The sequence below is a fragment of the Paraburkholderia sejongensis genome, from assembly GCF_020880815.1.
Taxonomy (GTDB): domain Bacteria; phylum Pseudomonadota; class Gammaproteobacteria; order Burkholderiales; family Burkholderiaceae; genus Paraburkholderia; species Paraburkholderia sejongensis.
Map to the genome: position 1 here is coordinate 283,735 of NZ_JAJITD010000004.1, position 195,468 is coordinate 479,202.

Genomic DNA, 195,468 nt, shown 5'->3' on the forward strand with positions numbered 1-195,468 from the left:
GGACCGAGGGTTTATCGACAACGCTCGCAAGCACTATTTGTCGGCCCGCAAAGGTCTGGACGACCTCGCCACGCCGTCCGGTCATGGCCGCCCGATCCATCCGCAGTATCTGGCCAAGATGATCGACGAAGCCGCGAGCGACGATGCGATCTTTACCGCCGATGTCGGCACGCCAACCGTCTGGGCTGCACGTTATCTGACCATGAACGGCAAGCGCCAGCTGCACGGCTCGTTCAATCACGGCTCAATGGCCAACGCGATGCCGCAGGCACTCGGCGCACAAGGCGCGCATCCGGGGCGGCAGGTCGTGTCGATGTCGGGCGACGGCGGCCTGTCGATGCTGCTCGGCGATCTGCTCACCGCGCGGCAACTCGATTTGCCGATCAAGGTCGTGGTCTTCAACAACAGCCTGCTTGGCTTCGTCTCGATGGAGTTGAAAGCGGCCGGTTACCTCGATACCAACGTCGACCTCGCCAAAACCGACTTCGCGGCAATCGCGAAGGGGGCGGGCATTTTCGGCATTCGGGTCGAAGAGTCGGAGGATGTGGCGGCCGCGCTGAAACAGGCGTTCGACCATCCTGGCCCGGCGTTGGTGGACGTTGTCACGTCGAAGCACGAGCTTGCCATGCCGCCAACAATCGAGCTCGCCCAAGCGAAGGGCTTCAGCCTCTACATGATGCGAGCGATCCTCAACGGACGCGGCGACGAGATCGTCGAACTGGCGCGCACGAATTTGCGCTAGGCGCGCGAGGAGGGCTGTCACATGTCACGGCGTCCCGGGATCCCGGGCGCCTCTTCAACGGGCGCTTGTTCGCTTCTCACGCATCTCCCACCTTTTCCGCATTTCGCAACGCGCGGTATGGTCGCGTTCATGGCTCGACAATTTCGCCCCATGGATGCATGTCATCGTGCGAATTTGAAAACGCGGAGCGCGTAATGGATTCAAAGTAGCGCTGAGCGCGACATAGGCAAGCAGCGTCAGATGCCGTAAGCATGTTGCGATTAATTGTTTTTAACCAACGCATCTCCTGGAGAAATCATCATGAAGGCAAAGTGGGCACTCGTATTTCTGGCCGCATCGACGTTCGGCGCGGTATGCCAGCAGGCCAATGCACAGGTAGCGGGTGCGCAGCCCCTCGGCATCAGCGTGGAGCAGTTGCAATTCGTCGTGGAAGGCTGGAGTGTCAAGAAGAGCCTGCTGGGTAAGACCATTTACAACGACAGCGGCGAGAAGGTCGGCGTGCTGCACGACATCATCATTGCGCCGGACAACGCCGTTTCGTTCGCGATCGTGGCGGCTCACCAGTTCCTTGGCGTGTCCCAGCACGACGTTGCGATTCCGATGTCACAACTCGACTATGTGAACGGCAAGCTTGTCTGGGCTGGTGCTACGCGCGACGTGGTCAAGGCGATTCCGGCGTTCCAGTATGCGAAGGTTCGCACGGTTCCTGTCGCCCGCAAGGACTACGGTCACCACTGATCCACAGGCCTGCGCGACGGTCCGGGAGCGGCTGTCGCGCAGGTGGCCCGCTAGAGAAGTGCGATCCCGCCCAGAAACAAAAAACTTCTCTCACCGCGTGAAGGAAGAAAGCTCAGTCACCAGCGTGCACCCCGCTCACTACCTTTCCGCGAAAAATATAGTATTGGTACAGGTTATACCCAATCATCACCGGGAAAATCAGCCCGATCCCGATCAACATGAACACCAGCGTCGAGGTATCAGACGCGGCCTCAACAATACCAAGCTTGCCCGGCACAAAATCCGGAAAGAGGCTAATCGCAAGTCCAGCAAACGACATTACGAACAACGCCACCGATGCGCGAAACGGCCCTCTCGAACTGCCTGGATACAGTGATGCGATGATGTACGCAGAAGCCAGGGCAGACGCCAACCCGAGCGCGATCAGCACATGAAACACGCCCGCTTGGGTCCACCGATCACGTCCCACCTCGCTGATGAACCACGTTGCGGCAGTCAGCACGACCGCCGCAGCCACAGTGATTAATGCGCTCAGCAACGAGAGGCGCCGGGACCATTGCTCGAGCGAGCCCTCGGTCTTCTTCACGAGATAGGTCGAGCCGAGCAGCGAATAGCCGGCTACCACGCCGATCGCGGACACAGCGATGAACACGGCACTCAGACCGCCCGGAACCAACCCCGTTATCACCCTGCCGAGTATCACGCCTTGGGCGATCGCGGCAACAAGACTGCCGATGCCGAACACCTTGTCCCACGTTGGACCATGCGACACGCTGTGACGGAATTCGATCGCAGCGCCGCGCATGATCAATCCGGCAATCAAAAGCATCACCGGCAAATAGAGATCCTGAAGCAGCAAGGCATACGCTGCGGGAAAAGCGCCGAACAGGGCGCCGCCGAGCACGACGAGCCAGGTTTCGTTCGCGTCCCAGACGTGGCCGATCGACTGCACCATCGCGTCGTGATCCTCGCGACGTTTGCGCAGCAGGCTAAGTATGCCGATACCGAGATCGAAGCCATCGGTGACGACGTAGAACACAAGCATCAGTCCGATCAGGCCGAACCAGGTGATCGCGAGCATCGTGTGAGTGGAGCTGTCCATGAGATTTCCTTGCAACGGGAATGATTTAGTACTCTGTGACAGTAGCCGCCGCCGAGGCTTTGACGGCTGCCGGCGGATTCAGCGTGAGGTCGGGGCCGGCGCGCAACCAGTTACGCGCGAGCACGAAGAAGGTCGCGAGCAGCACGGCATAGGAAGCAAAGAACATAGCCATGCGCAAAGTGACCGATGAAGCCGCCGCGGTCGACACGGCGTCCTTCGTGCGCAGCAAGCCGTAGACAACCCACGGCTGGCGTCCTACTTCGCGTACGATCCAGCCCGCTTCCACTGCCACATAAGGCAGCGGAATGCACAGCACCCAGACGAGCAACAGTTTGCGGTGCGCGAGAAATCGTTCGAGGCTGCCGCGAGTTTTGCGCAACACGTAGGCGGTCCAGAACGCCAGCACCATGAACGCAAAGCCGATCCCGGCCATCACGCGGAACGCGTAGTAGAGCAGCGGAAGCATCGGCGGCTGGTCGGCCGGCGCGAAGTCGTGGAGGCCTTTGACCTCGCCGTTCAGCGTATGGGTGGCGAGAATGCTCAACATGCCGGGCACTTCGAGCGACCAGTCGTTGCGCTGTTCCTTCTGATTCGGCCACGCCAGCCGCGACCATGAAGCGGCGGTGCCCGGCTTGTTGGTGGTCCAGTGTCCTTCGATTGCGGCGCCCTTGGCCGGCTGTGTCGCGAACACGCTGCCGCCGCTCGAGTCGCCGAGCCAGATCTGGATCGGCGCCACGAACACGAGCACCAGCAAAGCGATCTTGATTGAAAGTACAAAGAACTCCGGGTTGCGCCGCTTGAACAGATTCCACGCGGAAATACCGGCGATCACGAACATGCCTGTTTCGATCGCTGCCACCCACATGTGCGTCACGCCCCAGACCATATCCGGATTGAAGATCGCGGCCACGTAGTCGGTCACGATGATCTTGCCGTTCTCGACCGTCACGCGCGCCGGTGTCTGCATCCACGAATTGGCGACCATGATCCAGAACGCGGAGATACTGGAGCCGAGCGCGACCATGGAGGTGGCGAACAGATGCACGCCGCGCGGCACACGTCCCCATCCGAGCAGCATTACGCCGATGAAACCTGCCTCCAGCATGAAGGCCATCGCGCCTTCAAAGCCGAGAATGTTCCCGAAGAACTGTCCGCTGTAACGGGAGAAGCCTTCCCAGTTGGTGCCGAACTGAAATTCCATCGGGATACCGCTGACCACGCCCACCGCGAAATTCAGCGCCAGCAGCTTGCTCCAGAAGCGCGCATGCCGGTAATAGCCAACGTTGCCGGTGCGCAGCCACAAGACTTCGACCAGCACTAGAAATGCCGAGAGGCTGATGGTCAAAATCGGCCACAGAATGTGAAAAATAGCCGTCATCGCGAACTGCGCGCGTGACAGATCGAGTACGTCACCGAGATGCATGATGAGCTCCCGTGGCCCCGATGGCGGCCTGATGAGTGGAGTCGGGGCCGACTGCGGCGGCGCGCGCAATCTTCACCGGTACGGATTTGTAGGAAGGGGTGCGGCTTTTCGGATCGAACGCGTAGAGCGGTACGAGCGGATTCGCTTCCGGGTAATAGGCGCCGCAGCACCCGTCGGGCAGCGAGTATTCGACCACCTTGAAACTGCGGATTACACGCTCGATTCCGTCGGTCGACACTGTGAACACATCGACCCGCTCGCCCGGATGCAAACCGCGTTGGTGCAACTCGCGCGGATTCAGGAAGATGACGTCGCGCTGACCAAACACGCCACGATAGCGGTCCGAATGCGAGTAAAGGGTCGTGTTGTACTGGTCGTGGCTGCGCATGGTGGTGAGCCACAGCGCTTCGTGATCGCTTTGAAGCGGGTCTTCGTCGAGTCCCTTGAAAACGAGGAAATTTCCGCGGCCGGTCGGCGTTGCCCAGACGCGTTCGCGCGCGCTCGAGGCGAGATGGAAGCCACCCGGCACACTAATGCGCTCGTTATACGCCTGAAAGATGGGATAAACGATTTCGATCTTGTCGCGGATGCGATCATTGCTCGCAACGAGATGTTCCCAGTCGACGTGAGAGTGTGGTCCCAGCGTCGCGCGGGCAATGCCGGCGATGATCGCCGGTTCGCTCTTCAGATGCGACGAGGCAGGTTCGTTGCGGCCGCGGGACGCGTGCACCATCGACATCGAATCTTCGACCGTAATCGATTGCGGACCGTCGGCCTGAATGTCGATCTCGGTGCGGCCGAGGCACGGCAGAATCAACGCGTCCTTGCCGTGCACCAGGTGGCTGCGATTGAGCTTGGTGGCAATGTGGACGGTCAAGTCGAGTTTGCGGATCGCTGCCTGCACGCGAAACCAGTCCGGCACGGCGGCCGCGAAGTTACCGCCGAGAGCCATGAAGACTTTAGCTTCGCCACGCATCATTGATTCGATCGTGGCGATCACGTCATTACCGTGCGCCGTGGGCGGCCGGAAGCCGAAAGCTCGTTCGATCCCGTCGATCAAGGCCGGCGAGGGTTTCTCCGTGATCCCGACGGTGCGGTTGCCCTGCACGTTCGAATGTCCGCGCACCGGGCACACCCCGGCGCCCGGACGGCCGATATTGCCGCGCAGCAGCGCCAGATTGGCAACTTGCTGAACATTCTCGGTGCCGCGATGATGCTGTGTGAGTCCCATGCCGTACACGAGGATTACGTTCCTGGCCTTCATGTAGATGTCCGCGGCGGTCTGGATATCGGCACGCGACAGGCCGCTTTGCTGCAGGATTGCGTCCCAGCTGGTTGCGCGCAGGTCTGCGAGCAGATCGTCGATGCCGTGCGTGTGGCCCTCGATGAACTCGATATCGAGCGCACGCGGTGTGTCGGCGACGAGTGCCGCATCGTCGGCTTCGATGACAGCTTTCATCATGCCCTTGAGCACGGCGACGTCGCCGCCCACCCGCACCTGATACAGAAACGAGCTGATTTGCGTGAAGCCGAGCGTGGCCATTTCCACCGGATTCTGTGGCGAGGCAAAGCGTTCCAGCGCCCGTTCGCGAAACGGGTTGAACGACACGATCTTCGCGCCGCGCCGCGAGGCGCTGTGCAGATCGCTCATCATTCGCGGGCTGTTGGTGCCGGGATTCTGACCGAAGATGAAAATCGCGTCGGCCTTCTCGAAGTCATCGAGCAGGACGGTGCCTTTGCCGACGCCGATCGACTCCGGCAGGCCGACGCTGGTCGCCTCGTGACACATGTTCGAGCAGTCGGGAAAGTTGTTCGTGCCGAACTCGCGTACGAATATCTGGTAGAGAAACGCGGCTTCGTTCGACGCCCGTCCCGAGGTATAGAAGTCCGCCTGATCGGGACTGTCGAGACCGTTCAGGTGCTTCGCGATCAGCGCGAAGGCGTCTTCCCATTCGATCGTCCGATAGCGGTCGGAGGCTTGGTCGTAGACCATCGGATGGGTCAAGCGGCCGGCCATTTCGAGGTCGTAGTCGTCCCAGGCCGTCAACTCTGAGACGCTGTGAGCGTCGAAAAACTCCGGGGTGCAACGATAGGCGGTGGCTTCCCACGCCACGGCCTTCGCGCCGTTTTCACAGAACTCGAACGACGACGTGTGCTTTGCATCCGGCCACGCACAACCGGGGCAGTCGAAACCTTCCGGCTGGTTCATGCGTAGCAGCGTCTTGGCGCCGTAGACGGCTACGCCCTGCAGCGCGAGCGCCTCGCCGGTTGCCTTCAGCGCGCCCCAGCCGCCGGCGGGCTCGCTGTAGACGCGAATGGTCTTTCGTTTGGACATAGCCGCTTCCCTGATGCTTCGTTGAGGAACATGAGGAGCAAGCATGGGGCGGCGTCCGGCAACGCTCTTGTTCAAATGCCGGTCCGTTTCAGATTCGCACGCCGGATGTGACGCGCTCGATGACATGGCGACGGCACATCGAGTTGCTGTTTGAAACGTGGGTCAGGCTGTCCACGCGCGATGCGGTGGCTTGCGTTACCGCCAAACTGTTTTGGGTCGCCGTGGTGGGCTTCGTGCTCGCGGGCAGCCGCGTGGCGCGCATCGCTTACGCGTTTATGTGCACGGTCGGTGTGATGGCGGTGGCGTTCGGATTGCCTGCATGCGCTCGCGCGCGACCAAGCTGCGCGCGACCGTGGGCGAAGTCGCGACGATGGTGATCGACGCGCACGAGGCGATGGAAAAGCTCGGCCTCGGCAAAGCTTCGTGAGTTCCGCGCGGGGTTGACGAAGCACGCGCTTGAAAAGCCGGCGCAAGTCGAAGAACTTCCGGATCCAGCGGCACTGTCCGATGTGCGTGAAACAGGCGACAGGCAATGCTGCGGTAAGCATACGACTGCTTCTCTCGCTGTGTTCTGCAGTTGATATAAGACTGGTGGATCTGTGCCGACGTAAGCGAGCAAAACTTGGGAATGAAAATGCGATCGTTTTCTCGCGGTACCTCGAATCTCAGAAGCTGCCGCGGGATGAGAAAGATTTGCGACGAGCAATTCGCCGCATAATGGAACGAGAGCCCGATATCCGGCTAGGCAACTTGCTGAACGTGTCGGGATGCAAACGAGCGTCTTTTATTGGAAACTTCCTGATGTAGTTGAGCAAATACGAGCGGGTCGGCTGGAGCGGATGGCGCGTGATCGCTGGAGAGCACATCTAAGTTTCGGGCGGAAGTTGCGTGCTGCCAAACGCCAGCTAGACGAAGCGGGGTGCCAATTTACCACTGTAAGCGTCTTTCGGTTTGTGAGCGTTGTGGAAATTTAAAGCATTTTTTTGAAAAAATTGCGTTAAAGCGGAAGCTGGAATTTGTTTCCAGCTTCCGCTTAATTCGTCAGGCCCGCACACAGCGAAATCCCGCATAAACGAATTGATAATGTGGCTGGAACCAGTTGCGAAATTCCGGCCGCAACATGCATTGCGCGGTGCGCGCCGAGCCGCCCTTCAGCACGTAATGCTGGCCGTCGAAAAAGTTGGCCGAATAACCCGGATAGAACGGAAATGCCTCGAAGCCTGGCAGTGCTTCGAATAGCGTCGAGGTCCATTCCCAGCCATTGCCGAACTGGCCTTGCACGCCGAACGCGCTGATGTTGTCCGGGTGCGCGTCCACGGGCTGCGGGTCCCAGTGGCGGAAATCGAAATTACCCGCGCTCGCGTGCGGCGCGCCCTGCGCCGCGCGCTGCCATTGCGCTTCGGTCGGCAACGCCTTGCCGGCCCAGCGCGCGTACGCGCTTGCCTCGGCGTGGCTCACGTAGACCGGCCAGTCGAGCGGCAGCGGCACTTCGGCGAACATCGTGCGCAGGGTCCACTGACTGGAGCCGTCCGGAGCCAGGCGTTGCGACCAGCCGGCCGGATGCGCGATGCGCTCCGCTTCCTTCCACGCCCAATCTTTCGGCGACCACCACTTCTGCTCGCGATAACCGCCCGCGTCGATAAAGTCGACGAACGCGCCGTTCGTCACCATATAGCGATCGATGTCGAACGCGGGTACCTCCACGCGCATTTCGCCGAACTCGTTGTCCCAACCGAAGCGGCCGGCTTCGCGGGGCATGCCGAGTACGCACGAGCCGGCGGGCACGCTGACCATCGACGCCAACGCGTCGCGCCGCCCCCCCTGCGTGTTCACGGGTTCACGCAACGCGGTGTCCTTCAGTTCGAGCGGCAACTGATGAAGCATGTACGCAAGCGTTTCCGCATGCATCAAGCGATGTTCGATCGCGACGTTCAGCAATTGCGCGGCCGCCTCGTTTCGCGTCGGATCGCCGAGTCCGGCGAGCGCGGCATCGATCTGCCGGCGTGCGCGCGTCGCATATTCGCGCACCGCTTCGAGCGACGGCCAGTCGGCGGGTTGATCGGTCGGAAAACCGCCGTCGACCGGATCGATGCCGAATGCGAAGAGCTGGTCGAGTTGCGCCGAGAAGGCCGGCAGATCGAATAGGCGCTGGTCGAAAAGATTGCGATCGAACGCTTCAAGATGGCCGATATAGAACACGATCCGGTGACGCTCGCGGATCGGCCTTTCATACAGATAGTCGGGTTTGACGATCGCAAACAGGGCGTCGGTGACTTGACGCGCATCGATCAGGCGCTGCACGAGCGGGTGATGTGGGGCGGGGTCGCGATTCATTTCGCCGGGTCTCCTTGTGGGGGACGGTCTGAAGACTGTACCCGCTCGCAGGGGCCATGCCAAGGCGAAATGAGCGCCGCGCGTGAGCCCGGTGGAACCGGCGGACCAGCCGATCCAATGAGATGGAGGACTGCATGGGCCGCGCGAGGCGGCGCGTCCCGCTCAACCAGGGCAGTTCAGATCTGCTGCAGCCGCGCCAGATCGACAATATGGACGAGCTTGCCCTGGGTGTCGATCAGCCCGCTCTTTTGAAATTTTGACAGCGCGCGGCTGACCGTTTCGAGCGTCATGCCGAGGTAGCTGCCCATCTCCTCGCGGGTCATGCGCAGGTTGAATTCCGACACCGAGTAGCCGCGCTGCGCATTACGCTGCGACACGTCGAGCAGGAACGCGGCGACGCGCTCTTCGGCGGACAACGAGCCGAGCACCATCATCTGCGCGGCCTCGCTGACGATATGGGCGGCGAGCAGCTTGTGCATGCGGTCCTGCATCGGCCCGCTTTCGCGACACAGCGACCTCAACGCCCGATACGGGACGATGCAGACGGTGCTGTCCTCGAGCGCGACCGCGCTGCATGCATACGTGCCGGTACTGATGCCGTCGAGACCGAGCGCTTCGCCCGCGAGGCGCAGTCCGGTCACCTGCTCGCGGCCGGCGCGGTGCAGCATCACCGTTTTCAGCGAGCCGGAGCGCACTGCGTAGATGTTGTCGAAGCGGTCGCCGGTGCGATACAGCGTTTGGCCGCGCTCGAGGCAGCGCGCGCTGCAGATCAGTGTTTCGAGTTGCGATAGTTCGGACGCCGACAGGCCCTGCGGCATGCACAACTGACGCATCGAGCAACTCGAGCAACGGGCTTCGGTACGGGTGGGCGGGCGCGGTGTTGGGACGGCGGGCTCGGCGCGAGCGCTACGCGCCGGCTTGACGGTGGGGCGCTTGGTGCTCCGGGTGGAGCGGGTTGAACGGGGCCGGCGGGTCGGGGTTGGGGTCAACATGGTCTGCGCGCGAATCGTAGTAGGGGTGGATTTTCCCACCCGCTATGACGCGCCTTTGGTGGCAAAGTGACGCGTCTGTCTGCTCGGTGGTCCTGAGCGGCGAAGCGTGCTCTGGCGGGAGGGGCGGGAGCCACTGGATGGTGCGGCGGCGCGCCTCGATCGGTGGAGCGGCTCGATCGAGGCGGGGCGATGCGTGGCGCGCCGCCCCGTGTATAGAAAAATCAGGCGCGGTCTTTGTCTGCGCCCGCAGCGGAAGGGATCAGCAGCACCGGCAGGGTGGCCTGGCGCACACACCGTTCGGCGACGCTGCCGAGGATCAGCCGCTGGAAGCCGCGCCGGCCGTGGGTGCCCATGACGAGCAGGTCGGCGTTGAATTCGGCCGCGGCCTTCAGCACGACTTCGGATACATCCCCGAGCGACGACGCTTCGGCCACCGCCGGGTCGCCTTGCACGCCGCGCTCGGCCATCGCTTTCGAGAATTCGGCGCGCAGTTCCTGGCCTTCCTCGACCAGCCGGGTGCGCAGAATGGACGGGTCGTAACCGGGGGCCTCAAAGTACATCGGAGTATTTTCCACGACGTAGAAGGGCCTCAGTACCGCGCCGTTGGTTTCGGCGAGGTCGAGCGCTGCTTCGAACGCCCGGCGTGAGGTGTTGCTGCCGTCGACCGCTACAAGAATGCGTTTGTACATATCGGCTCCGCGTGTGAAAAATGCGACTGCCGCGCTGTTCGCACGGCAGGGTTAATTGGTCTTTTATACCAGCGAACTTTAGAGAGTTGCCGAAAAAGATGCACTCGACCTAGACATAGATCAAGCTTTTGCTAAATATATCCGCGTTTAAACATACGGAAAATCGGCGGTGCGCGGGCGCTCGCGCCCGATACAGCGCGCATAAGTTTGCTGAAGCGGCCCGATGCTTGACCGTACAATCAGGCCATTCCCGACCCGCTGCCCAGTCCGCAGATGAACGATCGCAAAACCAAGGGCTTGCCCGACCAGATCTACAGCGACATTCTCAGCCGCATTCTCGAAGGCGAATACAAGGAAGGCGAGCGCCTGCCGACCGAGCATGCGCTGGCCGAGCGTTTCGCGACCTCGCGGCCGACCGTGCGCGAAGCGCTGGCGCGGCTGCGCGCCGACGGCATCATCACCACGCGGCACGGTTCGGGGACCACTGTCGCGCGGCGGCCCGATCCGGACGTGCGCCGCTTCGCGCCGCTGGAAACCCTGTCCGATATTCGCCGCTGCTATGAATTCCGCATCGTGACGGAGGCGGGCGCGGCCGCGCAGGCGGCACTGAAGGCCGATGCCGACGATATCGCCGCGATCCAGCACGCGTGGGAGGAGCTCGAGCGCATCATCGAGACGCAGGGGATCGGCGCGAAAGACGACTTTATGTTCCATCTGGCGGTCGCGCGCGCGTCGAAGAATCCGTTTTTCATTACGGTGATGTCGTTTATCGAAGAGCAGATCATGTTCAGCATGAATCTGTCGCGCAATCTGTCGCTGGTGAAGACGGTCGAACGGCAGCGGCTGGTGCAGGCCGAGCACATGGCGGTGCTCGACGCGATCCGCCGCAAGGATGCGGCGGGGGCGGGGGAGGCGATGCGCGCGCATCTCGAAAATGCGCTGGAGCGGATGTTCGGCTCCTGAGTCTGCGCGCGCCCGGCCGGGTTATCGCTACCGCGAGCCCGGGCGCGATCTATCCGGGCTACCGCGGATAGCGGCGGGCAGAGCGGCTTTGCGGTTGCGGCAACAGGCCGTATCCAAACCCGTTCGGACCGCGGTTACGCGGCTGCGGCGACTGGGCCGAACAGTGCGGTCAGGGTTTTTTCACTCACCGCGACGTCGAGCGCCACCGCGCGTTCGACGCCGATGCTCATCGGTTCGCCCAGCCGGCTGATGTCGAGGCCGGCGCGGCGCAGCATCCGCTCGATCGGCGTGGTGGTGACCGTCACGTAGTGAGTGATGCCCATGCGCTGCGCGAAGCGCATGACCTCCTGAATCGCGCGGATTGTCATATCCGTGAAACCAAACGACTGTTCCTCTCCACCGGTTTCGATTGCCCATCGGCTCAATTCCCAGATATGACGTCCGCACGGCGCCGCGGCGCCATGCAGCAGCTGCGGGAAGGTATCTTTCAGCATGTTGGGGCCTTCCGTCGGCATCAGTCGCCAACAGCCCCGTAAGCGCTGCTGTTCGTCCTGAATCAGCATGTAGTGCGGGCCGAGTGCGTCGTAGCCGTCGATCTCCATCCCCGCGATGGTCGGGATCTCCCACCCAAGCCGCCCGTGAAACACCCGCGCCCGTAGGCGGTACATCTCGTTGATCAGCTCGTTGTCGAATTCCTGCCGCATTCCAATACGGATCGTTGTTTGCATGACGTTCTCCTGAACGTGTTGGGGTTGCCAGTACGCAGGAAAACGTATGCACTTTGAATCTTTGTGCCACCTACCTACCTGGATAGGTGTGGATGCTTATCGCGTAAAGGAGAATTCGGACACGTATCGCCAATAACCTACAGGGCTCGAAAATGGAACTTCTTGACAATCACTGGCAACCGCAGACCCATCTCCCGACCGCGTCCCGCGGAGGTTTCCTCGGCAGTGGACCGCGTTCTGATCATTGCCTACCGCAAGAAGAAAAAGGAGAGCCAGCGCCGTTTCTGGGCCCGTTTCGGCGTCACCCAGTCGCGCGGCAGCCGTTTCGAGTCGGGCGCGGAGATTCCGGCACCGGTGTCGATCCTGCTGGGTCTGTATTTCATGAAGACGGTGTCGGACGCGGATCTGGGCCGCGCCGAACGGGTGATGTACAGCCGCGACGCCGCCGCGCTGCTTAACCCGGGTCAATAAGACCCAACTGGGCCGCGATCACTGCGGCCGCACGCCGCGAATTCACGCCGAATTTCGTCCTGATGTTTTTCATATGGAAGTTCACCACGGCTTCCGAACAGTTCAGGATGTGGGAGATCTCCCAGGTGGATTTGCCGCGTGCGGTCCACATCAGACATTCGCGCTCGCGCGGCGTGAGCTTCGGCAGCAGGCTCTGAGCGTGCGTATTCAGATGGCGCTGGCTGGTATCGATCACCAGGTCGCGCAATAGCACCAGGTTCGGCAACGCGGCGTTCACATCGCGCCGGAATTTGTCTGACGGCGTGCTGTCGTTGACAAAGCACATCATGCCGGCTTCCTGATTCGGTCCGTGAATCGGCAGCGAGATCCCCGAGCGCAGGCCGTACCCGCGCGCTTCCTCGTACAGCGACTGTTGCGCGGGGGTGGAGAAAATCTCCGGCGTCCAGATCAGCGGTGCGGAACGCGACAGACAATGCGCGACCGTCGGGTCGAAATGGACCATCCCCTGCTCGTCATAGGTCTGGCGCCATGCCGGCGAATAAGTGCTGCGCAGGTAGGCGTCTTCCAGCCGCATGGTGGGACGCGGCAGCATCGCGACCAGAATCCTGTCGAAGCCCCACGTCTCGGCGAGGCCCGCGATCGCGCCGAACCATTCCGCTTCGTCGGCGGCGTCCAGTAGCGGTGCCATCTGCTCGATAAAATGTAGCGACAATTTTTTGACTCTCTCAGACTCGCAAACAGCCCATTTGCGTTATCGACGGGCAGCTGTGCTGTCCGCCTGTTTTATCCGCGTAATTTATCACTAAAAATTAAAAATCAGCGCGCTGGCTTCCCTCGCGGGGGACGGCTGGACTTGCCGGATCGCGAACGTTACGCCTGGCGACGTCAAATTTAAGCTAATACGGGATGCGTCAGCGCTTAAAAACCGCTCATTTAATCGCGACAGGCGATTTTAATCTGTCTGGTTGACAACAGTATTGCTAGCTGCATTTTCAGTTAATCGTATTCATCCGATTATCTGGTAACGCGGTTAATGTCTACCGACGGTTGCAGATCCCCGGAAATGCCGAGGCGGCCGCGGCGCGGGTAGACGGCCGACAGCCCATATTGTCTTATAGAAGAATAATTTACGACTGGAACGGCTGCTGGCCGATGCGACGAGCCCCGTCACGCGAGTGATTCCGGCGATCGGCCCCCACTACGGCAAGATGCTCGACCAGGCGCGCATCCTCGCGCAGACCCGCTACCGGACCGCGATGGTGCTGCCGCTCGGCGGCTTCACGACGGTCGTGCTGCACGACGCCGTCGCGGTCGCGGGTCTCGCCGACACCGGACCGCTGTTGCCGCTGCTCAGTTCGACGCCGGCCGAGCATCATGCGAAGATCGCGCAGGCCGCGCAAACGCTGCTCGCCCTCGAGCGCGAGTTCGCACAAGCTCATCCCAACCACTCCGACACTCAGCCATCCGCATGATCGACAACAGCCGACGCTATCCCGATCCCTCCATCCGCGTGTTCGATCCGCGCTTCAAGTCGCTGATTCTGGCGTCGGCCTCCGTCGAATGTCTGTATCAGGGCGCGCGCTGGTCGGAGGGGCCGGTGTGGTTCGGCGACGGCCGTTACCTGCTGTGGAGCGATATCCCGAACGACCGCATCCTGCGCTGGGACGAAACGACCGGCGCGGTCAGCACGTTCCGGCAATCGTCGAACAATGCGAATGGCCATACGCGCGATCGCGAAGGGCGCCTCGTCAGTTGCGAACACCTGACACGCCGCGTGACCCGCACCGAATACGACGGCTCGATCACCGTGCTCGCCGATCGCTACCAGGGCAAGCGCTTCAACTCGCCGAACGACGTGATCGTCAAATCGGACGGCTCGATCTGGTTCACCGATCCGAGCTTCGGCATCGACGGCTTTTACGAAGGCGAGCAGCAGCAGTCGGAACTGAGCGCATGCGTGTATCGGATCGACGGGCAGTCGGGCGAGGTGTCGATGGTCGCCGACGACGTGCTCGGCCCGAACGGTCTGGCGTTTTCGCCGGACGAAGCGTTGCTGTACGTGGTCGAATCGCGCGGCGAGCCGACCCGCAAGATTCGCGTGTTCGACGTGAATGGCGACGGCAAGGGCCAACGCGCGACGCTGTCGAACAGTCGCGTGCTGATCGACGCGGGCCCGGGCACGCCGGACGGTTTTCGCGTCGACGTGCACGGCAATCTGTGGTGCGGCTGGGGCATGGGCACCGACGAACTCGACGGCGTGCGCGTATTCAATGCGCAGGGCGAGGCGCTCGGGCATATCGCGTTGCCGGAGCGTTGCGCGAACGTGTGCTTCGGCGGCCGGCATCGCAACCGGCTGTTCATGGCCGCGAGTCATGGGCTGTACTCGCTCTATGTGAACACCCAGGGCGTGCGCGGCGGCTAAGAGGGATAACTAGTCGTCCGCTTGCCTGACAACGTTTGTTGTCAGCGTTTCCGATGCTCGGGTTTGTCCTGGACGCCGCGGACAAACCATTGAGCCGCAAGGATTTCTAGCCGAATCAGTCATGTTCGCGCACCCCCGCCGACCACGACTATTTGCTTGACATCGGCTGTTGCGCTTCGCTATGTTGCGTTGGTAGAAAGACACGCCCGCAGTGCTCTGACCGGCGGGCCTCCATACCAAGAAGCGAGGAGACGCAATGACTGTTTCGCACAGGTTGTCGCTCAAGCTGGTATCCGTCGTATGTCTCGCGGCGAGCGCCGCCTTCACCCCCGCCGCGCACGCGGCCGACCCGGTCACGATCAACATCGTCGACGTGGCCGGCGATCTGCAACTCACGCAAAAAGGCTTCGAGGCGTTCAAAGCCAAATATCCGAACCTGGTCGGCAACATCACCTACACGAACGCGCCGGCACCGCAGTTGCCGGGCAAGATCAAGGCGATGCAGGCGGCCGGCCGCTCCGATATCGATCTCGTGCTGACCGGCACCGACGCGCTCGCCGCGGGCATCGAACAGAGTCTGTGGCTGAAGCTCTTGCCCGACAACGCGGCGCAGTTTCCCGGCGTGCTCGATAAATATGCGCCGGGTCCGCGCAAGATGCAGGAGCTTGCCCAGGGCTACGGGCTCGAGGTCGCGTATATGCCGGCCGGTCCGCTGCTCGAGTACAACCCGGCCAAGGTCAGCGATCCGCCGAAGACACCCGAGCAACTGCTGCAGTGGTGCAAGGCGCATCCCGACAAGCTGATCTATGCGCGCCCGGCCAATTCCGGCCCGGGCCGCACGTTCCTGATGGGCCTGCCGTACATCCTCGGCGACAAGGACCCGCAGGATCCCGTGCACGGCTGGGACAAGACGTGGGCGTTTCTCAAGCAGCTGAACGATTGCATTCCTTACTATCCGGGCGGGACCTCGGCGGTGATGAAGGAACTCGGCGAAGGCACCCGCGATATGACGGTGACGGTGACCGGCTGGGACATCAACCCGCGCGCGCTCGGCATCGTGCCGGCGGAATTTCGCGTGCAGCCATTCGACAACATGACGTGGGTCAACGACGCGCACTACATGGTGATTCCGAAGGGCGTGCCGAAGGAAAAGCTCGACGTGCTCTACAAGATGATGAATTTCATGCTGGAGCCCGCGCAACAGGCGCTGACCTACGACGACGGCTACTTCTATCCGGGCCCGGCGATCAAGGGTGTGACCGTCGAGCAGGCGCCCGCGCATAGCCAGGAAGTACTAACGAAGTTCGGCCGGCCGGAGTACGCGAAGATGCTGACCGACCGTCCGCACGCTTTGCCGCTGAATGCGGCGGCGATGGTCGCGGCCTTCAGGAAGTGGGATAGCGACGTGGGCGCGCAGAAGACGAAGTAGGGCGGCCCGGCGAGAACCGTACCCGTACCCCGCGCGAGGCCCCCGTCACTCGCGCAGCACCGGCCTTAGCGCTCGCGCCAAGCGGATCAGGAAACCGCCATGAAGCATCACTTCGAGCAGTTGCGACTCGACTCGGTGAGCCGCAGTTTCACCAACGCCCAAGGCCACGCGATCGCGGCGCTGCAAGGGCTCGACCTGACGATCCGGCGCGGCGAGTTCATCGCGCTGCTCGGGCCGTCGGGCTGCGGCAAGTCGACCGCGCTGAACTGTATCGCCGGCTTGCAGCCTTTGAGCGGCGGCGGCATCTGGCTCGACGAACGGCGCATCGACGTATTGCCGCCGGAAAAGCGCGGCTTCGGCATGGTGTTTCAGAACTACGCGCTGTTCCCGCATATGAGCGTGCTCGAGAACGTCGGCTTCGGACTGAAGATGCGCGGCGTCGGCAGCAGCGAGATCGCGCGCCGCGCGCGCGAAGCGCTGCAGCTCGTGCAACTGGTCGGCCACGAGCACAAGCTGCCGGGACAACTGTCCGGCGGCCAGCAGCAGCGGGTGGCGATCGCGCGCGCGATCGTGATCGAGCCGCCGCTGATCCTGATGGACGAACCGCTGTCGAATCTCGACACCAAGCTGCGCATCGAAATGCGCGCGGAAATTCGCCGCATTCATACCCGGCTCGAACGCGCGACGCTGTACGTGACGCACGATCAGGACGAAGCGCTGTCGATGGCCGATCGCATCGTCGTGATGAAAGAGGGCGTCGTGCAGCAGGTCGCGACGCCGAAAGAGGTCTATACGCGGCCGCGCAATCTGCACGTGGCGCGCTTCATGGGTTATCGCAACGTCGCCGAGTTCACGCTGGAAGGGATGCAAGGGGACCACGTGGTGGCCGGCGCGAACGGCGTGCGACTCGCCGGCACGCCGATGGCCGCGTTCAACGGCAATCGCGTAAGCGTCGCGCTGCGTCCCGAGGACATGGAGCTTGCCGCGCCCGGCGCGGACAACGCGTTCGACGCGCTGATCGACGCGGTCGAATACGGCGGCCACGATTCCCTGCTGCGCGCGAAGACCGCGTTCGGCGACGTATGGGCGCGCGTGAGCGGCGAATTCGCGCAAGGCGAACGCATCGCGTTGCGGGTGCGGCCGGCGCGCGTGCTGGTCTACGACGCCGAGGCCGCATGAACGCGCCAACCACCCCCGCCACGCCAACCCCGCCGACGCTGTCGCCGCCGTTGCTGGCGCGTACGCCGCGTGACGCGAAAGCGTGGCTCGTCACCCCCGCGCTGCTGTTCATCGTCGCGCTGTTCATCTATCCGTTCGCGTATGGACTCGCGCTGTCGTTCCGCCCGATGAACGGCGGCAGCATCTGGGCCAACTATCTGACGTTCTTCACGGACACGTCGATGTGGCCGACCATCATCGTCACGCTGAAGCTGGCGGTGCCCGCTACGCTGATCAACGTCGGCGTGTCGGTGCCGGTCGCGTTCGCGCTGCGCCGCTACTCGCGCTATCAGAAGATCGTGACGACGCTGCTGGTAATTCCGGTCACGCTCGGCACCGTGCTGATCGCCGACGGCATGCTGACCTACTTCGGCCCGCACGGCTGGTTGCCGCAGGCATTGCAGGCGCTGCATCTGTACACACGCGAAGTGCGGCTCACGCATAACTTCACCGGCGTGCTGCTGTCGCTGATCGTGTCGGGTTTTCCGTTCGCGTTTCTGCTGACGCTGTCGTACGTGACCGGCATCGACCCGACGCTCGCGAGCGCCGCGGCGACACTCGGCGCGAGTCCGTGGCAGCAGTTCCGGCGCATCTATTTCCCGCTGCTGGTGCCGGGACTGACGATGGCCGCGTGCCTGTCGTTCGTGCAGGCGTTCTCGGTGTTTCCGTCGGCGGTGCTGCTCGGCGCGCCGGCCGGCCCGACCAGGGTGATGTCGATTGCCGCCGCCGAAGCCGCGTTCGAGAGCTACGACTACTCGCTCGCCTCCGCGATCGCGATGGTGATGGGCTTCGTGCAACTGCTGGTGGTCGCCGCGCTGCTCGGCGCGCGCCGCTGGTTCTATCGCGGACCCACGAGCGGAGGCAAAGGCTGATGACGACCGATCGCCGCGCGCCGGCGCCCGCCGAACTGAACGCGTCCGCGTTGGCGTCCCGGCAACGACCGGGCGACGGCGCCGGCGAACCCGCGCAACAGGCCCGTCAGCGCGCGAGCGTCGCCGGCCGCCTGTGGCAGACGCTGGTATGGGCGCTGATGGTGTTCTTTCTGCTCAACGTGGTGCTGCTGATCGCCACCGTCGCAGTCAATTCGATCGCGACGCGCTGGTTCGGCACCGCGTTGCCGCAGGGCTTCACGCTGCACTGGTATGCGCAGGCATGGCGTGATTTTCAGCTCGCGAGCGTGCTGTGGGTGACCGTGCAGGTGGTCGGCGCGGTCGTGCTGCTGTCGGTGCTGCTCGGCGTGCCGGCCGCGTATGCGCTCGCGCGCGTGCAGTTTCCCGGCAAGCGTCTGGCGATGCTGATCTTCCTGTTGCCGTTGATGGTGCCGCCCGTCACCTACGGCATTCCGATGGCGACCGTGATGTACAAGATCGGCCTCGCCGGCACGCTGTGGGGCGTGATCCTCGCGAACCTCGTGCCGGCCTTGCCGTTCGTGATCCTCGTGATGACGCCGTTCATCGAGCAGATCGATCCGAACCTCGAAGCGGCCGCGCGCATCTTCGGCGCGAACACGTTCCGCTATTTCCGCTACGTGCTGTTGCCGCTGCTGGTACCGGGTATGCTGGCCGCCGGGCTGCTGGTGCTGGTACGAACGATCGGCATGTTCGAGCTTACGTTTTTCACCGCCGGACCGGCGACGCAGACGCTGGTGGTCGCGCTGTACTACGCTGTATTCTCGACCGGCGTGCGCGCGCCGCAGTCGATCGACGCGATGGCGATGATCTATATGGCGATCACGCTGATCTGGGTGCTGATCGCGCTGCAATTCGTGAGCCCGACGCAGATCGTGTCGCGCGTCAAGGAACAGAGGCGCTGACCGATGCGCGGCGCCAATCGTGGAGTAGACGTTGACGAACAGAAAGACCCCCGAGCAGTTGCGCAGTCATCGCTGGTACGGCGCGAACGATCTGCGCTCGTTCGGCCATCGCTCGCGCACCGCGCAGATGGGCTACGACCGCGAAGAATATGCGGGCAAGCCGGTCATCGCGATCCTCAATACATGGAGCGAAATCAATCCGTGCCACACGCATTTCCGTCAGCGCGTCGAAGAGGTCAAGCGCGGCATCTGGCAGGCCGGCGGCTTTCCCGACGAGCTGCCGGTGCAGACGCTGTCCGAGCCGTTCCAGAAGCCCACCACGATGCTGTATCGCAACTTCCTCGCGATGGAAGCGGAGGAGACGCTGCGCTCGTATCCGGCCGACGGCGTGGTGCTGATGGGCGGTTGCGACAAGACCACGCCCGCATTGCTGATGGGCGCGATCTCGATGGATCTGCCGGCGATCTTTCTGCCCGCCGGCCCGATGCTGCGCGGCAACTGGAACGGCGTGACGCTCGGCTCCGGCTCCGACTCGTGGCGCTACTGGGCCGAGCTGCGCGCCGGCACGTTGAGCGCGGATGACTGGCAGGGCGTCGAGGGCGGCATCGCGCGCTCGCCGGGCCACTGCATGACGATGGGCACCGCGTCGACGATGACCAGCGCGGCCGAAGCGCTCGGCTTCACGCTGCCCGGCTTCGCGTCGATTCCGGCGGTCGATTCGCGGCATGCGCAGATGGCCGCGAAAACCGGCCGGCGCATCGTCGAGATGGTGTGGGAGGATCTGAAGCCGTCGGATCTGATCACCGCCGCATCGGTCGATAACGCGGTGACGACCTGCGTCGCGTTGTCCGGCTCGACCAATTCGGTCGTGCATATGATCGCGCTCGCGCGCCGCGCGGGCATCGATCTGACGCTCGATCGCTTCGACGAGATCGCGCGCCGCACGCCGGTGCTCGCGAATATCCGCCCGACCGGCACCTATCTGATGGAAGATTTTTTCTATGCGGGCGGATTGCGTGCGCTGCTCGCGGAGCTGGGCGAATCGATCGACGGTTCGCAGAAGACGGTGAACGGCCGCACGCTCGGCGAGAATCTGGCCGGCGCGCAAATCTTCAACGACGACGTGATCCGCCGCCGCGACAAGCCGCTGCTCGCCGACAGCAGCCTCGCGGTGCTGCGCGGCAATCTCGCGCCCGGCGGCGCGGTCATCAAACCGGGCGCGGCCGAGCCGCATCTGCTCGTGCATACCGGCCGCGCGGTCGTCTTCAGCGATTACAACGACATGGCCGCGCGGATCGACGACGACTCGCTGGATATCGACGAAACCTGCGTGCTGGTGCTGCAAAATGCGGGGCCGGTCGGCGCGGGGATGCCCGAGTGGGGCCAGTTGCCGATTCCGCGCAGGCTGCTGCAAAAAGGCGTGCGCGACATGGTGCGCATCTCCGATGCGCGGATGAGCGGCACCAGTTATGGCGCGTGCGTGCTGCACGTGGCGCCCGAGTCGTTCGTCGGCGGGCCGCTCGCGCTGGTGCAAAGCGGCGATCTGATCGAACTCGACGTGCCGCGGCGCAGGCTGAACCTGCTGATATCGGACGACGAACTCGCGCGCCGCAAGGCCGCGTGGAACAGACCGGCGGCGCGCTTCGAGCGCGGCTACGGCGCGCTGCATCAGGCGCATGTGATGCAGGCCGATCAGGGTTGCGACTTCGATTTCCTGCAACGCGGCGGGGTCGCCGCTGCCACCGCCGCCCCCGCTGCTGCGGCGGCCGTGGCGAACCCGCGTTCCACCGGCGAGCCGGAGATTCACTAACACCGGCTCAGACCGCGTCGAATTCGCAAATATCGAACCCGCAAAGCACGCACCGGAATCAGGCGGCGCGTGCTCCATTATTTACTGGTCAAACGGAATACCAGCGGTAATTGAAACGCGCGGCGAGCGGCGCGTTATCCGCTCACGTTTATTTCAGCCGCTGTATTTCGATCACGCGTGCGGGGCGCAAATGATTGAGCGCGTAATGAATGCGGCCGCGGTCCTGGCGCTGGCCGACCGGACGCGGGTCGTAGTACTGATGATCGGCCGAATAAGCGCCCAGCGGTTCGACCATGCCCTTGTCGATTACCGCATAGCCCGGTTCGAGCGCGAGCAGTAGATGATTGCCGCCGATCCGGCTGTCGAAGCCGGCCATGCCATCGAGTGCTTCGGGCACGCTGTTGTCGAGCGTCGCATTGCTGGTGGTGATCTCGTCCGGCGAAATCGGGCTGTGGCCCGCGATACGCGCGGCTTCGTGGTTCTTGCCGTCGGTGTCGACCGTGCTGTCGTGCGTGCGGTCGTTGTGCATGTCCGTGCTGTTCGGATCCTTCGCGTCCGGTTTGGTGCCGGCGTTTTCCGGCTTCGTGATCGCGCTGTTCATCGTGCATTCTCCAGAAGAAGACATCGTTGAAAGACCCAGCAAAAGCCGTTCCGAGTTTTCATCGCGGCGCGCTGCGCCGCATGTGCGCGACGCCTGCCGCGCGCTTCATCGCGCCACGCATTTGTCGGTTGATGAAGGGGCGATGACGTTCGCGATTCTTTTCGATTTTTTTAATGAACGCGTATTTTCTACAGAGTATGATCTTACTCCGGCGAGCGCTGCGCGGTTAATTCGACGACATGCGGTTGAGGTTATGTCGGAACCGGAAATAATGAACAAATCACAGGGCCGCGCGACCGAAAACATGTTACGGGGCTTCAGGGGCGGGTGACTCATGCACTTCGATGCTGCATTTACACATCGCGGCTATCTGTTGAATTGCGAACCGGCGCGCGCGGGCGACGGTTCCTGGCAACCGTATGTGGTGATCTCGCGTTCGAGCGACGGCGAACTGGTGGCCAACCGGTTCTTTCCCACCGATTTGCGTTTCTCCGACGAAGCGGCGGCGATCGCCCATGCGCGCGACTGGGCGGTGCGCTGGATCGATATGAGCAGCCTGACTATCTGACTTCCGCCAGACCGGCCGCGCGAAGCGCTCGCCGGTGGCACGCTGAAGCACGTGTCGCGGCACACTGCGCGCAGCCGGTCAGGCGCGCCGCTGTCCCTGTCTCGCGCCGATGCCATCGTCTCGTCGAACTGTGCCATCGCGCACCCCGTCCGTTAAAACGCGGTAATCTCTGCGCAATAACCACTTTGAACCGTGCTTGCCGCGCGGCGCCTTCCCCATGCCCAATGTGCCCTCCCAGAACTGGGGTCTTGAACAGATCGTCGCCGACCTGCGCGCGTCGCGTGAAGAGTTGCATCGCACGCGCCACCCGCTCGGTATTCGCGAGTTGCCGTCGCGCGAGGCGGTGATCAATATCGTCGCCGGTCTGCGCGCCGCGATGTTTCCGACCCACTACGGCGCGCCCGACCTGACCGACGAAACCGTCGATTACTACGTCGGCCATACGCTCGAAAGCACGTTACGTCTGCTGGCCGAACAGATTCGCCGCGCGCTGCGCTTTCTGCCCGAGTTCGGCACCACGCCGGAGACCGAGCTGCGCGAGCGCGCGTTCGCGGTCGCGCGCGAATTCGCGACGCAACTGCCGGGCATTCGCGCGCTGCTCGTCAGCGACATTCAGGCGGCGTTCACCGGCGACCCGGCCGCGCAGCACATCACCGAAATCCTGCTGTGCTATCCGGGCGTGGGCGCGATGACCCATCACCGGATCGCGCATGCGCTGCATCGTCTCGGCGTGCCGCTGCTCGCGCGCTTTATCAACGAGATCGCGCACTCGGCCACCGGGATCGACATCCATCCGGGCGCGACGATCGGGCCGAGCTTTTTTATCGACCACGGCACCGGCGTCGTGATCGGCGAGACCGCGATCATCGGCGAGCGGGTGCGGGTGTATCAGGCGGTGACGCTGGGCGCGAAGAGTTTCGCGGCCGACGAGGACGGTACGCTGATCAAGGGCAATGCGCGCCATCCGATCGTCGAGGACGACGTGGTGATCTACGCGGGCGCGACGATTCTCGGCCGCGTGACGATCGGGCGCGGCTCGGTGATCGGCGGCAATGTGTGGCTCACGCATAGCGTGCCGCCGGGCAGCAGCGTGTCGCAAGGCAAGGTCCGCGAAGGCGAGCGCGATCACGCGGGCCGGCATTGACAGCTGGCTCAAGCCGGCAGCGAAGATTCAATTACAAGGGGCTGCCCGGACTCGCATTCCGGGCACGCGTCAGCCAGCGCACAAATGCCGTAACCACGGCAAGCCATAGGCGTCGTGCAGCCACACGTGCTGGCCGATAAACCACGCGGCCGCCCACGACGCCGCGACGACGATCAGATCGCAGTTCCCGCTATTCCACAGGTTCAACGAGTGGCGCCCGGCGATCCACGGCACGCCGAGCGGATTCGGCCAGTCCGCGAACAGATGCATGAGTCCGCCACATGCGAAGCCGAACGCCGGCGCTGCATAGATCGAATGGCCGAGCAGGTGGTACGACAGCGCGAGCAACGCGAGCCAGCCGATACCCCAATGCGTCAAAGTGCGATGCGTGATCCACAGGCGCCGCGCGCGCGACCACCATGCGACCTCGAGCCAGTCCGGCGCGGTGGCGCCGGCCATGCCGGCGATAAAACTGAGCAGCACGCCCGCCTGAAACGGACCGCCGCCGTGGCGCGCGACGATTGCGGCAGCGATGACGCCGGCCGCGAAGCCGGTCGCTTGATGGGCTTTGCTTGATGCCATTGAAGCTTGCGGCACGAGCGCCGCCCGAAAATCAGAGGGCGGCTATGTTCGCAGATGCGCGCATAAAAAAATAGCCGACGCGAGATAAAAATCGCGCGCCGGCTCGGTGCTGACGAAACTGCTTACGACGCGCAGCGCGCGATGTCGAAGCGCATTTCCTCTTCGGGCGGATCGTCGGGTGCATTGGCCGGGCGCATAACCTTGATCACGGTGCTGCCGTTGAGCGGCGTCAGCGTGATGAAGTACGAGTTGCGTCCATCGGCGCCGACCGCGAGTTCGGTCGCGGCGCCCGCGTGCGAGGTGCGCACACGCGCGAGACGGTCTTCGAGGCACGCGGCAATCGCCGCGGGCGGACGCGACGACGACACGTACACCAACGGCACCGACGCATCGCGCGCGGGGCCGCTGGCGGAACCGCAGGCGGCGAGAGTGGCAGTGAGGGCGACAGCAGGGGCAAGCAGGAAAAGTCTTTTCATGGATCCGATCGTCGGCGTTCCCGGTCGTGCATGGGAAGGTGAGGCGCGGGCGAAGCGTGCCGCGCTGACGGGCAGCGCGATGCTTCGCGACGAAGCCGCGACGCGCGCGTCGTTCGTATTGCACGGCGGCGCATCTCGGCCGGGGGAGTATACCGAGCGCGCCGCGGCATCGTCACTACCCGCCGCCGTTCGTATGCGAGTGCGACTGCGAATCGTAAGGTCCACGAAAAAACCCGCGCCGTGATCGCAGCACGCGCGGGTGCGGGGGCTGCGCGAATCGCCGCACTCGCGCAGCCGCTGCTCGTAGAAGACCTGTCGCTATCAGAAGCGGTGACGCAGACCGATCGCGGCGGCCACCTGATTGTCGGTCGACGCCGGCGCGAGCGTGTTGATCGACGCGACGTTGCGGCCGAAGCTGCCGAACTTGCCCGACGCATGCTGATACACGCCTTCGATATACACGTCGGTGCGCGTGCTCAGCAGGTAATCGCCTTGCAGCGACACCGTATGCCAGCGCGGATCGCCCGAGCCGTTCGCGCCGCTCATCTTGCCGTTGGTGAACGTGTACGAACCGGCGAAGCTCAGCGCCGGCGTCAGTGCATAACGCCCGTTCACTTCATAGTTGTCCAGATGCAGATTGGTGCCGCCGATGCCCGGCAGCGTCGCGCCGCCGACATTCATGCCGGTGATCCCGTCAAGCTGCGAGTGGGTGTATACGAACGCGGCCACCGCGGGGCCGAACGCATAGCTGATACCCGCGCCGAACGAACGCTGCAGATTGGCGCCGATCGCCGAGGTGCCGTCGCCTTGCGACACCGCGCCGTTCAGGTTCGAGCTGCCCGAGTTGTTCAGTTGCAGATAGGCGGCGGCGAAACGCAGCGGGCCGTTGTCGTACGATGCGCCCGCGCTCCACGCGCGATTGTTCGAGAACTCGCCGGCCGCATTGCTGAAGCCGTACAGGCCGCCGAACTTCAGGCCGCCATAGTTCACGCTGGTGTACTTGACCGCGTTCCTGATCGAGAACGAGCTGGCCAGATTGTCGTTGTTGAACGGGTGGGCCGCGAGGTTGTTGCCGAAACCCTCGCCCGCTTCCGACAGCGGCGCCAGATAGTCGCTCACCGAGTCGTACTGACGGCCGAAGGTCAGCGTGCCGAAGTTGCTGCTCTGCAGGCCGACGAACACCTGGCGGTTGAACATTGTGCTGTTTTCGGTGTTGCGGCCGTTGCTCAGATCGAAGCCGTTTTCCAACGTGAACAGCGCGTGCATGCCGCCGCCGAGGTCTTCGCTGCCGCGCAGGCCGAAGTAGGTATTGGACAGCGCGCCGCTGCCTTGCTGCCAGTTGCTATGGCCGCCCTGATTGTTCGAATAGACGATGCCGGCGTCGAGCGAGCCGTACAACGTGACGCTGCTTTGCGCCTGCGCGGTGACGGCGAACGCGCCCAGCAGAGCGGCTGCGATAAGGGTTTTGTTCATCTTCTGATTACTCCGGAAAAGTGCATGGAGAACCCGTGTTCCAGCGATGAGGCGCTCATTGCGCTCGATGACTGGCGATTCGCGGCGCAGTGTATTCCGGTTGCACGGGTACTTGATTGCGCGCATTACAATAATTAATTCCGGTCTTTGGAAATGTAAAACGTAAACCGGTAAGTGCCGGCGTATAAAAGAACTGTCTTTTTGACAATTAAATGCGAGCGGCATTGTCAAGCGAAACGCCGTTGCCGGAGCGCGACGCCGACGGCGCGTATGCGCCTGTCGGCAAGCTTTCACGGCTACTGATTTCTACTATTTTGCGCAACGCAGTCTTGCGATCTGCCTATTAAACCAGGCCGGCCCGCCATTTATAATTCCGCTCGGCCCCTCTGACCAAGTGGGTCTTTTTCATTTTTACGCGCGGCCTGCGGGCCGCGTTTTTTTATCCCAATTTAAAAATGGAATTTATACGCTTTTAATGCGGGATAAAACAGTTTATTAGCGCGCCCGGACGGTTCGCGGTGGCCGCCGCGACTTGTCCGTTCGGCAGGGTGGCGGGGCGGCGCGGTCGCGGGCAGGTAAAATCGCGGGCTCGAATCTGTTTGATGCCTTGCGAAGTGAGTGAACCTGCGATGACCGACACGCCCTTGCCCTCGTCCGACATGGACGCCGAATTGCCGACCGAAGAATCGTCCGGAGCGGACGAAAGCGTGCACGAGGATCGTCTGTGGCGCGACAACGGCTGGACCGCGCGCGTGATCAAGAACGAAGACGACGACGGCTGGGCCGTCGAAATGATCAAGGACGGCGAGGCGGAGCCCGCGCTGGTCGGACCGTGGACGATGGGCCGCAACAAGAAGGACCCGAAGCCGCTCGACGTCTCCGCGTTCAACACGCTGGTGAAGACCGCGGCCGAGGTGCTGCGCCGTCACGAGCAGCAACTGCGCGCGCAACTGCACAAGACGCTGCGGGTGCCGAGCGCGGACGGCAACGACGAACTCGAAATCACGCTCGACATCATCCCCGACGATATCGAACCGTACGCGCTGCTGAGCGCGCTCGATATGTTCGGCGAACAGATCGCGCAGGTGCAGGTCGCGCCGACGTTCAAGCTCAGCAAGGCGAGCGCCGCGGCGTGGGTGGAAAACGAATTTCGCCGGCCGGGGTGAGCGGCAACTGGACAGCGCGGTGGTGAGCGAGCGGGCCGGAAGCGGCGCGGCCTAGCTGCGCTTGCAGAAAATCGCGGTGATCAGCGGCGCGACGTGATGCACGATGGCGGTGCTGCCGGCGTCCTGCAACGCACGTTTCACCTTGTCCTCGCTGCCGAACACGACCGCGCCGTACGCCGATTGCGCGAGCGGCTCGCCGTCGCCGACGCGGAACAGCGGATCGTCTTTTTCGAAGCCGACCACCGCGAACACCCGAAAGCCGAACGCGGTCAGATTGGCGTTGGAGACCGGCGAAAACGCGTTGATCGAATTGCGTTCGACATGGCTCGGCTTCGGGTCGATTAATTGTTGCTGTACAAGATCGGCGATGAACTGGTGGCCGCTCTCGTTGCAGGTCAGCGGCGTATCGAGTTCCACCGCGAACGACGGCAGCGGCAGCGCAAACGCCGCGAGCAACAGGACAGGGACAAGAAAACGGTTCATGAGCGGTTCATGAGCGGTTCATGAGTTTAGGCGACAGGTCCGCTTCGATGTCGTGGATTCACAACGGCCTTTGGCGCAGCGTCGCGGGCGGCGAAACGCCATGCATCGAAGGGATTTCGCTCGGCAGGCGCAACTGGATTCGCACTTTATCGCGATTCCCGCGATTGCGCTTTGTCGCCGGCATCGAAACGTGATTGTTCAAGCGCAAAGAAACGTACAGGATGAAAGCAATCTTTCACGATCCCGTATATATTTCCGGGTTATGACTTCGCAAGCCCAATCTCCATTAAACGTCCCATTGCCACGCACGTGGGACGCCCGGCTCGCCCGCCGGCTCGTGACACCGCTAGTCGATACCTGGGTCACGCCCAATCACCTGACCACGCTGCGCCTGTTGATCGGCGTAGCGGGCGCGTTGTGCCTTGCTCATGGCGGTTTTGCATGGGCCAATGCGGGCGCGCTGCTGATCGTGCTGTCGAACTTCGTCGATCATACGGACGGCGAACTCGCGCGTATCGGCGGCAAATCGAGCCGCATCGGTCATTTTTACGACCTCGCATGTGACGCGCTCGTCACCGTGATGCTGTTCGTCGGCATGGGCATCGGCGTCGGCGGCACTTCGCTCGGCAGCCTCAAGGTCTCGCCGGGCGTGCTCGGCGCAGTCGCCGGCGTGGCCGTCGCGCTGATTTTCTTTTTGCGCATGCGCATCGAGGACATGGCCGGCAAGGCCGGAACCAGGCAGGCGTCGCTCGGCGGCTTCGAGACCGAGGACGTGCTGTATCTACTGCCGATCGTCACGCTGACCAGCGTGACCGAGCCGTTCGTGGTGGTCGCGTCGATCGGCGCGCCGCTCTTCGCCGCGTGGGTCGTGGTCGATTACTGCCGCGTCGCGCGCCGCAGCGCGCGCCCGGCGGCTCCCGGCGCCGAAGCTTCCAAAACTCAACTTTGGGCCAGCGAATGAGTTTCCACGCCGAAGACGACGTGATCGCGCCCGTGTCGTCCGTTGCTCCCGCAGCCGCCCTCACGCCCGCGCCCGATCCGGACCGGGCGGTCGCGAGCCGCACGCGCACGTTCGACAACCCGCGCCTGCGCAAGGATTTCGCCGCTCAGGATGCGTTTCTGTATCTGGAAGACTTTCTCGCGCCCGAAGTCACCGCGCAGCTGATTCATAGCGCCCGCGCGCTGCTCGACGAAGTGAACCGCAACTATCTGCCGGGGCACAAGCAGGGCGGCAGCGTGAGCCGCCATACGATCGACCGGCTCGCGCCGTTCATCGCCGAGCTGTATCGCTCGAAGGAGCTGATCGGCTGGCTCGAGCAACTGAGCGGCGACAAGCTGCAGGTGTCGCCGGCCGACGATCCGCACGCGTATGCGCTGTATTACTACACGCGTCCCGGCGACCATATCGGCTGGCATTACGATACTTCGTACTACGACGGACGCCGCTATACGCTGCTGCTCGGCGTGATAGACGAATCGACTTGCCGGCTCGAGTACGAGCTGCATACGCGCAATCCGGACGTGCCGGACCAACCGGGCTCGGTGCAGATTCCGCCGGGCGGCCTGGTGTTTTTCGACGGCGACAAGCTGCGTCACCGGATTACGCCGGCCGGCGCGAACGAGATGCGCGTGTCGCTGACGTTCGAGTATGTGACCGACCCGAATATGCGGCCGTGGCGCCGCTTTATTTCCAATATGAAGGACGCGATCGCGTACTTCGGTTTCCGCCAGGTGTTCCGTCAGATGACCTCGCGCGCGAAGGACTCGGCATGAGTCGCGCGGCCGTACTTCTGCTGTCGATCGGCACGGCGCTGTTCGTCGGCCTGCTCGCGTGGCAGGGGTTCGGCTCGGTAGCCTCGACGCTGCTCGCGGCCGGCTGGGGGCTCGCGGTGGTCGCGTTGTTTCACCTCGTGCCGCTGGTGCTCGATGCCGGCGCGATTTCAGTCCTGCTCAAGCGTAACGAACCCGCGCGCGACGGCGCGCAGCCGCACCAGCCGTCGCTGCGCGATGCGCTGTTCGCGCGCTGGATCGGCGAATCGGTGAATAGCCTGTTGCCGGCCGGCCAGATCGGCGGTCCGGTCGTAATGGTGCGGCAGCTGTCGCAGCGCGGCATGCTGCTGCGCGACGCGGCCGCGGCGATTACCGTCAGCACGACCTGGCAGGCGCTCGCGCAAATCCTGTTCGCGCTCGGCGGCCTTGCGATGTTCGGCGCGTACGCCGCGCAGGGCACGCTGCACGACGTGCGCACCGCCACCCTCGTCGCGACCTGCGTGCTCGGCGCGCTGATCGCGCTGTTCTACTTCGCGCAGCGGCGCGGCCTGTTCGGCGGTTTGCTCGGGCTCGTGTCGAAGCTGTTCGGCAAGCGCGACTGGTCGTCGCTGATGACCCGCGCGGAATCGGTCGATGCCGCCGTGCAGGCGCTGTATGGCGAGCGCGGCCGGGTCGTCGCGAGCTTTCTGCTGAGCCTGGTCGGCTGGATCGTCGGCACGTTCGAGGTGTGGCTCGCGCTGCGTTTTCTCGGCCATCCGGTCGGCTGGCTCGACGCGCTGCTGCTCGAAAGCATCGGTCAGGCGATTCGCGGCGCGGCGTTTATGATTCCGGGTTCGCTCGGCGTGCAGGAGGGCGGCTATCTGCTGCTCGCGCCGCTGGTCGGTCTGCCGCCCGACGCGGCGCTGGCGTTGTCGCTCGCCAAGCGTGCGCGGGAACTCCTGCTAGGCCTGCCGGGCCTGCTGGTGCTGCATTTCAGCGAACGACGCTGGCAACGGCGGCGCGCCCCACGGCGCGCCCCGGTTGCCCATTGATCTCCGTATTTTTTCAAAGGACCGCGCATGCGCGCCATCATTCTCGCAGCGGGCCTCGGCCTGCGTCTTCAGCAGCCGCCGCAAGCCCAGTTCCCGAAGTGCCTGTTGCAGTTCGACGGCATGAGCCTGCTCGAACGGCATCTGCAGATGCTCGAAACCGCGGGCGTGACCGACGTCGTGCTGGCGCTCGGTTTCCAGCCGGAAGCGGTGCAGGCGGAACTCGCGCGGATCAACTGGCCGCATGCGGTCGAGACCGTGATCAACTCGCGCTTCGATCTGGGCAGCGTGCTGACCGTGCATACGGTGGCCGATGCGCTGACGCGCGGCGGCGATGTGCTGCTGATGGATGCGGACGTGCTGTACGACGAGCGCATCCTAAGCGCGCTGGTAGCCGGTAAAACAGTGAACCGTCTGCTGATCGACCGCGATTTCGAAGCGGGCGACGAGCCGGTCAAGCTGTGTCTGCAAGACGGTGTGCCGGTCGAGTTGCGCAAGCAACTGGCGGTCAATCTGGAGTACGACACGATCGGCGAGTCGGTCGGCTTCTTCCGCTTCCAGCAGGACACCGCGCGACGCTTTACGGAGATCGTCGCCGGTTATGTCGACAGCGGCCGGGCGAATATGCCGCACGAAGAAGCGGTGCGCGACCTGCTGCTCGAACGCAGCTCGGTGTTCGATACCGCGGACGTGACCGGCGCGCCGTGGATCGAGATCGACTTTCCGAACGACGTCGCGCGCGCGACCAACGAAATCCTGCCGCAGTTGCAGCCGCTGGTCAGCGCGTCGCGCTAACCATCTCGACGGCGCGCTCCACGAGCCGGTGTTTGCGCCGGCTCGTGGTTCGCGCAGCGCGTGCCGTCCGCGCTGCTAGCCTGCCCCCGCCTTGCCCATCTTGCTCACGTTGCCCGCGCCACTCCTTTGGCTAGCCGCGGCAAAATCCCCTCGCGCAACAACATTTGTTGCCGCCCCAATGCCATAATCGTCGCTTTCCTCCAAAGGCCTGGCCGCCCGTCGTTACGACAATGCTGCTCGCTTTAGGCACTTTCATCGTTCCGCTGATCGTCGCATGCGCGATGTTCATGGAAAACGTGGACGGCACGGTTATCGTGACGTCGCTGCCGGTTCTGGCGCGCGATCTCGGCCACGATCCGATTACCCTGAAGCTCGCGGTCACCGCGTATGTGATCGGCCTCGGCGTCTTTATCCCGATCTGCGGATGGGTCGCCGACCGCTTCGGCTCGCGCACCGTGTTCCGGACCGCGATCGGCATCTTTATGGCGGGCTCACTGATGTGCGCGGCCGCCACATCGCTGGATACCTTCGTGGTCGCGCGCTTCGTGCAGGGGATCGGCGGCGCGCTGATGGTGCCGGTCGGGCGCATCATTATTTTCCGTTCGCTGCCGAAATCGGAATTCATCCGCGCGATGAACTATCTGTCGATTCCGGCGCTGCTCGGCCCGGTGATCGGTCCGCCCCTCGGCGGCTTTATCACCACCTATCTGCACTGGCGGTTGATCTTCGTGATCAATCTGCCGATCGGTCTGCTCGGCATCTGGCTCACCAATAAATACATCGCCAATACGCGCGAGCCTCATCCGGGTCGGCTCGACTGGATCGGCTTCGTGCTGTCGGCGAGCGGCGCGTCGCTGTTTATGCTGGGCTTGTCGCTGGTCGGCGGCGAGCTGGTGTCGACCCGCAATTCGGTCGGTATGTGCGTGACCGGTGTCGTGCTATTGCTGATCTATGTCGCGTACGCGAATCGCGTCGCGTTGCCGGTACTCGATCTGCGTCTGCTGCGCATTCCGAGTTTTCATGCGAGCGTGGCCGGCGGTTCGTTGTTTCGTATCGGTCTCGGCGCGGTGCCGTTTCTATTGCCGCTCGCGTTGCAGGAAGGGCTCGGCATGACCGCGTTTCGCGCGGGCGCGATTACTTGCGCATCGGCTTTCGGCTCGATCTTTATGAAGACGATCGCGTCGCGCATTCTGGGCCATTTCGGCTTTCGCACCGTGCTGATGGCCAATGCCGCTTGCGCGGGTCTCGCAATCATGGTCTATGGGCTGTTTTTCCCCGGCACGCCGCATTCGGTGATCTGGTGCGTGGTGCTGGTCGGCGGCTTTTTCCCGTCGCTGCAATTTACCTCGCTCAATTCGCTCGCCTATGCGGATATTCCGGGTAGCGACGTGGGCCGCGCGACGAGTGTCGCGAGCGTGATCCAGCAGATGTCGCTCGGTCTCGGCGTAACGATTTCGGGCATCGTGCTGCAGATTTCGCATCGTCTGCAGGGCCATCCGAAGATCGTGTTCTCCGATTTCTGGCCGGCGTTTCTGGTGGTCGGCCTGTTCTCGTTTCTATCGATTCCGGTCACCGCGCGGATGCCGCGCGACGCCGGCGACGAGATCGCGCGAGGCAGCCGCGGGCGGGCGTAAGCGCCGCTCGCAGCCTTTCCCGCGTGTTCCTGGCGGCTTCGCAAATCCGGACGGCGCGTGTTATAAGCGCAGGACAGCTGAAATCTTCATACGGATTGCGTTGTCATTGTTCAGGAGGGCTTGAAGTTGTTCGGTCACATCAAATCAGCCAGCGGCCTCGCGCTGGTCGCACTCGTCACCGTTTCCAGCGGTTTTCTCCAGCCGACGCCGGCTAGTGCAAAGACGGCCGCCGCCCAGCCGGCCATTCTGACCGCCGCGGCGGTCGCGGTTCCCGATCGCTATAGCGCCGATACCGCCGAGCGGATTTTCAACGAAGGCGGCAATGCGGTCGATGCGGCCGTCGCGATCGCCTTTACGCTCGCGGTGACTTATCCGGAGGCGGGCAATATCGGCGGCGGCGGTTTTATGACGCTGTATGTCGACGGCAAACCGTACTTTCTCGACTATCGCGAACGCGCGCCGCTCGCGGCCACCAAAAACATGTATCTCGACGATAAAGGCGAAGTCGTGCCGGGCATGAGCCTCGTCGGTTATCGGGCGGTCGGCGTACCGGGGACCGTCGATGGGATGTGGCAGGCCCAGCGTCGGTTCGGCAAGCTCAAATGGAAGCAGGTGCTGGCGCCGGCCATCCACTATGCGCAAGACGGTTTCGAGGTCAGCGAGAAATTGCAGGCGCGCCGCGACGCGGCGGCGAAGAGCTTCGCGGGCAAGACCAATTTCGATACCTATTTCGGCAATCTGAAGCAGGGCGTGAATTTCACGCAGCCCGATCTGGCCGCGGTGCTGGAGCGGATCGCGCAGCAGGGCGCCAAAGATTTCTATACCGGCAAGACCGCCGATCTGATTGCCGCGTCGATGCGCGGCCACGGTCTGATTACCAAGGCCGATCTCGCGCAATACAAGGCCGCGTGGCGCGAGCCGGTGCAGGCCGAGTGGCGTGGCTATCGCGTGATTACCGCGCCGCCGCCGAGTTCGGGTGGCATCGGCCTCGTGCAGTTGCTGAAGATGAAGGCGGATCTTGCGCCGGACTTCAAGGGCGTGTCGCTCAATTCCCCGCAATATGTGCATCTGCTCGCGGAGATCGAGAAGCGCGTATTCGCGGATCGCGCGCAATATCTCGGCGATCCGGACTTCTATAACGTGCCGGTCGCGCAACTGATCGATGACGCGTACGTCGCCAGGCGTGCGGGCGAGGTCAATCCGAATGCGCCTTCCGATACGACGAGCGTGCAGGCGGGGCTCGGCACGTCGATGCCGGAGAAAGCGGAGACCACGCATTTTTCGGTGGTCGATAAATGGGGTAACGCGGTATCGAACACCTATACGCTCAATGGCCCATTCGGCGCGGGCGTGGTGGTCGACCGCGCGGGCATCGTGTTGAACGACGAGATGGACGACTTCTCGGCCAAGCCTGGCGCCGCGAATATGTTCGGCGTGGTGGGCAGCGACGCGAATGCGATCGAGCCGAAAAAGCGCCCGCTGTCGTCGATGACGCCGACCATTCTGACCCGCGACGGCAAGGTTGCGCTGGTGATCGGTACGCCGGGCGGCTCGCGTATTTTTACGTCGATCTTCCAGGTGATCAACAACCTCTACGACTACGAGATGCCGCTGCCCGATGCGCTTGCCGCGATGCGTTTCCATCATCAGCTATTGCCGGCGAATACGATTTTCTGGGAGCCGTATAAGCCGATCGACGGCGAGCTTGCGAAGCAGATCGAAGCGAAGGGCTATACGTTGTCGGGGCAGGGGTTCAACGGCGATATCCAGGTGATCAGGATCGACGGCGATAAGCCGGAGCCGGCGGCAGATCCGCGCGGGCGTGGGGTGGCGCGGGTGGTGAAGTAGGGTTGAGTGTAGGGTTCCGCGACGGCTGGGAAGGCCCATAATGAACTGATTTTTATGGGCTTTTTCGTCGCCGTGCCGGCTGGAATGTAGGGTTCGATGTAGGGTTGACTGTAGAGTCGTAAACCGGCCCCACGCCCCGCTGGCCGCAACGCGGCCAGCCTTGCCGATCACCCCGCCTGCTCCACCGGCGTCACCGTCAGTTCGACCCGCTGCGCGCCGCGCAGCACCGTCACATTCACCGGCCTGTCGATCCGCGAAGCGTCCAACGTGCGTTGCAGGCTATCCACATCGTGCACCGGCTGCGCGTCGATCGCGACGATCGTGTCGTCGGTGCGCAGGCCGCCAAGCGCGGCCGGGCTGCCCTTGACCAGCTCCATCACATGCACGCCGCTCGTCGCGCTCAGACCGAAATAGCGCTGCACGCGCCGCGATAGCGGCGTGGTGGTGCCGGCCACGCCGATATACGCGCGCCGCACCCGGCCATGCGCAAAGATCTGCATGATCACCCACTTCGCGGTATCGATCGCGGTCGCGAAGCAGATCGCCTGCGCGCCGGGGATGATCGCGGTATTCACGCCGATCACCTGACCCGCCGAATTGATCAGCGGCCCGCCGGAATTGCCCGGATTGAGCGCCGCGTCGGTCTGGATCACGTCGTAGATCATTCGACCCGAGTTCGAGCGCAGCGAACGGCCGAGCGCCGAAATCACACCGGTCGTCACCGTCTGTTGCAGACCGAGCGGATTGCCGACCGCAATCGCGATCTGCCCGACCCGCAGCTTCGACGAATCGCCCAGCTCGACATGCGGCAGTGGTTCCGGCGAACCGATCCGCAGTACCGCCAGATCGCTGCCGGGGTCGTCGCCGACCAGATCGGCGTCGAACTTCGTGCCGTCGGCGAGCGTCACCTGGATATGCGTCGCGCCATGCACGACATGACTATTGGTCAGCAGATAGCCGTCGGGCGTGAATAGAAAACCCGAACCGCTGCCGCCGCGCGCGCCGCGGCCTTGCGCGGAAGGCTCGCCGGGCAGCCGGCGTTCGACCGCGATAAACGCGACCGCCTGCTGCACGCGTTCCAGCGCGCCGATTACGGTGCGCGAGTACGCATCGAGCAGCGCGTCGTCGTCGGGGTTGAGTAGGGCGGTGGATTGGGGCCTTGGGGCGTCGGAGGCGGCGCTCGTCAGGTCATCGATGAAGCGTGGGCGGCTTCCCATTGCGATGCTCCGGATAAACGGGTTGCGAAATGCGGGGCGCCGCGCGGCTTTTCAAGGGTACCCTTACGCTCATGCCAACCACCCGCCGCCTGTCACGCGCCACGGAGACCCCGCTATGTCCGCAGCCGCCTTTTCAGCGTCACCCTCCACGCCAACCGAACCGCGTATCGAATCGCTCAGCGCGATCACCCTCGCGACCGCCGATATGCAGCGCGCGGTGCCGTTCTATCTGGCGCTCGGCTTTCCGCTCAAGTTCGGCGGTCCGCGGGAAGCATTCACGTCGTTCGAATTCGGCGGCTCGTATCTGAACCTGATCGCCGATCCCCGCGCGCCGGTCAACTGGTGGGGCCGCGTGATTATCTATGTTTCGGATGTCGATGCGATCTATCGCACGGCGCTCGCGGCCGGATTGCAGCCGTCGTTTGCGCCGGCGGACGCCCCGTGGGGCGAGCGCTATTTCCATATCACCGATCCCGATGGCCACGAACTGAGCTTTGCGCGACCGCTGCGTTAGCGTTGAAAGACGCGGTAACCGACGCGAAGCTTCGGGCAGACGCGGGCTGAACCAGCCGCCGGCGGCGGCTTCGCGCGCAAAACTCGCTATCATGAAGATCGCCCCAGGCGCGCCGGTTGCGGTAATACGCGTGACACCTCGCGCTTCGACAATCGAACGCGCCCGCGTCGCGCTTGCCGCCGCGCGCCATTCCATTCCTGTTGCGAGGAGAGCCGCAATGAAAGAGCCGGACCCGAGATCGGAAGCCGAACTGATGGCGGAGCGGCAGCGCCGTTTCGAGGAAGACCTGATCGATGCCTACGACGAAGAACTCGAAATGGAAGTCGACGATCGGATCCTCGACGGTCCTGACGGCTTTACCGCCGAGTATCGCGAGTCGCGCAAGCACTATTTCCGCGAACTGTTCCGGCTGCAGGGCGAACTGGTCAAGCTGCAGGACTGGATCGTCCACACCGGTCATCGGCTGGTGGTGATTTTCGAGGGCCGCGATGCGGCCGGTAAAGGCGGCGCGATCAAGCGCATCACGCAGCGGCTCAATCCGCGCGTATGCCGCGTCGCCGCGCTGCCCGCGCCGAACAATCGCGAGCGCACGCAATGGTATTTCCAGCGTTACGTTTCGCATTTGCCGGCCGGCGGCGAAATGGTGCTGTTCGATCGCAGCTGGTATAACCGCGCGGGTGTCGAGCGCGTAATGAACTTCTGCACCGACGACGAGTACGAAGAGTTCTTCCGCTCGGTGCCCGAGTTCGAAAAGATGCTGGTGCGCAGCGGCGTGCAGATTCTCAAGTACTGGTTTTCGATTACCGACGAAGAGCAGGAAATCCGCTTCCAGAACCGGATTCACGATCCGCTCAAGCAGTGGAAACTGAGCCCGATGGATCTGGAAAGCCGGCGTCGCTGGGAAGCCTATACGCAGGCAAAAGAGGTGATGCTGCAGCGCTCGCATATTCCGGAGGCGCCCTGGTGGGTCGTGCAGGCGGTCGACAAGAAACGCGCGCGTCTGAACTGCATTCATCATCTGCTTAGCCAGGTGCCGTATCACGAGATCGAGCATCCGCAGATCGAATTGCCGTCGCGTGTTTATCACGAGGACTATAGCCGTCAGCCGGTGCCGCAGGCGATGATCGTGCCCGAAACATATTGATAGCGAGCCGCGCGTCGCGCGGCGGCCCAATAAAAAAGCGCGGTACTTTATGTACCGCGCTTTTTTTGTCCTTGAAGCTACGCTTGTCCGCGCTTAGAACACCGTGCGAAATAACCAGTACAGGCCGGCCGCGAGCCCGATCGACGCGGGCAACGTCAGCACCCAGGCCAGCAGCAGACTGCGCACCGTGCCCCATTGCAGACCCGAACCGTTGGCGGCCATCGTGCCGGCCACGCCGGACGACAGCACATGGGTCGTCGATACCGGCAGGCCATACACATCGGCGGCGCCGATCGTAACCATCGCGACGACTTCGGCGGCGGCGCCTTGCCCATAGGTCAGATGCTGCTTGCCGATCTTCTCGCCGACCGTTACGACGATGCGCTTCCAGCCGACCATCGTGCCGAGCCCCAGCGCGATCGCCACCGCGACTTTGACCCACGTCGGAATAAATTTGGTGGCGCCGTCGATCTGCTTTCTGAAGTTGCCGATGACCTTGGCGTCCTCGGCTGAGAACTGCGGCTGATTGGCCTTTTGCATCAAACGAATCGCCTCGGATGTCACATACATGTTGTTGCGCACGTTATCGACGACGCTCTGCGGCACCGCGGCCATCGAACCATACGAGCCGACCTGCTGGCCGATCTGCGCGGTCAATTGCTGCAAGGCCGGCAGCGTGGCGGGCGTCAGCTGCCGGGTGCGCACGAATTGCTCGACATCGGCACGCGGGTTCGCCGAAGGCGCCGCGCCCTGGGTGTGGCGGGCGAGCATCGCCGACGTCTGCTGCGCGACGGCGATGAAGTTCTGCGTCTGCTCGGTTGTGACCGCCTTGTTCAGCGCATACGCGGTGGGCACCGTGCCGATCAGGATCAGCATGATCAGGCCCATGCCTTTCTGGCCGTCGTTCGAACCGTGCGCGAACGACACGCCGGTGCAGGTCAGAATCAGCAAACAGCGAATCCAGAACGGCGGCGGCTCTTTGCCTTGCGGCTCGGCATAGAGCGCCGGCACCCGCACCAGCGCTTTGAGAATCAGCAGCAACAGACCGGCGAGCAGAAAGCCGATCAGCGGCGAGAACAGCAGCGACTTGCCGACGCCGAGTGCCTGATTCCAGTCGACCCCGCTCGTGCCGTTTGCGCCATGCAGCATCTGGTTCATCAGACCGACGCCGATGATCGAGCCGATCAGCGTATGCGAACTCGACGACGGCAGGCCGAAATACCAGGTGCCGAGATTCCAGATAATCGCGGCGATCAGCAGTGCGAACACCATCGCGAAGCCGGCGCTGCTGCCGACCTGCAGAATCAGTTCGACCGGCAGCAGTTGCAGGATGCCGAATGCAACCGCGCCGCTCGAAGTGAGCACGCCGAGAAAATTCCACGCACCCGACCACACGACCGCGAGATTGGGCGTTAGCGAATGGGTATAGATCACGGTGGCCACCGCGTTGGCCGTATCGTGAAAGCCATTGACGAACTCGAAGCCGAGTGCGATTAGCAGCGCAACGCCCAACAGCAGATACGGCAATACCGAGCTTTCGCGCACGGACTGTAAATCGTCGAGGAGATGGACCGCGCAATATACGATGCCGCCCGCCAGCAGGGCCAGAAAAATAAACAGTCCGAAGTTACGCCCTTTGCCGCTAGCGGCGCCGGGTTGCGGATACGAAAGTTCCGGCATGGCATAAGCCTCAAAAGGTTGTCGCGGACTCCCGATGCTGCTGGCGTGATGTGTCGCAATGATGACAATTGCATGACGGCGCCGCAGCGCCGCCAGAACGGGTGCGGCACGGGGCTTGCGCCGCTTGTCGCAGGGATGAATCGAACCTCCGCTGGGCGGGTCGGAAAAATTCAGAAATCCGAACTACAACAGTGAAAAAACTACACCGGGAAAGGCTATGAAACAAACGGCGAATACGTTGTGCCCCCTACGAGTATTCGCTTGAATCTGCTTGAATTGGGTTGCTGCGCTGCGTGCGCTGGGAACGCGCCGATGCGCATGCGAATCCCCCGCGTGCACCGTTTTTGCTACGCTGAACTTATCGTCATCTGTCGAGGAGCGTCGATGAAGTCTGACAGCGAAAGTACTCTGCAGCCCACTCCCGAAGCCTCCGCGCAACAGGCTTTCGGCGCCTATGCGGGGCCGCTGATCGGCGAGACGATCGCGCTGGCCGATGCGGTCCATGACGATCCGTCGCCCGAAGCGCTGCACAAACTGCGCGTCTCGTTGCGGCGCGTGCGTTCCTTGTGGTGGGCATTCGCGCCGCTGCTGGACAAGGGCGAAAACGCCCGGCAACGCGCGGTCTACCAGTTTCTGGCGACGGCGGCCGGCAAGACCCGCGACTGGGACATCCTGATCGAACTGCTGAAAGATCAACCGGGCGGCGCCAAGGATCTGTTGCCGAAGCTGCAGCAGGCGCGCGGCGAAACGCTCGCGGTCAGCCGCGACACGCTGCTCAATGCCGACGTCAAGCATCTGCTGCGCGACGCGTTCACGACCACGACCGCGCAGCTGAATACCGCGCATATGCCGCGCATTGCACTGCACAAGTTCGCCGCCAAACGCGTGAACGCATCGGAGCGCACGCTAAAAAAACGCATCAAGCGCGCGCGGCGCGCGAAGCGTTCCGACTATGCGGCTTTTCACGAAGTCAGAAAGGCAGGCAAAAAATTGCGCTATCTGTTCGAGTTTTTCGGGCCGCAATTGCAGGGCGGCCATAAGCGCATGCTGAAGCGTCTGAAACGACTGCAAAAGCGCTTCGGGATGCTGAACGACACCGTCGCCAGCGCGACGCTATTGCGCGACAACGCCGCGTTAGTAAGCGCCAGCGGGAGCGGCAGCGGCGAGATAGACGCCGCGCTGGACTGGCTGAACAGGGAGCGCAAACGCCGTCTGCGCGCGGCGGCAAAATTGCTCGACTGAGTCTGCTCGTCGGGGTCTACGCGACTTCCTCACGCGCGTCGCCCGCTGCGGGGCGCGAAGCCGCGTAACGTCACCGCGCCCTGGGTCGCGTCGCGCAGCCAGGGCGCCGCCTGGTTGGCCGTCGCGTCGTTTGCCGCGGCCGGCAGGCCGACCGGAAAGCCGCGCCGTTGCCATGCATCGAGTCCGCCGCGCAGCGCCCGAATCCGCGTATAGCCGTTGCCGCGCATCCGTTGCGACACTTCGGCCGCGGTCGTGTGGTCCGGACAAATGCAGTAGATCACCACGTCATGCGCGCGCAGTGCGCCGTCGAGTTGCTCGGGACTATGGGGATCGAGCGCGAGCGCGCCGGGGAAATAGCGCTGCAGTTCGACGAGCGGTGCGCCGGGGCGCGTATCGAGCACACGCGACGGCGCGATGCGGCCGATCGGGCCGAAGCGTCCCCAGCGACCCGCGACGGGGACGGCGGCCGGCCGCGTGGCTGGCGGCGCGGATTCGTCCGGCGTGGCCGGCCACGACCCGCGCTGCGGCGCGGGCGCCGGCGCGCCCAACATCGGCGCGCTGCGCCGCGCGGCGGCCATCGCCAGCAGACGCCGCTGGCGATGGCGTAGATACAGCCGGTAACCCAGATAGAGGAGCGCCACGCCGACCAGCATGTCGGCCAGCGTGCCGCCGCGCGCGACCACAAATTCGCGCAGCATACGCAGTTCGCGTTCGATCGCGGCGCCGCCGAGCAACCAGACGCTCGCCCACGCGAGCACGCTGGCGAACTCCCACAGCGCGTAGAGACGGACATCGACGGCAGTCGTGCCCATCAGCGGCGGCGTGATCAGCCCGAGCCCGGGCACGAACTTCGAGACCGACACGAGCGGCACGCCATAGCGTTCGAATAGCGAGCGCGCGAGGTCGAGCTTCGCATCGACGGCCGGCGACAGGCGGCCGAGCCATGCCAGCAGCGTGCGTCCATACAGACGCCCGGCGGCGAACCACGTGCCGTCGCCGATCAGCGCGCCGAGCATCGCCGCGCCGAGGATCGGCCAGAACGACAGCGTGCCGGCGGCGATCGCCGAGCCGGCGAACAGCAGCACCGGCACGGCCGGAATCGGCAAGCCGAGGCGCGTCAGCAGAACGTTCGCAAAGACGATCGCGCTGCCCCAGCTGGCAACCGCCGACGTCGGAAACTCGAGCAATTGAGGCGCTCCTGTTGCTGCGGTTGAAGCGGCGGTTGAAGTGGCGGTTGAAGTGGCGGTTGAAGTGGCGGTTGAAGCGGCGTCGAGCCGGCGGTCCGACGCCGTTCAGGTATTGGGCACCGCCATCACGCCGGGACTGCCGACGATCGACAGAAACTCGCGCCGCGTCGACGGATCGGTGCGGAAGGTGCCGATCATGCGCGAGGTGACCATCGTCACGCCGGCCTTGTGCACGCCGCGCGTGGACATGCACTGGTGCGCGGCTTCGAGAATCACGCCGACGCCCGCCGGTTGCAGCACGTCGTTCAGTGTATCGGCGATCTGCACTGTCATCTTTTCCTGGATCTGCAGCCGCTTCGCGAACGCATCGACCAGCCGCGCGAGTTTCGAGATGCCGACCACCCGGTGATTCGGCAGATACGCGACGTGCGCTCGGCCGATGATCGGCACCATATGGTGTTCGCAATAGCTTTCGAAGCGGATGTCCTTCAGCACGATCATTTCGTCGTAGCCGTCCACTTCGGAGAAGGTGCGCGTGAGGATCTCGCGTGGGTCGGTCTGGTAGCCCGCGAAGAACTCCTCGTACGCGCGCACGACACGCGCCGGCGTATCGAGCAGGCCTTCGCGCTTCGGGTCGTCGCCGGCCCAGCGCAACAGCACGCGCACGGCCGCCTCGGCTTCATCGCGGCTCGGACGTTCGACGGCCGCTGCGGGTTTGGTTTTCTTTGCCTTGCTGCTGGTCATGCGTCGCTCCTTCTGGATCGCGCGCCGACGCGGCGGGTTGCGCGCGGGGTCAGTAACTGATTCGGCCATTGTTCCATGTTTTTGCGTCGCGGGGTGCCGCTGCGCCTGCCGGCGTCGCGTACTTCGGCCACTCGTCGAGCGCATCGTTGAACAGTTCGGCGACCACGCCGCGCAGCCAGCCGCCGCGCGGATCGTTATGAAACTTGCGATGCCAGTGCTGGCGCAGATCGAAGTGCGGCAACGGCAGCGGCGGCTCGACCAGCGTGATCGAAGCGTGCTCGGACACATACGCGAAGCCGATCGCGTGCGGGACCGTGGCGAGCAGATCGGTGCGCGCGAGGATAAACGGCAGGCTCATGAAGTGCGGCGTCTCGAGCACCGCGCGACGCTTGATGCGCTTCTTCTCCAGATATTGTTCGAGCACTTCCTGGCTGCGGCCCTCGGCGCGCACCACCGCATGGCCGGACGCGACGTATTGGTCGAGCGTAAGCGGCCCTTCGGCGAGCGGATGGCCGCTGCGCATCAGGCAGATGAAACGATGGGTGAAGAGCCGCTGCTGAAAAAAGTTGGTGCCCGCCAGATCGGGGAAATAGCCGACCGCCAGATCGACGTCGCCCGATTCGAGCCCGCGTTCGACCTGCGCGGGCGACAACGAGACCGAGCGCAGATTCGCGTGCGGCGCGCGCTGCGCAAAAAGCTGCAACAGCCGCGGCAGAAACACGATCTCGCCGACGTCGGAGAGCGCGATCGAGAACGTATGGGTGCTGGTCGCCGGATCGAAATCCTGCACGTCGAGCATGCCTTTTTCGATTCGCAGCAGCGCGTCGCGCGCGGCCGGCAGGATCGCCAGCGCGCGCGGCGTCGGTTCCATGCCTTTCGAGGTGCGCACGAACAGCGGGTCGTCGAAGTATTCGCGCAGCCGGCCGAGCGCGGTGCTCACGCGCGGTTGGCTCACGCCCAATTGTTCGGCCGCGCGGCTCACGTTGCGCGTGTCTTCCATCGCGACCAGGTAGGGGATCAGATTAAGATCCAGGGATGTCTCGGACATGCTTGTTATGTTTGGGCTAGGACAAGCGGGCAGGCAAATGCGGGCACGGGCGGCACGCAGCGCCGTTATCGCTGAACGTTATAAAGCCTAGGTGAAAAATCGCCCGTCAGCATAGTCGGATTTGCCGTAGCCGGCGTTTTCGCGCGCAACCTGGCGCACCTCACGGAGCACGCCCCGGCGCATAGCGGCTCGCTGCCGCCGTCTTTTGACGCCTATCATGAAGGGGGTTTTCCTGCCTTGACAAGCCGGCCGCTGCGCAACCATAATCGCCGCAGCGTTCGCTAAACGAATCACTGTTCATATACCGAACTTTCTGGCTATATCGAGCAACCCGGTGGTGAACCAACCGAAGGCGCCAGCCCGCTTCGCAGCGCGCGAGCCGTCGCCAGCATTGCCCGGAGCCTGTTTCCGCGCGAGCCTTGCCGCGAGCCTGACCGGTGAGGGCTGTCAGCCCTACGGCACGTAGCGCCCCCAAAGGAAATTCGACATGATCAACAAGATTTTCGAGACACTTCAATCGGCGGTCGCCGATGTCCACGACGGCGCGACCGTCATGATCGGCGGCTTCGGCACGGCCGGCATGCCGTCCGAGCTGATCGACGCGCTGATCGAGCAGGGCGCGCGCGACCTGACCATCGTCAACAACAACGCAGGTAACGGCGACATCGGCCTCGCGGCGCTGCTCAAAGCCAAGCGCGTGCGCAAGATCATCTGCTCGTTCCCGCGCCAGACCGATTCGTATGTGTTCGACGCGCTCTATCGCGCCGGCGAAATCGAACTCGAACTCGTGCCGCAAGGCAACCTCGCCGAGCGCATCCGCGCGGCGGGCGCCGGCATCGGCGGCTTCTTCACGCCGACCGCGTACGGCACCAAGCTCGCCGAAGGCAAGGAAACGCGCCTGATCGACGGCAAGCACTATGTGCTCGAAGCGCCGCTGCACGCCGACTTCGCGCTGATCAAGGCGTACAAGGGCGACCGCTGGGGCAACCTGACCTATCGCAAGACCGCGCGTAACTTCGGCCCGATCATGGCGAGCGCCGCGAAGACCGCGATCGTCCAGGTGTCGCAAGTGGTGCCGCTCGGCGCGCTCGATCCGGAAGTGATCGTCACGCCCGGCATCTTCGTGCAACGCGTGATCGAAGTGCCGCAAGCGGCACATGCCCCGGCGCCGAATCCTCACGACGCCGCTGCCTGAACCGGAGACCGACATGAAAAAACTGACCCGCGATGAAATGGCCAAGCGCGTTGCCCAGGACATCCCTGAAGGCGCGTACGTGAACCTCGGCATCGGCGTGCCGACGCTGGTGGCGAACCACCTCGGCGCCGACAAGGAAATCTTCCTGCACAGCGAAAACGGTCTGCTCGGCATGGGCCCGGCACCGGCGAAGGGCGAGGAAGACGACGAACTGATCAACGCCGGCAAGCAGCACGTCACGCTGCTGACGGGCGGCGCATTCTTCCATCACGCGGATTCGTTCGCGATGATGCGCGGCGGCCATCTCGACTTCTGCGTGCTCGGCGCGTTCCAGGTGTCGGCCAAGGGCGACCTCGCGAACTGGCACACCGGCGCACCGGATGCGATTCCGGCGGTCGGCGGCGCGATGGACCTCGCGATCGGCGCGAAGCAGGTGTACGTGATGATGGAACACCTGACCAAGCAGGGCGAAAGCAAGATCACCGCCGAATGCTCGTACCCGGTCACCGGGATCGGCTGCGTGACCCGTATCTATACGGACCTCGCGATGATCGACGTGACGAAGGAAGGGCTCGTCGTGCGCGAGATCTTCACGGATATCGGCTTCGACGAACTGCAGAAGCTGACCGGCGTGCCGATGACCGACGGCACCCAGGCGGCACGCGCGGCCTGATAGCCGCCGTTCTTCCGCTGTACCCACGCGACGCGCAGCGCGTCGCGTTCAGGCCAGCGCCGATGAGATCACGGTCCCGTCAGCGCTGGCCTGGTAACTTCGGCGACGTGCCGGACCTGTTTTGGCGCACAATATGCAGCCATGAACGCGGCACCGGCGCCGCCGTGCTGTAACGGGCGAGCGCCCGCGCGATGCAGCTTCACGCCGCGCCGGCGCGACGCCGTGCAGCGTGATCCGCCGCGCCGCTCCTTCACTTCCGCTTTCCCCGATTCCTCGAAGATCGTCACCATGCTCGACTCCAGCGCCCGTCTGACCGGCCTTCTCTGCGGCACACAGCCGATGAACGATATCTGGTCGCCGCATGCCACGCTGCAGCGGATGCTCGACGTCGAAGCCGCGCTCGCGCGCGCTTCGGCCGCCCACCAGGTGATTCCCGCCGCCGCGGTGCCGGCGATCGAAGCGGCCTGCCAGGCCGATCAACTCGATGCCGAGGCACTCGCGCGCGACGCCGCGCTCGGCGGCAACCTCGCGATTCCGCTCGTCAAGCAACTGACCGCGCGCGTGAAGGCGGCCGATGCCGAAGCCGGCAAATACGTGCACTGGGGCGCGACCAGCCAGGACATCATCGATACCGCGACGGTGCTGCAACTGCGCGACACCTTCGATCTGCTCGACAGCGGCCTGCAAACGACCTGCGATGCAATCGCGAAACTCGCGGCCGCCCATCGCGCGACGCCGATGATCGGCCGCACGTGGCTGCAACAGGCACTGCCTATCACGCTCGGCCTGAAATTCGCGCAATGGCTCGACGCGCTGCTGCGTCATCGCGAGCGTCTCGAAGAACTGCGCGCGCGCGTGCTGGTGCTGCAATTCGGCGGCGCGGCCGGCACGCTCGCGAGTCTGCGCGACGCGGCCCCGCAGGTCAGCCGCTCGCTCGCCGGGGAACTCGGCCTCGCGCTGCCGACGCTGCCATGGCATACGCAACGCGACCGCATCGCCGAAACCGCCTCTTTGTTCGGCATGCTGATCGGTACGCTCGGCAAGATCGCGCGCGACGTGTCGCTGCAAATGCAAACCGAAATCGACGAACTCGCCGAGCCCGCCGCGGCCGGCAAGGGCGGTTCGTCGACGATGCCGCACAAGCGCAACCCGGTCGGCTGCGCGGCCGTGCTGACCGCGGCGACGCGCGCGCCCGGGCTGGTCGCCACCGTGTTTGCCGGCATGGTGCAGGAACACGAGCGCGCGCTCGGTGGCTGGCAAGCCGAATGGGACGCGCTGCCGGACCTCGCGCGTCTGGCCGGCGGCGCGCTCGCGAATATCGAACAGATCGCCGCGGGCCTGAACGTCAATGTTGCGCGCCTCGCCAAGAATCTCGACGTCACGCGCGGACTGATCCTCGGCGAAGCGGTGATGCTCGCGCTCGGCGACAGCATCGGCCGGCTCGACGCGCATCATCTGGTCGAGCGCGCATCGAAGGCGGCGATCGCCGAAGGCAAGACGCTCCATGACGTGCTTGCCGCCGATCCCGCGGTGACCCAGCATCTTTCGTCCGAGCGTCTGCAGCAGTTGCTCGATCCCGCTCAATACGTCGGCCAGGCGCACGCATATGTCGACGCCGCGCTGGCGCTTCACACCTCGCGCGCGCAGCGCGCCCATTCCAAGGAGTAACCGGCATGCCCTACGCCGCAGTCAACGGCACCGAGCTTCACTATCGTATCGACGGCGATCGTCACGGCCACGCGCCGTGGCTCGTGCTGTCGAATTCGCTCGGCAGCGATATGTCCATGTGGACGCCGCAGGTCGCGGCGCTTTCGAAGCACTTCCGCGTGCTGCGCTACGACACGCGTGGCCACGGCCATTCGGAAGCGCCGAAGGGTCCGTACACGATCGAACAGCTGACCGGCGACGTGCTCGGCCTGATGGACACGCTGAAGATCTCGCGCGCGCATTTCTGCGGACTGTCGATGGGCGGCCTGACCGGCATCGCGCTGGCCGCGCGTCATAGCGACCGCTTCGAGCGCGTCGTGCTGTGCAATACGGCAGCGCGCATCGGGTCGCCGGAAGTGTGGGTGCCGCGCGCCGCGAAGGCCCGCAACGAAGGGATGCTGTCGCTCGCCGACGCGGTGCTGCCGCGCTGGTTCACCGCCGAGTTCATCGAACGCGAGCCGGTCGTGCTGGCGATGATTCGCGACGTGTTCGTGCACACCGGTAAGGAAGGCTATGCATCGAATTGCGACGCGATCGACGCGGCCGACCTGCGCCCCGAAGCACCGGGCATCAAGCTGCCGGCGCTGGTGATCAGCGGTACTCACGATCTGGCCGCGACGCCGGCGCAAGGCCGTGAACTCGCACAGGCGATTCCGGGCGCGCGCTACGTCGAACTCGACGCATCGCATATCTCGAACATCGAAAAGGTCGACGAATTTACGAAGACCGTGATCGACTTCCTGACGGAGACGAAATAATGAACGACGAAGACCGTTACGAAGCCGGTATTGCGGTGCGTCGCGCGGTGCTGGGCAGCGCGCACGTCGACCGTTCGCTCGCGAACCGCACCGAGCTGACCGAGGAATTCCAGAACCTGATCAGCCGCTATGCATGGGGCGAAATCTGGACCCGCGAAGGTCTGCCGCGTCATACGCGCAGCCTGCTGACCATCGCGATGATGGTCGCGCTCAATCGCAGCGAGGAACTCGCGCTGCACCTGCGCGCCGCGAAGAACAACGGCGTGACGCGCGATCAGATCAAGGAAGTGCTGATGCAGACCGCGATCTACTGCGGCGTGCCGGCGGCGAACTCGGCGTTTCACCTGGCCGACAAGCTGTTCCGTGAGGACGATGCGGCGGCTGCCGCTGCTGCTACTGCTACTGCTAAGCCGTAAGGGCTGCTTGCGGCAGTTCGATCGTTTCACGCGGCTGCATTCGAACAACGCGCGACGGACATTTCCGTCGCGCGTTTTTTTATGCAGTCGCCTCGCTGACCGGCACCTGCACACACACCGCGCGCCGCACCGTCTCCTTGATTACCTCCCGCCAATGCGCGAGCGCCGCCTTGTCCATTAGCGGCTCGCCGAGAAACGCGCCGAGCGTGTACTGATTGGCGTTGTAGAAATAGCCGAGCGACGCGATCATCAGATAGACGTCGCGTGCTTCTATATCGTCGCGAAACACCTGCTGCGCGCGGCCCGCTTCGAGCAGCTTCTGCACCACCGAAATCGCGTAGCCGGAAATCTCCTTCAGCTTCACCGACTTCTTCGCATGCTTGCCCTGATGCAGGTTTTCGCTCGACAGCAGCGTGACGAACTCAGGGTGATCGAGGTAGTACTGCCAGACGAATTCGACCATCTGTTCGAGCCCATGTATTGGGTCGGCGAGATCGAGATCGAGTTTGCTTTCCGCTTCGTTGAATTGCGTATAGATCGTTTCCAGTACCTCGATAAACAACTGCTCCTTGCTGCCGAAGTAGTAGTAGATCATTCGGTCGTGCGAGCGCGCGGCCTTCGAAATACTTTCGATACGGCCGCTCGCATAACCCTGCTTCGCGAATACCTTGATAGCCGCTTTCAGCAGCTTCGCGCGGGTGTCTTGCGCCTGTTTCGCGCGGATGCCGGGGGCGCCCGGTTTGCGGGCGGCGGTGGGACGCATGGCGGTGTCGGATCTCCGGTCACGAAGTTTTTTCTGCGTCGTTCGGGCTGGCTTCAATGCTTGCCCACGGCGGCTTGCGAACGGAGCGCGCATGCCGATGCGGCATTGCACCATCGCGCCGGCCGATGGAAAAGCCGTTGCACAGTCGATTTTGATCGAGTAGATTTCACTCACGTTTGGTGTAGAAGATACTACATGAACGGTTAGTGGCCGCAACATGAAAATGTGCGGCCCACGGGAAAAGGCCTGCAAACAGCGGCGCTTCGCGGACCGCGCAGCACCCGCCATTGCTTGTGATGTCGTACGGAACCCCACGATGACAGAACATACGAAGGTCGATTTCGGTGCCGACAGCGTCGATCGCGATACCGCGTCGACGCCGGGGCCGACCGTGCTCGAAAAGTCGGCGCCGCGCAGCGAGCGGATGGCGTCGAACAAGATCGAATGCAATGCGTGTCCGGTGCTGTGCCAGATTTCCGACGGGCGCACCGGCGCGTGCGACCGCTATGCGAATGCGGACGGCCGGTTGATCCGGGTCGATCCTGTCGTGTTTCTGTCGCGTGCGGCGGCGTTGCCGGATGCGCGCGGTGACGATGCGGCCATCGCGTTCGGCGCTCCCGGCGCTTGCGAGGACAACGCCGAAGAACCCGCGCTATTCGTCACTGGCGTCGGCGCGTCGTCCACCTATCCCGACTACAAACCCTCGCCATTTATCGTCGCGTCGAAGCTCGACGACGTCGATATGGTCACGGTCGTCACCGAAGGCATCTTCAGCTACTGCAGTTTCAAGGTGAAGATCGACACCGACCGCTTTCTCGGCCCCGAACAGGCGAACGTGCGCTGCAACGGCGAGATCGTCGGCCATGTGACCACTGCCGAATACGGCTCGCAGATGCTGAGTCTTGGCGGTGTCCATCATCTGACCGGCGGCAGCAAGAAAGAAGGCCGCGTGACTTGCGACATGATGCTCGCGCTCGGCAACAAGGAAGCGGTCGAGTTGAGCATCGACGGCGGCGCGGGACTGGTGATTCGCGCGGGCGCGGCGCCGGTCGTCGATGGCGTCGAGGAGCAGCGGATGCGAGTCGGCTGCGGCTCGGCGACGATCGGCATCTTCGCGAAGCAATGGTTCGGGCATGTGGACGAAGTGGTGGTGGTCGACGATCACATCACCGGCGTGCTGACCGAGCATCAGGCGGGCCGCTGTCTGGGCATGACGCGCTCGGGCCTGAAAATTCGCGGCCGCAAATCGACGCCGGGCCGCTATTTTCAGGTGGCGAACCCCGGCACCGGCTGGGGCGGCACGGATATTCAGGACCCGCTAGCCATTGTCGAAGGCTTCGATCCGGCCGTTGCGAAGCCGGGGATGCGCGTGCTGATGGTGTCGACGACCGGCGAGCACGCGCAATGGTACGAACTCGACGAGCAACTGGTGCCGCGCATCGCGCCGATGCCGGACGCGGTGCGCCGCACGGTCGAGCGAATCGGCGAGAACTGCGAACCGTCGCTCGCCACCGTGCTGTTTCTCGGCGGCGCGGGCGGCAGTCTGCGCGCGGGCGCGACCGAAAATCCGGTGCTGCTCACGCGCGCGATCAAGCGCAAACTCGTCAACGTGACCTGCGGCGGCGCGCCGGCCTATGTGTGGCCGGGCGGCGGGATCACCGTGATGGTCGACGTGACGCGGATGCCCGATCGTTCGTTCGGCACGGTGCCGACGCCCGCGATCGTCGCGCCGATCGAATTCACGATGACGTATGACACCTATCGCGATCTCGGCGGCCACGTCGATGCGGTGCGCTCGTTGCAAAGCGTGCTCGCGAACGGGCCGACCCATGCGGACGGCGCGCCGCTCGCGCGCCGCACGCTGGCGCGCGATCCGGACAATCCGTGGCCGGCCGTGCTGCCTGCGTAAGGATTAAGGATCCTGACTAAACGTTGTGAACCTACGAACCCGATGACCCCCACCCGCAACCGGCTCGACGAACATCGCTGGCACTGGCAGCACGGGCCGATCGATCTGATCGTCGGCGCGAATGGCGAGCCGCGCGCGTTGCGAGCTGCGTATGAGGCAGCGTGGGAGCGCTTCGGTAGCGTGTTGCAGGAGCTGGTCGGCGAATTGAAGTTGCTTCGGCAGCCAGTGCAGGCCGCTGCCGCGTTGCACGACTGTCCGCTGCAAGGGCCGGTCGCGCGGCGGATGTGGCACGCGTGTTATCCGCATCGCGCGCGCTTTATCACGCCGATGGCGGCGGTCGCGGGCAGCGTCGCCGATGAACTGATCGGCGCATTCGCGCGCACCGGCATCGAGCGTGCGTTCATCAACAACGGCGGCGATATCGCGCTGTATCTGAGCGAAGGGCAGCGCTACAAGGTCGGCGTATTCGCTGACCTCGCCCAATACTCGCCGGGTTCGCGTTTCGCGCAAGACGCGGCGCTCGACGCGCAACTGACGCTCGCCGCAAGCCAACCAGTTCGCGGCATCGCGACGAGCGGCTGGCGCGGCCGCAGTTTCAGCCTCGGCATCGCCGACAGCGTGACCGTGCTCGCGCGCGATGCCGCGAGCGCCGACGCCGCCGCGACGATGATCGCGAACGCGGTCGATCTCGAACATGCGGGGATCGTGCGGCGGCCGGCTTCGTCGCTGAAAGACGATAGCGATCTTGGCGATCGACTGGTGACCGTCGACGTGCCCGCGCTGCCACTGCCGCTGATCGATTTCGCGCTGGCACGCGGCGTCGAGCAAGCGCGACGGCTGCGCGAGCAAGGTTTGATCGAAGGCGCGGCGCTGTTTCTGCAAGGACAGGTGCGCGTGACCGGCATCGACAAAAACGAGGCGCGGCCCGACACGACGCGCGCTTCACTGACAACGGAGGCTCCGTGTTCGAAATACGCCGCGTGCTGACGCACGTCGAAGACATCTTCCACGAGTTCGGGCCCGCGCCCGCGCAGCCGCTGCGGCGCGGCGCGATCGCCGCGGTGATGACCAATCCGTTCGCCGGCCGCTACGAAGCGGAGATAGCGCCCGCGATGGAGGCGCTGAAGCCGATCGGCTTCGACATGGCGCAGCGGCTGCTGAGCGCCATGGCGGTCCCGCATGCGTCGATCGAAAGTTATGGCAAGGGCGCGATCGTCGGCGCGCGCGGCGAGCTCGAACATGGCGCGCTGTGGCATGTGCCCGGCGGCTATGCGATGCGCGAGCTGCTGGAAAAGCATGGCGTGCCGACCAACGCGATCGTGCCGTCGACGAAAAAAGTGGGCGCTCCGTCCACCGCGCTCGACGTGCCGCTCACGCATGTGAACGCGAGCTACGTGCGCAGCCATTTCGATGCGCTCGAAGTGCGCGTGCCGGGCGCGCCGGCGGCCGACGAAATCGTCTATATCCTCGTGATGAGCACCGGACAGCGCGTGCATGCGCGGGTCGGCGGCCTCGCGAAAGAGGCGATCGCCGGCAAGGACGGGTTGCGCTGAAAGCCACCCGGCGCAACAGCAAAGCACAGCAGCACAACATCGAACTCGGAGAGCGCAAATGGCAATCAGGCTTCGCAAGCTGGTCGTACAGGTCGACGAAACGCGTATCGAAATGGGCCAGCCGATCGAGCCGCCCGCGCGCCGCGCGGTGGCGATCGCGGTGATCGAGAATCCGTATGCGGGCCGCTACGAAGCGAAGCTCGACGCGCTGATCGAAGCGGGCGAGGAGTTGGGCGCGCTGCTCGGCAAACGCTGCGTCGAAGCGCTCGGCATCGCGCCGGGCAACGCGCAAAGCTACGGCAAGGCCGCGATCGTCGGCGAGGCCGGCGAACTCGAACACGCGGCCGCGATCCTGCATCCGAAGCTCGGCGCGCCGCTGCGCGCGGCGGTCGAAAAGGGCGCGGCGCTGGTGCCGTCGGCGAAGAAGATGGGCACGCTCGGCACCGCGATCGACGTGCCGCTCGGCCACAAGGACGCCGCGTTCGTGCGCAGCCATTTCGACGCGATCGAAGCGCGCGTCGCCGATGCGCCGCGCGCCAACGAAATCGTCGTCGCGGTCGCGGTGACCGCGTCGGGCCGGCCGCTGCCGCGCATCGGCGGCCTGCAGGTCGGCGAGATCAAGGGCGAGGACGGTTTGCGGTAAAGCGGGCCGGCGTTTTTTGCAGTGCTTTTTGCAGCGCTTGTTGCCCGGGATGTTTCGCTGGTAGTGTCCTGCCCTTGACGCGGGCGCGCACGGCGCCGCCCGCGCCGCAACGCCTGCCGGACGGGCCGAAATGCGTGTTACGCGGGGTACACGCGCCGCCCTGGCAAGCCGCCGAGGATCACGATGCTTTCGAATCTGCTGGTACAACTGGTCAATGGACTCGCCGACGCGTCGACGCTATTTCTGGTCGCCGCCGGTCTGTCGTTGATCTTCGGCGTCACGCGCATCGTCAACTTCGCGCACGGCTCGTTCTATATGTTCGGGATCTACATCGCGTACAGCATCGCGAGCCGCTATGGCCAGACCACGGCCGGCTTCTGGCTGTCGGTGCTGGCCGCCGCGCTGGCGGTCGCGGTGCTCGGCGCGCTGGTCGAGATCGTCGTGCTGCGCCGAATCTATCAGGCACCCGAACTATTTCATCTGCTCGCCACCTTCGCGCTGGTGCTGATCTTTCGCGATGCCGCGCTATGGCTATGGGGCCCCGACGATCTGTTCGGCCCGCGCGCGCCGCATCTGGCCGGCGCGGTTCAATTCCTTGGCCATCCGTTGCCTACTTACGATATCGCGCTGATCGTGATCGGCCCGCTGGTGCTACTGCTGTTGTGGTACGCGCTGACGCGCACCCGCTGGGGCACGCTGGTGCGCGCGGCGACCCAGGATCGCGAGATGCTCGGCGCGCTAGGCATCAATCAGGCGTGGCTGTTTACCGGGGTGTTTTTCGTCGGCGCGTTTCTCGCCGGGCTCGGCGGCGCGTTGCAGGGGCCGCGGATGTCCGCGAATCTGTCGCTCGATCTGGAGACGATCGGCAATGCGTTCGTCGTCGTCGTGGTCGGCGGGATGGGCTCGATTCCGGGCGCGTTCGTCGCGGCGCTGCTGATCGCCGAGATCAAGGCGCTGTGTATCGGCATCGGGCACGTGACGATCTTCGGCATCGGCCTGTCGCTGAGCCGCTTTACGCTGGTCGCCGAATTCGTCGTGATGGCGATCGTGCTGGTGGTGCGGCCGTGGGGGCTGCTCGGCCGCGCGAGCGCCGCGGTGCGCGCGATGGGCGCGCCGGAAGCGCCGTTGCGGCCCGCGGGCAAGCGGCTCAAATGGCTCGCGGCGTTCGTGCTGCTGGTGCTGTTGCTCGCGCCGCTCGCGGCCAACGCGTTCCCGTATATGCCGGTGCTGCTGGTCGAAATCCTGATCGCGGTGCTGTTCGCGGCGAGCCTGCATTTCATCATGGGTCCGGGCGGGATGCATTCGTTCGGTCATGCCGCTTACTTCGGGCTCGGCGCATACGGCGCGGCGCTGTTCCTCAAGGTGCTGAATCTGCCGATGGAAGCGGCGCTCGTGCTCGGTCCGTTGCTCGCGGTGCTCGGCGCGCTGGTGTTCGGCTGGTTCTGCGTGCGGCTGTCGGGTGTCTATCTGGCGATGCTGACGCTCGCGTTCGCGCAGATCGTCTGGTCGGTCGTATTCCAGTGGGACGACGTGACCGGCGGCAGCAATGGCGTGCTTGGCTTATGGCCGGCGAACTGGCTGTCGTCGCCGGTCGCGTTCTATTACCTGACGCTCGTGTGCGCGGTGCTCGGCGTGTGGCTGCTGCGCCGCATGCTGTTTTCGCCGCTCGGCTACGCAATGCGGGCGGCGCGCGATTCGACATTGCGCGCCGAAGCGATCGGCATCGACGTGAAACGCGTGCAGTGGGCGTCGTTCGTGATCGCGGCAGTGTTCTGCGGACTCGCCGGTTCGTTGTACGCGTTCTCGAAAGGCAATATCTCGCCGGAAGTGATCAGCGTCAGCCGCTCGGTCGACGGTCTCGTGATGGTGCTGCTCGGCGGCATCCAGACGCTGAGCGGACCGATCGTCGGCGCGGCGGTGTTCACGTGGTTGCAGGATACGGTCGCGCGGCAGACCGACTACTGGCAGGCGCTGCTCGGCTTCGCGATCCTGCTGCTGGTGATTGCGTTTCCGCAGGGCATCGTCGGCTTTATTCGCGAGCGCTTCGGCGACGCGAACGCCGATCAGGCCGATAAAACCAACGGGGGCGCCGCGTCGCCGTCGCAACCGGCCGGCGCGGTCAAGGAGGGGCTATGAGCCTGCTGCGCGTGAGCGGTCTGTCGCGATCGTTCGGAGGACTGAAGGCGGTCGACGACGTTTCGTTCGATCTCGAAGCCGGTCAATTGCTGGCCTTGCTGGGCCCGAACGGCGCCGGCAAGTCCACCTGTTTCAACATGGTCAATGGGCAGTTGCAGCCGTCGTCGGGTTCGATCCGGCTCGACGGTCATGAGCTGGTCGGAATGCGGCCGCGCGAGATCTGGCGGCGTGGCGTCGGCCGCACGTTCCAGATCGCCGCGACCTTCAACTCGATGACGGTGCTCGAAAACGTGCAGATGGCGCTGGTGTCGCGCGAGAAAAAGACCTTCGGGCTTTGGAAACCGGCCGGCTCGCGTTACACGGACGAAGCCTACGCGCTGCTCGAACAGGTCGGGATGGGCGCGCACGCGAACCGCGCGTGCGGGGTGCTCGCCTATGGCGACGTGAAGCGCGTCGAACTGGCAATTGCGCTCGCGAACCGGCCGAAATTACTGCTGATGGATGAACCGACCGCCGGCATGGCGCCGAAGGAGCGCAACGAATTGATGGGGTTGACCAAACGTCTGGTGACCGAGCACAAGATCGGCGTGCTGTTTACCGAACACAGCATGGACGTGGTGTTCGCCTACGCGGACCGGATGATCGTGCTCGCGCGCGGCAAGCTGATCGCCGAGGGCGACGCGGACACGATCCGCAACGACGCGCGCGTGCAGGAAGTCTATTTCGGCACCGGCAAGACGTTCAAGCCGCATGCGCCGCTGCACGATACGGCGGACCGCGCGCAAGTCCCGTCGCAAGATGCGTCGCAAGATGCGGCCCGACGGAGCGTGCAATGAGCGAGCCGATGCTGAAAGTCTCCGGCCTCAACGCGTTCTACGGCCGCGCGCATATCCTGTTCGACGTCGGCCTCGAAGTCGGCCGCGGCGAGGTGGTCGCGCTGATGGGCCGCAACGGCGCCGGCAAATCGACCACGATGAAAGCGCTGATGGGCCTGCTGCCGCGCCGCCACGGCGAGGTTACGTTTCGCGGCCAGAGCATCGGCGCGCTGGCGCCGTACAAGATCGCGCGGATGGGGATCGGCTTCGTGCCCGAAGACCGCCGCGTATTCGCCGATCTGACGGTGATGGAGAACCTCGACACCGGCCGTCAGCCGCCGCGCGAAGGCGCGCCGCAATGGACCCCGGAAAAACTGTTTCGCCTGTTTCCAAATCTCGGCGAAATGCCCAGGCGCCCCGGCGGCCAGATGAGCGGCGGCGAGCAGCAGATGCTGACCGTGTCGCGCACGCTGATGGGCAATCCGTATCTGGTGCTGCTCGATGAACCGTCCGAAGGCGTCGCGCCGGTGATCGTCGAGCAGATGGCGAACATGATTCTCGAACTGAAGCGCGAAGGGCTGTCCATTCTGTTGTCCGAACAGAATCTGCACTTCGCCGAGCTGGTCAGCGACCGCGCGTATGTGCTCGAAAAAGGGCAGATCCGTTTCAGCGGCACGATCGGCGAACTGGCGCGGAACGAAACAGTGAGGCGCGCTTATCTGAGCGTGTAAATCCATCCGGTAGTTGTCGTGGCGAAAGGAGAGGCAGATGGCGGCAGAGACGTTGACAGGCTTGTCGGGCAAGGTCGCGGTAACCAACATCGGGCTGCTGTTGTCGGGCGATATCGACCGGCCGATTCTGGACGCGGACACGCTGGTGATCGACGACGGCGTGATCGTCGCGGTCGGCAAGGAGAAGGACTGCGATCTCGAAGGCGCGCGCACCACCGTCGATTGCAAACGCACGACGGTCGCGCCGGGGCTGATCGATTCGCACGTGCATCCGGTGTTCGGCGACTGGACCCCGCGCCAGAATCAGCTCGGCTGGATCGAATCGAATCTGAACGGCGGCGTGACGACGATGATCTCGGCCGGCGAAGTGCATTTGCCTGGTCGTCCGAAAGACGTGCTCGGCGTGAAGGCACTCGCGATTACCGCGCAGCGTTCGTTCGACGGGATGCGCGCGGCCGGGGTCGGCGGCGGCGTGAAGGTGCTGGCCGGCGCGCCGGTAATCGAAAAAGGGATGGTCGAGCAGGACTTCAAGGAGCTGTCGGAAGCGGGCGTGAAGCTGCTCGGCGAAGTCGGTCTCGGCAGCGTGAAGGGCGGCGAGGAAGCGCAGCAGATGGTCGCGTGGGCGCGCAAGTATGGGATTCAAAGCACCATTCATACGGGCGGCCCGTCGATTCCGGGCTCCGGTCTGATCGATCGCGACGTCGTGCTCGCAGCGGATGCCGACGTGATCGGCCACGTCAACGGCGGTCATACGTCGCTGTCGTACCGGCATGTTTGCGACCTATGCGAGCAGTCCACTCGCGCGCTCGAAATCGTCCACAACGGCAACGAGCGGATCGCGCTGCTGACCGCGCGTCATGCGATCGAACTGAAGTGTCCGCACCGGATCATTCTCGGCACCGATAGTCCGGCCGGCTCCGGCGTGCAGCCGCTCGGCATTTTGCGGATGATCGCGCTGATCGCGAGCCTCGCCGACGTGCCCGCCGAAATCGCCTTCTGCTTCGCGACCGGCAATACCGCGCGCCAGCGCAATCTGCGCCAGGGGCTCATTGAAGTGGGCCGGCCGGCCGACCTCGTATTTATGGACCGCGCGCAGCACACGGCCGCCGATACGCTGCTCGAAAGCGTGCAGCTCGGCGATATTCCGGGCGTCGGGATGGTAATGATCGATGGCCACATCCGCTGCCGGCGCAGCCGCAATACGCCGCCGGCGACCGAAGTGCCGGTGGTGCTGTGAACGCGGCACGTCACGCGACGCGCTCATGATGAACCGCCCCGCGCAACTGGTGCTGAACGTGAACGGCGCGACGCACGTGGTCGAAGCGTCGGCGCGCACGCCGCTGCTGTACCTGCTGCGCAACGACCTCGCGCTGAACGGCCCGAAGTTCGGTTGCGGCCTGGGCGAATGCGGCGCCTGTACGGTGCTGCTCGACGGCGTGCCGACGCGCGCCTGCGTGACCACCGCCGAAGTCGCGCTCGGCCACGAGATCACCACGCTCGAAGGGCTCGGAACGCGTAGCGCGCTGCATCCCGTGCAGCAGGCGTTTATCGACGAACAGGCCGCGCAATGCGGTTACTGCCTGAACGGCATGATCATGACGGCGACCGCTTTGCTACGACGCGATCCGCATCCGGAGCTGGCGACGATCCAGCGCGAACTGTCGCGCAATCTTTGCCGCTGCGGTACCCATGTCGAGATCGTGCGCGCGGTGCGGCGCGCGGCCGAATTACTGGCCTTGCAAGCCGGCGCCGACGCGCACGACGGAGCGCGCGGATGACGGGCCCGGACGTCAGCGTCGATCGACGCGGCGCGCCGCCGTCGCGCAAGCAGCTATACGACGCGCACAGCGTGCTGATCGTCGCGCGGCCGCCACAGGCGCCGGCCAAGGCCGCTCCCGGCCAGCCGGGTTCGCGCTCGTCGTTCGTGCCGACCGACGCCGATCTGTTTCTGGTCGTGCGCGACGACGGCAGCGTGGTCGCGTTCAACGGACACGTCGATCTCGGCACCGGGATCGGCACCGCGCTCGCGCAGATCGTCGCGGAAGAACTCGATGTGCCGCTGACCCGCGTGTCGATCGTGCTCGGGCATACCGGCGAGGCGCCGAATCAGGGGCCGACGATCGCCAGCGCGACGATCCAGATCAGCGCGGTGCCGCTGCGCCAGGCGGCCGCGCAGGCGCGCCAGTATCTGTTGAACGAAGCGGCCGCGCGGCTTGGCGTGAACGTGGCAGACCTCGATGTACGCGACGGCCGCGTGTTCGCGCGCAATCGCGGAGGCGACGCGGCGCAAGCGATTCACTATGCAGACCTGATCAAAGGTCGGCGCGTCGAACTGCTGCTCGCGAACGATGCGCCGTTGAAGCCGCCGCGGGATTACCGGATCGTCGGCAAGAGCGCGCCGCGCATCGATATTCCGGCGAAGGCGACCGGCGAGCTGAGTTTCGTGCATGACGTGCGGGTGCCGGGCATGCTGCATGGGCGCGTCGTGCGGCCGCCGTATGCGGGCGTCGCGCAGGGCGAGTTCATCGGCAACAGCCTGCTCGAAGTGAACGACGCGTCGATTCGCGATCTGCCCGGCGTCGTCAAGGTGGTGGTGATTCGCGATTTCGTCGGCGTCGTCGCCGAGCGCGAGGAGATCGCGCAGCAGGCGGCGCAGCGGCTCGACGTGCGCTGGAAAACGGTGGACGGCTTGCCGCCGCTCGATACCAGCGAGCAGGTCGAAGCGGCATTGCGCGCGAATCCGGCGAAGCGGCGCGATCTGGTGATCGAAGGCGATGTCGATAAGGTGCTCGCACAAGAGGCCGCGCAGACGCTCGAACGCACCTACGTATGGCCGTTCCAGTTGCATGCGTCGATCGGGCCGTCGTGCGCGGTGGCCGATTTTCGAAGCAGCGGTGACAACGCCAAGGGCGCCGGCGCGACGCTAAAAATCTGGTCCGGCACGCAAAACCCGCATTCGTTGCGCGCCGATCTCGCGCTGCTGATGGCGCTCGACGAGGCGCACATCGACATCGTGCGAATGGACGCGGCCGGATGCTACGGGCGTAACTGCGCGGACGATGTCGCCGCCGACGCGGCGCTGCTGTCGCGCGCGGTCGGCAGCCCGGTGCGCGTGCAGCTATCGCGCGAGGACGAGCACGCGTGGGAGCCGAAAGGCGCCGCGCAGCTGATGGACGTGCGCGGCGCGCTGAGCGCCGAAGGCGAACTGGCCGCGTACGACTTCGCGACCCGCTACCCGTCGAACGATGCGCCGACGCTCGCGCTGCTGCTGACCGGCACGCTGCCCGCGCAGCCGCAGGTGTTCGAAATGGGCGACCGCACCGCGGTGCCGCCCTACGACTACCGCAGCATGCGGGTGGTCTGTGACGACACTGCGCCGATCGTGCGGGCGGCGTGGCTGCGCGGCGTGTCCGCGTTGCCGAACACGTTTGCGCACGAATCGTTTATCGATGAACTCGCGCAGCAGGCGGGCGTCGATCCGGTCGAATTCCGCCTGAAGCATCTGACCGATCCGCGCGCGGTCGAGCTTGTGAAGGCGGTCGCGGAGAAAGCGGGTTGGCAAGCGCGCGAACCGGCGTTCAAAACGCACGGCAACGAAGGCGGCAACGCAGCGAACGACGAAAACCCCGACATCGCTCGCGGCCGGGGCATCGCGTACGCCCGCTACGTGCACAGCAAATTCCCGGGCTTCGGCGCCGCGTGGTCCGCATGGGTCGCCGACATCGAAGTGAACCGCAGGAGCGGCGAACTCGCGGTCACGCGCGTGGTGGTCGGCCAGGACAACGGCACCACGGTCAATCCCGACGGCGTGCGCCACCAGATTCACGGCAACGTGATCCAGGCCACCAGCCGCGCGCTGAAGGAACAGGTCAGCTTCGGCGGCAACGCGGTAACGAGCCAGGAGTGGGGCGCTTATCCGATCCTGACGTTCCGCGAAGTGCCGGTGATCGATGTGGTGATCATGCCGCGTCACGGCGAGCCGCCGATGGGCGCCGGCGAATCCGCGTCGCTGCCCGGGGCGGCCGCGATTGCTAACGCGCTGTACGACGCGACCGGCGTGCGCTTTCGTCGTCCGCCGTTCACGCCGGAAAAGATTCGCGCGGCGCTCGCCGATGCGCAGGCCGAGGACGCGGCCGCCGCGCGCCGCAAACAGCGCCGCCGCCGCGGGTTTTTTGGCCTGCTGGCGGCCGGCGCCGCGGGCGCGGCCGGGTGGTTAGGCGCACTGACTTTCGCGTCGGTGCCGGCTACGCCGCTCGCGCCGATCGCGCCGCCGCTCGCGAGCGCGTTCGCCCAGGAGCTAGTGGCGCGCGGCAAGCTGCTCGCGTCGCTCGGCAATTGCGCGGTGTGCCATACCGCGCGGAACGGCGTGCCGAACGCCGGCGGCAACGCGCTCGCGACGCCGTTCGGCACCGTCTACAGCACTAATCTGACGCCCGACGGCCTGACCGGGATCGGCAACTGGTCGCTCGACGCATTCGTGCGCGCGATGCGGCACGGGATTAGCCGCGACGGCCATCGGCTGTATCCGGCGTTTCCGTACACGTCGTTCCAGAATATTTCGGACGACGATCTTCACGCGCTGTACGCGTATCTGATGTCGCAAACGCCGGTGCGCAACCGGCCGCCGGAAACGCAGCTGGCGTTTCCGTTCAGCGTGCGGCCATTGATGGCCGTCTGGAACTCGATGTTTCTGCGGCGCACCGCGTTCAGCGAGAATCCCGCGCAAAGCGCGCAATGGAATCGCGGCGCGTACCTGGTGAACGGCCTCGGTCATTGCAGCGCGTGCCACTCGCCGCGCAACGCGTTCGGCGCCGAGAAAAGCGGCGCCGCGTTCATGGGCGGCGGCCTCGCGGAGGGCTGGGAAGCGCCGGCGCTGTCGTCGCTGTCGAACGCGCCGGTGCCGTGGAGCGAGGACCAACTGTTCAGCTATCTGCGCACCGGCCACGCGCCGCTGCATGGCGTCGCGGCCGGGCCGATGGCGCCGGTGATCGGCGATCTCGCGACGCTGCCCGACAGCGATATCCGCGCGATGGCCGTCTATCTCGCATCGCTCAATCCGCTGGAGCCGAATGCCAATCCGGCCGCGACCGCGCGCGAATACGAACGCGCCAGCACGCCGGCCGGCGCGCCGGTCACCGCCGGCGCGCGCCTGTTCGACGGCGCGTGCTCGGCCTGCCATCACACCGGCAGCGGACCGCAACTGTTCGGCGCGCATCCGTCGCTCGCGCTCAACACGAACCTGCACGGCGCCACGCCAGACAACCTGATCCGGGTGATTCTGGACGGGATCGACTCGCCTGCGCGGCCCGAACTCGGTACGATGCCGGCTTATCGCGACAGTTTCAACGACGCCCAGCTGACCGAGCTGGTGTCGTATCTGCGCAAGCAATTCGCGGGCGGCAAGCCGGCCTGGCAGGACGTCGCCGCCAGCGTCGCGCGGATCCGCGCCGAGCCGCGCGAACCCTGAAGCGCTGAGACGCCGGCCGCTCGCTCGCCCGCCCGATAAAAAACCAGCAATCCTTCTGATAACGGAGAAACGCATGACCACGCGCGCAGGATGGATCTCTCGCCTCATGGTGTCGACCGTGTGCTCGTTCGCCGCGCTCGGCGCGAGCGCCCAGCAGACCATCAAGATCGGCGAGATCAACAGCTACAAGGCGCAGCCCGCCTTTCTCGGGCCTTACAAAAACGGCTGGAATCTGGCGCTCGAGCAGATCAACTCGGCGGGCGGCGTGCTCGGCAAACAACTCGAAGTCGTTTCGCGCGACGACAACGGCAACCCGGGCGACACCGTTCGCGTCGCGCAGGAGCTGATCGCGCGCGAGCAGGTGCAGTTGCTGTTCGGCGGTTTCCTGTCCAATACCGGCCTCGCGCTCGCCGATTTCTCGAAGCAGAAGAAGATTTTTTTCCTCGCCGCCGAGCCGCTGACCGACAAGATCGTCTGGGCCGACGGCAACAAATACACGTACCGTCTGCGGCCTTCCACCTATATGCAGGTCGCGATGCTGGTGCCGGAGGCGGCCAAGCTGAAGAAAAAGCGCTGGGCGCTGGTCTATCCGAACTATGAATACGGGCAATCGGCGGTTGCGACGTTCAAGAAGCTGCTGACCGCCGCGCAGCCCGACGTGCAGTTCGTCGTCGAGCAGGCGACGCCGCTCGGCAGCGTCGATGCCGGCGCGGTCACCCAGGCGATCGCCGATGCGAAGCCCGATGCGATCTTCAACGTGCTGTTCGGCGCGGACCTCGGCAAGTTCGTGCGCGAGGGCAATACGCGGGGGCTGTTCAAGGATCGCGCGGTGGTCTCGCTGCTGACCGGCGAGCCCGACTATCTCGATCCGCTCGGCGCCGAAGCGCCGACCGGCTGGATCGTGACCGGCTACCCGTGGTATTCGATCGATACGCCGGCCAACAAGAAATTCGTCCAGGCGTATCAGGCCAAATATCACGACTATCCGCGCCTCGGTTCGGTGGTCGGCTATTCGGCGTTGATGTCGATCGCCGACGGGATCAAGAAGGCCGGCTCGACCGATCCGGACAAACTGGCCGCCGCGTTCAAGGGGCTCAACGTCGAGACGCCGTTCGGGCCGATCGCCTTCCGCGCGCAGGACAATCAGTCGACGATGGGCGCGTATGTCGGCGTCACCGGCGTGAAGGACGGCAAGGGCGTGATGACGACGTACCGGTATATCGACGGCGCGAGCGTGCAGCCGTCCGATGCCGAGGTGAAGAAGCTGCGGCCGGCGGATTGAGCCTGCCGGCTCGCGGGTTCGCTCAGGATGGCGCGCGCGAGTCGCGCGCTGTTACTGCCTTGCAAACCTGCTATTCCTCCGCGTCGTGCTCGGTAACGAAGCGCCGTAGATAAGCGAGCACCGCGGCTTCCATCGCGCGGTGATCCGCGGTGCTTTTCGAGCCCGCGTTTTCCTCGTCGCCGAACAGCGTGGACGGCGCGTTGTGCACATCCACTTCCTGCCCCTCGCGAAACACGCGAATCTCGTGCACGCCCTCGACGTATTCGGCGACCCAGTGCACGCCCTCGATATGCGCTCCCGCGCGAACGTTAGCAATCTTCATGAGTTCTCTCCGATGCAGGGCTGTCGGGGCGGACCCTGCGCCGCCCGTTGTTCTCCACCATACGCCGTAGCGCGACTGTGCGCGAGTCCCGCTGTGAGTCCCGCTGTGAGTCCTGCTGTGAGTCCCGCTGTGAGTCCTGCTGCGCGTGCCGCGCCGCCCGCATGAAGTCGCTTGCGGCTCCGCGCGGCGACCCCGGCACGGCCGTTGCTGAAGGGAAAGTCCACAGCCACAACCGGAGAACTGTCATGCCAGAGCAGAAAACCCTGAAGCGTGCCGCGGCCGATAAGCGTGCCGGCAAGGCGGCGAGTACTCAAGCGGGAGAGTTCGTGAAGGAGCAGGTCGACAAGGTGCGCGCCGGCAAACACGGCGTGCGCTCGCCGAAGCAGGCGATCGCGATCGGCTTGTCCGAGGCGCGGCGCGCGGGCGTCGACGTGAAGCCGCCGAAGAAGGGCGCGACGAGCGAGGCGACCCGCAAGAAAGCGCAGAAGGACAGCGCGGCGGGCAAGCACGACGGCGCCGCGAACAAGACCGCGAGCAAGACCGCGAGCAAGGAGTCGAGCGCGAAGCGCTCGCGTGTCGCGACCAGCGTGTTGAAGCGCGAGAGCAAGGAGGGGGCGTCGCCGCAAGCGATGTCGAAGCAGGCGAAGTCGGCGGCGGCCAAGCGGCCGGCGGCGAGCCGTTCGGCGGCGGCTAAGAAGGCGGCGGCGACCAAGGGCGCGGCCGGGCGCTCGGCGGCCGCGAAGAAGGCCGCGCAGACGCGGTCGTCACGCGCGCATCACTGACCGCGGGCGGTGCCGCAAGCGGGTGCGGCATCCAACGGCGCGCGGCATCGACCTGCCGCGCGCCGGCGCCGCTTATTGCACGGTCGCCAGTACTTCGCTGACCGTATTAAAAAGCCGCGCGATCTGCTCTTCATCGATGATCAGCGGCGGCGAGAACGCGAGGATATCGCCGGTAAAGCGGAGCAGCACGCCCGCCTCGAAGCATTTGACGAAGGCCTCGTAGGCGCGCGCGCCCGGCGCGCCGTCGCGCGATTCGAGTTCGATCCCGGCGACCATCCCCAGGTTGCGCACGTCTTTCACGTGCTTCGCGCCGCGCAGCGCATGCGCGGCCGCCTCGAACTTCGGCGCGAGATTCGCCGCGCGTTCGAACAGCTTGTCGCGGCGATACAGATCGAGCGTCGCGATCGCGGCCGCGGCCGCCGCCGGATGCGCAGAATAGGTATAGCCGTGGAACAGCTCGATCGCGCCCTGCGCGCCGGCGTTCACCACCGTGTCGTGGATCGTGCGGCTCGCGGCGACCGCGCCCATCGGGATCGACGCGTTATTGATCGCCTTCGCGAGCGTGATCAGGTCCGGCGTGACGCCGAAATACTCGCTGGCGGTTGCCGCGCCAACGCGGCCGAAGCCGGTAATGACCTCGTCGAAAATCAGCAGGATGCCGTGCTTCGTGCAGATTTGACGCAGCTTTTGCAGATAGCCTTGCGGCGGAATCAGCACGCCGGTCGAGCCGGCCACCGGTTCGACGATGACCGCGGCGATCGTCGACGCATCGTGCAGCGCGACGATCCGCTCGAGCTCGTCGGCCAGATGTTCGCCCCACGCGGGCTGCCCCTTCGAAAAAGCATTCTGTTCGAGGTTGTGCGTGTGCGGCAGATGATCGATCGCCGGCAGCAGCGCGCCGGAAAAAGTCTTGCGATTCGTCGCGATGCCGCCGACCGAAATGCCGCCGAAGCCGACCCCGTGATAACCGCGCTCGCGGCCGATCAGGCGCGTGCGCTGTCCTTCGCCGCGCGCGCGGTGATAGGCGAGCGCGATTTTCAGCGCGGTATCGACCGATTCGGAGCCCGAATTGGTGAAGAAAATCCGGTCGAGGCCGGCCGGCATCAGTTCGGCGACCTTGCTCGCGGCTTCGAATGCGAGCGGGTGGCCCATCTGGAAGGTCGGTGCGAAATCGAGTTTAGAGAGCTGCTGGGTGATCGCCGCGATGATTTCGTCGCGGCCGTGGCCGGCGTTCACGCACCACAGGCCCGCGCAGCCGTCGAGGATCTCGCGCCCGTCGGTGCTGCGGTAGTACATGCCTTTGGCCGATTCCAGCAGGCGCGGCGCGGCCTTGAACTGACGGTTGGCGGTGAACGGCATCCAGAACGACGACAGATCGTCGATGACGGCGCGCGAATTCATGGCATCTCCTCGAAGTGGGTAACGGGCGGACGTGCTCACGGCTGTTCCCGGGGGACGTCCTGGATAGCCAAAACTCTAGCGCTCGCGGTTTAATGGCGGCATGCACAGTTGTTCAGGTGTGGTGCTAACTGTGCTGGCGGATTCGCGCGAACTGTCGTGGTCTGCGCGCCGGGCCGCTCCGCCCGCTGTCCGCACCGGCGCCCGCGCGCACCCGCTCCACCGAGCCGCCGCCGCGGCCCATTTAATCCGCTTATTTAGCTAGCCTCATGATCGAACTGGACCTTCAACGCGACCGCCGCGCGGCTTCGACGCTCGTCGAACAGGTCGTGCAGGGCTTCGCGCGCGCGATCGATGCGCAGTCGCTGCGCGCCGGCGCGCTGCTGCCGTCGGTGAGGCAGCTCGCGCGCAGTCACGCGCTGAGCACCTTTACGGTGACCGAGGCCTATAACCGGCTGGTCTCGATGGGGCTGGTGGTCGCGCGGCGCGGCTCCGGTTACCGCGTCGCCGCGCGCCCGGTAGCCGGCGCCGCGCCGCGCGCGAGCGCCGCCGGCTGGCAGCCGCCGAGCCTGACCGCGAACTGGCTGCTGTCGGATGTGTTCGCCGATCATTCGGTGCCGATCAAGGCCGGCTGCGGCTGGCTGCCGAGCGAATGGGTCAACGAGAGCGGCCTGCAACATGCGTTGCGCGCGCTGAGCCGGGTGCCGGCCGCGCGGCTCGGCGACTACGGTCATCCGTATGGCTTCGCGCCGCTGCGCGAACGCGTCGCGGAACAGCTCGACCGGCTCGGCCTGCCGGTCGATGTCGGCAATGTGCTGCTGACCCAGGGCGCGACCCAGGGGCTCGATCTGATCGTGCGCACCTTACTGCGCGCGGGCGACGCGGTGATCGTCGAAGACCCGGGCTACGGCAATCTGCTGCAAATCCTGAAGCTTGCCGGCCTTGTCGTGCACGGGGTGCCGCGCACGCTCACCGGCGTCGATACCGACGTGCTCGAAACGCTAATCGCGCGGCACCAGCCGAAGGCGATCTTCGTGAACACGACGCTACAGAATCCGACCGGCGCGACCTACGCAATGGCGGCGGCGTTCCGGCTGCTGCAGATCGCCGAGCGCGCGCGGATGTGGGTGATCGAAGACGATGTCAGCCGCGAACTCGCGCCGCCCGGCGCACCACTGTTCGCGGCGCTGGAGGGCTTGCAGCGGGTCGTGTATGTCGGTGGCTTTTCGAAAACGGTGACGCCGGCGTTGCGCTGCGGTTACGTGGTCGCCGAGCAGGCGGTGCTGCGCGAGCTCGCGCGTACCAAGATGGCGGTCGGGCTGACGTCGTCGGAGGCGATCGAGCGGATCGTCGACAAGGTGCTGGTCGAGGGGCGCTACGCGCGCCACGTCGAAACGGTCAACGAGCGTCTGAAGCTCGCGCATGCGGTGCTCGAAGAACGGCTGGACGCGCTCGGGATCGAGCTGTTTCACCGGCCGCGCGCGGGGCTGTTCGCGTGGGCGCGGCTGCCGATCGACGCCGAGCGCGCCGGCGAGGTCGCGACCGCCGCGCTCGCGCATGGCATCTGGCTCGCGCCGGGCTCCTACTTCCGGCCCGACGATGCACCGAGCGCGTGGTTTCGCTTCAACGCGCCGTATGCGGGCGACGACGCGTTGTGGCGCTTTATCGAGCGGGTCGGCCGCGGCACGCTCTAAATCCACCCCCCCAGCACTGCGCGAATACCCGCAGGCGTAGATGACGTTCAACGTGCGCTGCCCCACAGTGCCGGCGAGTTCGTGTGCCTACATTTGAGACAAAACCGGCTGGGCAGTGAAATCGACAAACGCCGGTCATAAACGCAGAAGCGAGCGTCGCCGCTCAAGACAATGCGTGAATCAGGGGGAAGTATGGACTACAAAAAATACCGGTCCGTGCGCGCGCTTCGGCGCGGCAACGGCAAGCGCCCGTCAGGGCAACGGGGTGTGGCCGCGGTCGAGTTCGCGATCGTGCTGCCGATTCTTCTGCTGGTTCTGTTCGCGACCGTCGAGCTCGGCATCGCGCTCTACGACAAGGCGGTCATCACCAACGCGAGCCGCGAAGGCGCGCGTGCCGGCGTGGTGCTGAAAAGCCCCAAACCGACCTCCACCGACGTACAGACGGTCGTGACGAACTACACGTCGAGCTATCTGCTCACGTTCGGCACGAAGAGTCCGCCGTCGGTCACCACCACCGGTGCGCAGGGCACGTTCGGTCAGCCGCTGTCGGTGACGGTCACCTATCGCTACACGGGGCTTGGCCTGGGCCGGGCGCTGTCGGCCTTCACGGGACCGGTCACGCTGTCCGCGACCACCGTGATGAACAACGAGTAGGAGGCCGTCATGCGCACGCGGAGCAAAAAGCGGCAGCAGGGCGCGGTCGCGGTGATGGTCGCGCTGATGCTGATCGTGCTGTTGGGGATCGGCGCGCTGGCGGTCGATATCGGCAATCTGATGGTCGCGCGCAACGAGTTGCAGAACGCCGCCGATGCCGCCGCGATGGCCGGCGCCGGCTGTCTGAAACCGCGCAGCGAGTGCAGCAACGCCAGCGCGACGCAGCCGGACTGGACCACTGCGTCGACGACCGCGTCGACGTTTTCGACCTCCAGTACGACTAATAAAGTACAGGGCGCGTATCTGAAAGCGAGTACCGTCGCGACCGGTTACTGGAATGCGACCGGCTCGCCGTATGGACTCGAAGCGTTGCCGTTCACGCCGGGCAGCAACGATATGCCGGCGGTGCAGGTGACGATCCGCAAGGACGGCTCGAACGCGAATGGCTCGGTGTCGACGTTTCTGGGCAAGGTGTTCGGCGTGCAAGTGCTGAAGGCGAGCGCGGTGGCGACCGCGGTGCTGGCGTCGCCGGGCAGCGTCGGGCCGGGCGGGCTGTTTCCGATGGCGATGTCCAAATGTCTGTTCGATACGTACTGGAGTTCGACGACTAATTCGCCGAAGCTTTCACCGACGAGTGGGCTCGTCTCCGGCGGCGGCAGCACTGTCCCGCAGGTCGCCGGGCAACCGTACTATTTTCAGATCGGCTCGGCCTATCAGTATGGGGCATGCCAATCCGGGCAATGGACAACGTTCGATTCGAGCGACAACAGTGCGAGCTACGCTCGAGGCCTGATCACCAACGGCAACAGCACGACGTTTTCGATCGGCTCTTCACCAGGTACCTGGATTCAAACAGGCGAAAAGAACTCACTGTTCAACGACGTCTACGATTGCAGCGCGGCAGGCAATGGACAATGCGCGTGGGAAACGGTCGCGGTGGTCGCGGATCCTTCGACAAGCGGGTTTCAACCGGTCCTCGCGTTCGCTTGTGTTCACATCCTGAATGCGTCGAACGGCTCCAACCCGTACGTGCTCGTGCAGATGTCCAACGACATGAGCCACTGCGAAACGCCGAACTCGGGCGGCGCCGGCCCGAGCTACGGCGCTTATACGCCGCCGCGACTGGTGCAATAGGCTCTGCTTCAACTACCCATCCCAACCAGCTTCAACACGATCGGATACAGCGACCCGACCAGCAGCAACGCCATCGCCACGTTGAAAACACGCAGCCGCTTCGGATTGGACAGCACCTCGCGCATCGCGGTACCAAAGCCGGCCCACAGGCAGATGCACGGAAAGCCGATCACGTAGAACACCACCGCCATCGCGAGCACGTTGATGCCGAAGCTCTCGCTCAGATGGATCGTGGTTGCGGCCGTCAGCACCATCATCCACGCCTTTGGATTGACCCACTGGAACGCGATCGCCTCATGAAAGCGCATCGGCCGGCGCTCGCCGTTGCGCAGCTTCATCTCGCCCGACGTGCCGATTTTCCACGCCAGATACAGCAGATACGCGACGCTCAGCACTTCGAGCACCGTGTACAGCACCGGGAAATGCACGAACGCCTCGCCGAGTCCGATCCCGACCGACAGCATCAACAACACCATGCCGGCGCTGATCCCGGACAGATGCGGCAGCGTGCGGCGAAAGCCGAAGTTCACGCCCGAGGCAAGCAGCATCGTGTTGTTCGGACCGGGCGTGATCGACGTGACGAGCGCGAACAGGATGCCGGCGGGCAGTGCGCTGAGAGTGATGGAAGACATGGGTGGCTCCGGAATCGGCTGCAATTTGTGAGCAGCTCATTCTATCGATATGGCCCGGTACAGTACCTGTACGGTTTTTGGGATGGTGTCCGGTACGGAATGGCAGAAAGTGTCTGTGGGCGAGGTGGGCGGCGTGCGCGTTGCCGTAGTCTCGGTAGTTAACATATGTTGCAATTATTTTTTTAATGGCAACATATGTAGTCGGCTCGACGAGAAGCCCGCAACCCATCAGCAATCTGCCGCACGTATGGAGAAACCTATGAAAGTGATGAACTGGTCCGCTACTGCCAAGCTCGCCATGCTCGCCGCGTTGACCGCCGCGGCCCCGGCCGCGTTCGCGCAGGACGCGACGCCGACGCTCGCGAAGATTCAGCAAAGCGGCGTGATCGCGATCGGCCATCGCGAGACCTCGGTGCCCTTTTCGTACGTCGATGCGAACAACCAGGTGATCGGCTTCTCGCAGGATCTGTGCAACAAGGTGATCGACGCGGTCAAGGCCAAGACCAAACGCGCCGATCTGAAGGTGCGCTTTATCCCGGTCACCTCGCAAAACCGGATTCCGCTGGTGCAGAACGGCACGGTCGATCTCGAATGCGGTGTGACCACCAATCTCGCGTCGCGGCAGAACCAGGTCGCGTTCGCCGATACGTTCTTTGTCGCGACGACCCGTTTGTTGACCCGCAAGGACTCGGGCATCAAGGATTTTCCCGACCTCGCCGGCAAGACCGTCGTAACGAATCAGGGCACTACGTCCGAGCGCATCCTGCGCAAGATGAACGAGGACAAGAAGATGAACATGCAGATCATCAGCGCGAAGGACTACGGCGAAGGGCGGCTTACGCTCGAAAGCGGCCGCGCGGTCGCGTACATGATGGACGACGTGTTGCTGGCCGGCACCCGCACGCTGACCGCGAAGCCGGCGGACTGGATCATCACCGGTACGCCGCAATCGTCGGAAGCGTACGGCTTCATGCTGCGTCGCAGCGACCCGGAGTTCAAGAAGCTGGTCGACGACACGCTCGCGCAGGTGATGAAGGGCCCCGAGTTGCAACCGATGTACGACAAGTGGTTCATGAAGCCGGTCCCGCCGAAGAACATCAGCTTCGATTTCCCGATGACCGATGCGTTGAAGCAGGTTTATGCAGCGCCGAACGACAAGGCGTTTGAATAACGGCGGTTTTTAGCTGCGGCCCATAGTGGCCGACACCGCGCGGCGGTTTTCACGGAATGGATTTTCTCGCCTGCGCGTTCCGATGCGAAAAAGCCGACACCCTCGCGGGCGCCGGCTTTTTCTAATTTGCGCCGGGAAAGTTCAGCCCGTCTTGCGCACCGGCGCAAAGCGCCGCTTGCCGAGCGCCGGCCGGATCCGCCGGAACCGCTCGCGCTTGTGCTCCTCTTCGAAGTGCGCGAGCGACGGCTTCACCAGATCGCTTCGCGACACGATCCCGACCAGCCGCATGCTATTGCGATCCGCGACCACCGGCAGACGTTCGAGGCCGAGCACCGCGAGACGCGTCGCGACCAGCCGGCAAGGTTCGGACGGCAAAGCGAATGCCGGATTTTGCTGCTGCGCGAATACGTCGGCGAGCGTCATCGACCGCTTGCGTTTGCTGTCGTCCGCGCAAAAGCGTTCGAGCAGACCGCGCTCGGCCACGCCGATTACCGCGCCGTCGCGCACCACCGGATACGCGCGGCGCAGCTGATTCGCGCCGAACAGCGTGTGCAGCGTTTCGCCGACGGTCGTGCCGGCATCGACCGCTTCGACCGACGCGGTCATGACTTCATCGACGAAGTGACGCTCGAGCGGATCGACGCCGTACTCGCGATAGATGTGATAACCGCGCCGCGCGATCTTCTCGGTCATGATCGAGCGGCGCATCGCCACCGCCGAGAAGCCGTGCGCGACCAGCGTCGCGGTCAGCAGCGGCAGCAGCGCATTGGCGTCGTGAGTGAGGCCGAACGCGAACACGATCGCGGTCAGCGGCGCGCCGAGCGTGGCGCCGAGCGTCGCGGCCATGCACACCAGCGGCCACAGCGCCGGCTCGCCGCCCGGCAGCCAGTGCGCGAGCACCGTGCCGAGGCCGGCGCCGAGCATCAGCAGCGGCGCGAGCACGCCGCCCGAGGTGCCCGAGCCGAGCGCGACGACCCACATCACCGCTTTTACGCCGAGCAGCAGCAACGCGACCTGCACTGCGATGTTCTGGTGCAGCAGATCGCCGATCACGTCATAACCGACACCGAGCGCGCGCGGTTCGAGCCAGCCGCCGATACCGACGACGATGCCGCCGAGCGCGGGCCACCACATCCAGTGAACCGGCAGCTTGCCGAACAGATCCTCGACCTTGTACAGCGCGGCCGACAAGCCCGACGCCAACGCGCCCGACAACACCCCCGCGATCATGCACGACAGCAGCGACCAGCCGTCCGGCGCGGCGGTTTGCAACGGGAACAGCGGACCGGTGCCGAAAAAGATTGCCCGCGCGAAGCCGGCGACCGCGCAGGCCACCGCGACCGGCAGGAAACTGCGCGGACGCCATTCGAACAGCAGCAGTTCGACCGCGAGCAGCACGGCCGCGACCGGCGTGCCGAACACCGCGGTCATGCCGGCCGCGGCGCCGGCCACCAGCAGCGTCTTGCGTTCCGCCGAGGTGACTTTCACGCACTGCGCGATCAGCGAGCCGAGCGCGCCGCCGGTCATGATGATCGGGCCTTCCGCGCCGAACGGGCCGCCGCTGCCGATCACGATGCCCGACGACAACGGCTTGAGCACCGCCACTTTCGGCGACATCCTGCTCTTGCCGAACAGGATCGCCTCGATCGCTTCGGGAATGCCGTGGCCGCGAATCTTTTCCGAGCCGAAGCGCGCGATCATTCCGACGATCAGGCCGCCGATCACCGGCACGCCGATGACCCACGGGCCGAGCGTATTGGCGGCGGGCGAGCGTTCGACGAACGACAGCGTGCCGAAGAAAGACAGATTGGTGAACAGATGAATCAGGTTCAGCAGTACGAATGCGGCCAGCGTGCTGACGAGGCCGATGCCGGCGGCCAGCGCGAAAATGCCGGGTAGTCGCGCGTTCGCCGAGAAGTCGCGCTTGTGCGAATCCATGCTCATGTTTACTCGAGATCGATCTGTGGAATCCGGAAAGAGCCTTGCAGCGATCTCAACTCGGCGCGGTGCAATTGCGCCAGCCGTTCGAGCACCCGCTCGCCCGCTTTTTCAAGGTGTACTTCAACCTGGCGCCGGTCGGTTTCGCTGATCTGGCGGCGCACCAGATTGAGCGCCTCGCAGCGCGAGACCAGCGCGACCACGCCGTGATGCTGCGCCTGCAGTCGCTCCGCGAGTTCGCCGACGGTCGCCCAGTCGCGCTCCGGATAGCCCTTGATATGCAGCAGCAACAGATATTGCAGCGGCGTGATGCCCTCGTTCTGCGCGGCCTGCTCGGAGAACCGCTCGAAGCGCCGCATCTGGTAACGAAACTCCGACAACTGCTCGAAGTCGTTTTTATGCAGCTTGCGAGTCCGTACTTTCATGGGTATGCGCCGATCTGAAGAAATCGCGAAAATATATCACAGAATGATGTATTCGAGCGGATTGCCGCCTGGTTGTCGGAGCCGCGTGGTTGGCTCGTGATTTGCTTCGTCTGTACAGGTATTTCCCGCTCACGCGGCGTTACGGGCCTGCGCGACGGTTTGCCGGTGCAGGCCCGAAATCAGATCGACCTGGGTGATCATGCCGACCACGCGCCCGGCCTGATCGAGCACCGGCACGTGGTGGTGGCCGAAGTTCGCGAACATCGGCACCAGCTCGGTGATCGGCGCATTCGCGTTGACGGTGCAGACATCGGTGGTCATTAGCTGGCCGACGTTGCGGGTGCGCAGCGCATCGCCGCGCAGCCAGCCGTCGACGTAATCGAGAATCGGCGTCAGCGCGCCGAAACTTTTGCGCTCGACGAAGTCCGCGCGCGTGATGATGCCGAGCAGCTTCTGTCCGCCGTCGACCACCGGCAGCGCCTTCACGTTGTGTCGCTTGAACAGAACCCACGCGGCGCCGGCGCGCGTGCCCGGCGACACCGATACGACATGACGCGACATCACGTCTTCGCAGCGCAGTTCGTCGAAGCTGCGCGAGAACGCCTGCAATTGGGTTTCGCGCAGCAGCGAATACAGATCGTCGGGATCGATGGTGAGCATTTCGTCGCGACGCTGCAGGACCGCGGTCACGTCGTCGCGCGTGAAACCGACTCGCGCCGCTTCGTCGGCGGCTTCGCCCGGCGTCGCGCGATCCTGGCGGCCCGCATGCGGATAGCGGTGGCCGGTCGCGGCGTGATAGACGAGCGCGCCGAACAGCAGCGCGGCCGACTGGATCAGGATCGGTTCCAGCACGAAGCGATAGCCGAGCGCATGAATGACCGGGCCGCCGAGCACCGCAGTCAGCGCGACCGCGCCCGACGGCGGGTGCACACAGCGCAACGCGAACATCCCGCCGATCGCCAGCGCGACCGCGACTGCGGCCGCGAGCGTCGGATCGCCGATCAGCTTCGCGCAGGTCACGCCGACCGTCGCCGACACCAGATTGCCGCCGATGATCGACCACGGCTGCGCGAGCGGGCTGGCCGGCACCGCGAACAGCAGCACCGCGGAGGCGCCCATCGGTGCGACCAGCAATGGAATGCTGGTGGACGGGCCGAGCAGCAGATACATCAGGCCGCCGGTGAACGCGATGCCGAGCAGCGCGCCGACGCAGGAACGCGCACGTTCGTGCCATTTGACGGTGACTGGTACGGGAACGAAGCTGGCGAGCCAGCCGGAAAGGAGGGAACGGGACAAGATAGGAGAGGGAAGTAGTCGATTATGCCGGGCCCGACATTACCGGGGAAACCCTGGCAACGCGAATACAGTGTGGTCATGATTATATTTCAATGTGATATAAAACGCCGCCGCGCGGCTTCGCGGACCGCGCGACTGTCGTCTCCGCGTGATAGTGCACGGCAGTAGCTGTCGTAGGGTTGGCAGTGCGAAGTCGGTGATGGCGGCGCGGTAAGTAGTACCGGTCAACGTCCGCTCGTGTATATCATTTCGTGACATAAAATAGATCGACTACATATACTCGATGAGTGAACCGAGCCCGCGAAACGGTGCAGGGAGACCCGCCATGTTGAGCTTCAAACGCATTCTTCTCTGTTACGACGGAACCCGCGAAGGACAGCACGCGTTGAAGGACGGTGCGGCGCTCGCGCAGAGTCTGGGCGCCGACGTGCATCTGCTGTCGGTGATCAACAATACGGCGTGGATGCAGGGCGCGGACATCACGGCGGCGGTGCCGGTCGAGTTCATCAACGAATCGGCCAGGGCGTTGCTCGACGAGGGCTTGGAGAAGCTGGCCGCGCGCGGCATTCGGGCGACCGGGCATATCGCGATCGGCGAGCCGCTGGAACAGATTCCGTTGTTTGCCAGTGATCTGAACGTCGATCTGGTGGTGGTCGGCCATCGCCGCAGTCACGGACTCGCGCGCTGGTGGGGCGGCCGGCACGACGGTCTGTTGCTCGATCGCGTGACCTGTAGCGTGCTGGTGACGATGGGCGCGGCAGCGGACGTGCCGAAGACCACGGCAGGCGCGGGCAGCGCGAATGATTTCGCGCAAGCGGCCGAGCATCATTCGTAGCATGTAGAGAGAACGCAGCGGGGAACGCAGCGGCGTTCCGTTGCCTGGCAAACAGGCCGCAAGCACTGCTTCAGTCACGCGTCGTGCCGGAGCCGTTCCGGCAGGATGCGCGTCGTTCAGCTCGCGCCGCCGTCCATGATGCTGACGCCGCCGTCGACGAAGATCGTATTGCCGGTCATGCGCCGCGCGTACGGGGTCGCGAGAAATGCGCAGGTGTAACCGACGTCCATGATGTCGACCAGTTCGCCGATCGGCGCGCGCGCGGCCGCTTCGTTGAGCAGCAGATCGAAGTCCTTCAACCCCGACGCCGCGCGCGTCTTCAGCGGCCCCGGCGAAATCGGATGCACGCGGATGCGCCGCGGCCCCAACTCGTGCGCGAGATAGCGGCACGATGCTTCGAGCGCGGCCTTGACCGGACCCATCAGATCGTAGTTCGGCACGACCCGGTTCGCGCCGAGGTAGCTCATCGCGAACAGCGAACCGCCGTCGGTCATCAGCGGCGCGGCGAGCCGCGCCATGCGGATGAACGAGTGGCACGAAATGTCCATCGCCTGTGCGAAGCCGGCCGCCGAGCTGTTCAGCAGGCCGCCTTGCAGATCCTCTTTCGGTGCGTACGCGATCGAATGGACCGCGACGTCGAGCCGGCCCCAGCGGTCGCGAATCGCGTCGAATACCGCTTCGAGTTCGCCTGGTTTGGAGACGTCGAGCGGCATGACCAGCGATGCGCCGAGTTCTTCGGCAAGCGGCTCGACGTAGGTTTTTGCCTTGTCGTTCAAATAGGTGATCGCGAGTTCGGCGCCCAGTTCGCGGAATGCGCGCGCGCAACCGTAGGCGATCGAATGTTCATTAGCGATGCCGATGATCAGCACCTTGCGTTGTGCAAACGGCTGTGCGGACAGCGGGTCCATGCGGGTCTCTCCAGGCGGGTCGTCGGTCGGGTCGAACAACGTTAGAGCGGCGCGCGTCGGGTGGCGCATGACGCGCGGAAACGGCATCTGCTGCACTGCATCAACCTCGGCAGTGTAGACGCTCGGCAGGCGGCTGACAAACGGGCAGAAGGGGGCGCGAGCGCGAAACACACCGCGCATAAAGGGCAAAATGGGATGGGGTCGGATACGGAGATATCTTGCAGCTTGCGTCTGACGAGACGCGGAACGATGCTTGCTAGCAGGCCTGTTAATTTTTATCGCAGGTTCACACGCATGCCTCGAATCCAGTCTACCTGTCAGCGATGGAGCGCCCGCGCGGTGCAGTTATTGCACGAATTACCACGCGTCCTGGTCGTCGACGACAACGAAAACGCGGCCGAAGCGCTCGCGACCTATTTTTCTTACGAGGGTGTCGACGCGCGCAGCGCGAACGGTTGTGCGGCCGCGTTGCGCTGCGTGCGCAACTGGGTGCCCGACGTGGTGGTGCTCGACATCATGATGCCGGGGCGCGACGGCTACGAAACCGCGAGCGCGCTGCGCCGCTATCTGCCTACCCATAGTCTGGGCATCGTTGCGTTCACGTCGCTCGACGAAGATCACGTGAAGGAAACCGGCCGCGAACGCCACAATTTCGACGGCTACTGCCAGAAAGGCACCGCGCCGAGCGCGTTGCTCGCGATGATCCGGGAATTCTGGCGCAGGTGAGGCGAGGTTGAAAAAACGGCGGCGTGGAGCTTAACTCCACGCCGCCGTCGCCGTGCGTCGGCGCTCTGGCCGCTCGCGGTCAGCTTTTCTGCGCGGCCGCGACGAAGCCGGCTTGAGCACCGAACTGCGCGATCTGTTTGGCGACCGCATCGCCGAGGCGCTTCGCATCGGCCGATACGCCCGCGCGCTTCGATTCCGTCACGCCATGCAAGCCGGCTCCGGCGGCCGCTGCTGTCGCGATGCCACCAGCCGCCGCGCCGACCCCGGCGGTTTCCACCATGCCGGGCATCTTGCCGCTGTCGGCGTGGGCGATGAAGCTCTCCACCACGCGCGGCGCGCCGCCCGCCGGCTGATAGACGATCTGCACCGAACTGCTGACCTCGCTCTTGCCGGCGCCCAGGCCGATCAGCGTGCGGCGGCGGCGATTGCCGGCGTCGATCGATGCAAAACTGCCTTGCACGACGAGCGCGTTCTGATCGGCGGGCAGCGGTGCGTCGAGGCGCACTGCGTTCAGACCGAGCGTCTGCAACCGATGGACGATTTCGTCGGCGACCTGCTCACGAACCTGGGCCGCGTCGTCGGCTCGCTGCTGCGCGGCCGACGATCCCGACAACTGCGTTTTCAGCTTGTGCAGCAGGCCGCTGTTGTCGAGCTGCACCTGTTGCGGATCGGCATCGAATGCGGCCACGTAGATCACCTGCGGATGCAGCGTCGCCTGCGTGCCGGCTGCGGCTGCCGCTGTGGTGGCGGTTGGCGCGGCGACCGGGCTGACATTGCTGACGGCTGCGCTCGCGCAACCGCTGAGCAGCGCGCTGCCGCAGACGAGTGCGATGCACGTGAAACGGATGGCGGTTTTTTTGATGCTGTTCACTGAGGTCGACATGATGATCCTGGGTTCCGGTTCGAAGTAATCGGCCGATGATCGGGCAACCGAGGGATCGTCGATCATCGGCGAAGGGATTCGCACGTGGAGCGGTTTCGATCTCATGCGTCGCTTGTTTCGTAACGCACCGGCAGCGAACGAAGTATCGACGAGTCGGCCGGCGAACTCCATTCAACAATTATTTCGCCCGATGTCATGGTGCCAGGGCGCAGCGCGGGCTGGGCGGCAGCGCATAGGAACCGCAGGAAACGCGGCGTAAAAAAAAGCGCAAGAAGAGCGGAAGAACAGAAGAAGCGCGGCGGCGACCCGCGCGAATAGATCGAACGATCAGTTCAATGCGAGTTTGACGATGCAGACGAGAACGAACACGAGCAGCGCGGCCGCGATGGCGATGTCCAGCGGATAGCGCATACCGTTACCCTGTCCTGACGTTATGGTGCTCCTATCCTAATCGGCTGACGGAAGATGAAAAGCGGCAGTGAAGCGGCAATGTGGGACAGCCAACGAAGTCCGCCAAAGCCATACGGGGCGGGGCTGCGGGAGCGCTTCCAGCAGCCCCGCGCGACTTATTGCGCCTTGCATTCGACACCAGTTCTGCCAGGGTGAGCCCGGTGGCGCAACGCGGCCGGATAGCGCATGATGGCCTATACCAACCCCAAGGAGGATCTCGCATGGACCGACCCGAAGCCGCCAATCCGTTTGGCGATCTCACCAAAATGCTGGAGCAGTTCAAGCTCCCCGGCTTCGACGTGCCCGCCATCATGGAAGCGCGCCGTAAGGACATGGAAGCGCTGGTGCAAGCGAATCAGACCGCCTTTCAGGGGATGCAGGCGCTCGCGCAGAAACAGGCCGACATGCTGCGCTCGACGCTCGGCGAGTTGCAGACGCTGACCACCCAGCTGGCGGCCTCGGGCATCAAGCCGTCGACCAATACCGCCGAGCTGGTTCAGCAAAGCCTGCACAAATCGCTTGCCGATATGCAGCAACTCGCGCAAGCCGCGTATCAGACTCAGGCCGAGTCGTATGCGGTGATCGCGAAGCGGGTCGAAGAAAACGTGCAGGAACTGAAGTCGCTGCTGCAACAGCAGAAGAAATAAGCCGGGAAGTAAATCGCGCGACGCGTTCCGCTCGCCCCGATCCGATGCCGCGGATGGCCACTGTGCGATCCGCGGCATTTTTTTGTTGAGTGGTGGCGGCATTGATGCGCTTCGCTTCGGTCTCCCCGCGAGCCGCGAGCTGTAAGCCCCGCGTAGTCTGACGAATACGCATTTTCAAGGCAATTATTCTGCATCCGCTTACATCGTCCAAACAACGTATTTCGCCGCTCGGCCATGCACGCGCCGCGCCCGAGTGTCGTTCCGGCTGTTCGCTTTAAACATCGAAGAACCGCGAAACACGCGGCAAACCACCGTCCATAAAAGAACTCCGTCGCGATAATCAAACGTGCTCAAACGGCATCGCAAAATGCGTAGGTTTAAATCGACTCGCAAACGATTGCCGCGCGCGATTTCGTCATTAAAGTTTCGGCTCGCCGTTCCGTAGACGCATTCACGCAGCCCAACCGGCGTGAAGGCAACCCGGCTCAGCCGGTCAGGTGTGCGCCCCTTAAGTTTTGCGTTTGTGATCGGCTCGCGGCCGGCACGGGCGTTTCACCTCGAAGGAAATCTCTTGAAACCGATGCTTATCACCCGCATTGCGTGCGCAATGCTCGGGGCGAGCTGCGCGTTGCCGTTCGCCGCGCACGCGACGCTCGGCCAGAACGCCAGCACCGTCGACGCCGATCAGTCGCGTCAGCACGCGCTCGCCCGCGTCGAGACTACGCAGCGCGCGTATTCGGTGCAGCAATTGACGCTGCCGTCGGGCACCGTGGTGCGCGAATACGTCGGCGCGAATGGCGTCGTGTTCGGCGTCGCGTGGGACGGCCCGACATTGCCCGATCTGAAGTCGATGCTCGGCGCGTCCTTCGACGCATACGTCGCCGCCAATGCGAGCCGGCGGGGCGCGCCGCTCGCGATATCGAGCGACGAGCTGGTGGTGTTCTCGGGCGGCCATCTGCGCGCCTTCACCGGTTATGCGTATCTGCCGCGGGCGGTGCCCGCCGGCGTCGACGTCAGCGTCATTCAATAACGGGGCCCGTCATGAGATCCACACTGCGATCCAGATCTTCGTGGCTGAGCGTGCTCGGCGCGGCGCCGCTGGTGGCGTTGACCTTGTTGCTGAGCGCGTGCGGCGGCGGCGGGGGTGGCAACTCCGGTGGCTCCGGCGGCGCGGGCACAACCGCCGGTTCGACCAGTTCGTCGGGCTCGACCGTGACCAACACGTCGCCGACGCCCGAGGCGCTGGCCGCGAACGCGGTGCGCGTGACGGTCGACGCGGGCCTGAGCAACGTGCCGAACATGCCGTTCGTCAGCATCACGATCTGCGCGCCGGGCACCAGCAATTGCCAGACGATCGATCACGTGCTGGTCGATACCGGCTCGTGGGGCGTGCGCATTTTCGCGTCGCAATTGCCCGCGTCGGTGAGCCTGCCGCAGCAGAAGGACGGCGCCGGCAACCTGGTCGCCGAATGCATGCAGTTTTTCGACGGCTATACGTGGGGCGCGGTGAAGCTTGCGGACCTGCAGATCGCCGGCGAAAAAGCCGCGTCGCTGCCGGTTCAGGTGATCGATCCGGGCTACGCGTCGGTACCGGCCGATTGCGCGGCGGTCGGCGCGCCACGCAATACGCCGGCGACGTTGCAGGCGAACGGCATTCTCGGCATCGGTGTGTTCAAGCACGATTGCGGCGCGGCCTGCGCGCAGCAGGCGCTGCCCGCGACCTACTACGGTTGCGCGGGTTCGACCTGCACAGTGATCGCACTCGCCGAAACCTACCAGGTCGCCAATCCGGTGCCGTACTTCACGACCGACAACAATGGCTCGATGCTGAGTCTGCCGACCGTGTCGGGGGGCGCGCCGTCGGTGACCGGGCAACTGGTGTTCGGCATCGGCACGCAGAGCAACAATGCGCTCGGCAATGCGCAGGTGATCGGCGTGAGCGCGTCGAACGGGACGTTCACGACAGTGCAGAACGGCACGACGTACAACCACAGCATTCTCGATAGCGGCTCGACCGGGCTGTTTTTCCAGACCTCGTCGCTGGCCGCCTGTCCGAGTCCGAATAGTGCGTACTACTGCCCATCGTCGACGCAGCAGTTGAGCGCGACGATCGAAGGTCTGAACGGCACGACCAGCGCGGTGAACTTCAGCGTCGGCAACGCGACGTCGATCGCGCAGAGCTATCGCGGCGATGCGGCATTGCCGCTGCTCGCGGGGCCGGCGTTCGTGGCCTCGACGGTGTTCGATTGGGGGCTGCCGTTCTTTTATGGGCGCAATGTTTATGCGGCGATCGAACAGCAGCCGACGCCGGGTGGGACCGGGCCTTATGTCGCGTATTGAGGGGGTGGGGGTGTGTGAAGGGAGCCGGTGCTTGGGTTAAATACCCATTGAGCGCGCTGGAAATTTTGCGAGAAGGAGTGAGGAGCTCCGGGCTATGCCCGCTGCCGATTGGGTCGGTGGCGGGCTTTTTTGTGGTTCTTCGAGATTACTGCGGCTCGCCGATTCAACAATTGTTGACACATAAACCGGCTAAATTTTTTCCCGTTTGAGATTCGTGTCGCGTAGGTCTTCGACCATTCAACCCTTGAGTTATCGGGGCTTCCCGAGCAAGTGATCGGACGAGTCCGACGGTATCTCCCGGTGCGCGACCCGATTATCGAGATTGCTTAATATCCCGAAGATTTTTTGAGATCTAGTCCTTTGGTTTAATCGTTGATTCGTACAACTTGGGAGGACAAAAAATGCCTTGGGTTTTCGGCCACACCAGCAAGAAACTTTATTTTAATGGGACCTTCGTAGACGCAAGAGGATATTCCGGTAACGGCGAGGGAAAAGATCAGCACCACCTGCAACACGTACGCGACAAAGGACCAATCCCCGTCGGCGAGTACGAAATCGGAGCGCCATTCAGGCATGCTCATACTGGACCGTACACCATGCGGCTCACCCCCATTAATGGGACAAATACTTTCGGTCGTAGTGGATTTATGATCCACGGCGATAGCCGCAGCGATCCGGGCAACGCATCAAAAGGATGCATCGTTTTGGCTCCTCTGGTGCGAGAAAAAACTGGAACAGTGGAGACAGACTGTTAAAGGTAGTGCATCCATGAAGCGAGCTTTTGCCTTCACGCTTCTATGCTTTTCCGCGCTATCTATCGCGAAGCCCCCGCCGTGCGAAAGCTGGCCAACCAACATAGCCGACGGTTGGCTCATAGACGCGGGTCTGCTTGATAAGGACAAGCTCGATCATGCGAAAACCAGGGCGGTGCGACTTTCATCGGAAAAGATTGGCAAGGACCGGTTTTATGGCAAGGATCTGTATCGTCAGGTCCATCACATTACCTACTACGAAAAAGGCGGCAAGCAGATAAGCGTGATTACTGTCAACGATGCCGGCTGGGAGGAATGTTCGATGAGTGAGGTTGAGGTGTTCGTCGTTTCTCAACATATGGGGCCGGTCGAATCCCTGATCAAAGGGCTCGATGAGCGCAACAAGAAGCATTGAATTCACGGCCTCGCTTACCCACTCGGCACGCAAGCCCAGCGTGCTCAGCAAATCTTAAGCTTGCATTGCCATACTTCGATCTCTCCGATTCCTGACGTAATTGGCCCTCGGAAAGCCGGGAATCGTTTCAACCGACGCCTCGCGTCGGTTTTTTTTATGCGACTACCGCTGGACGCCGTCGCGCGCAGCACACTTGCTCATAACTGCGCGCTAGCCGCTTCACTCAGGTCTGAGCCGCTTGCCGTTCGCCCGTCGTCGACACTTCCCCCGGACGGCGCAGCATCTTGTCGACTTCGCCCGCGTGCAGTTCTTCGACATGGATCATCTGGCGCGCGAATTCTTCCAACGCGACCGAGCGGTCCGCGACCAGCGCGAGCAGATCGCGATACAGCTGCAAAGCGACGTTTTCCGCCTGCAACGACTCGCGCAGGATCGACCCGATATCGAAGGTGTGCGAGTCGAGCAGCGGGCCGATCGTCAGCGACGGATAGGCGCCCAGCGTCGTGATCCATTCGCCGGCCTGCTGCGCGTGCACCAGCGATTCATCGGCCTGCGCGCGCAGCCACGACTGGATCGGAATCCGGCCGAAGCCGAACACCAGAAAGGAATAGTGGGTGTAGCGGACCACGCCGGCCAGTTCGGATTCGAGAATCCGGTTCAGTACCGCAACCACTTCCTGCTTGTCGATCTCTGCCATTTGACGTCTCCTGTAAGGTCGGCGCGCGCGGCGCTGCGTCGCCGGTATCGCGCGCGGGACGGACCTTGATTAAATGTAGTCCGATCGGCAGATCGCGCAAGGCATCAGATTGGGCATGAATTCGTCGCGCCGGCGCGCGCGTCACTGCGGCTTGATTTCCAGCTCGTTACTCACCGATTGGACGCCGGCCACGCCGTGGGCGACGGCGAGCGCTTCGAGAATCTGTGCCTGCGAATCGACGTATCCGGACAACTGCACGACGCCTCGATAGGTGGCCACGCTGATCGTCGCCGAACGCAGCGCCGGGTCCGCTGCCAGCGCCTGCTTGACCCGGCCGGCGAGCGTCGCGTCATCGGTGGTGGCGACTCTCGGCGGGGCGGATCGCGGTGCGGTCGGGGAGGCGGGCGCGTCGCGTGTGGTCGTCGATTTGCAGCCGGCGCTCGACATCAGCGCAGCCAACGCGAATACCGCGACGATCAGTAAGCGGCTGTTCAGGTACTGCGTGTTTCGCATGTGGGTTATTCCCGACGGGACGATAAGCCCTTAGTGTAAGTGCGAGCGAAGCTCCCGGCGGGTCGCGAACACCGTTTTATGCATTCGAACGCGACGCGGGGCCGGCTCAGGACGCGTCGTCGTTGAACTCGCGTTGCGGTGCGCTGCGCTCTTTGGGGACGGCCTTCTTGTCCTCGTCGGGCTCGGTGGCGAGCGGCGCGGGCGACGCGGCCGCGGCGTCAGGCGCGCTTTTATTGCCCGCCGCCGCGATCACCCGATGCACGAACCGCAGCTTGTCGACCACCGGCGCGGCGAGCGTAAACGGATAACCGTCGGGCATCCCGAGACTGCGATTCAGGCTGTTCAACGCATACGTCAGCGGAAACCAGCGCTTCATCAGATTGCCGAAGCTCGCGTCCTCGACCGGTGTGCGGTCGGTCAGCGTCGGCTCGCTCGGATCGTCGGGCAGCAGCGCGAGTCCGTACGACGTCGACGTATCGAGCACGTCGACGATCAGCAGATAGTGCGCCCACGTTTCCGCCCAATCCTCCCACGGATGCATCGTCGCGTACGCGCTGATGGTCGACGCCTGCCAGTCGGGCGGCGCGCCGTCGCGGTAATACGCATTCAGCGCTTCGCCGTAGTCGGCGCGCTCGTCGCCGAACAGCGCGCGAAACGGCTCGAGCCAGCGCGGGTCATTTTCGATCAACTGGCTGAAGAAGTAGTGGCCGGTCTCGTGGCGAAAGTGCCCAAGCAGCGTGCGATACGGTTCGCCCATCGCTGTGCGCACTTTCTCGCGATGCGCATCGTCGGCTTCGGCGATGTTCAGCGTGATCAGCCCGTTGTCGTGGCCGGTCATCACGCGCGCGCCGTCGCCGCTGTCGGCGAGAAATTCGAACGCGAGACCGTGCTCGGGGTCCGCATCGCGGGAACGAACTTCGAGGCCCAGTTCGGTCAAGGTGTACAGCAGGCGCCGCTTCGCGACTTCGAGCCGGTACCAGTACAGACGGTTCTCCGGCTCGGCCAGGTTTGGAATCGTGCGGGTCAGCTGGCACGCGTGGCACAGCGTGTCGGGCGAGTCGGCGGGGATCATCCAGTTGCAGACGTTTTCGACCGCGTAGTTGTGGCACTGGCGAAACAGCGCGCCGTTCGCGCGCGGATGCAGGCTGCGCCAGCGGCCGTCGCCGGCGTCGTCGAACGCGCTGAGTTCGCGCAGATCGGGCAGGAAGCCGAGCAACGATTCGCAGCGTTCGCAGCGCACGTTTTCATAGAACACCAACTGCGCACAGCGGTTGCAGTGGAAGGTTTTCATCGGGCGGGCCTCGTTAGAACGGTAGTGGCGGAGCGGGCTTGGTCGCAACGCGGGTGCAATCTTCATGCCGCGGTTGCCAGCAGTCACCGCTTTAACGCACAGTACGTGCATGATCGTGCAGCGGCGGTGCGCCGGATTGGTGCATCGCGCGATATCCGCCGCTTCATACAACGCAACCGAAGCACGGCATAGAGCTTGCTTTTTTGGCGGGCTGACCATTTCGTCGAGGAGTCCGGAGTGTCCATACGCGTCGCGCTGCACCACGTCACTCATTACCGCTACGACAGGCTGGTCTCGCTGTCGCCCCAGGTCGTGCGGCTGCGGCCGGCGCCGCATTGCCGGACGCCGATCCTGTCGTACTCGCTGCGGGTCGAGCCGGTGAAGCACTTCATCAACTGGCAGCAGGACGCGTTCGCGAACTATCAGGCCCGGCTGGTGTTCCCCGAGCAGACCCGCGAGTTCAAGGTGACCGTCGATCTGATCGCCGAAATGGCGGTCTACAACCCGTTCGATTTCTTTCTCGAGCCGTCGGCCGAGCAGTTCCCGTTCGACTACGCGCCGGCCCTCGCGCTCGAACTCGCACCGTACCGCGTGAAGCGGCCGATGACGCCGCGCTTCGCCGAATTCGTCGCGAGCATCGACCGCACGCCGGCCGCCACCGCGAATTTTCTGGTCGCGCTGAACCAGCGGCTGCAACAGGAAATCCGTTATCTGATCCGGCTGGAGCCGGGCGTGCAGACGCCGGAGGAAACGCTGGTCAACGCGTCGGGTTCGTGCCGCGATTCGGGCTGGCTGCTGGTCGAGACGTTGCGGCAGCTCGGCTTCGCCGCGCGCTTCGTGTCCGGCTATCTGCTGCAACTCGCGCCGGACCTCAAATCGATCGACGGCCCGAGCGGCACCGAAGTCGACTTCACCGATCTGCACGCGTGGTGCGAGGTGTATCTGCCGGGCGCGGGCTGGATCGGCCTCGATCCGACCTCGGGGCTGCTGGCCGGCGAAGGGCATATTCCGGTCGCCTGCACGCCGGAGCCCGGCAGCGCGGCGCCGATCTCGGGCGCGGTCGACGAATCCGAAGTCGAGTTCGAGCACACGATGTCGATCGAACGGGTGCTGGAAACGCCGCGCGTGACCAAACCGTATAACGACGCGGCGTGGAGCGACGTGCTGACCATGGGCGCGCAGGTGGACCGCGAACTCGGCCAGATGGACGTGCGGCTGACCATGGGCGGCGAGCCGACCTTCGTGTCGGTGCGCGACCGCGACGCCGCCGAGTGGAACACGGACGCGCTCGGCCCCACCAAACGCGGCTATGCGGTCGCGCTGATGGAGCGGCTGCGCGAGCGTTACGGCGCGAACGGCTTTCTGCACATCGGCCAGGGCAAGTGGTATCCGGGCGAGCAACTGCCGCGCTGGGCGATGTCGTTGTATTGGCGCGCCGACGGCGAGCCGTGCTGGCACAACCCGGCCCTGTTCGCCGACGAACGCGAGCCGGGCCGCTACACGGCCGGCGACGCGCAGCGCTTCGTCGCGCATCTGGCCGCGAAGTTGTCGCTCGATCCCGGCTGCATCCAGCCCGGCTATGAAGATACCTGGTACTACTTGTGGCGCGAGCGCCGCCTGCCGGTCAACGTCGATCCGTTCGACGCGCGGCTCGACGACGAACTCGAACGGGTGCGGCTGCGTCGCGTGTTCGACGCGGGGCTCGGCAGTCCGACGGGCTACGTGCTGCCGATCGGCCGCGAGCGCGGCGCGGCGGGCAGCGCGCCGCAATGGATCACCGGCCGCTGGTTCTTCCGCGACGAACGGATGTATCTGATCCCGGGCGATTCGCCGATGGGCTATCGGCTGCCGCTCGATTCGCTGCCGTGGGTATCGAAGACCGACTATCCGTATCAGCACGCGCACGATCCGTTCGCGCCGCAAGAACCGCTGCGCACGGCCGCGCAGTTGCGGGTGCAGTACGACGCAAGGCGCGGCGGCGCGCCGGGGCAGGACCTGGACGCGGACGTGGATGCAGCGAGCGCGGGCGCCGCGAATGGCGCGCTGAAAGCCGACCCACGCCGCGCGGCCGCACTATCGCGCTCGGCCGCGGATTTGCTGAGCGGCATGCCGCACGACAACGTGCTCGCATATTCGCGTCAGCCGCACGGCGATGCGCCGCCGGCGCGCGGCCAGTCGTCGAAAGACACGTTACGCACCGCGGTGTGCGTCGAGGCGCGCGACCCCAAACGCGCGGCCGGCCCGCAAGCGGAAAACGCTTCGTTCGGCAGCGGCCGCACGCTGCTGCACGTATTCATGCCGCCGCTGACCGACCTCGACGATTATCTCGACCTGCTCGCCGCGGTCGAGGCGACGGCCGACGACCTGAAGATGCAGGTCGTGCTCGAAGGCTATCCGCCGCCGCGCGACGCGCGCCTGAAGGTGTTGCAGGTGACGCCCGACCCCGGCGTGATCGAAGTCAATATCCATCCGGCCTCGAACTGGGACGAACTGGTCGATCACACCGAGTATCTGTATGAGTCGGCCTCGCACAGCTATCTGAGCAGCGAAAAGTTCATGCTCGACGGCCGCCACACCGGCACCGGCGGCGGCAATCACTTCGTGCTCGGCGGCGCGACGCCGGCCGATAGTCCGTTCCTGCGCCGTCCCGATCTGCTCGCGAGCCTGATTGCGTACTGGCACAACCATCCGTCGCTGTCCTATCTATTCTCGGGGCTGTTCATCGGTCCGACCAGCCAGGCGCCGCGCATCGACGAAGCGCGCAACGATCAGGTCTACGAACTGGAGATTGCGTTTAGCGAACTGCAACGCCAGCTCGATCTGCTTGGCGGCCGCGATAGCGCAACGCTGCCGCCGTGGCTGATCGACCGCGCGCTGCGCAATATCCTGATCGACGTGACCGGCAACACGCACCGCGCCGAGTTCTGCATCGACAAACTGTATTCGCCCGATGGCCCGACCGGCCGCCTCGGCCTGCTCGAATTGCGCGGCTTCGAAATGCCGCCGCACGCGCGCATGAGCCTCGTGCAGCAACTGCTGCTGCGCGCGCTGGTCGCGCGTTTCTGGCGCACGCCGTACACGCAGCGGCTCACGCGCTGGGGCACCGAGCTGCACGACCGCTTCCTGCTCGGCACCTTCGTCAAGATGGATTTCGACGATGTGCTCAGCGACCTGCACGAAGCCGGTTTCGCGTTCGACGCCGCGTGGTTCGCGCCGCACTTCGAATTCCGCTTCCCGCTGGTCGGCGAGCTGACGCTGAGCGGTGTCGAACTGACGATTCGCAACGCGCTCGAACCGTGGCACGTGATGGGCGAGGAGGGCGCGAGCGGCGGCACGGTGCGCTATGTCGATTCGTCGGTCGAGCGGCTGGAGGTGCGCGCGCTCGGGCTGAACGCCAACCGTCACGTGCTCGCGGTAAACGGCCTGCCGCTGCCGTTGCAGCCGACCGGGCGCGTCAGCGAGTACGTGGCCGGCGTGCGCTTTCGCGCGTGGTCGCAGGCCGCCGCGCTGCATCCGACGATTCGCGTGCACGCGCCGCTCACGTTCGATCTGCTCGACAGCTGGAGCGGCCGTTCGCTCGGCGGATGCCAGTATCATGTCGCTCATCCGGGCGGGCGCAATTACCAGACTTTTCCGGTCAACGCCTACGAGGCGGAAAGCCGGCGGCGCGCGCGCTATTTCGCGTCGGGCCATACGCCGGGGCCGCTCGCGGTCGGCACGCCGCAGCGCAGTCTCGAGTTTCCATTCACGCTCGATCTGCGCCGCAGTTGAAAACAATGAAGCACTGACACCACACGACCTTGGCTTTTCAATCGACTTTGCCGTTCGAAGCGTCCGCGCAGCAGACGGACGCTTCGTCCCTGCTGCGTTTGCTGCCGGCGCATGACGGCCATTGGGACGAATTGCGCGACGCGGCCGGCGCGCTGCGCGAACCATGGCGGCAGTTCTTCGCGCTGCTCGGCGAGGACGGCATTGCGCGGCTGGCCGAGCATCGCGCGTCGATCGCGCAGCAGGTGCGCGACAACGACATCAGCTACAACGTCTACGCGGACAACGGCAAGTCGCGGCCGTGGGCGCTCGATCTGCTGCCGTTTCTGCTCGGCGAGGCCGAGTGGGCGCAACTGGAGCGCGGGATCACGCAGCGCGCGCGACTGCTGAACGCGATCGTCGCCGATATCTACGGGCCGCAGACGCTGCTGGAACAAGGCCAACTGCCGCCCGCGCTGGTGTTCGGCCATCCCGGCTATCAGCGCTCGGTGAAGGGCTTCACGCCGCCGGGCGGACAGTACCTGCAGGTCGTCACGCTCGATCTCGCGCGCACGTCGGACGGCGACTGGAGCGTGCTCGCGCAGCGCACCGAAGCGCCGTCGGGCCTCGGCTATGCGCTCGAAAACCGGCTGATCGTGTCGTCGCTATTCGCCGAGCCGTTCCGCTCGCTGCGCGTGCGCCGTCTCGCGCCGATTTACTCGCAACTGATCGCGACGCTGGTGCAGTCCGCCCAGGCGACGCTGCGCGACGACGAGCGCGCGCCAGGTTCGGCCGAAGCGTCGCCGCATATCGCGCTGCTCACGCCGGGGCCGTTCAACGAAACCTATTTCGAGCACACCTTTCTCGCGCGTTATCTCGGCGTCACGCTGGTCGAGGGCAAGGACCTGACCGTGCGCGGCGACCGCCTCTATCTGAAGACGCTGGCCGGCCTCGAACGCGTGCACGTGGTGCTGCGCCGTCTGGACGACGCGTTCTGCGACCCGGTCGAATTGCGCGCCGATTCGACGATCGGCGTGCCCGGCCTGCTGCAGGTGATGCGCGCGGGCAACGTGATCGTGTCGAACGTGCCGGGGTCGGGCTTTATCGAATCGCCGGCGTTGCATGGGTTCATGCCGGGGATCGCCGATGCGCTGCTCGGCGAAACACTGCTGCTGCCCGGTGTGCCGACATGGTGGTGCGGTGAACAGGCGGCGCGCGAGCAGGCGTTCGCGCAACTCGACTCCGCGTTCATCGTGCCGACGTGGCCGCAAACCGGAGCCGATGCGCCGCCCGGCATCGAGCAGGGCAGCCAGCCGCTCACCGCGTGGCGCGAGCGGATCGAAGCATCGCCCGATGCGTTCACGATCCAGCAGGAGCAGCGCTTTTCGTGCACGCCGCGCTACGAGGGCGGCACGATCGGCGGCCGGCCGGCGGTGCTGCGCGTGTATGCGATCGCCGATGTCAACGGCGGCTGGCACGTGATGCCGGGCGGCTTCACGCGCGTGGCCGCCGAACGGCAAGCCACGGTGTCGATGCAGCACGGCGGCAGCAGCGTCGATACATGGGTGCTGTCGAGCCAGCCGAGTTCGACCTTCACGCTGCTGCCGTCGCCGCTGCAACCGGCCGACCTGACGCGCAAACATCGCACGGTGTCGAGCCGCGCGGCGGAGAACCTGTTCTGGGCCGGACGTTACGGCGAGCGCGCGGAGAACAACGTGCGCCTGCTGCGGCTGATTCTCGGCTCGCTCGAAGGCAACGACGCCGATGCGATGTTCCCGGCGCTGGTCGAACTGGCGACGTGGTGCGGACTGGTGCAGCCGGGCGATCTGGCGGCGGCGCCGGCGTCCGACGCCGCGCCCTCGTCGCGCAGCTTCGAGCGTGCGCTGGTCGCGAACCTCGCCGAAGGGCCGGGTAGCGTCAGCATCGGCCAGAATCTGCGCTGCCAGGCGCGCACGAACGGCGAGGTGCGCGGGCGTCTGTCGAACGATCACTGGCGCGTGATTCTCGCGGCGCGCAACGACTTCCAGGATGCGTTGCAGGCGTTGCTGCCGGCCGCGGGTCCGGGTTCGGTTAAAGGCACTGCGGGTACTGCGAGTATCGCGGCTACCGCCGGCGCGGCGGGCAGCAGCAGCGTGTTCGAGCGCTACGACCGCGTGACGCTGTCGAACGCGTTGGAGCATCTGTCGGTGCAGCTGTCGGCGATCAGCGGCGCGCAGGGCGACCGGATGACCCGCGACGAAGCGTGGCGCCTGTTGTTCGTCGGCCGCCATATCGAGCGCGTCGCGACGATGGCCGCGTTCATGCGCGGGGTCGCCGCGAACGGTCAGCTGGCGACGCCGGCCGGCTTCGATCTGCTGCTGCAACTGTTCGACAGCACGCTCACGTATCGCTCGCTGTATCCGGGGCGTTTCGAAGTGCCGGCGCTGCTCGATCTGCTGGTGATCGAGCCGCACAACCCGCGCGGGATTTACGGCGTGTACGAGCGCCTGCGCAGCAAGCTCGACGAGATTGCCGCGGTGGCGAGCGGCGCGCGGCATCGGCCGTTCGCGGAATTACTGCCGCCGGTCGAACTGTTGCCGTCGCTCGAAACGCTGTGCACGCTCGACGCCGATGGTCGCTACGGCAAACTGATCGCGCTGTGCGACCAGATCGGCGGCTTCGCGAACGCGGCCGCGCAGGAAATCAGCGCGCGCTATTTCAGTCACGCGACCACGGTCGCCTCGCAGGTGTGGGTATGAAGCACGCGCCGACGGTGCTGTCCGTTTCGCATCGGACCACTTACCATTATTCGACCTATGTCGAGACCGCCCAGCATCTGGCGACGATCCGGCCGCTCGCGTGTCCGTGGCAGCGGGTGGTCTCGCGCAGCGAGCGGATCGAGCCGGAGCCGTCGTATCTGCACAGCCGCATCGATGCGTTCGGCAACGACGTGCTGTACTTCGCGCTCGATACGCCGCACGAACGCCTGCAACTCGTGAGCGAAACGACGGTGGAGTTGACGCCGCGCTGGAACGAACTGGACCCCGACGCGACGCCTGGCTGGGAAACAGTCGCCGACGCGCTGCGGTTTCGGGTGGGCGGCGAGTTTCAGGCCGAAACGCAGTTCTGCTTCGCGTCGCCGAATATCGCGCTGCGCCCGGCACTGCGCGACTACGCGTTGCCGAGCTTCACGCCGGGCCGGCCGCTGGTCGCCGGCGCGATCGATCTGATGCATAGGATTCACGAAGACTTCGCGTACAAGCCGTCGGCGACGCTGTTCGATACGCCGGCCGAGCGCGCGTTCGAACTGAAAAGCGGCGTGTGCCAGGATTTCGCGCAGGTGATGATCGGCTGCCTGCGCTCGCTCGGTTTGCCCGCGCGCTATGTGAGCGGTTATCTGCGCAACGATCCGCCGCCGGGGCAGCCACGGCTGATCGGCGCGGATGCGTCGCATGCGTGGGTGTCGGTGCATTGTCCGGGCAGCGGCTGGATCGACCTCGATCCGACCAACGACGTGCTCGCCGACCTCGATCATGTGACGCTCGCGATCGGGCGCGACTACAGCGATGTGTCGTTGCTGCGCGGGACGATACTCGGCGGCGGCGCGCACCGGATGGAAGTGGGGGTGACGGTGCTGGCGTTGTGAGGGCTTGGCGTGACGACGCGGCGGCCGTGCTGTAAGCGACGTGCGTATCGAAGCCGCGCGTTCTTCGGCCATAATGGCTGCCAGTCACGTTGCCGGAGTTCACACCCTCATGAAGTCCCTTTGCTTCGCAGCAGCACTCGTCGTCCTCGTTACCGGCTGTACCTCGACCTCGTCGCCGGCGAGCGATCAGCTCGCTCGCCCGCCTTCGGTCGATACGGATACCTACATGCTGCATGCGCCGGACGGCGCGAAGCCCGCCTCCGCCGAGAGAGCGCAACGGCTGACCGTCGGTACCAGCTATTCGGACACGCAACTGATCCTGCCTTGGTTTCTCAACGACATCATCAACTTCGTCAACTATCGCTAGCGTTATTCCAGAACATCTCGGGCCGTTCAATACGCGACAACAACTGCGTTACGTTCGTAGCGATGGCCCCACCGCACGCTTGTCCATGATTCGCGGAACTGCACCGCGGGCTGCTTCGCCCAGATGCCATTGGCCGGATCGCGTTTGCATGGACGAGTGATTGGCTCGAGCGCTGTTGCCCCCAGATCGCCGCTTGCCTTCGCTAGGCTCCGGGGTGCAAGACCACCTTGGTCCAGCCTTGCTCGCGCACGTCGAAGTGTTGATAGGCGTCAGGCGCGTCGGCGAGTTTCAACTCATGCGAAACGATGAACGATGGTTTCGCGCGGCCGGCGTCGATGAGATCGCGCAGCTGCCGGTTGTACGCCTTGACGTTGCATTGCCCGGTGGCGATGCGCTGGCCTTTGAACCAGCACTTGCCCCAATCGAAGGCAATCTTTCCCTTCTTCGCCAGTTCATCCTGCGCGCCCGGGTCCTCCGGAACGAACACCCCGACGACTCCGATCCCGCCGGTGAACTTCACCGACGACACCAGATTGTTCATCGTCAAATTGGGGTTCTCATGGCGATGCGGAGCCGGATCGTGGCACTGGTAGCCGACGCATTCGCAACCCACGTCCGCGCCGAGCCCGTGCGTGAGGTCCATCACCCGTTGTACCGGATCCTCCTTCGAGTAGTCGATCGCGATGGCGCCGATCGACTCGGCAAGCTTGAGCCGGTCGGGATGGCAGTCCACCACCATCACGCTGCGGGCTCCCTTGATCATGGCCGAGTGCGCGGCCATCAGACCCACCGGTCCCGAGCCATAAATCACCACGGCATCGCCGGGCCGCATGCCGGCCAGTTCGGTTGCGTGCCAACCGGTGGGGAAGATGTCCGCGCACATCACGTAGTCGGTCTGCTTCTCCTGCGCGTCCGGCGGCAGCTTCAAAGCCATGAAGTCCGCCCAGGGTACCCGCAGATATTCGGCCTGTCCGCCCGCCCACGGGCCCATGTCGGCAAACCCGAAAGCGCCGCCCGCGATGCCCGGCTGGTTCGCGCTCAGGCAAAACGCGGTGAGGCCGCGCTCGCAGTTGACGCAGTGGCCACAACTTATGTTGAACGGCAGGCACACCCAGTCTCCGGGTTTGAGCCGCTCCACCGCCGGTCCTACTTCCTGAACCACGCCCAGATTCTCGTGACCGAAGATGCGGCCTTGCTCGAAGTCCGTTCGTCCCTCGTACATGTGCAGATCGGACCCGCAGATGTTGGTACTGGTGATCCTGACGATGGCGTCGGTTGGGCGCTCGATCCTCGGATCGGGTACGTCTTCTACGGCGACCTGGCGTGGGCCACGATATACAACCGCTTTCATATCTTTCTCCTGTGAAGGCGACTGAAGCCTGAGCCGCACGAACAGTCCGGCGGCTCATGACGTCGACAAACCCACAGGCAAACCTGTGGGACGGTTGGTCTCTGGTTGGCGATGCGTATCCCGATCGTGTAGCATGCTCCTTCCGTACTCCGGCCGGTCAGCTTGCAACCGCGTCGGCTATGAGCGGTTAGAAGCTGGGAGTCCATAGCTATCCTGATTATTGGTTTCGTGTTCCGGACTCGACTATGGCCATGAGTGCCCACGTTCACAGCTATCCGCGTGCCCGCGCCGGCAACGTATATGTAATGGAGCACCAGGGCGGCGCAGGCACTGGCCGCGGACCATGTGGCGCAGAGGCGGGCAGCGGTTGATGTCGTTTTATCTGCGGTTCTCGAGAAGTCCGCTGAAGGAGTTGGCAAAGCATCGGGCTGGCCCGATGGATTTCTTTGCCGGTGCGCTGCAGATATTGCACAGGGCCTTGACGGGAAATGGTTTCCTCAAGGCCGCGTGCTTGCGCCAGTCGTCACGTCCGTTTCTGTATTTCTTCGTAGACTCGAACCGCGCTCGATTCAGTGCGACGAGACATAAGCCGTATCGGCAAATACTGCCGGGATCGCAAAGCTCTCCCGCATACGCTTAGCCTCCGCGGCCGGCGTCAAGCCGAACAGACGCCTGAACTCCCTGCTGAATTGCGACGGGCTCGCGTAACCCACCGCATGTCCGGCCGCCTCCGCGGTCAGTTCCTTGCGTACCATTAACAGACGAGCCTGATGAAGGCGCGTCGACTTCACGTATTGCATTGGCGACACCTGCGTAATTGCCTTGAAGTGACTGTGGAAGCTCGGAATACTCATGCCCGCTTCGTCGGCCAGTCGCCTGACGTCGAGGGGCTCGGCATAGCTCGTATGGATCAGGCGCAGTGAGCGGCCTATCTGGCCGAACTGTCCGCGCATCGCCAACGCTTCGCGCAGCGAGCCTCCCTGCGCGCCGGTGAGCACCCGGAAATACAGTTCACGCAGCAGCCCGGCGCCCAACACAGCAGCTTCGAGCGGCCGATGCATCGCTTCGAGAAAGCGCAGCACGGACGTTTGCATCGCGTCGTCCATCGGCGTCGACATCATGCTGCGAGGCGTCGCTGTGCGCTTTCCCGGACCCGCGAGATCGATCCGCTCCGCAAGCTCGGCGGCCAATGCGAAATCGAGATGCAGATATAGCGCGAGCAGTGGGCGCTCTTCGGTGGCGTCGGTCTCCATGCTGAACGGCACCGGCACGGACACAGCGAGGTAGTGAAACTCGTCATACAGGTAGAGTTGGTCGCCGAAATAACCACGCTTGCGGCCCTGGCAGACGATCACGATACCGGGGTCGTACAGCACGGGCGTGCGCGATAGCGCTCTGTTCGACCGCAGGATGCGGACGCTGGGCAGTGCCGTCAGGTTGTAGCCCTCGTCGGGTGCTAACGCGCGTAGCAGCGCAACCATGCGTTTCTGGCTTTGCGAGGACAGAGCCGGAGGCTGGCTCGACACGCGTGTATCGCTCATAGTTTTGTGCAAGAAAAATAGCGAAATCCGCGTTAATTTACCGCGTTCGTCAGATTAGCATGCACTCTTCAATCGACATTCGGGAGAAGCTTCAATGGCATCCAGCAAAACTTTGCTCATCACCGGCGTCAGCAGCGGCTTCGGCCGCGCGCTCGCACAGGAAGCGCTGGCGGTGGGTCACAAGGTGGTCGGTACAGTGAGAAGTGGCGAGGCGAAGCGTGAATTCGAGTCCCTGTCAGCGAATGCCGCTCGCGCAGTCGTGCTCGACGTAACCGACTTCGACGCGATCGACGCCGTCGTGGCGAAAATCGAGGCCGACGCCGGACCACTCGATGTGCTGGTCAACAACGCGGGCTACGGCCACGAGGGCATCATGGAGGAATCGCCGCTCGCGGCGATGCGCCGGCAGTTCGATGTGAATGTATTCGGCGCGGTCGCGATGATGAAGGCCGTTCTGCCATTCATGCGCGAGCGCCGGCGCGGCCACATTCTGAATATCACATCGATGGGCGGTTACATCACGATGCCTGGAATCGCTTACTACTGCGGGAGCAAGTTTGCGTTGGAGGGCATCTCCGAGGCGCTCGGCAAAGAGGTCAAACCCTTCGGTATTGCGGTGACGGCTGTCGCGCCCGGCTCGTTTCGCACTGACTGGGCAGGTCGGTCGATGACGCGGACCCCTCGCTCGATTGCGGATTACGACACTATTTTCAATCCCATCCGCCAGGCCCGCGAAGAAAAAAGCGGCAAGCAATTGGGCGATCCCACGAAAGCGGCACGCGCAATGCTCGCCGCGATTGCGGCGGATCACCCGCCCTCGCACCTGTTGCTAGGCAGCGACGCACTCGGGCTCGTTCGAGACAAGTTAGCGGCATTGAACGAGGAAATCAGTGCGTGGGAGGCGATCACCGTTTCGACGGACGGCTGAAAACCATCGGCAGGTCGATCGCGCTGTGCGCGAACCGCTGCGCACAGCGTCGCCCGGCTCGGACCCGGGCTACTCCAACGTCAGACCTGCGCCATCCCGCCGTCGACGAACAACTCGATGCCGTTGATAAAGCTCGCCGCATCCGATGCGAGGAACGCAACCACGTTGCCGATTTCCCGCGGTTCGCCGAGGCGGCCGAGCGGCACTTGCGAGGCCAGCGCATCGAACAGACCCTGACGCGCTTCGTCCGGCACGATCCCGGCGAGGCCCGGCGTGCGGATCGGTCCCGGGCTGACGACGTTGACGCGAATGCCGCGGTCCTTCAGATCGAGTGCCCACGAGCGAGCGAAATTGCGCACCGCCGCTTTGCTCGCGCTGTAGACGCTGAAACTGGCGGTGCCCTGCACGGACGTGGTCGACGACGTGAGGATGATCGACGCGCCATCGGTCAACAGCGGCAACGCCTTCTGCACGGTGAACAGCACGCCGCGCACGTTGGTGCCGAAGATGCGGTCGAAGTGCTCTTCGGTGATCGCGCCGAGCGGCAGCATGTCGCCGCCACCCGCGTTGGCGAACAGGATGTCGAGCTTGCCCGCGCTGCTGGCGATCTGCGCATACACCGCATCGAGATCGGACAGCACCGACGCGTCGGCGCGAATCGCGGTGGCGGCCGGGCCGATCGCTTCGACGGCCGCATCGAGTTCGGCCTGGCGGCGGCCGGTGATGAACACCCGCGCGCCTTGAGCCGCCAGTTCCTGCGCAGCCGCGAGGCCGATGCCGGTGCTGCCGCCGGTGACGAGTGCAATCTTGCCGTTCAGTTGCCTGTTCATGATCTGCTCCAATTGTTGACGTGAATCGGTTGGGTTCTCTTCAGTTCAGCGAATCGATGCCTGCCGCGACGGTGCCGCGTCTTTCATTCGTTGCTGCCTGTCGTGCAGTGCATGGGTGTCACTTTAGGGATTTATCGTTTGTTGATAAATAGTGAACGATGAAATGACTATCCACCACTGTGTATAATCGGCGCGTTCTTTTCCGAACCCGAGGCTCGACATGGATCAGTTGCTGGCGATGCGCGCGTTCGCCCGCGTGGTGGAGGCGGGCAGTTTTACCCGCGCGGCCGATTCGCTCGATATGCCGAACGCGACGATGAGCAAACTGGTGCAGGAACTCGAAGCCCATCTGGGCGTGAAGCTGTTGCAGCGGACCACACGGCGGGTCACCGTGACACCGGAGGGGCAGGATTACTACGCAAAGGCGACCCGCATCCTGAACGACCTCGAAGACATCGATTCGTCGTTCAACGTCGCGCAGGGCAAGCCGCGCGGCAATCTGCGGATCGACGTCGGCGGCCTGACCGCCAAAGACGTGCTGATTCCGTTGCTGCCGGACTTCATTGCGCGCTATCCGGAGATTCGCATCGAACTGGGCGTCGCCGATCGCGCGGTCGATCTGGTCGGCGACAACGTCGATTGCGTGATTCGCGGCGGGCCGCTCGATAACTCGTCGTTGATTGCCCGGCATATCGGCGATGCGGTGATGATGACCTGCGCGGCGCCCGCTTATCTGAAGCAGTTCGGCATACCCGCGTATCCGGAAGAGCTGAAAAACGGCCACCGGCTGGTCAGCTATGTGTCGTCGCAGAACGGCAGGGCGATGCCGTTTCGCTTCGAGAACAACGGCGAGCGAATCGAGATCAAGGTCGAGCACCGGATCGGCATCAACGAAAGCAATGCGCATTTCGCGGCGGCGCTCGCCGGCATCGGCATCGTGCAAACTTTCGCGCATACCGCGAAAGCGGCGCTTCGCGAAGGAACGCTCACTGAAATTCTGGCGAAGTGGCGGCCGCCGGCCTATCCGTTTCACGTCGTCTATCCGCACAACCGTTATGTCACGCATCGCTTGCGGGTTTTTATCGACTGGCTGCTCGAATGCTTTCCCGACAAGGTACGGGGTACTGATAAACGCTAGTCGGCTTGCGTGTGATTTTTCACATGGTCGATGAATGCGCGCAGCTTCGGCATGATCTGCCGCCGGTCCGGATAGAACAGAAACACGCCGGGCATCATCGGCGCATACGCTTCGAGTACCTGCACGAGTTTCTGCGTCTGCAACGCCGCGGTGGCCATCGGCGCGGGTAGCTGCGCAAGGCCGACGCCTTCGACGGCCGCGCCGAGCATCGTCGAAAAATCGCTGGCGATCAGCGGGCCTGACACCGCGATCTCGAGCGCGCGGCCGTGGTCGTTGAACGACCACAGTGCGAGTGCGCCGTCGGTGCGCCGCCAGCGCAAACACGCATGTTCGCGCAAATCGTCCGGCGTGGCGGGCCGGCCGCGCGCGGCCAGATAGTCGGGACTACCGACCACGACCGAACGGAACGGCGGCGTCAACGGCACCGCGACCATATCGGCGGCGACGAACTGACCGAGCCGGATACCGGCATCGAAACCTTCCGACGCGATATCGACCAGCTCACGGCTGGCCGACAGCTCCACTTCGACGTCGGGATTGGCCTTGCAGAACGACGCGATCAGCGGTTCAAGCAGCAGCGGGATAACCGCGCGCGGCACCGACAGACGCAGCAGCCCGGCCGGCCGTTGGCCCAGGCCACGGGCGACCTCGCTGGCGGCCAGCAGTTCTTCGAACGCGGGTTTCGCGCGGGCCAGAAAGCGTTCGCCGGCTTCGGTCAGCCCGACGCTGCGCGTGGTGCGCACGAACAGCGCGGCGCCCAGGCGCGCTTCGAGCGCGCGCACCGCCTGACTGACCGCCGACGGCGTGACTCCGAGCTGCGCCGCCGCGCCGCGAAAACTGCGGTGCCGGGCGACGCTCAGAAACACTTCGACGCCGTCGAGCGCGCCCTGCCTGACTGTGAAGTTCTGCTTCATAGCCTGTCAACCTGGTGAGGAATAGTCGCTCGCGCGTGACGATGGTACACCTGTCACCAGCGCGTCCACAGCGGGCAAGCGCGCCGGCCAGTACTTCGGGCCGCGTGCAATCTGTGCGCTCGCGCATTGTTTTTCGTGACGACCGCAGTTCACCCGACAGGAGGCGACACATGTCACCGCGACTTCTTTTTCAATTGCATCTGGTGCTGGGATATGTGGCCTGGCTGCTGTGTTTCGGCACTTACATATGGCCGAAACTCAAGGCGATGAATCCGTTCGATGCGCAACGCGCGATCGCCACCTTGCATAGCTTCCGCTTCTTCGGGCTGGTGTTTGTGCTGCCTGGCGTGGTCGGTAACGGGCTGCCCGCCGGTTTCGCGACGTTCGCCGCGTACGGCGATTTCATCACCGGGCTGCTGGCGATGCTCGCGCTGCTCACCGCGCGGGTGCGGCCGCTGTTCTGGTCGTTCGTCGTCGCGTTCAATCTGGCCGGCGCGATCGATCTGATTGTCGACTACGCGCATGCGGTGCAGGCCGATCTTCCCGCGCACGCGGCCGAACTCGGCGCGACCTACGCGATTCCGATCATTTACGTGCCGTTGCTGATGATCACGCACGGGGCCGCGTTTTATCTGCTGCTGCGGCCGCGCTTTCGAGTTCAGGCGGCGCCAGGCTATTGAGCCCGCGCGCTTCGCGTCATCCACCTGCGTTATGCTGTCGGTCGTCAAGTCGCGGCTGGCGGCCTGAACGGGCAGGTGCGAACAACCCGGCGCAATGCCGCCGGGTGTTTTATTTCACCGGCTCCTCGAGTCTTCCTGCCAGCGATTTGCGCGGCGCGTCGTCGAACTCGCTCTCGACGCGGCCAGACGCCAGGATCATCCACTGAACTCACAGAGGTGCCGACGTGAAATACCGCATGCTATTGCTGCCGCTCGTGCTTGCCGCCTGCGCGCAAACGCCGGAAGCGACCGGACCGGCTTCCACAACGACTGCCACGACTACGACGACTGCGGCGGGCGCCACTACCGCCGCGACCGCAACCGGTGCACCGACAGCCAACAGCGCAGCGCCCGCACCTGCGGCCACCGCCGCGAGCGCGCCCGCGGCGAGCGGGGCCGACCTGCTGAGCCGCTATCACTGGCAACTCAGCAACGCGATCGACAGCAAGGGTTCCCGCATCGATGCGCTGTTCGTGCGTCCCGGTCAGCCTTTGCAACTGGACTTCAACGCGGACCGCATGAACGTCGTCAATAGCTGCAACAACCTGGGCGCCGGCTACAGCATCAGGAAAGGACGTTTGCAGGTCGGGCCGATGGTGAGCACGATGATGGCCTGTCACGATGCCGGCCTCGCCGCGCTCGACGATGCGATCTCCCAGCGTCTGCGTGGCAGCCTCGCCGTCAAACTGCTGGACCGCGACAACGTGCCGAGCCTGCAACTGGTGACCGATAGCGGCGATACGCTGAGCTTTATCGGCATGCCGACCGCGGAAACGCGCTACGGCGGTCCCGGCGAAATTGCGTTCCTGGAGATCGCGCCGCAGACGGTGCCGTGCAACCATCCGTTGATGGCCAACCAGCAATGTCTGCAGGTGCGCGAACGTCATTTCGACGAACAGGGCCTCGCGAGCGGCACGCCCGGGCCGTGGCAACCGCTGAATCAGACGATCGACGGTTATACGCACACGCCGGGCATGCGTAACGTGTTGCGAGTCAAACGTTTCACCGTCAAGAATGCGCCGGTCGACGCGCCGACGGTCGCATATGTGCTCGATCTGGTGGTGGAGTCGGAGAAGGTCGGGCCGTAGAGAGGTGCTGCGCGGCGCGCGAGCCGGCAACCGGTGTACCGGCGCGCTGCAGACCGGCCTATCAGCGTATGGGCTTCGTTATGCAGACGGCGGTCGCCGGACATAGATGCATGAACTGCGCGGTGGCCCGCAGCGCGTCGGGCGCCTTGTCACTTTCACGCGCGACTCATTCGGTTTCGCTGTCGTCGCTATCGTCGCTATCGGCGTTCGACGTGCCTTCGTGCCGCATGGCCGCCCCGGCGAGCGTGCTTGCCACCACGGGGGCTGATTTCGTGCGCTCGCTGTAGCGATTCGTCAGGTAGTCCGAACGATCCCGCACCAACAGCGTGAACTTGAACAACTCCTCCATCACGTCAACCACGCGTTCGTAATAGGCCGACGGTTTCATCCGGCCGGCTTCGTCGAACTCCTGATACGCCTTTGCCACCGACGACTGATTCGGAATCGTCACCATCCGCATCCAGCGGCCGAGCACCCGCAGCGCATTGACCGCGTTGAACGATTGCGAGCCGCCGCAGACCTGCATGACCGCCAGCGTGCGGCCCTGAGTCGGCCGGATGCCAGCGCTCTCCAACGGCAGCCAGTCGATCTGATTCTTGAACACGGCGGTCAGATTGCCGTGCCGCTCGGGGCTGCACCACACCTGGCCCTCCGACCACGCGGACAGTTCGCGCAATTCGACGACTTTCGGATGATCGGCCGGGACGCTGTCAGCGATCGGCAGACCGTCGGGATCGAACACGCGGGTGTCGGCGCCCAGGCGGCGCAGGATGCGCTCGGCTTCGAAGGTCAGCAGCCGGCTGTATGAAGTCGCGCGCAACGAGCCATACAGCAGCAGGATGCGCGGCGGATGCATCGAGTTTTGCGCGGGCGTCAGCTTGCGCAGATCCGGTATATCGAAGCGTGCCGGGTCGAGGTTGGGCAGATCGTCGAGCATGGTCAGTGGTTCCGGGTGGTGGAGGCGATGCCACGGGGCGGGGCTTCGTACATGTGGCCCGGCCACGCAGTGGGCGACGCCGAGCCGGCAATTGAGCAGATACGCGAGCCCCGAGTAGCGCTCAAAAAAAACCGATCGCCGGGCGCGCTTGCGCGCGAAGTTCAAGGCTGCTCATCGTTGTCCCCGGGCGGCCGCGCGCCGATCGCGCGCATCTCGCGCTGGATCGCCGCGCGGTCGAGCTGCTCCAGCGGCAGATTCAGAAACTGGCGCACACGGCTCCCGATCTGTCGATATACCTGCCGAAAAACCTTGCGCTTGTCGTCGTCGCTACCCTGTGCAGCGGCTGGGTCTTCGAAACCCCAATGCGCGGTGATCGGCTGACCAGGCCACAACGGACAGGTTTCGCCGGCCGCCTGGTCGCACACGGTAATCACGAAGTCCATGCGCGGCGCGCCGGGCCCGGCGAATTCATCCCAGCTTTTGCTGCGCATCCGCGCGGTGTCGTAGCCGAGCGTTTTGCATTGCTCGATCGCGAACGGATTGACGGTGCCGGACGGGTGGCTGCCCGCGCTATAAGCGCGCAATCTGCCATTGCCGTGCACGTTCAATAGCGCTTCGGCCATGATGCTGCGCGCGCTGTTGCCGGTGCAGAGAATCAGTATGGAGTACGGTTGATCGTTCACTTGCGCTTCCGGGAATGCTTGACGGTTTCGGCCGGGGGGCGGCACGCCGCCGGATCGCTGGCCGTGCACGGCGCGCCGGCACAACAGTTGTCGGTGAGAAAACCCAGCAGCGACGTCATCGCGTCGAAGTTGGCGGTGTAAATGACGAAGCGTCCTTCCTGCCGCGGACTCACGAGTTCGGCGTGAGTGAGGTCCTTCAGATGAAACGACAGGCCGGACGGCGAGATGCCCAATGCCTGCGCGATGTCGCCGGCGGCCATGCCCTGAGGGCCGGCCACGACGAGTTGGCGAAAGATCGCGAGGCGGGATTCGTGAGCGAGCGCGCCGAGGGCGCGGACGGCGTTGATGGTGTCCATGCGCGCACTCTACACGGTGCGCCTTTATATTTCAATAAATGTTGAAATGAGACGGTTACGCACACCGTTGCCGGCGCTTCTGCGTATCGCTGGGCAATTCATTGAAACGCGCGAAGTAATACGCGGAGAAGCGACCGAGATGGCCGAAGCCGAACGCTAGCGCGGTATCGGTGATGCTGCATGCGGACTCGGTCAGCAGACGAGTGCGCGCCGCTTCGAGGCGGATGTTGCGCAGCAGTTCCATCGGCGTCACGCCATGATGGCGCCGGCACATCACATTCAGCGTGCGAAAACTGACCCCGGCCACCCGCGCGAGATCTTCGAGCGAGATCGGCGCGCACAGCCGCGAGTCGATGTATTCGAGCAATACTTCCATCTGTTTCGCGCCGCCGTTGTGCGGTCGCGTGTCGGCGCCGTAATGGGCCGGCTCGGCTGATTCAAGCGCTGACGCGGGCGCCGGCGCTGCTTGCGGCGGCTGATGCATCAGTAGAAACAGCGCGAGATTGCGTTCGAAATGATCGCTCCACTCGCGCCGCAGATCGCCGCTGCCCGATTGCGCGGCAATGTTCAGCAACGACTGCGTGATCAGGTCCCACTGCGAACCGAGCGACTGCGGCAGCAACCGGCCCGGCACCAGATCGAGTTCATCGTCGGGCGCGCGGCCCGCCACCTCCAGCATCAACGCATCCGGCACTCTGACGATGAACTGCTGGGTCCCCGGCGACCAGCGCAGCCGTACGCTTCGTTGCGGCGACAACACGGCGGTGCGACCCTCGGCGACGCTCATCACAGTACCGTCGCATTCGATTTGCGCGCCCCCTCGCAACGACGTATGCACGAGCGAAAAGCCGTCGAACGGTTGTGGCGTGACCTCGACCTCCGCACCGTATTGCAGCGCGTAGATGCGCAGATGATTCAACTGCACCTTGAATAGCGCGGTATCCGGCACACCACGTTTCCAATGTAGTACGTGATCGCTTAATTCGCGCGCGACGTGCTCATGGCTATCGGCGGCGTTGTCGGAACGGAACAGGCAATTGCGATACAGCGCCGACAGCGCTTCAGATTTCGTTGACAAAGTCATGCCGTCTCCAATGTTGCCTGGTGCGCTTCCCGTCGCATTCCGAACTATCGGAATGCCGCTGTTTCAGGCCTCTTTCGCAGGCGTGAATGTCCCGTGCGGAGGTGGCGATGGGCCGGGCATAGCGCTGCTCTCCGATGCGCCGAATCGGGAAAGCGACTGCTATCGCCGCATGGGTCGGAGCCAGTGTATGTCAGCGAGGAAAAAAGCGGACTGACCTGGATAGCTGATGTGCAATTTCTGGATAGTGGAAACCTTTCTGGATTCATACACTGCGCCCGTTCATACGTAGAAAACCCGCGCCGCCGGCCATCCGGCAAGCGTTCGACTTCAGAGCTGTCGTGCTCCGAAGCGACGCGGCGGCGCCCGATCTGGCCTTGCGTCGTCGCGGTAAGGCTTTGAAAAGGAGCAGACATCCATGCGGGAAATCAATTTGCACGCGCTCGCCGAGAACGCGAAGCTCAGCGCTCTGCACTACATCGTGCTGATCTGGTGCGCGCTCATCATCATCTTCGACGGCTATGACCTCGCGGTCGCCGGCATTGCGCTGCCGTCGATCATGAAGGAGATGGGCGTCAATCCGGCGAAGGCCGGCTTCATGGTCAGCTCCGCGCTGTTCGGAATGATGTTCGGCAATATCGTGTTCGGCACGGTCGCGGATCGCATCGGCCGTCGCTGGGCGATCGCGATCTGTCTCGCGCTGTTCAGTGTTTTCACCGCGCTGGCCGGTCTTGCCGCGACGCCGGTCGAATTCGGCGTTGCCCGTTTTCTCGCGGGGATCGGGATCGGCGGCGTGATGCCGAACGTGATCGCGCAGATGACCGAATATGCGCCGCGCCGTTTGCGCAGCACGATGGTCACGCTGATGTTCAGCGGCTACTCGGTCGGCGGGATGCTGGCTGCGGTGCTCGGCAAGGGGATGATCGAACGCTTCGGCTGGCCGTCGGTGTTCGTCGCCGCGGGCGCGCCGGTTCTGCTGGTGCCGCTGCTGCTCAAATGGATGCCGGAATCGATGGCGTTTCTGATCGGCAAGGGCGACACCGACAAGCTCGCGCGGATTGCCGGCCGGCTCGATCCGAGCTACCAGCAGCGCAGCGGCGACCGCTTCGTGCTGAACCGCGCGGAGCAGAGCAAGGCGTCGATGGGCCAGCTGTTCGCCGACGGCCGCGGCTTCAGCACGCTGATGTTCTGGGTCGGCACGTTCATGTGCCTGTTCATGGTCTATGCGCTCAGCTCGTGGTTGACCAAGCTGATGGCGTCCGCCGGCTATAGCCTGGGTTCGGCGTTGACCTTCGTGCTGGTGCTGAACTTCGGCGCGATGATCGGCGCGATCGGCGGCGGCTGGCTGGCGGACAAGCTGCATATCAAGTACGTGCTGGTCGGCATGTATCTGCTCGCCGCGGTGTCGATCTCGCTGCTCGGTTACCCGATGCCGACCGCTGTGCTGTTCGTGCTGGTGGGTCTCGCGGGTGCGTCGACGATCGGCACGCAGATCGTCAATTGCGCGTACGCCGGGCAGTTCTATCCGCTGGCCGTGCGCTCGACCGGCATCGGCTGGGCGCTGGGCGTCGGCCGCGGCGGCGCGATCGTCGCGCCGATCCTGATCGGCGTGCTGGTCGGCATGGGCCTGCCGCTGCAGCAGAACTTCATGGCCATCGGTCTGCCCGCACTAATCGCGGCCGCCGCGGTCGCGCTGATCGATCATCGCCGCTCGGCCTCGCATCAGGTCGAGGTCAGCGCGCCGGTCGCCGCGCAGCAGGTCGCGCGCAGCTAGATGCAACCGGTTTTAGATCTTCAGTAGTCCGGTGGGAGTCGGCAAAGTTCTTCTGCTTTTCCCGCGCTTTTTTTGCGCGACTCCCTCTAGCAACTCCTCAACTGACGTTGAAATGTACGCGAATGTCTTGCGTGCTTTCGACCGCATGACCGTCGCGTAGTGCCGGGAAGAAGCGCCAGCGCCGTAACGATTCGAGCAGCAAGCCGTTCAGGCGCGGATTCGGGGTGGCCTTCAGTAGTTCGACGTCGACCGAGCCGTCGACGTGAATCGTGAAGCGCGCGGTCGCGACCGTGCGGTACGCCTGTTCGCGCAGGTCGTCGGGCAGTGTCGGGAGAGGCTGCGCGATGGTGCGGGCGGTGGTGGTGGCACCGGTCGCGGTGGCTGATGCGGTTGACGTAGTCGATGCGCTCGACGCAGACGAGGCGGCAGCGGAGGGTGGGGCGTCTGTGGAGGCCGATCGCGCTGTGCTAATCGGCGGACCAGCGGCGGGCGGCGCCTCGGCGGCTTCTTGGCGCGCGTGCGGTGGCGGCTCTGCGGTGACGGCCGGCTTTATTCGCTGCTCTCGCGCTTCACGTTGCGTGGCATGTTGCGTTTCCCGTTGCGCATCGTGACGCGCAACATCGTCACGCGTGCTGACCGGCTTTGATCTGCTCGTGGCGGGCGGCATCGGCGTTTGTACTACAGGCTTCACCGGTGCCGGCGTTTTTTCCGCGGCTGGCGCGGCACCCGTTGCCGCCGGCGCATTCATCAAGACTACGCGCATATCCAACGCAGCCGCCGGCCGACGCGCATCGCTGACGTGCACCATCGACCGCGACGACAGAATCGCGAGCACGCCCACCCACAGCCCCAACGCCAGCACGAACGCAAGTGCACTGCGCGTCGCGTGCAGCCACCGCTCGGAACACCCCTGGAAACAGGCTCTATTCACGATGCACGGCAATCAGAAAATGCTCGGCGCCCGCGCGCCGGGCGGCCAGCATCGCCTGCACGACCGCGCCGTGCCCGGCATGGTCGTCGGCGGCGATCACGACATTGCCGTCCGCGCGCAGCAGACGCTTCACTTCCGCCTCGATCTGCTCCGCGCGCACCGGCTGCCGGTTGATCGACACGGCGTCGTTGCCGTCGACGGCGATCGTCAGCGGTTCGTGCTCGCTGAGCGTTTGCGCGCGGCCGGCGGGCAGGTCGATGCGGACCGCGTCGAGACGCTGCATCGCGAGCGACGCAAGCATGAAGGTCGCGAGCAGAAAGAACATCACGTCGATCATCGGAATGATTTCGATGCGGCCTCGTTTCGAGGTCCGCGAGCGACGCAGTTTCATCGTCAGGCTCCGCTCGTTTCGTCGCGCGCGCGCAGCGCATTCAGGCGCGCGTTCGCGAACAGTTCGAGTTCGTCCATCAGCCGCTCGAGGCGTCGCGAGAAATAGTTGAACGCGAACAGCGCGAATACCGCGACGATCAGCCCGACCGCGGTCGCCACCAGCGCCTGCGCGACGCCGCCGGTCACGCCGGCCGGATCGACGAGCCCGTCGCCGCCGAACAGCTTGAACGACTGCATCATCCCGACGATCGTGCCAAGCAGCCCGAGCAGCGGCGCCGCCGTTACGATCGTCTCCAGCAGCCACAGCCCACGGCTCATGTCGCGTTCGATGCGCGCGGCGATCGCTTGCGCCGACGCTTCGCGCAGCCACAACGGCGTGGTCGCGTCGGGCCGCCACGCAGCGGCCATGCGGCGAAACGCATGCTGCGTCGCCAGCCGCTCGACGCCGTCAGCGGTCTGCGCCGGCATATCAGGCGTATCCGATGTATCCGGCTCGAGCAGCGCCGCCGGCGCCCTCGCGAAGCGCGCGAATACATACGCGCGCTCGAAGATGATCGTCAAAGCGAGCACGCCGAGCAGGCTGAGCGGATACATGATCCATCCGCCGGTGCGCAGCGCCGCGACCAATCCAGTCCATTCATCCATGCTGATTCTCCGTGCGCGTGCTTAGAAGTACTTGGTGATGCCGCCGTAGACCGCGAAGCGCGGGCCGTATTGCGGCGCGCCGACGCCGATGCCGGAACCGTCGCGCAACTGGTACACGCGATTGAACGCATTGATCACGACCAGCCGCGCGTCGACCTTGCCGATCAGCGGCTCGTTGAAATGCTGGATCACGCCGAGGTTCACCTGCGCGTAGACCGGCAGTCGCTCGGTATTGACGAAGCCGCTGCGCAAGCCCGAGCCGACGATGCCGTCGAACGTGAAGGTGGTGTTGCGGAAGTCGTAAGCCGCGCCGAACGACGCGGTCACACGCTGGTCGTGATCGAGATACACCCAGTTGTCCGCGATGTACGCGAGTTCGTCGGCGTCGAAGTTGAACTGCGCGGAGTTGATCTGCTTGCCCCGGGTGCGGCTATACGCGAGATTCAGATACGCGGACAGGTTGCTGCTTTTGTAGTTCGCGGTGAATTCCACCCCATAGGTTTTGCCGTAGCGGTAGTTGAACGGCGCGTAGATCAGCGCGGAACCGAACTGTCCTTCGTCGAGCAGATCGCGCGCCTGCTTGTAGTACGCATCGAGTCCGAGCGTGACGGCCGAATTCAGTTTGTGCGTGACGCCCACGTCGAAATAATGGCTGCGCTCGGGCCGCACCGGATCGTTCTGGCTCGACGGACTTTGATTAGTCGTACCGTCGAACTTCGAGATCGTCGCACCGGACACCAGTTCGAACGGCGGCGGCGTGAAGTAGCGCGCGTAGCCGGCATGCACGGTTGTCGACGGCGTGAGCGTATAGAGCAGGCCGACGCGCGGACTCAACTGGCCGGCGCTGATGTACTGGTTCATCCGGTCGTAGCGCAGCCCGTAATTGAGCGTCAGACGGTCGGTGACTTTCCATTCGTCCTGCGCGTACAGGCCGTACAGATAGCCGGTTTTGCGGCTGCTGTCGTGAATGGTGAACGGCACGTTGGAGAGCTGATCGCCGTCCTCGTCGGCCGCGAAAACGCTGACGTTGTCGTCGAATACCGCGCGTTCCTGCTGGAAAAACAATCCCGCGCGAACGGTATGGCGGTCGTTAAGACGCCACGTCGTATCCGCCTGCACGCCATTGGCCCGATTGCTGTGAAAGTTCTCGGACGCGACACCGTTGAACATCAGGTCGCCGATCGGATCGGGATTGAACTTGGTGCGCGTGTAGCGGGTGAAAAACGCCAGCTGATAATCGAACGCGCCGCCGTTGGTCCCTTGCAGCGCGATCGCCGCGAAGTTGCTCAGCTCGGACTGGTTTTCGTTCAGTTGCGACGAGTCGAACGTGTCGTGACCGGCGAGTTCGAAGTTGGTCGGCAAGCCCGGCGTATTCGGAATCTGGAATTGATTGCCGGTCGCGCCGAACAGCACGCTCACGCGCGTGAGCGGATTGAGCAGATACGACAGATAGCCGAACGCATTGCCCTGGCGCGTGTGATTGTGAATCGCGGTCGCGCTCGAAGTCGGGTTCTCGATGCCGAGATTGTTCATCCCGAGCGAGCCGCTCAGGTAGTAGCTGAACGGTCCCTCGCTGCCGTACACGTCGGCGCTGGTGCGGATGGTCTGATGGCTGCCGCCGTAGACGTCGATCGAGCCGCCGTTGCCGGTGTCGCCGGTTTTGGTGCGGATATCGACAATGCCGGCCGTGCGATAGCCGTACTGCGCGGGCAGCGCGCCGGTCAGCAGATTCATCTGGTCGATGATGCGGGTATCGAGCGACTGGCCGAAGCCGCTGATCGGCTCGGGAATGATGATGCCGTTGATCCGGTATTGCAGATTCGAGTGCTCGCCGCGCACGTGCACCTGACCGTATGAGTCGTTGGTGACGCCGGGCGCCTGCAGCAGCACCTGGTTGAGCGGCGTGTTCGCGCCCGCCGGCAGCGTCGCGATATCGGCCTGGCTGAAGCGGTAGACGCTGCTGCCGGTCTCGGGCAGCAGGCCGTTGCGGGCCGCGTTCAGACGTTGCGCGTTGACCTGTACGTCGAGCGTGTCGCTCTTTTGCAGTTGCACGTCGATGGCGGCCGACGTGCCGGACCCGGCGGTCGCGATGCGGCTGCCGCTGGCAAAACCGGGCGCGCTGACGACGACCGCATAGGTGCCGGGCGCGACGCCGTCGATCGCAAAACGGCCCGCCGTGTCAGTGCTGGCGCTGCCGATCGCCGCGCCGCTCGCGTCCTGCACTTCGACTCTGGCGTGTGAAACCGGTTGGCCGGCGGGATCGGAGACCGAGCCCGTCAGGACTGCTTGAGTGGACGCTCCCCATGCGTTCGAAGCGACGGCGCAGAACAGCAGCGCCGCCTGGGCGGTCAGTGTGCGGTTTTTCATTGTTGTGGCTCGTTGATGACGATGCGTTGGTGGTTCTTTGGCGACCGGCGAAGTCCCGCCTGCCTCGTCCCCGGAGCGGGGCAAGCATGCGATCGGAAAAGTGGTGGCGTGCGCGTGCGCTGCTTTGTGCTGCCGGGTGCTGATTGGCGCGAAGCAGTCGGGTACGGTCGAACAACGCGAGAGATGTTATAACATAACATTCACGACTGACAAGCCTTTAGCGCGGGCTTGCAACGACCGGCAAATCACGAGCGTCGACGCGCCAGTGCGAGGCCACTGCAAAAAAACTTGACTGCGTGCATATGCACACCTATGCTTCGTCGCATGAACCGTCCTCTCTCCTACGACGAATGCAACTGCTTCGCGCTGCGCCAGGCGGCGCGGCACGTCACGCAGATCTACGAGCGCCATCTGAGCGGCGTCGGCCTGACGGCCGCGCAGTTCACGATCCTCGCGAAGCTCGCGCGCACGCCGAATCAACCGGTCGCCGACCTCGCCGACTCGATGGTGATGGAGCGCACCACGTTGGTCCGCGCGATGAAGCCGTTGCAGCGCGATGGCCTGGTGGCGGCCGAGCCGGCGGAGCACGATGGCCGCACGCTGCTGTTCAGCCTGACGGAGCAGGGCGAGACGCGCTTCGATCAGGCTGCGGTTGCGTGGCGCGGCGCGCAGCAAGAGTTCGAAACGAAGTTCGGCCGCGCCCGCGCGAAGACGCTGCGCGCCGAGTTGTTCAGCATCACCGATTAAAACGGTGTGCGCAGACCCGCCGCGGCGGATTTTATTGCGCCGCTAAATGTGCATATGCACTGACCAACCGGGACGTACCGCGACATGGAAGCGCTGTTAGACGACGACTGCTTTGCGATCCGCCAGGCCGCGCGCCACGTATCGCAGCTTTATGACCGGCATCTGTCGAAGGTCGGGCTGACGATCACGCAATTTTCGCTGCTGGTCCGGCTTAAACGCGTCGGCCCGATGACGATGAAGCAGATCGCCGAACAGATGCGCATGCAGCGCACCACGCTGGTTCGCACGATCCAGCCGCTACGGCGCGATGGGCTGGTGACGAGCGACGCGCTCGGCGCCGATGCGCGCACGCTGCTGATCTCGCTGACGGCCGCGGGCGAACAGCGCGTGAGCGCGGGCCGCGCGCACTGGTATGCGGCGCAGGCCGAATTCGAAGACCGCTTCGGCGAACAGCGCGCGGCCGCGTTGCGCAGCGAGTTGTTTGCGATCACCAAAGATTCGCTTTGAACGGGCGGTAGCACCCCAGCAGCACAGCAGCATACGAGCAGAACACCAGCAGTGGAGGCCGGCGCCGCGCGCCGTTTTTTTCAACCTGAAGAGTGCATACGCACATATCGACATCATGTCCACCACCCCTTCGACCGCCGCGCCGCCGAGCGCGCTGCAACCCGCCCGCCAGGCGCGCCGCATCCCGTGGATGCTGCTCGCGGTCCTGACGGTTCTCGTCGCGCTGGCGCTCGCGCTGTCGTACTGGTTTTTCGTCGGCCGCTTTGTCGAGACGACCGACGACGCCTATGTGGGCGGCGACGTCACCGTGATGGCGCCGAAAGTAAACGGCTTCGTCACCGACGTGCTGGTGCGCGACAACGAGTTCGTGCACGCGAATCAGGTGCTGATCCGGCTCGATGCCCGCGACTACGACGCGCGCCTCGCGCAGGCCACTGCCGAGGTCGAGAGCGCGCGGGCCGCGGTCACCGAACTCGAAGCGAGGAAAGCGCTGCAACTGGCGTCGATCAGTGAGCGGGCCGCCGAGGTCCGCGCGTCGGGCGCTGAGTTGACGCGCAGCGCCGCCGATCAGACCCGCTACCGCGAACTGGTCAAGGACGACGCGGTATCGAACCAGGTGGTCGAGCGCGCGGATGCCGATCTGAGCAAGGCGCGCGCGGCGGTCGATCGCAGCGGCGCGGCACTGCTCGCCGCGCAACGCCAGATCGCGGTGCTCGATGCGCAGATCGGCGACGCGAAAGCGCGCATCGCGACCGCCGAAGCCGCGCAGCGGGTCGCCGCGCTGAACGTCGAGTACACGACGATTCGCGCGCCGATCGACGGATATGTCGGCAATCGCAGCGCGCGGGTCGGGCTGCTCGCGAATACCGGCGTGTCGCTGCTGACGGTGGTGCCGGCGAGCGGCCTGTGGATCGATGCGAATTTCAAGGAAGATCAGTTGAAGAAGATGCGCGCGGGCGACAGCGTCGATGTCGAACTCGATGCATCGAGCCGGGCGCTGCATGGCGTGGTCGAAAGCCTCGCGCCGGCGACCGGCGCGACCTTCAGCGTGCTGCCGGCGGAGAATGCGACCGGCAACTTCACGAAGATCGTCCAGCGCGTGCCGGTGCGGGTGCGGCTCGACGTGCCGAGCGACATGCAGGGCGTGCTGCGCCCGGGGCTGTCCGCGACGGTGAAGGTGCACGTCGATTCGGGGCACCCTGCCGGCAACGGCGCCGCCAATCCCACCACGCGCGGGTAAGCCGATCATGACGACCGCTACCGGCAGTCTCGCGGGCACCCGGCCCGCCAACGCGTCCGCCACCACAGCCGCCCACTTCACCGACAACCCCGCCGACCAGCCGACCCGCACCAAGGTATTCGCGTTCGCGCTGATGTGCGTCGGCTTTTTCATGGCGACGCTCGATATCCAGATCGTCGCGTCGTCGCTGCGCGATATCGGCGGCGGCCTGTCCGCGAGCCAGGACGAGTTGTCGTGGGTGCAGACCTCGTATCTGATCGCGGAGATCATCGTGATTCCGATGTCCGGCTGGCTCACGCGGGTCTTTTCGACGCGCTGGCTGTTCACGTTTTCCGCGTTCGGCTTCACGGTCACCAGCATGCTGTGCGGCCTCGCGTGGGACATCAACTCGATGATCCTGTTTCGCGGTCTGCAAGGCGCGCTCGGCGCCGCGATGATTCCGACCGTGTTCACCACCGCGTTCGTGCTGTTTCCCGGCAAGCAGCGGCTGATCGCATCGACGACGATCGGCGCGCTGGCCTCGCTCGCGCCGACCATCGGCCCGGTGATCGGCGGCTGGATCACGTCGCAATGGTCGTGGCACTGGCTGTTCTATCTGAACCTGGTGCCGGGCGTCGCGGTCACGCTGCTGGTGCCGAAATACGTGCATATCGACAGAGTCGATCTGTCGTTGCTGAAGAAGGGCGATTACCTGGGGATCCTGCTGATGTCGGGTTTTCTCGGCTGCCTCGAATACGTGCTCGAAGAAGGGCCGCGCAGGAACTGGTTCGGCGACGGCGTAATCGTGTTGTGCGCGTGGGTCGCGGCGATCTGCGGGTTTCTGTTTCTCGTCCATGCATTCACCGCGAAGGAACCGATCGTCGATCTGCGCGCGCTCGCGGTGCGCAACTTCGGAATCGGCAGTCTGCTGTCGTTCATTACCGGCATCGGGATCTTCTGCACGGTGTTTCTGACGCCGGTGTTTCTGGCCCGCGTGCGCGGTTTCGATTCGTTGCAGATCGGCCTCGCGTTGCTGTCGGTCGGCTGTTTTCAGTTGCTCGCGCTGGGCGCGTATTCGACGCTCGCGCGCTTCGTCGATATGCGCAAACTGATGGTGTTCGGGCTCGTGCTGTTCGGCATCGGCTGCTATCTGTATGTACCGCTGACGAGTCAGTGGGGCTGGCAGCAATTGCTGATTCCGCAGGCGTTGCGCGGGATCGGTCAGCAGTTCTGCATTCCGCCGATCGTCACGATGGCGCTCGGCGCATTGCCGCCGTCGCGGCTGCGCTCCGCGAGCGGCCTGTTCAATCTGATGCGCAATCTGGGCGGCGCGATCGGCATCGCGGTCAGCAGCACGATGCTGAACGACCGCCTGAATCTGCACTACGAGCGGCTCGACGAGCATCTGAGCGCCGGTCGCCCGGCAGTCGAAGCGCTGCTGCACAAACAGGCCGGCTATCTGGCGGCGCTCGGCGGCAACGCGCTCGATGCGGCCCACGCGGGACTGGCCGAACTGCATGCGCTGCTGATGCGCGAAGCGCTGGTGCAGGCGTTTTCCGATGCGTTTCTCGCGGTGTCGCTGTGCTTCGTGGTCGGCCTGCTGAGCGTGCTGTTTTCGCGGCCGTTCGGCAATACCGCGCCGCCGCCGGATGCCCATTAAACCGAGCCGGGAGCTCAACATGAAACGGATAGTGATGAAGTTGGCGGCGAGCGCCGCATTGTTGGCGCTCGCGGCCTGCGCGGTGCAGCCGGCCACCCACGCGGATTTGCCGCACGCGGTGCAGACGCTCGCGCCGGCCGCGTGGAGCGTCGACGCGCCGCAACAGAACGTGAGCGCCGACGCGTGGTGGAACCAGTTCGGCGACCCGCAGATGCACGAGCTGGTCGAGTCGGTGCTGCGCGGCAATCTCGACGTGCGGATGGCCGCCGAGCGCGTCAAGCAGGCGCAGGACCTGGTCACGCAGAATCGCGCGGCGCTGCTGCCTGAATTGAATGCGAACGCAGGTGCATCGACCGAGCGGCAGAACACGCCGCCGCCGCTCGGCTACGTGCGCCAGGCCGGTTTCGGTCTGTCCGCCAGTTGGACGCCCGACGTATTTGGCGGCGAACGTCTCGCGGTACTCGCCGCGCAGGCCCAGGTGTCGGGCAGCGAAGGGGCGCTGCAGCAGGTGCGGCTCGCGCTCGCCGCGAATACGGCGGCGGCTTACATCGATTTGCGCTGGGCTCAGGCGCAGTTGCGGATCCTCGACGACAACGAACAGATTCGCAGTCGCGCGCTCAAGCTCACGCAGGAGCGTCTGCATTACGGGCTATCGACGCAGCTCGATGTCGCCCGCGCGCAGAATCAGTTGCAGGATTTGCAGGCGCAGATTCCGCGCATGCAGTCGGCCGTCCAGCATCAAATGAGCCTGATCGCCGTCTATTCGGGACGCACTCCGGAAAGCGTCGATCAACTGCTGCTCGCCGACGCGCGCGCGATTCCGGTGCCCGCGCAAAGCGCGCCGCAGGTGCTGCCGTCCGATGCATTGCTGCATCGCCCCGACGTGCGCAGCGCGTATGCGCAGGTCGAGCAGCGCGCGGCGGAGGTGGGCGTATCGAAGGCGCAGCGTTATCCGCAGTTCAAGATCAATCTGGCCGACGGCTTGCTCGCATCGTCGTATCTGGGCCTGCCGACGCTGACCGACAACCTGTTCAGCGCGGCGTTGAGCGCGACCAGCCCGATCTTCAACGCCGGGCGGATCACCGCGAATATCGATGCGAGCGAGAGCCGTATGCGCGAATCGCAACTCGGCCTGCAACAGACGATGCTGCAAGCGCTCAAGGAGATCGAGGACAACCGCAGCGATCTGGTCAGCGGCGCCGCGCAGGTGGAGCGTCTCGGCGGCGCGCTCGATGCGTCGAATCACGCGCTGCGGCTGTCGACCGAGCTGTACAAGGGCGGCGCGACCGATTTTCTCGACGTGCTGGCCGCGCAGGAAGCGTTTCTGCGCGATTCGGAGTCGCTCAATCAGGCGCGGCGCGAACATGCGCTCGCGGCGATCGCGTTGTACCGGTCGCTCGGCGGCGGCTGGGACGACAGCGAGAAGGTGGCCACCGGCATGCAACCGGCGGCTACGCAATCCGCCGCGCGCTAACGCTGCGTCGCAGCACGGTTCACGCGTGAAACGCGCAACCTTCGCGACACGTACGATCGCGCCGGCAGCCGCTCAACCAGACCAGAAGCGATTTTCAATCTTTGCTACATTCCTGAACAGGCACCGCAACGCTCGCATCGACCGCATCGACAACGGCGACGCGCGCGAGCGGTGAGCGGGCAGGCAAGATCGAAATCTTTGAAGAGGCTCAAGATGCGAATTCTGGTAGTGGGGGCTGGCGCGGTAGGCGGTTATTTCGGCGGACGTCTCGCGGCGGCCGGGCAGGACGTGACTTTCCTCGTGCGCGCGGGCCGCGCGGAAAAGCTGCAACGCGACGGCCTCGTCATTAAAAGCGTGCGCGGCGATCTCGTGCTGCACGACGTGAAGACGATTCTCGCCGGCGTGAGCGCCGAACCGTTCGACGTGATCCTGCTCAGCTGCAAGGCCTTCAGTCTCGACGACGCGATCGATTCGTTCGCGCCGCTGGTCGGCGAAGCGACGGTGATCCTGCCGATGCTCAACGGCATGCGCCACATCGACGTGCTGTGCGCGCACTTCGGCAAGGAGCGCGTGCTCGGTGGCCAGTGCGTGATCGCCGCGACGCTCGATGCCGCGCAGCACATCGTGCATCTGAACGAGATGCAGGCGATCACGTTCGGCGAACTCGCGGGCGGCGCGTCCGAGCGCACCCAGCAGATCGCCGACGCGATGGCCGGCGCGAATTTCGACGTGGCGGTCAGCGACAACATCCTGCTGCGGATGTGGGAAAAGTGGGTGTTCCTCGCCACCTTGGCGGGAACGACCTGCTTGATGCGCGGTTCGGTCGGCGATATTCTGGCGGCGCCGGACGGCAAGCGCATCGTCGAAAAACTGCTCGGCGAATGCCGCGCGGTCGCCGAACACAACGGCTATACGATGGACGCGGCGTTCGACACGCGCGCCGCGCAGATGCTGCTCAAACCGTCGGCGCTGACCGCCTCGATGCTGCGCGACGTCGAAAATCACTCGCATACCGAGGCGGATCACATTCTCGGCGATCTGATCGCGCGCGGCGGCGACGAGCACAAAAGCGAGCAGACGTTGTCGTTGCTGCGCATCGCCTATAGTCATCTAAAGACGTACGAAGCGCGTCAGGCCCGCACGTCCTGAGTGTTCGCCGCGCCGGCGGCGGGCACGCGCGCGGCGCAGTCGAACCGCAGTCCACCCGCAGTCGAACCGCAGTCGAACGATCGGAGGTCAAGCATGCCGGCTCCCATTGGCTCGGTGCCCGCGCTCAGCGCCGCTGCGGCAACGGTGTTCTCGATCGGTATCGCGTTTCTCGGCTACTGGGGCATGTACGAGCCGACCGCGTGGCGCGCGGCCGACGTCGTCGTGTTCGTGCTCGCGCTGAGCGGCTTCGCGTGCCTCGGCCTCGTGCCGTGGATGGCCACGAGTCCGGTCGAGCCCGAAGGCAGCGACTCGCGCATCCGCATCGCGCGACATCTGTTTCTCGCCGGCGTCACCGGGCTGTGGCTCGCGGTCGGGATCTCGGTGATCTTCTGAGTCCGGCCGCGCCGCGGCGGTCATCGAGCGGCCTTCAGCGCCGCTTTTCCCCGTTATTCAAGGTAGCCACCCCGCATGGACATTCACATCGCGGTCGAAGGTCATCACGATCTGTCCGGACAGATTTATCGACAGTTGCGCGCCGGCATTCTCGAAGGGCGTCTGGCCGGCGGCACGCGTCTGCCGTCCACCCGCGATCTTGCGACCCAGCTCGGCGTATCGCGCAAGACCACGCTCGACGTATTCGAACGGCTGCTGTCGGAAGGCTACTTGAGCGCGCGCGCCGGCTCGGGCACCTTCGTCGCCGATGGACTCGAACGCCTGCCGGCCGAGCGCTCCGCGCACGCGCGCGCGGCCGACAGCGCGCGCGTACGGGTCGCCGCCGCGAGCCCGCCGGCGGCAGCGCGCGCCCAACCGCTGTGGCAGCAGATGCCCGACAGCCTGCCGTTGCCGCGGCCGTCGGTGGACTCGCCGCAAGACTTCGTCGGCGGCGCGACCGACAAGTCGCTGTTCCCGTTCGACGCATGGCGGCGCTGCGTGAATCAGGCGCTGCGCGCGCAAACGCGCACGCCCGGCACCTATCGCGAACCGGCCGGCGACCAGCAATTGCGGCTCGCGATCTCGCGCTACCTCGCGTTCAGCCGCGCGGTGTCGAGTAATTGGGAAGACGTGATCGTCACTCAGGGCGCGCAGCACGCGCTCGATCTGCTCGCACGCATCACGCTGCGGCCCGGCGACGTCGCAGCGGTCGAGGATCCCGGCTATCCGCCCGCGCATGCGTGTCTGATGGCGAGCGGCGCGCGCGTGGTGCCGGTGCCGGTCGATCGCGAAGGGTTGATCGTCAGCCAGTTGCCCGACACTGCGCGGCTGGTTTACGTGACCCCGTCGCATCAGTTTCCGCTTGGCATGCCGATGAGCCTCGAACGTCGCGTCGAACTGCTCGAATGGGCGCAGCAACGCGGCGCGGTGATCATCGAGGACGACTACGACTGCGAATACCGTTTCGAAGGCCGGCCGATGGAGCCGCTAAAAAGCCTCGATCGCGCTGGTCTGGTCGCCTACGTCGGGACTTTTTCGAAGACCATCTTCCCGGAGTTGCGGATCGGCTATCTGGTGCCGCCCGCTTCGCTGCATGGCCCGCTGCTCAAAGCACGGCAGATCGGCGATTGCCACGGCTGCACGCTCACGCAAACCGCGCTCGCGTCGTTCATGCTGAACGGCGACTTCGCGCGTCACTTGCGGCGCATGCACAAGGCTTACGCGACGCGGCGCGCGCTGCTGCTCGAACATCTGCAAGGGCCGCTCGCGCCGTGGTTCGAACCGATCGTGCCGACCGCCGGCATCCATCTGGCCGCGCGCCTGAAGGAACCGCTCGCGTCGCGCGGCGAAGCGGCGCTGGTCGCCGCCGCGCGCGAAGCGTCGATCGGCCTCTACGGACTCGCGCCGTTTCATCGCAAGGTCGCGCCGCAAGCGGGACTGATCTTCGGCTACGGCAGCATCGCGCGCGAGCATATCGATACCGCGTTGAACACACTCGGCGACATCCTGCCGCGCCTTGCACGCTGAAAAACGTAGTGTGCGGCCAGCATCGCAAAGACAGTAGCGGCGCGTCGCTACACCTGGCGGCAGCCGCTTCACGTTCGCGAAAATGACAAAAGTGTCCTGATTCAAGGGCTGAAAAGGTCGCGAGGCCAACGACGAACGGCGCAAAAGCTTTCCCGAAACGAACTGTAACGTGCGTTACGTAGTCCGGGTGAAAACCCTGCGGCGTGCGTTTTAGCCGCTAAAACAGGGGCTAAAACGTATCGAGCAGTCGGCGCCGCGCAACATTTTTTGCATCAGGCGCGCGAAAGAGTGACGCAAATCGCTTGAGCGCTTGTAGAATCCGGCGTTGAAGCGTGCACATACGGTATGCGCTTCGTGCAATTCACTGACCACAACAGGTAGGAGAAACATGCCGACTTCCGCAAAAAAGGTGGCCAAGAAGGCTGCTGCCCCGGTACCGACCAAGAAGGTTGCTGCAAAGAAAGTTCCTGCGAAGAAAGCCGTCGCAGCCAAGAAGGTCGCCGTGAAGGCGTCTGGCGCACCGTCGCCGATCAAGGACACCTTCACGAAGGCCTCGTTGGCAGCTCACGTTGCTGAACGCGCCGCAGTCGAACCGAAAACCGCCAAGGCCGTGCTGGCCGCGCTCGAAGACACGATCCTCGGCTCGGTGCACAAGAAGGGCGCCGGCGAGTTCACGCTGTCGGGTCTGCTGAAGATCGTCGTGCAAGCTGTGCCGGCGAAGAAAAAGCGCTTCGGCAAGGACCCGTTCACGGGTGAAGAGCGCTGGTTCCCGGCCAAGCCGGCAAGCGTGCGCATCAAGGCACGCGCGCTGAAGAAGCTGAAGGACGCAGCGGCAGCTTAAGCATGTCGCATGCGCCACCCGGGCGCCGGCATAGCGTTGGCCTTGCGAGGTTTGACGTTGCCTGACGTTTGAGTGCTTGTTTTAGCGCCTGCTTGCAGGTACACGAAGATCCCCGTGGATGCGAATCCACGGGGATTTTTTTATGCGCGCGCTGCGTAGACGCGTAGTGGCGTGGACGCGCGTAACGCTAACGGCGAGTTCGTCAGCGAAGCGCGCGGTCATCGGCGCAGCGACGCTCGTGCTCTGATAGTGTGCGCCCCGATGGCGCACGCGCACCGCACTGGCGCATGATGGTCCACGGCAGATCGATCGTTGCGATACGAAGCGGCCCGGATGCGCCGTTGCCGTGCATCGCCGCGTGCCGCAGCAGTATTGCTTCAATGGCATAACGCTTGCTTGATCGTTTGCGAGTACCGAATGCGCATGGCATTCGCCTTCAATTGACAGAACAAGAGTGGGGCTGAGATGCGATGCTATGACGAGATGCGTCATCACGAGGATGGCGTACGGCCGCATTACGCGCGCTTCGAGCGTTGGCTCGAACAGCAGGGCGCCGACGCGATCGCGCGCAAGCGTGCGGAAGCGGACCTGCTGTTCCGGCGCGTCGGCATCACCTTCGCGGTGAACGGCGACCTGTCCGGCACCGAGCGGCTGATTCCGTTCGATCTGATTCCGCGCATCATTCCGCGCAGCGAGTGGCAGACGCTCGAAGCCGGTTTGCGACAGCGCGTGCAGGCACTCAATCTGTTCATCCACGACGTCTATCACGAGCGCAACATCGTGCGCGCGGGCATCGTGCCGGCCGAGCAGGTCTATACCAATGCGCAGTACCGGCCCGAGATGCAGGGCGTCGATGTGCCGCTCGGCGTGTACGCGCACATCGCGGGCGTCGACGTGGTGCGGGCCGGCGACGCCGGCGAGTTCTACGTGCTCGAAGACAATCTGCGGGTGCCGTCGGGCGTGTCGTACATGCTCGAAAACCGCAAGATGATGATGCGGCTGTTTCCCGAGCTGTTCGTGCAGAACCGCATCGCGCCGGTCGCGCATTATCCCGATCTGCTGCTCGATACGCTGCGCTCGGTCGCGCCGGAAGGGGTCGACGATCCGGTCGTGGTGGTGCTGACGCCGGGCATGTACAACTCCGCGTATTTCGAGCACACGTTCCTCGCGCAGCAGATGGGCGTGGAGCTGGTCGAGGGCAAGGATCTGTTCGTCGACGACAACTACGTGTTCATGCGCACCACCCAGGGTCCGCGCCGGGTCGACGTGATCTACCGGCGCGTCGACGACGACTTTCTCGACCCGCTCGCGTTTCGTCCGGATTCGGCACTCGGCGTGCCGGGTCTGCTCAGTTCGTATCGCGCCGGCCGCGTCGCGCTGGCCAATGCGATGGGCACCGGCATCGCCGACGACAAATCGATCTACCCGTACGTGCCGGACATGATCCAGTTCTATCTCGGCGAGCAGCCGATTCTGAACAACGTGCCGACTTACCAGTGCCGCAAGCCCGACGATCTCGCTTACACGCTCGCGCATCTGCCCGAGCTGGTGGTCAAGGAAGTGCATGGCGCGGGCGGCTACGGGATGCTGGTCGGGCCCGCGTCGACCAAGGCCGAGGTCGAGGCGTTCCGCGAACGGCTAATCGCGCGGCCGGCCGGCTATATCGCGCAACCCACGCTTGCGCTGTCCGCGTGTCCGACCTTCGTCGAGTCGGGCATCGCGCCGCGCCATATCGATCTGCGCCCGTTCGTGCTGTCCGGCAAGACCACCACGATGGTGGCCGGCGGGCTCACGCGGGTCGCGTTGCAGGAAGGCTCGCTGGTCGTCAATTCATCGCAGGGAGGCGGGACCAAGGATACGTGGATGGTCGACTGACGCGGCCGCCGCGCCCGGATAACCCGCCCGGTCCTGCGCGAACGACGCGAGGACCGCGCGCCCAGCTCACCGATATGGAACGCCGTCATGCTTAGCCGAACCGCCGATCACCTCTTCTGGATGGCCCGCTATATGGAGCGCGCGGAGAACACCGCGCGCATGCTCGACATCAATCTGAAGGCGCAACTGCTGCCGCAGACGCCCGAACAGGAGGCTCGCGCGCAGCGCTCGGTGCTGCGCATCTCCGAACTCGAAAACGCGTTCGCGCAGCGCTACGACGAAGCGACCCGCGACCACGTGCTCGACTTCATGGTCGCCGACGCGAGCAATCCGTCGAGCATTCATTCGTGCCTGCAGGCCGCGCGCGAAAACGCCCGCGCGGTGCGCGGCACGCTGACCACCGAGTGGTGGGAAACCATCAACGACACGTGGCTCGAATTCAACGAGCGGCTCGCGTCCGGGCAGGACGCCGGCAACCCCGGCGCGCTGTTCGAGTGGGTCAAGTTCCGCTCGCATCTGTCGCGCGGCGTGACGATCGGCACCGCGTTGCAGGACGACGCGTTCTTCTTCACGCAGCTCGGCACCTATCTGGAGCGCGCCGACAACACCGCGCGGATTCTCGACGTGCGTTTCGCGGACGTCGAACCCAATTCGCGCGACGCCGCGCGCCAGCTGGAGGACTTCTATTACTGGACCTCGATCCTAGGTTCGGTGTCGGCGCTCGAAATCTATCGCAAGGTGTATCGCGACGTCGTCACGCCCGCGCGGGTGGTCGAGTTGATGATCCTGAATCAGCAGATGCCGCGCTCGCTGCTCGCGTCGCTCGACGGCGTCTGCACGAATCTGGCGATGCTGCGCACGCCGGGCTCGAACGCGTGCGAACGCTTCGCCGGCAAGCTGCGCGCCGAGCTGTTGTATGCGGATATCCGGCAGATCTTCGAAAGCGGTTTGCACGGCTATCTGACCCAGTTCCTCGCCCGCGTATTCGAACTCGGCAATCTGGTCGCGCGGACCTATCTGATGCTGCCGGTCGCCTGACGGAGTTTTACGATGAATCTGACGATCCGCCACGACACCTCGTATCGCTATGAAGCGACGGTTCATTATTCGATTCAGCAGTTGCGCCTGACGCCGGCGAGCGGCGCCGCGCAGACGGTGCGGCGCTGGAGCATCGACGCGCCGGGCAAACTCGACGCGACGCTCGACGCATACGGCAACGTGCTGCATACGCTGGTCATCAACAAGCCGCACAGCGAGATTCATCTGCACGTGAGCGGCGAGGTGGTCACGCTGCCGCTCGTCGACGGCTGGCTGCGCGAGCCGCCCGGACCGATCCCGCTCGAACATTTCACCTGCGCGACGCGGCTGACCGATGCCGATCCGGCGATCCGCGAACTCGCCGCGACGGTGCCCGACCTCGCGAGCCAGGCGAGCCTGCTCGCGCTGGCCGAACGGATCGTCGAGCGGGTGCAGTACCGTCCCGGGGTCACCGAAGTGACGAGTACCGCCGCCGAAGCGCTCGCGCTCGGCAACGGCGTATGCCAGGACCACGCGCATCTGATGCTCGCGTGCTGCCGCGCGCGCGGCGTGCCGGCGCGCTACGTGAGCGGCTATATCGAACCGGGCGACGTCCCGCACGGCGCGAGCCATGCATGGGTCGACGTGTGGCTCGCCGGCAAGGGCTGGATTTCGATCGACGTCACGCATGCGTCGTTCGCCAGCGAGATCTACTGCCGGCTCGCGGTCGCGCGCGATTACGAAGCCGCGGCGCCGGTGCGCGGGCGACGCATCGGCGGCCTCGAAGAGGAGCTGGACGTGGCGGTGACGGTGAGCGCGGAGCAGGCGCAGTAACGCATGCGAACGCGTCCCCGGGGGGGCGACGCGTGGCGCGAATTTTTCGTAGGGGTGCAGACGAAAACCGGCGAGGTGCGCGGCGCGGCCATCGCGGCCCGCCGCGCGCGCTTCGACCTCCTCAGCGATTTGACATTCCTGACCATCGTGCCCGGGCGACCGGCCGAAAACGCGCAAAGAAGTCCGTAAACACGGATAAAAGGCGCTCCGGCGCCGCATTACAATAGCCCCGTCTCTTTGCTTCCTGCGGATTGCCCATGACTTACTGCGTAGCGATGGCCGTTGAAGACGGCCTCGTGTTCCTGTCCGACACGCGCACCAATGCGGGCGTCGATCACATCAGCACCGCGCGCAAGATGTCGGTGTTCGAGCAGCCGGGCGAGCGCCTGCTGGTGCTGCTCGGCGCCGGCAATCTGTCGCTGACCCAGGCGGTGCTGCACGAGTTGTCCGAGCCCGCCGAGCCGGGGCAGCCGACGCTATGGAGCGTGCCGACGATGGCCGATGCCGCGCGCGTGGTCGGCAACGCGGTGCGTCGCGTGCACCAGCGCGAGGCGGACCCGTTGCAGCAGTTCGGCGTCGACTTCAATTGCAGCTTCATTCTCGGCGGCCAGATCGCGGGCAACCGGATGCGCCTGTTCATGATCTACGCGGCCGGCAATTTCATCGAGGCGTCGGCGGTGAATCCGTATTTCCAGATCGGCGAGGCGAAGTACGGCAAGCCGATCATCGACCGCGTGCTGACGCCGTCCACGCCGCTCGGCGAGGCCGCCAAGTCCGCGCTGATCTCGATGGACTCGACGCTGCGCTCGAACCTGTCGGTGGGGCTGCCGCTCGATCTGCTGGTGTACGAGAAGGATGCGCTGCGCGTCACGCGCTTCGTGTCGATCGATCGCGACAACGCGTACTTCGACATGATTCACCGCACGTGGGGCGAGCGGCTGCGCCAGGTGTTCGCCGAGATTCCGGACCCTGACTGGCAGCAGTCGCTGGGCGACGCGCCGCAGCACCCGGAGCGCGCGCTGGTGCTATATCACGCGCCGGTCGGCGCGGACGGGCGCGAGCACGAACGCGATCTGGCGCCCGCGCAGACGCTCGCGCAGGCCGACAAAGGCAAGGCGCAGCGGCGCTAGGCCCGAAGCCCCACAACCTCGAGACGAAAAAAAACCAGCCATCGGCAATGCCTTTGGCTGGTTTTCGGCTGCGCGGCTCGTCAGCCGCGCAGCGGGTTCCGCTGAAAGTCCGCTTAGAACTTGTGACGGATACCGACGCTGACCATGACCTGGTTGCTCGTGCTCGACTGGTTGCCGTACGAACCGATCGAAGCGGTCGCGCCTTCGAGGCCGCCGGTCGTCGGGTTACGCTGTTCGCCGCTCGCGTGCTGCCATGCGCCGACTGCGTACAGGTCGGTACGCTTGGACAGCGAGTAGTCCGCGCCCAGCGAAACCTGGTTGTACGTTGCCGTTGCGTCGCCCGTGCCGCGCGTGTATGCGTAGCCGAGGCCCAGCAGTGCTGCCGGCGTGACCTGGTAGCCGAGGTAGACACGGCCGACGTTGAACTTCTGCGTCGTCGCGAAGCCCGAGCTTGCGTCCGGCTTGTACTGTGCGTTGCTGTACGACAGGTTACCCGTGAACGGGCCCGTCACGTACTGGATCGCTGCCGAAGCGATGCCGATCGACTTCGATGCGGCGTAAGCCGAGTTGATGCCGGCTGCGGCCGGGAAGTTCGAATCGAACGTACCGCCTGCCGTGCCTGCCCAGCCGCCAGCAGCAGCACGGGTAGCCGGCGAGTGCGCGTTGTCGGCGTGCAGGTAGCCGCCGGCGACGCTGATCGGACCGGTCGCGAAGGTTGCCGCGCCCGACCACGTCTGACCCGAACCGGTCGAGCCCGCGACGCCACCCAGTGCATACAGGCCTTCGACCTGGAAGCCGCCGAACACCGGCGAAACGTACTTCAGCGCGTTGTTGACGCGGAAGCTGTTGTCGTTGTTGTCGACGTCACCCGGCGTAGCGAACGTGCTGCCGAAGTAGTTGTCGCCGGTCAGCGGCTGGACCATGTCGACCAGCGGGTCGTACTGACGGCCGGCCGTGAACGTACCGAATGCGTCGCTAGCCAGACCGACGTATGCCTGACGGCCGAACATCAGACCGCCTTGACCCAGCTTGCCGGTGTTGATGTCAAAGCCGTTTTCCAACTGGAAGATTGCCTTCAGGCCGCCACCCAGGTCTTCCGTGCCTTTCAGGCCGAAACGATTACCCTGGAGGTTGCCGCCGAACAGTTGCACGAGGCTACCGCCCTTCGGGGTAGCGTTGTTCACGTACTGGACCGATTCATCGATCAAACCATAAAGCGTCACGCTGCTTTGCGCGTGTGCCATGCCGGTGACGCCGAGCAGCGCCAGCGAGAGGGTAGACAGTGCGATTCGTTTCATCATTTCTCCACGCGATTAGTGTTCGTTGTTGCGGAAAGCAGAATAGCTCACTGCCTGAAACGGACAGTAGAGGAAAAAAAAGACTGTCTCTAAAAACCGACATTTCGCGCAAGGCCTTGTATTTAAAGCCCATCAAGAATTGTTTCTGTTTTCGCAACATTTGTTGATGCAAGCCGCATTATTGTTGTTTCGTCGATAGTGACTCGACGAATGACCGCGTTTGCGCAACTGAATTGAAGGGCGGATGTAAGTTTGTCGTCTAGTTACGCGCGCGGCGGGGTAACAGCCATGTAAACGGATCTGCCGGGGAGATGACTAGCCAGGCTGGACAGACTCGGCCTGTTATGCGTGCGCGCAATCGGTGCCGGCGGTCGGTGCAACCGCCGCGGGGAATCGAGGATGGCTTGGCGTGAGGTGGGCGACCGGGCTAGCCGTGTCGCCATCTTCGGCCTGAAGCAACGCGCTGTCGGCTCAGCGCCTGCTCGCGGCGCGGCGCGCGACCGCCGCGGCTGCGGTCAGGCCGGCGGCCGCCGCGAGCGCGACCGAAGTCCACGGGTTGCGCCGCACGTAGTGGTCGGCGGCTCGCGCCTGACGGCGCGCTTCGATGAGCGCGGTAGCGGCGAGCCGGGTCGCCTGCGCTTCGGCATCGATCATCTTGCGGGCGAGTTCCACCGCTGTGGCATGGGTGGAAGCGCGGCTGCGCGCGCGAGCCCGCGAGGCCGCCGCCGCTAGCTCCGCGGCTGAGACGCCGGCAGCGCTGGCTGCCGCGCCCGCTGCCGCTTCAGCCGAAAGCCCCGCCGCGCGCCGCTCGCCCGCGCGGCCGGCCAGCGCTTCGGCGCGCGCGCCGGCATCCGAAGCGACCGTCGACGCCGCCAGCACCGACGCGAGTTTCGCGCGGCTGCCCGGCGGCGAACTGGTCTGCATCCCCCAGCCGCCGCGCGGATCGTGCAGCCGCCCGCGCGCCGCCGCGAACTCCGCGCCGAGCAGCAGCACCAGCGCCGAGAAGTACAGCCACATCAGCAGCACCGCGAGCGAGCCGGCCGCGCCGAACGAGCTGGCCATCCCCGCATGCGCGAGATACAGCGCGAACAGCTTCTTGCCGGCGGTGAACAGCACCGCCGCGACGATCCCGCCCACCAGCGCGTCGCGCCATTGCACGCGTGCATCGGGCAGGAACTTCAGCAGGCCGGCGAACGCGAACATCAGCACCAGCAGTCCGACGCCGAGTTGCAGCAGATTGCCGATGATCACGTACGGCGAGTCGCCCCATAGCCAGTTGCCGATCGCGACGATGATCGTATCGAGCACCAGCGACACGATCAGCAGAAACGCGACGCCGAGCACCAGTCCGAACGAGATCAGCCGCACCCGCACTAGCGCGAGCACGCTGGAGGTGCGTGGTCCTTCGTACGGCCACACGATATTGAGCGCGCTGTTCAGCGACGAGAACGTCGCCGATGCGCCGATCGCCAGCAACGCGAACGAGATCACCGCCGCGATGCCGCCTTTGGCGCCCGCGTGATGCGCGTTTTCGACGATGGTCTGCACCCCGGCCGCGGCCTGGTCGCCGATCAGGCCGTTGATATGGCCGTACAGTTCGCCGCGCGCGGCGGCCGGGCCGAAGAACCAGCCGGCCACCGCGATCACCATCACGAGCGTCGGCGCAAGCGAGAACGCCGCGTAGAACGCGATGCTCGCGGCCAGCGCCGGACAGCGGTTGTCGGAAAACTGCCGGAGTGCGCCAATCGCCCAGTTGGCCTGCTGGCGAGCCACGTGCTGCAGGTTCTCGCGGGAAAGGGAGTCGATGTCCATGAGCGTATCTCTACGATGTCGGTGCCTCGTGGGCGGTCGCGTTGGCGGTCGAATTGGCGTTCGAATTGGCGGTCGCGTTGGCGTCGTTATTGCCGAGGCTTTCGCAAAGCTTGTGCCCGTCACTATACAAGTTAACCGGCGCGCGCCGCCCGCTCCCGCACAGGCCCGCGGCGGCGCGGGGCGGCGCTGCCGACGGGGCGCGCGGCCGCTAGAATGCAGCGGTTCCTCTCTCATTAATATCGCCATGCATTCGCACGAACTGATCCAGCAACTGGACGTCATTGCGCCCGAGCAGTGGGGCGCGCATTTGCCCGCACACGTCGTCGAACAATTGCCCGCGCAGGGCGTCACGGTGTTCGGTGTCAGCGCCGACGCGTCCGATACCGCCGCCTTCAGCGAGCGCTACGGCTTCGGTCTCGAAGACTGCGCGAACACCATCGTGGTCCGCTACAAGAAGGACGGCGGCGAGCACTATGCGGCGCTGGTGTCGCTCGGCTCGCGGCGGCTCGACATCAACGGCGCGGTGAAGGCCGCGCTCGGCGCGCAGCGGCTGTCGTTCGCGAAGCGCGAGGCGGCGGTTGAGCATAGCGGAATGGAGTTCGGCGGCATCACCGCGTTCGGCTTGCCGGCCGACTGGCGCATTCTGGTCGACGCCGCGGTGATGGAGCGTCAACAGGTTGTGATGGGCGCCGGCGTGCGTGCGGCCAAACTGTTGCTGGCGCCCGGGCTGCTGCGGCAATGGCCGCGCTGCGAGGTCGCCGCGCTGACGCTGCCGCCGCAGTGACGCGCCGGCCCTGAAGTTTTCCGTCTTCCCGCCGTTAATCCCTGCAACGACACAAAACGTTTGCGGCTCCCGCTCGCGCGGCGGCCGTCGAACCATTCTGAGAGGGATACGGAAGATGGAACGGTTTCGCCTGAAGGTGCGGCTCTGGCTCGCGCTCGCGGTGATGTGCATGGGCATTCTGGCGATCGGCCTGTGGGGCGCATACAAGTCGCGCGAAACGATGATTGCCGACCGCGAAGCGCAGTTGCGCAGCGTGATCAGCGTCGCGACCAGCGTGATCGAGCGCTATCAGACCCAGGCCGCGGCCGGCAAGATGCCGCTCGCGGACGCGCAGCGCGCCGCGATGGAAGACCTGCGGGTGATGCGCTACAACGGCGCCGGCGGCTACGTGGTGATCGAGGACAGCCACTCGAAGGTGCTGATGCACGGCGTGCGCACGGAGCTCGAAGGCCAGGACATGACCGGCGTGGTCGATCCGAGCGGCCGTCACGTGTTCGCCGAGGGCTCGGACCTCGCGCAACGCGACGGCGAGTCGATCGTGCATCTGCAGTTCCCGAAGCCGGGCTCGACCGCGCTCGCGCCGAAGATCAATTACATGCGCTTTTTCAAGCCGTGGGGCTGGCTGCTCGTGACCGGCGTCTATGTCGACGACATCGACACGCTGTTCTACCGGACCCTCATCGAGTACCTCGTCGCGATGGCGGTGTTGTGCGCGCTGGTGTCGCTGGTGATCGGCGTGATCCTGCGCAGCATCCTGCGCCAGCTCGGCGGCGAGCCGGCCTACGCGGCGCAGATCGCGACGCGGATCGCCGACGGCGACCTCGACGTGGTGGTCGACACCAAGGCCGGCGACAACACCAGCCTGCTCGCCGCGATGCGGCGCATGCAGCAGCGTCTCGCGCACGCGATCGAGCAGATTCGCGGCGGCGCGACGCTGATCGCGTCGGTATCGAACGAGATCGCCGCCGGCAACTCGGACCTGTCGCGCCGCACCGAGCAGCAGGCGGCCGCGCTCGGCGAGACCGCGTCGAGCATGGAGCAGATCACCGCGACCGTGCGCCAGAACGCCGATAACGCGCGCCAGGCGAGCCAGCTCGCGCACAACGCGTCGGAGACCGCGGCGCGCGGCGGCGAGGTGGTCGGCCAGGTGATCGACACGATGCGCGGCATCTCGCAGTCGTCGCACCGGATCGGCGACATCATCGGCGTGATCGAGGGGATCGCATTTCAGACCAATATTCTGGCGTTGAACGCGGCGGTCGAAGCGGCCCGCGCCGGCGAGGAAGGCCGCGGCTTCGCGGTGGTCGCGGGCGAGGTGCGCACGCTCGCGCAGCGCAGCGCGGCGGCGGCCAAGGAGATCAAGGCGCTGATCGAGGAATCGGCCGCGCAGATTTCGGGCGGCTCCGCGTATGTGGGCCGCGCCGGCGAAACGATGCAGGAAGTCGTGCAGGCGGTGCGTCGCGTAAACGACATCATGGGCGAGATCAGCGCGGCGTCGGCCGAGCAGACGTCCGGTATCGAGCAGGTCAATATCGCGGTCGCGAGCATGGATCAGACGACCCAGCAGAATGCGGCGCTGGTCGAACAGGCAAGCGCGGCGGCCGACGTGTTGAAGGCGCAGACCGGGCAGCTGACGGCGGCCATTGCCGTATTCACGCTGCCGGAGCAGCGTGCGTAGTCGTAGTTATCGTTAGTGCGGGCGGCGCCGACTCGCGCCGCCTTTTTCATTTCCGCCCGCGCATCACGCGAGCGCGATCCCCGCGCGGCTCAGCAATTGCCGGCTGCGCTCCGACAGATTCTTCATCCGCAACTGCTTGCCGGCCTTGCGATAACGTTCGGCCAGTCCCTGCAACGCAGCGAGCGCCGAATGATCGGCGAGCAGCAGATGACTGCAATCGACCGTCACGCTGGCCGGATCCGCCAGCGGATCGAACAGCTCGTGAAAGCGCGTGGTCGACGCGAAAAACAGCGTGCCGCGCGGCACATAAGTCTTGTGATCGTCGCGATGCTCGGCGTGCGCGTGAATCTCGCGCGCATGCTGCCAAGCGAAGTTCAGCGCCGCGATCACGATCCCGCACATCACCGCGATCGCCAGATCGGCGCACACCGTGATGATCGTCACCGCGACGATCACCAGCGCGTCGTTGCGCGGCACCTTGCCGAGCACCCGCAGCGAGCCCCACGCGAAGGTCTGCTGCGCGACCACGAACATCACGCCGACCAGCGCCGCGAGCGGAATCCGCTCGATCAGCGGCGACAGGAACAGGATGTACAGCAGGATCATCGCGCCGCTGACGATCCCCGACAGCCGCGTGCGGCCGCCCGAATTCAGATTGATCATGGTCTGGCCGATCATCGCGCAACCGCCCATCCCGCCGAACAGTCCCGAGGCGATATTGGCCGCGCCGAGCGCGATGCATTCGCGATTGGGCCGACCGCGCGTTTCGGTGATCTCGTCGGTCAGATTGAAGGTCAGCAGCGTTTCGAGCAGACCGACGATCGCGATCAGCACCGCGTACGGCAGGATGATGTGCAGCGTGTCGAGCGTCAGCGGCACCGCGGGCAGGCTCGGCGTCGGCAGATTGCCGGCGATGTGCGCCATGTCGCCGAGCGTGCGGGTCGGCAGATGCAGCAACTGCGTGAACAGCCCCACACCGACGATCGCGACCAGCGCCGGCGGCGCCGCGCGCGTGATACGCGGCAGCAGATAGACGATCGCCATCGTCAGCGCGACGAGCGCGGCCATCGTCGCGAGCGCGGCGCCGTGCAGCCATTGCTCGCCGTGCGGCGTGAGTTCCTTGAAGTGCGCGAACTGCGCGCTCGCGATCACGATCGCCAGACCGTTGACGAAACCGAGCATCACCGGATGCGGAACCATGCGGATCAGCTTGCCGAGCCGCAACACGCCGAACAGCACCATCAACAGACCGCTGAGGATCACGGTCGCGAGCAGATACTGCGCGCCGTGTTCGACCACCAGCGCGACGATCACGACCGCCATCGAGCCGGCCGCGCCGGAAATCATCCCGGGCCGGCCGCCGAACAGCGCGGTGATGGTGCAGATGAAGAACGCGCCATACAGGCCCATCAGCGGATTCAGATGAGCAACCAGCGCGAATGCGATGCACTCGGGCACCAGCGCGAACGACGAGGTCAGGCCGGCGAGCACATTGCTGCGGATGCCGGCGAGCCGCGAGGGCGATCCGGAGAGGGGACTAGCGGTGTTCATGTTGTCGTGGGGCGAGCGAGCGGGCGATGCCGGCGACTGGCGTGAGCGTGGCCGGCGCGGGCTGCGATTGGTTGGAATTGCGTAGCATCCCCTGGCATTTCCTCGCCTCGCAGCGATCTTGCCGGGCGGCGCACAGGCTGCGCAAAGGGGAGCCCGCGGGGCGCGGGCGGTTTGCGAAAGGCGTGGATTTTACAGCAGTACGATGAGTCGAGTGGGCGTGGCCCCCGTTGTCCGCGGCGCGGGCGCGGGACCACGCGTTCGGCCCGGCGGCCGTTCAGATAATCAGCCGCGACACCTTGGTGCCTTCGAGCGACACCCCGGCCATCAGCCCGCCGTTGGTCAGGACGAAGGCCTGCACCGGACCGGTCGCGGTCGACGAGTCGACCGCGCCGTTCGCGCCGACCTTCAGCACCGCAACCGTCGCATTGGCGCCGACGGCCCAGCCCTGGCTGCGCAGGAATTCGTCGAGCGCCTCCTGGGTCATGAAAAGGAACACCAGCGCCTTCGACTGCGCGCCGATCTGCAATCCGAACGAACCGGCGACGGTGCTGTAGTAGCCGACCGTGCGGCCGCCGACGCGCAGGCCGCCTTCCCCATACTGGCCGCCGACCCAGAAGCCGGCCGCGATCACCGACGGGAACACCAGCACGCCGCGCGCTTTCGCGACCAGTTCGCGCGAGCCGTCGACGTTTTCATAGAGACGCGCGAGCGTCGAGTCGATGCCCGCGTTGATCGTGTCGCGCTTGCCGGCGTTGGCGGCGGGCGAGGCGCTCGAGGACGGCGAAGTCGTCGTGCAACCGGTGAGGCTGAGGCCCGCGACGGCCAATGCAGCGCTGCCGGTCATGATGAACTGTCGTCTGCGCATGAGTGTTTTCCTTTTTGCGTTTCCAACGCGTTTTGTACTTTCTTTTTTGTACGTTACAGGAGAGTGCGGCGGTGTCGCCCGCTTGCGTTTGTGCGCATTTGCGTGCGGGAGGTTCCGCACGCCGGCCGCTTGTCGCAGCGGCAATAGCGCGCGGCGGCGCCCGTCACGCACGGGCGCCGGGGTCGACGCAGCAGCTTGCATGCCTGTCGGCGCGCCGGCCGGGGCGGGCGGCGCGCGAATGCGGGCATGAGTTGGCGAGCGGTTGGGGAATAGCCCGGGCGCGGCGCGGGCCTTCGCGCGCCGGCCGGTTTTCGTGCGGCATGCGGCGCTTGGGCGCGACGCACGCCATTAGCCCGTTATGCGCCGGCTGTGTCCGCGTTACCGCTATACCGTCGGGCGAATGTTCTGGTTGTGGTGAAACAGGTTGTGCGGGTCGTAGCGGTTCTTCACCTCGACCAGCCGGTCATAGTTCGGGCCATACGCTTCCGCGATGCGTCCGCTTTCCTCTTCGGTCATGAAGTTCACGTACACGCTGCCGAGCGCGAACGGTCGTGTCGCGTCGCAGAACTCGCGCGCCCATGCGATGCAGCGCTCGTCGTCGCGCGCGTCGTCCCAGCGGCCGTGCACGTTCATCCCGTAGAGCGTGTTGCGATTCGGATAAGCGGTCGCGTCGGGGGCCGGGCGCTGCGTCGCGCCGCCGATCAGGCCGAAAAAGATCTCGCATTGCGGCGACGGCAGCGTCTCGATCGCCTGGATCAGCGCGTCGATCAGGCCGTCGTCGATCGCGCCGAGATTGTGCGACTTCCAGTAGTTGCGCGCGCCCGGAGTGAGCAGAGGATCGAACGCCTGTTGCCACATTTCGTACGGCATCGGGCCCAGATGCTCGCCGACCGGCGTGCCGAAAGCGCGCACCGCTTCGACGGCCGCCGGGCCGTTTTCGACCGGGCCGTTGAAGCACATCGCGAACACCAGCACCGGCTTGCCGTGCACCTCGGGCGGCAGGAACGGCAGCGGCGGCGCGAGCCGCGCGACCGCCCACACGGCCAGTTCTTCCGGCATCGCGGGCGCCGCCGCGCGGTATTTCAGCAGCGCCTGTTTCGCTTCGGCGAACGGCAGCACCACGAGGCCGCCGTAGACGAGCGGCCCGACCGGATGCAGCGCGAACTCGAATTGCGTGACCACGCCGAAATTGCCGCCGCCGCCGCGGATCGCCCAGAACAGGTCGTCGTTTTGCGTGGCGCTCGCGCGCCGCAATTCGCCGTCGGCGGTGACGACATCGGCGCCGACCAGGTTGTCGACCGTCATCCCATAGCGCCGGCTCAGCCAGCCGAAGCCGCCGCCGAGCGTGAGACCCGCGACGCCGGTCGTCGAGTTGATGCCGAGCGGGGTAGCGAGTCCGAAGGCCTGCGCTTCGTGATCGAAATCGTGCAGCGTCGCGCCCGGTTCGACGTACGCGCGTTGCGCTTGCGGATCGATGCGCACCGATTTCATCGCCGACATGTCCAGCACCAGTCCGTCGTCGCACAACGCGCTGCCGCCGATGTTGTGGCCGCCGCCGCGAATCGCCAGCGGCAGGCCGTTGATGCGCGCGAACTCGATGCCGCGGCGTACGTCGGCGACGCCGGCGCAACGCAGGATCATCGCCGGCGAGCGATCGATCATCGCATTCCAGATGTGACGTGCCGCGTCGAAGTCCGTGCTGTCGGGTAGCAGAAGCTGGCCGCGCAGGCCCGCTTTGAATTCGTCGATCGCGCTGCTGGAAACCGTAACCATGGTGTACCTCATCGAAGGGAAGAAGACGCTCGCGGGAAAGTAATCAGCAGGCCAGACTAAATGGCGGGAGATGCGTGAAAGCGATTCGAGAGCTTGGACTGCGTCCAGTAAACGGGGCGGCGCGCGGAAGTCAAACACTGGTATACCCGCGGCCGCGGGCGATCAGGCGCGAGCGCGCATCCGGCCGGCTTGCGGGGCATGCTCCGGTGCCGTGCCGATGCGTACGGCCGCCGATGGTGGAAGCACTCCGGAAATAGCAGTGTTGGTTGTGCGCGGTGCTGGTGGTCGGGCCGCAACACTTTGCGCTGCATTGCGCTGCGTTGCGTTCCCGGCTGCTGCCGTCGCTGTTTTTCGCGCGACGCGGCCGGCGCGCGCGTTCGATGCGTCCCGCGAGTGTGGGCCAACGCACGCCGCATGACGGTTTTTTTACGCGCATCGCCATTAATTTCCTGAGTGCGGCGATATGCGCGCGCGTTTCGATGTTTTTGTTTGCGCTGTCTGTGGGATTGCGATCATTGGCTTTTCCTGTTTTATTTTTTATGTGCGGAAAAGCACATGAATTAATGCGTGGTTCGATAAATCGCCGATTTGCCACGGGGAAACGCCTGGTTGAATAGAGGCGATTGATTCGACTGCCTCGGTGCGAATAGTTTTAATCGCACGTATGAAGATAGCTTTAAGCGGCCCTTTCAGCCGATGTTGCTATTAACGATGCCGGATTGCCCGCTCGCGGCGCTCACGTGAGCGCCGCGGCGCTATTGCATTGCGTGGGTTAGCGCACGGTGGCGCAATTGCGCTCCGCATAACTTCAACGTCCATCAAGCCTTGCTGTGTCGCGCTATCGATCGAGCGCGCGCACAGCCAACCGATTCTCTCGAATTACGCCAAATCGGACCGGGGATTTTCCGCGAGAGAAGAGCGGAGTGCGACGGGATTAATTCGCGCGAAGCGAAGTCGGTGGCTTTCGAGTTTTCGTTTTCCCTTTCAGGGGGAGATCTGACTCGTTATTGGACCGGTCGTTCCGGATGAAATAATCAGGAGAAGGAAATGAAAAAGCAACGCGGGGATGCGTGGATATTGGGGACGCGCAGAGCGGCTTTGGCCGTGGCAGTTAGTCTTTATGCGGCGATGGCGGGCGCGCAAACCACGACAGCGGGGTCCGACGGCGACGCCGCCAATTCGAATGTGATGGTCGTTGCTCAGGCGCGCGGCGGTTGCCCGTCCGGCGGCGGTCCCGGCTGCACGTCGCAGGGAGGCGCCGCGCCAGGGAACAGCGCCACCGCCGTTGCGGCGGCGCTCGGCGGGACGCCGTCGGCGGGCGCCGGTGCCGGCGCGGGCAATGGAAATAGTTCGGCGAACTCAGGATCGGGCGGAGTGGGTTCGGGAGGGAAGGGCGGGAGTGGTGGTGGCGGCGCTGGTGGCGATGGCGGTGGCGGCGCTGGCGGCGGCGGTGACAGCGGCGGGGATAACGGGTCGGGAAAGGGCGGTAGCGGTGGTGATGGTGGCGGTAATAACGGTGGTGATAGCGGTGGTGGTGGAGGCGATAACGGCGGTAGTGGTGGTGATGGCGGTGGCGATAGCGGTGGCGGTGATGGTGGGCATGGTGGACACCATGGCCACGGTGGACACCATGGCCACGGTCATGGCGGTGATGGCGATGGCGATGGCGGTCATGGTCATGGCGGTGATGGTGACGGCGGTCATGGTCATGGTGGCGATGGCGACGGTGGTCATGGTCATGGCGGCGATGGCGACGGTGGTCATGGTCATGGAGGTGATGGCGACGGCGGTCACGGTCATGGCGGTGATGGCGATGGCGGTCACGGTCATGGTGGCGATGGCGATGGCGGTCATGGTCATGGCGGTGATGGCGATGGCGGCCACGGTCATGGCGGCGATGGCGACGGCGGTCACGGTCATGGCGGCGATGGCGACGGTGGTCATGGTCATGGCGGCGATGGCGACGGTGGTCATGGTCATGGCGGCGATGGCGACGGCGGTCACGGTCATGGCGGCGATGGCGACGGCGGTCATGGTCATGGCGGTGATGGCGACGGCGGCCACGGTCATGGCGGCGATGGCGACGGCGGTCATGGTCATGGCGGCGATGGCGACGGCGGTCATGGTCATGGCGGCGATGGCGACGGTGGTCATGGTCATGGCGGCGATGGCGACGGCGGTCACGGTCATGGCGGCGATGGCGACGGCGGTCATGGTCACAGCGGCGATGGTGACGGCGGTCATGGTCACAGCGGCGATGGTGACGGCGGTCATGGTCACAGCGGCGATGGCGACGGTGGCCACGGAGATGGCGGTCATGGTCACAGCGGTGACGGTGACGGCGGCCACGGAGATGGCGGTCACGGCCACAGCGGCGATGGCGACGGCGGCCACGGAGATGGCGGTCACGGCCACAGCGGCGATGGTGACGGTGGCCACGGAGATGGCGGTCATGGTCACAGCGGCGGCGATGGCGGCCATGGTGATGGCGGTCACGGCCACAGCGGTGGCGATGGCGGTCACGGCCCCAGCGGCAATGGTGACGGCGGCCACGGTACGGGCGGCCAAGGTGACGGTGGCCATGGCCACAGCGGTGGTCCGGGCAGCGGCGGCCACGGCGGCAACGGTGGAGACGGTGGTGGCCAAGGCAACAGTGGCCACGGTGGAAATGGTGGCGAGGGCAACGGCGGGCACGGCGGCGGCCAGGGCAATGGCGGTTCCGGAACCGGAGGCCACGGCGGCAGCGGTGGTGGCGAAGGTAACGGCGGCCACGGTGGTGGCCAGGGCAACGGTGGTGCCGGCGGTGGAGGTCAGGGAGGCCACGGCGGCGGCCAGGGCAACAGTGGTGCCGGCGGTGGAGGTCAGGGAGGCCACGGCGGCGGCCAGGGCAACAGTGGTGCTGGAGGCGGAGGCCAAGGCGGTAACGGAGGCGGCCAGGGCAACGGCGGTGCTGGCGGCGGAGGCCAAGGCGGCCATGGCGGAGGCCAGGGCAACGGCGGTGCTGGCGGCGGAGGCCAAGGCGGTAACGGCGGAGGCCAGGGCAACGGCGGTGCTGGCGGCGGAGGCCAAGGCGGTAACGGCGGAGGCCAGGGCAACGGCGGTGCCGGAGGTGGAGGCCAAGGCGGTAACGGCGGAGGCCAGGGCAACGGCGGTCCCGGCGGCGGAGGCCAAGGTGGCAACGGAGGCGGCCAGGGCAATGGTGGTCCCGGCGGCGGCCAAGGCGGCCAAGGCGGCCAAGGCGGCCAAGGCGGCAATGGCGGTCACGGTGGCCATGGCGGTCACGGTGGTCCAGGCAACGGCGGAGGCCAAGGCGCTGGCGGAGGCCAAGGCAACGGCGGACCGGGCAACGGTGGCAATGGCGGCCACGGTGGAGGCTTCGGCGGCGGCTTCGGGAACGGCGGCTTCGGCAACGGCGGTCGCGGCGGTGGTTTCGGCGGCTTCGGCAACGGTGGCCACGGCGGTGGTGGCTACGGCGGCGGCCACGGCGGCAGCAACCACTAACCGGTGTGCCGGAAGCCCCCTGCGACCGGGGGCTTCCGGCGAACGTGGAGGCCGGCGCAAGCCGGCCTCCATGCCACTCCACCCGAAGCAGCGCGGCAATCGGACTGCGGCAATGGCTGCACCAAAAGAAGCACCAAAAGAAGCACCAAAAGAAGCCCCAAACGAGCTACCACGCGAAGAACTAAAAGCACTACCAAAAGAAGTACTAAAAGAACCGCGAAAAGAATCACCAAAAGAAGTCCTGAAAGAACCACTCAACACAGCACTCAAAGCAGTCCGAACCAGTCACCCAGGCGGACGGCCGCGCCCGTCCACTCACCCCGGCAGTTCGATCACCTTCTCCTGCACCACTAGAAAAACGCGCTCGCCGGCAACCCGTCCGGTTTCCCGCGCGCCTCCGGTAAAACTCCCGAACGCGGGCAGTACCCCGCAGCCACTGCTAAAACGGAAGCACGGCACTCGCACCGAATCGGTCCGTGTCGCCAGCCGATACACCGGATGCACATGCCCGGCGAGTACATACGCGTGCTCGACCGCGCGCGGGTGATGACACAACGCCCACGGCCCGATAAGCCACGGTTCGCGCACATGCTCGACGTCCAGCGTGAGCGGTAAGCGACCCGCATGCCGGTCGTGATTGCCTTCGACCAGTACCACCCGCAATAACGGATGCCGCGCGCGCCACGCGTGCAACGCATCGAGCGTGAGCGTCGACAGCGATTCGCGCGCGTGCAGCAGGTCGCCGAGAAACACCAGCAGCGCCGGTTCGTATTCGGCAATCAGTCGATCGATTCGCAGCAGATTGTCCGCGGTCGAACCCGTCGGCACCGGAATGCCGCGTGCGCGAAATACCGCGTCCTTGCCGAAATGCGCATCGGCGATAAAGAGCGCACGCAGCCGCGGATCGAAACTCGCGCGCAAGCTCGACAGCACGAGCGGATGGGAAGCGATTTCAATCGCGAGCGACGCCGGCGTCATCGTTGCGCCGCCTTTTCGAGTTCGGCGAGCATCCGTTCGACCCGGTCCGCGAGCTTCTCGGTGCTCACTTTCTCCCGCAGGCGGCCGACGATCAACGGAAACGCAAACGGCGTCGGCTTTTTCGGCCGGGTCAGCACGACGCGACTCGCATTCATCCGTTCGAGTGCCATCCGGATGCGCCGCACGTCGAGTTCCTGTAGCAGTACTTCGGTATCGGCCTGGCCGAGCAGTAGATTGCCGCGATCGTGTTGCCGGAAGATCTCATAGAAAAGTCCGCTCGACGCCTGCAATTGCCGCGCGCTTTTCTGCTGTCCGGGGTGGGCCTGAAACACAAGTCCGGAGACCCGCGCTATTTCCCGAAAGCGCCGCAACGACAGTTCGGACGAATTCAGGCTGGCGAGAATGTCATGCTCGAGTCCCTCTGGAGAAAGCAGACCGCTATGCAACTGCGCGTCCCAATCGAATGCCTGCGAGCAAAGCAATTCGAAACCGTAGTCGTTCATCGAAATAGAAAACGTGCCCGGACTGTCGCGCGCGACCCGCCACGCGAGCAGCGCGCCGAGACCGATATGCGCGGTCCGTCCCGCGAACGGATAACAGAAGAAGTGCTGCCCCTCGCGCGACTTCAGCAATTCGATCACGAGTACGCCCGGTTCGGGCAACGCCGACCATTTCCGCTGCAATTCGAGCAGCGGTTGAACCGCGCGCATTTCAGGTTCGTCGTAAATGCCGTGCGCGGCGCGCGCGAGCATCGTCAGCGTCGCATCCGCGAGTTCCGACGACAGCGGCATGCGGCTGCCCGCCCACTGCGGCATCGCGCCGCGCGCCGAACTAGCGCGCCGCACCCAGGCGGTCATGTCCTGCACGCGAATCAGTTCGAGCGCGCGGCCGCCGAATGTGAAGACGTCGCCGGGTTTGAGCCGCGCGATGAACGACTCTTCGATCGCGCCGATCCGGCCGCCGGACAGATACGCGACATTCAGCGTGCCGTTCGCGACGATCGTGCCGATGTTGTTGCGATGCCGTCGCGCGAGATCGTTGCGCGGCACACGATAGAAGCCGTCGTGGTCGCGCGCGACCCGATGATAGTCAGGGTACGCGCGCAACGTCGCGCCGCCGCCCTCGACGAAGCCGAGCGCCCAATCGAATTCCGCCTGCGTCAGATGCCGATATGCATAGGTATGCACAATTTCGTCGAATAGCTCGCGTGCATCGAAGCCGCCGCCGATCGCCACGGTCACCAGATGTTGGACCAGCACGTCGAATGGCTTTTCCGGCGTATCGCGGCTTTCGATCTGCCGCTGTTCGACCGCTTCGCGCGCGGCGGCCGCCTCGACCAGTTCGAGCGCATGCGTCGGCACGATCGTCACGCGCGACGGCAAGCCGGGCGCATGGCCGGAGCGGCCCGCGCGCTGCATCAAACGCGCGACGCCTTTCGGCGAACCGATCTGGAAGATCCGCTCGACCGGCAGAAAGTCGACGCCGAGATCGAGACTCGAAGTACACACAACGACTTTTAAAGCGCCGTTTTTCAGGCCGAGTTCAACCCATTCGCGGACCGACTGATCGAGCGAGCCGTGATGCAGCGCGATCAATCCGGCCCATTCGGGACGCGCGTCGAGCAGCGCCTGATACCAGAGTTCGCATTGCGAGCGCGTATTGGTGAAGACGAGCGAGGTCCGCGCGCCGTCGAGCGCGCGCGCAACCGCATCGACCTGGCGCGTTCCCAGATGACCGCCCCACGGAAAGCGCTCGATCGTGTCGGGAATGATCGTGTCGACGATCAGGGTCTTCGGCAGCGCGCCGTGCACGCTGACGCGCGGCGTCGTCACCGGAGCGAGCAGAACTTGCGCCGCAAATTCCAGATTGCCGAGCGTCGCCGATAACCCCCACACCTGCAAAGCGGGCCGCCAATGCGTGAGTCGCGCGAGTGCGAGCTGGGTTTGCGTGCCGCGCTTGTTGCCGAGCAGTTCGTGCCATTCGTCGACGATCACGAGCCGCACCTGCGCAAGCACGTCACGCGCGTCGGCTCGCGTGAGGATCAGCGTGAGGCTCTCGGGTGTCGTGACGAGCGCCGACGGCATGCGCCGGTTCTGTCGTTCGCGTTCGGACGACGAAGTATCGCCGGTGCGCAGGCCGACGCTCCACGGCACCGCGAGTTCGGCCGCCGAGCTTTGCAATGCGCGCGCGGTGTCGGCGGCGAGCGCGCGCATCGGCGTGATCCATAGCACGGTCAGCGGCTGCGGATGCTTGCGCGCGGCCGGCACGTCGCGCGTGAACGCGGCGAGGGCGCCGAACCAGACCGCCCACGTCTTGCCGGCGCCGGTGCTTGCATGCAGCAGGCCGCTCGAGCCGTCCCCGAGCGCGCGCCACACTTCGCGTTGAAACTCGAAAGGCTGCCAGCCGCGTGCGGCGAACCATGCGTCGAGTTTGTCCGCGAACGGACGCTGCGCGGCGGCGTCGTCAGGTGGATAAGCGGGAAACGGCAGCGGCTCGAAAGCGGCTTTGCGTGCATCGAGCCGCGCCTGTTGTGCGCGGCTGCGCGGAATGCGCCGGGGACGCGGCGCGCGGCGCGGTCGATCGGCGTCGGCGTCTGCACCGGCACTGCCGGGCGGCGAGAGAGGGGCGTCGGGATCGGCCGGCTCGGTCATCGAAAGCGCTCCTGATTTACAGATGTATTGGATTGATAGGCCGGCGGGTCGCTCGCAGCCAATCCGCTACAATGACCCGACTCACCCAACTGGAGACTTGCTTTGAAATCACTCGTTGCTTTGCTGGCCGCAACCGTTCTCTCCTCGACCGCGATGGCCGCTGCGCCGACCACGGAAAAGCTCCCGTCCGGCGTCGTCGTCGAGCACCTGACGCAAGGCACGGGCCCGCAGCCGGCCGCAACCGACGTCGTCAAGGTCAATTATCGCGGCACGCTGCCCAACGGTACCGAATTCGACAGCTCCGCGAAGCACGGCGGCCCGGCAACGTTTCCGCTCAATCGCGTGATTCCGTGCTGGACGCAAGGCGTACAGAAGATGAAAGTCGGCGGCAAGGCGCGTCTGACCTGCCCGGCGGCAACCGCTTACGGTGAGCGCGGCGTCGGCCCGATTCCGCCGAATACCGATCTGACTTTCGAGGTCGAACTGGTCGACATCGTCAAGTAAGCGCATACCAATGTATTGAAATACAGGCCTCGCTCCGGCAATCGTAGCGAGGCCTGCTGTTTTTTGGGCGCGGCTCGGCCCAATTGCCGGTCAGGGGACACACGATGAAACACGACAAGAATACGCTGCCGGTTGCGAGTATCGGCTTCACCGGCAAGACCGCCCACAAGTTCTTCGACCTGTTAAAAGAGGCCCGCGTGCGCACGGTGCTCGACGTTCGCCTCAATAACACGTCGCAACTCGCGGGCTTCGCGAAGAAGCAGGATTTGCCGTACTTTCTCGAACACCTGTGCGATGCGAAGTATGTGGAAGTGCCGGAACTGGCTCCCGAACCGGACATGCTCAAACGCTATCAGCGCAAGGAAATGAGCTGGGAGAACATGCGCGACGCGTATTTCGACCTGATCGCGAAACGCCGGGTCGAAAGCAATCTGGATATCGCGCTATTCGAATCAGGCTGCCTGCTTTGCAGTGAACATTTACCGCACCATTGTCACCGGACACTCGCGCTCGAGTATCTGAACCAGCACTGGAATAACCGTCTTTCCGTCACGCATCTGACCTGAATCCGGCCTGAGCGCAATTGCGTCCACCGGTTCGCGGCACCCCGCCGCCGGGTGCTTTATCGGTATTTCCCCGCAGTACTGGCGGGCGCCGGCGGTGTGGGTCCGGACGATGGTTTCCGGCTTCCGTTCTCGCCTTCGCTCCTCCTTCCGTTCAGTAGCCCAAAAGTTTGCATCGTGTGAACAGTCTGGAAATCCGCGGCAAGCGTTGATGCTTTCAAGATACGGCCGGCTCGCTCGTTTAATGTCTATTCGCGCGTGGCCTCCGGAAATACCGCGTCTTTGCGCCGGCGACCGGCCCGGCTATCGTCCCGCGCGAGCGAGGAGCGGCTGCCATGAATATCGACTTTCACTACGGGGTGATCTACATCGCCGCGCGCATCGGCGGGATGACCGCCGCCGATGCGCGGACCGTCGCGCATGCATGCCAGTACGTGGACGACGCGACGACGAGCGGAATACTGCGTTTCAAAGGCGGTGAGACTTTCGAGCGCTTTGCCAGCGCGCACAAGTTATTCGATTACGCGAATACCGAGAATGACCAGAATCGGCTGGTCTGGACGCCGTTTCATTTCCTGCCGGCCGGAGAAGGGATAACCCTTGAAGAAAAGGCGATTTGCCGGCCGGACAGCGAAGTCGCGCGCGAAGTGGTGCGCCGCGCGATCCGTCAGCGCGATGCGCAGACCGGTTTGCACCGGCTCGGCGTGACGCTGCATACGTATGTCGATACGTGGGCGCATCAGGGATTCTCGGGGATCGAAAGTTCCTGGAATCGCGTGCATTTTCTGGAAGCCCAGGACTGCACGCACAAAAGCTGGCTTGCCCGCCTCGAAAGCGTGGCTGGACATCTGTTCGAACATGTCGAAGCGGACCTTCTGACGATCGCGCTACCGGTCGGCCACGGCGCCGCATTGCATTATCCTGACCAGCCGTGGGCGCGCTGGCATTACATCGACGGTCGCAATAACCTCGTTTCGCGACACAATTTGCCGGATTTCGTTCAGGCGGCTGAAATGGCATGCCGCGCGGTACGCGGCTATCTGGCAGGACGCGAAGATTTCGAAACTCAGCCGGGTATGCCGGACGACGTCAGAAACGCGGTGTCCCGGCTGCTCGATACGAGCCGCAATCCGGACGATAACCAACGCCTGCTAACGGTACGCGAATGGGTGAAGGCCGGCCGTATTCCCGGTTTGAAAGAAGCGCTGCCCGGCTATATCGGCAAAGGGCGGAATTCGTGGAAATACCAGGCGACCGGTCTGCTGTGCGATGACGACACCGGGGACAGACCGGAGTGGAGCCACGCATTCGAAAAGAGCGATTACCGTCTCTTTCACGACGCGGTCAAACAGCACCGCTTCGTCACGACTCAGGAAATTCTGCCCGCTCGCGGATTACGGATCGCGTAAATGAGCGGGTAGTGGCGCGGGCGTCTGCCCGCGTGACACTTTATTGCATTCTCATCTGCTCACGCCGGGCGGCCTTCGTGTCGAGTGATCGGCATTGCGTGCGCCGGCACTTTTCCGTCGAAGCTATTGTCCGACCGTTTGTCCCAAAAAGGACCGCCGGCGAATAAAAATGAACTACTTTTCTTTGAATATTCGAATGCTTGCCTATAGTAGAAGCGGCAATTGCCGGTGACACGGCAGGGGCCATCCCGGCGACGGGGCATAAAGTGCCGTTGTCTTTACCCGATCTGGGAATGTGGAAACGAAACAAAAAAACCACCGCCATCAACGGAAGGGCAAAAGGACAGAAAGAGTAGGGCGAGTACCTGAAAGTTTTGTATTAACACGTTGTACCCACGCATCGGATCGTCGCTTTCTCAAATTGTTGATGGTCCGGATAGCTTAATAGACTGCCTTTCTTCCGTTATTCATGGCATAGTTCGACGATTACAACCAAGGAGTAACCAGATGCCTACGTTAGAGCAAATCCAGGCAAAGCTTAAGAAGCTCCAGTCCCAGGCTGACGCACTCATTGCCAAAAAAGCTCAGGCCGCTGTCGATCAGATTCGCGAGTTGATGATCAAACACGGTCTCACTACTGCGGATATCGAAGCACAAGCAAAGGCACGGCGTAACGCTCGCGCGCTCAATGGCGTCGCCAAACGCGGCCCGGGCCGTCCCGCTGGCTCGACTAAAGCCACCAAATCCGCGAGCGCGGCCAAATACCGCGACCCGAAAACCGGCGCGACGTGGACCGGTCACGGCCGCGCGCCCGGCTGGATCGCCGCTGTGAAAGACCGCACCGCGTACCTGATCGCAGGCGCGAGCGAAGCGAAAGCGGCGGTGGCACCGGCCAGCCGCGGCAAAGGTCAGCCGAAAGGCGCGCAGCCGCCGAAGTATCTGAATCCGAAAACCGGCGCGACCTGGAGCGGCCGCGGTCCGGCGCCCGCGTGGCTCGCCACGGTGAAAGACCGCAGCAAATTCCTGATCGATGGCGCGGCGGCTTCGGCTTCGGCCAAACCGGCGGCTAAAGCCGGTAAAGCGAAAGCAACAGCTGGCGCGGTAGGCCGCAAAAGCGCGGCAAAAAAAGCCGGCGCGACTCGCAAGACGGCGGCGAAAAAAGCGACGCCCGCCAGCCGCAAAGCCGCGGTGAAGAAGACCGTCGGCCGTAAGGGCGCGGTGAAGACCGCGCGCAAGACGCCGGGCCGCAAGGCTGCCGCGAAGAGCGTCCCGAGCGCCGCCCCGGCGGCGTCGCAAGCGCCGGCAGCGCAGGGCAGCGCGGCCTGAGGGCGCGCAGTCGCGAAATAGATGGTTAGTACTTGCAACGCATCCCAGCAGGAAGACCAGGTCGTCCTGCTGGGCGATGCTCCCCATCCGGCAGCTGATGCCGCCGAACCGTTTATCGTCGCCAGCGATCGCCGCGTGATTCTTACCTATCCGATCGCGGAGGCGGACTTCGAACGGTTCGGACCATTCGATCCCGACGACGATCCCTATTGCGCGGTGTTGTTTGCCGACGCCGCGTTTCATCGGCTTGGCCCGCCCGGCGAAGCGGATCTCGCGGTTCACCCGCTGGCCGCGCAAGGCCTTTGCCGCGACTGCGTGCATGAGGTCGTCAATTCGTCGTTATGCGCGGAACTTGCCGGTTTGCCCGCTAGCGACGCGTCGATGACCGCAATGTCATCGTCGCGGCGTCATTTCATCATTACGTTTCAAGCGTCGACGTTCGAATGCGTGGCCTCGGATTACACGCTCATTGGCGTATTTGGCGCGGGCGAAATCGCGAGCCGCGAGGCCTTCGCATTGGTCAGATAAAGGCGCGTTAATCGAATAGCGGCCATACCGCAGCGCCCGCCCGGGAGTCATCCCGCGCGGGCCGCGAAGTACTAATAAAACGCTGAGTAGCAAGCCGCGGTCCCGCCACGGGCACGCGCCGTGCGTCTGCTGGCAACCACGAAAGCCAGGCGATTACGCACCGTCCCGTCCGTCTGACCGGACTCGCGTGAATTTCGCCGCTTCGCATCGAGGCCACGCATGCTGACTATTCCGCTTACCGCGTTCGTCACGCTCGTGATTGTTCTGATCATCGCGAATCTGTCGAGTGGCGAGAAGAAAATCGAGCACAAGATCGAACGGCTCTATCCGAGCGACGATCCGCAATTTCTGCGTTCGATGGGTTTGCTATTGGGACCACCGGTGGTGCCCGGCAATCGCTTCGAAATGCTACTGAACGGCGACCGCATCTTTCCGTCGATGCTGGCAGGCATTCGCGCGGCCCGCAAAACCATCACCTTTGAAACGTTCATTTACTGGTCAGGCGAGATCGGCGAACAATTCGCGCGAGCGCTCGCCGACAAGGCCCGCGAAGGCGTCGCCGTGCATGTTCTGCTCGATTGGGTCGGCTCGTCGAAAATGGATAAGCGCTATCTGGATATGCTGCGCGACGCCGGCGCGATGGTCGTCAAATTTCACAAACCGCATTGGACCGGGCTCGGCCGAATGAATGACCGGACCCACCGCAAACTGCTTGTGATCGACGGGCTGATCGGTTTTACCGGCGGTGTCGGTATTGCGCCCGAATGGACCGGCGATGCGCAGGACGAAAAGCATTGGCGCGATACCCATTTTCGCGTCACCGGTCCGGTGGTCGGTCATATGCAAGCGGTATTCATGGACAACTGGATCAAGGCGACCGGCAACGTGCCGCACGGTCCCGAGTACTTTCCGCGGATCGAGCCGGAAGTCAAAGGCGCGGGCGAGGGGTTCGCGCATATGTTCAGCAGCTCGCCGTCGGGCGGCAGCGACGATATGCGATTGATGTATCTGATGGCGATCACCGCGGCGACCCACACGCTCGATCTGGCGAGCGCGTACTTCGTGCCCGACAAACTGACCATCAATGCGATCGTCGAAGCCGCCAAACGCGGCGTGAAAGTGCGGATCATCACACCGGGCAAACGGATCGACACACACACGGTGCGTGAAGCATCGCGCGGCTGCTGGGGCGATCTGCTGAAAGCGGGCGTCGAAATCTACGAGTACCAGCCGACTATGTTCCATTGCAAATTGCTGGTGGTCGACCAATACCTGGTATCGGTCGGCTCGACGAACTTCGATAGCCGCTCGTTCAAGCTGAACGACGAAGCGAACCTGAACATCTACGACCGCGACTTTGCCGCCCAGCAGACCGCCGCGTTGGAAGATGACCTCGCCCGCTCGAAGTGCGTAACGCTCGATGCGTGGATGCATCGTTCGCTGACCGAGAAGCTCATCGAAAAGTTCGTGCGGCTACTAGACCCGCAGCTTTGAAACCGTAACGGGCGCTTTTTACACGCAGAGCACCCGCGTGCACGACGACGTGTCGCGCGAGGCGGATGCGTTGATCGGCAGGATCGTGCGGGAAAACATCGAGCGGGTGGGTGGCAGCGCGGATCAATGAGTGGAGGTAGCGCCGCTCAGGTACGTTTCGATGGCTTCGATGCCGGTGCGTGCCGGCATGGGATGGCTTCGGAGTCCGTCTTCTGAAGAAGCCGCCGCTTGTTCCAAACGCTCTTTCGCATGCCGATAGGCATTCGCAAAGCCGCGCAACTGCTGCGTAACCGGCCGGTCGTCGAGCCGGCGCCGCGTCAACGCCTGCGCGATGCTGCGCTCGATCAACCCAAGCTGGCTGTCGATATAGTCGATGCACAATTGCCGGCTGCGCTCCGACGCCGCGGCGACCGTCAGCAGCGCGGGCACCAGCGAAATCGTCAGAAAGCCGCCTGCGGGAATGCGTGCGAGCGCGGCGGGCGAGTCGAACAGGTCGGCGCGCAGCGCGTCGAACACGGCTTGGGTCCACACTTCGCGCTCTTGTTCGAGCGCTCGGCGACGACGTGCGAGCGCGTCACGCGCGTCGCGGTCGGCCACGCGCCCCTCGTTAACCAGCAACGGCGCATCGTCACGCTCGCCTTCCTGAATGCACGCGCTGCCGAGATACACCGCGCTTTGCGCGCGTTCGGCCAGGACCAGGTGTTGCAGGCTATCGGGCACCAGCGGATCGAGCGGTACGACTTCGCAGGTCAGCGGCTTGCCTTGCAGATGAATCGAGCAGCGGCCGTCGTCCGTGAGGGCGGGGCAGCGCGCGAGCGACGGGTAGTCGAAACCCTGCGCGACGATGCTGAACGTGTCGCCGGCCCGATACAGCAACGCTTCACCGAGCGCGTCGAATTGGGCGCAATCGCTGTCGTCGAGCACGGTTTCATATCCGCCGACCCGCAGCCGTTCGCCGGGCCGCCGCCGCGCCACACGGCCAATCGCGATGCAGCCGATAAAGCGGTCGGGATGACGAAACAGTTCCGCCAGCGTCATCGAAGGCGGGCTGTTGCAGCATTGGCCGCACGCGGAGCAAGAAAAAGAAAACGTCTTCACCACGGCCGGCGCACCGAGTCCTGATAGCGCGTCAGAATGAAATGCGCGACATCGGTCGAGTGATACGCGGCGACGAGTTGCGCGACCCATGGGTTGCCGCGATCGGCGTCGCGCACGGTCAGCACGTTCGCGTACGGCGAACGCGCGTCTTCGAGACTGAGGGCATCGCGCGCCGGCTGAAGGCCCGCGCGCGCGGCCGTGTCGCTGTCGATCACCGCAAAGGCGACGCTATCGAGCGAATCGTACAGACGCGCGCGCGGCAGCCGGCGAATCTTCAGGTTCAGACGATTGCCGGTGATGTCGGCGAGCGTCGCGTGCATTCCCGCGTCGTCCCTGAAAGTCAGCAGCGTTTCGTTCTGCAGCAGGATCAGTGCGCGGGCGATGCCGTCGCGATCGTCAGGAATCGCAATCGTCGCGCCGCGTTGCAATTGGCCGAGATGGGTCAGTTTGCGCGAGTACAGCGCGACCGGAAACGTCACGGTGGTGGCGACGCTGGTTAGCGCATAACCGTGTTGTTTGCGTTGCGCATCGAGCGCCGCTGCGTCTTCGAAGCTCGCCACGTCGATCTGCTTCGCTGCGAGCGCCGCGTCGATGCGCGCCGGCTGATCGAACACGACCACGTCGAGCGCGAGCCCCTGGGTCGCCGCGACGCGCCGCACTTCGTTCATGATCTCGGCCTGCGCGCCGGGCGTCACGCCGACCCTGATCGTCTGCGCGGCGGCCAGCGCGACTTGAAACGGCGCGGCCAGCAACAACAGCGCCGCGAGCAAACCAATCGACCGCCGCGTCATGACGCATCCCTCAACACCGTACGAAAGCCGATATGCGAGGCCGGCAAATCCGCTTCCTGCTGCTCGCGCGACGCCGCGCGATACCTGACGCAATAGTCGCGCGAGCACAGGAACGAGCCGCCCTTGATCACCATCGGCGTGTCGTGCCGGCGGCTCAGCGGCGCGACCAGCGCGGTGTCGCCGTTGGTGTGCGACTGGTGCGCGCCGGTGTAGACGTCGCGGGTCCATTCCCACGCATTGCCGATCATGTCGTAGAGCTTGAAATCGTTCGCCGCGTAGCAGCCGACCGGCGAAAGTCCCGCATGACCGTCCTCGGCGGTGTTGAGCACCGGGAATACCCCTTGCCAGTAGTTCGCGCTCGGCTTGCCGTGCGCGTCGCGCGGCGCGGTGTCGAGATCGGCGCCGTCGTGACCGGCCTTGCCCGCGTATTCCCATTCCGCTTCGGTCGGCAGATCGCGACCGAGCCAGTGCGCGTACGCGAACGCATCGGCCTGCGTGACCATCGTGACCGGCTGGTTCATCAGGCCGTCGAGATTGCTGCCGGGGCCGCGCGGATGATTCCACGCGGCGCCCTTGACCCAGCTCCACCACGCGAGATCGCGCGCGTTCATCTCGTCGCGTGTCGGCGTATGGAAGACGACCGCGCCGCCCTGGCGCTCCGCATCGCTGATATAGCCGGTCGCTTTCACGAACGCCGCGAATTGCGCGTTGGTGACGTCGGTCTGATCGATCCAGAAACCGGCGACATGAGTTTTACCGTCGCCAGCCGGCCGTTCGTCTTCATAGCCGAGCTTGCTGCCGAACACGAACTCGCCGCCATGCAGATGCACCATGCCGGCTTGCGGATCGTCTCGCCAGCGCGCCGGCAAGCCGGAGTAACGCGCGCATTGCTGCTCGGAGCCGAGCGCGGCGAGCGGCCGCGAACGGTTCAACGAATCGAACCCGCCCGGCGCGGCGCCGCCGAATGTGGACAATGCGGACGATGCGGCCGACGCTGCCGTAAACGCCACCGCAAACGCGGCGGCTGCGATCACGGCATAGGTGCCGTACAGCACCTTGCCGCTAGTGAGCTTGAATCTCGACTTCATTGGACGCTCAGTAATAACCGCGCGGACGCAACGGCTCGACGCCGCCGACGCTGCTCATATAGCTGTTCCACTGCTGCACCAGACCATCGATGATCGACGGATTCTGCGTGGCCACGTCCTGGGTTTCGCCGCGATCGGCGGTCATGTCGTACAGCTGCCAGTGACCGTCGACCGGGCCGAGCGGCGGTTCGGTCCACAACGCTTTCCAGCGGCCGTCGGCGCTGCGCAGATAGCCGCGCCCATAGGCTTCGTCGCCGAAGTACGCGCTGTGCACCGGCGCCGTGCTCTGATCGTTCAGCACCGGCAGCAGCGATTGCCCGGTGATCGGATACACATAGCGGTTGTTGTAGACCACCTTGCCCTTGTTCTGATCGACGCCGGTCAGCGTATTGATCAGCGCGGGCGCGGGCGTCGTCGGCGGCGTGATCTGCGCGACCGCGAGGAAGGTCGCGGTGTTGTCGGTCACGTGGGTGAACTCGCGCAACGTCGTCTTCTGCGTGGTCTGGCCCGGCAGATGGACGATCAACGGTGTCGACACGCCGCCTTCGCCGGAGTAGCCCTTGGTCAGCCGGAACGGCGTCGCGCTGACTTCGGCCCAGCGCAAACCGTATTGCAGCCGCTGTGCGTTCTGTTTGCCGTTGTCGGTACCCAGTTGCGAATAGGTCGGTTCGGCCGCGTTCGCGGTGTCGGTCGCGGTCGGGTCCGCGCCCGAATCGATCGGCCAGCCTTCGGCGCCGTTATCCGACTGGAACATGATGAAGGTGTTGTCGTATTCGCCGATGTCCTTCAGATGCTGGATCAGCAGGCCGATATTGTGGTCGAGGTTCTCGACCATGCCCGCGTAGATTTCCATATAGCGGGCCTGCGCTTTCTTCTCGGCCGGCGTCAGGCTGTCCCACTTCTTGTTCACGAAACCGGGACCGTAGTCGGTATAACCCTGCGCGGCGCTATGCACGGCGCTCACGTATTTCGCATTGACGGTGCCGTTGTTCGAGGTCGCGGCGCTCGAGGTCAGCGTTTCCGACGCGCCGCCATACGGTACGAAGTCCTGAGGAATGATTCCGAGTGCTTTCTGCCGCGCAATCCGCGCGTCGCGAATCGCGTCGTAGCCCGCGTCGTATTTGCCGGCGTAGTTGTGCAGATAGGGTTCCGGTACCTGCAACGGCCAGTGCGGCGACGTATAGGCCGCGTATGCGAAGAACGGCTTGCCGTCGGCCTTGTTCGAATCGATGTACGAGATTAGTTTCTGCGTATAGAAGTCGGTCGAATAGAACACCGCCGGGCTGCCGCCGGTGCCGCCCGGCTGGCCCGGTTGCCCTGGCTGCACATAGGCGCCGTCTTCGGTGTAGTTCTTCGAGCCGGCCAGCTCGTGCGCGAAGTGATTGGTCGCGGCGCCGCCGAGCAGCGCATAGCTGTGCTCGAAGCCCCATTGGTCCGGCGTCTGTCCACTGCCGCTCGCGCTGCCGACGATCCCCGAGCCGATGTGCCACTTGCCGGCCATATACGTGTGATAGCCGCCGTCCTTCAGCAACTGCGCGACCGACAGCGCGCGGTCGTTCAGATAGCCCTCGTAGCCGGGCAGTCCCTTGCGCTCGTCGGTCGGCGCGCCCATTGTGCCTTCGCCGACCAGGTGGTGGTCGGTGCCGGAGATCAGCATCGAACGCGTGATCGCGCAGACCGTGCCGGTGTGGTGATTGGTCAGGATGCGGCCCGACTGCACCAGCGCGTCGAGATTGGGTGTATTGATCTCGCCGCCGAACGCGTGGATGTCGGAATAGCCGAGGTCGTCGGCCATGATGTACAGGATGTTCGGGCGTTTCTGCGCGACGACCGGGGCCGACGCGGGCGTCGCGCCGGCGGCCTGCGCGTTCGGCACGGTGCTGTCGCCGCATGACGCGAGCGTAACGAGGCTCGCGACGGCGGCGCCGATCAGCGCAAGACGGAAGGCGGGAAACCCGGAGCGGCGGGATCGATGTGTTGTCATTGTTGTGCGGACCGTTAGATTGGGTCGCCGATGTTAGCAATGGCATTACAAAGACCAAAAGAAGGATTTCTGCGTTGCTATCGACGTTTGTCGATATAGGCCGGCGCCGGTCGCGCGGCGTTAATTGCCGGGTTCGAGTACCGGTTTGCCGGGCGCCGCCTGCGTGCGGTACGGCAGTCGCGCGGCGTGCGGATCGGTTACCGTGTTGTCGATTACGCGTTCCACATCGGCGGTTTTCGCGAGTTCGGCGAGGAAGGTCTTCTTGTCGAAACCGGGCGCGACGCAGCCTTCGACATAAATGAAGCGGCGTTGCAGCGTCAGCCAGAGCGACGACTGTTCGCGCCAGTGCATTGCGGCGTTCAGATTCGCGAGCCGCCGCTGCACGCTGTCGGCGATTTCGTTGTCGTACAGATACGCATTGGGCAAACGGCAGCGGCCCTCGATCCAGCAGCTATTGCCGCGCTCGATCCGGTAATGGCTGTCGTCGAGCCATTCCTGTTCGGTTTCGAACGGCCCGAGCGGTGCAGGGCAAGCGGCGATCGCGCTGGAGATCTGAATGAACGGATCGTGGCCGCGATTCGCGCGGGCGGCGTCCGTTTGCGCGTACGCGGTGGCCGCCCATAGCGGCATACAAATAAGCCCGAGTCCGAGCAAACGATTCATACGGATGCCGCTCCATTCGTTGAACCACGCTCCCCGAAATGTCAGCGCCGCGTGCGCCGATGCTCGACCGCGAACTTGATCAACTCCGCCTGACCTTCGATATCGAGCTTGCGCTTCAGATTCAACCGATGCGTCTCGACGGTCCGCACCGACAGACCGGTGCGCTGCGCAATCTGCTTGCTCGACAGACCGTCGGCGAGGGCATCGAGAATATCGCGTTCGCGCGGCGTCAAACGTTCGACCGGCGATTGCGTCGCCGACGCGTGAATCAGCCTTGCGCTCAATTGCGCGCTGAAGTACGTATTGCCCGCGAGCACCGCGCCGATCGCCTGAATGATTTCGAGCGCCGGCGAGTCCTTCAGCACATAACCGCTCGCGCCCGCGCGCACCGCCTGGGTCACGTACTCTAGATTGTCGTGCATCGACAGCATCAGCACGCGAATCGCCGGAAAGCGCTCGTGAAACAGATTCGCGAGCGCGATGCCGTTCATCCCGTTCATGCCGACATCCATCAGCGCGAGATGCGGCGCCTCGGTTTCGGCGAGCGCGAGCGCCTGCTGCGCGTTGCCCGCTTCGCCGATCACTTCGAACTGGCCGACCGCTTCGAGGCGCGCGCGCAGACCGTCGCGCACCAGCGGATGATCGTCGACCAGCAGCAGGCGCGCGATGGAAGGCGTGATGTGATTCATAGGGTGGTTTCCTGCAGGGGCGCGACTGCTGCGCGCGTGCCGGCTTGCAGCGGCACGCGCGCGGTAACGACGGTATGCCCGGGCTGCGAATTCAACGACAGCGTGCCGCCGAGCGCTTCGAGCCGTTCGCGCATGTTGCGCAGACCGACGCCGGCGCGGCGGCCGACGAACGCGTCGGCGACGTCGAAACCGCGGCCGTTGTCGGAGATCGTCAGCGTGACTGCGTCGTGCGACAGTTCCAGCGCGAGCGCCGCGCTCGACGCCTGGGCGTGCCGCACGATATTGGTCAGCGCTTCCTGGGCGATCCGGAACAGCACGGTGTTGACCGCATCGGGCAGCGTCGCCGCATGCGTGTGCGCGATTTGCGTGAAGCCGATCGCGATACCGGACTCGTCGCCGAGTTCGCGCGTCAGTTGTTCGAGCGCGGCCGCGACGCCGAGATCGTCGAGCATCGACGGACGCAGCGCGTGCGAGATGCGCCGCACTTCGCGCAGCGTATCGCCGAGCCGCGTCAGGCCGGTGGACAGCGCGGCTTCCGCGGCGGGCTCGCGCGCGCTGCCGCGTTCGAGCCGCGCGAGCGCCGATTCGAGCAGCAGCTTCACCGACACCATCATCTGGCTGATGCCGTCGTGCAATTCGCGCGACAGCCGCGCGCGCTCCTGTTCCTGCGATTCGACGACCTGCCGCGCGAGGCGCTTCAGTTTCGCGTCGGCGCTGCGGTATTCGGTGACGTTCAGCACCAGCGCGCACAGCGCGATCACCGCGAGTCCGGCCAGCGCGATCGCGTCGATCCACTTCATCGTGCGGCCGATATTGGCGGCGGCTTCGGCGTCGATATGCGCGAGCGCGGTGTCGACATCGTCCAGATAGATGCCGGTGCCGAGCATCCAGCCCCAGCGTTCGAGCGGTACCACGTAGCCGAGTTTCGACGCGACCTTGCCGGTCGACGGCCGGTGCCACAGGTAGCGCACATAGCCGCCGCCGCGCGCGGCGGTCGCGAGCAATTGCTGGATCGTCGGGACACCGTGGCTGTCGCGCAGCGACCAGAGATCGTGGCCGACCAGTTGCGGTTCGCGCGGATGCATCAGCGCGCGGCCGTGCAGGTCGTAGACGAAGAAGTAGCCGTCCTTGCCGAAATCCATTCTTTCCAGCACGTCGAGCGCGCGCAGCCGCAGCAGCGCATCGTCGCGCGCGTTGTCGCGGCCGGCTTCGTAGAGCGGCGCGATCGCGGTGGTTGCAAGCTCGACGTAATGTTTGAGCTCGACCTGTTTGCTCGCCATATAGGCGGCCTGGGTGGTCGCGTGCTGCCGCTCGGCGAGCGCGGTGGCCTCGCGGCGCACGCCGATTTCAATGCTGGCGATGGCGACCAGAAAGGGAACGATCGCCAGCAGCACAATCTTTGCTTTGAGTTTCATCGTCGAAAAACGGCCGGCGGGCTACGTACTATTACGTAGACGGCTTACGTAGTTGCGCGCTTGTGGGCGCGCTCGTGAAGGCGAATACTACATGCCCGCGGCATACCGCGCTTAGCGGGGCCCGGCGCGCGCGACGCCCGCCGCTTCCCGCGCCTTCCGCCTGAGCCCAGGCAACCGGACATCCGCACGCCGGCCACGAGCCGCCGCGCGCGATGTCGATAATAGATAAGGAGATGTTCGTGGAGACCCCCACCTCCGCCGGCCGTTCATGGAGCTGGCTGATTCTGCTGATCCCGTATATCGCGCTGCTGTGGCTGCCGTTCTATAACCACAGCTATCCGTCGCTGATGGGCTTTCCGTTCTTCTACTGGTATCAGTTTCTGTGGGTGCCGTTGACCTCGCTGCTGATTTACATCGTGTATCGAGGTATCAAATGAGCGAGCTCAATCCTGTGAACCCGGTCGCGATGACGGTCTTCATCGCATTCTTCGTGCTCGTCACGGTGATCGGCTTTTTCGCCGCGCGCTGGAAACGGGGCGATCTCACGCAATTGCACGAATGGGGCCTCGGCGGGCGGCAGTTCGGCACGCTCATTTCGTGGTTCCTGGTGGGCGGTGACTTTTACACCGCTTACACCGTGATCGCGGTGCCAGCGCTGGTCTATTCGGTCGGCGCGTATGGTTTCTTCGCGCTGCCTTACACGATCATCGTCTATCCGTTCGTGTTCGCGGTGATGCCGAAACTGTGGAAAATCGCGCACGCGAAGAACCACATCACCGCGGCCGACTACGTGCACGGCGAATACGGCGGCAAGTGGTTCCCGGCGGCGATCGCGCTGACCGGCATCGTCGCGACGATGCCGTATATCGCGCTGCAACTGGTCGGCATGCAGGTGGTGATCAAGGGGCTCGGCGTCACCGGCGAATTGCCGTTGATCGTCGCGTTCGTGATTCTCGCGCTGTATACGTATGCGAGCGGTCTGCGCGCGCCGGCGATGATCGCGTTCGTCAAGGACATCATGATCTATATCGTCGTGATCGCGGCGGTGTGGCTCATTCCGGTCAAGCTCGGCGGTTATGGCCACGTGTTCGAGGTGGCCGACGCGCACTTCCAGGCGAAGGGCGGCGCGACCGGCATTCTGCTGAAGCCGACGCAGTACACCGCGTTCGCCTCGCTCGCGCTCGGCTCGGCGCTCGCCGCGTTCATGTACCCGCATACGATGACCGCGGTGCTGTCGTCGGCGTCGGCGAAGACGGTGCGCAAGAATGCGATCTTCCTGCCCGCGTACACGGTGCTGCTCGGCCTGATCGCGCTGCTCGGCTATATGGCGATCGCCGCCGGCGTGAACGTGAAGTCCGCCAGCGACGTGGTGCCGGCGCTGTTCGCCACGCTGTTCCCGGCGTGGTTCGTCGGTTTCGCGGCGGCCGCGATCGCGATCAGCGCGCTGGTGCCGGCCGCGATCATGTCGATCGGCGCGGCCAATCTGTTCACGCGCAATCTCTGGCGCCCGCTGGTGTCGCCGAATATCTCGCCTGCGGCGGAAGCGGCCAACGCGAAGATCGTGTCGCTGGTCGTCAAGTTCGGCGCGCTGCTGTTCATCGTGTTCCTGCCGACGCAGTATGCGATCGATCTGCAACTGCTCGGCGGCGTGTGGATTCTGCAGATCTTCCCGGCCATCGTGTTTACGCTGTACACGCGTCGTCTGAACACGCCGGGTCTGTTCCTCGGCTGGCTGGTCGGCATCGTGCTCGGCACGGGTCTGGCGATCTCGCAAGGGCTCAAGCCGGTGTATGGGCTGCACTTCGGCCACGAGAACTATCCGCTCTATATCGGGCTGATCGCGCTGGCGGCGAATATCGTCGTGAGCTTCGCGGTGTCGGCGGTGTCGCCGCGCCGCGCGGCGGTGACGGCTTGATTTGAGCCGGACTGAAGGCGGCCTGGCTGCCTGAATGAAAAACGCCGCGAAGTGTTTGGCTTCGCGGCGTTTTTATTGGTTCGGATGGCCGACGGCTTGCGCGCCGCTCACTCACGCGTGCGCCCAGCGACGTAGCAGATTGTGATAGATCCCGGTCAGACTCACGACGGTCGGATCGTTCGAGCCGCGCTCGGCGGCAAGCGTCTGCACATCGTTATCGAGCCGGAACAGCGTCGCCCGCTGGCCGTCGTCGCGCACCATGCTCTGAATCCAGAAGAACGATGCGATCCGCTCGCCACGCGTGACCGGCGTCACGTGGTGCAGGCTCGAAGCAGGGTAGAGCACCATATCGCCGGCCGGCAGTTTCGCGCGATGCACGCCGTAGGTGTCTTCGATACACAGTTCGCCGCCGTCGTAGGTATCGGGCTCGGCGAGAAACAACGTGGCTGACAGATCGCTGCGAATCCGGAAATCGGTGCCGCGCAGCTGCCGGATCGCATTGTCGACATGAGTGCCGAAACCGTCGCCGCCCGTATAGCGGTTGAATAGCGGCGGAAACACCTTCAGCGGCAGCGCGGCGGAAAAGAACCGCGGGTTGCGCCCGAGCGCGTCCTGAATCGCATCGCCGATCGCGCGCGCGGCCGGCGAGCCTTCAGGCAACTGCCGGTTGCGCTTCGCGTGCGCGGACTGCTGACCGGAGGTCGCATTGCCGTCGATCCACTCGGCGGCGTCGAGTACTTCGCGGCATTGCGCGACCTGCTGTTTGCTGAGTACGTTTTGCAGATGCAGCATCATGAGCGGGATTCCTGCGTGAAGTTCGTCGCCGCGCGCGGCGGGGCGGCGAGCTGCTGCGGCGTGGCGCCGAGACTGCGCTCCAACGCGCGGAACGCGCTCACCGGCGAGGCCGCCAGCCACTCGCGCATCTTCGCGACGAACGCGCCGGTCGCGGTGCGCGGCACCTGCCGCAACCACGGCAGCGCCGCGTCGATTTCGCCGCGCGCGGCGAGCAGCCGCGCGTAGTTGAACTGGCCGCGAAAATCGCCGCCTTCGGCCGCGCGCCGGTAAAAGTCGAGCGCGATGTCCGCATCGGCGTCGACGGTCCAGCCGTCCTCGTAAAAGCTGCCGATGAAATTGAGCGACTTCGCGTGACCGAGTTCGCCCGCGCGCCGGAACCACGCCAACGCCTCTACCCGATCGCAGTCGATCCCATTGCCGAGCGTCAGCGCCGACGCATAGTTGTACATTCCCCAGTCGAGCCCGGCCCGGGCCGCGAGCCGATACCAGTACACGGCGACCGGCGCGCACGGGGCGGTGCCCCAGCCGTGCTCGTAGCAGCGCCCGAGCATGTTCATCGCCATCGGATGATCGCGGCGCGCCGCGTGTCTGAACCAGACGAACGCGGCGCCGACGTCTCGCGCGACGCCGTGGCCGTCGAGCAGATACTGGCCATACACCGCCTGGGCTTCGACGATGCCGTTGCGCGCGGCCGCTGCGACCCACTCGGCCGCCCGTTCGGGCGGCCCGGCGAGGATCGCGGCGAACTCGTCGCGCGACACGTTGGCGAGCGCTTGCACCGAGACGCCGGTCGTCGCGCGTTGCATCAGTAGTGCGCGTTGAGCGTCAGGAACGCCGAGCGTCCCGGCGCGATCGACGCGTAATGCGATGCAAACGCCTGGTCGTAATACGTGCGGTTGAAGATGTTCTGCACGTTCAGTTGCAGATCGAGATGCTTGTTCACGCGATACGTGGCCATTCCGTCGAAGCGCCAGTACGACGGCACCGCCCGCAGATTCGCGGTGTCGCCATAGACCTGCGACATATAGAACGCGCCGCCGCCGACCGTGAACTTGGGAAGTACTTCGTAATTGGTCCACAGGCTGATGCTGTTCTTCGGCGTGTTCGGGAACTGGTTGCCGTTGTCCGCGGTGTTCCTGCCGTTGTCGCGCAGCTCGCTCTTCAGATACGTGTAGCCGCCGAACACCTGCCACTTCGGCGTGATCTGACCGGCCACGCCGAATTCGAAACCTTGCACGCGCTTGCTGCCGACCATCGCGTAGCTGGTGTCCGGCAAGGTCACGCGCGCATTGGTGGTGTCGATCTGGAAGATCGCGCCGGTCAGCGACAGCTTGTTGTTCAGCACGTCCCATTTGGTGCCGAGTTCGATGCTGCGGTTCTTTTCCGGCGACAGGTCGGCCGCGTTCAGGCCGACGCCGTTGCGGCCCGGAGTCAGCGACTGGGTTTCGTTGCCCTGGCCGAGCAGCGAGCCGGCCGGCGTCGACGAGGTCGCGATCGACGTGTACACGCTGCCGTTCGAAGCCGGTTTGAACACGAGGCCCACCTGGTAGTTGAACAGCGTGTCATCGCGCGACACGCGGGTCGAACCGTTGGCCGCGGTGTTGCGGAAGTCGGTCGAGTAGTCGTCGACGCGCAGCCCGACGTTGGCCTGCCAGCGTTTGGTCAGCTCGATCGTGTCGAACGCGTAGATCGACTTGGTGACGGTGCGTTGCTCGCTCGGGTCGTTGTTCTTCCTGATCGAGCCGGCCCACGGATCGTTCGGATTCGGGTTCCACAGGCTCGTGCAGTTGTAGCCCGATGCCGCGCCGATGCCGTTGGTCCGGCAGATCGCGCCGGTCCCGGTCGCGACCGTGTACGCATCGTTGACGCTGGTTTCGCGCGACAGCTCGATACCGGTCGTGAAGCTGTGTTTCAGGAAGCCGGTCTTGAACTCGCCGAACAGCTCGGTCTGGTTCGCGAGGCTGTAGACGTCGGCGGCCCGCGTATTCGCGCGGCGCCACACCATGCCGTTGGCGACGTTGCCCTGGCTGTCGTCCGGCTGGGTCCAGATGTAGTCCTGGGTCGACTTCGTGTAGCGGGTGGTGTTGCGGATCGTCAGATCGCGGTTGATGTCGTGCTCGATGCGCACGGTTCCGACATCCGACGTGGTCTTGCGGAAATCGCGGTCGATCAGGCCGTAGAAGTTGTGCCGGTCCACCGGCGCCGGGTAGATCGTGTCGACGTTGGCCGGCTTGTTGGTGGTGGTGTAGAAGTACGGAATACCGCTGTCGGGCAGGTCATCCGTCTGCAGGTGGTAGTAGCTCGCGGTGATGCGGGTCGGCGTGCCGAGACCGTAGGTGAACGACGGCGCGATGCCCCAGCGTTCGTTGTTGACCGCGTCGCGGCCGGCCACGTCGTTGTTGTGGCTCATCACGTTCAGGCGGAACGCCGCGTGATCGGCCATCTGCCAGTTGCCGTCCGCGGTGAAGCGGCGATAGCGGTCGGTGCCCAGACCGACGCTGCCGTCGGCGCTGGTGCCCAGATGCGGGGTCTTGGTGATCAGGTTGATGCTGCCGCCGGCGCCGCCGCGGCCGCCGAACGCGCCGTCCGAGCCCTTGGTCACCTCGATGTTCTCGATGTTGAACACTTCGCGGGTGGTCGCGCCGACGTCGCGCATCCCGTCGACGAAGGTGCTGCCCTGCGCGTCGTAGCCGCGGATGAACGGCCGGTCGCCGAGCGGGTTGCCGCCTTCGCCGGCGCCGAACGTGATGCCCGGCACGGTGCGCAGCGCTTCGGTCAGCGTCGATGCGCCGGTGCTGCGGATCAGTTCCTGCGGAATCACGGTGACCGACTTCGGCGTGTCGACGAGCGGCGCGGTGAATTTGATCGAGGACGACTGATCGACCTTGAAGCCGTCGTCCGACTGGCCCTGCACGGTGATCGGCGCGAGCTGGCCTTCGCGGTCGGGCGGCGCGGCGGCGGTGGTGCTTTGCGCGAGCGCAGGGCCGGCAGCCAGAACGCCGCACAGTGTCGTGCTGATTTTGCTCAGCTTAGGATCGTCGGACCGCAACTTCATGTTCATCCCCGTCAAGTTCAGGACGCCGGGCCGGCTGACATCTCCTTACCCCTGCATTCCATGTTTATTACAAAAATCTTGCGGGACGGATTTTATGCAAACTCTGCGTAATTGAGAAGCGTTCTCAATAAATGGCTTAACAGATCGGGCTTGGAGAGGCTGCGGAAGGGGGCGGGTCAGCGGGGGCGAAGAGGATGGTATGGCGCCAGAAGGCTAAAATTAGCGGATATTTGCGGGCTGAAGCCGCAATGGCAGGAAGTCTGGCGAAGCGTAAAAAGTCGCTGCTCGGAACCTGTGCGGAGCGCAACATCTGTTGCAAAAACAGCACAGCGAGGACGGCGCAGCGACACGTAACCGGGCCGTCCACCTGTCTCGAAGCTTTCGGGAAATTACAGCGCCGGGGGTTAAAACCGCTCGACCCGGAACGGCAGCGGATCCACCAGCGTCGGCTCGCCGGTCATCATTTCGGCGAGCAGCCGGCCCGTCACCGGACCGAGCGTGAGGCCGTGATGCGCGTGACCGAAGGCGAACCACAAGCCCCGATGTTTGGGCGCCGCGCCGATCATCGGCATCATGTCCGGCGTGCACGGGCGGCGTCCCATCCACGGCTCGGCGTCGAGGCGTTCGCCGAGCGGGAACAGCGTGCGCGCGATCGGCTCGACCGCGTCGAGCTGCACCGGCGTCTTCGCGGCCTCGGCGCGCGCGATTTCGGCGCCGGTGGTCAGGCGAATGCCGCGCGCCATCGGCGCGAGCACATAGCCGTGTTCGACGTCGAGCACCGGATGATTGAGTTGCGCGGTTTGGCGCGGCGCGTAATGCATGTGATAGCCGCGCTTGACCGCGAGCGGCAGCCGGTAGCCGAGCCGCTCGCAGACGCGGCCCGACCACGGGCCGAGCGCGACGACCGCCGAGCTGGCGCTCAGCGTGCCCTCCAGCGTATCGACCTGCCAGCCTTCGCGCAGCGTGTCGGCATCGCCGTTATAGAAGCGGCCGCCGAGCGCTTCGAAATAGCGCGCGTAGGCGTTGACCAGCGCGTTCGGATCGTTGACCGAATCGGCTTGCGGATAGCGCAGGCCGCCTTGTAGACGCTTGTCGAGATCGGGTTCGAGCTGTTGCAGGCGCGGCGCGTCGAGCGTTTCGAATTCGACGCCGTATTCGCGCTGCCATTGCTCGGCTAGGCGGGTTTCGGCGTCGCGCGCGGCCGCGCTGCGAAACACCTTGATCCAGCCGATCGGCCGCAGCAGATCGCTCGCATGCGCGGCGGCGGCCAGCGCGCGATGTTCGCTGACGCAATGCTCGATCAGCGTCGCGTACGACTTCGCGATTTCGGCGTGTTTCGCCGGATGCGAATTGCGCCAGTAGCGCCACAGGAACGGTGCGACTTCGAGCAGCGCATCGGCGTGGTAGCGCACGTCGGGCGACTGGTTGCGCGCGTAGCGCAGCAGCGTGCCGAGCCCGCGCGGAAACGCGTATGGATAGACGCCTTCGCGCTGGATCAGCCCGGCATTGCCGAATGAGGTTTCGTTGCCGGGCTGCTTGCGGTCGATCAGCGCAACCTGACGCCCGCGCCGTTGTAGATGCACGGCGACGCAGACACCGACAATGCCGGCGCCGAGCACCACGGTATCGAATTTCATGCTCCCTGTCCGTCTTATGTGTTCACTGCGTGTGAAGCGCTGCCGGAACTCTGCTCGCGGCGAGTCGCGAGCTTTCATCTTATACAGGGATCGGGCTGCTTAGCTATCGGCAAAAAAACGTGCTGCGGAAAACGTGGGCCGGCGCCGGTAACTTCTACACGAACGACGGGTTTAAACGGGCATTGCAACGGGGCACTTCGGTGTCGTACCCGCCAGCGTGTAAACTGCTGACTTTTTTGCTTCCGGTGGTATGTCGCAAGCCCCCCAGCGTAGCGCCCTGAGCGGGCCCGCGCTCGTTCGTTTACTGGCCCGTCTGGGCGAGGCCGACGTCGCCGAATCGACGCAGTCGCTGGCCGACCGGCTGAGCCAGTGGCTCGGCTGGACTGATGCGATCGCGTTGTCGTCCGCGTTGAGCGGCGGCCCACCCGCGGTGGCCGGCGGCGCGCGTCCGTTCGGCCGTGCCGAGGAGGACGAATGCACGCGCGTGCGGCGCGCGCTGGTAAGTTCGATCGCCGGCGACGCGCTATTCGCCAGCTCGCGGCGGCGCGGGACGGTGCCGACGCCGCGGAATGCGGCGATGAATGCGCCGACGAATGCGCCGATGAACGCACCCCGCGCGCCGGCCCGAGCGTCCGCGCTGCTCGACGTATCCCCGCAGGCCGACTACGCGGTGTTTCGCCAGCGCTATCTCGCTTTTCAGCAGTCGATGGAAACCGCAATCGGCACGTTACGCGGTCGGCTGCGCGCGCTGCTCGCCACCCAGGCGCCGGCGCTCGCGCGGCTCGCGGTGGTCGACGCGGTGATGGAGCGGGCGCTCGCCGAGCGCGAGCGCAGTTTGCTCGGCGCGGTGCCGGGGCTGCTGGGCGGACATTTCGAGCGGCTGCGCAACGCGGAGCGGCGGCGGGTGGCGGAGCTTGAAGCGGTTGAAGCAGCAGAAGCAGCAGAAGCAGCAGAAGCAGCAGAAGCCCAGGACGCCGCGCGGTCCGCGGTCATACAAGCGGCCCGCGCAACCGCATCCCCGGGCCACGCCGCGGCGCCCGCGCCCGATGCGTGGCTCGACGTATTCCGCAAGGACATGCAGAGCGTTTTGCTTGCCGAACTGGATGTTCGTTTTCAACCGGTCGAAGGGCTGCTCGCGGCTCTTCGCGCCTGCTAACTGGGACCCCATGTCCAGATATCGTATCGATCTCGTTGTGTTTCTCGCGGGCCTCGCCGCGGCGTGCTGGATCGCCGTCGGTTATGCCGTCGCCAACCCGCTCGCGTTCGCGGTCACGCTGCTGATCGGCGTGTTCTACGTGCTCGGCGCGCTCGAATTGCGTCGCTACAGTCAGGCGACCGCGACGCTGAGCGGCGCGCTCACCAAGTTGTCCGCGCCGCCGCCGAGCCTCGCCGCGTTTCTCGAAGCCGTGCATCCGAGCCTGCGCAATCCGGTGCGGCTGCGCGTCGAAGGCGAGCGCGCCGCGCTGCCCGGACCGGCGCTGACGCCGTATCTGGTCGGCCTGCTGGTGCTGCTCGGGATGCTCGGCACGCTGCTCGGGATGGTGATGACGCTGCGCGGCACCGCCCTCGCACTCGAAAGCGCGAGCGACCTGCAGGCGATCCGCGCGTCGCTGGCCGCGCCGGTCAAGGGGCTCGGCTTCGCGTTCGGCACCTCGATCGCGGGCGTCTCGACGTCGGCGATGCTCGGACTACTGTCGGCGCTGTGCCGCCGCGAACGGCTCGAAGCCGCGCAGCAGCTCGACCTGAAGATCGCCACGGCGCTGCGCATCTATTCGCAAAGCCATCAGCGCGACGAGAGTTTCAAGCTGCTGCAACGCCAGGCCGACGCGACGCCGCTTCTCGTCGAGCGTCTGCAGACGATGATGAGCGCGCTCGAACAGCAGAGCGCGGCGTCGAACGAACAGCAGTTGGCCAGCCTCGATGCGTTCTACGGCCGTACCGAGGCCGCGTATCTGCGGCTGGCCGGCGTGATCGAGCAGTCATTGAAGGACAGCGTGACCGGCAGCGCGCGCGCCGCCGGCGAGGCGTTGCAGCCGGTCGTGCAGGCGACGCTGGCCGGCCTCGCGCGCGAGAGCGCCACGCTGCACGAGTCGGTGACGCAGGCGGTGCAGCGGCAGTTGGCCGGGATGACGAGCGGCTTCGCGGCGACCAGCGCGAACGTCGCGACGATCTGCGCCGACGCGCTCGCCGGCCACCGCCAGGCCAGCGACGCGCTGGCCGCGCAGCAGAGCGCGTCGCTGGAGCGAGTCGCGCAAGCGTTCGAGCAGCGCTCGGCCGCGTTGCTCGACGGCGTGTCCGCGCGCGTCGAAGCGACCGCCAGCCAGATGTCGCAGGCGTGGGGCGACGCGTTGGCGCAGCAGCAGCGGGCCGCCGACAAGCTCGCCGCGAACAACGAACAGGCGCTCGCCGGCGCGGCCGCGACGTTCGAACGGCATTCGGCCGCGCTGCTGGAAGCGCTCGGCCGCTCGCAGTCGAACCTGCAAAGCGAACTGGCCGCGCGCGACGAGCAGCGCCTTGCCGCGTGGGTCGACACGCTCGGCGCGGTGAGCACGAAGCTCGACGAACAATGGCGGCAAAGCGGCGCGCACCACGCGGCACGTCAGCAGGAAATCTGCGACGCGCTCGCGCAAACCGCGCGCGATATCTCCGCGCAGACGCAAACCCACGCGAGCGCGACGCTCGTCGAGATCGAACGTCTCGTGCAGGTAGCCGCCGACGCGCCGAAGGCCGCGGCCAATCTGCAGGCCGAACTGATCGCGCGCGACGAGCAGCGCTTTGCGACGTGGACCGACACGCTCGGCGCGCTGGCCGCGAAACTGAACGAACAATGGCAGCACAGCAGCGTGCAGACCGCGAGTCGCCAGCAGGAGATCTTCGACGCGCTGACGCAAACCGCGCGCGATATCTCCGCGCAGACGCAGACTCACGCGAGCGCCACGCTGGCGGAAATCGACCGCCTCGTGCAGGCGGCAGCCGACGCGCCGAAGGCGGCCGTGAACCTGCAAGCGGAACTGGCGGCGCGCGACGAACAGCGCTTTACCGCGTGGACCGAAGCGCTCGGCGTGCTGACGGCCAAGCTGACCGAACAATGGCAGCAGAGCGGTTCGCAGACCGCGAGCCGTCAACAGGAAATCTGCGACGCGCTCGCGCAGACCGCGCGCGATATCTCCACGCAGACGCAAACCCACGCGAGCGCGACGCTGGCCGAAATCGACCGCCTCGTGCAAGTTGCCGCCGACGCGCCGAAGGCCGCGGCGAACCTGCAAGCGGAACTGGCCGCGCGCGACGAACAGCGCTTCACCACGTGGACCGACACGCTCGGCGCACTGACTGCGAAGCTGACTGAACAATGGCAGCAGACCGGTTCGCAGACCGCGGCGCGCCAGCAGCAAATCTGCGACGCGCTCGCGCAAACCGCGCGGGATATCTCTACGCAGACGCAAACGCACGCAAACGCGACGATTGCCGAAATCGAGCGGCTGGTGCAGGCGGCGTCGGAAGCGCCGAAGGCCGCGGCCGACGTGATCGCGGAACTGCGTCAGAAACTGTCCGACAGCATGGTCCGCGATACCGCGATGCTCGACGAGCGCAGCCGCTTGCTGGCGACGCTCGAAACGCTGCTCGACGCGGTCAATCACGCGTCGACCGAACAGCGCGCGGCGGTCGACGGTCTCGTCACGACTTCCGCCGAGCTGCTCGAACGGGTCGGCAAGCGCTTCACCGATCATCTGGAGCACGAGACCGGCAAGCTCGGTGAGGTGGCCGCCCAGGTCACCGGCAGCGCGGTCGAAGTGGCCAGCCTCGGCGATGCGTTCGGCGCGGCCGTGCGCGTGTTCGGCGAAGCGAACGCCAAGCTGGTCGCGCACCTCGAACGGATCGAAACGGCGCTCGACAAATCGCTCGCCCGCAGCGACGAACAGCTCGCTTACTACGTCGCGCAGGCACGTGACGTGGTCGATCTCAGCGTGATGTCGCAGAAGCAGATCGTCGAAGATCTGCAACTGCTGGCCGCGAAGCGCGCGCGCGCCGGAGCCGACGCGGTATGAGCGAGGACCTCGACGGCGGCGTCGAAACCGCCGCGCCGATCTGGGCCGCGTTCGGCGATCTGATGTCGGTGCTGCTCGGCGCGTTTGTGCTGATTCTGGTCGGCGTGATCGGCGTGCAGCTCGAACTGTCGAGCAAGCTCGAACAGGAAGTGAAGCAGCGCCAGGCCGAAACGCAGCGTCGCAAGACGCTTGAGCAGGCGCTCGCCGGGCCGCTCGCGGCCGGGCGCGTGACGCTCGTCAATGGCCGCATCGGCATCAGCGGCAACGTGCTGTTCGCGCTGAATTCCGATCAACTGCAGCCCGAGGGCCGCGCGCTGCTGAAGAGTCTGGCGGAGCCGCTGTCGACCTATCTGCGCGCGAGCGACCAGATCCTGATGGTCAGCGGCTTTACCGACGACCAGCGCTTGCGCGAAGGCAATCGCCGCTTCGCCGATAACTGGGAGCTGTCTGCGCAGCGCGCATTGACGGTCACACGCACGCTGATCGACAGCGGCGTGCCGGCGGCGTCGGTGTTCGCGGCGGCGTTCGGCTCGCAGCAACCGGTCGGCTCGAACGCGGACGAGGCGGGGCGCGCGAAGAATCGCCGCGTCGAAATCGCGCCGGTGCCGCGGCCGTCGAGCGGGGCGGCGGCGACGGAGAAGGCCGGTGGTTGATGACGCGCGCGAGAAGTCCGGCGATGACGCTAGCGCTGCGTTCGACGTGATCGATGCGAGCAGCGCCGGCGACGCGGTTGACACGAGCAACGCCAACGACGCAATCAACGCCGGCGACATCACGCACGCCGCCGCGCCGCATCCGGCTCGCGCGACGCTCGACGCATGGCGCGCGAGCGGCGCGGACCGGCTCGACCCGCTGCGCTTTCATCTGCTCGACGCGCTCGCGCGGCGCGCGCTGCAGCACAGCGGCGCCGCGCGGCGTGTGCTCGACGAGCGATTGTCAGGATTGCTGGACGAATATGCGGCCGAAGTGGAACGCGCCGCTGCAAGCGAAGCGCACGACGCGCCCGGCGCCATTCCAGACGAAGCGGACCGCGCGACGCTAGCGGCTCTGGTCGAACGCCTGGGCGAGCATCATTGCGGCGCGGATGCGCCCCACGCGGGCGCCTATCCCGAACTGCCCGCGCTCGACTACTTCCGCGATGTCTGGGCGAAAGTGCGCACCGAGAAGCAGCTGCGCCAGTCGCTCGCGCCGGTGGCGGGCAACGCCGGGCCGCTCAATTCGAGCAGCCTCGTGCATCGGGCGTTGTCGTTGATGAGTGAGTTGTCGCCGGGGTATCTGAAGCAGTTTCTGTCGTACGTCGACACGCTGTCGTGGCTCGAGCAGATGAACGGCGGCGCGCCGGCGGAAAAGGAGGCGCCGCGCGCGGCGGCGGCCGGCAAGGGCACGCGCCGCAAGGCGCGCTAGCGCAAAGGCCCGCCGGGCTCGCCGGAACCCGGAGTCGAGATGTCAGCGCGCCATCATTCCCGCACACTGCCCAGCCGCTTGGCCTTCGTGCGCCGCGCCCACATGTTCATCCCCTCGACGAACGCCGAGAACGCCATCGCCGCGTAGATATATGCCTTCGGCACGTGCGTGCCGAACCCTTCGGCGATCAGCGTCATACCGATCACCAGCAGGAAGCTCAACGCGAGCATCACGATGGTCGGATTGCGATCGATAAAACGCGCGAGCGGTTGCGCGGCGAACATCATCACGAGAATCGATACGATCACCGCGCCGAACATGATCGGCATATGTTCGGTCATGCCGACCGCGGTGATGATGCTGTCGACCGAAAACACGATGTCCAGCATGATGATCTGGCCGATCGCGGCCGCCACCGACAACTGCACGGTCGATCCCGCCTTCGCGGCGACGTCGTCTTCGTGCGTGACGTGATGGCGGATTTCTCCGGTCGCCTTCCACACGAGGAACAGGCCGCCGGCGAGCAGGATCAGATCGCGCCACGAGAAGCCGTGATCGAACACGGTGAAAGCGACTTCGGTCAGTTGCACGATCCACGCGACGGTGCCGAGCAGCATCAGCCGCATCACCAGCGCGAGCGTCAGGCCGATGCGCTGGGTGCGCGCGCGCTGCGCTTCGGGCAGCCGGTTGCTGAGAATCGAGATGAAGATCAGGTTGTCGATGCCGAGCACGATTTCCATCACGATCAGCGTGACGAGCGCGGCCCAGGCGGCGGGATCGGCGAACAGTGTGAGCAGAGAGTCCATAGGGGATCGAAAAGTGACTGTGCGCCGGTGCGGCGGAACCGCCATCATCGACTGCTTCGCGGTTCGGATAAACCAGTGATAACCTGAATGAATAATCGATTTTTTCGAAGTGTCAAGCTCACATGCTCAACTATCGCCATTTGTACTATTTCTGGATCGTCGTCAAGGAGGGCGGTTTTGCGCGCGCGGCCGCGCGGCTCGAGATGGCCGTGCAGACCATCAGCGCGCAGGTCCGCGAACTCGAAAAGTCGCTTGGACGTCAGTTGCTGAAGCCGGCCGGGCGGGGCGTTGCGATGACCGAGGCCGGCGAACAGGCGTTCGCTCGCGCCGAGCAGATTTTTCAACTCGGCGAGGCCTTGCTCGACGAGATGCGCGAGGCCGGCGGCACCGGCGCGGTGCGCTTTGCGGTGGGACTATCGGACGGGATTTCGAAGCTCGCCGCGCATGCGCTGCTGGCGCCGGTGCTCGCCACGCCGTCGCTGCGGCTGCTGTGCCACGAAGGCGAGCCCGCGCAACTGCTGTCGGAATTGGCGCTGCACCGGCTCGATCTGGTGCTCGCGTGTCAGCCGGCGCCGCATGGCGCGGATTTGAGAGTGGTCAGTCAGCGCGTCGCCGGTTCGCCGGTCGACTGGTACGGGCCCGCGCAGATCGTGCGCAAAGCGGCGCGCGCCGGTTTTCCGCAAGCGCTGGTGGACCTGCCGGTGCTGCTGCCGACCCGCCACGGCGCGTTGCGCGCGCGGCTCGATCGCTGGTTCGACGCTCAGGGGATCAGTCCGCGCATCGTCGGCGAGTTCGAGGACAGCGCGTTGATGGCGGTGTTCGCGGCGCGCGGGCTCGGGGTGTTTCCACTCGCCGAGCTCGGCGCGGAAGAATTGACGTTGCTGCGGGGGTTGCGCTGGCTCGGCCGCGCGGACGGCGTGATCGAGGAGATTCACGCGATCCGCTCGCGGCGCGGCCAGCATCACGCGCTGGCATCGCAGGTGATCGCGGCCGCGCAGCCGTGACGGCGCGCGCACTGCCGCGCGCACGCCCCCGGACTCAGAACGTCATCAGAACGCGTGACGCATGCCGGCCGTCACCGCGACCTGCTTGTTGGTCGACGACGGCGACAGCGTGTTGATCATCGCGTGCGACAGCACCGAATCGGCCGGCGCGCCGTGCGCGTTCTGGTACACGCCTTCCAGATAGAAGTCGGTGCGCTTGCTGAGCGCGTAGCCGGTTTGCAGCATCGCGGTGTTCCATGCCGGCGACGAACCGTTGTATGCGCCATGCGTGTACGTATACGCGCCCGACACGCTCCATGCCGGCGTCAGCGCGTACTTCGCGTTGACTTCGTAGTTGTCGAGGCGCAGCGAGCCGCCGAGCGTGCCGGTGCCGTCGCTGCCCGCGCCGAGGTAGCCGCCGGTGCCGAACGAGAACACGCCCGCGACGTTATCGATCTGCGTGTGGCTCCACAGCAGGCCGACGGTGGCCGGACCGAACGTGTAGTTGCCGCCGAGCGACCAGATGCGCTGACGTTCGGCGATGAAGTTCGCGCTGGTGTCGCTAGTCGTCACCGCGCCAGCGCCGTTGCCCGCGTTGTTGAACTGCAGGTAGCCGGCCGCGAGGTTCAACGGACCTTGGGCGTACGACAGACCGAAGCTGTACGAGCGGTTGTTCGCGAACGCGCCGGCCTTGTTGCTGAACGAGTACATCGATTCGAACGTGACGCCGTGGTACAGCGGGCTCGCGTACTTGACCGAGTTGTTGATCACGACCGAGTTCGCGGCGAGGTTGTCGTTCTCGAACGGATGGGCGGCGAGGCTGCCGCCCCACGTGTTCCAGCTGGCCGAGAGCGGGCCGACGAGATCGTTCAGCACGTCGAACTGGCGGCCGAACGTGAGCGTGCCGTATGGATCGCTTTGCAGACCGACCCATGCCTGCGAGCCGAACGCGCTGCCGGCGAACGCCTGCGCGCCGTTGTTCAGCAGGAAGCCCTGCTCGAGCTTGAAGACCGCGTGCAGGCCGGCGCCGAGGTCTTCCGAACCCTTCAGGCCGAACACCGTGTTCTGCGTGGTGCCGCTCGCGACTTGCCAGTTGCTGTGGCCGAACTGGTTGTTGGTATAGACGATGCCGGTATCGATCAAGCCGTACAGCGTGACGCTGCTTTGGGCGTGCGCGGAGATCGTGAAGGCGCCGCACAGCGCGGCGGCGAGCAGGGTCTTGTTCATGGCGGGAGGTTCCTGGATAACGACTTGTTTTGGACGATTCGGGCTCGTGGCGGGCGCGGGGCTTGCGGACTGCGCGGGCTGGCGGATCGGCGACCAGGCGACCAGGCGACCAGGCGACCCAATAGCCGCCAGCACGCGGTGTGCTCAGCCCTTCGGTGACGGGCAACGGCGCGCGCCGGCCGCCTGGCGGCGAAAACCCCGCGGGGAGTTTTCGAGCAGCGGCGTAACGGCTGAAACCACGAGGGCTCGAAGCTTACCTTGTTCAGAAATGTTGCGGGAGAGGGCGCGGCGAATGCGCGGCAAAGCGTGGGGAAGCCGCCACACCGGGGCGTTGGCCGCGAATCGCACGAGCCGCCCGAATCCTCGCGAACCCGCCCGAACCCACGCGAACGGCGGCGGCGCGGTCCCGAGCACTTCATCAATGCATGGCATATTGACCGAACCCGTGATCACCGGAGACAGCGATGCGTATCCAGACATCTTTTTTGTTCGATCTCGACGGCACGCTCGTCGATAGCGTCTATCAGCACGTGCTGGCGTGGAAGGAAGCGCTCGACAGCGAGGGCATTGCGCTGTCGGTGTGGCGGATTCACCGCAAGATCGGCATGAGCGGCGGCTTGTTCACGCATCAGCTGCTGCGCGAGACGCATGGCGAGATCAGCGTCGAACGCGGCGAGCGGCTGCGCCACGCGCATGCGGCCGCGTATCAGCGGATGCGCGCGCAGGTTTGTCCGCTGCCCGGCGCCCGCGAACTGCTGGAGGCGCTGACCCAGGCCGGCACGCCGTGGGCGGTCGCGACCAGCGGCCGGATGGAAACCGCCGCGCTCAATCTGGAGGCGCTCGGCGTCGATCCGGCCAAGGCGGTCGTCGTGACGCGCGACGACGTCAAATACGCGAAGCCCGACCCCGACCTCTTTGTCGCCGCGGCCGAGCGGCTCGGCGTGCCGATCGAGCATACGGTGGTGGTCGGCGACAGCATCTGGGACATGCTGGCCGCGCGCCGCTGCCGTTCGCTTGGCGTCGGTTTGCTGTCGGGCGGTTATGGGACCGAGGAGCTGGAGCGCGCGGGCGCGCTGCGCGTCTACGACGACCCCGCCGATCTGCTCGCGCATCTGGACGAAGTCGCGTCGCGGCCCTGAGGGGCGGCGCTGCCGCGCGGCGCGGGTTGGCCACGCCGCGCGGTGTCGCAAGTGGGCAGGTGGGACGAAGGGTGTTGTCGCGAGCGCGATCGACGGCGTTACTGCGGCTTGAGGATGGGCGGCTGCGCCGGCTGTGGCGCCGGCGTCACCCGGGACGATTCGCGCACCAGCTGATCGGTCATCGCCGAGCCGACCGACGGCGGGGTCGTGCGTTCGGACGACAGTGGCACCGTTACGCCGGTGGGCATCGGCAGCGACGGATCGGGTTTCGCCGATTCCTTGACCAACTGGTCGGTCAACATCGCGGCGACCGGGTTCGAGCCGTTCGGGTGCGTAGCGTCGCGCCGGCGGGTCTGCGCCTGGTCGATCCGCGGGCCGGGCAACTGCCGGTCTTGCGCTCTCTGTTGCGCGACCGGCTGCGCCGGCTGTCTCGCCCGGGATGACGCGGCCGCGGCCTGGCCGGCATCGGGCACGGCAAGGCCCGGCACCGCGGCTGTCGTCGCGGCGGACGGCTGCGCGAGCGCACCGGTTTGCGGCAACGTGGCGGCGGCCTGCGGCTGAGCGGATTGCGGCGTCACGGCCAGTTGATTCGTGGTGGAGGGAGCGGGCGGAGCAGGCACGGTAACCGTAGCCGTCGCGGGCGGCGCGCTCGGCACCGGCGTCACCGCCATCACGTTGCCGCCGGCGACACGCGCCGCGCCGCGCTGCGCGTCGGAATCCGTCGCGCCGGTGATCCTGCCGATCACCTCGCTGGTCGCGCTCGGCGTGCGTTCGTCGTCTTTGGGGAGGAGCAGGTAGCCGGCGATGCCCGCATCGATCACGAGCAGGCCGACTATCAGCAATTTGCCGGTATTCGTCATATCTAAGCAACAGTATTCATGAAATGCGAGGGGTCATGATATACGACGACACTGGGTGCGCCGTCCGTAGTCATCAGACGACGCCTGAAGTCGCCGCCTTTGCGTTTCGCCTGGCCCGTCGCACCGAACGGGGGCACGACTGTCGCGAACGTAATACACGCGCGTCACCAACGCCCATTTAGTGCTTGCTTCGATATTCGTTTTTGACCAGATTAACCGTCGCGCATGGAGCCCGGTATACGCCGCCGGCCATGCAAACCGGCTTGTACTATTCGCACGCGGAGCCTGTACTATACGAACCGTTGGAGACGGGCGGCAGCCGTGCTGCGCTTACCTGCGTGCAAGATTGATTCCTGCCGCATCCGCGGCCCGCGCACCGGCACGATGCAGGGCGGCAGGCGCTCAGCAGCGGCGCCCGCCGGTGGTAACTGGCAGTACGGCAAACCCATTGACCATGCGAGACCGCGGGCGAGATTCGTCCGGCATTCGTTGGGCTGTCGCGGCGTCAGATGCAATCCGGATCGACCGGTTCCGGATCTGTAGTGGCGGCGTGAGAACCACTTGAAAAGATGAACAACTTTATTCGACCTCCCGTTTTCTACCCGTCCACGGTTGTCTTCGTCGACGATAACGACAGCTACCTCGATGCGCTGCGCCGCTTTTTCCCCGGCACGTCCACGAACCTGTTTTTCACGCGGCCGCAGGCGGCGCTCAGCTATATCCGGCAGCACGCGCGCGAAAATTCGCTGGAATTCGCGGCCGGCTCCGCGTGCCTGAGCGAGCCGGGCGTCGAGCGCTTCGTCGAGACCTCGGCGGAGCGCGATATCGTCGCGCGGCCGTCGCGCTTTGAGGAAGTGGCGGCGGTGATCGTCGACTACGACATGCCGGGCATCGGCGGCGTGGATTTCCTGTCGTCGATCTCGCATCTGCGCTGCGCGAAGGTGCTGCTGACCGGCGTCGCGGATGAAACGGTCGCGGTCAAGGCGTTCAATGCCGGCATCGTCGATCTGTATCTGCGCAAGACCGACCCGGACTCCGCCAATCGCCTCGTGCATTTCCTGAAGGACGCGAAGAGCCGCCATTGCGCGGAATCGGGCTGGCTCGCGCTCGGCGAGAACGGCATGACCTATTGCGATCCGCGCACCCGCAAGGTGATCGAAGACGTCGTGGCCGAGCAGGGCATCGTCGAGTATTACTGGCGGCCCGAGCAGAACGTGATCCTGATGTTCGACGCCGCCGGCAACCCGAGCGTGTTCGTCGCGTGGGCCGAGAACGACTGGATTTCCCAGGGCGAGATCGTCGCCGATGAAGGCGGCCCGTCCGACTTGCTGCACAAGCTCGCGGTGCGCGAGATGATGCCGCTGTTCTGGCCGGATCTCGCGTATCGCGCGGGCATGACGTTCCGCGAGCTGACGCCGCGCAGCATCCCCGGCTGGGACGACGCGTTCTACGGCTGGACCCGCATCGATCCGGCCGAAGTCGGGATCGATCTGGTGACTTTCGCGCAGTGGCGCGCGGAGCGTAACCGCTGACGTTACCTGCGCCGCCGTTTGGGGCTCGGTGACGCTTGGTGATACTCACTGAGGCTCAGGCGGCGCGCGGCAAACCGATCGTGCGTGCCGCGTAGCGAGCCGGCGGCAACTCGCGATGCGCGTGCGCCAGTTCGGTCACGCGCGCGGCGACATCCGGGTCGAACGCGACGCCGCGCGGTCCGCTGGTATCGACGTGCAGCAGCATCTGCTCGCCGGCCGCGACCGGCTCGGCCCGCTTGCCGTCCTCCGCAAACATTTCGAAATACAGATGAATCCGCTTCGCGTCGTGCGCGAGTACGCGCATGTCGACGCGCACCGGCGTGCTCTGTTTGATTTCGTGCAGATAGCTGACGTGTGCTTCGAGGGTGTAGATCGAGCGGCGCCGCGCCTGACGAACCGCATCGGGCAGGCCGATCTGATCGATCAGCACGTCGGTGGCGAGGCTGAATATCAGTAGATAAAACGCGTCTCGCATATGGCCGTTGTAATCGACCCATTCGGCGCGCACGGTGTCGCGATAGGCGGGGAGAACCACGGGCTGTGGCATGGGTGCGGGGCTCCTGGAGCGAAGGAGGTGGGGCGCGTGCGGTTGCTTCGTTCTGGCGTGGGTAGTGTAGGTGACGGGGCTGCCGCGCGCCAGAATGGGGGGCCGCCTTTCCGCTTTCCGCTTCCCGCTTTCCCCGCGAGCGCGAGCGCAGCGCGTTGCTCAGTCGTCCTCCGGCAGCAACGGCGAGCCGCCCGGCCATCGGTCGACCCGGCCATACTCGACCGCCTCGCGAAGCACTTCGTTCTCCCTGGTTTTCTGCCGCAGCAATCGCTGGAGCTTTCTCACCTGTCCCAGCGCGCTGGCCAGCTCCGGCGCCGGGACCGCTTTCACCACGGTTCTTATCGCCGGCGCGCCTGGCTGCTGATGCAGCTTGCGCCACTGGAACAGCTGGCGCGAATTCACGCCGTGCTCACGCGCGACGATCGCGACCGACTTGCCCGGCGCGAAACTCTCGCGCACGATGGCCAGCTTCTGTTCCGCGCTCCAGCGCCGCCGGTGCTTCGGGGATGTCGATACGCCCATCACGTTCCACCTGGTGTGTGCCACTGATGCAGTGTTGATCCAACGGTCGCCCGCGCCGGGGAAATCGCTGGCCGAGGATTCAGCGGGCGGGCAAGCACGGCCGGCCCGGCATCATCCCCGTAGGCCGAGCATCTCGCGCGCTTCACTGGCCGACGCGAGTTCACCCCCGAGCGAGGTCACGATCGCGCGCGCCCGCGTGACCAGCGCCGCGTTGCTTTCCGCCAGCACGCCCTTCGACAGATACAGGTTGTCTTCGAGACCGACACGGATATGCCCGCCCGCGAGCCACGCTTGCGCGACCATCGGAAACTCGTGCCGGCCGATCCCGAACGCCGCCCACGTCGCGCCCGCCGGCAACAGATTGCGCGCATACAGCAGCGTTTCCGGCGTCGCCGCGAAGCCGTACTTCACGCCGTGCACGAAGGTCCACAGCCCGGGACCGTCGAGCACGCCCGCGTCGATCAGGTCGCGGGCGAGATGGATGTCGCCCGAATCGAAGATTTCCAGCTCGGGCTTCACGCCGGCCGCGCGGATGATCGCCGCCATCCGCGTGACGTTTTTCGGCGTATTGATCACCACGTCGTTGCCGGAATTCATCGTGTTCAGATCGAGGCTGCAAATGTCGGGGCGCAGTTGCAGGATGTGCTCGACCCGCTGTTCGGGCGCCATCAGCGTCGTGCCGGCCGCGGCGACCTTGGGGTCGTCGTCGCTCGGGATAAAGCGGCCGCCGGGGCCGGTGGTGAGATTGACGATCAGCTCGGCATCGACCGCCCTGATCCGTTCGATCACCTCGCGATACAGCGCGAGGTCCATCGAAGGACGGCCGGTGCGCGGATCGCGCACGTGAATGTGGACGACCGCCGCGCCGGCCTGCGCGGCATCGAGACAGGCGGTGGCGATCTGCTGCGGTGTGATCGGCAGACCCGGATGCTGTTCCGGCTTCGTGAGGTTGCCCGTGACCGCGCAGGTCAGAATGGTTTTTCGCGCTTGCATATCGGTTCGCACAAGAGTGGCTGCCCGGCGCGGCTTCAACGCGTGGGCGCGTGGGCGCGTGGACGCGCGGCGGCGCCCGCGGTGTCGCGTGGCCGCGCCGAGTATTGCCGAAGGGGGTGAACTGCCGGCGGAGCGTGCCCCGCCGGCGGACCGCATTAACGCGCCGGTTGCACGTTCTGGTTGCGGTTGAAGAAGTTCTCCGGGTCGTAAGAGGCCTTGATGCCCTGCAGACGCCGGTACTTCGCTTCGCCGAACGCCGCGCGGATATCGGCTTCAGTGGTGTCGGAGGCCATGTAATTGGTGTACGCGCCGCCGGCGTTGAACGGCGCGAGCGCCGCCGCGAAGCGTTTGACCCAGTCGTGGTTGGCTTCGTCGTCGGCCACGTCCTTCCATTCGCCGACGATCATCGCGTTATACGGCGCATGGCGGAAATTGATCGCGGCGCTGGCGGGATCGATGCGGCTGATCTCGCCGGCCAGCCGTTCGATCACGATCTTGCCAAGCGGCGACGGGCTGGTTTCGATGAAATGCACGACTGCTTCGACTACTTCGTCATGCATACCATTGAGCGTCTGGGTCTTCCAGTAGTGGCGATCGTCCCACGGCGCCTTCGGATCGAGCAGCTGCTGCGCCTGGCAGTACGGCAGCTCGACGGCCATGTCGGCGATCGGCGTGCCGCACGCGCGAATCCGCTTGAGCGTCGGCTCGGCGGCCGCCATATCGCCCATGAAGCGCACCATGATGCCCAGTTGCGTGCGGCCGTCCTTATTGCGGCCGAAATTGAATTCGGTCGCGCACGCGTCGGGCAATTCCGGCGCGATCCGGCGGAAGTTGGCGATCACCTTGACCGCTTCGTCGAACGAGAAGTAGATCGGTCCGGTGACGGTACGGGTGCCGACCGCATGCACGTTGAACTCGAACGACGTGACGATGCCAAAGTTGCTCGCGCCGCCGTGCAGCCCCCAGAACAGATCGGGTTCGCGATTCGCATCGGCCGTGACGATGCTGCCGTCGGCCAGCACCACTTGCGCGGAACGCAGGTTGTCGCACGCGAGGCCGTACAGCCCGCGCAGCGCGCCGATCCCGCCGCCGAGCGTGAGACCGGCCACGCCCGTCGACGACACCACGCCGCCCGGGCTGGCGAGGCCGTGCAGCTGGGTGGCCGCGTCGTACACGCCCCACGTCGTGCCGGGGCCGCAGCGGGTCAGCTTGCGCGCCGGATCGACCTGCACGTCGCGCATCAGGCGCATGTCGAGCACGATGCCGTCCTGGCACAGCGCGAAGCCGAACGCATTGTGGCCGCCGCCGCGCACCGACAACGGCACGCCGACCGCGCGCGCGGCCCTGATCGCGGCCACCACGACCTGTTCGCTCTCGCACTGGATCACGCCGAGCGGCACCGGATGCGCGGGGGCGGCGGAAAAGCCGTACAGCCGCGTTGCCTCGCGAAACGCCTGGCTGCCCGCCAGATGCAGTGGGCGGTGAGTGATCTGTTCGATTTCCTTGACGACACTGCTGTTCATTTTTATCCCTCGAAGCAACGCGTCCGTAGACGCAATTCAGAAATTGATTGGCGATGCCAGGCATCGCCGCCAGGGGCCGGCGTCAGTCGCGGGGCGGCCCGAAGTCGGGCTCGCCCAGTGCCGGGGTGCTCAGCAAATAGATGCCCGTGTTGCCGAAGGCCCAGATCAGCTTGCGGTCCCATTCGATAAACACGTTTTCCATCGGGGTTGCGTAAGAGTGCGGATCGGCCAGATCGCCGGCCATGCGCGGCACGAAATACGCGGCGATGCTCGCGCGGGCCGGGTCGCGGATGTCGAACACCTGGATGCCGGCGTTCATGAACGGGTAAATGGCGATGCCCGGATGCGCGCGGCCCGGCTGGAAGTAGTAGCCCGGGCGCTTGGGGCCGAACTTGCCGCGGCGCAGTGCGAAATCCGCATACGGCGCGTCGGCGGGCGGCATCGGCCGCGGCAGCACGCCGATGATGGCGGGGTGCGCGGGCTCCTTCACGTCGATCACGAAGATGTCCTTGTACGGCTCGTAGCCGTCCTCGTTCATCGGATAGCCGTTGACGAGCACGATGCCCAGCTCGGCGGCGCGCGACGCATCGACGTTGTCGCCCTCGACGCCGCCGACGTTCAGCGGCAGATCGAGACTGCCGACGGTGACCGGATTGGCGGGGTCGGCGAGATCGATCACGTGAAAGCCGAGTCCGCCCATCACCGCGTAGCCGTAGCGGCCGCCTTGTTCGAGCGGCGGATTGACCGCGATCGGCATGCGCGCGCCGAGCCATGACGTGCGATTGCCGTGCTGACGCAACCGGCGATACGCATCGTCCTCGCCGAGCCGCTGGCCCGGCACCCACCACGCGGAGACGAGGCGCGGTTGGGTCGGATCTTCGAGGTCGTAGATCAATTGGCCCGGCGAATAGACGTAGTTCGGATACTCCTGATTGACGAAGGTGTTGTCCGGCGCCGCGGCGATGAATGCGTAGCGGCCGCCGTGATAGGTCGGCACGTCGAGCGCGCCGGAGCCCTGTTGCACGCGAGCGTGCGGATGCAGCGCATCGGTGCTGACTTCCGCCAGCAGATGCCATTCGGTCGGACTCGTCAGTTCGAACACGCGAAAGCCGCGGAACATCGGCTTCGCAATCAGTTCGGCAACCCGCTCCGGCTCCGCGTATTTGCCGCCGTCGCCCATCACGTTGAGGCCGCGCGGCACTTCGGCCGACTGCAGCATCAGCCACTTGCCGAGTTTCGCGTTGAACGCGATGGTCGACGCGCCGAACGTTTCGCCCGGCGCGAACTTTCGGTCCACCAGTACCTTCAGTTCGCGCGGGTCGGTGATGTCGTAGATGTTCAGGCGCGTCTTGAAGTAGTTGTACATATAGCGCCGGCCATCCCAGTCGATGATCTGCTGCCAGCAGACCGACGGACTGACGACGATCGGCCAATGCGCGTGCACCGTCATGTTGTGGCGATACTCGCGGTCCTCCAGATAGTCGAGGCTGTCGGCGAGCGGGCGCGCATGGGGATAAAACGGTGCGGCATCGGGATGAATGAATTGTCCGGTCGACGCGTCGATCCCATAGTTCGACGGGGATACGTGCGACGGCTCGCGGGCGCCTCGAACATCGGCGGGTTCGAACATGGTGCTGCCTCCTCCATCAAGCTTGCGGAGCTTCAGCAGGGAATGCGGGCTGACGCTTCGAGGTAGGGTACGGCGAAGGATTTATGCAATCGATTGCATTATTAACAGCCGAAATTTGACTGTCAATTTATTTCGCCGGCCTGCGCGGCGCTGCTGAAAATGCCTCAATCGCTTGCTGGGCGGGCCTTCGACGGTCCTGCTATAAGCACAAGGAAAGTAGCTATAAACAAAGGTGGTTCGGGGTTTTCCCGGGGAGCCCCATGGTTGGGCGGTGCTGTGCGGGCGCGCATCGACAACAAGTGCTTGACGCTAACTTTATCGCTGGCTAGCATGCAATCGATTGCAAAACAAATTGCGGAGACGACATGGTCGCGCACGGTTTGGTCGGCGATGAACGGTCCCTGACGGATACGGTCATCAAAGCGTTCGAAGATACCCAGGACCCGCGTCTGAAGACGCTGATGGCGGCGCTCGTCAGGCATGCGCATGCGTTCGTGCGCGAGGTGGACCTGAGCGAGCGCGAACTCGAGGCGGCGCTCGATTTCCTGGTGAGGATCGGCCAGTCGACGCATGACAGCCATAACGAAGCGGTGCTCGCGGCGGACGTGCTGGGGATTTCGACGCTCGTTTCGCTGCGCTGCAATCCGGCCGCGCAGGGCCAGACGGCGGCGGCGTTGCTGGGCCCGTTCTGGCGTGCCGACGCGCCGCTGTGCGAGCCCGGCGCCGACATTGCGCGCGCGCCGATCGACGCCGAGCCGCTGTTCGTCGCCGGTCGCGTGCTGGATCCGGCGGGACAGCCGCTTGCCGGCGCGCTGGTCGACGTGTGGCAGGCCTCGCCCGATGGCCTCTACGAAAATCAGGATGACGGGCAGCCCGACATGAATCTGCGCGGCAGGTTCGTCACGGACGACGCGGGCCGGTTCCGCTTTCGCACGGTGCGGCCGCGCGGTTATCCGGTGCCCACGGACGGCCCGGTCGGCGAGCTGCTCGCCGCGCAGCGGCGTCATCCGTACCGGCCCGCGCATCTGCATTTCATGGTGTCGCGCGACGGCAGCAAAACGCTGATCACGCAGATCTTCGCGGACGACGCCGAGTATCTCGACAGCGACGTGGTGTTCGGCGCGACCGGGAGCACCGTCGGCCGGCTCGTCCGGCATCCGGCTGAAGCGGACCTGCCCGCGCGCTACACGCTCGATTACGACTTCGTGCTGCAAGCCGGCACGCGCACTTTTCCGAAACCGCCCATCAAGTGAGCACGGCAATCCGATGAACACGTCAACCCACGCATCCTCCTCAAGCACTCCTCTGCACGGCCAGGTGGCCGTCGTCCTCGGCGGCAACGGCGGCATCGGCGTCGCCGCCGCGCGGCATCTCGCGGCGGCCGGCGCGACGATCGCGCTGGTGACGTTCCGGCACGACGCGAGTGCCGATCAGGTGCTGCAGGCGTTGCCCGGCAGCGGCCACAAGATTTTCCAGGCAGACCTGACCGATAGCGCATCGCTGACCCGGCTCGCGTCGGCTGTCGCCGCCGAGTGGCAGCGCGCCGACATCCTCGTGAATGCCGCCGGCAAGACCTACGCGGTGCCGCACGCCGATCTGGACGGCCTGAGCGACGCGATGATCGACGAGATCTTCGCGATCAACTATCGCGGCGCGTTCGCCGCGGTGCGCGCGTTCGCGCCGCTGCTGCGCGAGGGCGACGGCGGTCTGGTGGTCAACGTGTCGTCGATCGCGGCGAGTACCGCGGTCGGCAGCAATATCGCTTATTGCTCGGCGAAGGCCGCGCTCGACACGATGACCCGCGCGCTCGGCCGCGCGCTCGCGCCGCAAATTCGCGTGCTCGGCGTGAGTCCGGGCGTCGTCGATACCGGCTTCGTGCCGGGGCGCAGCGCCGATTTCAACCAGCAGGTCGGCGCGCGCACGCCGCTCGGACGGATCGGCAGTCCTGACGATGTCGCCGCCGCGATCGAGGCATGCGCGACGCGGCTGCGTTTTTCGACCGGCGTGACCATCGTGGTCGACGGCGGCCGGCAGCTGTGATGCTGCAATCCGCGGACTGCGCACTCGAAAATTACTTTTGAAGGAACACGCTGCATGAAGGCATTGAAACTGTACCGGGCGGTCGACACCGTCGACGCGCTGCAACTCGAATTGGCCGAGTGCGCGCCGCCGGCGCTGGAGCGCGGCCAACTGCTGATCGAAGTGCACAGCGCCGCGGTCAATCCGAGCGACGTGAAGGCCGCGTTGGGTCTGATGCCGCACGCGGTGTGGCCGCGCGTGCCGGGTCGCGACTACGCCGGCACCGTGCTGGAGGGCCCCGCGGAGTGGATCGGCAAGCAGGTGTGGGGCAGCGGCGGCGAGCTGGGAATCCGGCGCAACGGCAGCCACGCGCGGAATCTGGTGGTCGACGAAGCCGGCGTGCGCGAAAAGCCCGCCGCGGTGCCGCTGCTCGAAGCCGGCGCAGTCGGCGTGCCGTTCGTTACCGCATACGAGGGCTTGCGCCGCGCGGGGCTGTCCGGCGACACGCGCAGCGTGCTGGTGCTCGGCGCCAACGGCAAGGTCGGGCAAGCGGCGATCCAGCTCGCGAGCGCCCAGGCAGTGAAAGTGATCGCGGTCACTCGCAACGGCGAAGCGTATCAGGGGCATGCGAACGGCGAGGTCGAAGTGATCGATGCCAGCACCATGCCGGTGGCGGAGCGCGTGCGCGAGTGCACCGACGGCCGCGGCGCGGACATCGTGTTCAACACGGTCGGCAGTCCGTATTTCGAGGCGGGCAATGCGTCGATGGCCAAGGGCGCGACCCAGGTGTTCATTTCGACGCTCGAGCGCAGCGTGCCGTTCGATATTTTCACGTTCTACCGCGGCCAGCACACGTATGTCGGTATCGACACGCTCGCGCTCGATCATGTCGAATGCGCGGCGATCTTCGACGCGTTGTCCGACGGTTTTGCCCGAGAAGTGCTGCGGCCGTTCCCGGTCAAGCCGGGCTTCGTCTATCCGCTTGCGCAGGCGCACGACGCTTATCGTCAGGTCGCGGCGGGCGCGCGCGAGCGGGTTGTGCTGACGCCATGAAGGTGATCCGTTACACGCAGATGCCGCGTTACGAGGCGGCCCATCACGACGGCATGCATTGTCGCCGCGTGCAGGGCTACGAGGTTTCGCCCGCGCAACTGGGCTGGCAAGGTCTGTCGTGGCTGCTGCCAGGCGGGCGGACCTCGCTGGCCAGCTCGACGGTGGAAAAACTCTATCTGGTGCTGGCGGGCGAGGTGACGATCGGCGACGGCAGCGAAGAAGCGGTGCTGCGCCCGTACGACAGTTGTTATCTGGCGCCCGGCGAGTCGCGGCAGTTGCGCAACGATAGCGCGCTGCCCGCCGCGATCCTGTTGACGATGCCCTACGAAGCGAGGGTTTTGCCTGACGAATGACGGTGCCGGGAAGGTCGCAGAAGATAGCTCAACGAATCTTTATCCGGAGGTAGCTGTGACGAAAAACACGCGAACAAGGTATCTCAAGCTGGTGCTGCTCGGCGCCGTGCTGGCCGCCGCCCAGGCGAGCGCGCAAGTGAAGATCGGTTTTCTCGGCACGCTGTCGGGTCCGGGCGGCGCGCTCGGGCAGGATCAATACGACGGCTTCATGCTGGCGCTCGCGCAAAAGGACAACAAGCTGGGCGGCGTGCCGGTTCAGGTCGTCAAGGCCGACGACCGGCTCAGTCCGGACCTCGCGGTGCAGGCGGCGCGCAAGCTGATCGAGGACGACAAGGTCTCGATCATCACCGGCATGACCTACGGTAATGTGATGATGGCGGCGGCCAAGCCGATCACGTCGGCCGGCGTCGTGCTGCTCAGCTCGAATGCGAGCCCGGCGCCGCTGGCCGGCGGCGGCTGTACGCCGCTGATGTTCTCGGTTTCATCGGGCACGATGGACCAGATCAACGAGTCGGGCGGCCAGTTGACGCAAGACCTCGGCTACAAGCGCGTCTATGTAATGGCACCGAACTATCAGGCTGGCCGCGACGCGGTCGAGGGCTTCAAGCACACATACCGGCAACAGCCGGTCGACGAAGTCTATACGCCGCTGAATCAGCTCGATTTCTCCGCGGAAATCGCGCAATTGCAAGCGGCCAATCCGGACGCGGTCTATGTGTTCTATCCGGGCGGGCAGGCGGTCAACTTCATCAAGCAATACCGCCAGGCCGGTCTGCTGGGCAAGCTGCCGCTGATTTCGGTGGCGACGGTCGACGGCACCACGTTGCCGGCGTTGCGCGACACAGCGGTCGGCGCGATCACCGCGTCCGCGTACTCGCCCGACCTGGACAATCCGCAGAACCGCCAATTCGTCGCCGCGTTCAAGGAGAAGTACGGACGCATTCCGTCGATGTACGCGGCCGCATCGTACGACGCCGCGCAACTGCTCGATGTCGCAATGCGCAAGGTGGGTGGCAACGTTACGGACAAGAACGCGTTGCGCGCGGCGCTGAAGACGGCGGATTTCAAATCGGTACGCGGCAATTTCAAGTTCGATACCAACCAGTTCGGTCTGGTCGACTTCTATCGCGTCGACGTCGTCAAAAACGCAGCGGGCGCCGAGTTGGCGACCCGCTCGAAGATCAAGGTCGACTATCGCAGTCGCGACGCCGGCCAGTGTTCGATGAAGTAAGCAGCCGGGTAGGCCGCATTCACGCAGCCTCCGTCAATACACCGAAGTTTCTTTTTTCTCTAGCGAGTCGCGATTCATGAATCGGAAAACCATCCACGTGATTGCCTTGTCGGGCAGCCTGCGCAAAGCCTCGACCAATACCGCGCTGTTGCGCGCCGCGCGCGAGCTCGCGCCGGACGGCATGGAGCTGGAAATCGTCGAGCTCGGCGATCTGCCGTTCTTCAACGAAGATGTCGAGAAGGCCGGCGTACCGGCCGCGGTGACCGCGTTGAGCGAGAAAATTCGCCGGGCCGACGCGGTGCTGCTCGCGACCCCCGAATATAACTTTTCGTTTTCAGGGGTCCTGAAAAATGCGCTGGACTGGCTCTCGCGTCCGAGCAGCGGAGCTCCGCTCGCCGGCAAGCCGGCGGGCATCGTCGGCGCCGGCGCGGGCTTCGGCACGGCGCGCGCGCAAGCGCAGTTGCGGCTGGTTTGCCAGGCGCTCGACATGGTCACGCTGAACAAACCCGAGGTGCTGGTTACGCAAACCTGGTCGCGTTTCGATGCGCAAGGTCGATTGACCGATGCGCCCACGCGCGACGTTCTGACCGCATTCATGGCTCGCTTCGGCGACTGGATCGAACTGCAGACGCGCGCGGAACAACAACTGAAGGAGGTCGTGGCATGACGCATCAACGCAGCTATATCAAGCGCGATAACGCGCAGGCACGCGCCTATTCGCCGGCGGTCGTCACGCAGGGCGGCCGCATCGTGTGGCTGGCCGGACAGACCGTGGTCGCGGATCGCGAAGGTCGCTCGCTGGCCGGCAATTTCGAAGGCCAGGTGCGCGAAATCTTCGCGCTGCTCGCCGCCACGCTGGAGCAGGCCGGCGGCACGCTGGCGAGTCTGGTGACGATGACCGTGTCGATCACCGATGCGCGCTTCGGCGATGCGTTCACGCAAATCCGCAAAGAGATCTTCGGCGACAACTTTCCGGCCAGCGCGCTGATCACCGTCGCGGGGCTCGCGAAACCGGAAATGCTGGTGGAAATCCAGGGTATCGCGGTGGTCGATTGACCCAGCGGCACACCGGATGGCGCCCGGGTTGACCAGGCGGCATCCGGGCGAGCAGGAGTAAGCCGCTCGTATTGCACCGGGGATAAAATACGGCCTCACGTTTATAACAGGCGCTGCCGGGAATTGGTTGCATGTCCACCACGAAGATCACGTTGCGCGATCTGGCGAAGCGACTTGGGGTCCACCCTTCGACAGTGTCGCGCGCCATCAATCCGAAAACCCGCCAACTGGTCGGCGACAAAGTCGCGGCGCAGGTGCTGGCCGCGGTGCAGGAACTCGGCTACCGGCCGAACAGCATCGCCGCTTCTTTGCGCACCAAACGCTCGAATCTGATCGGCGTGCTGTTGCCGGACATCACCAATCCGATGTTCCCGCTGATCCTGCTTGGAATCGAGGAAGCATTGGGGCCGGCCGGCTACACCGCGCTGGTGGTCAATGCCGGCAGCGGTTACGCGAAGCAGCAGCATATCGTCGAGCAGATGCAGGGGCGCCAGATCGATGGATTGATCGTGGCCTCGGTCGAACGCGACGATCCGCTGATTTCCTATTGCATCGCGCAGGATCTGCCGGTCGTCACGGTCAATCGTTCGGAAGAGCGGGGGCGGGTGTCGTGCGTGGTGAACGACGACGTGCTCAGTATCCGGCTCGCGGTCGATCATCTGGTGGCGCTCGGTCATACGCGGATTGGTCATGTGGTCGGGCCGCTCAATGTGTCGACCAGCTATCACCGCCATCTCGGCTTCCAGACTGCGTTGATCGCGCAGGGGCTGCCGTTCGACGAACGGATGGAAGTTGAAAGCAGCGCGTATACGCGCGAGGCCGGGGTGCTCGCATGCGAGGCGTTGCTGACTCAATTCGACGACGTAACCGCGGTGATCGCCGGCAACGATCTGATCGCGATCGGCTGTCTCGATGTGTTTCATCGGCGCGGCATCGCGTGTCCGGCCGATATCTCGCTCGTCGGTCACAACGATACGCCGCTGACTGACGTGATCGATCCGCCGCTGACGACGGTTCGCATCAAGCAGCGCGAGCTTGGTTTTCAGTCGGCGAGGATTCTGCTGAACACGATCGACGAGGGCGAGAGCGAGCCGCTCGAAGTGCGCCTGAAACCGGAACTCGTCGTGCGCGGGTCCACCGCCGCGCCGCGCCGGCTCGCGCCGAAAAAAACCGGCGCCGGCAGAAAGAAAAAGGCCTGATCGATCGGTGCGGCCCGCGGTAAGCAGCCCGCGTGCACGCGCAGCCGCTGCTTTATCGATGCCATGGCGCGCCGCACACGCATAGTGCGCGCGAATTCAATTCATCAGATGCCGGCGCGAGGCACGGGCCCACGCCGGCCTTTGCGAGGCTTGCATGACTTCAATTCCAGTATCGACCGATATTGCGCGCCAGCGGCCGGAGCAGCAGGGCGGTTCTTCGCTCGCGGATGGACTTAAGCCGCTGACGCTGCTGTGTTTCGAAGGGGCGTTCAATCTGCCGGTTTGGATCGCGCAGCGGCGCGCGCTGTTCGAACAGCACGGCGTGACGGTGACGATGGACTACACCAAAGGCTCCGTCGATATGATCAACCGCTTGCAGAACGGCAGCGCGCAACTGGCGTTGACCAGCATCGACAATGTGTTCGCGTACACGCGCGGCCACGGCGAAACCGACGACGGCCGGATGCACGATCTGACCGCCTTCATGGGCGGCGATGCGGGCTTTCTCGCGCTGGTCGCGCGGCCCGGTCTCGCGTCGATCGACGCGTTGCGCGGGCGAACGTTGTCGGTCGATGCGATGACGACCGGCTTCGCGTTCGTGTTGCGCGACATGCTCGCGCAACACGCGGTCGCGCAGGACGAGGTCACGTTCGTCGCGGCCGGCGGCACCGGCAACCGCTATCGCGAACTGATCGCGGGACGGCACGACGCGACCCTCGTGCGCTCGCCGTTCGACACGCTGGCGCGGCAACAAGGCTTCGTGCCGCTGCGCCAGTCGCGCGATCACTATCCGGCCTATCTCGGGACCGTCGGCGCGGTCCGTCGAACGTGGGCGGACGCGAACCCGGACGCGTTGCAGGGCTTTTTGCTCGGCTATCGCCGTGCGCTGAACTGGATCTTCGATCCGGCTAATCGTCAGGAGTGCATGGCGGTATTGACGACCGAGTTTGCCGGTCTAGAACCCGCCGCGGCGAGCGCGGTGTACGACGAGTTGACCGACCCTGCGCACGGTTTGATTCGCGATATGGAGATGCCCGAAGCCGCCGCGCGCCAGGTGCTGCAATTGCGGGACCGCTATACGTCGTTCGCGAGCGGCGGCGAACTGCCGCCCTGCATCGATCTGCAGTACTTGCGACGTGCTCGCGAGCATGCCGCGTGGGAGGGTGTCGAATAAGCGCCGAATAAGCGTGCCAAAGATCTGAATGACAGCGGAGCGGCGGAATCGCCGCTCCGTTTCCTTTCTCGTCGTAAAAGTAAAAGCCTAGAAGTAATGCCGCAAGCCGAGCCGGAACGATGCCTGGCGGCTGGTCGCGGACGGCGTGAGGCCGTCGATGGAAGCGACCGCGGGTTGATTGAGAGAGTCGGTGCCGCCGGCGGTCTGGAACACCGCGACGCCATAGAGCACGGTGCGTTTGGACAGCGCGTAAGCGGCGCCGGCCGAGTACTGGTTGTAGTTCGCGGTGTCGCCGTAGTTGGCCCGTTTCAGATGCGTGTAGTTGTACGCCGCGCCCAGGCGCAGTGCCGGCGTGACCTGGTATTGAAGATTGACTTCGGGGCTGTCGAATACCGCATTGCCGCTGTAGTTGTACGGGTTCGGGCCCGACGTCGCGGTATCGCCGAGGTCGTCGAATCGGGTATGCGTATAGTTGACGCCGAGCGTGAAGCTGCCGATGTCGTAAGTCGTGGCCGCGCCGAAGATTTGCATCGTGTGAGCCGACGCGAACCCCGCATAGACCGGGTTGTACTGAGCCGCCGTCGCGCTGCCCGCGAAGCCCATGTTGTTGCCGGTGGGGCTGGTGGATGAATTCGGATTCGTGCCGAAGTACGACAGATTCGGATTACGCGCATTCACGTACGCGGTGCCGAACGCGAACGGTCCGTTCACGTAGTTCATGCCGACCGACCAGAACTGATTGCGCCCGGTCGCTCCGGCGATGCCGCCGAGGCTATACATGCCGCCGAACGTGAAGCCGCTGAATTTCGGGCTGGTGTACTTGATCGCGTTATTCAGGCGACGCGAATCGGCCAGATTGTCGAGGTCGTCGGGGCGCGCGCCCATCACGCCGCTCAATTGACCGGTGGCCGCATAGCTTTGCACGAAGTCGCGCAGAGAATCGTACTGGCGGCCGAGCGTCAGCGTGCCGGGCGCGCCGGACATGCCGACAAACGCCTGGCGACCGAACATCGCGCCGCCCTGGCCGAGCGAGCCGTTGTTGAAGTTGATGCCCGATTCCAGCTGGAAGATCGCCTTCCAGCCGCCGCCGAGGTCTTCCGCGCCTTTCAGGCCCCAGCGGCTGCCGCTGAGCCCGCCGAGGCCGCCGTCGAGCATCGCCACCTGGGAGCCGCCGACCGGCGGCCGGCCGGCGGGCTTCGAGGTCTGCACGTTGGTGGTGTAGTTCACGCCAGCGTCGATCAGACCGTACAGCGTGACGTTGCTTTGCGCGCGCGCCATCCCCGCAACCGCGCACGTTCCCGCCACTGCGACCAGCAACTTCTTCATGAGGTCTCTCCAATTCGTGATCGACACGCGACGGAGGCTGTCGGGCGACGTCGCGCTGCCTATCTGTATTTCTTCTATGTATGTCGACCGCTAAGCCGGCTTCCTGATAACGACAGCTTTGCGGTCGACTGCTCAATTGCAGATTGCCGGTTCCGGTTGCAGTGCGTTACTCGTACATGCCGGAGAGACCGTAATGCAATCGATTGCAAAATAAGTTGACGATATTTGTCCGTCAAGTCATTTCGGATGGAATTGGTAGAAACGTCGATATAACCGGCGAATCCTGTTGATTAAGACAGGTGGCTTGTGAGGACGCGTTGGGGTACGCCGCAATCGTTGCGAAAATATTTTTGCAATCGTTTGTTTTACGCTATTCGACGCAAGGCCGGAGCAGCGGCGTACTACGCGTGACGGGAAAAGCGCTGCCCGAGTTCGCGCAGCCACGTCAGGAAGACAGCGATCGCCGGGTCGTCGCGCCGTGCGTCGCGGACGTAGCTGCAGTAGCGCCATGCCGGCAACGCGGGGCCGTCGAACGGAAACACCAGCCGGCCTTCTTCGACATCGAGCGCCACCAGCGCGGTCGGACCCATCGCAATGCCGAGACCGTCGATCGCCGCTTGCAGCGTCAGATAGAAATGATCCAGTTGCTGGGAGTGGCGTGGGACCAGCCCAGCGTGCCCACTCGCCGCCAGCCATTCGGTCCATAGGCCGGGATAGGTCGCCGTGTGCAGCAGCGTGTGCTGCGCGAGGTCAGCCACCGCGCGGATCGGATGAGATTCGAACACCTTGGGCGAGCACACCGGCAGCCGCACTTCCGATAAAAATTCGGATACCTGATAGCCCGCCGATTTCTGCTCGCTGCCGCGAATCGCGACGTCGCAGGTGTCGCCGAGTTTTTCGATCGGTTCGTCCGACGTGGTCAAGCGGACCTCGATCGCGGGATTGGTGAACTGGAAGTTGGACAGTTGCGGCAAGAGCCAGCGCAGTGCGAACGTGGTCGGTGCGTTGACCCTCACGATCTGTTGGCGGGTAGTGCGAAGCTGCTCGTTGGTGGCGAGCGCGATGCGATCGAACGCCGCCGATATTTCGGCCAGGTACGCGCGCCCCGACACCGTCAGCACGACCCTGCGGCCGCGCCGTTCAAACAGCTTGAGCCCCAGCCATGCTTCCAGTTGCGCCACCTGCCGGCTGACGGCGCCGTGCGTGACGCACAACTCGTCGGCCGCAGCCGAGAAACTCTCGACCCGGGCCGCGGCTTCGAACACGCGCAGCGCGTTCAGCGGTGGCAGGCGACGTGCCATAAAGCCAATTCCTATGTGATTTTTCCTGACAAGGCTGATGAGTATATATCTTTTCGGGTTGGCTGGGCTCTCTATAGTGAGCCCGGTCGCAGCAGAGCCGTTGCCGGATCTGTTTGATTAATTCACCAGGAATGTATCGAATGTCGAATGTCGTCGTGGTTGGCGCGCAATGGGGTGATGAGGGCAAAGGCCGGATCGTGGATTGGCTGGCTGAGAAGGCGGACATCGTCGCCCGCTATAACGGCGGCCACAATGCCGGGCACACGCTGGTCGTCGACGGCCGGACTTACAAGCTCGCGCTGCTGCCGAGCGGAGTCGTGCGCGGCAAGCTCGGCGTGATTGGTAACGGTGTCGCGCTCGACCCCGAGGCGCTGCTGGCGGAGATCGGCCGGATGGCGGCGCTCGGCGTTCATGTGACGCCCGACGTGCTGCGCATCGCCGAGACCGCGACGCTCGTGCTGCCGGTCCATCGCGCGATCGATGCCGCCCAGGAACGCCTGCGCGCGAAGCCGCTCGGCACTACGCTGCGCGGCATTGGGCCGGCTTACGAAGACAAGGTTGGCCGCCGTGGTTTGCGGGTTTGCGACCTTGCCGAGCCGGAACTGCTCGCCGCGAAGCTCGACGTGCTGCTCGAACACCACAACGCATGGTTGCGCGGTTTGGGTCTGGAGCCTTTCCAGCGTGAGCCGATGCTGAGCGACCTGCTGGCGATGGCGCCGAAAATCCTGCCGTTCAAAGCGCGCGTCTGGCAACTGCTCGACGATGCGCATTCGTCGGGTAAGCGCGTGGTCTTCGAAGGCTCGCAAGCGGTGATGCTCGACGTCGATTGGGGCAGCTATCCGTACGTGACGTCGTCGAGCACCATTGCCGCCGGCGCGGCTAGCGGCGCGGGCATCGCCGCGTCGAAGTTGGGCCGGGTGCTCGGCGTCAGCAAGGTCTACGCGACGCGGGTCGGCGAAGGTCCGTTCACGTCGGAAGTGGATGGCGCGCTCGGCGACCTGCTCAGGCAGCGTGGCGGCGAGTACGGCGTCAATACCGGGCGGCCGCGGCGCTGCGGTTGGCTGGACACCGTGCAGTTGCGCCAGAGCAGCAAGGTCGCAGGCATCGATCTGCTCGCGCTGACCAAGCTCGACGTGCTCGACGGATTCGATTCGGTGTATCTGTGCGTGGGTTACGAGCTCGATGGCGAGCGCATCGACTACATGCCGGCCAGCGATGCCGAACAGCAGCGTCTGCAACCCGTGCTCAGGCGCTTCGACGGTTGGCAACGCACGACGCGCGGCGTCCGTTCATATAGTGAGCTGCCGCCTCAGGCCGCGGCGCTGATCGAAGCAATTGAGCAGGAAGTCGGTATCGCGGTGGCAATGGTTACCACCGGTCCCGAGCGCGACGACGCGATTGTTTTGCGCCCGCCCTTCGAAGACGCGGACGGCCGAAAAGTCTGACGAAGCGCGTGCTGGCAGGCGTGACCGAGGTTTTCGGCGCCGACTCGCGGGGTTCGCGGCGATGTGAGTTCGCCGCGAAAAACCGTGCGCGGCACAGCCCTTGCGACACTCATGATCAAGCAGACGAAACCCGTCTGTGTCCATTTCAACCCGATCATGGAGGGACGGATCATGAGCAAGCTGACCAGCACGTTAATCGCAGTCGCCGCACTCACGCTGTCGGGTGGCGCATTTGCACAGTCCGCGGGAGGCGGGAACGGCACAGGTGGCGGGGCGGCCGGCAGCACGGCTAGCCCGACGAACCAGGTGAACGGTGCGCCCGGCGGCGCTGCGGCAGGCGGCTACGGCACACCGGGCAATACCGGTGCGGATAGCGGGATGTCTACTCGGGCGCCGAATTCGGGGCTGCCGAGTATGAACAGCAATACCAAGTCCGACGACAGCGCGCCCAAGAGCAATAACACGCTGGCGACGCCGAGCGTGAAGTCGCCGGCGGGGCAATAGGGCGGTTGAAGGCGCTGGCGAACGGGCGCGGATGAGGTCCGCGGGTTTCTCGTTCGTTATTGGGTGAATGAAAAGGCTGCCGTCCGGTGGGACGGTGGCCTTTTTTGTTGTCATAAATCAAATTTAGCTCAGATAAGGTAAAAATTAGTCTGTGTCTGATGGATGTGATGGTGGGTAGTTTCGATACTGTCGGCAGTTCGTTAACGGCAGGTTCGTATGCTCAAGCCATTGCAGGGCCGCACTTTGGAGATTGCCGGGGGCGCTCTGCCTACGTGGGGCGGTGCGCCGGTGCTGGCTGCGCTGCGGCTGCGCGGGACTGAGGCGTTAGGGAAGCTTTATCGGTACTCGCTCGATGTGGCGACCGTTGAGAGCCCGACGCTCACGCGGTGGCAGGCACAGGAACTGGTCGTGCCGGACAGGCTGATTGGGACCGTTGTCGATATCTCGATTGGTTTTTCGGATAACGGATCGATTGGCCTGGCGGGTCGGCTGGAACGCGGCGATGCAAAGGATGCCGGCGCCACCAGCCGGACGGTTTCGGGCCTTATAACTGGCGTCAGACATCTCGGTACTGATGACCGGCGCGGGTATTACCGCTTCATCGTGCGGCCCTGGCTGTGGCTGGCGACAAAGAACCGGGACAGCAGGATCTTCCAGAATTCCACCGTCGTCGAGATCACTGATCGAATATTGTGCGAGCGCTATCCGTATCCGGTCGTGAGAGAACTGGGTGGCCCCGGTTCCAGAGAGCCTTTTCCGAACCGCGATTACGTGCGGCAGATGTGGGAGTCCGACTTTGAATTCCTCACGCGTATCTGGCGGGAATGGGGCATCTACTACCTGTTCGACGGGATGAACCTCGTGCTGTGCGATTGTCCCGGCTCGCACAAACGGCATCGCAATGTGTATGACCGCATCCGGTATCGCGCGCCCGATAGCCGGCACGTCGATGAAGAGCATATCTACAGGCTGAGGGTCTCGCGGCAGATCACGACCGGTAAGGTCAGTCTGAATGACTACGACTACACGCGCTACGGTGAGTGGTTCGACGGTGAATTCGCCGGCCATAGCGGATCGGCTCACGACAACATCGGGCAGTTCGGATGGGGAGATTACTCACAACCCCTCGCGGGGGCGGAGGGGTTATCGGGCAAACCCAACAAGCAGCAGAGCGAAGCGCGATACCTCGCGAGCGTGCGCGTCGATGCGATGCGCTGCCGTGGATTGCGTCTGACCGGTCGCGGCAACCTGCGGGGGTTGACTACAGGAAAGACGTTCTGGCTCGAAGATCATCCGCAGCCGACCGTCAATGCGGAATATCTGGTGGTGGTAACTACGCTCGATATCCGCAATGCGCTGCAGCGTTCGGAGTCGGGTGACTCTGGAGCAGGCGATAGCGGGACTGGCGACGAACCGCGCCAGTGCGTGACCCGCTTCGTGCTGCAACCGGCCAATACGTTCTTCAGGAACCGTCCGAAAAAGAAGGCGCACTGTCCGAACGAAACGGCCGTCGTGGTCGGCCCCGAGAACAAACGGATCTGGGTCGACGGATATGCACGTGTGAAGGTCCGTTTCCTCTGGGACCGGCTCAACCCGAAAAACGACAGCGCCAGCTGCTGGCTACGCGTGTCCTCGCCGTGGCAGGGCAACGGGTTCGGTGCGATCCACCTGCCGCGCACGGGCCAGGAGGTCACAGTCAGTTACCACGAAGGCGATCCGGACAAGCCATACGTGGCCGACCGGATGGTTAATGTATGGAACCAGCCGCCGTGGAAGCTGCCGGCGAACCAGGCACTGTCAGGCGTTCTCAGCTGCGAGCTCGATCGGGGCTTCGATGGCCAGACCAATCACCTCTCGCTCGACGACACCCCCGGCCGCCTTCAGGCCCAACTGGCCAGCGATCACGCGCAGTCCCGGCTCGTACTCGGCTACAACACGCGGATCGTGCGTGAAGCGGGCCGCCAGCAGGCGCGCGGCATCGGCTGGGAACTGGCGACCCACGCATGGGGTGTCGCGCGGGCCAACCGGGGCATGCTGATCACCACCGAGTCGCGCGACGGCGCGAACGCGCCCGCGAAAGACATGGGGGAGACGGTGGCGCGGCTGACTCAGGCGCGCGATATCCATGAAGGCCTGGCAGGGCTTGCGCGGCAGTATGAAGCGCAGGAGGAGCAGACCAGTCAGAGCGATGTGTCGAAGGCGATCAGGACGCAGAACGATTCGATACGTGGAGGCGCTACCGTGCGCGCAGCCGCGGCGACCGGCGAGCAGCCCTTTCCCGAACTGAAACGGCCGGACCTGGTGCTGGCCAGTGCCGCGGGTGTCAGTGTGACGGCGGCAGAAAGCATGCATCTGGCGAGCGTCGAACATGTCGCCGTCACGGCGGGCGGCCACGTCAGCATTGCGGCCGTGAAATCGCTAC

174 protein-coding genes and 5 pseudogenes (1 of these 179 only partly in view) are annotated in these 195,468 nt (G+C 64.9%); 106 read left to right on the forward strand and 73 right to left on the reverse strand.

Annotated elements, in window-relative coordinates:
• Together poxB and LJ656_RS09980 are read left to right on the forward strand one after the other, a co-directional pair.
• A protein-coding gene (gene poxB, locus LJ656_RS09975) for a ubiquinone-dependent pyruvate dehydrogenase (RefSeq protein ID WP_230509179.1) crosses the window boundary here: on the forward strand, window positions 1-742 show its 3' end. It extends 980 nt beyond the left edge of the window; 742 of the gene's 1,722 nt are visible here — the last part of the coding sequence; the start codon falls outside the window, past its left edge; it ends in the stop codon at window positions 740-742.
• Between the two features lie 300 nt (window positions 743-1,042).
• A complete protein-coding gene (locus LJ656_RS09980; RefSeq protein WP_230509180.1) occupies window positions 1,043-1,480 on the forward strand; it encodes a PRC-barrel domain-containing protein in 438 nt (145 codons plus the stop codon).
• 112 nt (window positions 1,481-1,592) lie between these two features.
• Here LJ656_RS09980 and LJ656_RS09985 read toward each other — a convergent pair whose 3' ends face one another.
• Genes LJ656_RS09985 through LJ656_RS09995 form a run of 3 tightly spaced genes read right to left on the reverse strand, consistent with a single transcriptional unit; the run spans window position 1,593 to window position 6,340 of the window.
• Complete coding sequence (locus tag LJ656_RS09985) at window positions 1,593-2,582, reverse strand: cytochrome d ubiquinol oxidase subunit II (protein WP_230509182.1); 990 nt, start codon at window positions 2,580-2,582, stop codon at window positions 1,593-1,595.
• Between the two features lie 25 nt (window positions 2,583-2,607).
• Window positions 2,608-4,005: a cytochrome ubiquinol oxidase subunit I gene (locus LJ656_RS09990; RefSeq protein WP_230509183.1), complete on the reverse strand. Its 1,398-nt coding sequence runs from the start codon at window positions 4,003-4,005 to the stop codon at window positions 2,608-2,610.
• Window positions 3,992-6,340: an FdhF/YdeP family oxidoreductase gene (locus tag LJ656_RS09995; protein ID WP_230509425.1), complete on the reverse strand. Its 2,349-nt coding sequence runs from the start codon at window positions 6,338-6,340 to the stop codon at window positions 3,992-3,994. Before LJ656_RS09995 ends, LJ656_RS09990 begins: the two co-directional genes overlap by 14 nt.
• A 319-nt stretch (window positions 6,341-6,659) precedes the next feature.
• Here LJ656_RS09995 and LJ656_RS10000 point away from each other — a divergent pair.
• A pseudogene (locus LJ656_RS10000) lies at window positions 6,660-6,767 on the forward strand (ANTAR domain-containing response regulator); the annotation flags it as partial.
• A 614-nt stretch (window positions 6,768-7,381) separates the two neighbouring features.
• On the opposite strand, the gene LJ656_RS10005 reads toward LJ656_RS10000, so the two are convergent.
• From LJ656_RS10005 to LJ656_RS10015, 3 genes are all read right to left on the reverse strand, one after another.
• Window positions 7,382-8,674 (reverse strand): SUMF1/EgtB/PvdO family nonheme iron enzyme, encoded by a 1,293-nt coding sequence (locus tag LJ656_RS10005; protein ID WP_230509184.1) that lies wholly within the window; start codon window positions 8,672-8,674, stop codon window positions 7,382-7,384.
• Between the two features lie 176 nt (window positions 8,675-8,850).
• Window positions 8,851-9,507: a helix-turn-helix domain-containing protein gene (locus LJ656_RS10010; protein ID WP_230509186.1), complete on the reverse strand. Its 657-nt coding sequence runs from the start codon at window positions 9,505-9,507 to the stop codon at window positions 8,851-8,853.
• Between the two features lie 380 nt (window positions 9,508-9,887).
• The gene (locus LJ656_RS10015; RefSeq protein ID WP_230509187.1) at window positions 9,888-10,355 is read right to left on the reverse strand and encodes a universal stress protein; all 468 of its coding nucleotides are present in this window, start codon (window positions 10,353-10,355) and stop codon (window positions 9,888-9,890) included.
• A gap of 273 nt (window positions 10,356-10,628) precedes the next feature.
• Between LJ656_RS10015 and LJ656_RS10020 the strand changes: the two genes are divergently transcribed.
• Complete coding sequence (locus LJ656_RS10020; RefSeq protein WP_075297175.1) at window positions 10,629-11,318, forward strand: FadR/GntR family transcriptional regulator; 690 nt, start codon at window positions 10,629-10,631, stop codon at window positions 11,316-11,318.
• Between the two features lie 134 nt (window positions 11,319-11,452).
• Here the strand turns inward: LJ656_RS10020 and LJ656_RS10025 are convergent, their stop codons facing one another.
• Window positions 11,453-12,046 (reverse strand): acyl-homoserine-lactone synthase, encoded by a 594-nt coding sequence (locus LJ656_RS10025; RefSeq protein WP_230509190.1) that lies wholly within the window; start codon window positions 12,044-12,046, stop codon window positions 11,453-11,455.
• A gap of 152 nt (window positions 12,047-12,198) precedes the next feature.
• Between LJ656_RS10025 and LJ656_RS10030 the strand changes: the two are divergent.
• Window positions 12,199-12,517: pseudogene (locus LJ656_RS10030) on the forward strand (helix-turn-helix domain-containing protein).
• Here the strand turns inward: LJ656_RS10030 and LJ656_RS10035 are convergent.
• Entirely contained in the window at window positions 12,501-13,205 is a 705-nt protein-coding gene (locus tag LJ656_RS10035; RefSeq protein ID WP_230509192.1) for a helix-turn-helix transcriptional regulator, read from the reverse strand. The pseudogene LJ656_RS10030 and the gene LJ656_RS10035 overlap by 17 nt on opposite strands.
• A 454-nt stretch (window positions 13,206-13,659) precedes the next feature.
• Here LJ656_RS10035 and LJ656_RS10040 point away from each other — a divergent pair.
• From LJ656_RS10040 to araD, 7 genes and pseudogenes are all read left to right on the forward strand, one after another.
• Window positions 13,660-13,989: pseudogene (locus LJ656_RS10040) on the forward strand (dihydrodipicolinate synthase family protein); the annotation flags it as partial.
• Window positions 13,986-14,939: an SMP-30/gluconolactonase/LRE family protein gene (locus tag LJ656_RS10045; protein WP_230509193.1), complete on the forward strand. Its 954-nt coding sequence runs from the start codon at window positions 13,986-13,988 to the stop codon at window positions 14,937-14,939. The pseudogene LJ656_RS10040 and the gene LJ656_RS10045, both read left to right, overlap by 4 nt.
• 256 nt (window positions 14,940-15,195) lie before the next feature.
• Window positions 15,196-16,368 (forward strand): extracellular solute-binding protein, encoded by a 1,173-nt coding sequence (locus tag LJ656_RS10050; protein WP_230509194.1) that lies wholly within the window; start codon window positions 15,196-15,198, stop codon window positions 16,366-16,368.
• A gap of 99 nt (window positions 16,369-16,467) precedes the next feature.
• Window positions 16,468-17,547 (forward strand): ABC transporter ATP-binding protein, encoded by a 1,080-nt coding sequence (locus LJ656_RS10055; RefSeq protein WP_230509195.1) that lies wholly within the window; start codon window positions 16,468-16,470, stop codon window positions 17,545-17,547.
• Entirely contained in the window at window positions 17,544-18,458 is a 915-nt protein-coding gene (locus tag LJ656_RS10060) for an ABC transporter permease (protein ID WP_230509196.1), read from the forward strand. Before LJ656_RS10055 ends, LJ656_RS10060 begins: the two co-directional genes overlap by 4 nt.
• Window positions 18,458-19,399 (forward strand): ABC transporter permease, encoded by a 942-nt coding sequence (locus LJ656_RS10065; protein ID WP_230509199.1) that lies wholly within the window; start codon window positions 18,458-18,460, stop codon window positions 19,397-19,399. Before LJ656_RS10060 ends, LJ656_RS10065 begins: the two co-directional genes overlap by 1 nt.
• Before the next feature lie 31 nt (window positions 19,400-19,430).
• Complete coding sequence (araD, locus tag LJ656_RS10070; protein WP_230509201.1) at window positions 19,431-21,209, forward strand: L-arabinonate dehydratase; 1,779 nt, start codon at window positions 19,431-19,433, stop codon at window positions 21,207-21,209.
• 148 nt (window positions 21,210-21,357) lie between these two features.
• Here the strand turns inward: araD and LJ656_RS10075 are convergent, their stop codons facing one another.
• Window positions 21,358-21,810 (reverse strand): DUF3005 domain-containing protein, encoded by a 453-nt coding sequence (locus LJ656_RS10075; protein ID WP_230509203.1) that lies wholly within the window; start codon window positions 21,808-21,810, stop codon window positions 21,358-21,360.
• Here LJ656_RS10075 and LJ656_RS10080 point away from each other — a divergent pair.
• From LJ656_RS10080 to epsC, 3 genes are all read left to right on the forward strand, one after another.
• On the forward strand, window positions 21,794-22,141 hold the full coding sequence (locus LJ656_RS10080) for a hypothetical protein (RefSeq protein WP_230509205.1): 348 nt from the start codon (window positions 21,794-21,796) through the stop codon (window positions 22,139-22,141). The genes LJ656_RS10075 and LJ656_RS10080 overlap by 17 nt on opposite strands.
• A 3-nt stretch (window positions 22,142-22,144) precedes the next feature.
• Window positions 22,145-22,378 carry a hypothetical protein gene (locus tag LJ656_RS10085; RefSeq protein WP_169500824.1) on the forward strand — a complete coding sequence of 78 codons (234 nt, stop codon included), beginning with the start codon at window positions 22,145-22,147 and terminating at the stop codon, window positions 22,376-22,378.
• Window positions 22,379-22,595: 217 nt separating this feature from the next.
• Entirely contained in the window at window positions 22,596-23,522 is a 927-nt protein-coding gene (gene epsC, locus LJ656_RS10090) for a serine O-acetyltransferase EpsC (RefSeq protein ID WP_230509206.1), read from the forward strand.
• A 69-nt stretch (window positions 23,523-23,591) separates the two neighbouring features.
• Here epsC and LJ656_RS10095 read toward each other — a convergent pair whose 3' ends face one another.
• The gene (locus LJ656_RS10095) at window positions 23,592-24,104 is read right to left on the reverse strand and encodes a metal-dependent hydrolase (protein ID WP_230509207.1); all 513 of its coding nucleotides are present in this window, start codon (window positions 24,102-24,104) and stop codon (window positions 23,592-23,594) included.
• 122 nt (window positions 24,105-24,226) lie between these two features.
• A complete protein-coding gene (locus tag LJ656_RS10100) occupies window positions 24,227-24,580 on the reverse strand; it encodes a hypothetical protein (protein ID WP_075297201.1) in 354 nt (117 codons plus the stop codon).
• Here LJ656_RS10100 and LJ656_RS10105 point away from each other — a divergent pair.
• Complete coding sequence (locus tag LJ656_RS10105) at window positions 24,579-24,824, forward strand: hypothetical protein (protein ID WP_230509209.1); 246 nt, start codon at window positions 24,579-24,581, stop codon at window positions 24,822-24,824. The two genes, LJ656_RS10100 and LJ656_RS10105, sit on opposite strands and share 2 nt — an antisense overlap.
• A 77-nt stretch (window positions 24,825-24,901) precedes the next feature.
• Here LJ656_RS10105 and LJ656_RS10110 read toward each other — a convergent pair whose 3' ends face one another.
• Window positions 24,902-26,053: a porin gene (locus tag LJ656_RS10110; RefSeq protein ID WP_230509211.1), complete on the reverse strand. Its 1,152-nt coding sequence runs from the start codon at window positions 26,051-26,053 to the stop codon at window positions 24,902-24,904.
• Window positions 26,054-26,682: 629 nt separating this feature from the next.
• Here LJ656_RS10110 and LJ656_RS10115 point away from each other — a divergent pair.
• Window positions 26,683-27,219 carry a hypothetical protein gene (locus LJ656_RS10115; protein ID WP_230509212.1) on the forward strand — a complete coding sequence of 179 codons (537 nt, stop codon included), beginning with the start codon at window positions 26,683-26,685 and terminating at the stop codon, window positions 27,217-27,219.
• 51 nt (window positions 27,220-27,270) lie between these two features.
• On the opposite strand, the gene LJ656_RS10120 is transcribed toward LJ656_RS10115, so the two are convergent.
• Window positions 27,271-27,702: a hypothetical protein gene (locus LJ656_RS10120; protein ID WP_230509214.1), complete on the reverse strand. Its 432-nt coding sequence runs from the start codon at window positions 27,700-27,702 to the stop codon at window positions 27,271-27,273.
• 262 nt (window positions 27,703-27,964) lie between these two features.
• Between LJ656_RS10120 and LJ656_RS10125 the strand changes: the two genes are divergently transcribed.
• The 6 genes from LJ656_RS10125 to ggt all read left to right on the forward strand — a co-directional run bounded on the left by LJ656_RS10125 (window position 27,965) and on the right by ggt (window position 34,777).
• On the forward strand, window positions 27,965-28,663 hold the full coding sequence (locus LJ656_RS10125) for a CDP-alcohol phosphatidyltransferase family protein (protein WP_230509215.1): 699 nt from the start codon (window positions 27,965-27,967) through the stop codon (window positions 28,661-28,663).
• Entirely contained in the window at window positions 28,660-29,475 is an 816-nt protein-coding gene (locus LJ656_RS10130) for a 2OG-Fe(II) oxygenase family protein (RefSeq protein ID WP_230509217.1), read from the forward strand. Before LJ656_RS10125 ends, LJ656_RS10130 begins: the two co-directional genes overlap by 4 nt.
• Window positions 29,472-30,503 (forward strand): lysylphosphatidylglycerol synthase domain-containing protein, encoded by a 1,032-nt coding sequence (locus LJ656_RS10135; protein ID WP_230509218.1) that lies wholly within the window; start codon window positions 29,472-29,474, stop codon window positions 30,501-30,503. The genes LJ656_RS10130 and LJ656_RS10135 overlap by 4 nt, the downstream gene beginning before the upstream one ends.
• A 27-nt stretch (window positions 30,504-30,530) precedes the next feature.
• Entirely contained in the window at window positions 30,531-31,295 is a 765-nt protein-coding gene (locus tag LJ656_RS10140; protein ID WP_230509219.1) for a phosphocholine cytidylyltransferase family protein, read from the forward strand.
• Between the two features lie 230 nt (window positions 31,296-31,525).
• On the forward strand, window positions 31,526-32,929 hold the full coding sequence (locus LJ656_RS10145; protein ID WP_230509220.1) for an MFS transporter: 1,404 nt from the start codon (window positions 31,526-31,528) through the stop codon (window positions 32,927-32,929).
• 120 nt (window positions 32,930-33,049) lie between these two features.
• Window positions 33,050-34,777, forward strand: coding sequence for a gamma-glutamyltransferase (ggt, locus tag LJ656_RS10150; RefSeq protein ID WP_230509222.1), 1,728 nt, complete (start codon window positions 33,050-33,052; stop codon window positions 34,775-34,777).
• Between the two features lie 167 nt (window positions 34,778-34,944).
• Here ggt and LJ656_RS10155 read toward each other — a convergent pair whose 3' ends face one another.
• The gene (locus LJ656_RS10155; protein WP_230509223.1) at window positions 34,945-35,994 is read right to left on the reverse strand and encodes a S1C family serine protease; all 1,050 of its coding nucleotides are present in this window, start codon (window positions 35,992-35,994) and stop codon (window positions 34,945-34,947) included.
• 115 nt (window positions 35,995-36,109) lie between these two features.
• Here LJ656_RS10155 and LJ656_RS10160 point away from each other — a divergent pair, with 115 nt between their 5' ends.
• Together LJ656_RS10160 and ppk2 are read left to right on the forward strand one after the other, a co-directional pair.
• Window positions 36,110-36,508: a VOC family protein gene (locus LJ656_RS10160; protein ID WP_230509225.1), complete on the forward strand. Its 399-nt coding sequence runs from the start codon at window positions 36,110-36,112 to the stop codon at window positions 36,506-36,508.
• Between the two features lie 217 nt (window positions 36,509-36,725).
• On the forward strand, window positions 36,726-37,652 hold the full coding sequence (gene ppk2 / locus LJ656_RS10165; protein ID WP_230509227.1) for a polyphosphate kinase 2: 927 nt from the start codon (window positions 36,726-36,728) through the stop codon (window positions 37,650-37,652).
• A 93-nt stretch (window positions 37,653-37,745) separates the two neighbouring features.
• Here ppk2 and LJ656_RS10170 read toward each other — a convergent pair whose 3' ends face one another.
• Window positions 37,746-39,332 (reverse strand): inorganic phosphate transporter, encoded by a 1,587-nt coding sequence (locus LJ656_RS10170; protein ID WP_230509228.1) that lies wholly within the window; start codon window positions 39,330-39,332, stop codon window positions 37,746-37,748.
• 384 nt (window positions 39,333-39,716) lie between these two features.
• On the opposite strand from LJ656_RS10170, the gene LJ656_RS10175 reads away from it, so the two are divergent.
• Complete coding sequence (locus tag LJ656_RS10175; RefSeq protein ID WP_230509229.1) at window positions 39,717-40,574, forward strand: CHAD domain-containing protein; 858 nt, start codon at window positions 39,717-39,719, stop codon at window positions 40,572-40,574.
• Window positions 40,575-40,603: 29 nt separating this feature from the next.
• Here LJ656_RS10175 and LJ656_RS10180 read toward each other — a convergent pair whose 3' ends face one another.
• The 3 genes and pseudogenes from LJ656_RS10180 to LJ656_RS10190 form a co-directional block, all read right to left on the reverse strand.
• Complete coding sequence (locus tag LJ656_RS10180) at window positions 40,604-41,761, reverse strand: VTT domain-containing protein (protein ID WP_230509231.1); 1,158 nt, start codon at window positions 41,759-41,761, stop codon at window positions 40,604-40,606.
• Window positions 41,762-41,866: 105 nt separating this feature from the next.
• A complete protein-coding gene (gene folE, locus LJ656_RS10185) occupies window positions 41,867-42,505 on the reverse strand; it encodes a GTP cyclohydrolase I FolE (RefSeq protein ID WP_230509233.1) in 639 nt (212 codons plus the stop codon).
• 121 nt (window positions 42,506-42,626) lie between these two features.
• Window positions 42,627-43,553 (reverse strand): annotated as a pseudogene (locus LJ656_RS10190) (LysR family transcriptional regulator); the annotation flags it as partial.
• 487 nt (window positions 43,554-44,040) lie between these two features.
• Between LJ656_RS10190 and LJ656_RS10195 the strand changes: the two are divergent.
• Both LJ656_RS10195 and LJ656_RS10200 read left to right on the forward strand, forming a co-directional pair.
• The gene (locus LJ656_RS10195; protein ID WP_075297241.1) at window positions 44,041-44,748 is read left to right on the forward strand and encodes a 3-oxoacid CoA-transferase subunit A; all 708 of its coding nucleotides are present in this window, start codon (window positions 44,041-44,043) and stop codon (window positions 44,746-44,748) included.
• A gap of 13 nt (window positions 44,749-44,761) precedes the next feature.
• Window positions 44,762-45,421 carry a 3-oxoacid CoA-transferase subunit B gene (locus LJ656_RS10200; protein ID WP_230509236.1) on the forward strand — a complete coding sequence of 220 codons (660 nt, stop codon included), beginning with the start codon at window positions 44,762-44,764 and terminating at the stop codon, window positions 45,419-45,421.
• 68 nt (window positions 45,422-45,489) lie between these two features.
• Here LJ656_RS10200 and LJ656_RS10205 read toward each other — a convergent pair whose 3' ends face one another.
• A complete protein-coding gene (locus LJ656_RS10205) occupies window positions 45,490-45,711 on the reverse strand; it encodes a hypothetical protein (protein ID WP_230509238.1) in 222 nt (73 codons plus the stop codon).
• Between LJ656_RS10205 and LJ656_RS10210 the strand changes: the two genes are divergently transcribed.
• From LJ656_RS10210 to pcaC, 3 genes are read left to right on the forward strand one after another with little or no spacing between them, the layout of a single operon-like run.
• Window positions 45,710-47,089: a 3-carboxy-cis,cis-muconate cycloisomerase gene (locus tag LJ656_RS10210; protein ID WP_230509241.1), complete on the forward strand. Its 1,380-nt coding sequence runs from the start codon at window positions 45,710-45,712 to the stop codon at window positions 47,087-47,089. The two genes, LJ656_RS10205 and LJ656_RS10210, sit on opposite strands and share 2 nt — an antisense overlap.
• 5 nt (window positions 47,090-47,094) lie before the next feature.
• Window positions 47,095-47,886, forward strand: a complete 792-nt coding sequence (gene pcaD / locus LJ656_RS10215) for a 3-oxoadipate enol-lactonase (RefSeq protein ID WP_230509243.1) — start codon at window positions 47,095-47,097, stop codon at window positions 47,884-47,886.
• On the forward strand, window positions 47,886-48,302 hold the full coding sequence (gene pcaC, locus LJ656_RS10220) for a 4-carboxymuconolactone decarboxylase (protein ID WP_230509245.1): 417 nt from the start codon (window positions 47,886-47,888) through the stop codon (window positions 48,300-48,302). The genes pcaD and pcaC overlap by 1 nt, the downstream gene beginning before the upstream one ends.
• 79 nt (window positions 48,303-48,381) lie before the next feature.
• Here pcaC and LJ656_RS10225 read toward each other — a convergent pair whose 3' ends face one another.
• Window positions 48,382-49,065 carry a TetR/AcrR family transcriptional regulator gene (locus LJ656_RS10225; protein ID WP_230509246.1) on the reverse strand — a complete coding sequence of 228 codons (684 nt, stop codon included), beginning with the start codon at window positions 49,063-49,065 and terminating at the stop codon, window positions 48,382-48,384.
• Window positions 49,066-49,381: 316 nt separating this feature from the next.
• Here LJ656_RS10225 and LJ656_RS10230 point away from each other — a divergent pair, with 316 nt between their 5' ends.
• The 11 genes from LJ656_RS10230 to LJ656_RS10280 all read left to right on the forward strand — a co-directional run bounded on the left by LJ656_RS10230 (window position 49,382) and on the right by LJ656_RS10280 (window position 63,601).
• Complete coding sequence (locus LJ656_RS10230; RefSeq protein WP_230509248.1) at window positions 49,382-50,974, forward strand: 6-hydroxynicotinate reductase; 1,593 nt, start codon at window positions 49,382-49,384, stop codon at window positions 50,972-50,974.
• Between the two features lie 42 nt (window positions 50,975-51,016).
• Window positions 51,017-51,961 (forward strand): UPF0280 family protein, encoded by a 945-nt coding sequence (locus LJ656_RS10235; RefSeq protein WP_230509250.1) that lies wholly within the window; start codon window positions 51,017-51,019, stop codon window positions 51,959-51,961.
• Window positions 51,937-52,527, forward strand: coding sequence for an amino acid synthesis family protein (locus LJ656_RS10240; protein ID WP_230509251.1), 591 nt, complete (start codon window positions 51,937-51,939; stop codon window positions 52,525-52,527). Before LJ656_RS10235 ends, LJ656_RS10240 begins: the two co-directional genes overlap by 25 nt.
• 58 nt (window positions 52,528-52,585) lie before the next feature.
• Complete coding sequence (locus LJ656_RS10245; protein WP_230509252.1) at window positions 52,586-53,170, forward strand: amino acid synthesis family protein; 585 nt, start codon at window positions 52,586-52,588, stop codon at window positions 53,168-53,170.
• A gap of 183 nt (window positions 53,171-53,353) precedes the next feature.
• Window positions 53,354-55,306 carry an ABC transporter permease gene (locus LJ656_RS10250; protein ID WP_230509254.1) on the forward strand — a complete coding sequence of 651 codons (1,953 nt, stop codon included), beginning with the start codon at window positions 53,354-53,356 and terminating at the stop codon, window positions 55,304-55,306.
• Window positions 55,303-56,142: an ABC transporter ATP-binding protein gene (locus LJ656_RS10255; protein ID WP_230509255.1), complete on the forward strand. Its 840-nt coding sequence runs from the start codon at window positions 55,303-55,305 to the stop codon at window positions 56,140-56,142. The genes LJ656_RS10250 and LJ656_RS10255 overlap by 4 nt, the downstream gene beginning before the upstream one ends.
• Window positions 56,139-56,852 (forward strand): ABC transporter ATP-binding protein, encoded by a 714-nt coding sequence (locus LJ656_RS10260; RefSeq protein WP_230509257.1) that lies wholly within the window; start codon window positions 56,139-56,141, stop codon window positions 56,850-56,852. Before LJ656_RS10255 ends, LJ656_RS10260 begins: the two co-directional genes overlap by 4 nt.
• A 37-nt stretch (window positions 56,853-56,889) precedes the next feature.
• Window positions 56,890-58,089, forward strand: a complete 1,200-nt coding sequence (locus tag LJ656_RS10265; RefSeq protein ID WP_230509263.1) for an amidohydrolase family protein — start codon at window positions 56,890-56,892, stop codon at window positions 58,087-58,089.
• Window positions 58,090-58,117: 28 nt separating this feature from the next.
• Complete coding sequence (locus LJ656_RS10270; protein WP_230509426.1) at window positions 58,118-58,630, forward strand: (2Fe-2S)-binding protein; 513 nt, start codon at window positions 58,118-58,120, stop codon at window positions 58,628-58,630.
• A complete protein-coding gene (locus LJ656_RS10275) occupies window positions 58,627-62,319 on the forward strand; it encodes a molybdopterin cofactor-binding domain-containing protein (RefSeq protein WP_230509264.1) in 3,693 nt (1,230 codons plus the stop codon). The genes LJ656_RS10270 and LJ656_RS10275 overlap by 4 nt, the downstream gene beginning before the upstream one ends.
• 73 nt (window positions 62,320-62,392) lie before the next feature.
• On the forward strand, window positions 62,393-63,601 hold the full coding sequence (locus LJ656_RS10280; protein ID WP_230509266.1) for an ABC transporter substrate-binding protein: 1,209 nt from the start codon (window positions 62,393-62,395) through the stop codon (window positions 63,599-63,601).
• Between the two features lie 70 nt (window positions 63,602-63,671).
• Here LJ656_RS10280 and LJ656_RS10285 read toward each other — a convergent pair whose 3' ends face one another.
• Window positions 63,672-63,923 (reverse strand): hypothetical protein, encoded by a 252-nt coding sequence (locus LJ656_RS10285; protein WP_230509268.1) that lies wholly within the window; start codon window positions 63,921-63,923, stop codon window positions 63,672-63,674.
• 245 nt (window positions 63,924-64,168) lie between these two features.
• Here LJ656_RS10285 and LJ656_RS10290 point away from each other — a divergent pair, with 245 nt between their 5' ends.
• The gene (locus tag LJ656_RS10290) at window positions 64,169-64,705 is read left to right on the forward strand and encodes a DUF6496 domain-containing protein (protein WP_230509270.1); all 537 of its coding nucleotides are present in this window, start codon (window positions 64,169-64,171) and stop codon (window positions 64,703-64,705) included.
• A 72-nt stretch (window positions 64,706-64,777) separates the two neighbouring features.
• Here LJ656_RS10290 and aptA read toward each other — a convergent pair whose 3' ends face one another.
• A complete protein-coding gene (gene aptA / locus LJ656_RS10295; protein ID WP_230509272.1) occupies window positions 64,778-66,106 on the reverse strand; it encodes an omega-aminotransferase AptA in 1,329 nt (442 codons plus the stop codon).
• A gap of 266 nt (window positions 66,107-66,372) precedes the next feature.
• On the opposite strand from aptA, the gene LJ656_RS10300 reads away from it, so the two are divergent.
• From LJ656_RS10300 to LJ656_RS10310, 3 genes are all read left to right on the forward strand, one after another.
• Entirely contained in the window at window positions 66,373-67,797 is a 1,425-nt protein-coding gene (locus tag LJ656_RS10300; RefSeq protein WP_230509273.1) for an aminotransferase-like domain-containing protein, read from the forward strand.
• Window positions 67,798-67,989: 192 nt separating this feature from the next.
• Entirely contained in the window at window positions 67,990-68,451 is a 462-nt protein-coding gene (locus LJ656_RS10305) for a TadE/TadG family type IV pilus assembly protein (RefSeq protein WP_230509276.1), read from the forward strand.
• Between the two features lie 9 nt (window positions 68,452-68,460).
• Window positions 68,461-69,585, forward strand: coding sequence for a TadG family pilus assembly protein (locus LJ656_RS10310; protein WP_230509278.1), 1,125 nt, complete (start codon window positions 68,461-68,463; stop codon window positions 69,583-69,585).
• 8 nt (window positions 69,586-69,593) lie between these two features.
• On the opposite strand, the gene LJ656_RS10315 is transcribed toward LJ656_RS10310, so the two are convergent.
• Window positions 69,594-70,217, reverse strand: coding sequence for a LysE family translocator (locus LJ656_RS10315; protein WP_230509279.1), 624 nt, complete (start codon window positions 70,215-70,217; stop codon window positions 69,594-69,596).
• A gap of 259 nt (window positions 70,218-70,476) precedes the next feature.
• On the opposite strand from LJ656_RS10315, the gene LJ656_RS10320 reads away from it, so the two are divergent.
• Window positions 70,477-71,388 carry a glutamate/aspartate ABC transporter substrate-binding protein gene (locus LJ656_RS10320; protein ID WP_230509283.1) on the forward strand — a complete coding sequence of 304 codons (912 nt, stop codon included), beginning with the start codon at window positions 70,477-70,479 and terminating at the stop codon, window positions 71,386-71,388.
• A gap of 141 nt (window positions 71,389-71,529) precedes the next feature.
• On the opposite strand, the gene LJ656_RS10325 is transcribed toward LJ656_RS10320, so the two are convergent.
• From LJ656_RS10325 to LJ656_RS10335, 3 genes are all read right to left on the reverse strand, one after another.
• Window positions 71,530-73,332 carry a chloride channel protein gene (locus LJ656_RS10325; protein ID WP_230509285.1) on the reverse strand — a complete coding sequence of 601 codons (1,803 nt, stop codon included), beginning with the start codon at window positions 73,330-73,332 and terminating at the stop codon, window positions 71,530-71,532.
• 2 nt (window positions 73,333-73,334) lie between these two features.
• Window positions 73,335-73,751, reverse strand: coding sequence for a MarR family winged helix-turn-helix transcriptional regulator (locus LJ656_RS10330; RefSeq protein ID WP_230509286.1), 417 nt, complete (start codon window positions 73,749-73,751; stop codon window positions 73,335-73,337).
• Between the two features lie 129 nt (window positions 73,752-73,880).
• A complete protein-coding gene (locus tag LJ656_RS10335; RefSeq protein WP_230509288.1) occupies window positions 73,881-75,047 on the reverse strand; it encodes an HPP family protein in 1,167 nt (388 codons plus the stop codon).
• A gap of 325 nt (window positions 75,048-75,372) precedes the next feature.
• Between LJ656_RS10335 and LJ656_RS10340 the strand changes: the two genes are divergently transcribed.
• The gene (locus LJ656_RS10340) at window positions 75,373-75,882 is read left to right on the forward strand and encodes a universal stress protein (RefSeq protein ID WP_230509290.1); all 510 of its coding nucleotides are present in this window, start codon (window positions 75,373-75,375) and stop codon (window positions 75,880-75,882) included.
• Between the two features lie 116 nt (window positions 75,883-75,998).
• Here the strand turns inward: LJ656_RS10340 and fabI are convergent, their stop codons facing one another.
• Window positions 75,999-76,790, reverse strand: coding sequence for an enoyl-ACP reductase FabI (fabI, locus tag LJ656_RS10345; RefSeq protein ID WP_230509292.1), 792 nt, complete (start codon window positions 76,788-76,790; stop codon window positions 75,999-76,001).
• Between the two features lie 294 nt (window positions 76,791-77,084).
• Between fabI and LJ656_RS10350 the strand changes: the two genes are divergently transcribed.
• Window positions 77,085-77,516 (forward strand): response regulator, encoded by a 432-nt coding sequence (locus tag LJ656_RS10350; RefSeq protein ID WP_230509294.1) that lies wholly within the window; start codon window positions 77,085-77,087, stop codon window positions 77,514-77,516.
• A 79-nt stretch (window positions 77,517-77,595) separates the two neighbouring features.
• Here the strand turns inward: LJ656_RS10350 and LJ656_RS10355 are convergent, their stop codons facing one another.
• Complete coding sequence (locus tag LJ656_RS10355; RefSeq protein WP_230509295.1) at window positions 77,596-78,399, reverse strand: DUF4410 domain-containing protein; 804 nt, start codon at window positions 78,397-78,399, stop codon at window positions 77,596-77,598.
• Window positions 78,400-79,070: 671 nt separating this feature from the next.
• Here LJ656_RS10355 and phaP point away from each other — a divergent pair.
• From phaP to LJ656_RS10380, 5 genes are all read left to right on the forward strand, one after another.
• Window positions 79,071-79,496, forward strand: coding sequence for a phasin family protein (gene phaP, locus LJ656_RS10360; protein ID WP_230509297.1), 426 nt, complete (start codon window positions 79,071-79,073; stop codon window positions 79,494-79,496).
• A gap of 580 nt (window positions 79,497-80,076) precedes the next feature.
• On the forward strand, window positions 80,077-80,526 hold the full coding sequence (locus LJ656_RS10365) for a DUF2844 domain-containing protein (protein WP_230509427.1): 450 nt from the start codon (window positions 80,077-80,079) through the stop codon (window positions 80,524-80,526).
• Between the two features lie 11 nt (window positions 80,527-80,537).
• The gene (locus LJ656_RS10370; protein WP_230509299.1) at window positions 80,538-81,836 is read left to right on the forward strand and encodes a DUF3443 domain-containing protein; all 1,299 of its coding nucleotides are present in this window, start codon (window positions 80,538-80,540) and stop codon (window positions 81,834-81,836) included.
• A 401-nt stretch (window positions 81,837-82,237) separates the two neighbouring features.
• Entirely contained in the window at window positions 82,238-82,591 is a 354-nt protein-coding gene (locus tag LJ656_RS10375; protein ID WP_230509301.1) for a tlde1 domain-containing protein, read from the forward strand.
• 13 nt (window positions 82,592-82,604) lie between these two features.
• On the forward strand, window positions 82,605-83,003 hold the full coding sequence (locus LJ656_RS10380) for a hypothetical protein (RefSeq protein WP_230509303.1): 399 nt from the start codon (window positions 82,605-82,607) through the stop codon (window positions 83,001-83,003).
• Between the two features lie 223 nt (window positions 83,004-83,226).
• On the opposite strand, the gene LJ656_RS10385 is transcribed toward LJ656_RS10380, so the two are convergent.
• The 3 genes from LJ656_RS10385 to LJ656_RS10395 all read right to left on the reverse strand — a co-directional run bounded on the left by LJ656_RS10385 (window position 83,227) and on the right by LJ656_RS10395 (window position 85,504).
• The gene (locus tag LJ656_RS10385) at window positions 83,227-83,700 is read right to left on the reverse strand and encodes a ferritin-like domain-containing protein (RefSeq protein WP_230509304.1); all 474 of its coding nucleotides are present in this window, start codon (window positions 83,698-83,700) and stop codon (window positions 83,227-83,229) included.
• A 141-nt stretch (window positions 83,701-83,841) separates the two neighbouring features.
• Window positions 83,842-84,213 (reverse strand): BON domain-containing protein, encoded by a 372-nt coding sequence (locus LJ656_RS10390; RefSeq protein WP_230509306.1) that lies wholly within the window; start codon window positions 84,211-84,213, stop codon window positions 83,842-83,844.
• A gap of 106 nt (window positions 84,214-84,319) precedes the next feature.
• Window positions 84,320-85,504, reverse strand: a complete 1,185-nt coding sequence (locus tag LJ656_RS10395; RefSeq protein WP_230509308.1) for a zinc-binding metallopeptidase family protein — start codon at window positions 85,502-85,504, stop codon at window positions 84,320-84,322.
• Window positions 85,505-85,741: 237 nt separating this feature from the next.
• Between LJ656_RS10395 and LJ656_RS10400 the strand changes: the two genes are divergently transcribed.
• From LJ656_RS10400 to LJ656_RS10415, 4 genes are all read left to right on the forward strand, one after another.
• Window positions 85,742-89,275, forward strand: coding sequence for a transglutaminase family protein (locus LJ656_RS10400; protein ID WP_230509310.1), 3,534 nt, complete (start codon window positions 85,742-85,744; stop codon window positions 89,273-89,275).
• 29 nt (window positions 89,276-89,304) lie between these two features.
• The gene (locus LJ656_RS10405; protein WP_230509311.1) at window positions 89,305-91,989 is read left to right on the forward strand and encodes a circularly permuted type 2 ATP-grasp protein; all 2,685 of its coding nucleotides are present in this window, start codon (window positions 89,305-89,307) and stop codon (window positions 91,987-91,989) included.
• Window positions 91,986-92,876, forward strand: coding sequence for a transglutaminase family protein (locus LJ656_RS10410; protein WP_230509312.1), 891 nt, complete (start codon window positions 91,986-91,988; stop codon window positions 92,874-92,876). The genes LJ656_RS10405 and LJ656_RS10410 overlap by 4 nt, the downstream gene beginning before the upstream one ends.
• A 109-nt stretch (window positions 92,877-92,985) precedes the next feature.
• Complete coding sequence (locus LJ656_RS10415) at window positions 92,986-93,243, forward strand: hypothetical protein (RefSeq protein WP_230509313.1); 258 nt, start codon at window positions 92,986-92,988, stop codon at window positions 93,241-93,243.
• A gap of 202 nt (window positions 93,244-93,445) precedes the next feature.
• On the opposite strand, the gene LJ656_RS10420 is transcribed toward LJ656_RS10415, so the two are convergent.
• On the reverse strand, window positions 93,446-94,594 hold the full coding sequence (locus LJ656_RS10420; protein ID WP_230509315.1) for a glutathione-independent formaldehyde dehydrogenase: 1,149 nt from the start codon (window positions 94,592-94,594) through the stop codon (window positions 93,446-93,448).
• Between the two features lie 569 nt (window positions 94,595-95,163).
• Window positions 95,164-96,135 (reverse strand): AraC family transcriptional regulator, encoded by a 972-nt coding sequence (locus tag LJ656_RS10425; protein ID WP_230509317.1) that lies wholly within the window; start codon window positions 96,133-96,135, stop codon window positions 95,164-95,166.
• Window positions 96,136-96,229: 94 nt separating this feature from the next.
• Here LJ656_RS10425 and LJ656_RS10430 point away from each other — a divergent pair, with 94 nt between their 5' ends.
• On the forward strand, window positions 96,230-97,063 hold the full coding sequence (locus tag LJ656_RS10430; protein ID WP_230509321.1) for an oxidoreductase: 834 nt from the start codon (window positions 96,230-96,232) through the stop codon (window positions 97,061-97,063).
• Window positions 97,064-97,143: 80 nt separating this feature from the next.
• Here the strand turns inward: LJ656_RS10430 and LJ656_RS10435 are convergent, their stop codons facing one another.
• A complete protein-coding gene (locus tag LJ656_RS10435) occupies window positions 97,144-97,893 on the reverse strand; it encodes an SDR family NAD(P)-dependent oxidoreductase (RefSeq protein WP_230509323.1) in 750 nt (249 codons plus the stop codon).
• A gap of 220 nt (window positions 97,894-98,113) precedes the next feature.
• On the opposite strand from LJ656_RS10435, the gene LJ656_RS10440 reads away from it, so the two are divergent.
• Window positions 98,114-99,031 (forward strand): LysR family transcriptional regulator, encoded by a 918-nt coding sequence (locus LJ656_RS10440; RefSeq protein ID WP_230509324.1) that lies wholly within the window; start codon window positions 98,114-98,116, stop codon window positions 99,029-99,031.
• Here the strand turns inward: LJ656_RS10440 and LJ656_RS10445 are convergent.
• Window positions 99,028-99,945 (reverse strand): LysR family transcriptional regulator, encoded by a 918-nt coding sequence (locus tag LJ656_RS10445; RefSeq protein WP_230509326.1) that lies wholly within the window; start codon window positions 99,943-99,945, stop codon window positions 99,028-99,030. The two genes, LJ656_RS10440 and LJ656_RS10445, sit on opposite strands and share 4 nt — an antisense overlap.
• Before the next feature lie 170 nt (window positions 99,946-100,115).
• On the opposite strand from LJ656_RS10445, the gene LJ656_RS10450 reads away from it, so the two are divergent.
• Both LJ656_RS10450 and LJ656_RS10455 read left to right on the forward strand, forming a co-directional pair.
• Window positions 100,116-100,625 carry a hypothetical protein gene (locus tag LJ656_RS10450; RefSeq protein WP_230509327.1) on the forward strand — a complete coding sequence of 170 codons (510 nt, stop codon included), beginning with the start codon at window positions 100,116-100,118 and terminating at the stop codon, window positions 100,623-100,625.
• A gap of 224 nt (window positions 100,626-100,849) precedes the next feature.
• Entirely contained in the window at window positions 100,850-101,752 is a 903-nt protein-coding gene (locus LJ656_RS10455; protein ID WP_230509329.1) for an META and DUF4377 domain-containing protein, read from the forward strand.
• 166 nt (window positions 101,753-101,918) lie between these two features.
• On the opposite strand, the gene arsH is transcribed toward LJ656_RS10455, so the two are convergent.
• The 4 genes from arsH to LJ656_RS10475 all read right to left on the reverse strand — a co-directional run bounded on the left by arsH (window position 101,919) and on the right by LJ656_RS10475 (window position 104,812).
• Window positions 101,919-102,689 carry an arsenical resistance protein ArsH gene (gene arsH / locus LJ656_RS10460; protein ID WP_230509331.1) on the reverse strand — a complete coding sequence of 257 codons (771 nt, stop codon included), beginning with the start codon at window positions 102,687-102,689 and terminating at the stop codon, window positions 101,919-101,921.
• A 161-nt stretch (window positions 102,690-102,850) separates the two neighbouring features.
• The gene (locus LJ656_RS10465) at window positions 102,851-103,372 is read right to left on the reverse strand and encodes an arsenate reductase ArsC (RefSeq protein ID WP_230509332.1); all 522 of its coding nucleotides are present in this window, start codon (window positions 103,370-103,372) and stop codon (window positions 102,851-102,853) included.
• Window positions 103,369-103,728 carry an ArsR/SmtB family transcription factor gene (locus LJ656_RS10470; RefSeq protein WP_230509333.1) on the reverse strand — a complete coding sequence of 120 codons (360 nt, stop codon included), beginning with the start codon at window positions 103,726-103,728 and terminating at the stop codon, window positions 103,369-103,371. The genes LJ656_RS10465 and LJ656_RS10470 overlap by 4 nt, the downstream gene beginning before the upstream one ends.
• Window positions 103,729-103,783: 55 nt before the next feature.
• Window positions 103,784-104,812, reverse strand: coding sequence for an AraC family transcriptional regulator (locus tag LJ656_RS10475; RefSeq protein ID WP_230509334.1), 1,029 nt, complete (start codon window positions 104,810-104,812; stop codon window positions 103,784-103,786).
• A 415-nt stretch (window positions 104,813-105,227) separates the two neighbouring features.
• On the opposite strand from LJ656_RS10475, the gene LJ656_RS10480 reads away from it, so the two are divergent.
• Window positions 105,228-106,583, forward strand: a complete 1,356-nt coding sequence (locus LJ656_RS10480) for an MFS transporter (protein WP_230509335.1) — start codon at window positions 105,228-105,230, stop codon at window positions 106,581-106,583.
• A 97-nt stretch (window positions 106,584-106,680) separates the two neighbouring features.
• On the opposite strand, the gene LJ656_RS10485 is transcribed toward LJ656_RS10480, so the two are convergent.
• The 4 genes from LJ656_RS10485 to LJ656_RS10500 are packed head-to-tail and all read right to left on the reverse strand — an operon-like array spanning window position 106,681 to window position 110,916.
• Window positions 106,681-107,526, reverse strand: coding sequence for an energy transducer TonB (locus LJ656_RS10485; RefSeq protein ID WP_230509336.1), 846 nt, complete (start codon window positions 107,524-107,526; stop codon window positions 106,681-106,683).
• The gene (locus tag LJ656_RS10490; RefSeq protein ID WP_230509337.1) at window positions 107,507-107,905 is read right to left on the reverse strand and encodes an ExbD/TolR family protein; all 399 of its coding nucleotides are present in this window, start codon (window positions 107,903-107,905) and stop codon (window positions 107,507-107,509) included. The genes LJ656_RS10485 and LJ656_RS10490 overlap by 20 nt, the downstream gene beginning before the upstream one ends.
• Window positions 107,906-107,907: 2 nt before the next feature.
• Window positions 107,908-108,549, reverse strand: coding sequence for a MotA/TolQ/ExbB proton channel family protein (locus LJ656_RS10495; RefSeq protein ID WP_230509338.1), 642 nt, complete (start codon window positions 108,547-108,549; stop codon window positions 107,908-107,910).
• A gap of 21 nt (window positions 108,550-108,570) precedes the next feature.
• Window positions 108,571-110,916: a TonB-dependent receptor gene (locus LJ656_RS10500; protein ID WP_230509339.1), complete on the reverse strand. Its 2,346-nt coding sequence runs from the start codon at window positions 110,914-110,916 to the stop codon at window positions 108,571-108,573.
• A gap of 324 nt (window positions 110,917-111,240) precedes the next feature.
• Here LJ656_RS10500 and LJ656_RS10505 point away from each other — a divergent pair, with 324 nt between their 5' ends.
• From LJ656_RS10505 to LJ656_RS10570, 14 genes are all read left to right on the forward strand, one after another.
• On the forward strand, window positions 111,241-111,663 hold the full coding sequence (locus LJ656_RS10505; RefSeq protein WP_230509340.1) for a MarR family winged helix-turn-helix transcriptional regulator: 423 nt from the start codon (window positions 111,241-111,243) through the stop codon (window positions 111,661-111,663).
• 84 nt (window positions 111,664-111,747) lie between these two features.
• Entirely contained in the window at window positions 111,748-112,170 is a 423-nt protein-coding gene (locus tag LJ656_RS10510) for a MarR family winged helix-turn-helix transcriptional regulator (RefSeq protein ID WP_230509341.1), read from the forward strand.
• Between the two features lie 115 nt (window positions 112,171-112,285).
• Window positions 112,286-113,410 carry an HlyD family secretion protein gene (locus LJ656_RS10515; protein ID WP_230509342.1) on the forward strand — a complete coding sequence of 375 codons (1,125 nt, stop codon included), beginning with the start codon at window positions 112,286-112,288 and terminating at the stop codon, window positions 113,408-113,410.
• A 7-nt stretch (window positions 113,411-113,417) separates the two neighbouring features.
• Window positions 113,418-115,049, forward strand: coding sequence for a DHA2 family efflux MFS transporter permease subunit (locus LJ656_RS10520; protein ID WP_230509343.1), 1,632 nt, complete (start codon window positions 113,418-113,420; stop codon window positions 115,047-115,049).
• Between the two features lie 19 nt (window positions 115,050-115,068).
• Window positions 115,069-116,523 (forward strand): efflux transporter outer membrane subunit, encoded by a 1,455-nt coding sequence (locus LJ656_RS10525; RefSeq protein ID WP_230509344.1) that lies wholly within the window; start codon window positions 115,069-115,071, stop codon window positions 116,521-116,523.
• Between the two features lie 213 nt (window positions 116,524-116,736).
• Window positions 116,737-117,672, forward strand: coding sequence for a 2-dehydropantoate 2-reductase (gene panE, locus LJ656_RS10530; protein ID WP_230509345.1), 936 nt, complete (start codon window positions 116,737-116,739; stop codon window positions 117,670-117,672).
• A 93-nt stretch (window positions 117,673-117,765) separates the two neighbouring features.
• A complete protein-coding gene (locus tag LJ656_RS10535) occupies window positions 117,766-118,065 on the forward strand; it encodes a hypothetical protein (RefSeq protein WP_230509346.1) in 300 nt (99 codons plus the stop codon).
• 75 nt (window positions 118,066-118,140) lie between these two features.
• A complete protein-coding gene (gene pdxR / locus LJ656_RS10540; protein WP_230509347.1) occupies window positions 118,141-119,631 on the forward strand; it encodes a MocR-like pyridoxine biosynthesis transcription factor PdxR in 1,491 nt (496 codons plus the stop codon).
• A 388-nt stretch (window positions 119,632-120,019) separates the two neighbouring features.
• Entirely contained in the window at window positions 120,020-120,472 is a 453-nt protein-coding gene (locus LJ656_RS10545) for an HU family DNA-binding protein (protein WP_230509428.1), read from the forward strand.
• A gap of 465 nt (window positions 120,473-120,937) precedes the next feature.
• Complete coding sequence (locus tag LJ656_RS10550) at window positions 120,938-122,347, forward strand: circularly permuted type 2 ATP-grasp protein (RefSeq protein WP_230509348.1); 1,410 nt, start codon at window positions 120,938-120,940, stop codon at window positions 122,345-122,347.
• An 87-nt stretch (window positions 122,348-122,434) separates the two neighbouring features.
• Window positions 122,435-123,385: an alpha-E domain-containing protein gene (locus LJ656_RS10555; protein WP_230509349.1), complete on the forward strand. Its 951-nt coding sequence runs from the start codon at window positions 122,435-122,437 to the stop codon at window positions 123,383-123,385.
• A 12-nt stretch (window positions 123,386-123,397) separates the two neighbouring features.
• Window positions 123,398-124,198 carry a transglutaminase family protein gene (locus LJ656_RS10560; protein ID WP_230509350.1) on the forward strand — a complete coding sequence of 267 codons (801 nt, stop codon included), beginning with the start codon at window positions 123,398-123,400 and terminating at the stop codon, window positions 124,196-124,198.
• 3 nt (window positions 124,199-124,201) lie between these two features.
• Window positions 124,202-124,387, forward strand: a complete 186-nt coding sequence (locus LJ656_RS10565) for a hypothetical protein (protein WP_230509351.1) — start codon at window positions 124,202-124,204, stop codon at window positions 124,385-124,387.
• A 68-nt stretch (window positions 124,388-124,455) separates the two neighbouring features.
• Window positions 124,456-125,328: a proteasome-type protease gene (locus tag LJ656_RS10570; RefSeq protein WP_230509352.1), complete on the forward strand. Its 873-nt coding sequence runs from the start codon at window positions 124,456-124,458 to the stop codon at window positions 125,326-125,328.
• A gap of 113 nt (window positions 125,329-125,441) precedes the next feature.
• Here LJ656_RS10570 and LJ656_RS10575 read toward each other — a convergent pair whose 3' ends face one another.
• Both LJ656_RS10575 and LJ656_RS10580 read right to left on the reverse strand, forming a co-directional pair.
• A complete protein-coding gene (locus LJ656_RS10575; RefSeq protein ID WP_230509353.1) occupies window positions 125,442-126,626 on the reverse strand; it encodes a porin in 1,185 nt (394 codons plus the stop codon).
• Between the two features lie 471 nt (window positions 126,627-127,097).
• A complete protein-coding gene (locus tag LJ656_RS10580; protein WP_230509354.1) occupies window positions 127,098-128,438 on the reverse strand; it encodes a YihY/virulence factor BrkB family protein in 1,341 nt (446 codons plus the stop codon).
• Between the two features lie 244 nt (window positions 128,439-128,682).
• Between LJ656_RS10580 and LJ656_RS10585 the strand changes: the two genes are divergently transcribed.
• Both LJ656_RS10585 and LJ656_RS10590 read left to right on the forward strand, forming a co-directional pair.
• Entirely contained in the window at window positions 128,683-129,222 is a 540-nt protein-coding gene (locus tag LJ656_RS10585) for a YbaK/EbsC family protein (RefSeq protein ID WP_230509355.1), read from the forward strand.
• Window positions 129,223-129,337: 115 nt separating this feature from the next.
• A complete protein-coding gene (locus tag LJ656_RS10590; RefSeq protein WP_230509356.1) occupies window positions 129,338-130,900 on the forward strand; it encodes a methyl-accepting chemotaxis protein in 1,563 nt (520 codons plus the stop codon).
• 63 nt (window positions 130,901-130,963) lie between these two features.
• Here the strand turns inward: LJ656_RS10590 and LJ656_RS10595 are convergent, their stop codons facing one another.
• The 7 genes from LJ656_RS10595 to LJ656_RS10625 form a co-directional block, all read right to left on the reverse strand.
• Window positions 130,964-132,451 (reverse strand): SulP family inorganic anion transporter, encoded by a 1,488-nt coding sequence (locus LJ656_RS10595; RefSeq protein WP_230509357.1) that lies wholly within the window; start codon window positions 132,449-132,451, stop codon window positions 130,964-130,966.
• 274 nt (window positions 132,452-132,725) lie between these two features.
• Complete coding sequence (locus tag LJ656_RS10600; protein ID WP_075297412.1) at window positions 132,726-133,316, reverse strand: BPSL1445 family SYLF domain-containing lipoprotein; 591 nt, start codon at window positions 133,314-133,316, stop codon at window positions 132,726-132,728.
• Window positions 133,317-133,700: 384 nt separating this feature from the next.
• Window positions 133,701-135,089, reverse strand: coding sequence for an FAD-binding oxidoreductase (locus LJ656_RS10605; RefSeq protein WP_230509358.1), 1,389 nt, complete (start codon window positions 135,087-135,089; stop codon window positions 133,701-133,703).
• A 130-nt stretch (window positions 135,090-135,219) separates the two neighbouring features.
• Window positions 135,220-135,684 (reverse strand): hypothetical protein, encoded by a 465-nt coding sequence (locus LJ656_RS10610; protein ID WP_230509359.1) that lies wholly within the window; start codon window positions 135,682-135,684, stop codon window positions 135,220-135,222.
• Between the two features lie 764 nt (window positions 135,685-136,448).
• A complete protein-coding gene (locus LJ656_RS10615; protein ID WP_230509433.1) occupies window positions 136,449-138,587 on the reverse strand; it encodes a ribonuclease E domain-containing protein in 2,139 nt (712 codons plus the stop codon).
• A 318-nt stretch (window positions 138,588-138,905) separates the two neighbouring features.
• Entirely contained in the window at window positions 138,906-139,568 is a 663-nt protein-coding gene (gene pdeM / locus LJ656_RS10620) for a ligase-associated DNA damage response endonuclease PdeM (RefSeq protein ID WP_230509360.1), read from the reverse strand.
• Window positions 139,565-142,219: a ligase-associated DNA damage response DEXH box helicase gene (locus LJ656_RS10625; RefSeq protein ID WP_230509361.1), complete on the reverse strand. Its 2,655-nt coding sequence runs from the start codon at window positions 142,217-142,219 to the stop codon at window positions 139,565-139,567. Before LJ656_RS10625 ends, pdeM begins: the two co-directional genes overlap by 4 nt.
• Before the next feature lie 153 nt (window positions 142,220-142,372).
• On the opposite strand from LJ656_RS10625, the gene LJ656_RS10630 reads away from it, so the two are divergent.
• The 6 genes from LJ656_RS10630 (at window position 142,373) to cls (ending at window position 148,043) form a co-directional block, all read left to right on the forward strand.
• Window positions 142,373-142,723, forward strand: coding sequence for an FKBP-type peptidyl-prolyl cis-trans isomerase (locus tag LJ656_RS10630; RefSeq protein WP_218641995.1), 351 nt, complete (start codon window positions 142,373-142,375; stop codon window positions 142,721-142,723).
• A gap of 104 nt (window positions 142,724-142,827) precedes the next feature.
• Window positions 142,828-143,289, forward strand: a complete 462-nt coding sequence (locus tag LJ656_RS10635) for a DUF488 domain-containing protein (protein WP_230509362.1) — start codon at window positions 142,828-142,830, stop codon at window positions 143,287-143,289.
• 332 nt (window positions 143,290-143,621) lie between these two features.
• A complete protein-coding gene (locus LJ656_RS10640; protein WP_230509363.1) occupies window positions 143,622-144,695 on the forward strand; it encodes a DUF6765 family protein in 1,074 nt (357 codons plus the stop codon).
• 507 nt (window positions 144,696-145,202) lie between these two features.
• Entirely contained in the window at window positions 145,203-146,021 is an 819-nt protein-coding gene (locus tag LJ656_RS10645; protein WP_230509429.1) for an H-NS histone family protein, read from the forward strand.
• Window positions 146,022-146,042: 21 nt separating this feature from the next.
• On the forward strand, window positions 146,043-146,549 hold the full coding sequence (locus LJ656_RS10650) for a hypothetical protein (RefSeq protein WP_230509364.1): 507 nt from the start codon (window positions 146,043-146,045) through the stop codon (window positions 146,547-146,549).
• Between the two features lie 219 nt (window positions 146,550-146,768).
• Window positions 146,769-148,043 (forward strand): cardiolipin synthase, encoded by a 1,275-nt coding sequence (gene cls, locus LJ656_RS10655; RefSeq protein WP_230509365.1) that lies wholly within the window; start codon window positions 146,769-146,771, stop codon window positions 148,041-148,043.
• 123 nt (window positions 148,044-148,166) lie between these two features.
• Here the strand turns inward: cls and LJ656_RS10660 are convergent, their stop codons facing one another.
• The 7 genes from LJ656_RS10660 to LJ656_RS10690 all read right to left on the reverse strand — a co-directional run bounded on the left by LJ656_RS10660 (window position 148,167) and on the right by LJ656_RS10690 (window position 155,771).
• Window positions 148,167-149,144: a hypothetical protein gene (locus LJ656_RS10660; protein ID WP_425605918.1), complete on the reverse strand. Its 978-nt coding sequence runs from the start codon at window positions 149,142-149,144 to the stop codon at window positions 148,167-148,169.
• Complete coding sequence (locus LJ656_RS10665) at window positions 149,138-149,932, reverse strand: MetQ/NlpA family lipoprotein (protein ID WP_230509367.1); 795 nt, start codon at window positions 149,930-149,932, stop codon at window positions 149,138-149,140. Before LJ656_RS10665 ends, LJ656_RS10660 begins: the two co-directional genes overlap by 7 nt.
• Window positions 149,929-151,020 carry a formylglycine-generating enzyme family protein gene (locus LJ656_RS10670; RefSeq protein ID WP_230509368.1) on the reverse strand — a complete coding sequence of 364 codons (1,092 nt, stop codon included), beginning with the start codon at window positions 151,018-151,020 and terminating at the stop codon, window positions 149,929-149,931. The genes LJ656_RS10665 and LJ656_RS10670 overlap by 4 nt, the downstream gene beginning before the upstream one ends.
• A gap of 7 nt (window positions 151,021-151,027) precedes the next feature.
• On the reverse strand, window positions 151,028-153,004 hold the full coding sequence (locus LJ656_RS10675; protein ID WP_230509369.1) for an arylsulfatase: 1,977 nt from the start codon (window positions 153,002-153,004) through the stop codon (window positions 151,028-151,030).
• A 120-nt stretch (window positions 153,005-153,124) separates the two neighbouring features.
• Entirely contained in the window at window positions 153,125-153,634 is a 510-nt protein-coding gene (locus LJ656_RS10680) for a hypothetical protein (RefSeq protein WP_230509430.1), read from the reverse strand.
• A 74-nt stretch (window positions 153,635-153,708) separates the two neighbouring features.
• On the reverse strand, window positions 153,709-154,356 hold the full coding sequence (locus tag LJ656_RS10685) for a response regulator (protein WP_230509370.1): 648 nt from the start codon (window positions 154,354-154,356) through the stop codon (window positions 153,709-153,711).
• On the reverse strand, window positions 154,353-155,771 hold the full coding sequence (locus LJ656_RS10690) for a cache domain-containing protein (RefSeq protein ID WP_230509371.1): 1,419 nt from the start codon (window positions 155,769-155,771) through the stop codon (window positions 154,353-154,355). Before LJ656_RS10690 ends, LJ656_RS10685 begins: the two co-directional genes overlap by 4 nt.
• Window positions 155,772-156,010: 239 nt before the next feature.
• Here LJ656_RS10690 and LJ656_RS10695 point away from each other — a divergent pair, with 239 nt between their 5' ends.
• Window positions 156,011-156,208, forward strand: coding sequence for a DUF3311 domain-containing protein (locus tag LJ656_RS10695; RefSeq protein WP_230509372.1), 198 nt, complete (start codon window positions 156,011-156,013; stop codon window positions 156,206-156,208).
• Window positions 156,205-157,686 (forward strand): monocarboxylate uptake permease MctP, encoded by a 1,482-nt coding sequence (gene mctP / locus LJ656_RS10700; RefSeq protein ID WP_230509373.1) that lies wholly within the window; start codon window positions 156,205-156,207, stop codon window positions 157,684-157,686. The genes LJ656_RS10695 and mctP overlap by 4 nt, the downstream gene beginning before the upstream one ends.
• A gap of 111 nt (window positions 157,687-157,797) precedes the next feature.
• Here the strand turns inward: mctP and LJ656_RS10705 are convergent, their stop codons facing one another.
• The 4 genes from LJ656_RS10705 to LJ656_RS10720 all read right to left on the reverse strand — a co-directional run bounded on the left by LJ656_RS10705 (window position 157,798) and on the right by LJ656_RS10720 (window position 163,173).
• On the reverse strand, window positions 157,798-158,481 hold the full coding sequence (locus LJ656_RS10705) for a Fe2+-dependent dioxygenase (RefSeq protein ID WP_230509374.1): 684 nt from the start codon (window positions 158,479-158,481) through the stop codon (window positions 157,798-157,800).
• Window positions 158,478-159,287 (reverse strand): tetratricopeptide repeat protein, encoded by an 810-nt coding sequence (locus LJ656_RS10710; protein WP_230509375.1) that lies wholly within the window; start codon window positions 159,285-159,287, stop codon window positions 158,478-158,480. Before LJ656_RS10710 ends, LJ656_RS10705 begins: the two co-directional genes overlap by 4 nt.
• Complete coding sequence (locus LJ656_RS10715) at window positions 159,287-161,536, reverse strand: TonB-dependent receptor (protein ID WP_230509376.1); 2,250 nt, start codon at window positions 161,534-161,536, stop codon at window positions 159,287-159,289. Before LJ656_RS10715 ends, LJ656_RS10710 begins: the two co-directional genes overlap by 1 nt.
• 404 nt (window positions 161,537-161,940) lie before the next feature.
• Entirely contained in the window at window positions 161,941-163,173 is a 1,233-nt protein-coding gene (locus LJ656_RS10720) for an NAD(P)/FAD-dependent oxidoreductase (RefSeq protein ID WP_230509377.1), read from the reverse strand.
• A gap of 250 nt (window positions 163,174-163,423) precedes the next feature.
• Between LJ656_RS10720 and LJ656_RS10725 the strand changes: the two genes are divergently transcribed.
• The 4 genes from LJ656_RS10725 (at window position 163,424) to LJ656_RS10740 (ending at window position 168,623) form a co-directional block, all read left to right on the forward strand.
• Window positions 163,424-164,329 (forward strand): DUF3348 domain-containing protein, encoded by a 906-nt coding sequence (locus tag LJ656_RS10725; protein ID WP_230509378.1) that lies wholly within the window; start codon window positions 163,424-163,426, stop codon window positions 164,327-164,329.
• Window positions 164,330-164,339: 10 nt separating this feature from the next.
• Window positions 164,340-167,219 (forward strand): DUF802 domain-containing protein, encoded by a 2,880-nt coding sequence (locus LJ656_RS10730; protein ID WP_230509379.1) that lies wholly within the window; start codon window positions 164,340-164,342, stop codon window positions 167,217-167,219.
• Window positions 167,216-167,872: an OmpA family protein gene (locus LJ656_RS10735; RefSeq protein ID WP_230509380.1), complete on the forward strand. Its 657-nt coding sequence runs from the start codon at window positions 167,216-167,218 to the stop codon at window positions 167,870-167,872. The genes LJ656_RS10730 and LJ656_RS10735 overlap by 4 nt, the downstream gene beginning before the upstream one ends.
• Before the next feature lie 118 nt (window positions 167,873-167,990).
• Complete coding sequence (locus LJ656_RS10740) at window positions 167,991-168,623, forward strand: DUF2894 domain-containing protein (RefSeq protein ID WP_425605921.1); 633 nt, start codon at window positions 167,991-167,993, stop codon at window positions 168,621-168,623.
• Window positions 168,624-168,676: 53 nt separating this feature from the next.
• On the opposite strand, the gene LJ656_RS10745 is transcribed toward LJ656_RS10740, so the two are convergent.
• Window positions 168,677-169,429: a TerC family protein gene (locus LJ656_RS10745; RefSeq protein WP_230509381.1), complete on the reverse strand. Its 753-nt coding sequence runs from the start codon at window positions 169,427-169,429 to the stop codon at window positions 168,677-168,679.
• A gap of 122 nt (window positions 169,430-169,551) precedes the next feature.
• On the opposite strand from LJ656_RS10745, the gene LJ656_RS10750 reads away from it, so the two are divergent.
• Complete coding sequence (locus tag LJ656_RS10750; protein ID WP_230509382.1) at window positions 169,552-170,433, forward strand: LysR family transcriptional regulator; 882 nt, start codon at window positions 169,552-169,554, stop codon at window positions 170,431-170,433.
• 45 nt (window positions 170,434-170,478) lie between these two features.
• Here the strand turns inward: LJ656_RS10750 and LJ656_RS10755 are convergent, their stop codons facing one another.
• Window positions 170,479-171,639, reverse strand: a complete 1,161-nt coding sequence (locus LJ656_RS10755) for a porin (RefSeq protein WP_230509383.1) — start codon at window positions 171,637-171,639, stop codon at window positions 170,479-170,481.
• 464 nt (window positions 171,640-172,103) lie between these two features.
• Here LJ656_RS10755 and LJ656_RS10760 point away from each other — a divergent pair, with 464 nt between their 5' ends.
• A complete protein-coding gene (locus LJ656_RS10760; protein ID WP_230509384.1) occupies window positions 172,104-172,778 on the forward strand; it encodes an HAD family hydrolase in 675 nt (224 codons plus the stop codon).
• A gap of 98 nt (window positions 172,779-172,876) precedes the next feature.
• Here LJ656_RS10760 and LJ656_RS10765 read toward each other — a convergent pair whose 3' ends face one another.
• Window positions 172,877-173,638 carry a hypothetical protein gene (locus LJ656_RS10765; protein WP_230509385.1) on the reverse strand — a complete coding sequence of 254 codons (762 nt, stop codon included), beginning with the start codon at window positions 173,636-173,638 and terminating at the stop codon, window positions 172,877-172,879.
• Between the two features lie 569 nt (window positions 173,639-174,207).
• Between LJ656_RS10765 and LJ656_RS10770 the strand changes: the two genes are divergently transcribed.
• Window positions 174,208-175,170 carry a response regulator gene (locus LJ656_RS10770; protein WP_230509386.1) on the forward strand — a complete coding sequence of 321 codons (963 nt, stop codon included), beginning with the start codon at window positions 174,208-174,210 and terminating at the stop codon, window positions 175,168-175,170.
• Between the two features lie 55 nt (window positions 175,171-175,225).
• On the opposite strand, the gene LJ656_RS10775 is transcribed toward LJ656_RS10770, so the two are convergent.
• From LJ656_RS10775 to LJ656_RS10795, 5 genes and pseudogenes are all read right to left on the reverse strand, one after another.
• On the reverse strand, window positions 175,226-175,717 hold the full coding sequence (locus tag LJ656_RS10775; protein WP_230509387.1) for a thioesterase family protein: 492 nt from the start codon (window positions 175,715-175,717) through the stop codon (window positions 175,226-175,228).
• Between the two features lie 163 nt (window positions 175,718-175,880).
• Window positions 175,881-176,242, reverse strand: a pseudogene (locus tag LJ656_RS10780) (transposase); the annotation flags it as partial.
• A gap of 108 nt (window positions 176,243-176,350) precedes the next feature.
• Window positions 176,351-177,232 carry a beta-keto acid cleavage family enzyme gene (locus tag LJ656_RS10785; protein WP_230509388.1) on the reverse strand — a complete coding sequence of 294 codons (882 nt, stop codon included), beginning with the start codon at window positions 177,230-177,232 and terminating at the stop codon, window positions 176,351-176,353.
• A 155-nt stretch (window positions 177,233-177,387) separates the two neighbouring features.
• Window positions 177,388-178,755: an FAD-binding oxidoreductase gene (locus LJ656_RS10790; RefSeq protein WP_230509389.1), complete on the reverse strand. Its 1,368-nt coding sequence runs from the start codon at window positions 178,753-178,755 to the stop codon at window positions 177,388-177,390.
• 82 nt (window positions 178,756-178,837) lie between these two features.
• A complete protein-coding gene (locus LJ656_RS10795; RefSeq protein WP_230509390.1) occupies window positions 178,838-180,385 on the reverse strand; it encodes an LVIVD repeat-containing protein in 1,548 nt (515 codons plus the stop codon).
• Window positions 180,386-180,750: 365 nt separating this feature from the next.
• Between LJ656_RS10795 and LJ656_RS10800 the strand changes: the two genes are divergently transcribed.
• The 9 genes from LJ656_RS10800 to LJ656_RS10840 all read left to right on the forward strand — a co-directional run bounded on the left by LJ656_RS10800 (window position 180,751) and on the right by LJ656_RS10840 (window position 188,470).
• A complete protein-coding gene (locus LJ656_RS10800) occupies window positions 180,751-181,638 on the forward strand; it encodes a dioxygenase family protein (RefSeq protein WP_230509391.1) in 888 nt (295 codons plus the stop codon).
• A 13-nt stretch (window positions 181,639-181,651) separates the two neighbouring features.
• Window positions 181,652-182,425 carry an SDR family NAD(P)-dependent oxidoreductase gene (locus LJ656_RS10805; RefSeq protein WP_230509392.1) on the forward strand — a complete coding sequence of 258 codons (774 nt, stop codon included), beginning with the start codon at window positions 181,652-181,654 and terminating at the stop codon, window positions 182,423-182,425.
• A gap of 54 nt (window positions 182,426-182,479) precedes the next feature.
• Window positions 182,480-183,457: a quinone oxidoreductase family protein gene (locus tag LJ656_RS10810; RefSeq protein ID WP_230509393.1), complete on the forward strand. Its 978-nt coding sequence runs from the start codon at window positions 182,480-182,482 to the stop codon at window positions 183,455-183,457.
• Window positions 183,454-183,810: a cupin domain-containing protein gene (locus LJ656_RS10815; RefSeq protein WP_230509394.1), complete on the forward strand. Its 357-nt coding sequence runs from the start codon at window positions 183,454-183,456 to the stop codon at window positions 183,808-183,810. Before LJ656_RS10810 ends, LJ656_RS10815 begins: the two co-directional genes overlap by 4 nt.
• A 55-nt stretch (window positions 183,811-183,865) precedes the next feature.
• The gene (locus tag LJ656_RS10820) at window positions 183,866-185,041 is read left to right on the forward strand and encodes an ABC transporter substrate-binding protein (RefSeq protein WP_230509395.1); all 1,176 of its coding nucleotides are present in this window, start codon (window positions 183,866-183,868) and stop codon (window positions 185,039-185,041) included.
• A 76-nt stretch (window positions 185,042-185,117) separates the two neighbouring features.
• A complete protein-coding gene (locus LJ656_RS10825) occupies window positions 185,118-185,708 on the forward strand; it encodes an NADPH-dependent FMN reductase (protein ID WP_230509396.1) in 591 nt (196 codons plus the stop codon).
• On the forward strand, window positions 185,705-186,097 hold the full coding sequence (locus LJ656_RS10830; RefSeq protein WP_230509397.1) for a RidA family protein: 393 nt from the start codon (window positions 185,705-185,707) through the stop codon (window positions 186,095-186,097). Before LJ656_RS10825 ends, LJ656_RS10830 begins: the two co-directional genes overlap by 4 nt.
• Window positions 186,098-186,228: 131 nt before the next feature.
• Window positions 186,229-187,296, forward strand: a complete 1,068-nt coding sequence (locus LJ656_RS10835) for a LacI family DNA-binding transcriptional regulator (RefSeq protein WP_230509398.1) — start codon at window positions 186,229-186,231, stop codon at window positions 187,294-187,296.
• Window positions 187,297-187,450: 154 nt separating this feature from the next.
• Window positions 187,451-188,470, forward strand: a complete 1,020-nt coding sequence (locus tag LJ656_RS10840) for an ABC transporter substrate-binding protein (protein WP_230509399.1) — start codon at window positions 187,451-187,453, stop codon at window positions 188,468-188,470.
• A gap of 87 nt (window positions 188,471-188,557) precedes the next feature.
• Here LJ656_RS10840 and LJ656_RS10845 read toward each other — a convergent pair whose 3' ends face one another.
• Both LJ656_RS10845 and gcvA read right to left on the reverse strand, forming a co-directional pair.
• Window positions 188,558-189,796 carry a porin gene (locus LJ656_RS10845; protein ID WP_230509400.1) on the reverse strand — a complete coding sequence of 413 codons (1,239 nt, stop codon included), beginning with the start codon at window positions 189,794-189,796 and terminating at the stop codon, window positions 188,558-188,560.
• A gap of 401 nt (window positions 189,797-190,197) precedes the next feature.
• The gene (gene gcvA, locus LJ656_RS10850) at window positions 190,198-191,097 is read right to left on the reverse strand and encodes a transcriptional regulator GcvA (protein WP_230509401.1); all 900 of its coding nucleotides are present in this window, start codon (window positions 191,095-191,097) and stop codon (window positions 190,198-190,200) included.
• 140 nt (window positions 191,098-191,237) lie between these two features.
• Between gcvA and LJ656_RS10855 the strand changes: the two genes are divergently transcribed.
• From LJ656_RS10855 to LJ656_RS10865, 3 genes are all read left to right on the forward strand, one after another.
• Window positions 191,238-192,542, forward strand: coding sequence for an adenylosuccinate synthase (locus LJ656_RS10855; protein WP_230509402.1), 1,305 nt, complete (start codon window positions 191,238-191,240; stop codon window positions 192,540-192,542).
• 171 nt (window positions 192,543-192,713) lie between these two features.
• The gene (locus LJ656_RS10860) at window positions 192,714-193,046 is read left to right on the forward strand and encodes a hypothetical protein (protein ID WP_230509432.1); all 333 of its coding nucleotides are present in this window, start codon (window positions 192,714-192,716) and stop codon (window positions 193,044-193,046) included.
• 216 nt (window positions 193,047-193,262) lie between these two features.
• Window positions 193,263-195,468, forward strand: a 2,206-nt coding sequence (locus LJ656_RS10865; protein WP_230509403.1) for a type VI secretion system Vgr family protein, incomplete at its 3' end; no start/stop codon positions are given.

Excerpts from the sequence above, each read along its gene's own strand:
- LJ656_RS09980 (WP_230509180.1), top strand. The coding sequence starts at position 1,043 with ATGAAGGCAAAGTGGGCACTCGTATTTCTGGCCGCATCGACGTTCGGC.
- LJ656_RS09985 (WP_230509182.1), bottom strand. The coding sequence starts at position 2,582 with ATGGACAGCTCCACTCACACGATGCTCGCGATCACCTGGTTCGGCCTG.
- LJ656_RS09990 (WP_230509183.1), bottom strand. The coding sequence starts at position 4,005 with ATGCATCTCGGTGACGTACTCGATCTGTCACGCGCGCAGTTCGCGATG.
- LJ656_RS09995 (WP_230509425.1), bottom strand. The coding sequence starts at position 6,340 with ATGTCCAAACGAAAGACCATTCGCGTCTACAGCGAGCCCGCCGGCGGC.
- LJ656_RS10005 (WP_230509184.1), bottom strand. The coding sequence starts at position 8,674 with ATGAATCGCGACCCCGCCCCACATCACCCGCTCGTGCAGCGCCTGATC.
- LJ656_RS10010 (WP_230509186.1), bottom strand. The coding sequence starts at position 9,507 with ATGCGTCAGTTGTGCATGCCGCAGGGCCTGTCGGCGTCCGAACTATCG.
- LJ656_RS10015 (WP_230509187.1), bottom strand. The coding sequence starts at position 10,355 with ATGTACAAACGCATTCTTGTAGCGGTCGACGGCAGCAACACCTCACGC.
- LJ656_RS10020 (WP_075297175.1), top strand. The coding sequence starts at position 10,629 with ATGAACGATCGCAAAACCAAGGGCTTGCCCGACCAGATCTACAGCGAC.
- LJ656_RS10025 (WP_230509190.1), bottom strand. The coding sequence starts at position 12,046 with ATGCAAACAACGATCCGTATTGGAATGCGGCAGGAATTCGACAACGAG.
- LJ656_RS10035 (WP_230509192.1), bottom strand. The coding sequence starts at position 13,205 with ATGGCACCGCTACTGGACGCCGCCGACGAAGCGGAATGGTTCGGCGCG.
- LJ656_RS10045 (WP_230509193.1), top strand. The coding sequence starts at position 13,986 with ATGATCGACAACAGCCGACGCTATCCCGATCCCTCCATCCGCGTGTTC.
- LJ656_RS10050 (WP_230509194.1), top strand. The coding sequence starts at position 15,196 with ATGACTGTTTCGCACAGGTTGTCGCTCAAGCTGGTATCCGTCGTATGT.
- LJ656_RS10055 (WP_230509195.1), top strand. The coding sequence starts at position 16,468 with ATGAAGCATCACTTCGAGCAGTTGCGACTCGACTCGGTGAGCCGCAGT.
- LJ656_RS10060 (WP_230509196.1), top strand. The coding sequence starts at position 17,544 with ATGAACGCGCCAACCACCCCCGCCACGCCAACCCCGCCGACGCTGTCG.
- LJ656_RS10065 (WP_230509199.1), top strand. The coding sequence starts at position 18,458 with ATGACGACCGATCGCCGCGCGCCGGCGCCCGCCGAACTGAACGCGTCC.
- LJ656_RS10075 (WP_230509203.1), bottom strand. The coding sequence starts at position 21,810 with ATGAACAGCGCGATCACGAAGCCGGAAAACGCCGGCACCAAACCGGAC.
- LJ656_RS10085 (WP_169500824.1), top strand. The coding sequence starts at position 22,145 with ATGCACTTCGATGCTGCATTTACACATCGCGGCTATCTGTTGAATTGC.
- epsC (WP_230509206.1), top strand. The coding sequence starts at position 22,596 with ATGCCCAATGTGCCCTCCCAGAACTGGGGTCTTGAACAGATCGTCGCC.
- LJ656_RS10095 (WP_230509207.1), bottom strand. The coding sequence starts at position 24,104 with ATGGCATCAAGCAAAGCCCATCAAGCGACCGGCTTCGCGGCCGGCGTC.
- LJ656_RS10105 (WP_230509209.1), top strand. The coding sequence starts at position 24,579 with ATGGATCCGATCGTCGGCGTTCCCGGTCGTGCATGGGAAGGTGAGGCG.
- LJ656_RS10100 (WP_075297201.1), bottom strand. The coding sequence starts at position 24,580 with ATGAAAAGACTTTTCCTGCTTGCCCCTGCTGTCGCCCTCACTGCCACT.
- LJ656_RS10110 (WP_230509211.1), bottom strand. The coding sequence starts at position 26,053 with ATGAACAAAACCCTTATCGCAGCCGCTCTGCTGGGCGCGTTCGCCGTC.
- LJ656_RS10115 (WP_230509212.1), top strand. The coding sequence starts at position 26,683 with ATGACCGACACGCCCTTGCCCTCGTCCGACATGGACGCCGAATTGCCG.
- LJ656_RS10120 (WP_230509214.1), bottom strand. The coding sequence starts at position 27,702 with ATGAACCGTTTTCTTGTCCCTGTCCTGTTGCTCGCGGCGTTTGCGCTG.
- LJ656_RS10125 (WP_230509215.1), top strand. The coding sequence starts at position 27,965 with ATGACTTCGCAAGCCCAATCTCCATTAAACGTCCCATTGCCACGCACG.
- LJ656_RS10130 (WP_230509217.1), top strand. The coding sequence starts at position 28,660 with ATGAGTTTCCACGCCGAAGACGACGTGATCGCGCCCGTGTCGTCCGTT.
- LJ656_RS10135 (WP_230509218.1), top strand. The coding sequence starts at position 29,472 with ATGAGTCGCGCGGCCGTACTTCTGCTGTCGATCGGCACGGCGCTGTTC.
- LJ656_RS10140 (WP_230509219.1), top strand. The coding sequence starts at position 30,531 with ATGCGCGCCATCATTCTCGCAGCGGGCCTCGGCCTGCGTCTTCAGCAG.
- LJ656_RS10145 (WP_230509220.1), top strand. The coding sequence starts at position 31,526 with ATGCTGCTCGCTTTAGGCACTTTCATCGTTCCGCTGATCGTCGCATGC.
- LJ656_RS10155 (WP_230509223.1), bottom strand. The coding sequence starts at position 35,994 with ATGGGAAGCCGCCCACGCTTCATCGATGACCTGACGAGCGCCGCCTCC.
- LJ656_RS10160 (WP_230509225.1), top strand. The coding sequence starts at position 36,110 with ATGTCCGCAGCCGCCTTTTCAGCGTCACCCTCCACGCCAACCGAACCG.
- ppk2 (WP_230509227.1), top strand. The coding sequence starts at position 36,726 with ATGAAAGAGCCGGACCCGAGATCGGAAGCCGAACTGATGGCGGAGCGG.
- LJ656_RS10170 (WP_230509228.1), bottom strand. The coding sequence starts at position 39,332 with ATGCCGGAACTTTCGTATCCGCAACCCGGCGCCGCTAGCGGCAAAGGG.
- LJ656_RS10175 (WP_230509229.1), top strand. The coding sequence starts at position 39,717 with ATGAAGTCTGACAGCGAAAGTACTCTGCAGCCCACTCCCGAAGCCTCC.
- folE (WP_230509233.1), bottom strand. The coding sequence starts at position 42,505 with ATGACCAGCAGCAAGGCAAAGAAAACCAAACCCGCAGCGGCCGTCGAA.
- LJ656_RS10195 (WP_075297241.1), top strand. The coding sequence starts at position 44,041 with ATGATCAACAAGATTTTCGAGACACTTCAATCGGCGGTCGCCGATGTC.
- LJ656_RS10200 (WP_230509236.1), top strand. The coding sequence starts at position 44,762 with ATGAAAAAACTGACCCGCGATGAAATGGCCAAGCGCGTTGCCCAGGAC.
- LJ656_RS10210 (WP_230509241.1), top strand. The coding sequence starts at position 45,710 with ATGCTCGACTCCAGCGCCCGTCTGACCGGCCTTCTCTGCGGCACACAG.
- LJ656_RS10205 (WP_230509238.1), bottom strand. The coding sequence starts at position 45,711 with ATGGTGACGATCTTCGAGGAATCGGGGAAAGCGGAAGTGAAGGAGCGG.
- pcaD (WP_230509243.1), top strand. The coding sequence starts at position 47,095 with ATGCCCTACGCCGCAGTCAACGGCACCGAGCTTCACTATCGTATCGAC.
- pcaC (WP_230509245.1), top strand. The coding sequence starts at position 47,886 with ATGAACGACGAAGACCGTTACGAAGCCGGTATTGCGGTGCGTCGCGCG.
- LJ656_RS10225 (WP_230509246.1), bottom strand. The coding sequence starts at position 49,065 with ATGCGTCCCACCGCCGCCCGCAAACCGGGCGCCCCCGGCATCCGCGCG.
- LJ656_RS10230 (WP_230509248.1), top strand. The coding sequence starts at position 49,382 with ATGACAGAACATACGAAGGTCGATTTCGGTGCCGACAGCGTCGATCGC.
- LJ656_RS10235 (WP_230509250.1), top strand. The coding sequence starts at position 51,017 with ATGACCCCCACCCGCAACCGGCTCGACGAACATCGCTGGCACTGGCAG.
- LJ656_RS10245 (WP_230509252.1), top strand. The coding sequence starts at position 52,586 with ATGGCAATCAGGCTTCGCAAGCTGGTCGTACAGGTCGACGAAACGCGT.
- LJ656_RS10250 (WP_230509254.1), top strand. The coding sequence starts at position 53,354 with ATGCTTTCGAATCTGCTGGTACAACTGGTCAATGGACTCGCCGACGCG.
- LJ656_RS10255 (WP_230509255.1), top strand. The coding sequence starts at position 55,303 with ATGAGCCTGCTGCGCGTGAGCGGTCTGTCGCGATCGTTCGGAGGACTG.
- LJ656_RS10260 (WP_230509257.1), top strand. The coding sequence starts at position 56,139 with ATGAGCGAGCCGATGCTGAAAGTCTCCGGCCTCAACGCGTTCTACGGC.
- LJ656_RS10265 (WP_230509263.1), top strand. The coding sequence starts at position 56,890 with ATGGCGGCAGAGACGTTGACAGGCTTGTCGGGCAAGGTCGCGGTAACC.
- LJ656_RS10270 (WP_230509426.1), top strand. The coding sequence starts at position 58,118 with ATGAACCGCCCCGCGCAACTGGTGCTGAACGTGAACGGCGCGACGCAC.
- LJ656_RS10275 (WP_230509264.1), top strand. The coding sequence starts at position 58,627 with ATGACGGGCCCGGACGTCAGCGTCGATCGACGCGGCGCGCCGCCGTCG.
- LJ656_RS10280 (WP_230509266.1), top strand. The coding sequence starts at position 62,393 with ATGACCACGCGCGCAGGATGGATCTCTCGCCTCATGGTGTCGACCGTG.
- LJ656_RS10285 (WP_230509268.1), bottom strand. The coding sequence starts at position 63,923 with ATGAAGATTGCTAACGTTCGCGCGGGAGCGCATATCGAGGGCGTGCAC.
- LJ656_RS10290 (WP_230509270.1), top strand. The coding sequence starts at position 64,169 with ATGCCAGAGCAGAAAACCCTGAAGCGTGCCGCGGCCGATAAGCGTGCC.
- aptA (WP_230509272.1), bottom strand. The coding sequence starts at position 66,106 with ATGAATTCGCGCGCCGTCATCGACGATCTGTCGTCGTTCTGGATGCCG.
- LJ656_RS10300 (WP_230509273.1), top strand. The coding sequence starts at position 66,373 with ATGATCGAACTGGACCTTCAACGCGACCGCCGCGCGGCTTCGACGCTC.
- LJ656_RS10305 (WP_230509276.1), top strand. The coding sequence starts at position 67,990 with ATGGACTACAAAAAATACCGGTCCGTGCGCGCGCTTCGGCGCGGCAAC.
- LJ656_RS10310 (WP_230509278.1), top strand. The coding sequence starts at position 68,461 with ATGCGCACGCGGAGCAAAAAGCGGCAGCAGGGCGCGGTCGCGGTGATG.
- LJ656_RS10315 (WP_230509279.1), bottom strand. The coding sequence starts at position 70,217 with ATGTCTTCCATCACTCTCAGCGCACTGCCCGCCGGCATCCTGTTCGCG.
- LJ656_RS10320 (WP_230509283.1), top strand. The coding sequence starts at position 70,477 with ATGAAAGTGATGAACTGGTCCGCTACTGCCAAGCTCGCCATGCTCGCC.
- LJ656_RS10325 (WP_230509285.1), bottom strand. The coding sequence starts at position 73,332 with ATGAGCATGGATTCGCACAAGCGCGACTTCTCGGCGAACGCGCGACTA.
- LJ656_RS10330 (WP_230509286.1), bottom strand. The coding sequence starts at position 73,751 with ATGAAAGTACGGACTCGCAAGCTGCATAAAAACGACTTCGAGCAGTTG.
- LJ656_RS10340 (WP_230509290.1), top strand. The coding sequence starts at position 75,373 with ATGTTGAGCTTCAAACGCATTCTTCTCTGTTACGACGGAACCCGCGAA.
- fabI (WP_230509292.1), bottom strand. The coding sequence starts at position 76,790 with ATGGACCCGCTGTCCGCACAGCCGTTTGCACAACGCAAGGTGCTGATC.
- LJ656_RS10350 (WP_230509294.1), top strand. The coding sequence starts at position 77,085 with ATGCCTCGAATCCAGTCTACCTGTCAGCGATGGAGCGCCCGCGCGGTG.
- LJ656_RS10355 (WP_230509295.1), bottom strand. The coding sequence starts at position 78,399 with ATGTCGACCTCAGTGAACAGCATCAAAAAAACCGCCATCCGTTTCACG.
- phaP (WP_230509297.1), top strand. The coding sequence starts at position 79,071 with ATGGACCGACCCGAAGCCGCCAATCCGTTTGGCGATCTCACCAAAATG.
- LJ656_RS10365 (WP_230509427.1), top strand. The coding sequence starts at position 80,077 with ATGCTTATCACCCGCATTGCGTGCGCAATGCTCGGGGCGAGCTGCGCG.
- LJ656_RS10370 (WP_230509299.1), top strand. The coding sequence starts at position 80,538 with ATGAGATCCACACTGCGATCCAGATCTTCGTGGCTGAGCGTGCTCGGC.
- LJ656_RS10375 (WP_230509301.1), top strand. The coding sequence starts at position 82,238 with ATGCCTTGGGTTTTCGGCCACACCAGCAAGAAACTTTATTTTAATGGG.
- LJ656_RS10380 (WP_230509303.1), top strand. The coding sequence starts at position 82,605 with ATGAAGCGAGCTTTTGCCTTCACGCTTCTATGCTTTTCCGCGCTATCT.
- LJ656_RS10385 (WP_230509304.1), bottom strand. The coding sequence starts at position 83,700 with ATGGCAGAGATCGACAAGCAGGAAGTGGTTGCGGTACTGAACCGGATT.
- LJ656_RS10390 (WP_230509306.1), bottom strand. The coding sequence starts at position 84,213 with ATGCGAAACACGCAGTACCTGAACAGCCGCTTACTGATCGTCGCGGTA.
- LJ656_RS10395 (WP_230509308.1), bottom strand. The coding sequence starts at position 85,504 with ATGAAAACCTTCCACTGCAACCGCTGTGCGCAGTTGGTGTTCTATGAA.
- LJ656_RS10410 (WP_230509312.1), top strand. The coding sequence starts at position 91,986 with ATGAAGCACGCGCCGACGGTGCTGTCCGTTTCGCATCGGACCACTTAC.
- LJ656_RS10415 (WP_230509313.1), top strand. The coding sequence starts at position 92,986 with ATGAAGTCCCTTTGCTTCGCAGCAGCACTCGTCGTCCTCGTTACCGGC.
- LJ656_RS10420 (WP_230509315.1), bottom strand. The coding sequence starts at position 94,594 with ATGAAAGCGGTTGTATATCGTGGCCCACGCCAGGTCGCCGTAGAAGAC.
- LJ656_RS10425 (WP_230509317.1), bottom strand. The coding sequence starts at position 96,135 with ATGAGCGATACACGCGTGTCGAGCCAGCCTCCGGCTCTGTCCTCGCAA.
- LJ656_RS10430 (WP_230509321.1), top strand. The coding sequence starts at position 96,230 with ATGGCATCCAGCAAAACTTTGCTCATCACCGGCGTCAGCAGCGGCTTC.
- LJ656_RS10435 (WP_230509323.1), bottom strand. The coding sequence starts at position 97,893 with ATGAACAGGCAACTGAACGGCAAGATTGCACTCGTCACCGGCGGCAGC.
- LJ656_RS10440 (WP_230509324.1), top strand. The coding sequence starts at position 98,114 with ATGGATCAGTTGCTGGCGATGCGCGCGTTCGCCCGCGTGGTGGAGGCG.
- LJ656_RS10445 (WP_230509326.1), bottom strand. The coding sequence starts at position 99,945 with ATGAAGCAGAACTTCACAGTCAGGCAGGGCGCGCTCGACGGCGTCGAA.
- LJ656_RS10450 (WP_230509327.1), top strand. The coding sequence starts at position 100,116 with ATGTCACCGCGACTTCTTTTTCAATTGCATCTGGTGCTGGGATATGTG.
- arsH (WP_230509331.1), bottom strand. The coding sequence starts at position 102,689 with ATGCTCGACGATCTGCCCAACCTCGACCCGGCACGCTTCGATATACCG.
- LJ656_RS10470 (WP_230509333.1), bottom strand. The coding sequence starts at position 103,728 with ATGGACACCATCAACGCCGTCCGCGCCCTCGGCGCGCTCGCTCACGAA.
- LJ656_RS10475 (WP_230509334.1), bottom strand. The coding sequence starts at position 104,812 with ATGACTTTGTCAACGAAATCTGAAGCGCTGTCGGCGCTGTATCGCAAT.
- LJ656_RS10480 (WP_230509335.1), top strand. The coding sequence starts at position 105,228 with ATGCGGGAAATCAATTTGCACGCGCTCGCCGAGAACGCGAAGCTCAGC.
- LJ656_RS10490 (WP_230509337.1), bottom strand. The coding sequence starts at position 107,905 with ATGAAACTGCGTCGCTCGCGGACCTCGAAACGAGGCCGCATCGAAATC.
- LJ656_RS10495 (WP_230509338.1), bottom strand. The coding sequence starts at position 108,549 with ATGGATGAATGGACTGGATTGGTCGCGGCGCTGCGCACCGGCGGATGG.
- LJ656_RS10500 (WP_230509339.1), bottom strand. The coding sequence starts at position 110,916 with ATGAAAAACCGCACACTGACCGCCCAGGCGGCGCTGCTGTTCTGCGCC.
- LJ656_RS10505 (WP_230509340.1), top strand. The coding sequence starts at position 111,241 with ATGAACCGTCCTCTCTCCTACGACGAATGCAACTGCTTCGCGCTGCGC.
- LJ656_RS10510 (WP_230509341.1), top strand. The coding sequence starts at position 111,748 with ATGGAAGCGCTGTTAGACGACGACTGCTTTGCGATCCGCCAGGCCGCG.
- LJ656_RS10515 (WP_230509342.1), top strand. The coding sequence starts at position 112,286 with ATGTCCACCACCCCTTCGACCGCCGCGCCGCCGAGCGCGCTGCAACCC.
- LJ656_RS10520 (WP_230509343.1), top strand. The coding sequence starts at position 113,418 with ATGACGACCGCTACCGGCAGTCTCGCGGGCACCCGGCCCGCCAACGCG.
- LJ656_RS10525 (WP_230509344.1), top strand. The coding sequence starts at position 115,069 with ATGAAACGGATAGTGATGAAGTTGGCGGCGAGCGCCGCATTGTTGGCG.
- panE (WP_230509345.1), top strand. The coding sequence starts at position 116,737 with ATGCGAATTCTGGTAGTGGGGGCTGGCGCGGTAGGCGGTTATTTCGGC.
- LJ656_RS10535 (WP_230509346.1), top strand. The coding sequence starts at position 117,766 with ATGCCGGCTCCCATTGGCTCGGTGCCCGCGCTCAGCGCCGCTGCGGCA.
- pdxR (WP_230509347.1), top strand. The coding sequence starts at position 118,141 with ATGGACATTCACATCGCGGTCGAAGGTCATCACGATCTGTCCGGACAG.
- LJ656_RS10545 (WP_230509428.1), top strand. The coding sequence starts at position 120,020 with ATGCCGACTTCCGCAAAAAAGGTGGCCAAGAAGGCTGCTGCCCCGGTA.
- LJ656_RS10550 (WP_230509348.1), top strand. The coding sequence starts at position 120,938 with ATGCGATGCTATGACGAGATGCGTCATCACGAGGATGGCGTACGGCCG.
- LJ656_RS10555 (WP_230509349.1), top strand. The coding sequence starts at position 122,435 with ATGCTTAGCCGAACCGCCGATCACCTCTTCTGGATGGCCCGCTATATG.
- LJ656_RS10560 (WP_230509350.1), top strand. The coding sequence starts at position 123,398 with ATGAATCTGACGATCCGCCACGACACCTCGTATCGCTATGAAGCGACG.
- LJ656_RS10565 (WP_230509351.1), top strand. The coding sequence starts at position 124,202 with ATGCGAACGCGTCCCCGGGGGGGCGACGCGTGGCGCGAATTTTTCGTA.
- LJ656_RS10570 (WP_230509352.1), top strand. The coding sequence starts at position 124,456 with ATGACTTACTGCGTAGCGATGGCCGTTGAAGACGGCCTCGTGTTCCTG.
- LJ656_RS10575 (WP_230509353.1), bottom strand. The coding sequence starts at position 126,626 with ATGAAACGAATCGCACTGTCTACCCTCTCGCTGGCGCTGCTCGGCGTC.
- LJ656_RS10580 (WP_230509354.1), bottom strand. The coding sequence starts at position 128,438 with ATGGACATCGACTCCCTTTCCCGCGAGAACCTGCAGCACGTGGCTCGC.
- LJ656_RS10585 (WP_230509355.1), top strand. The coding sequence starts at position 128,683 with ATGCATTCGCACGAACTGATCCAGCAACTGGACGTCATTGCGCCCGAG.
- LJ656_RS10590 (WP_230509356.1), top strand. The coding sequence starts at position 129,338 with ATGGAACGGTTTCGCCTGAAGGTGCGGCTCTGGCTCGCGCTCGCGGTG.
- LJ656_RS10595 (WP_230509357.1), bottom strand. The coding sequence starts at position 132,451 with ATGAACACCGCTAGTCCCCTCTCCGGATCGCCCTCGCGGCTCGCCGGC.
- LJ656_RS10600 (WP_075297412.1), bottom strand. The coding sequence starts at position 133,316 with ATGCGCAGACGACAGTTCATCATGACCGGCAGCGCTGCATTGGCCGTC.
- LJ656_RS10605 (WP_230509358.1), bottom strand. The coding sequence starts at position 135,089 with ATGGTTACGGTTTCCAGCAGCGCGATCGACGAATTCAAAGCGGGCCTG.
- pdeM (WP_230509360.1), bottom strand. The coding sequence starts at position 139,568 with ATGACGCCGGCGTCGCTCGCGATTGAAATCGCTTCCCATCCGCTCGTG.
- LJ656_RS10625 (WP_230509361.1), bottom strand. The coding sequence starts at position 142,219 with ATGACCGAGCCGGCCGATCCCGACGCCCCTCTCTCGCCGCCCGGCAGT.
- LJ656_RS10630 (WP_218641995.1), top strand. The coding sequence starts at position 142,373 with ATGGCCGCTGCGCCGACCACGGAAAAGCTCCCGTCCGGCGTCGTCGTC.
- LJ656_RS10635 (WP_230509362.1), top strand. The coding sequence starts at position 142,828 with ATGAAACACGACAAGAATACGCTGCCGGTTGCGAGTATCGGCTTCACC.
- LJ656_RS10640 (WP_230509363.1), top strand. The coding sequence starts at position 143,622 with ATGAATATCGACTTTCACTACGGGGTGATCTACATCGCCGCGCGCATC.
- LJ656_RS10645 (WP_230509429.1), top strand. The coding sequence starts at position 145,203 with ATGCCTACGTTAGAGCAAATCCAGGCAAAGCTTAAGAAGCTCCAGTCC.
- LJ656_RS10650 (WP_230509364.1), top strand. The coding sequence starts at position 146,043 with ATGGTTAGTACTTGCAACGCATCCCAGCAGGAAGACCAGGTCGTCCTG.
- cls (WP_230509365.1), top strand. The coding sequence starts at position 146,769 with ATGCTGACTATTCCGCTTACCGCGTTCGTCACGCTCGTGATTGTTCTG.
- LJ656_RS10665 (WP_230509367.1), bottom strand. The coding sequence starts at position 149,932 with ATGACGCGGCGGTCGATTGGTTTGCTCGCGGCGCTGTTGTTGCTGGCC.
- LJ656_RS10670 (WP_230509368.1), bottom strand. The coding sequence starts at position 151,020 with ATGAAGTCGAGATTCAAGCTCACTAGCGGCAAGGTGCTGTACGGCACC.
- LJ656_RS10675 (WP_230509369.1), bottom strand. The coding sequence starts at position 153,004 with ATGACAACACATCGATCCCGCCGCTCCGGGTTTCCCGCCTTCCGTCTT.
- LJ656_RS10680 (WP_230509430.1), bottom strand. The coding sequence starts at position 153,634 with ATGCCGCTATGGGCGGCCACCGCGTACGCGCAAACGGACGCCGCCCGC.
- LJ656_RS10685 (WP_230509370.1), bottom strand. The coding sequence starts at position 154,356 with ATGAATCACATCACGCCTTCCATCGCGCGCCTGCTGCTGGTCGACGAT.
- LJ656_RS10690 (WP_230509371.1), bottom strand. The coding sequence starts at position 155,771 with ATGAAACTCAAAGCAAAGATTGTGCTGCTGGCGATCGTTCCCTTTCTG.
- mctP (WP_230509373.1), top strand. The coding sequence starts at position 156,205 with ATGAGCGAGCTCAATCCTGTGAACCCGGTCGCGATGACGGTCTTCATC.
- LJ656_RS10705 (WP_230509374.1), bottom strand. The coding sequence starts at position 158,481 with ATGATGCTGCATCTGCAAAACGTACTCAGCAAACAGCAGGTCGCGCAA.
- LJ656_RS10710 (WP_230509375.1), bottom strand. The coding sequence starts at position 159,287 with ATGCAACGCGCGACGACCGGCGTCTCGGTGCAAGCGCTCGCCAACGTG.
- LJ656_RS10715 (WP_230509376.1), bottom strand. The coding sequence starts at position 161,536 with ATGAAGTTGCGGTCCGACGATCCTAAGCTGAGCAAAATCAGCACGACA.
- LJ656_RS10720 (WP_230509377.1), bottom strand. The coding sequence starts at position 163,173 with ATGAAATTCGATACCGTGGTGCTCGGCGCCGGCATTGTCGGTGTCTGC.
- LJ656_RS10725 (WP_230509378.1), top strand. The coding sequence starts at position 163,424 with ATGTCGCAAGCCCCCCAGCGTAGCGCCCTGAGCGGGCCCGCGCTCGTT.
- LJ656_RS10730 (WP_230509379.1), top strand. The coding sequence starts at position 164,340 with ATGTCCAGATATCGTATCGATCTCGTTGTGTTTCTCGCGGGCCTCGCC.
- LJ656_RS10735 (WP_230509380.1), top strand. The coding sequence starts at position 167,216 with ATGAGCGAGGACCTCGACGGCGGCGTCGAAACCGCCGCGCCGATCTGG.
- LJ656_RS10745 (WP_230509381.1), bottom strand. The coding sequence starts at position 169,429 with ATGGACTCTCTGCTCACACTGTTCGCCGATCCCGCCGCCTGGGCCGCG.
- LJ656_RS10750 (WP_230509382.1), top strand. The coding sequence starts at position 169,552 with ATGCTCAACTATCGCCATTTGTACTATTTCTGGATCGTCGTCAAGGAG.
- LJ656_RS10755 (WP_230509383.1), bottom strand. The coding sequence starts at position 171,639 with ATGAACAAGACCCTGCTCGCCGCCGCGCTGTGCGGCGCCTTCACGATC.
- LJ656_RS10760 (WP_230509384.1), top strand. The coding sequence starts at position 172,104 with ATGCGTATCCAGACATCTTTTTTGTTCGATCTCGACGGCACGCTCGTC.
- LJ656_RS10765 (WP_230509385.1), bottom strand. The coding sequence starts at position 173,638 with ATGACGAATACCGGCAAATTGCTGATAGTCGGCCTGCTCGTGATCGAT.
- LJ656_RS10770 (WP_230509386.1), top strand. The coding sequence starts at position 174,208 with ATGAACAACTTTATTCGACCTCCCGTTTTCTACCCGTCCACGGTTGTC.
- LJ656_RS10775 (WP_230509387.1), bottom strand. The coding sequence starts at position 175,717 with ATGCCACAGCCCGTGGTTCTCCCCGCCTATCGCGACACCGTGCGCGCC.
- LJ656_RS10785 (WP_230509388.1), bottom strand. The coding sequence starts at position 177,232 with ATGCAAGCGCGAAAAACCATTCTGACCTGCGCGGTCACGGGCAACCTC.
- LJ656_RS10790 (WP_230509389.1), bottom strand. The coding sequence starts at position 178,755 with ATGAACAGCAGTGTCGTCAAGGAAATCGAACAGATCACTCACCGCCCA.
- LJ656_RS10795 (WP_230509390.1), bottom strand. The coding sequence starts at position 180,385 with ATGTTCGAACCCGCCGATGTTCGAGGCGCCCGCGAGCCGTCGCACGTA.
- LJ656_RS10800 (WP_230509391.1), top strand. The coding sequence starts at position 180,751 with ATGGTCGCGCACGGTTTGGTCGGCGATGAACGGTCCCTGACGGATACG.
- LJ656_RS10805 (WP_230509392.1), top strand. The coding sequence starts at position 181,652 with ATGAACACGTCAACCCACGCATCCTCCTCAAGCACTCCTCTGCACGGC.
- LJ656_RS10810 (WP_230509393.1), top strand. The coding sequence starts at position 182,480 with ATGAAGGCATTGAAACTGTACCGGGCGGTCGACACCGTCGACGCGCTG.
- LJ656_RS10815 (WP_230509394.1), top strand. The coding sequence starts at position 183,454 with ATGAAGGTGATCCGTTACACGCAGATGCCGCGTTACGAGGCGGCCCAT.
- LJ656_RS10825 (WP_230509396.1), top strand. The coding sequence starts at position 185,118 with ATGAATCGGAAAACCATCCACGTGATTGCCTTGTCGGGCAGCCTGCGC.
- LJ656_RS10830 (WP_230509397.1), top strand. The coding sequence starts at position 185,705 with ATGACGCATCAACGCAGCTATATCAAGCGCGATAACGCGCAGGCACGC.
- LJ656_RS10835 (WP_230509398.1), top strand. The coding sequence starts at position 186,229 with ATGTCCACCACGAAGATCACGTTGCGCGATCTGGCGAAGCGACTTGGG.
- LJ656_RS10840 (WP_230509399.1), top strand. The coding sequence starts at position 187,451 with ATGACTTCAATTCCAGTATCGACCGATATTGCGCGCCAGCGGCCGGAG.
- LJ656_RS10845 (WP_230509400.1), bottom strand. The coding sequence starts at position 189,796 with ATGAAGAAGTTGCTGGTCGCAGTGGCGGGAACGTGCGCGGTTGCGGGG.
- gcvA (WP_230509401.1), bottom strand. The coding sequence starts at position 191,097 with ATGGCACGTCGCCTGCCACCGCTGAACGCGCTGCGCGTGTTCGAAGCC.
- LJ656_RS10855 (WP_230509402.1), top strand. The coding sequence starts at position 191,238 with ATGTCGAATGTCGTCGTGGTTGGCGCGCAATGGGGTGATGAGGGCAAA.
- LJ656_RS10860 (WP_230509432.1), top strand. The coding sequence starts at position 192,714 with ATGAGCAAGCTGACCAGCACGTTAATCGCAGTCGCCGCACTCACGCTG.